This window comes from Deltaproteobacteria bacterium (assembly GCA_016709225.1).
GTDB classification, from domain to species: domain Bacteria; phylum Myxococcota_A; class Polyangia; order Nannocystales; family Nannocystaceae; genus Xiheibacterium; species Xiheibacterium phototrophicum.
This window is the reverse complement of sequence record JADJEE010000001.1, coordinates 1,787,817-2,018,502: the sequence shown is the minus strand read 5'-3', so window position 1 is coordinate 2,018,502 and position 230,686 is coordinate 1,787,817. Positions and strand designations below refer to the sequence as shown.

At 72.1% G+C, this 230,686-nt stretch carries 189 protein-coding genes, 1 tRNA gene and 4 pseudogenes (2 of these 194 only partly in view); 94 read left to right on the top strand and 100 right to left on the bottom strand.

Features of this window, described 5'->3' with window-relative positions; translation table 11 throughout:
* Together IPH07_08295 and IPH07_08290 are read right to left on the bottom strand one after the other, a co-directional pair.
* Nucleotides 1–47, bottom strand: partial view of a GAF domain-containing sensor histidine kinase gene (locus tag IPH07_08295; GenBank protein MBK6917383.1) — the 5' portion only. 1,174 nt of this gene lie to the left of the window's left edge; 47 of the gene's 1,221 nt are visible here — the first part of the coding sequence; it begins with the start codon at nt 45–47; its stop codon lies off the left edge, out of view.
* Nucleotides 48–93: 46 nt separating this feature from the next.
* Complete coding sequence (locus IPH07_08290; GenBank protein MBK6917382.1) at nt 94–555, bottom strand: hypothetical protein; 462 nt, start codon at nt 553–555, stop codon at nt 94–96.
* Between the two features lie 315 nt (nt 556–870).
* On the opposite strand from IPH07_08290, the gene IPH07_08285 reads away from it, so the two are divergent.
* Entirely contained in the window at nt 871–2,295 is a 1,425-nt protein-coding gene (locus IPH07_08285; GenBank protein MBK6917381.1) for a hypothetical protein, read from the top strand.
* Here IPH07_08285 and IPH07_08280 read toward each other — a convergent pair.
* The gene (locus tag IPH07_08280; protein MBK6917380.1) at nt 2,283–3,182 is read right to left on the bottom strand and encodes a TrmB family transcriptional regulator; all 900 of its coding nucleotides are present in this window, start codon (nt 3,180–3,182) and stop codon (nt 2,283–2,285) included. The two genes, IPH07_08285 and IPH07_08280, sit on opposite strands and share 13 nt — an antisense overlap.
* Nucleotides 3,183–3,288: 106 nt before the next feature.
* Here IPH07_08280 and mfd point away from each other — a divergent pair, with 106 nt between their 5' ends.
* Nucleotides 3,289–6,828: a transcription-repair coupling factor gene (mfd, locus tag IPH07_08275; GenBank protein ID MBK6917379.1), complete on the top strand. Its 3,540-nt coding sequence runs from the start codon at nt 3,289–3,291 to the stop codon at nt 6,826–6,828.
* Nucleotides 6,829–6,835: 7 nt separating this feature from the next.
* On the opposite strand, the gene IPH07_08270 is transcribed toward mfd, so the two are convergent.
* Nucleotides 6,836–8,398 carry a M20/M25/M40 family metallo-hydrolase gene (locus tag IPH07_08270; protein MBK6917378.1) on the bottom strand — a complete coding sequence of 521 codons (1,563 nt, stop codon included), beginning with the start codon at nt 8,396–8,398 and terminating at the stop codon, nt 6,836–6,838.
* 96 nt (nt 8,399–8,494) lie between these two features.
* Between IPH07_08270 and IPH07_08265 the strand changes: the two genes are divergently transcribed.
* Both IPH07_08265 and IPH07_08260 read left to right on the top strand, forming a co-directional pair.
* Nucleotides 8,495–9,301 carry a peptidyl-prolyl cis-trans isomerase gene (locus IPH07_08265; GenBank protein ID MBK6917377.1) on the top strand — a complete coding sequence of 269 codons (807 nt, stop codon included), beginning with the start codon at nt 8,495–8,497 and terminating at the stop codon, nt 9,299–9,301.
* A 77-nt stretch (nt 9,302–9,378) separates the two neighbouring features.
* Entirely contained in the window at nt 9,379–10,365 is a 987-nt protein-coding gene (locus IPH07_08260) for a peptidyl-prolyl cis-trans isomerase (protein MBK6917376.1), read from the top strand.
* A 24-nt stretch (nt 10,366–10,389) separates the two neighbouring features.
* On the opposite strand, the gene IPH07_08255 is transcribed toward IPH07_08260, so the two are convergent.
* From IPH07_08255 to IPH07_08240, 4 genes are all read right to left on the bottom strand, one after another.
* Nucleotides 10,390–11,166: a hypothetical protein gene (locus IPH07_08255; GenBank protein MBK6917375.1), complete on the bottom strand. Its 777-nt coding sequence runs from the start codon at nt 11,164–11,166 to the stop codon at nt 10,390–10,392.
* 304 nt (nt 11,167–11,470) lie between these two features.
* On the bottom strand, nt 11,471–13,126 hold the full coding sequence (gene dacB / locus IPH07_08250; protein ID MBK6917374.1) for a D-alanyl-D-alanine carboxypeptidase/D-alanyl-D-alanine-endopeptidase: 1,656 nt from the start codon (nt 13,124–13,126) through the stop codon (nt 11,471–11,473).
* Nucleotides 13,127–13,128: 2 nt separating this feature from the next.
* The gene (locus IPH07_08245; protein ID MBK6917373.1) at nt 13,129–13,629 is read right to left on the bottom strand and encodes a response regulator transcription factor; all 501 of its coding nucleotides are present in this window, start codon (nt 13,627–13,629) and stop codon (nt 13,129–13,131) included.
* A complete protein-coding gene (locus IPH07_08240; GenBank protein MBK6917372.1) occupies nt 13,626–15,014 on the bottom strand; it encodes a DUF4388 domain-containing protein in 1,389 nt (462 codons plus the stop codon). Before IPH07_08240 ends, IPH07_08245 begins: the two co-directional genes overlap by 4 nt.
* A 266-nt stretch (nt 15,015–15,280) precedes the next feature.
* Between IPH07_08240 and IPH07_08235 the strand changes: the two genes are divergently transcribed.
* The 4 genes and pseudogenes from IPH07_08235 (at nt 15,281) to IPH07_08220 (ending at nt 19,728) form a co-directional block, all read left to right on the top strand.
* On the top strand, nt 15,281–17,938 hold the full coding sequence (locus IPH07_08235) for a serine/threonine protein kinase (GenBank protein ID MBK6917371.1): 2,658 nt from the start codon (nt 15,281–15,283) through the stop codon (nt 17,936–17,938).
* Nucleotides 17,939–18,017: 79 nt separating this feature from the next.
* On the top strand, nt 18,018–18,800 hold the full coding sequence (locus tag IPH07_08230) for a hypothetical protein (protein MBK6917370.1): 783 nt from the start codon (nt 18,018–18,020) through the stop codon (nt 18,798–18,800).
* A gap of 68 nt (nt 18,801–18,868) precedes the next feature.
* Nucleotides 18,869–19,117 (top strand): annotated as a pseudogene (locus IPH07_08225) (transposase).
* 56 nt (nt 19,118–19,173) lie between these two features.
* Nucleotides 19,174–19,728, top strand: coding sequence for an IS5 family transposase (locus IPH07_08220; protein ID MBK6917369.1), 555 nt, complete (start codon nt 19,174–19,176; stop codon nt 19,726–19,728).
* 87 nt (nt 19,729–19,815) lie between these two features.
* On the opposite strand, the gene IPH07_08215 is transcribed toward IPH07_08220, so the two are convergent.
* The 4 genes from IPH07_08215 to fumC all read right to left on the bottom strand — a co-directional run bounded on the left by IPH07_08215 (nt 19,816) and on the right by fumC (nt 26,558).
* Nucleotides 19,816–21,048, bottom strand: a complete 1,233-nt coding sequence (locus IPH07_08215) for a phosphatidylinositol transfer protein (protein ID MBK6917368.1) — start codon at nt 21,046–21,048, stop codon at nt 19,816–19,818.
* 33 nt (nt 21,049–21,081) lie between these two features.
* Entirely contained in the window at nt 21,082–23,082 is a 2,001-nt protein-coding gene (locus IPH07_08210) for a gamma-glutamyl-gamma-aminobutyrate hydrolase family protein (protein MBK6917367.1), read from the bottom strand.
* A gap of 61 nt (nt 23,083–23,143) precedes the next feature.
* Nucleotides 23,144–25,174, bottom strand: a complete 2,031-nt coding sequence (locus tag IPH07_08205) for a M3 family metallopeptidase (protein MBK6917366.1) — start codon at nt 25,172–25,174, stop codon at nt 23,144–23,146.
* 4 nt (nt 25,175–25,178) lie between these two features.
* Nucleotides 25,179–26,558 carry a class II fumarate hydratase gene (gene fumC / locus IPH07_08200; GenBank protein MBK6917365.1) on the bottom strand — a complete coding sequence of 460 codons (1,380 nt, stop codon included), beginning with the start codon at nt 26,556–26,558 and terminating at the stop codon, nt 25,179–25,181.
* Nucleotides 26,559–26,788: 230 nt separating this feature from the next.
* On the opposite strand from fumC, the gene IPH07_08195 reads away from it, so the two are divergent.
* Both IPH07_08195 and IPH07_08190 read left to right on the top strand, forming a co-directional pair.
* Entirely contained in the window at nt 26,789–29,488 is a 2,700-nt protein-coding gene (locus tag IPH07_08195) for a hypothetical protein (GenBank protein ID MBK6917364.1), read from the top strand.
* A 46-nt stretch (nt 29,489–29,534) separates the two neighbouring features.
* Entirely contained in the window at nt 29,535–30,650 is a 1,116-nt protein-coding gene (locus tag IPH07_08190) for a hypothetical protein (GenBank protein MBK6917363.1), read from the top strand.
* A gap of 25 nt (nt 30,651–30,675) precedes the next feature.
* On the opposite strand, the gene IPH07_08185 is transcribed toward IPH07_08190, so the two are convergent.
* From IPH07_08185 to IPH07_08175, 3 genes are all read right to left on the bottom strand, one after another.
* On the bottom strand, nt 30,676–32,034 hold the full coding sequence (locus IPH07_08185; GenBank protein ID MBK6917362.1) for a tetratricopeptide repeat protein: 1,359 nt from the start codon (nt 32,032–32,034) through the stop codon (nt 30,676–30,678).
* A 110-nt stretch (nt 32,035–32,144) separates the two neighbouring features.
* Nucleotides 32,145–33,122 (bottom strand): DUF4331 family protein, encoded by a 978-nt coding sequence (locus IPH07_08180; protein MBK6917361.1) that lies wholly within the window; start codon nt 33,120–33,122, stop codon nt 32,145–32,147.
* A complete protein-coding gene (locus IPH07_08175; protein MBK6917360.1) occupies nt 33,119–33,859 on the bottom strand; it encodes a DUF4331 family protein in 741 nt (246 codons plus the stop codon). Before IPH07_08175 ends, IPH07_08180 begins: the two co-directional genes overlap by 4 nt.
* Before the next feature lie 418 nt (nt 33,860–34,277).
* Here IPH07_08175 and IPH07_08170 point away from each other — a divergent pair, with 418 nt between their 5' ends.
* Nucleotides 34,278–34,577, top strand: coding sequence for a hypothetical protein (locus IPH07_08170; GenBank protein ID MBK6917359.1), 300 nt, complete (start codon nt 34,278–34,280; stop codon nt 34,575–34,577).
* A 28-nt stretch (nt 34,578–34,605) separates the two neighbouring features.
* Here the strand turns inward: IPH07_08170 and cobA are convergent, their stop codons facing one another.
* Both cobA and IPH07_08160 read right to left on the bottom strand, forming a co-directional pair.
* The gene (gene cobA, locus IPH07_08165; protein ID MBK6917358.1) at nt 34,606–36,144 is read right to left on the bottom strand and encodes a uroporphyrinogen-III C-methyltransferase; all 1,539 of its coding nucleotides are present in this window, start codon (nt 36,142–36,144) and stop codon (nt 34,606–34,608) included.
* A gap of 20 nt (nt 36,145–36,164) precedes the next feature.
* Nucleotides 36,165–37,259 carry a hypothetical protein gene (locus tag IPH07_08160; protein MBK6917357.1) on the bottom strand — a complete coding sequence of 365 codons (1,095 nt, stop codon included), beginning with the start codon at nt 37,257–37,259 and terminating at the stop codon, nt 36,165–36,167.
* A gap of 204 nt (nt 37,260–37,463) precedes the next feature.
* Between IPH07_08160 and IPH07_08155 the strand changes: the two genes are divergently transcribed.
* On the top strand, nt 37,464–39,179 hold the full coding sequence (locus IPH07_08155) for a hypothetical protein (protein ID MBK6917356.1): 1,716 nt from the start codon (nt 37,464–37,466) through the stop codon (nt 39,177–39,179).
* Complete coding sequence (gene mnmG / locus IPH07_08150; protein MBK6917355.1) at nt 39,170–40,951, top strand: tRNA uridine-5-carboxymethylaminomethyl(34) synthesis enzyme MnmG; 1,782 nt, start codon at nt 39,170–39,172, stop codon at nt 40,949–40,951. Before IPH07_08155 ends, mnmG begins: the two co-directional genes overlap by 10 nt.
* 31 nt (nt 40,952–40,982) lie before the next feature.
* On the opposite strand, the gene IPH07_08145 is transcribed toward mnmG, so the two are convergent.
* A complete protein-coding gene (locus IPH07_08145; protein ID MBK6917354.1) occupies nt 40,983–41,339 on the bottom strand; it encodes a PilZ domain-containing protein in 357 nt (118 codons plus the stop codon).
* Between the two features lie 297 nt (nt 41,340–41,636).
* Between IPH07_08145 and IPH07_08140 the strand changes: the two genes are divergently transcribed.
* From IPH07_08140 to IPH07_08100, 9 genes are all read left to right on the top strand, one after another.
* Nucleotides 41,637–43,484 (top strand): GNAT family N-acetyltransferase, encoded by a 1,848-nt coding sequence (locus IPH07_08140; GenBank protein ID MBK6917353.1) that lies wholly within the window; start codon nt 41,637–41,639, stop codon nt 43,482–43,484.
* Nucleotides 43,485–43,687: 203 nt separating this feature from the next.
* A complete protein-coding gene (locus IPH07_08135) occupies nt 43,688–44,224 on the top strand; it encodes an NAD(P)H-dependent oxidoreductase subunit E (protein MBK6917352.1) in 537 nt (178 codons plus the stop codon).
* Nucleotides 44,225–44,302: 78 nt separating this feature from the next.
* Nucleotides 44,303–45,691 (top strand): NADH-quinone oxidoreductase subunit NuoF, encoded by a 1,389-nt coding sequence (nuoF, locus tag IPH07_08130; protein ID MBK6917351.1) that lies wholly within the window; start codon nt 44,303–44,305, stop codon nt 45,689–45,691.
* A complete protein-coding gene (locus IPH07_08125) occupies nt 45,688–46,371 on the top strand; it encodes an NADH-quinone oxidoreductase subunit J (GenBank protein MBK6917350.1) in 684 nt (227 codons plus the stop codon). The genes nuoF and IPH07_08125 overlap by 4 nt, the downstream gene beginning before the upstream one ends.
* Nucleotides 46,372–46,403: 32 nt before the next feature.
* Nucleotides 46,404–46,706 (top strand): NADH-quinone oxidoreductase subunit NuoK, encoded by a 303-nt coding sequence (gene nuoK, locus IPH07_08120; protein ID MBK6917349.1) that lies wholly within the window; start codon nt 46,404–46,406, stop codon nt 46,704–46,706.
* Nucleotides 46,707–46,772: 66 nt separating this feature from the next.
* Nucleotides 46,773–49,082 carry an NADH-quinone oxidoreductase subunit L gene (nuoL, locus tag IPH07_08115; GenBank protein MBK6917348.1) on the top strand — a complete coding sequence of 770 codons (2,310 nt, stop codon included), beginning with the start codon at nt 46,773–46,775 and terminating at the stop codon, nt 49,080–49,082.
* A complete protein-coding gene (locus IPH07_08110) occupies nt 49,079–51,019 on the top strand; it encodes an NADH-quinone oxidoreductase subunit M (protein ID MBK6917347.1) in 1,941 nt (646 codons plus the stop codon). The genes nuoL and IPH07_08110 overlap by 4 nt, the downstream gene beginning before the upstream one ends.
* Nucleotides 51,016–53,196: a hypothetical protein gene (locus IPH07_08105; protein ID MBK6917346.1), complete on the top strand. Its 2,181-nt coding sequence runs from the start codon at nt 51,016–51,018 to the stop codon at nt 53,194–53,196. Before IPH07_08110 ends, IPH07_08105 begins: the two co-directional genes overlap by 4 nt.
* The gene (locus tag IPH07_08100; protein ID MBK6917345.1) at nt 53,193–54,902 is read left to right on the top strand and encodes an OPT/YSL family transporter; all 1,710 of its coding nucleotides are present in this window, start codon (nt 53,193–53,195) and stop codon (nt 54,900–54,902) included. The genes IPH07_08105 and IPH07_08100 overlap by 4 nt, the downstream gene beginning before the upstream one ends.
* A 58-nt stretch (nt 54,903–54,960) precedes the next feature.
* On the opposite strand, the gene IPH07_08095 is transcribed toward IPH07_08100, so the two are convergent.
* The 3 genes from IPH07_08095 to IPH07_08085 form a co-directional block, all read right to left on the bottom strand.
* A complete protein-coding gene (locus tag IPH07_08095) occupies nt 54,961–56,532 on the bottom strand; it encodes a 3,4-dehydroadipyl-CoA semialdehyde dehydrogenase (GenBank protein MBK6917344.1) in 1,572 nt (523 codons plus the stop codon).
* A 71-nt stretch (nt 56,533–56,603) separates the two neighbouring features.
* The gene (locus IPH07_08090; GenBank protein MBK6917343.1) at nt 56,604–57,155 is read right to left on the bottom strand and encodes a hypothetical protein; all 552 of its coding nucleotides are present in this window, start codon (nt 57,153–57,155) and stop codon (nt 56,604–56,606) included.
* 56 nt (nt 57,156–57,211) lie between these two features.
* Entirely contained in the window at nt 57,212–59,143 is a 1,932-nt protein-coding gene (locus tag IPH07_08085; GenBank protein ID MBK6917342.1) for a hypothetical protein, read from the bottom strand.
* Nucleotides 59,144–59,209: 66 nt separating this feature from the next.
* Here IPH07_08085 and IPH07_08080 point away from each other — a divergent pair, with 66 nt between their 5' ends.
* The gene (locus tag IPH07_08080) at nt 59,210–60,193 is read left to right on the top strand and encodes a LysR family transcriptional regulator (protein ID MBK6917341.1); all 984 of its coding nucleotides are present in this window, start codon (nt 59,210–59,212) and stop codon (nt 60,191–60,193) included.
* A 101-nt stretch (nt 60,194–60,294) separates the two neighbouring features.
* Here the strand turns inward: IPH07_08080 and IPH07_08075 are convergent, their stop codons facing one another.
* From IPH07_08075 to IPH07_08055, 5 genes are all read right to left on the bottom strand, one after another.
* Complete coding sequence (locus IPH07_08075; protein ID MBK6917340.1) at nt 60,295–60,477, bottom strand: hypothetical protein; 183 nt, start codon at nt 60,475–60,477, stop codon at nt 60,295–60,297.
* Nucleotides 60,474–60,821, bottom strand: a complete 348-nt coding sequence (locus tag IPH07_08070) for an HPF/RaiA family ribosome-associated protein (GenBank protein ID MBK6917339.1) — start codon at nt 60,819–60,821, stop codon at nt 60,474–60,476. The genes IPH07_08075 and IPH07_08070 overlap by 4 nt, the downstream gene beginning before the upstream one ends.
* A gap of 79 nt (nt 60,822–60,900) precedes the next feature.
* Nucleotides 60,901–62,190: a Na+/H+ antiporter NhaA gene (gene nhaA, locus IPH07_08065; GenBank protein ID MBK6917338.1), complete on the bottom strand. Its 1,290-nt coding sequence runs from the start codon at nt 62,188–62,190 to the stop codon at nt 60,901–60,903.
* Between the two features lie 96 nt (nt 62,191–62,286).
* Nucleotides 62,287–63,183, bottom strand: a complete 897-nt coding sequence (locus tag IPH07_08060) for a LysR family transcriptional regulator (GenBank protein MBK6917337.1) — start codon at nt 63,181–63,183, stop codon at nt 62,287–62,289.
* 139 nt (nt 63,184–63,322) lie between these two features.
* Entirely contained in the window at nt 63,323–64,045 is a 723-nt protein-coding gene (locus tag IPH07_08055) for a Bax inhibitor-1/YccA family protein (GenBank protein MBK6917336.1), read from the bottom strand.
* Nucleotides 64,046–64,211: 166 nt separating this feature from the next.
* Here IPH07_08055 and IPH07_08050 point away from each other — a divergent pair, with 166 nt between their 5' ends.
* From IPH07_08050 to IPH07_08035, 4 genes are all read left to right on the top strand, one after another.
* Nucleotides 64,212–64,721 (top strand): hypothetical protein, encoded by a 510-nt coding sequence (locus IPH07_08050; GenBank protein ID MBK6917335.1) that lies wholly within the window; start codon nt 64,212–64,214, stop codon nt 64,719–64,721.
* A 111-nt stretch (nt 64,722–64,832) separates the two neighbouring features.
* Nucleotides 64,833–65,750, top strand: coding sequence for a glycosyltransferase family 2 protein (locus tag IPH07_08045; GenBank protein MBK6917334.1), 918 nt, complete (start codon nt 64,833–64,835; stop codon nt 65,748–65,750).
* Between the two features lie 90 nt (nt 65,751–65,840).
* A complete protein-coding gene (locus tag IPH07_08040; GenBank protein ID MBK6917333.1) occupies nt 65,841–67,094 on the top strand; it encodes an AI-2E family transporter in 1,254 nt (417 codons plus the stop codon).
* A 39-nt stretch (nt 67,095–67,133) separates the two neighbouring features.
* Complete coding sequence (locus IPH07_08035; GenBank protein ID MBK6917332.1) at nt 67,134–67,556, top strand: LytTR family transcriptional regulator; 423 nt, start codon at nt 67,134–67,136, stop codon at nt 67,554–67,556.
* Between the two features lie 7 nt (nt 67,557–67,563).
* On the opposite strand, the gene IPH07_08030 is transcribed toward IPH07_08035, so the two are convergent.
* Together IPH07_08030 and IPH07_08025 are read right to left on the bottom strand one after the other, a co-directional pair.
* Nucleotides 67,564–68,394, bottom strand: a complete 831-nt coding sequence (locus IPH07_08030) for a hypothetical protein (GenBank protein MBK6917331.1) — start codon at nt 68,392–68,394, stop codon at nt 67,564–67,566.
* Between the two features lie 8 nt (nt 68,395–68,402).
* Nucleotides 68,403–68,813 carry a hypothetical protein gene (locus IPH07_08025; GenBank protein ID MBK6917330.1) on the bottom strand — a complete coding sequence of 137 codons (411 nt, stop codon included), beginning with the start codon at nt 68,811–68,813 and terminating at the stop codon, nt 68,403–68,405.
* An 83-nt stretch (nt 68,814–68,896) separates the two neighbouring features.
* Between IPH07_08025 and IPH07_08020 the strand changes: the two genes are divergently transcribed.
* Complete coding sequence (locus IPH07_08020; protein ID MBK6917329.1) at nt 68,897–69,481, top strand: hypothetical protein; 585 nt, start codon at nt 68,897–68,899, stop codon at nt 69,479–69,481.
* A gap of 164 nt (nt 69,482–69,645) precedes the next feature.
* Complete coding sequence (locus tag IPH07_08015) at nt 69,646–70,314, top strand: hypothetical protein (GenBank protein MBK6917328.1); 669 nt, start codon at nt 69,646–69,648, stop codon at nt 70,312–70,314.
* Between the two features lie 17 nt (nt 70,315–70,331).
* On the opposite strand, the gene IPH07_08010 is transcribed toward IPH07_08015, so the two are convergent.
* Both IPH07_08010 and msrA read right to left on the bottom strand, forming a co-directional pair.
* Nucleotides 70,332–71,075, bottom strand: coding sequence for a class I SAM-dependent methyltransferase (locus tag IPH07_08010; protein MBK6917327.1), 744 nt, complete (start codon nt 71,073–71,075; stop codon nt 70,332–70,334).
* A 29-nt stretch (nt 71,076–71,104) separates the two neighbouring features.
* Nucleotides 71,105–71,731, bottom strand: a complete 627-nt coding sequence (gene msrA / locus IPH07_08005; GenBank protein MBK6917326.1) for a peptide-methionine (S)-S-oxide reductase MsrA — start codon at nt 71,729–71,731, stop codon at nt 71,105–71,107.
* Nucleotides 71,732–71,825: 94 nt separating this feature from the next.
* Here msrA and IPH07_08000 point away from each other — a divergent pair, with 94 nt between their 5' ends.
* Both IPH07_08000 and IPH07_07995 read left to right on the top strand, forming a co-directional pair.
* The gene (locus IPH07_08000; GenBank protein ID MBK6917325.1) at nt 71,826–72,068 is read left to right on the top strand and encodes a hypothetical protein; all 243 of its coding nucleotides are present in this window, start codon (nt 71,826–71,828) and stop codon (nt 72,066–72,068) included.
* A gap of 67 nt (nt 72,069–72,135) precedes the next feature.
* Nucleotides 72,136–74,295 carry a hypothetical protein gene (locus tag IPH07_07995; protein MBK6917324.1) on the top strand — a complete coding sequence of 720 codons (2,160 nt, stop codon included), beginning with the start codon at nt 72,136–72,138 and terminating at the stop codon, nt 74,293–74,295.
* 64 nt (nt 74,296–74,359) lie between these two features.
* Here IPH07_07995 and IPH07_07990 read toward each other — a convergent pair.
* Nucleotides 74,360–74,449 (bottom strand): annotated as a pseudogene (locus IPH07_07990) (hypothetical protein).
* The gene (locus IPH07_07985) at nt 74,446–75,003 is read right to left on the bottom strand and encodes a biliverdin-producing heme oxygenase (GenBank protein MBK6917323.1); all 558 of its coding nucleotides are present in this window, start codon (nt 75,001–75,003) and stop codon (nt 74,446–74,448) included. Before IPH07_07985 ends, IPH07_07990 begins: the two are co-directional and overlap by 4 nt.
* Nucleotides 75,004–75,225: 222 nt before the next feature.
* Here IPH07_07985 and IPH07_07980 point away from each other — a divergent pair, with 222 nt between their 5' ends.
* Complete coding sequence (locus IPH07_07980) at nt 75,226–75,681, top strand: nuclear transport factor 2 family protein (protein ID MBK6917322.1); 456 nt, start codon at nt 75,226–75,228, stop codon at nt 75,679–75,681.
* A gap of 12 nt (nt 75,682–75,693) precedes the next feature.
* Here the strand turns inward: IPH07_07980 and IPH07_07975 are convergent, their stop codons facing one another.
* Nucleotides 75,694–76,128, bottom strand: coding sequence for a hypothetical protein (locus IPH07_07975; GenBank protein MBK6917321.1), 435 nt, complete (start codon nt 76,126–76,128; stop codon nt 75,694–75,696).
* Nucleotides 76,129–76,240: 112 nt separating this feature from the next.
* Nucleotides 76,241–77,071, bottom strand: a complete 831-nt coding sequence (locus IPH07_07970) for a sigma-70 family RNA polymerase sigma factor (protein ID MBK6917320.1) — start codon at nt 77,069–77,071, stop codon at nt 76,241–76,243.
* Nucleotides 77,072–77,203: 132 nt separating this feature from the next.
* On the opposite strand from IPH07_07970, the gene IPH07_07965 reads away from it, so the two are divergent.
* From IPH07_07965 to IPH07_07955, 3 genes are all read left to right on the top strand, one after another.
* Nucleotides 77,204–77,575 (top strand): hypothetical protein, encoded by a 372-nt coding sequence (locus IPH07_07965; GenBank protein ID MBK6917319.1) that lies wholly within the window; start codon nt 77,204–77,206, stop codon nt 77,573–77,575.
* A gap of 19 nt (nt 77,576–77,594) precedes the next feature.
* Complete coding sequence (locus IPH07_07960) at nt 77,595–78,077, top strand: hypothetical protein (protein MBK6917318.1); 483 nt, start codon at nt 77,595–77,597, stop codon at nt 78,075–78,077.
* Between the two features lie 64 nt (nt 78,078–78,141).
* On the top strand, nt 78,142–81,288 hold the full coding sequence (locus tag IPH07_07955; GenBank protein ID MBK6917317.1) for a protein kinase: 3,147 nt from the start codon (nt 78,142–78,144) through the stop codon (nt 81,286–81,288).
* Nucleotides 81,289–81,432: 144 nt separating this feature from the next.
* Here the strand turns inward: IPH07_07955 and IPH07_07950 are convergent.
* Nucleotides 81,433–81,504, bottom strand: a tRNA-Val gene (locus IPH07_07950).
* A 121-nt stretch (nt 81,505–81,625) separates the two neighbouring features.
* On the opposite strand from IPH07_07950, the gene IPH07_07945 reads away from it, so the two are divergent.
* The 4 genes from IPH07_07945 to IPH07_07930 are packed head-to-tail and all read left to right on the top strand — an operon-like array spanning nt 81,626 to nt 87,890.
* Nucleotides 81,626–82,018, top strand: coding sequence for a RidA family protein (locus IPH07_07945; protein ID MBK6917316.1), 393 nt, complete (start codon nt 81,626–81,628; stop codon nt 82,016–82,018).
* Between the two features lie 25 nt (nt 82,019–82,043).
* Nucleotides 82,044–84,944 (top strand): carboxypeptidase regulatory-like domain-containing protein, encoded by a 2,901-nt coding sequence (locus IPH07_07940; protein MBK6917315.1) that lies wholly within the window; start codon nt 82,044–82,046, stop codon nt 84,942–84,944.
* 35 nt (nt 84,945–84,979) lie between these two features.
* Nucleotides 84,980–85,537, top strand: a complete 558-nt coding sequence (locus tag IPH07_07935; protein ID MBK6917314.1) for a hypothetical protein — start codon at nt 84,980–84,982, stop codon at nt 85,535–85,537.
* Between the two features lies 1 nt (nt 85,538).
* Nucleotides 85,539–87,890 (top strand): serine protein kinase PrkA, encoded by a 2,352-nt coding sequence (locus IPH07_07930; protein MBK6917313.1) that lies wholly within the window; start codon nt 85,539–85,541, stop codon nt 87,888–87,890.
* 13 nt (nt 87,891–87,903) lie between these two features.
* Here IPH07_07930 and IPH07_07925 read toward each other — a convergent pair whose 3' ends face one another.
* Nucleotides 87,904–89,289, bottom strand: a complete 1,386-nt coding sequence (locus IPH07_07925) for an MBL fold metallo-hydrolase (protein ID MBK6917312.1) — start codon at nt 89,287–89,289, stop codon at nt 87,904–87,906.
* Nucleotides 89,290–89,392: 103 nt separating this feature from the next.
* Between IPH07_07925 and IPH07_07920 the strand changes: the two genes are divergently transcribed.
* On the top strand, nt 89,393–90,478 hold the full coding sequence (locus IPH07_07920; GenBank protein MBK6917311.1) for a radical SAM protein: 1,086 nt from the start codon (nt 89,393–89,395) through the stop codon (nt 90,476–90,478).
* Nucleotides 90,475–92,700 carry a radical SAM protein gene (locus IPH07_07915; protein MBK6917310.1) on the top strand — a complete coding sequence of 742 codons (2,226 nt, stop codon included), beginning with the start codon at nt 90,475–90,477 and terminating at the stop codon, nt 92,698–92,700. The genes IPH07_07920 and IPH07_07915 overlap by 4 nt, the downstream gene beginning before the upstream one ends.
* On the opposite strand, the gene IPH07_07910 is transcribed toward IPH07_07915, so the two are convergent.
* The 3 genes from IPH07_07910 to dacB (IPH07_07900) form a co-directional block, all read right to left on the bottom strand.
* A complete protein-coding gene (locus IPH07_07910; GenBank protein MBK6917309.1) occupies nt 92,683–93,591 on the bottom strand; it encodes a hypothetical protein in 909 nt (302 codons plus the stop codon). The genes IPH07_07915 and IPH07_07910 overlap by 18 nt on opposite strands.
* Before the next feature lie 9 nt (nt 93,592–93,600).
* Nucleotides 93,601–94,098: a hypothetical protein gene (locus tag IPH07_07905; GenBank protein MBK6917308.1), complete on the bottom strand. Its 498-nt coding sequence runs from the start codon at nt 94,096–94,098 to the stop codon at nt 93,601–93,603.
* Between the two features lie 108 nt (nt 94,099–94,206).
* Nucleotides 94,207–95,793: a D-alanyl-D-alanine carboxypeptidase/D-alanyl-D-alanine-endopeptidase gene (gene dacB / locus IPH07_07900; protein MBK6917307.1), complete on the bottom strand. Its 1,587-nt coding sequence runs from the start codon at nt 95,791–95,793 to the stop codon at nt 94,207–94,209.
* 317 nt (nt 95,794–96,110) lie between these two features.
* Between dacB (IPH07_07900) and IPH07_07895 the strand changes: the two genes are divergently transcribed.
* The gene (locus IPH07_07895) at nt 96,111–98,045 is read left to right on the top strand and encodes a VWA domain-containing protein (protein ID MBK6917306.1); all 1,935 of its coding nucleotides are present in this window, start codon (nt 96,111–96,113) and stop codon (nt 98,043–98,045) included.
* 18 nt (nt 98,046–98,063) lie between these two features.
* Here the strand turns inward: IPH07_07895 and IPH07_07890 are convergent, their stop codons facing one another.
* Nucleotides 98,064–99,341 (bottom strand): PDZ domain-containing protein, encoded by a 1,278-nt coding sequence (locus tag IPH07_07890; protein ID MBK6917305.1) that lies wholly within the window; start codon nt 99,339–99,341, stop codon nt 98,064–98,066.
* Nucleotides 99,342–99,503: 162 nt separating this feature from the next.
* On the opposite strand from IPH07_07890, the gene IPH07_07885 reads away from it, so the two are divergent.
* The 5 genes from IPH07_07885 to IPH07_07865 are packed head-to-tail and all read left to right on the top strand — an operon-like array spanning nt 99,504 to nt 104,960.
* A complete protein-coding gene (locus IPH07_07885; protein ID MBK6917304.1) occupies nt 99,504–101,690 on the top strand; it encodes a M36 family metallopeptidase in 2,187 nt (728 codons plus the stop codon).
* Entirely contained in the window at nt 101,687–102,283 is a 597-nt protein-coding gene (locus IPH07_07880; GenBank protein MBK6917303.1) for a hypothetical protein, read from the top strand. The genes IPH07_07885 and IPH07_07880 overlap by 4 nt, the downstream gene beginning before the upstream one ends.
* Entirely contained in the window at nt 102,276–103,232 is a 957-nt protein-coding gene (locus IPH07_07875) for an HTTM domain-containing protein (protein ID MBK6917302.1), read from the top strand. Before IPH07_07880 ends, IPH07_07875 begins: the two co-directional genes overlap by 8 nt.
* A 52-nt stretch (nt 103,233–103,284) precedes the next feature.
* On the top strand, nt 103,285–103,524 hold the full coding sequence (locus IPH07_07870; protein ID MBK6917301.1) for a DUF3311 domain-containing protein: 240 nt from the start codon (nt 103,285–103,287) through the stop codon (nt 103,522–103,524).
* Nucleotides 103,521–104,960 carry a sodium:solute symporter family protein gene (locus IPH07_07865; protein MBK6917300.1) on the top strand — a complete coding sequence of 480 codons (1,440 nt, stop codon included), beginning with the start codon at nt 103,521–103,523 and terminating at the stop codon, nt 104,958–104,960. Before IPH07_07870 ends, IPH07_07865 begins: the two co-directional genes overlap by 4 nt.
* On the opposite strand, the gene IPH07_07860 is transcribed toward IPH07_07865, so the two are convergent.
* The gene (locus tag IPH07_07860) at nt 104,930–105,589 is read right to left on the bottom strand and encodes an SPOR domain-containing protein (protein MBK6917299.1); all 660 of its coding nucleotides are present in this window, start codon (nt 105,587–105,589) and stop codon (nt 104,930–104,932) included. The two genes, IPH07_07865 and IPH07_07860, sit on opposite strands and share 31 nt — an antisense overlap.
* A gap of 192 nt (nt 105,590–105,781) precedes the next feature.
* Nucleotides 105,782–107,941: a DUF4139 domain-containing protein gene (locus IPH07_07855; protein MBK6917298.1), complete on the bottom strand. Its 2,160-nt coding sequence runs from the start codon at nt 107,939–107,941 to the stop codon at nt 105,782–105,784.
* A 91-nt stretch (nt 107,942–108,032) separates the two neighbouring features.
* Here IPH07_07855 and IPH07_07850 point away from each other — a divergent pair, with 91 nt between their 5' ends.
* Both IPH07_07850 and IPH07_07845 read left to right on the top strand, forming a co-directional pair.
* Nucleotides 108,033–108,680: a DUF4202 domain-containing protein gene (locus IPH07_07850; GenBank protein MBK6917297.1), complete on the top strand. Its 648-nt coding sequence runs from the start codon at nt 108,033–108,035 to the stop codon at nt 108,678–108,680.
* Nucleotides 108,681–108,692: 12 nt separating this feature from the next.
* Nucleotides 108,693–109,661 carry a hypothetical protein gene (locus tag IPH07_07845; GenBank protein MBK6917296.1) on the top strand — a complete coding sequence of 323 codons (969 nt, stop codon included), beginning with the start codon at nt 108,693–108,695 and terminating at the stop codon, nt 109,659–109,661.
* Between the two features lie 18 nt (nt 109,662–109,679).
* On the opposite strand, the gene IPH07_07840 is transcribed toward IPH07_07845, so the two are convergent.
* The 5 genes from IPH07_07840 to IPH07_07820 all read right to left on the bottom strand — a co-directional run bounded on the left by IPH07_07840 (nt 109,680) and on the right by IPH07_07820 (nt 117,459).
* Nucleotides 109,680–111,659, bottom strand: coding sequence for a DUF885 domain-containing protein (locus tag IPH07_07840; protein MBK6917295.1), 1,980 nt, complete (start codon nt 111,657–111,659; stop codon nt 109,680–109,682).
* Nucleotides 111,660–111,677: 18 nt separating this feature from the next.
* Nucleotides 111,678–112,304 (bottom strand): histidine phosphatase family protein, encoded by a 627-nt coding sequence (locus tag IPH07_07835; GenBank protein MBK6917294.1) that lies wholly within the window; start codon nt 112,302–112,304, stop codon nt 111,678–111,680.
* Between the two features lie 45 nt (nt 112,305–112,349).
* Nucleotides 112,350–115,415, bottom strand: a complete 3,066-nt coding sequence (locus IPH07_07830; protein ID MBK6917293.1) for an error-prone DNA polymerase — start codon at nt 115,413–115,415, stop codon at nt 112,350–112,352.
* 144 nt (nt 115,416–115,559) lie between these two features.
* The gene (locus tag IPH07_07825; protein ID MBK6917292.1) at nt 115,560–116,879 is read right to left on the bottom strand and encodes a hypothetical protein; all 1,320 of its coding nucleotides are present in this window, start codon (nt 116,877–116,879) and stop codon (nt 115,560–115,562) included.
* Nucleotides 116,880–116,979: 100 nt separating this feature from the next.
* The gene (locus IPH07_07820) at nt 116,980–117,459 is read right to left on the bottom strand and encodes a GNAT family N-acetyltransferase (GenBank protein MBK6917291.1); all 480 of its coding nucleotides are present in this window, start codon (nt 117,457–117,459) and stop codon (nt 116,980–116,982) included.
* Between the two features lie 64 nt (nt 117,460–117,523).
* On the opposite strand from IPH07_07820, the gene IPH07_07815 reads away from it, so the two are divergent.
* Nucleotides 117,524–118,132: a PaaI family thioesterase gene (locus IPH07_07815; protein MBK6917290.1), complete on the top strand. Its 609-nt coding sequence runs from the start codon at nt 117,524–117,526 to the stop codon at nt 118,130–118,132.
* Nucleotides 118,129–118,572: a PaaI family thioesterase gene (locus IPH07_07810; protein ID MBK6917289.1), complete on the top strand. Its 444-nt coding sequence runs from the start codon at nt 118,129–118,131 to the stop codon at nt 118,570–118,572. Before IPH07_07815 ends, IPH07_07810 begins: the two co-directional genes overlap by 4 nt.
* Nucleotides 118,573–118,581: 9 nt before the next feature.
* Here IPH07_07810 and IPH07_07805 read toward each other — a convergent pair whose 3' ends face one another.
* A complete protein-coding gene (locus tag IPH07_07805) occupies nt 118,582–120,066 on the bottom strand; it encodes a DNA polymerase Y family protein (GenBank protein ID MBK6917288.1) in 1,485 nt (494 codons plus the stop codon).
* Between the two features lie 153 nt (nt 120,067–120,219).
* On the opposite strand from IPH07_07805, the gene IPH07_07800 reads away from it, so the two are divergent.
* Nucleotides 120,220–121,623 carry a CDP-alcohol phosphatidyltransferase family protein gene (locus IPH07_07800; protein MBK6917287.1) on the top strand — a complete coding sequence of 468 codons (1,404 nt, stop codon included), beginning with the start codon at nt 120,220–120,222 and terminating at the stop codon, nt 121,621–121,623.
* Between the two features lie 4 nt (nt 121,624–121,627).
* Here the strand turns inward: IPH07_07800 and IPH07_07795 are convergent, their stop codons facing one another.
* On the bottom strand, nt 121,628–122,545 hold the full coding sequence (locus tag IPH07_07795; protein ID MBK6917286.1) for a hypothetical protein: 918 nt from the start codon (nt 122,543–122,545) through the stop codon (nt 121,628–121,630).
* 134 nt (nt 122,546–122,679) lie between these two features.
* On the opposite strand from IPH07_07795, the gene IPH07_07790 reads away from it, so the two are divergent.
* The gene (locus tag IPH07_07790; protein ID MBK6917285.1) at nt 122,680–123,927 is read left to right on the top strand and encodes a hypothetical protein; all 1,248 of its coding nucleotides are present in this window, start codon (nt 122,680–122,682) and stop codon (nt 123,925–123,927) included.
* 22 nt (nt 123,928–123,949) lie between these two features.
* On the opposite strand, the gene IPH07_07785 is transcribed toward IPH07_07790, so the two are convergent.
* From IPH07_07785 to IPH07_07765, 5 genes are all read right to left on the bottom strand, one after another.
* Entirely contained in the window at nt 123,950–125,707 is a 1,758-nt protein-coding gene (locus IPH07_07785; GenBank protein ID MBK6917284.1) for an RNB domain-containing ribonuclease, read from the bottom strand.
* A complete protein-coding gene (locus tag IPH07_07780) occupies nt 125,707–126,894 on the bottom strand; it encodes a thioredoxin domain-containing protein (GenBank protein ID MBK6917283.1) in 1,188 nt (395 codons plus the stop codon). The genes IPH07_07785 and IPH07_07780 overlap by 1 nt, the downstream gene beginning before the upstream one ends.
* Before the next feature lie 45 nt (nt 126,895–126,939).
* A complete protein-coding gene (locus IPH07_07775; protein MBK6917282.1) occupies nt 126,940–127,857 on the bottom strand; it encodes a VWA domain-containing protein in 918 nt (305 codons plus the stop codon).
* A gap of 132 nt (nt 127,858–127,989) precedes the next feature.
* Nucleotides 127,990–128,652 carry a hypothetical protein gene (locus tag IPH07_07770; GenBank protein ID MBK6917281.1) on the bottom strand — a complete coding sequence of 221 codons (663 nt, stop codon included), beginning with the start codon at nt 128,650–128,652 and terminating at the stop codon, nt 127,990–127,992.
* 31 nt (nt 128,653–128,683) lie between these two features.
* Entirely contained in the window at nt 128,684–129,019 is a 336-nt protein-coding gene (locus IPH07_07765; protein ID MBK6917280.1) for a hypothetical protein, read from the bottom strand.
* Between the two features lie 84 nt (nt 129,020–129,103).
* Between IPH07_07765 and IPH07_07760 the strand changes: the two genes are divergently transcribed.
* Entirely contained in the window at nt 129,104–132,013 is a 2,910-nt protein-coding gene (locus IPH07_07760) for a serine/threonine protein kinase (protein ID MBK6917279.1), read from the top strand.
* 107 nt (nt 132,014–132,120) lie between these two features.
* Here IPH07_07760 and IPH07_07755 read toward each other — a convergent pair whose 3' ends face one another.
* The 4 genes from IPH07_07755 to IPH07_07740 all read right to left on the bottom strand — a co-directional run bounded on the left by IPH07_07755 (nt 132,121) and on the right by IPH07_07740 (nt 135,695).
* Entirely contained in the window at nt 132,121–132,759 is a 639-nt protein-coding gene (locus IPH07_07755) for an RlmE family RNA methyltransferase (GenBank protein ID MBK6917278.1), read from the bottom strand.
* 67 nt (nt 132,760–132,826) lie between these two features.
* Nucleotides 132,827–133,498 carry a 50S ribosomal protein L3 gene (gene rplC, locus IPH07_07750; GenBank protein MBK6917277.1) on the bottom strand — a complete coding sequence of 224 codons (672 nt, stop codon included), beginning with the start codon at nt 133,496–133,498 and terminating at the stop codon, nt 132,827–132,829.
* A 146-nt stretch (nt 133,499–133,644) separates the two neighbouring features.
* The gene (locus tag IPH07_07745; protein MBK6917276.1) at nt 133,645–134,634 is read right to left on the bottom strand and encodes a hypothetical protein; all 990 of its coding nucleotides are present in this window, start codon (nt 134,632–134,634) and stop codon (nt 133,645–133,647) included.
* An 11-nt stretch (nt 134,635–134,645) separates the two neighbouring features.
* A complete protein-coding gene (locus IPH07_07740) occupies nt 134,646–135,695 on the bottom strand; it encodes an AAA family ATPase (protein ID MBK6917275.1) in 1,050 nt (349 codons plus the stop codon).
* Between the two features lie 182 nt (nt 135,696–135,877).
* Here IPH07_07740 and IPH07_07735 point away from each other — a divergent pair, with 182 nt between their 5' ends.
* The 3 genes from IPH07_07735 (at nt 135,878) to bamD (ending at nt 140,685) form a co-directional block, all read left to right on the top strand.
* Nucleotides 135,878–136,582, top strand: a complete 705-nt coding sequence (locus IPH07_07735; GenBank protein MBK6917274.1) for a PspA/IM30 family protein — start codon at nt 135,878–135,880, stop codon at nt 136,580–136,582.
* 451 nt (nt 136,583–137,033) lie between these two features.
* Entirely contained in the window at nt 137,034–138,206 is a 1,173-nt protein-coding gene (locus IPH07_07730; GenBank protein MBK6917273.1) for a hypothetical protein, read from the top strand.
* A gap of 214 nt (nt 138,207–138,420) precedes the next feature.
* Entirely contained in the window at nt 138,421–140,685 is a 2,265-nt protein-coding gene (gene bamD, locus IPH07_07725; GenBank protein MBK6917272.1) for an outer membrane protein assembly factor BamD, read from the top strand.
* Between the two features lie 49 nt (nt 140,686–140,734).
* Here the strand turns inward: bamD and IPH07_07720 are convergent, their stop codons facing one another.
* Nucleotides 140,735–141,226, bottom strand: coding sequence for a hypothetical protein (locus IPH07_07720; protein MBK6917271.1), 492 nt, complete (start codon nt 141,224–141,226; stop codon nt 140,735–140,737).
* 98 nt (nt 141,227–141,324) lie between these two features.
* On the opposite strand from IPH07_07720, the gene IPH07_07715 reads away from it, so the two are divergent.
* Nucleotides 141,325–141,735, top strand: a complete 411-nt coding sequence (locus IPH07_07715; protein MBK6917270.1) for a hypothetical protein — start codon at nt 141,325–141,327, stop codon at nt 141,733–141,735.
* 18 nt (nt 141,736–141,753) lie between these two features.
* Here the strand turns inward: IPH07_07715 and IPH07_07710 are convergent, their stop codons facing one another.
* From IPH07_07710 to IPH07_07700, 3 genes are all read right to left on the bottom strand, one after another.
* Nucleotides 141,754–142,347, bottom strand: a complete 594-nt coding sequence (locus tag IPH07_07710) for a hypothetical protein (protein ID MBK6917269.1) — start codon at nt 142,345–142,347, stop codon at nt 141,754–141,756.
* 36 nt (nt 142,348–142,383) lie between these two features.
* The gene (locus IPH07_07705; GenBank protein MBK6917268.1) at nt 142,384–143,118 is read right to left on the bottom strand and encodes a sigma-70 family RNA polymerase sigma factor; all 735 of its coding nucleotides are present in this window, start codon (nt 143,116–143,118) and stop codon (nt 142,384–142,386) included.
* A gap of 62 nt (nt 143,119–143,180) precedes the next feature.
* Complete coding sequence (locus tag IPH07_07700) at nt 143,181–143,507, bottom strand: PilZ domain-containing protein (protein MBK6917267.1); 327 nt, start codon at nt 143,505–143,507, stop codon at nt 143,181–143,183.
* 257 nt (nt 143,508–143,764) lie between these two features.
* Between IPH07_07700 and IPH07_07695 the strand changes: the two genes are divergently transcribed.
* Together IPH07_07695 and IPH07_07690 are read left to right on the top strand one after the other, a co-directional pair.
* Complete coding sequence (locus IPH07_07695) at nt 143,765–144,274, top strand: hypothetical protein (GenBank protein ID MBK6917266.1); 510 nt, start codon at nt 143,765–143,767, stop codon at nt 144,272–144,274.
* 57 nt (nt 144,275–144,331) lie between these two features.
* Nucleotides 144,332–144,796, top strand: coding sequence for a hypothetical protein (locus IPH07_07690; GenBank protein ID MBK6917265.1), 465 nt, complete (start codon nt 144,332–144,334; stop codon nt 144,794–144,796).
* Nucleotides 144,797–144,841: 45 nt separating this feature from the next.
* On the opposite strand, the gene IPH07_07685 is transcribed toward IPH07_07690, so the two are convergent.
* Complete coding sequence (locus IPH07_07685; protein MBK6917264.1) at nt 144,842–145,447, bottom strand: glutathione S-transferase family protein; 606 nt, start codon at nt 145,445–145,447, stop codon at nt 144,842–144,844.
* Between the two features lie 73 nt (nt 145,448–145,520).
* Nucleotides 145,521–147,842: a tetratricopeptide repeat protein gene (locus IPH07_07680; protein MBK6917263.1), complete on the bottom strand. Its 2,322-nt coding sequence runs from the start codon at nt 147,840–147,842 to the stop codon at nt 145,521–145,523.
* 131 nt (nt 147,843–147,973) lie between these two features.
* Here IPH07_07680 and thrC point away from each other — a divergent pair, with 131 nt between their 5' ends.
* Nucleotides 147,974–149,326, top strand: coding sequence for a threonine synthase (thrC, locus tag IPH07_07675; GenBank protein MBK6917262.1), 1,353 nt, complete (start codon nt 147,974–147,976; stop codon nt 149,324–149,326).
* 6 nt (nt 149,327–149,332) lie between these two features.
* On the opposite strand, the gene IPH07_07670 is transcribed toward thrC, so the two are convergent.
* From IPH07_07670 to IPH07_07645, 6 genes and pseudogenes are all read right to left on the bottom strand, one after another.
* On the bottom strand, nt 149,333–150,619 hold the full coding sequence (locus IPH07_07670) for a citrate synthase (protein MBK6917261.1): 1,287 nt from the start codon (nt 150,617–150,619) through the stop codon (nt 149,333–149,335).
* Between the two features lie 1,536 nt (nt 150,620–152,155).
* A pseudogene (locus IPH07_07665) lies at nt 152,156–152,428 on the bottom strand (YggU family protein).
* Nucleotides 152,401–153,555 (bottom strand): alanine racemase, encoded by a 1,155-nt coding sequence (locus IPH07_07660; GenBank protein ID MBK6917260.1) that lies wholly within the window; start codon nt 153,553–153,555, stop codon nt 152,401–152,403. Before IPH07_07660 ends, IPH07_07665 begins: the two are co-directional and overlap by 28 nt.
* Nucleotides 153,556–153,624: 69 nt before the next feature.
* Complete coding sequence (locus IPH07_07655) at nt 153,625–154,530, bottom strand: HDOD domain-containing protein (GenBank protein MBK6917259.1); 906 nt, start codon at nt 154,528–154,530, stop codon at nt 153,625–153,627.
* A gap of 196 nt (nt 154,531–154,726) precedes the next feature.
* A complete protein-coding gene (locus IPH07_07650) occupies nt 154,727–157,720 on the bottom strand; it encodes a hypothetical protein (protein MBK6917258.1) in 2,994 nt (997 codons plus the stop codon).
* Between the two features lie 85 nt (nt 157,721–157,805).
* Complete coding sequence (locus IPH07_07645) at nt 157,806–159,314, bottom strand: OFA family MFS transporter (protein MBK6917257.1); 1,509 nt, start codon at nt 159,312–159,314, stop codon at nt 157,806–157,808.
* Between the two features lie 133 nt (nt 159,315–159,447).
* Here IPH07_07645 and IPH07_07640 point away from each other — a divergent pair, with 133 nt between their 5' ends.
* On the top strand, nt 159,448–160,524 hold the full coding sequence (locus IPH07_07640; protein MBK6917256.1) for a hypothetical protein: 1,077 nt from the start codon (nt 159,448–159,450) through the stop codon (nt 160,522–160,524).
* A gap of 14 nt (nt 160,525–160,538) precedes the next feature.
* Here IPH07_07640 and IPH07_07635 read toward each other — a convergent pair.
* From IPH07_07635 to maf, 4 genes and pseudogenes are all read right to left on the bottom strand, one after another.
* Nucleotides 160,539–162,040, bottom strand: a pseudogene (locus IPH07_07635) (FAD-dependent oxidoreductase).
* Nucleotides 162,037–163,305 carry a (2Fe-2S)-binding protein gene (locus IPH07_07630; protein MBK6917255.1) on the bottom strand — a complete coding sequence of 423 codons (1,269 nt, stop codon included), beginning with the start codon at nt 163,303–163,305 and terminating at the stop codon, nt 162,037–162,039. The pseudogene IPH07_07635 and the gene IPH07_07630 overlap by 4 nt, the downstream one beginning before the upstream one ends.
* 79 nt (nt 163,306–163,384) lie before the next feature.
* On the bottom strand, nt 163,385–164,053 hold the full coding sequence (locus tag IPH07_07625; protein MBK6917254.1) for a YggS family pyridoxal phosphate-dependent enzyme: 669 nt from the start codon (nt 164,051–164,053) through the stop codon (nt 163,385–163,387).
* A gap of 23 nt (nt 164,054–164,076) precedes the next feature.
* Nucleotides 164,077–164,676 carry a septum formation protein Maf gene (gene maf, locus IPH07_07620; protein ID MBK6917253.1) on the bottom strand — a complete coding sequence of 200 codons (600 nt, stop codon included), beginning with the start codon at nt 164,674–164,676 and terminating at the stop codon, nt 164,077–164,079.
* Between the two features lie 139 nt (nt 164,677–164,815).
* Here maf and IPH07_07615 point away from each other — a divergent pair, with 139 nt between their 5' ends.
* The 7 genes from IPH07_07615 (at nt 164,816) to ruvA (ending at nt 173,780) form a co-directional block, all read left to right on the top strand.
* Nucleotides 164,816–165,673, top strand: coding sequence for a hypothetical protein (locus tag IPH07_07615; protein MBK6917252.1), 858 nt, complete (start codon nt 164,816–164,818; stop codon nt 165,671–165,673).
* Between the two features lie 4 nt (nt 165,674–165,677).
* On the top strand, nt 165,678–166,592 hold the full coding sequence (locus tag IPH07_07610) for a hypothetical protein (GenBank protein ID MBK6917251.1): 915 nt from the start codon (nt 165,678–165,680) through the stop codon (nt 166,590–166,592).
* Between the two features lie 749 nt (nt 166,593–167,341).
* Nucleotides 167,342–169,006 (top strand): right-handed parallel beta-helix repeat-containing protein, encoded by a 1,665-nt coding sequence (locus IPH07_07605; GenBank protein MBK6917250.1) that lies wholly within the window; start codon nt 167,342–167,344, stop codon nt 169,004–169,006.
* Nucleotides 169,003–170,250 (top strand): DsbA family protein, encoded by a 1,248-nt coding sequence (locus IPH07_07600; protein MBK6917249.1) that lies wholly within the window; start codon nt 169,003–169,005, stop codon nt 170,248–170,250. The genes IPH07_07605 and IPH07_07600 overlap by 4 nt, the downstream gene beginning before the upstream one ends.
* 84 nt (nt 170,251–170,334) lie before the next feature.
* Nucleotides 170,335–172,566 carry an ATP-dependent RecD-like DNA helicase gene (locus IPH07_07595; protein ID MBK6917248.1) on the top strand — a complete coding sequence of 744 codons (2,232 nt, stop codon included), beginning with the start codon at nt 170,335–170,337 and terminating at the stop codon, nt 172,564–172,566.
* Nucleotides 172,563–173,081, top strand: a complete 519-nt coding sequence (gene ruvC / locus IPH07_07590; protein ID MBK6917247.1) for a crossover junction endodeoxyribonuclease RuvC — start codon at nt 172,563–172,565, stop codon at nt 173,079–173,081. Before IPH07_07595 ends, ruvC begins: the two co-directional genes overlap by 4 nt.
* A gap of 78 nt (nt 173,082–173,159) precedes the next feature.
* Nucleotides 173,160–173,780 (top strand): Holliday junction branch migration protein RuvA, encoded by a 621-nt coding sequence (gene ruvA / locus IPH07_07585; protein ID MBK6917246.1) that lies wholly within the window; start codon nt 173,160–173,162, stop codon nt 173,778–173,780.
* 21 nt (nt 173,781–173,801) lie between these two features.
* Here ruvA and IPH07_07580 read toward each other — a convergent pair whose 3' ends face one another.
* On the bottom strand, nt 173,802–174,569 hold the full coding sequence (locus tag IPH07_07580) for a hypothetical protein (GenBank protein MBK6917245.1): 768 nt from the start codon (nt 174,567–174,569) through the stop codon (nt 173,802–173,804).
* 195 nt (nt 174,570–174,764) lie between these two features.
* Between IPH07_07580 and IPH07_07575 the strand changes: the two genes are divergently transcribed.
* A complete protein-coding gene (locus tag IPH07_07575) occupies nt 174,765–175,811 on the top strand; it encodes a hypothetical protein (protein MBK6917244.1) in 1,047 nt (348 codons plus the stop codon).
* The gene (locus IPH07_07570; GenBank protein MBK6917243.1) at nt 175,786–176,130 is read left to right on the top strand and encodes a hypothetical protein; all 345 of its coding nucleotides are present in this window, start codon (nt 175,786–175,788) and stop codon (nt 176,128–176,130) included. The genes IPH07_07575 and IPH07_07570 overlap by 26 nt, the downstream gene beginning before the upstream one ends.
* A gap of 36 nt (nt 176,131–176,166) precedes the next feature.
* Here IPH07_07570 and IPH07_07565 read toward each other — a convergent pair whose 3' ends face one another.
* Genes IPH07_07565 through IPH07_07555 form a run of 3 tightly spaced genes read right to left on the bottom strand, consistent with a single transcriptional unit; the run spans nt 176,167 to nt 180,390 of the window.
* Entirely contained in the window at nt 176,167–177,576 is a 1,410-nt protein-coding gene (locus tag IPH07_07565) for an AMP-binding protein (GenBank protein MBK6917242.1), read from the bottom strand.
* A gap of 33 nt (nt 177,577–177,609) precedes the next feature.
* Nucleotides 177,610–178,755 carry a hypothetical protein gene (locus tag IPH07_07560; protein MBK6917241.1) on the bottom strand — a complete coding sequence of 382 codons (1,146 nt, stop codon included), beginning with the start codon at nt 178,753–178,755 and terminating at the stop codon, nt 177,610–177,612.
* A 36-nt stretch (nt 178,756–178,791) separates the two neighbouring features.
* On the bottom strand, nt 178,792–180,390 hold the full coding sequence (locus IPH07_07555; GenBank protein MBK6917240.1) for a penicillin-binding protein: 1,599 nt from the start codon (nt 180,388–180,390) through the stop codon (nt 178,792–178,794).
* A gap of 305 nt (nt 180,391–180,695) precedes the next feature.
* On the opposite strand from IPH07_07555, the gene IPH07_07550 reads away from it, so the two are divergent.
* The 5 genes from IPH07_07550 (at nt 180,696) to IPH07_07530 (ending at nt 187,603) form a co-directional block, all read left to right on the top strand.
* Complete coding sequence (locus tag IPH07_07550; protein MBK6917239.1) at nt 180,696–181,586, top strand: GGDEF domain-containing protein; 891 nt, start codon at nt 180,696–180,698, stop codon at nt 181,584–181,586.
* An 89-nt stretch (nt 181,587–181,675) separates the two neighbouring features.
* Nucleotides 181,676–183,505, top strand: a complete 1,830-nt coding sequence (locus IPH07_07545) for an ATP-binding protein (GenBank protein MBK6917238.1) — start codon at nt 181,676–181,678, stop codon at nt 183,503–183,505.
* Entirely contained in the window at nt 183,502–184,467 is a 966-nt protein-coding gene (gene miaA / locus IPH07_07540) for a tRNA (adenosine(37)-N6)-dimethylallyltransferase MiaA (GenBank protein MBK6917237.1), read from the top strand. Before IPH07_07545 ends, miaA begins: the two co-directional genes overlap by 4 nt.
* Nucleotides 184,445–185,425 (top strand): acetyl-CoA carboxylase carboxyltransferase subunit alpha, encoded by a 981-nt coding sequence (locus IPH07_07535; GenBank protein ID MBK6917236.1) that lies wholly within the window; start codon nt 184,445–184,447, stop codon nt 185,423–185,425. Before miaA ends, IPH07_07535 begins: the two co-directional genes overlap by 23 nt.
* A gap of 45 nt (nt 185,426–185,470) precedes the next feature.
* Entirely contained in the window at nt 185,471–187,603 is a 2,133-nt protein-coding gene (locus IPH07_07530) for a hypothetical protein (GenBank protein ID MBK6917235.1), read from the top strand.
* Between the two features lie 34 nt (nt 187,604–187,637).
* On the opposite strand, the gene IPH07_07525 is transcribed toward IPH07_07530, so the two are convergent.
* From IPH07_07525 to IPH07_07515, 3 genes are all read right to left on the bottom strand, one after another.
* Nucleotides 187,638–187,931 carry a 4a-hydroxytetrahydrobiopterin dehydratase gene (locus tag IPH07_07525; protein ID MBK6917234.1) on the bottom strand — a complete coding sequence of 98 codons (294 nt, stop codon included), beginning with the start codon at nt 187,929–187,931 and terminating at the stop codon, nt 187,638–187,640.
* A gap of 22 nt (nt 187,932–187,953) precedes the next feature.
* A complete protein-coding gene (locus IPH07_07520) occupies nt 187,954–188,961 on the bottom strand; it encodes a TonB family protein (GenBank protein MBK6917233.1) in 1,008 nt (335 codons plus the stop codon).
* An 81-nt stretch (nt 188,962–189,042) separates the two neighbouring features.
* Nucleotides 189,043–191,187 (bottom strand): tetratricopeptide repeat protein, encoded by a 2,145-nt coding sequence (locus tag IPH07_07515; protein MBK6917232.1) that lies wholly within the window; start codon nt 191,185–191,187, stop codon nt 189,043–189,045.
* Between the two features lie 216 nt (nt 191,188–191,403).
* Between IPH07_07515 and IPH07_07510 the strand changes: the two genes are divergently transcribed.
* Complete coding sequence (locus IPH07_07510) at nt 191,404–194,022, top strand: amino acid adenylation domain-containing protein (protein ID MBK6917231.1); 2,619 nt, start codon at nt 191,404–191,406, stop codon at nt 194,020–194,022.
* A gap of 16 nt (nt 194,023–194,038) precedes the next feature.
* Here IPH07_07510 and IPH07_07505 read toward each other — a convergent pair whose 3' ends face one another.
* Together IPH07_07505 and IPH07_07500 are read right to left on the bottom strand one after the other, a co-directional pair.
* A complete protein-coding gene (locus tag IPH07_07505) occupies nt 194,039–195,085 on the bottom strand; it encodes a glycosyltransferase family 61 protein (GenBank protein ID MBK6917230.1) in 1,047 nt (348 codons plus the stop codon).
* Nucleotides 195,082–195,906, bottom strand: a complete 825-nt coding sequence (locus IPH07_07500; GenBank protein ID MBK6917229.1) for a hypothetical protein — start codon at nt 195,904–195,906, stop codon at nt 195,082–195,084. Before IPH07_07500 ends, IPH07_07505 begins: the two co-directional genes overlap by 4 nt.
* An 85-nt stretch (nt 195,907–195,991) precedes the next feature.
* On the opposite strand from IPH07_07500, the gene IPH07_07495 reads away from it, so the two are divergent.
* Nucleotides 195,992–197,497, top strand: coding sequence for a hypothetical protein (locus tag IPH07_07495; GenBank protein MBK6917228.1), 1,506 nt, complete (start codon nt 195,992–195,994; stop codon nt 197,495–197,497).
* Nucleotides 197,498–197,508: 11 nt separating this feature from the next.
* Here IPH07_07495 and IPH07_07490 read toward each other — a convergent pair whose 3' ends face one another.
* The 3 genes from IPH07_07490 to IPH07_07480 all read right to left on the bottom strand — a co-directional run bounded on the left by IPH07_07490 (nt 197,509) and on the right by IPH07_07480 (nt 201,757).
* Nucleotides 197,509–197,931: a hypothetical protein gene (locus tag IPH07_07490; GenBank protein ID MBK6917227.1), complete on the bottom strand. Its 423-nt coding sequence runs from the start codon at nt 197,929–197,931 to the stop codon at nt 197,509–197,511.
* Nucleotides 197,928–201,035, bottom strand: coding sequence for a serine/threonine protein kinase (locus tag IPH07_07485; GenBank protein MBK6917226.1), 3,108 nt, complete (start codon nt 201,033–201,035; stop codon nt 197,928–197,930). Before IPH07_07485 ends, IPH07_07490 begins: the two co-directional genes overlap by 4 nt.
* Before the next feature lie 89 nt (nt 201,036–201,124).
* On the bottom strand, nt 201,125–201,757 hold the full coding sequence (locus IPH07_07480) for a sigma-70 family RNA polymerase sigma factor (GenBank protein MBK6917225.1): 633 nt from the start codon (nt 201,755–201,757) through the stop codon (nt 201,125–201,127).
* Nucleotides 201,758–201,928: 171 nt separating this feature from the next.
* On the opposite strand from IPH07_07480, the gene IPH07_07475 reads away from it, so the two are divergent.
* The 12 genes from IPH07_07475 (at nt 201,929) to IPH07_07420 (ending at nt 210,331) form a co-directional block, all read left to right on the top strand.
* Entirely contained in the window at nt 201,929–203,299 is a 1,371-nt protein-coding gene (locus IPH07_07475) for a sigma-54-dependent Fis family transcriptional regulator (GenBank protein MBK6917224.1), read from the top strand.
* Between the two features lie 146 nt (nt 203,300–203,445).
* The gene (locus tag IPH07_07470) at nt 203,446–204,120 is read left to right on the top strand and encodes a DUF1906 domain-containing protein (protein MBK6917223.1); all 675 of its coding nucleotides are present in this window, start codon (nt 203,446–203,448) and stop codon (nt 204,118–204,120) included.
* Nucleotides 204,117–204,371, top strand: a complete 255-nt coding sequence (locus IPH07_07465; protein ID MBK6917222.1) for a RebB family R body protein — start codon at nt 204,117–204,119, stop codon at nt 204,369–204,371. Before IPH07_07470 ends, IPH07_07465 begins: the two co-directional genes overlap by 4 nt.
* A 17-nt stretch (nt 204,372–204,388) precedes the next feature.
* On the top strand, nt 204,389–204,616 hold the full coding sequence (locus tag IPH07_07460; protein MBK6917221.1) for a RebB family R body protein: 228 nt from the start codon (nt 204,389–204,391) through the stop codon (nt 204,614–204,616).
* A 54-nt stretch (nt 204,617–204,670) separates the two neighbouring features.
* Entirely contained in the window at nt 204,671–204,919 is a 249-nt protein-coding gene (locus tag IPH07_07455) for a RebB family R body protein (GenBank protein MBK6917220.1), read from the top strand.
* A gap of 78 nt (nt 204,920–204,997) precedes the next feature.
* Complete coding sequence (locus tag IPH07_07450; protein MBK6917219.1) at nt 204,998–205,246, top strand: RebB family R body protein; 249 nt, start codon at nt 204,998–205,000, stop codon at nt 205,244–205,246.
* 104 nt (nt 205,247–205,350) lie between these two features.
* Nucleotides 205,351–205,584, top strand: a complete 234-nt coding sequence (locus IPH07_07445; protein MBK6917218.1) for a RebB family R body protein — start codon at nt 205,351–205,353, stop codon at nt 205,582–205,584.
* A 67-nt stretch (nt 205,585–205,651) separates the two neighbouring features.
* A complete protein-coding gene (locus tag IPH07_07440) occupies nt 205,652–206,056 on the top strand; it encodes a hypothetical protein (GenBank protein MBK6917217.1) in 405 nt (134 codons plus the stop codon).
* A 30-nt stretch (nt 206,057–206,086) separates the two neighbouring features.
* Nucleotides 206,087–206,479 (top strand): hypothetical protein, encoded by a 393-nt coding sequence (locus IPH07_07435; GenBank protein ID MBK6917216.1) that lies wholly within the window; start codon nt 206,087–206,089, stop codon nt 206,477–206,479.
* Nucleotides 206,476–206,805 (top strand): hypothetical protein, encoded by a 330-nt coding sequence (locus IPH07_07430; protein MBK6917215.1) that lies wholly within the window; start codon nt 206,476–206,478, stop codon nt 206,803–206,805. The genes IPH07_07435 and IPH07_07430 overlap by 4 nt, the downstream gene beginning before the upstream one ends.
* Nucleotides 206,806–206,808: 3 nt before the next feature.
* A complete protein-coding gene (locus IPH07_07425) occupies nt 206,809–208,668 on the top strand; it encodes a S8 family serine peptidase (GenBank protein ID MBK6917214.1) in 1,860 nt (619 codons plus the stop codon).
* 181 nt (nt 208,669–208,849) lie between these two features.
* Complete coding sequence (locus IPH07_07420) at nt 208,850–210,331, top strand: VWA domain-containing protein (GenBank protein ID MBK6917213.1); 1,482 nt, start codon at nt 208,850–208,852, stop codon at nt 210,329–210,331.
* A 220-nt stretch (nt 210,332–210,551) separates the two neighbouring features.
* Here the strand turns inward: IPH07_07420 and IPH07_07415 are convergent, their stop codons facing one another.
* A complete protein-coding gene (locus tag IPH07_07415) occupies nt 210,552–211,394 on the bottom strand; it encodes a hypothetical protein (protein ID MBK6917212.1) in 843 nt (280 codons plus the stop codon).
* Here IPH07_07415 and IPH07_07410 point away from each other — a divergent pair.
* The gene (locus IPH07_07410) at nt 211,393–211,542 is read left to right on the top strand and encodes a hypothetical protein (GenBank protein ID MBK6917211.1); all 150 of its coding nucleotides are present in this window, start codon (nt 211,393–211,395) and stop codon (nt 211,540–211,542) included. The two genes, IPH07_07415 and IPH07_07410, sit on opposite strands and share 2 nt — an antisense overlap.
* Nucleotides 211,543–211,726: 184 nt before the next feature.
* Here IPH07_07410 and IPH07_07405 read toward each other — a convergent pair whose 3' ends face one another.
* Nucleotides 211,727–212,902 carry an aminotransferase class V-fold PLP-dependent enzyme gene (locus IPH07_07405; protein MBK6917210.1) on the bottom strand — a complete coding sequence of 392 codons (1,176 nt, stop codon included), beginning with the start codon at nt 212,900–212,902 and terminating at the stop codon, nt 211,727–211,729.
* Nucleotides 212,899–213,828 (bottom strand): hypothetical protein, encoded by a 930-nt coding sequence (locus IPH07_07400; protein MBK6917209.1) that lies wholly within the window; start codon nt 213,826–213,828, stop codon nt 212,899–212,901. The genes IPH07_07405 and IPH07_07400 overlap by 4 nt, the downstream gene beginning before the upstream one ends.
* A 196-nt stretch (nt 213,829–214,024) precedes the next feature.
* Between IPH07_07400 and IPH07_07395 the strand changes: the two genes are divergently transcribed.
* The gene (locus IPH07_07395) at nt 214,025–214,651 is read left to right on the top strand and encodes a hypothetical protein (GenBank protein MBK6917208.1); all 627 of its coding nucleotides are present in this window, start codon (nt 214,025–214,027) and stop codon (nt 214,649–214,651) included.
* 7 nt (nt 214,652–214,658) lie between these two features.
* Here IPH07_07395 and IPH07_07390 read toward each other — a convergent pair whose 3' ends face one another.
* From IPH07_07390 to IPH07_07375, 4 genes are all read right to left on the bottom strand, one after another.
* Nucleotides 214,659–216,848, bottom strand: a complete 2,190-nt coding sequence (locus IPH07_07390) for a GAF domain-containing protein (GenBank protein MBK6917207.1) — start codon at nt 216,846–216,848, stop codon at nt 214,659–214,661.
* Nucleotides 216,841–218,145: a transcriptional regulator PpsR gene (gene ppsR / locus IPH07_07385; protein ID MBK6917206.1), complete on the bottom strand. Its 1,305-nt coding sequence runs from the start codon at nt 218,143–218,145 to the stop codon at nt 216,841–216,843. The genes IPH07_07390 and ppsR overlap by 8 nt, the downstream gene beginning before the upstream one ends.
* A gap of 384 nt (nt 218,146–218,529) precedes the next feature.
* Nucleotides 218,530–219,696, bottom strand: a complete 1,167-nt coding sequence (locus IPH07_07380; protein ID MBK6917205.1) for an enterobactin esterase — start codon at nt 219,694–219,696, stop codon at nt 218,530–218,532.
* Between the two features lie 221 nt (nt 219,697–219,917).
* A complete protein-coding gene (locus IPH07_07375) occupies nt 219,918–220,838 on the bottom strand; it encodes a hypothetical protein (protein MBK6917204.1) in 921 nt (306 codons plus the stop codon).
* Between the two features lie 119 nt (nt 220,839–220,957).
* Here IPH07_07375 and IPH07_07370 point away from each other — a divergent pair, with 119 nt between their 5' ends.
* A complete protein-coding gene (locus IPH07_07370) occupies nt 220,958–221,248 on the top strand; it encodes a hypothetical protein (protein MBK6917203.1) in 291 nt (96 codons plus the stop codon).
* A gap of 39 nt (nt 221,249–221,287) precedes the next feature.
* On the opposite strand, the gene IPH07_07365 is transcribed toward IPH07_07370, so the two are convergent.
* The 4 genes from IPH07_07365 to gcvT form a co-directional block, all read right to left on the bottom strand.
* Complete coding sequence (locus IPH07_07365) at nt 221,288–222,586, bottom strand: citrate synthase (protein MBK6917202.1); 1,299 nt, start codon at nt 222,584–222,586, stop codon at nt 221,288–221,290.
* A 187-nt stretch (nt 222,587–222,773) separates the two neighbouring features.
* Entirely contained in the window at nt 222,774–225,881 is a 3,108-nt protein-coding gene (locus IPH07_07360; protein MBK6917201.1) for a protein kinase, read from the bottom strand.
* A gap of 22 nt (nt 225,882–225,903) precedes the next feature.
* On the bottom strand, nt 225,904–226,284 hold the full coding sequence (gene gcvH / locus IPH07_07355) for a glycine cleavage system protein GcvH (protein ID MBK6917200.1): 381 nt from the start codon (nt 226,282–226,284) through the stop codon (nt 225,904–225,906).
* A gap of 53 nt (nt 226,285–226,337) precedes the next feature.
* Entirely contained in the window at nt 226,338–227,438 is a 1,101-nt protein-coding gene (gene gcvT, locus IPH07_07350; protein MBK6917199.1) for a glycine cleavage system aminomethyltransferase GcvT, read from the bottom strand.
* A 255-nt stretch (nt 227,439–227,693) separates the two neighbouring features.
* Between gcvT and IPH07_07345 the strand changes: the two genes are divergently transcribed.
* Nucleotides 227,694–228,848, top strand: coding sequence for a hypothetical protein (locus IPH07_07345; protein ID MBK6917198.1), 1,155 nt, complete (start codon nt 227,694–227,696; stop codon nt 228,846–228,848).
* Here IPH07_07345 and IPH07_07340 read toward each other — a convergent pair.
* The 3 genes from IPH07_07340 to IPH07_07330 form a co-directional block, all read right to left on the bottom strand.
* On the bottom strand, nt 228,845–229,933 hold the full coding sequence (locus IPH07_07340) for a TerC family protein (protein ID MBK6917197.1): 1,089 nt from the start codon (nt 229,931–229,933) through the stop codon (nt 228,845–228,847). The genes IPH07_07345 and IPH07_07340 overlap by 4 nt on opposite strands.
* A gap of 43 nt (nt 229,934–229,976) precedes the next feature.
* Entirely contained in the window at nt 229,977–230,501 is a 525-nt protein-coding gene (locus tag IPH07_07335; GenBank protein ID MBK6917196.1) for a hypothetical protein, read from the bottom strand.
* 77 nt (nt 230,502–230,578) lie between these two features.
* Nucleotides 230,579–230,686 carry the 3' portion of a competence/damage-inducible protein A gene (locus IPH07_07330; protein ID MBK6917195.1) on the bottom strand. Its footprint extends 681 nt past the window's final position, so only the last 108 of its 789 coding nucleotides appear in the window; the start codon falls outside the window, past its right edge; it ends in the stop codon at nt 230,579–230,581.

Here is a 230,686-nt window from a genome sequence, read left to right as displayed (position 1 = left end):
CGGGCGGTCTCGTACGCGACGCGGCGCGAGTGTCCCGGCATCGTCACTTGGCCCGTCGATGATACCGCCAACCTCTCCGCTGGCGTGCGCTGCTCATGCGCCCGGGCGGCCGCGGGCGCGTACGATCGGATGGCCGCGGCGAAAACCGAGCGCGCGGACGAGCCGACGGTTGCCGGGGCCGTCGGCCATCGCCGACGCGGCGATGAGCCGGCACAACGCGCTGACCAGCACGATGGGCGCGCACGGCAGCTGCAGGCCGTGCACGCCCGCGCCGGAGAGCCCGGCCGGGTCGAGCGGCCGCGTCGACAACCCCAGCAGCGGCAGTCGCCGGCCCACGTCGGTTGCCCAAGCGGTGCACAGGGTCACCGCGGCCGGCGCATCGACGTCGAGGTCGAGCACCGCCGCGTGGGGGGCACAGCGCAGCGCCGCGGGGCCGTCGGCGATCGACGCCTCGTGCACCTCGAAGCCCCGCGGCTCGAGCAGATCCCGCAGCGCGAGCGGACGATCCGCGGGCTGCAGCACCAGGATGCGAACGCACTCGGCTCCGTGACCCATCGATGACCCCCTCGCCGAACCACGCCAGTGTCGGGCCCACCCGGCCGCGCGTCCAGTGGAAAGTAACTCATTGCTGAGTTACGTCCGCGCGCTTCAAATGCCGTGCATTGTCCGAAAATCGAAGCAATCTGCGGTGCCGTCGATGGACGGCCGCGAAAAGTGGCCATCCGATCGCGGGGCTTGGCCGCAGACACGGGCGATCTCGCGCGGGTTTCTGGGATCGACGCCCGAACGTGGCAGATACTCGGCCGCGCGAGCTGCCCGCACCGGAACCGGCGGGCCGACGGAAGAGGGACGAACATGGGGGGCGAACGCATGAGGATCATCGCGGTGCTGTTGGGGCTCGCGGCGTGCCACCGCGACGATGCCGGGGGCTCCGGGTGCGCGGACGGAGACGACGCGTGCGGGTCGGGCAGCGAGGGCAGCAGCTCCACCGGCCAGAGCCAGGGCACGACGTCGGCGACCACGAGCCCCGCGACCACCGACGGCAGCGATGGCACGGTCGCCGACTCGTCGAGCGGCGGCGCGCCCGACTGCGTCGACGATCGCGAGTGCGCGACGCCGCCGGCCGACGGCTGTCTCGACGCCGGCACCGCGCGCGCGTACCCGGGGTCTGGTACGTGCAGCGAGGGCGTGTGCGTGTACACGCCGGTCGACGAGGTCTGCGTGGCCGGCTGCGACGCGACCCTCGCGGCGTGCTTGCACGACGTGTGGCTGCCGATCGCCGACATCGACGCGCCGGCGCCTCGCTATCGCCACAGCGACGTGTGGACCGGCGCCGAGATCATCGTGTGGGGCGGCGCCGGCGATAACACCTTCTTCGACGACGGCGCGAGCTACGACCCGGTCCTCGACACGTGGACGCCGCTGACGCCGACCGGAGCGCCGTCGGTGCGCGCCGATCACACGGCCGTGTGGACCGGCAGCGAGATGTTCATCTGGGGCGGAGGCGATGGCAGCTTCTCGGTGCTCGGCGACGGTGCCCGCTACCACGGCACGCGCCACACCTGGACCGCGCTCGCGCCCGGCTTCCCGGCCCCGGCGCCGAGTCGCCACCACAGCGCGACCTGGTACGACACGGGCATGATGGTGCTCGGCGGCGAGGATGAGTCCGGCACGCTGGTCCAGGCGCGCCACTTCGACGTCCTGCGCGACGGCTGGGGCTTCGTCGCGCTGCCCGGCACGCCGTCGCAGCGCGCCGAGCACTCCGCGGTGTTCACCGGCGACGCCGTGGTGATCTGGGGCGGCCGCAACGACGACTTCGTGCTCGACGACGGCTCGCGCTGGAACACGGCGGCCAACAGTTGGACGGCGATGAGCGCGATCACACCGCCAGCGGCGCGCGTCTACCACTCGACGGTGTGGACCGGCGAGGTGATGATCGTCTGGGGCGGTGAGAACCAGGCCGGCGCGGCGTTGTCGTCCGGCGGCCGCTACAATCCCAGCACGAACTCGTGGACGGCGACGGCGATCGACGGCGCGCCGTCACCACGCACCCACCACCGCGCGGCGTGGACCGGCAGCGAGATGATCGTGTGGGGCGGCATCGACAACGAGGGGCGCCTCGACACCGGCGGCCGCTACAACCCCGCCACCAACAGCTGGACAGCCACCAGCACGGTCGACGTGCCCGATGCCCGCGCCGGGCACACGCAGGTGTGGACCGGCAGCGAGATGATCGTGTGGGGCGGCATCGGTTCGGCGTCGTTCGTCAACGACGGCGCACGCTACGTGCCCTGACGCGTGCCGCGGGGCCGCGCGCCCTTGCCCGCGCGGGGACGCGGGGTGGGGGCCAGCGCGTCGCCCAGCTGCGGGCTCGCGTGGGCCGCGAGCAGCGAGTCCAGCCGACCCACGCGATCGCCGAGCATCTTGGCCATCACGTCGGTGACGTCGATGCCGTGGCGCTGCGCGAGCAGGGTGATGTCGAGCGAGACCTGACTGACGGCAATCTCGGCGATCGCGGCGGTCTCGCTCACGACCGCGCGGTCCGAGCGCGCGTTCTCGGTGGCACCGAGCAGGCTGGTCTTGTCGTCGGCGACCACCACCAGCCGGTGCGACCAGAAGGTCTCGAGGTCGCGCTCGGCCAGCCCGTAGCCGAAGCGCAGGCCCGCCAGCTCGTCGGGCAGCCGCGCGTGGGAGAACAGCACCGTGAACACGCGCCGTCGTTCGGCGGCTGCGAGCGCGGGCGCCAGCCGCGAGAGTTCGCGTGGCCAGCCGCTGGCGACCACCACCTTGCGCGCGCCCGCGATGATGCGTGAGGCCTCGTCGAGGATGCGGTCGTAGCCCGCGACCGTGAACGCGTCGGGCGCGTCGGGGCTCACGTCGAGCTGTGCGATGGCCTCGCGCAGCGCCGCGGTCGCGCCGTCGAAGCGGCGCCGGAGCAGGCCATCGAGCGCCTTGGGCGGGGTCGCGCTGAAGCGCTCGGGCGGCCCCGCGTCGCGTCGCGCGACGCCTTGGGCGACCAGCCCCCGCAGCACGCCGTACACCGCCGAGCGGGGCACGCCGGCGTCGCGACTCACCTCGTAGCCGGTGCTGGCGCCGGCGCGCAGCAGCGCGACATAGGCGCGGGCTTCATTGAGCTTGAAGCCGACGCTTCCGAGCACCTCGATCAAGTGGTCGTCGGCCATGGGTCGTCCGCGAAGCGGCGCCCGAAGGTAGCGTCGCGACGGCGTGCACCGCAAGCCGAGCCCACCCTCGCGATCGGGCTTGCGCTACCCTTGCCGCCGCCCTCCCGTGGACGCCGACGTGCTCTCGCCCTCGCAGGCCGCCGCGCCGCTGGTTGCCCACGCCGCCGCCGGCACGCCCGTGCGCGTGCTGGGGGCCGTCGATCCGCTGCTCGCCAAGCTGGTCGCGGACGCGTCGGCCGCCGGCGCGCCGCTGCTGGTGGTCACCGTCGACGACGCCGCGGCCCGCCGTGTCGCGGCCGACGTGTGCTTCTTCCTCGGTTGCGCGGCCCCGGCCGCCGACGACACCGAGGGTGACGTGGTCGTGCTGCCCGACGTCGACACCTCGCCGCTCGGCGATCTCGCGCCCGACGTCCGCACGGTCGCGGCCCGCTTCGCCGTGCTCGCGCGGGCCCACGGCGGGCGCGCGCCCAAGGTGCTCGTCGGCGGCGTGCGTTCGTTGCTGCGCAAGACCCTGCCGCTCGCCGGCTTCGCGGCCCGCAGCGCGCGCTGGACCAAGGGCCAGGAGCTGGGCTTCGCGGCCGCGCAGGCCAGCCTCGTCGCGGCCGGCTACGTGCGCGGCGACGTGGTCGAGGACCCGGGCAGCTTCGCGGTCCGCGGCGGCGTGCTCGACGTGTTCACGCCCACGGGCGGGCAGCCGGTGCGCATCGAGTTCTTCGGCGACGAGATCGAGCGCATGCGTTCGTTCGATCCGCAGACCCAACGCACCCTGCGCGAGGTCGCGGCGGTCGACATCGTGCCGGTGCGGCTGTCGATCGTCACGACCGCGGCGCCGCTGCGCCAGCGCATCCACGAGCGCGCCGATGCGATCGCGGCGCCCAGCAGCCGCACGCGGCAGGTCATCGAGTCGCTCGAGGCGGGGCAGGACTTCTTCGGCATCGACGCGGTCGCCCCCTTGCTGCACGACGGCATGGATCCGCCGTGGGCCTATCTGCCCGCCGGCACCCGCGTGGTGCTCGACGATCCGTCGGCGCTGCAGGCCGCGGCGCGCAACCACGAGGACGAGCTCGCGGCGGAGTACGAGCGCGCGCTCGCCGATCGCCGCCTGGTCGCGGCACCCGAGCAGCACGCGGTCGCGGCCGCGGCGTTCGCAGCCTGGGGCGAGCGGGCGTGGGCGTGGGTCGAGCGACTCGAGGCGCCTGGCGACGACGGCCGCGTGCCACTGCGCGTGCAGGTCGATCGCGACGAGACCCTCGCCGCCGAGCTGCAGGCCGCCCGCGGCCGTCGCAGCGGCGAGCTGCTGGCACCGGTGCTGGCGCGCATCGCCGAGCTGCAGCGCGAGGGTGAGCCGCCATGGTCGATCGTGTTTGCCGCGCCCAACCACAGCCACGCCGAGCGGCTGGTGGGCTTGCTGCGCGACCACGCAGTCGCGGTCGATCCGCCACGCGGTGTGCACGAGGTGCCGCTGCTGCTGAAGAGCCCGCCGTCGCCCTCGCGTCGCATCCACGTCGTCGCCGGCGAGCTGTCGACCGGCCTGCGCAGTCGCATCGATCGCCTGCTGCTGGTGTCGGAGGCCGACGTGTTCGGCGCGCTCGCCCACCGCAGCAAGCCCCGTCGCCGTCGCGGCGGCGTGTCGGGCATCGGCCAGCTCGCGGTCGGCGACTATGTCGTGCACGTCACCCACGGCGTCGGGCGCTACGTCGGCCTGGTCCAGCTCGCGCTCGGCGGCACGCCGGCGGACTACGTGCAGGTCGAGTACGCCGGCGCCGATCGGCTGTACCTGCCCGTCACGCGGCTCGGCGAGATCGAGCGCTACGTCTCCGCCGACGCCAAGCCGCCCAAGCTCGACAAGATGGGCGGCACCAGCTTCGCGACCAAGACCGCGAAGGTGAAGGCGGAGGTGCGGCAGATCGCCGAGGAACTGCTGCAGATCTATGCGCAGCGCGAGGCACTGGGTGGTCACGCGCACCCACCGGGCGGCGAGCCCTACCACGAGTTCGAGGCCACGTTCCCGTTCGAGGAGACCCCCGATCAGCTCGACGCCATCGAGGCAGTGCAGCGCGATCTCTCGCGGCCGCAGCCGATGGACCGGCTCATCTGCGGCGACGTCGGCTTCGGCAAGACCGAGGTGGCCCTGCGTGCGGCCTTCCGCGCCGCCCACGGGGGCAAGCAGGTCGCCGTGCTGGCGCCGACCACCGTGCTGGTGCAGCAGCACTACCACACCTTCCGCGAGCGCCTCGAGCCGTTCGGCATCGAGGTCGGCGTGCTGAGCCGCTTCACCGACGCCAAGGACAAGGCCCGCACCATCGCGGGCGCCAAGAACCGCAGCGTCGACGTCGTGGTCGGGACCCATCGCCTGCTGTCCTCGGACGTGCGCTTCGCCGACCTCGGGCTGGTCGTGATCGACGAGGAGCAGCGCTTCGGGGTCGCACAAAAGGAGCGCTTCAAGAAGCTCAAGACCGAGGTCGACGTGTTGTCGATGTCGGCCACGCCGATCCCACGAACGCTGCACATGTCGCTGCTGGGGATCCGCGAGATCAGCCTGGTGATGACACCGCCCGGCGACCGCCTGGCCGTGCGCACCTTCGTGACGCGACCATCGGACACCGTGCTGCGCGACGGCGTCAGCAAGGAGCTGGCGCGCGGCGGGCAGGTCTTCTACGTCGTGCCGCGGATCCTCGGCATCGAGGAGCACGCCACACGGCTGCGCAAGCTGGTGCCACACGCCCGGGTGCGCGTCGCCCACGGGCAGATGCCGGGCGAGATGCTCGAACAGACCATGCTCGCGCTGGTCGAGCACGAGATCGACGTGTTGGTGTCGACCACCATCATCGAGAGTGGGCTCGACATCCCCCGTGCGAACACCATGTTCGTGGCCGACGCCGACCACTTCGGACTCGCGCAGCTGTATCAGCTGCGCGGCCGCATCGGCCGCAGCCGCCATCGCGCGTTCTGCTACTTGCTGGTCGACTCGCTCGAGAAGCTGCAGCCCGACGCGCGCCGGCGGCTGGAGGCGCTGGCCCGCTACGCCGAGCTCGGCAGCGGCTTCTCGGTCGCCAGCCACGACCTCGAGATCCGCGGCGCCGGCGACATCCTCGGCGCGCGCCAGAGCGGACAGATCCAGGCGGTCGGCTTCGAGGCCTACTCGCGCATCCTCACCGAGGCGGTCGCCGAGCTGCGCGGAGCGCCGATCCTGCGTGAGACCGATCCCGAGCTGGTGTTCGACATGCCGGCCTACCTGCCCGAGGAGTACGTCGAGGACGTCGGCACGCGGCTCGACCTCTACCGGCGGCTGTCGGTCGCCCACGATCGCGACGTGGTCGCGGCGATCGCCGATGAGATCCGCGACCGCTTCGGCGAGCTGCCGCCCGAGGCGCGCTGCCTCGAGCACGTGATGGCGTGCAAGACCTACGGTCGCCGTCTGCACGCGACCGCACTGGAGCTGCGGGGCGAGCGACTGAGCGTGCGACTCGGCGCCGGCACCACGCTGCCGCCGGAGTACGCCGCTCGCCTGGGCGCGCAGACCCGTGGGCGCATGAAGCTGGTCGGGCCCGATCGCGTCGCGGTCCGACTCGATGGCGGCGGCGACGAGGCGCGCCTGCGGCAGGCCGTCGCCGCGCTCGCCGATCTGGCCAGCGCACTGCCGTGACGCGCGGCTACGGCGGGCCGACGCGCTTCTCGACCGTGCGCTCGTCGCTGCCCGGCATGCGCGTGACCAGGCCGTCGTCGCCGGTGGCAGCGGCGAACGGCAGCTCGGCACCGCCAGCGACGGCCTCGACCAGCGCCAACGCGAGGTCGCCGATGGTGTTCATGCCGTCGTAGTTGATGCGATCGGCCTCGTCGTCGGCGCGGTGGTAGTCGTCGTGCAGCCCGGTGAAGAAGAACAGCACCGGGATGCCGAGCTCGTAGAACGGCGCCTGGTCCGAGCGCGCCGACACCGAGCGCTCGTACACCACCGACATGCCGCGGCTACCCAGTCGATCGAGCAGCGGCATCCAGCCCGTGCTCGAGCCCACGCCGCCGATCGAGAGACCGCCTGACCCCAGCCGCCCGACCATGTCGAAGTTGATCATCGCGACCACGTGCCCGCCACGGAACGGCGGCGCGTCGGGGGCGGTGTTCGCGAGTGCCTTGCTGCCGTGCAGCCCCAGCTCTTCACCGGCGAAGTGGGCGAACACCAGCGTGCGCCTCGGCCGGCGACCGGCGGCCGCGAACGCCTTGGCGATCGACAGCACCATCGCGGTGCCGCTGCCGTTGTCGTCGGCGCCGTTGCAGGTGTCGTCGCTGCCGATGCACGCGAGCCCGGCGTCCTTGCGGCCGATGTGATCGTAGTGGGCGCCGATCACCACGATCTCGTCGGCGGCGTCGGTGCCCGGCAGCACCGCCAGCACGTTGTCGGCATCGTGCAGGCGATCGCGGCGGCGGGGCGCCAACGACAGCCGCACCCGCGGCAGCGCGGCCGGCTTGCCGGCCTGCTCGATCGCGTCGAGCTGGGTGCCGCCGTCCTTCACCATCGCAATCATCGGCGCCCGCGCCAGCACCACCTGTGGCAGCGCAGTGTCGCGCGCGGCGTCGCGGAGCGCCGCGAGGGCGTCGGCGTCGAGGGCGGTGGGATCACCGATCCATGCGATGGCGCGGGCGCCTGCCTCGCGCATCGCCGCCGCCGCGGTGGTCACCGCGGTCGGCGTGGGCGTCGACGAGAACAGCACCACGTGGTCACGCACGCGCTCGCGCAAAGGCGGGTCGGGCGCGCGCGTGGACGCCGGCAGCCACAGCGGCTCGGCCACCACCGCACGCGCGTCGGCGGTCGTCAGCGAGACGCTCTGCTCGGGCCCGAGCACGTGGGCATGGCCGTCGATCTCGATCCAGACGTGGTGGGCGAGCTCCGGCTCCGAGCCGTGGGCGAACTGGAAGCGGCTGCGGTGTCGCGGGCCCACGCCGGCGAGCCCGAGCGCGTCGTACTGCTGCGCGATCATGTCGGCGGCGCGCTCGATGTCCGCGGGCACCAGCGTGTAGCGGCCGCGCATGTCGTCGGCCGCGAAGTCCTCGAGGAACTCGCGCATGAACGCGTGATCGAGGGTCAACGGCGCCGGCTCGGCGCGCGGCGCATCGGGCCGTGCGGGCGTGCCCGCAGGGGCTCGCGACGCTCCCGCGGGGTGACACGCCAGACCCACGAGCGACGAGAGCAGCAAGGCGGCGGCGACGGGCGAGCGCGACACGGACGTCGCCGAAGGTAGCAGCTCGGCCGGCGCACGCGCGAGTGCGGCCCGCGTTGCCGAGGCGCGCCGCGGACTGCTAGCCTGGTCGCGCCGTCCATGCGTCGATCGAGCGAGCTCCGAGCCCCGCGGGTCCGTATCGCCGCCGCGCTGCTGCTGGCGGCCTGTGGTGCCGCGCAGGGCGTCCCCGAGGGCAAGCTCGCGGCGGTCGGCGCGGTCGCGTTCGGGCCCGAAGATCTCGCCGACGTGCAGGCCCAGCTCGGCGCGTACGCACAGCTGCGTTTCGGCGGCGAGGGCCGCAGCGCGCTGTTGCAGGCGTTGGTCGACGCCGAGGTGCTCGCGCAGGAGGCCGCGGCGCAGGGGCTCGCCGACGATCCCCGCGTGGCCTACGCGTGGGTCGAGGAGCTCGCGGCCGTGCACGAGAGCGCCGAGATGGAGCGTCGGGTGCCGCGCGCGACGATCGCCGCCGACCGCGTGCGACTGCGGGCCTGGTACGACGCCCACCTCGACGCGTTCGTGGTGCCCGAGCGACGCAGCGCCCAGGGCGTGCTGTTGCGCGACTGGGCCGCGGCCGAGGACGCACTCGCGACCGTGCGCGCGGGGCCGGTGGAGCTCGCGAGCCTCGGGGACGTCGTGACGACCCCGCTCCAGGCGCGCGACGACGCGGAGTTCCCAGGGTTCCATCCGGTGTTGTTCGCCGATGCGCTCGCGGTCGACGACGTGCTGCCGCAGCCGGTCGTGGTCGGCGAGCGCCTGCTGGTCGGTCGCGTAGCCAGCATCGAGCCGAGCGCACCGGCGCCGTTCGACGACGCCGCCGTGCAGGAGCGCCTGGTCGAGGCCGTGCGCGCGCCGTTGGTGGCCGCGGCGCGCAGCGCATGGCTGGCCGAGCTCGGCGCGCCGCCCTGACCACGCGTGGGCGACCGCACGGCGTCGGCCCCGGATGCGTTGCCGCCGGCGCGCGCGACTGCTACGACTTGGCGCACATGTCGATGTTGCTGCTCGGGCTCGCGCTGGCGACCACCGTCGATGCCGCGGCGCCCGCCGTGCCGCAGCCCCGCCGTGATGTCCGCGTGGTGCTCGACCAGGTGGTCGCCGTGGTGAACGACGACGTCGTGCTCGGCAGCGAGCTGCGCCGCGCCACCGATCGCCACCCGATGCTGCGCGAGGCGATGTCGCAGCTGCCGGCCGGCGCGCCGCAGTCGCAGGTCGACGCGACCCGCCGCGAGGTCGAGGCCGCCGTGCTCGACGAGCTGATCCACATCGTGCTCGTGCGCGACGAGGCGGAGAAGTTCGACATCAAGGTCTCGGATCAAGAGCTGCAGACCGCGCTCGGCAACATCGCGGCCAACAACAACCTCACGGTCGAGACGCTGCGCAAGCAGGTCGAGGCCAGCGACGAGTTCGACTCCTGGTCGGAGTACACCGGCGAGCTGCGCGACCAGATCCTCTCGCTGCGGGTCTCGCAGCAGCTCGCGACCTGGTCGGTCAGCGAGGCGCAGATCCGCGAGTACTACCGGAAGATGACCAAGGACGAGAGCGCCAAGGTCGAGCTCGAGCAGTTCTCGTTCGTGCCCGCCGGCGAAGGCACCCAGGCCGACCGCGACCGGGCCTTCGCGGCGGCGCAGGCCGCCGGCCGACGACTGCGCGAGGGCACGCCCGGCGAGGTGCTCGCGACCGAGCTGGGTCGCGAGGAGGCGCAGTGGCACCGCACGGTCGCGCGCGGCGACATCGCGCCGGCCCTCGAGGACGCGGTCTTCTCGGCCAAGGAGGGCGCGGTGGTGGGCCCGATCGCGTCAGGGCAGGGCTATGTGGTCTTCCGCGTGCTCGCGCAGGTCGCCGCGGCCGCGCTGGCGTTCGATCAGGTCAAGGACCGCATCCGCGAGCAACTCGAGAACGAGGCCTACTTCAAGGCCGAGCAGGAGCTGCGCGAGCAGCTGCGGGCCAAGGCCCACGTCGACGTGCGGCTCTGAGCTCGCGGACGCGTCGCGCGGATCTCATCCGAACGCGCCGGGTACGACGCACGCACCCAGCCACTCGAACGCAGGATCCCGGTCGTAGATGCCCGTGTGTTCGCAGATCGTCGCCGGGTCGTCGCACGTCGGGGCCCGGAGGTCACACCACTGCGCGCAGCAACGGTCACTGTCGCAGGCGGGTAGGAACTCGTCGCGCAGGCACAGCTGCGCAGGGCCACACTCGCCGGGGGCACACGGTGCGCCCAGCGGGGGCGCGGGCATGGGCGGTACGAACCAGCACATGTTCGCGCCATAGAGGAACGCAGGATAGAAGATGCATTGCATGCCCGCGGGACACGCTCCCTCGACCAGCGGCTGGCACTCGTAGATGAGGCACGCGGAGGGGAAGTCGGAGCCATTTTCCAGCGCAGGTCGAGCACCCGGATACCGGCGGCAGTCGTCGAGCGGGCCATCCATGAACGGCGCGCAGAAGCCGTGGTCGGACAGGCCGTAGACCTCGAGACAATACGAGTCGGCGCCGCAGTCGTCGGTGATCTCGGGGCCGATCCCGTTCGGTAGGCTGCACGGTTCGAAGGGTTGCCCGTCACCGGTGACGGGGATGCAGCGCCCCGCCTCGCGTCGACGCTCGCCACCCTCGGGCAGGTACCAGACGCACTTGAAACCCGGTGCGCAGCCCTGTTCGATCGGCTCACAATCGTCGCCGGGTTGGAGTGCGTCGGCGCTGCACGGCAGACCACAACCGCTGGCATCGTCCGCGCTCGAGCTGTCATCCGGGCCGCTGTGCGTGACGGTGTCCATGGGCACGACCGATGTCGCGCCCGCCGAGCTCGTGCCGCCGGCACTGGCCGTGCTCGTGGTCGTCGTGACTCCGGTGGAGGTGGGGTCGTTTGTCGATGCGCCGTGGTCGGCATCTGCCACCACGACCGGACCGCAGGCAAGCACGACGAGCATCCACACCGGGCCGACGAATGCTCGCGTGCGCGCGCGTGGCCCCAACACGGCGACAATCGTAGCACGCGGGTGCGTCGGCGGGTCGCGATGCCGACGCCGCGGCGTGCGACGCTCCTGCCACCCGAGGTTTCCTGCGCGGCTCCTCTGAGCCTCAGCCGCCGGATTGCGAGCTCGCGAGCCCGGCCACGCGTGCTTCGTAGTCGTCGAGGGCGAACAGCGTCGCGGTCACGATGCGATCCTCGACCTCGTTGCGCAGGCTCGCGCCGAAGTTGGCGCCGAGCCGTGCGTTGATGAGGATCGAGAAGGCGATGACGGGGGTGCCGTCTTCGGCGGTGATGACTCCGCTGAGGCCCGAGACGTCGTCGAGGGTGCCGGTCTTGGCGCGTACGCGCTTGCCCGACAGTCGCAGCCGCGTGCGCATGGTGCCGGGCTCGCCCGCGACCGGCAGCGCGTCGATCAGCGCGCGACCCGATTGCGCCCCGTGGCTCGCGACCGTGATGAGATCGACGAGGCCGGCGCTGGTCAGCCGACCGGCCCGCGAGAGCCCGGAGCCGTTCTCGACCACGATCTCCTCGGGGTCGCGACCCAGCGCCGACCAGTACCCCTGCAGGATCTCGTCGCCGGCCGCCCAGTCGCCCGGCTCGCCGGTCATGCGCCACGCCAACGTGCGCAGCACCTGCTCGGCGATGAAGTTGTTGGAGTACGCCAGCCCGAGGTCGAGGATCTCCATGAGCGGCGGCGACTCGTGCTCGAACAGCACCTCGGCGTCGGCCGGCGCGACCCCACGGGTGATCGGTAGTGGCATGCTGGCCTGCTGCTCGGCGAGGAAGCCCGCGAACAACGAGGCCGCGACGCGGCCGGGATCGTAGACCCGACGGCGCTCGACCTGCTTGGGTCCGCGCGACGGCAGCGTGCCGCGGACCTCGATCACCGTGTCGCCGTCGCGCTCGCGCGAGATCACCGACAGCGCCCGCTTGCGTGCGAGACGAGCGCGGTTGTCGATCACGATGGTGGGCGCGGCGGGCTGGGTCGTGACCCCGACCTTGCGCTCGCGGGCGAGCGGCGCGGCGGTGACCTCGACGTAGTTGTAGCCGACCGACAGCGCCGAGGTCTCGGGCTCGTAGGCGAGGCCGGGGCCACCGGCGTTGTAGCCGGGCGCCAGGCGATCGTGGGAGAACGCCGAGTCGTCGAACACCAGCCGCTGCACGCTGGCGTCGATCGCCGGCGCGACCGCGGTGGCGATCGACTCCAGGTCGGCGACCTGCAGGGTCGGGTCGCCGTGGCCGACCAGGTACACCGCGTCGGCATCACGGACGACGGAGGTGACGAAGGTGTAGTCGGGGCCGAGCAGCTCGAGCGCCGCCGCGGAGGTCAGCAGCTTCTGGTTGCTGGCAGGGATGAGCGGCGTGTCGCCATAGTCGTCGAACAGCACGTGCCCGGTGCGGAGGTCCCGGATGTGGATCGAGACCTGCGCGTCGTCGCCGACGTTGGTCAGCACCGCGTTGATGTCGGCCGACAGCTTCTCGACGTCGAACTCGACCAGCCCCGGCACCACGTCGGTGCCGCGGCGGCGCTCGATCGCGGCCGCGAGCGCGGCCAGGCGCTGCTCGAGCTGCTCGGCCCGGGTCGGCTCGGGCGCGCGGTCCGGGAGCACCGGCAGGCTCGCCAGCGGCACGCGATCGTCGAACTCGAGCTCGAATGGCGTCACCGGCGGCAGCGTGTTGTGGCGCTCGAACCACTGTCGCAGCGACCATGCGCCGGCGGCCACGACCACCAGCGACGTCACCAGCAGCGCACGGCGCCGCATCGCTAGGCCCCTTCGACGTGGGCGGGTGCGAGCGCCTTGCGGATCGCTGCCTCGAGCGCGTCGTCGGTGAATGGCTTGCCGAGGTAGGCGAACGCGCCCTGTCGCAGACCCCAGTAGCGGTCGGCGTCGCGTGACATCGAGCTCACGAACACGACCGCGCAGGTGCCGGCCGGTGGCGGCAGGCGGCGGCCGAGCGTGACGCTCGCGCGGGTGTTGCCCGAGTCGGCAGCGCCCCACTCGGCGTGCACCCGCCGCAGCAGCGCGAAGCCGCTGATGCCCTCGAGCAGTGCCTCGCACAGCAGCAGCCGCGGCCGTCGCTCGCCCATCAGCGCCAGCGCGGTGGTGCCGTCCTTGGCCTCGGCGATGGTCACGACCAGGCCCTGCGCGCCCGCGACCGCGCGCACGCACGCGGCCATGCGCGTGCGCGTGTCGGGATCGGGGTCGGCGATCACGACGTGGGGCGCGGCCGCGGCCGCCGGCCCACTGCGCGCACGCTCGCTCACGATTGCACCGGCGGCGTCGCGCGCCGGGCGAGTCCACCGCGACCGAGGCGGTAGATCACCTTGGCCACGGCGAAGGTGCCGGCGCGGGTCTTGCGGGCGATGTCCTTGACGCTGTTGCGGCCGTTGAGCAGCTCGAGGACCCCGAGCTCGTCGAGCGCGAAGGCGTGGCGACCGAGCTTGGCGACCTCGTCGTCGACGCGCACGAACACGTCGTCGAGCGCGGCCACGTGCGGGCCCATCTCGGCGCGCTCGTCGAGGCGTCGCAGGCCGACCAACACGGCCTCCGAGATGCGCAGCTCGGCGGCGCCGCGACCGAGCTCGGCGATCACCGGGTGAAGGTGCTCGCTGGGCACGAAGCTCATGCGTCCGCCGCTCCAGCCCATCGCCTGGCAGGTGATCTCGCGGGCCTGGTTGCACAGTGCCGTCGACAGCTCGTCGGCGCGCAGGTACCCGTCCTGCAGCAACCGCAGCGCCAGCGGACGGGCCTGTGGATCGTCGTCGTGGCCGAGGCTGACCAGCGCGCTGTCGGTCGTGGCGCGCAGCTCGAGCACGAAGCGTTGCAGTCGCAGGTCCTCGTCGCCTTCGGCCTCGGCCATGCGGATGCGTCCGCGGTCGACGTGCAGGCGCGCGGTCGTGCCGCGTCGCTCGACCGTCAGCACGCCGCGCGCACCGTCGGCGTCGAGCACCTCGAGCAGCGACTCGAGCTTGGTCGGGCCCAGCTCGGCCTGCAGCGTCACGCCCGAGGCCAAGGTCGGCAGCTCCGCGAGGTTGGCGAGCGTCGCGTGCAGCCGTCGCAGGGTGTCGTTGTCGGGCTCGAGCTCGGGGAAGTGTTGCTGCAGCGCGAGCTCGAGCCGCAGCACCGCCTCGTCGCGGGTGGCACGGGCGCGGACTGGCCGTGGCGGCGGCGCGACGTCGATCGACTCGCGCAGGAACTTGAGCAGCGCCGGCGTCGTGAACGGGCGCTTGAGGCACGGCAGCGACTCGGCGCCGGGGAACGGCACCGGGTTGGCGCGCGAGACCAGCAACATGCCTGGCAGCTCGGATCCCCCCGGCACCTCGAGCAGCGCGCGCAGCACTGCGGCACTGACCGCCGGCGCAGTGGCGGTGTCGAGCAGCAGTGCGGCGATCGAGCGATCACCGGCGGGCCCGCGGGTGCGGCACAGCTCGACCGCTTGATCGAGGTTGCTCGCGTGCAGCACGTTGTAGCCGGCCAGGCGCAGACCCGCGGTCGCGAGCTTGGCCGCAGTGGGATTCGGATCGAAGTACAGCACGCCGGCGTGGCCGTGCAGGCTGGCGCTGCTGTGGCTGGCGCTGGCGCTGCGGTCCGCCGGGCTCGCGGGTGCATCGCCGTCGCCGGGCTGCTGGGGATTCTCTGCGGTGGTCATGCGACGGGTGGCGGAGGCTCGTGGGGCGCCAGCTGGCGATCTGGCCGTGGTCGGGGTCGCCCACGCGCGGCTCGCGGGGGCAACGGGTGGGGGGTGCTGCGGGCCGCGGCGAGGGTCGTTCGTGGTCGGGGAGCTCCGTGGGCGTGCATGCCGGAGCGGGAGGGGCAGCGTGGGCGGCTGTCGGGGGCGTCACGCTCGCGACAAACGCGGGCGTACGCGCCAGAAGCATACTCAAACCGCCCGGGTGCGTGCTAGCTTGTGTGCCGATGGTGATGGAGTCGCTGCAGCGGCTCGATCCGCCGCAGGCGCTCGGGAAGCTCACGCTGCTCGCGCGACTCGGCGAGGGCGGGATGGCGCAGGTCTACGTCGCTGCGCAAGGCACCGGTGCGCTCGCGCGGCTGTGCGCAGTCAAGCTGCTGCGCCCCGACGTCGCCGACGTCGACTACCGGCGCCGCTTCCTCGACGAGGCCGCGTTGGTGGTGCGGCTGCACCACAACAACCTCGTCGACGTGCGCGAGGCCGGCGAGCAGGACGGCCAGCCCTACATCGTGATGGAGCTGTGCGAGGGGCGAGACCTCGCCGATCTCTGGGATCGCTGCGCCGAGATCGGCCGGGCGTTCCCGGTGCCGCTGTCGGTCTACATCGTGCGCGAGGCCCTGCGCGGGCTCCACTACGCGCACGGCTTCGGTGGGCTCTCGTTGGTGCACCGCGACGTGTCGCCGTCGAACCTGCTCGTCGACTGGGCCGGCGCCGTGCGGGTCGCCGACTTCGGGCTCGCCACCAGTGCGCTCAAGGTGACCAACACGATGCCGGGCCTGGTGTTCGGCAAGGTCGGCTACATGGCGCCCGAGCAGGCCACGCGGGGCGAGCTCGACGGGCGCGCCGACGTGTACAGCTGCGGCGTGGTGCTGTGGGAGCTCATCACCGGTCGTCCGCTGCGCGAGGCCGGCATGGACACCAACGCGGTCGCACGCTTCAGCGCCACCCCGCCGTCGGCGTTCAGCCGGCGCGTCGATCCGCAGCTCGACGCGATCGTCGTGCGCGCGCTCGCGATCCGCCCCGAGGATCGCTACGGCGACGCCGGCGAGTTCATGCGTGCGCTGTCGGACTGGCTGGTCGCCAACGCACCGCAGACCGATCAAGAGAAGCTCGCCGAGTTCATGCGCGGGCTGTTCCCCGACAGTCAGGGCCGCGATCATGCGCGGCTCGGCGAGCTGCTCACACGCATCTCGCAGCCCGACACCGGCGTGTTCCGGCGCGGCGACACCGGTGCGCCGACCCGCGAGCTCGCGGGGGTCCCGGCGTGGATCGGCGCCGAGGAGATTCCCGCCGGCGTCGTGATCGCCGAGCGCTACCGCGTCGAGGCGGCCCTCGGTCGTGGTGGCATGGGCACGGTCTACCTCGCCGAGCACGTCACGGTCGGGCGCAAGGTCGCGGTCAAGGTCCTCACCCACGAGTGGAGCGCGCACGAGACCGTCGCGCGGCGCTTCCGCGAGGAGGCCCGTGCCGCGAGCGCGGCCGGCCATCCCAACATCATCGAGGTGTTCGACGCCGGCACGCTGCCCGACGGTCGGCTCTACATCGTGATGGAGTATCTGCTCGGCCGCTCGCTCTACGAGGAGCTGGTGTCGTGTCGGCGGCTGTTGCCGACCCGCGCGGTGACGATCATGCGCGACGTGGCGCGCGCGGTCGCGGCGGCCCACGCGGTCGGCATCATCCACCGCGATCTCAAGCCCGACAACGTCATGCTCGTGCAGCGTGGCGACGCCGAGATCGTCAAGGTGCTCGACTTCGGCATCTCGGCCAGCGCCGAGCGCATCGCCGAGGACCGCCGCCTCACCCAGCCTGGGCACGCCCTGGGCACGCCGGAGTACATGGCGCCCGAACAGGCCAAGGGCCGCGCGCCGACCGAGCGCGTCGACGTGTATGCGATCGGAGCGATGCTCTACGAGCTGCTGGCCGGGCGGCCGCCGTTCTCGTCGGAGAACTTCATCGAGGTGCTCGCGCGCAAGGCCACCGAGCCGGCGCCCTCGCTGCTCGAGGCATGCCCGGATCTGTCGCCTGCGCTGGCGCAGCTCGTGCGCGACTGCCTCGAGATCGATCCGAACGCGCGGCCCCGCGATGCTGCCGAGGTGCTCGCGCGACTCGAGCGCCTGGCGGAGCCCGGCACGCTGGTGCCGATCGTGCCGCAGGTTCCGATCCCCGAGCCGCGGGTCGAGCAGGTCGTGCGCGTGCGCGCCACGGCGCCGCGTCGACCCGTGCCGCCGCCCTCGCGCGCGGTGCCGATCCTCGCGGGCGTGGCTGCGGTCGCGCTGGTCGCGATGATCGGTGCGCTCGGGTGGCGGCTGCTGCGTCCGAGCGCCGGCGACGGGGCGGAGCGCGTCGGCCCGGGCGACGACGAAGGCGTGCCGGCGCAGACGCTGTCGACCGCGCGTGCGGGCGCCGGCCCGGCCACCGGTGCGCCCGTGCCGGTGCCGGTGCCGGTGCCGACCGTGACCACCACCGCGCCCAGCGGTGCCGACGACGGGCCCGCCCACGGCACCGGCGACGCCGCGTCCGGCGGGAGCGACGATGCGAGCGCCGAGCCCACCGTGACGCCGCCCGAGACCCCGACCAGTGGCACGCGACCGACGTCCGCCACCGACGGCGCGCGCAAGCCCGCGACCGTCGACAGCCCCGCCTGCAAGGCCACACGCGAGGCCGCCGAGACGGCCAAGCGTGCGGGTGAGTGGTCGAGCGTGCTCGTGCACGTCGGCACGCGCGGGTGCTGGACCGGTGTCCACCGCAACCCCGCGCTCGCACTGCGGGTGCGTGCGCTGTTCGAGAAGGAGCGCTTCGCGGAGTGTGCGAAGGTCGGCGCCGCCGCCAGCGATCCAGCGGTGAAGAAGCTCGCGGCGGGCTGCGCTGCGCGGGCGGCGGGCTGACGCGCCCGGTCGGCGTCACGGTGGGCGGTCGGCGTTGCGCCGCGCGCCGCCGTGTTCGATGATGCCCGCGCCCACTCGCATGCTCGCACGCAGTCTCACCGCGTTCGCGTTGGCGTCGCTGCTCGCGCTGCCCCGTTCCACGCTCGCGGCCGCGCCGACGGCCGAGCCCATCCCGACGGTCGCCACGACGGTGGTCCGCGCGAAGCTCGACGTCGAGGTCGCCGGGGGTGACGCCGGCGCGGCGCTGGCCGAGCGCATCCGGGTGCGGGGCGAGGCGCTGCTGCGGGATCACGAGGTGTTGCCGGCGCGCAGCCCCGGCGACCCGCGGATCCTGATCGCGATCGAGTCGCTCGGTGAGTCGCCGGGCTATCGCTGTCGCTTCGGCGCGTGGCGGGGCGAGGCCGTGGTCGCGGGCACCGACGGCGTGTCGCTGTGCGAGCTGTGCACCGAGGCCGAGCTGGTCGAGCACGTCGGCGCGGCGATCGTGCGGGTCGTCGAGCAGCTGCCGCCGCAGACGCAGCCGCCGCCACCGCGGCCGCTCGACGAGCCGGTGGCCGGGCGCGAGCAGGGGCGCGCGCCCCTGGGCAAGCTCGGCAAGGCCGGCGTGGGCTTGCTGGCCGGTGGCGCCGTGATCGGGCTCGCGGTCGGCGTGCCGTTGCTGGCGCTGCGACCCAAGATCACCAGCGACGGACAGGAACGCGTCGAGCGCGTCGGCACCAAGCCGATCGGCATCGCCATGGTCGCCGTCGGCGGTGCGTTGCTCGTGACCGGCGCGGTGCTGCTCGCGCTCGATCGCAGCCGCGCGCGCAAGTCGACGCGCCGCGCGGTGCTCGGCCCCGGCGGCGTGGTGCTGCGCTTCTAGGCTGTGTCCGGTTTCCCCGAAACCGTCAAATTCTTGGGCGGATCGGGGATCCGTGATCCAAGGGGGGCATGACCACGACGGGCATGCCTCGCCACCGCCTTACCGACGCGCAGTGGGAGCTGATCGGGGACCTGTTCCCGACGAACAACTTCAAGACCGGTCGGCGGCCGCGGGATCGTCGTCTCATGCTCGACGCGATCTTCTGGGTGTTGCGAACTGGGGCTCCGTGGCGAGACCTACCGGAGTGCTTCGGCCCATGGTCGACCGCCTGGGACTTCTTCGACAAGTGGACGAAGGACGAGACGTTCGACCGCGTACTTCGGCGATTGCGGAGCATCGCCGTCCCGCACGACGCGGACCCCTCCGAGTTGTGGTGCATCGACGGGACATCGATTCGAGCTGCGCGCTGCAGCAGCGGCGGGGGAAAAGATCCGATCCGCAGGAGCCAGCGGATCACGCTCTGGGGCGCTCCCGCGGGGGCTGGGGCACGAAGATCCACATCCTGTGTGACGTTGAGGGCCACCCACTCCACTTCGAGCTCAGCGCCGGACAAGCCCACGACGGACCGATGCTCGCGCCGGTCCTTCAAGGTGCTGACGAAGCACTGCATGATGATCGAGGTGTCGTCATGGAGTGGCCGTTGGCACTCGCAGGCGACAAGGGCTACCGCGCGGAGTGGATCGATAGGTATCTCCTCGCCCTGGGGATCACACCGGTGATCCCCACGAAGCACAACGAGACTCGAGCGCTGCGCCCGGTCGCCTTCAACAAGCGCCTCTACAGGCGCCGCAGCATCGTCGAGTGCCTCATCGGCTGGCTCAAGGAGTCGCGACGCGTGGTGACCCGCTTCGAGAAGACCGCCATCAACTTCGGCGGGATGGTCCGGCTTGCCTTCATCCACCGCTATCTACGCATCTTCGGGGCTTGATGGGAAACCGGACACAGCCTAGTACCTCGACACAGGGATCGAGGTACTAGCTCCCACGCACGCCGCGGTTCGACCACCCGTCGCGCACTACGGCATGCAGACGTCGGGCAACGCCTCGAACTCGGCGACCAACTCCGCGTAGTCCTCGATCCGTCGACCGCCGTGGGTGTCGTCGTATTGGAAGAACACGCGATGGTCGACCGGCGCGATGCTGGCGGCTTCGTAGGCGTCGCCATCGCTGCTGGTGTTGCCGAAGCCCCAGCTCGGCACCAGGCCCCGCGCGGCGAGCTCGGTGAGCTCGGCGAGCTTGTAGCCGGTTGCGGCCGAGCCCAGCGCACCGGTGAAGTTGAGCGTGGTGTGCACGATGCCCGGCGGCAGTCCGCGTTCGACGACGAACTCCTGGGTGCGGGCGCCGAGGAACTCCGGCCGCGCGGTGAGGTACATCGGGCGGTAGCCGTGCGCGACCAGGGCCGCGAGTGCCTCGGGGGCGTGCGGGTTGACGTCCGGCGTGGCGCCCGAGAGCAACGCCACGAACTCCTCGGTCTCGTAGGTCGTCAGCGTGCCATCGATGTCGCTCACGACGATCGGTGTGCCGGGCTCGACGATCTCGATGAAGGCGTCCGCGCTGGTGCCGTCGCCGCGCACGATCATGTGCACGCGGTGGCGGCCCAGGCCCAGCGCCGAGGCAGCTGGGATCGAGAAGTAGACCCGCCCGCCGGTGTCTTCGACGCCCTCGACGGTGGCGTGGGGATTCGACTCGTAGGTGGTGTCGATCGATCCCAGCGCCTCCCAGTCGTCGCCGCAATCGCGCAGCAGGAACAGATCGACACGTTCGCCCTCGAGGTCCCAGTCGGTCGCGCCGTAGGCGAACTTCGCCAGCACCCACTGCTCGTCGCCGGGGTTGTAGAACATGTCGCGGCCGCGATGGGTCGGGCCACCGCTCGCGGCCACGAGGTACGACTGCGAGTCCTGCCACGGCATGTTGGGACCCGGGTTGGGTGGCGGCGCATCGCAGGACGGGATCGCGGGGCAACCAGGGCCGCCGCCGGTGGTGCCGGTGCTGCCGTCACCGCTGCTGTCGGCGCCGCCACTGCCGTCGACGCCACCACTCTCGGCACCGTCGCTCGCGGAGCCGGCGTCGTCGGCGTGCACGCCCGAGCTGCCGTCTTGCGTGCCGCTGTCCTCCACCGCGCCACTGCTGTCGCCGCGACCACCGTCACCGCTGCCCGCGTCGCCGCACGCCGGGCCGCCGGCCAGCGCGAGCGCGGCGACCACCAGTTTGCACAGCGCAGTGCAGGGCGACGGAGCCGACAGGTGCATCGCCCCAGGATAAAGAAAAATCGCCAGCAACGCTCAGCAGCGGCCTCGCGCCCGGGTCGCACAGGTCTCGACGAAGGCGCGGAAGATCGCCGCGCCGTCCGCCCAGCCCGCTGCGTCGGGATCCCCGCGTAGACGCGCGGCTTCGAGCCACTCGGGGTGCCACTGCACGCCGACTGCGAAGCGGTCGCCCGTCAGCTCGGCGGCCTCGACGATGCCGTCGGGTGCCCACGCGGTCGCGCGCAGCCGCGGCGACAGGAGGCGAATCCCCTGATGGTGGACGCTGTTGACCGCGAGCGCGTCGACGCCACCGTAGCAGCGCGCGACCCACGACGATGGATCGAGGCGGAGCGCGTGGCCGGTCTGATCGTAGCGCTGCCAGTCGCGGTGCACCAGCGCGCCCTCGACCTGTGTGCCGATGTCCTGCCACAGCGTCCCGCCGAGCGCGACGTTGAGCACCTGGATGCCGCGGCAGATGCCGAGCACCGGGACGTCGCCGACGATGGCGCGCTCGATGAGCGCGCACTCGTACGCGTCGCGCACCGCGTCGCCGCGCCACGCGTCCTTCTGCGGGGTCTCGCCGTAGCTGGTCGGGCTGACGTCGGCGCCGCCGGCGAGCACGAGCCCGTCGACCGTGGCGAGCACGGCGTCGTGGCCGGCGTCGTCGTGCAGGTGCGGCAGCATCAACGGCACCGCCCCGGCGCGCCACAGCGCGTGGGCCATGCGCTCCTCGACGAACTGCAGGGTCTTGTGGCGGAACACGGCCCGCTCGGGATCGGCGTGGAAGAAGTTGGCGGAGATGCCGATGCGGACGGTGGTCATGGCGGGGGCGTCTCGGACGGGCAGGGCACGACCACCAGGGGGGATGCGGATCTCGGCCTCCGACATGCCGCCGTGGCTGCCCGGCATGAACACCGGTGGCGTGCCCGGCGGCGTGTAGACCATCTGCCAGCCCTCCCGGCACAGCAGCACCACGTCGCCGACGCGCTGGTGCAGCGCGGGGTGGGGTGTGCCGGGCCCGAACGCGCCGGCCGCCAGCAGCGCCTCGCCGTCGACGCGGATGCACGCGTGGGCGAGGTGCTGCGCATAGACCTCGTCGAACGCGGCCAGTCGACGCGGCCGCAGGAACAGCGACATCTGTCGCTGATCACCGGCCGGCGCGGTCGCCAGGGTGTCGCGCAGGCCCGGCACCGTCGCGAGGTCGATGCAGTGCTCGCGGTCGGCGTCGACCAGGCCGTGGTCGGCGAGCACGCACAGCGTGGTGTCGGTGCCCGCGAGTCGCTCGACCAGCTGCGCGAGCGCGGCGTCGATGTCGTCGAAGTGCCGATCGACCTCGGGATCGCGACAGCCCTTCTCGTGGCACAGGCCGTCGTAGCGGGGCCAGTAGACGTACGCGAAGCGGCGTCCCGGCTCGGCTGCAAAGGCGCTGGCGCACGCGACCAGGCCCGCGAGGTCGTCGTAGCGGCGGCGATCCTGCCAGCGGGTGCCGGCCTTGCCGAACTGCGTGTCGATGATGTCGCCCCACGAGAGCAGCCCGGCGTGGTCGGCCGCACTCGCGACGTACGACGGCACCGCGTAGTAGCCCGCGAGGTCGAAGCCCTCGGGGAACAGCGGCGTGCCGACCCGCGTGGTCGTGCGCAGCACCGTGGCGATGACGCCGTGGTCGGGCAGGTGCAGGTACCACGAGAGGATGCCGTGCTCGCACGGGCTCGCGCCGGTGTCGAAGGTGGTGACCGCCGCGGCGGTGGTCGCCGGGAACACCGTCGAGATCGCGTGGTGGGGGTGGCGTGCGAAGAAGCGCTGGCCCTGGCCGCGCGCGAGGTGACGCTCGAGCTGTGCGAGGCCGAGCCCGTCGACCACGAGGTACAGCACGCACCGCGACCGCGCGAGCTCGGCGCTCGGCAGCTGCTGCAGGTCGGGGTGGGGCGAGTGGCCGCCGCGGCTGCGGACGATCGACGCCAGCAGCTCCACGGTGGAGCCGCCGCCGTAGTCCGGCAGGTACATGCCCGCGAGCGGGCCCTCGGTCACGCGCGGCATGGCAGCACCGCGATCATAGTCGAAAGCCGGGCGCTTGCCGCCGCCTGCCCGCCAGGTCGGCTCACAGCAGACCCGAGCGACGCAGCAACGGCTCGACATCGGGATCGCGGCCGCGGAACTCGCGGAACAGGATCGCGGGATCGCGGCTGTCGCCGGCCTCGAGGATCGTGCGACGGAAGGCATCGCCGACGCCGCGATCGAAGAGGCCGTCTTGCAGGAAGCGGTCGAACGCGTCGGCGTCGAGGACCTCGGCCCACTTGTACGAGTAGTAGCCGGCGGCGTAGCCGACCGGGTGCGCGAACAGGTGACCGAAGCTGGCGATCATCGCGTAGTCGTCGGGCAGCGGCGCGGGCGTGTAGCGGGCCATGATGCCGCGGGCATACTGCACGACGTCGCCGTGCACCGCCGGGTCGTACGCGGTGTGCAGCGACAGGTCGACGTCGCAGAAGCCCAGCTGCCGCATCATCGCGGACGCGGCGCGGAAGGTCCGGGCGCGCCGCATCGGCTGCAGCAGTCGCTCGGGGATGGTCTCGCCGGTGTCGATGTGGCGCGCGAACAGGTCCAGCGCCTCGCGCTCCCAGCACCAGTTCTCCATGATCTGCGACGGCAGCTCGACGAAGTCCCACGCGACGTTGGTGCCGCCCAAGCTGCGCACGCTGACGCGCGACAGCAGGTGGTGGAGCAGGTGGCCGAACTCGTGCGCGAGCGTCTCGACCTCGCGGTGGACCAGCAGCGACGGCCGCCCGTCGAGCGGCGGCGTCAGGTTGGCGCACATGAGCCCGAGGTGCGGCGCGAAGCCGTCGGGCGTGGGGTGGCCGGTGATGAGGCCGTTCATCCACGCGCCGTCGCGCTTGGTCTCGCGTGGGTACGCGTCGACATAGAAGGCGCCGATCTGCGTGCCGTGCTCGTCGTCGATGCGGTAGGCCTGCACGTCGGGGTGCCACACCGGCAGCGCGCGCTCGGGTGTGATGCGCACGCCGTACAGCCGCTCGGCGATGGCGAACAACCCCTGCATCACCGCCGGCAGCGCGAAGTAGGGGCGCAGTGCCTCGTCGTCGAAGTCGTAGCGATCGCGGCGCTGCAGCTCGGCCCAGTAGGGCACGTCCCACGGCTGCAGCGCCGGCGCCGAGGCGCCCTCGCGCTCGCGGCGGAACGCCAGCAAGTCCTCTTGCTCGCGCACGAACGCGGCCTCGGTGCGCCCGCGCAGCTCGTCGACGAAGGCCTTCGCACGCGCGCCGGTCTTGGCCATGCGGTCGACCAACGCGAAGTCGGCGAAGTCGCCGAAGCCGAGCAGCGCGGCCTTGCGGCGGCGCAGCGCGAGGATCTCCGCCATCACCGGGCGGTTGTCCCACTCGCCGGCGGTCGCCCGCGTGTTGGCGGCGTGCCACACGTCGCGACGGATGCCGGGATCGTCGAGGTAGGTCATCACCGGCAGCAGCGACGGCGCCTGCAACGTGAAGCGGAAGCCGGCCTTGCCCTTCGCGCTCGCGCTGGCGCGCGCGGCCGCGAGCGCCGACTCGGGCAGGCCGGCGAGCATGCGCTCCTGCGTGACCACGAGCTCCCACGCGTTGGTGCTGTCGAGCACGTGTTCGGAGAACTTGGTCGTCGCCATCGCCAGCGCGACGTCGAGCTCTTGCAGCTGCGCCTTGCCGGCGTCGTCCAGCTCGGCGCCGTGACGGCGGAACTGGTCCATGGTCTTGTCGAGGTGCCGCCGACGGGTCGGATCGAGCCCGGCCGCCGCCGGGCTGTCGGCCAGCGCTCGCAGGCGCCGCCACAGCCCCGGGTGCAGCGGGATCGACGACGAGAACGCCGCGACCTTCGGCTGCACTGCGTTGTAGGCCTCGCGCAGCGCGTCGTCGGTGACCACCGACTCGAGGTGCCCGACCACGCCCATCGCGTACTCGAGCCCGAGGCCCGAGTCCTCGAGCGCGCCGAGCGTGCGGTCGTAGTCGGGTGGCGCGGTGTCGTCGGCGATCGCCGCGATGCCGTCCTTCGCCTGCTGCAGCCACCCATCGACGGCGGGCTCGACGTGCTCGGCGCGGATCTCCGTGAACGGGACCGCGAACTCGATCTTCGACAGGGGATTGCTCATGGGGCTACACCATCTTCCTGGGATCGACGAAGCGATCGAAGTCCTCGGCCGAGACCAGCGCGAGGGCGATCGCGGCCTCGCGCAGGGTCGTGCCGTCCTTGTGGGCCTTCTTGGCGATCTTGGCGGCGGCGTCGTAGCCGATGTGGGGGTTCAGCGCGGTGACGACCATCAGGCTGCGCTCGAGGTTCGAGGCGATCCGCGGCAGGTTGGGCTCGATGCCGACCGCACAGAACTCGCGGAAGCCACGGCACGCGTCGCCGAGCAGGCGCGCCGAGTGCAGCACGTTGTGGACGATGAGCGGCTTGAACACGTTGAGCTCGAAGTTGCCGCTCATCGCACCGATGTTCACGGCGACGTCGTTGCCCATCACCTGGGCGCACACCATGGTCATGGCCTCGGACTGGGTCGGGTTCACCTTGCCGGGCATGATCGACGAGCCGGGCTCGTTCTCGGGGATGGTGATCTCGCCGATGCCCGAGCGCGGGCCCGAGGCCAGCCAGCGCACGTCGTTGGCGATCTTGTTCAGCGCGCAGGCCAACACCTTGTAGCTGCCGTGCAAGGCCGTGAGCGCCTCGTGGCCGGCGAGCGCGGCGAACTTGTTGGGTGCCGAGCAAAACGGCAGCCCGGTCAGGCCCGCGATCGCGGCGGCGGCCTTCACCGCGAACTCGGGGTGGGTGTTGAGGCCGGTGCCGACCGCGGTGCCGCCGAGCGCGAGCTCCCAGACCTGGGGCAGGGCCTGCTCGACGCCGGCGATGGCGTGGTCGAGCTGGTCGACCCAGCCGGAGATTTCCTGGCCGAGGGTCACCGGGGTCGCGTCCTGCAGGTGCGTGCGACCGACCTTGACGACGTCGGCGAACGCGGCGGCCTTGCCTGACAACGCGTCGCGCAGGGCGCGGACGTGGGGCAGCAGGTGGTGCACCGTCTGCTCGCCGGCGGCGATGTGCATGGCGGTCGGGAAGGTGTCGTTGCTCGACTGCCCGCGGTTGACGTCGTCGTTGGGGTGGATCGGCTTCTTGCTGCCCATCACGCCACCGGCGAGCTCGATCGCGCGGTTGCTGATGACCTCGTTGGCGTTCATGTTGCTCTGGGTGCCACTGCCGGTCTGCCACACGTGCAGCGGGAAGTGCCGATCGAGCTTGCCTTCGATGACCTCGTCGGCCGCACGCGCGATGAGCTCGACCTTGTCGGCCGTGAGCTGGCCGAGCGCGCCGTTGGTCTGCGCGGCGGCCTTCTTGAGCAGGCCCAGCGCGCGGATCATCGGGCGCCCGAAGGTGTCGTCGCCGATGTCGAAGTGGTGCAGCGAACGCTCGGTCTGTGCGCCCCAGTAGTGGTCGCTGCCGACCTCGATTTCGCCCATGCTGTCGGTTTCGATGCGGGTGGTCACGTCGCTTGGCTTCTCACGGTCTGGGTCGTGGCGTGCCGGAGGGGGCCGGGCTCGCTGGTCGCACGCGGGTGGGGCCGGGGAGTTCGTGCCGTCGGACGCCCGAAGGGTGTACGTTGGAACGGCGGCGAACGTAGCACGCGACGGTGGGGTGTCGGCGGCGCCCATGCCGGGCTGCGACGCGCCCACGCGTGCCCACGGCTTTGGTACCCTCGCGCACGAGTCGTTCCGACATGCAGTCCGCGTTCGCCGTGCGGGTCTACCGCTGGGGCTTGGTCTGCGACCGGGTGCTCGAACGCACGCTCGCGCGTGCGCTGCTCAGCGTCGCGATCATCGCGAGCCTGCTGCCGGTGCCGTGGTTCGAGCGGCTCGAGCCGGTGTTCCTGCTGGTGTTCGCGGCCGAGTTCGTCGCGCGGGTGTTGGCGGTGTCGGCGACCACGCGGCCGTCGGTGCCGTCCACGTTCGGCGTCGCGCCGGAGCTGGTCGATCAGCCACCGCTGCGCCCGCGCGGCGCTGCGATCGCGCTGCTGGCCGTCGACGCGCTCGCGCTGCTCTCGTTCGTGCCGCTGACGGTGGCCGGCGGCGGCGCGCGGTTCCTGCGGGTCGCACGGCTGCTGCGTCTGCTCGCGCTGATCGGCTACTGGAGCCGTCTGCTCGGCGACACCTGGCAGATCCTCGCACGCCGCGAGCGGCTGCGGCAGGTCGCGCTGATGGGCGTGGTGGTCGCGGGCATGTCGCTCGCCGGCGCGGTGGTGCTGCACTACACCGACGGCGCCGAGTTCGACGCCAACTACGACGGCGTGATCGATCGCCAAGATCAACGCTTCTGGGTGCTGCTTTGGTGGTCGTTCCGGCAGGTCCAGGATCCCGGCAACATGCTGGAGTCGCCCAACGTACTGGCGGCGGTGATGGTGAGCCTGGGCCTGACGGTGTTCGGGCTGTTGCTCATCTCGTTCCTCATCGGCCTCGGCAGCGACGTCGTGCGCGAGCTGGTCGAGCACTCGCGCAACCGCTCGCCAGGGCTGCGCGGCCACACGGTGATCGTCAACCTCACGCCGTCGACCCGGCGGCTGCTGCAGGAGCTGCTCGCGTACTACCGCAAGCTGTTCCCGTCGGACTCGCGGGTCCTGTCGCGGCGATGGTTCGCGGACCTGCGCCGCCGCGGCGTCACGCGCCCGCGCTTCGTGGTGGTCGGCGTGCCCGACGAGGCGCCCGACTTCATGCGCGACGGTGGCTTCTCGCGGGTGGCCTATCGCGCGCGGCCGGCCGACGAGGAGGAGCTGCTCACGCGCGCCGATCTGGTGGCCGCCAAGCGCGTGCTGTTGCTGGCCGAGCGTGACGACCGGCACCCCGATGCCGAGACCATCCGCACCCTGCTCACGCTGGTCGAGCGCGTGCGTGCGCGCGAGCGTCAACGCGGTGCGCCGGCGCTGGCCCGGACGCGCGTGGTCATCGTCGAAATCCTCGACGACAGCAACGTCGCGGCGGCTCGCGCCGCGCTCGCCACCGCCGGCGAGAGCTTCCGCGGCTGGGTGGTCCCGACCGAGAAGCTGCTGGGCCTGTTCTTCGCCGGGGTCGCGCGGCGGCCCGGCTTGGGCGAGCTGCTGGCCGAGCTCCTGACCAGCGCGGGGCACGAGATCTATACGTGCTTCTTCGACACGCCCGGCCTGGGCCTGCAGGTGTCGCGGCTCGACGACCTCGGGGGCGACGGTGCGAGCATCATGCGGCGGCTGGCCCACGCGGGGCAGCGCGTCGGTGGTGATCGTGGCCCGGTGATCCCGATCGGTCTGCTGTTCGACACCGGCGGTGCGGCGGCGCGTCCGTTCGACGTCGCGCTCAACCCCGGCGATGGTCAGGCGATCCGCGGCGAGCTCGTGCGCGGCCTGGTGGGGCTGGCGGCCGACTTCGGCGCGGTGCGGCGTTGGGTCGACGTGTGTCGCACGGAGCCCGGAGCATCGGACGCCCAGGTGTCGGGGGCCGCCGCGGCGCAGGGGGTGGTGCCGACGCTGACGCGGACGCGGCGACCGAAGACCACGCGCGTGCTGGTGTGCGGCTTCCGCAGCGGCACCATCTACATGCTCGAAGAGCTGTTCCGATCCGATCCCAGCGGCAACGTGTTGGTGCTGGTCGACGACGCCGACGCGAGGCGTGCGGCGGCGGCGGCCCTCGACGCCCACTCGCAGCTGGTCTCGCGGGGGCTGCTGGGCGGACGCCACGGCACCTTCGTGCTGGGCGGTGAGGTGCTGGTGTCGGGGCACTGGGACGTGCGGATGCCCGAGACCCCCGAGCGCGTCGGCCGGCTGCAGTTCGAGGTTGCCGACTGGATGGCCAGCCGCACGCTCGTCGATCTACCCGCGGGCTTCGGCCACGTGCGCAGCGTCGACGCGGTGTTGTTCGTGGGCGCCGACGGGGCCCAGGCCGATCCGCGCATCACCACCGCCCTGCTCAAGCTCGAGCAGCTGTGTCTCCACCAGGAGGGCGAGCCACCGCCCAACGTCGTTGCCGAGGTCTTCGATCATGCCCTCGCCGCGCGGCTCTCGGCGCGCGCGCGCGCGCTGGGCCAGCACCACGTGCAGGTCTACTCGAGCCAGGAGCTGCGCGCGTTCTTCCTGTTCCAGGCGGTGGTGGTGCCGGGCTTCGACAAGGTCTACGAGGAGCTGCTCGGCGCGTGGGGGCAGTCGTTGGTGCACATGCATGTCGAGCGCGGCGCGCGGGGCCCGTCGAGCTTCGCCGCGGTCGCGCGGTCGTTCGCCGCCGTCGGCCAGATCCTGATCGCGGTCGAGCTCGACGACGGTCCCGGCCCCAAGCTGTACGTCGCACCTGCACCCGACGACCCCGGCGGTCACTTCGACGCCGCACGGCTGGTCGGTGCGTGGGTGGTCGCGACGGATTCGGGTGATCCGCCGGCCGTTGCCGCGCGCGAGACCGCGTGACGCTCGTGCGGTTTTCGAGCCCTGCGGTTCGTGCCATCATGGGGGCGTGAACCGGAACGTCACACTCCTCGCCGTGGTGCTCGCGGCCTGCACCGCCGACAACCCCTTCCTGCCCGACGACACCAGCGGCGGCGAGGCCGGCAGCAGCAGTGGCACCGCGAGCACGACCGCGACGAGCACGACCGCGACGAGCACGACCGCGTCGAGCACGACCGCGTCGAGCACCACCACCGACGACAGCTCCACGTCGGCGACCACCGACGCGCCCACCACCTCCGCCGACAGCAGCTCTTCGGGCCCGCCGATCTGCTTCGACACCTGCCGGCCGCTGGCGCCTGCGGGCTGGACCGGGCCGGTGGCGATGATCGTCGACACGCCCAGCGATCCCGATCCGGCCTGTGTCGACGTGTTCGACACCATGAGCCGCGTCGCGTTCGATGACGTCACCGCCGATGCCGTCACCTGCGGCTGCACCTGCGGAAACCCGGTCGGCGCGAGCTGTGCGACCCCGACGATCCGCCGCTACGGCCAGGCGGGTTGCCCGGGCGGGCAGCTGGATGGCACCTACGCGGTGGCGGGCTGCAACATCAACGTCAACTCCCCCGCAAACCAGTACTGGACGGGCAACGCACCGGTCACCGGGGGCAACTGCACGCCGACGCCGAGCGTCGACAAGCCCACGCCGAGCTTCACCCGCCGCGAGACGGCGTGCGGCATCGCGGTGCCGGACAACCTCGGCTGCAACGACGACGAGGTCTGCCTCGCGCCGCCGCTGCCACCCTACGACGGACGCGTGTGCATCTGGGCCGAGGGCGACGTCGAGTGCCCGGCCGATCTTCCCTATCAAGATCGCTCGGTGCTCCACGACGACGTGGACGACCAGCGCGACTGCTCGACCTGCAGCTGCGCCACCCCAGAGGGCGACTGCACCGGCAACGTGTACTTGTTCGGGACCAACGATTGCTCGGAGAACCCGGTCTCGTCGGTGTCGCTCAGCGGCAGCTGCAACCAGGCCAGCAACCTCGGCGTCAGCTCGGCGCTCACCTCCGCCGGCACTCCGCCGCAGCTGCCGGTGGGCCTGTCGTGCGATCCGAGCGAGCCGAATCCGATCGGCGAGATCCTCGACGTCTCGCCGACGACCTACTGCTGTCTCGACGGCTGAGGCGACACGCGGCGGCCGGCGAGGCTCACGCGCCGGCGTGGGGATCGATCGCGCGGGCTTTCGCCAGCTCGGCGTCCGCTGCCTTGGTGTCGCCTGCGGCGCGCAGTACCTCGGCGGCCTCGGCGTGGAGGTCGGCCGTGGTCCAGCCGCTCGCGAGCGCCTGCATGATCACCCGCTTGGCGTCGTCGATGCGACCGGCCTTGCGGTAGGCCTGCGCGAGCCGCTGCTTGGCGTCCGGGTTGGGGCGCAGCGCGTGATTCTTCTCGGCCAGCTCGACCACGTGGGCGAGGTCATCGCCGAACTCGAGGTAGTGATCGAGCGCGTGGCCGTACGCGGCCTCGGGGTAGCGGGCCGAGAGCACCCGAAAGCGGGCGTCGGCACGCTCGATGTACACCTTGGCCTCGTCGGCCTTGTCCTGCGCCAGCAGGATGCCGGCGACCGCGTCCATGAACTCGGGGTTGTCGGTGCGCGCGATGATGTCGAGGTAGAGCGCCATCGCCTCGTCGGTCTTGCCCTGCAGGGTGAGGATCTCGGCGATGTGCTCGTCGATGAGCCAGTAGCCGCTGAGCTTGGCCTCGGCGTCGCGGTAGTGCGCGAGCGCGTCGTCCCAGCGACCGCGGCCGAGGTCGAGCAGCCCCAGCTGCAGGTGCAGCCACGCGGCGGGTTCACGGGTGGCACCGTGGTACATGTCGAGCGCCTGCCGGTAGAGCGCCTCGGCCTCGTCGGGCCGACCCATGCCGAGCACGTAGTAGGCCTTCGCCGACAGGTTGCCCACGCTTGGGTGCAGGGCGATCGACGCGTCGAACAACGGCCCGGCGGCCTTCAGGTCGCCGCGCTGCAGCGCGAGGTTGGCCGCGAACAGCTTGTGGCCCGACTCGGTGATGTTGTCGTGCTTGCCGCGCTGTGCGTCGGCGAAATCCCCATCGACACGATCGAGGCGGTGGAGCGTGAAATTGAGCGAGGCTCGCGTGCCGAACGGCCCGTTGCGTCCGCTCGGATCGCACTGGAAGCCCTTGTCGACCCACAGCTGTGCGCTCGCGTAGTCGTCGTAGCTGCCCGACAGCCGCGCGCGCGTCAGGTAGGAACCCGCCACCGCCTCGGCGGCGATCAGGCTGGTGGGCTGCGCCTCGGCGCGCTTGATCGACGCGGCGATCTTGCGGTCCCAGTCGGCGAGTTCGTCGGCGTAGGCGATCGTGGCGCCGGGCTTGCGCGTCGCCACCCGCGGTGAGGCCGGCTTCGCGGCCGGCGTGGCCTCGGCGACCGGGGGCGTCGAAACCGCCGCCGTCGCGGGCACGTTGGGGCCACCGGTTGCGGGCGCGGGCTGGGATTGTGAGCAACCGAGCGTGAGCGCGGCGAACAAGAGGCAGGGCAGGGGCTTGGACATGGCGAGCTTCGGTGCAGGGAACGACAGCGACGAACGCCCCGTGTCCGAGGGTACGAACACGGGGCGTCGTTGGGATCGGCGGGTCGAGCTCGACCGCGCCGAGCGGCGCACTACGGCGTGTGCGCGGGCGCGAGGTACGGGAACTCCGCCGGGAAGTCCGCGTCGTTGGCGATCGGGTTCAGCGAGAAGTCCGCGTCGCCACCGTTGAGCGCGGCCGGCAGGTTGAGGAACGCGGTCGCCAGCGCGTGCGGGCAGTCCTCGGTGTCGGGGTCGCACTCGGCGTCGCACTGGAAGCCGACGCCCGAGGCCTCGGGCAGCGGCGGTGCGGCGAGGTTGAGCGTCAGCACCGACAGGATGATGTCGATGGCCGGGTTGGCCGGCATGCGCCCGTTCGCGACCGGACCGCAGGTGTCCGGATCGATGTGGAAGCCCGGCGGCAGCTCGGTGGAGAGCTTGAGCACGTCGGGGTACGCCGCGAGGCCGCCGCCCTGATCGGCGCACGAGCCCGCGATGGCGATCGACGGCGGCGAGCAGGTCGCGAGGCCCGGACCCGGCGGGTCGGGGAACAGCGGCTGGAGCTCGTCGTCGAGGCCGTCGGTGCCGCTGGGCATGTTGTCGGGCCCGAAGTGCAGCAAGATCAGCGACGCAGCGGTCTCCGCGACGCTGACCTCGAAGTAGCCCATGGGATCGACGTCGTCGATCGGGCTCATCGCGTTGTACATGTCCTTGTCACCGTGGATGTGCAGGCCGGTGTTGACCGCGGGGAAGCCCATGCGGTCGACGCGGGTGTACATGTCGGGCGGCGTCTCGTTGAAGTGGAACGTCGCCGGATCCTCGGTGGTGGAGGTCGAGCTCCCCATCGAGTCGGTCGAGTCCGCCGTCGTGGTGTCGGACGCCGTCATCGACGCCGACATCCCGGTGCTGTCGGCGGTCGTGGTGTTGGTCGTGGTGTTGGTCGTCGAGGCGGTCGTCGACGCGGTGGTGTCAGCGCCAGTGCTGCTGTCGTTCGCGCTGGTGTCGTCACCGGGCACGCAGCCGACGACCAGGGCGGCCGCGATGATGAGGTGGGTGAAGTTGGTGGTCTTCACTTGGGTGCCCTCCCGGTGGTCGCCCAGATCTGCAGGAAGCCGTCTGGGTTGTCCGCGAGCGCCTCGGCGGCCGGCATCTCGACCACGATGGCCATGGTGTTCAGGCCCGCGAGGTCGTCGTTCTCGGTCACGCCCGTGAGGCTACGGAACGCGAGATCGATGGGGTCCTGCTCGGGATCGTCGAGGTTGGCGATCGTCGCGATGAAGCCGGTCAGGTCGAAGAAGAACGGGTCGTCGAAGATGCCCGCCTGCACGGTGACGTCACGGTCGTGCAGCGCCATCTCGACCGGTCCCACGATGGTGCCGCTCGAGCCGGGCACGTTCTCGAACTGCACGCCCCACTCGTTCAGCGAGTTGGTGCCGAAGCGGACGTTGATGGCGATGTCCGAGCCGAACGTGGTGCCATCCTGCGAGTCCCAGCCGGTGGGGTTGGCGACCGGCGCGGAGTCGTTGTCGATGTGGATGGTGTAGAGGACGTTGGGCAGCTCGTCGACGTTGTACGTCTGCTCCTCTCCGGCATCGGGCGCCAGGAGCGGGTTGAAGGTAATGATGACGACGATGGTGTCGGTATCGGCCTTGTACCAGGCGTAGACGTCGTTGATGTCCGCGACTGGCTCCGCCTGCGTGCCGGGCGCGTCGCGGTGATCCGCGGCGTCGACCCGGCCGCCCAGCGGCAGCGTGGAGGCGACCAGCAGGGCAGTGCCCAGCTTGGTCGCAAGCTTCGTTCTTCTTTGCATGTGTCGATGGTCCTGCTGTTGGTTCGGGGTGCACCGTGCTCATCACGCGGGCACCGTCGTTGAAGGCAGCGCGGCCGGCATCGTAACAGCCGCTAGCGAGCGCTGGACACGTGCACCGCCCCCGTCTGCACCGAGATCGCGCGGTCGCAAGTTCGCGACGCGCGAGCAGTGGCGAATTGGCCGCGATGGGTCGCGGACGGCGTTCTACAGGTGCAAAGGCCGGGTGGGAGCGTCGCGCACTCGAACGGGCGCCCGCGCCCGTAGCCCGCCACGGGCGTCCGCGGCGGGCATCTACGCAGATCCGCGGGCGAAACCAACGCGTGCTCACCGACGTACCGGGCGAGCGACTACCATCGCGAGCGGGCGTCGTCACGGATCGACGGCCACCCGTACCCACTCACCGGAGTCCTACGCACCCATGAAGCGCACACCCCTCGTCCTCGCCCTCGCCCTGTGCTCGTTTGCTGGCCTCGCGCTCTCGCTCGGTCAGGCCAGCGCCGACGGGCCGAAGCCGTGCAAGGCGACCAAGTTCGACTTCCCCCAAGTGAAGGCTGCGTGCGACGCCGGCGGTGTCGATGCCGCCAAGAAGCTGATGAAGTCGGTGGTCGACAAGGCCAAGGCGGCCGGCAAGGAAGTGAAGTGCAACGCCTGCCACAAGGACCTCAAGGAGTACGCGCTCACGCCCAACGCGGTCGCGGATCTGAAGCCCTTGCTGTAGTCGCAGCGGTGTCGGCGGGCGCCTGCGGTCACCACAGTGATCGCAGCGCCGCGACGACGCCATCGTCGCTGGGCTGCTCGGCCACCGCATCGACCCGCAGCCCCAGCTCGGTCAGCGCCGCCGCCGTCACCGGGCCGATCGCGACCAGCTTGCCCGCCGCGATCGCGTTGCGGGCCCGCGGCTCGCCCCACGCCTGCGTCAACGTCGTCAGCAGGTGCGCGCCGGTCTTGCCGCTGGCGACGACGATCGCGTCGAAGCCGTCGCCACCGTGCTCGGTGTCGGCGAGCGTTCGCACCAACGCGGCCGGCGGCGACGGTCGCACCACGCGGTACCCGACCGCGAGCACGTAGTGTCCGCCGGCCTCCGCGATCGCGTCGGCGAGCACGTCACGGCCGGCGTCCGCGCGCACGTGCAGCCACGCGCGGTCGAGCCACTCGCGCTCGCGCAGCGCCGCCACCAGGCCCTCCGAGCTCGCGCGCTCGGGCACGAGATCGCAGCGGATGCCTCGGGCCGCGCAGGCGCGCTCGGTCGCGGCTCCGATCGCCACCACCGCGCGCCCCGCCAACACCCGCAGGTCGAGCCCGACCCGCACGAGCGCGTCGAAGAACGCCGTGACGCCGCCCGGACTCGAGAGGATGACGCCGCTCTTGAACTCGATGCTGCGGACCGCCCGGTCGAGCGCGTCGAGATCATCGGGCGGCGTGACGGCGACGCACGGCAGCAGTGCGACGTCGGCCCCGAGCTCGGCGAGCGTCGACGCCAGCGGGCCGGCGGCATCGAGGGCGCGCGTCAGCACGATCCGCCGGCCGAACAGCGGCCGCGACTCGAACCACGACAGCTGCTCGCGCAGGCCGACCACGTCCCCGACCACCATCACCGCGGGCGCCCGCAGACCGGCGTCGTGCATGCGGTCGGCAATCGTGGCGAGCGTCGCGACGACGGTGCGCTGGAGTCCGCGCGTGCCCCAACGGATCGCCGCGGCCGGCGTGGCCGGATCACGCCCGGCGTCGATGAGCCGCTGCGCGTTCTCGCGGGCGTTCTTCACGCCCATCAGCAGCACGAGGGTGCCGGCGGAGCGCGCCAGGTGCTCCCACGCGACCGCGAGCCCGGCCTTCTCGTAGGCCTCCCAGCCCGACACGAAGGTCACCGCCGGGGTGTGATCGCGGTGCGTGATGGGGATGCCGGCGTACTGCGGAGCCGCCAGCGGCGAGGTGACGCCCGGCACGAACTCGAAGGGAATGCCGGCCTGCGCGAGTACCTGTGCCTCTTCGCCGCCGCGCCCGAACAGGCACGGGTCTCCGCCCTTGAGCCGCACCACGCGGGCGCCCGCGCGGGCCCGCGCCACCAGCAGTGCGTTGGTCTCGGCTTGATCGAGCGCACCACCGCCGCGCGGCCCGGCCTCGCGCTGGTGGATCTCGCAGTCGGGTCGGCAGTGTGCGAGCAGGATCGGGTTGACGAGGTAGTCGATCACGACCACGTCGGCGCGCGCGAGTCGATCGCGGCCGATCAACGTCAGCAGGCCGGGGTCACCGGGGCCGGCCCCGACCAGTGAAACGAACCCGGTCATGGTGCGGGCTTCCGGTGGCGTCAGCCCTGGCAGCAGAACGTGAACTGGCCCGTCGGCGCGACCTCACCGGTGGCCTCGGGGGCCGACGCGACCGTGCAGCCGAGGCCGGTGTCGAGTGCCATCGCCACCGAGCTGCCGGTCGCGGGCGTGCAGGCGTTGTTCGGCACCGCCGAGGCCACATCACCGGCGCAGTCGAGATCGGCGTACACCTCCATGACCGCCTCGCAGGTCGCCACCGCGGCGCCGCAGCTGCAGCTGGAGCAGTCGCGGCTGTCCTCGATGTTCGAGTAGTAGCTGCGCTTGACCGAGTACTCACCGGGCGGGCAGGCCTCGTCGCCCTGCTTGTACACGCAGAGGTTGGCCTCGAAGTCGCTCGGTGGCAGCGGCGTGCAGACACCCGCACCTTCCTCGCAGCTGGTGGCCGGGCCCTGCAGCTTGCACGAGCGCACGGTCGCATCCCACTCGACCGGCGGGATTTCCTCGACCTTGTTCTGCATGCAGCTCGGCGAGTTCTGCAGGTACGCGTAGAACGACGCGAAGCCGGCGACGTTGGTGTTCATGCAGGTCTCGCTCACCTGCGCGTAGTCGAGGTAGCTGTTGCACGCGGCCGTGGTGTGCGAGTACTTGTACCCGTAGCAGCTGGGCGCCACGCCGTAGTCGCACTCGCAGTCGCACAGCGCCGGGCCGGGATCGTGGTAGCCCTCGAGCACGGTCGGTCCGGGTTCGGCGTACTCGGCCGGGCACGCCGGGAGGTCGCCGGCCTCGGTGACGCGCGCGTAGATGGTGGGGCCGAACCAGCCCGAGGGGGCGGGCGCGCTGCAGGCCGCCTGCGCCCCGCACTCGCCCGGCAGTGGTCCGCTGTCGCTCGAGCTGCCGGGATCGGTCGTCGCCGTGGTGGTGATCGGTCCGCCGCTCGAGCCATCGCCCGAGCTGTCGCTCGCCGTGGTCGATGCGGTGGTGGTGGTGAGGCTGGTGCTCGCGCCGGTGGAGCTGGACCCACCACCGTCGGAGGAGCCGTCGTCGATGTTGGCGCTCGGGCCGGTGCAGGCCAGCGACAAGGCGACGATCAACAGCGACGGGCGAAGTGACGGGCTGGTTCGGTGACGCAGGCGCATGGGGATCGTCCTCCGCGGCAGGCGACACGCCGCGGCCTCTGGGGCGACGCTAGATTAGCGACAGGCCCCTGGGCCGCGCAATCGCTGGGCGGGGCGTCCGAGCGGACGATCGGCCCGTACGCCCGCCCCCGCGACAGCCGCGTCGTGACCTCGCGCGTGAGCGTGGGGGCGTCGGTGCTGGCGGGGTTCCGATACCATCGCGGCATGCGTCGTCTCGCCGCCCCCACGAGCAGCCGCGTGTTCCAGTCGACCCTCGCCGCCGCCACCGTGGCACTTGCGGCCTGCACCGGATCGACGGTGCCGATCACGGGGGATGGCAGCACCTCCGGCGCCGAGGGCGGCGGATCGAGCAGCGGCAGCGGCAGCGCGACCACGCTGACGAGCTCGACCACCTCGGTCGATTCCTCGGGCTCCGACTCCGGCAGCGGCGGTAGCTCGGACACCGGCGCGCCCGGTTGCAACGACGGCGTCTCCAACGAGGACGAGACCGACGTCGACTGCGGTGGCCCGACCTGCGACGCGCGATGCCAGGCGGGCCAGCACTGCGTCGGTCCCGACGACTGCGCGTCCGGGGTCTGCACCTTCGACACCTGTCGCGAGGCCGCGTGCGACGACGGCGTGAAGAACGGCGACGAGACCGACGTGAACTGCGGCGGTCCCAGCTGCCCGCCGTGTGGCGACAGCCTCGCGTGCAACGAGCCCGCCGACTGTCAGAGCGAGCTCTGCGACAACGGGGCCTGCACGCCGGCGAGCTGCGCCGATGGGCTGCTCAACGGCAGCGAGACCGATGTCGACTGCGGAGGCTCGTGCCCCGGCTGCCCCGAGGGCGGGCAGTGCGACGGCAACGACGATTGCTCGACGCTCTACTGCGAGGCCGGCAACTGCCTGGCGGTCGAGTGCCTCGACGACGGCGACTGTGCCGAGCTCGCGGGCCAGTGTGCGGTGGGTGCCTGCAATCAGGTCACCCACAGCTGCATTGCGCAGCCGGCCTTCAGCGGCCAAGCCTGCGACGACGGTTCGACGTGCACCACCTCGTACTGCGTGGCCGGCCTGTGCGGTGCGATCAACCCGCTCAACTGCAGCTACCTCGACAACGGCTGCAACGTCGGCCAGTGCAACGCTGGCATCGACGCGTGCGTCCAGATCGCGCTGAACGACGGCGATACCTGCGACGACTTCGACGTCTGTACGGAGAACACCACCTGCACCGCCGGCGCGTGCATCAACGGCGACAGCGTCGACTGCAGCTACCTCGACAACGGCTGTCAGGTCGGTGCGTGCAACCAGTTCAGCGGCGAGTGCTACTCGACGTTGTCGCCCGACTTCTCGCCGTGTGACGACGGCTTCGCGTGCAGCACCAACGAGCAGTGCCTCGCGGGCGCCTGCGTGCCCGACAACCTGGTGCCGTTCTGGGGCGAGGACTTCGCCGACAACGACGCCGGCTGGACACTGGGAACGGCGTGGGAGATCGGCTCGGCGACCGCGTCGGCGTGCCCGGTCGGCAACTCCGACCCGGCGATGGATCACACCGACACCGACGACAACGGCGTCGCCGGGGTCGAGCTGGGTGACTGCGCGCCGACCGATCTGCACGACTTCTACTGCCTCACCAGCCCGGTGATCGACACCACGGTCGCCGCCGGGCCGCTGATGCTGCAGTTCTACCGCTGGCTCAACAGCGACTACACGCCGTACATGCAGAACCTCATCGAGGTGTGGGACGGCTCGCAGTGGGTGACGATCTGGTCGTCGGACAGCACGTTCATCACCGACGCCGACTGGGTGCAGATCAACCACTCGCTGAACAGCTTCGTGCAGGACGACTTCCAGTTCCGCATCTGCAACAACGTCGGCTCGGGCGGCGTGTACACGATCGGCGGCTGGAACCTCGACGACGTGGCGCTGCTGTCGTGTCCGTAGACGCGACGCGGCGCAAGGTTCTCGTCATCGGCGGCGGCCATGCCGGCATCGAAGCCGCGCTGGCGGCCGCGCGCGTCGGCGCGCGCGTCGAGGTCGTCACCGGCAGCGTCGCGAGCATTGGCCAGACCCCGTGCAACCCCAGCATCGGCGGGGTCGCGAAGGGCCACCTCGTGCGGGAGATCGACGCGCTCGGCGGCTTCATGGGTCGCGCCGCCGACACCTGCGCGATCCATGGTCGCGTGCTCAACCGCAGCAAGGGTCCCGCGGTGCGATCGACCCGCCTGCAGGTCGACAAGCAGCGCTATGGTGCCCACGCCCGCGCAACGCTGACGTCGGCGCGCAGGGTGGTGGTGCGCGAGGGGCTGGTCGAGTCGTTGTGGATCGTCGACGACCGTCGCGTGCGCGGGGTGGTGCTGCACGACGGCAGCCGCATCGAGGCCGATGCCGTCGTGGTCACGACCGGCACGTTCCTCGGCGGCGTGCTGCACACTGGCACCGAGGCGATCCCGGGGGGACGCGCTGGCGAGGCGCCCGCGCTGGGCCTGTCGCGCCAGCTCGCGGCGCTGGGTCTGTCGCTGCGGCGGCTCAAGACCGGCACGCCGCCGCGGCTGTTCGGCCCCAGCCTCGTGACCGCGGGGCTCGAGCCCCAGCCCAGCGAGGATCCGCTGCCGCGCTTCTGTTGGGCCGACGATCCCGAGCCGCCGCCGCCGGTGCTGCCGCAGATCCTCTGTCACATCACCGCGACCACGCCGCGGACCCACGAGCTCATCCGCGCGCACCTGCACGACTCGCCGATGTACAGCGGCCGCATCACCGGCCGCGGACCGCGGTACTGCCCGTCGATCGAGGACAAGGTGGTGCGCTTCGCCCAACGCGAGCGCCATCAGATCTTCCTCGAGCCCGAGGGGCTCGACACCGACAGCGTCTATCCCAACGGCATCTCGACCAGCCTCCCGGCCGCGGTGCAGGCCCAGCTGCTGGCGACGATTCCGGGGCTCGAGCGCGCTCGCATGCTGCGACCCGGCTACGCCGTCGAGTACGACGCGATCGATGCCCGTCAGCTCGATCATCGCCTGGCCTCGCGCGCCTACGCGGGGCTCTACTTCGCGGGACAGGTCAACGGCACCTCGGGCTACGAGGAGGCCGCCGCACAGGGCTTGGTCGCGGGCGCCAACGCTGCCGCCGAGCTGCTCGATCGCCCCGCGCTGGTGGTGCCGCGCGAGCACGGTTACCTCGGCGTGCTCGTCGACGACCTCGTGACGCAGGGCTGCGACGAGCCCTATCGCATGTTCACCTCGCGGGCCGAGTTCCGCATCGTGCTGCGCGAGGACAACGCCGACGTGCGGCTGGCCCAGCTCGGTTTCGACAGCGGGCTCGTGGACGCGCGACGACGCGACGCCGCGCTCGCACGTGACGCCCATGCCCAGCAGCTCGCGGCGACGATGCGCCGTGATCCCAGCGCCGCCGATGCACTCGAGCCGACCCTGCGCGCGCGCGCCGAGGCCATCCTCTTGTACAGCGGCTACGAGCAGCGCATGCGCGACGAGGTTGCGCGCATGCGCGACGGTGCCTCCGATCTACCGCTCTCGGACACCGTCGACTTCCACGCCCTGGGTGGTCTCTCCCACGAGTGCGCGAGCAAGCTCGCCGCCGTGCGCCCGCGCTCGATCGCCCAGGCGGCGCGCATCCCCGGCATGACCCCGGCCGCGCTGCACTGCCTGTGGGCGCACGCGCGCAGCGAGCAGCGGCGACGTCACGACGACGCGTCGTGATCGCCAAGCGGCGCCACGACCGGCGCGCGCGTCAGCTGGGGTTGGCGCGCAGCAACGAGGCCAACGCCGCGTGATCGGCGACATCGGCGTCGAGCCAGCGCACCGCGATGCCGTGCCGGCGTAGCAGCGGCGAGGGCGTCTCGATGCGGACGACCTCGGCGCGCAGCACCAAGGGATTGCGCAGCCCGCCACGGCTGACCTCGACGCGGACGATCTCCCCCGGGTCGAGGCGCACGCTGCCGTGGAGCAGCGCGCCGCTCAAGCTGATGTCGAGCGTCCGTGCCGAGAGCAGCAGTCGCTCCTCGTGCCAGATCCGCGTCGCGAGTGATGCCGGACTGCGCGGGTGGGCGCGTCGCTCCTGGTCGCTCATCTCGGAGAGTCCTCGCATGTGCTTGTCCTTCGGCGGCCGACGTTCCCGTAGCACGAATCGTGGGGCCGTGGCCGCGGCACGCCCGCGCGTGTCGCACGCGCGTGCGCAGGCTTGTGCACGGTTGGCCTGCGCGGTCCCCTCGGGGCTTCGTCCCCTTCGACCGCACCCCCGTTGCCCGCACCAAGATTGCGTAACGAACTCGCGGCTGCCGCCGCCGGAGGAAGATCACGGATCACGGTGCTTGGGTCGCGGCGGCCCACGCCGGTCCTTCGGTGGTTGACGTCCAAGCCACGGCTGGGCAAGTCTCGCGCCGCCTTGAAGGTGCACTTCATTGCGATCGCCGGCACCGGCATGGGCGCGCTGGCCCGACTCCTCAAGGATGCCGGCCACGACGTGCGCGGCTCCGACACCGCGGTGTATCCACCGATGTCCGAGCAACTCGCGCGCGCCGAGATCCCGGTGATGCTGGGCTTCTCGCCGGCCAACCTCGCGTGGGCGCCCGACGCGGTCGTGGTCGGCAACGTCTGCAGCAAGGATCACCCCGAGGTGGTCGAGGCGGGCGCCCGCGGCCTGCCGCTCGAGAGCTTCCCGAGCCTGCTCGCCAAGGCGCTGCTGCCGGGTCGCGACAGCCTCGTCATCGCGGGCACCCACGGCAAGACCACCACCAGCAGCCTCGTGGCGTGGCTGCTCGAGTCCGCGGGGTTGCAGCCGTCGTTCCTCATCGGTGGGGTGCCGCTCAACTTCGGGCTCGGCGCACGGCTGGGGCAGGGCAGGGCCTTCGTGCTCGAGGGCGACGAGTACGACACCGCGTTCTTCGACAAGGGCAGCAAGTTCCTCCACTACCGGCCCAAGCGCGCGATCCTCACGGGCGTCGAGTACGACCACGCCGACATCTTCGCGGACCTCGAGCAGGTGCGGGCCGCGTTCCGGGCCTTCGTCGCGCTGGTGCCCGAGGACGGCGAGCTCATCGTCAACGCCGAGGATTCCGAGGCGCTCGGCATCGCCGCCGGTGCGCGCTGCCGCGTGACCACCTACCGCGTGCTGCCGGAGCACGCGCGGCCCGAGGGCGCCGACGTGCTCGCGCTGCAACGGCCGCGCTCCCCCGGCGGCCGCAATACCTTCGAGGTCGTCGTGCGCGGCGAGAGCCTGGGGCTGTTCAGCACCCAGCTCATCGGGCGCTACAACCTCGGCAACGTGCTGGCCGCGATCGCGATGGCCAAGGCCGAGGGCGCCGGGCTCGAGGCCTTGCGTCGCGGTGTCCGCAGCTTTCGCGGGGTCAAGCGACGCCAGGAGCTGGTCGGCATGGCCCAGGGCGTGCGCGTGCTGTCGGACTTCGCGCATCACCCCACGGCGGTGCAGCTGACCGTCACCGCGGTGCGCAAGCAGTACCCCGAGCAGGCGCTGCACGTGTGCTTCGAGCCGCGCAGCGCCTCATCGCGGCGCCGCGCGTTCGCCGACGCGTTCGCGAGCAGCTTCGATGCCGCGACCGCGGTCTACGTCGGCCCGCTGTTCGCGCCCGAGAAGATCCCCTTCGACGATCGGCTCGACACCGTCGCGCTGGCGCGCGGCATCGGCTCGCGCGGGGTCAAGGCCCGCAGCTTCGACGAGGTCGACGCACTCGCCGCCGCGGTGCTCGAGAACGCGGTGCCCGGCGACACGGTGTTGATGCTCAGCTCGGGCGCGTTCGGCGGCCTGCCCGACAAGCTGCTGTTCGGCTTCGGCGATCCGGTGACCTTCATGGCGCCCGAGGACGCCGACGCCGTCACCACGCTGCTGGCGGGCTACGACCTGCCGCCCATCGTGCCCTCGGGCGACGTCGAGACCTTCGTCATGCGGGCGCCCGGCGTGGTCGTCGGCGTGGTCAGCCTGCAGAACGCCGAGGACGCCGGGTTCCTGTTCGGCCTCGCGGTCGCACCCGATCGGCGCGGCACGGGCTTGGGCTGGGTGCTCGGCGACTGCGTGTTGCGTCGGGCCCGCGAGCTCGGCTTGCGGCGGATCTACCTGCTCACCACCTCCGCGGCGGACTTCTTCGGACAGAAGCTGGGCTTCTCGCCGATCGACACGCGCAGCGCCGATCCGGCGATCCGCGACGCGCCGAACTTCGTCGCCGCCGCGGCGCAGCCGGGGGCGGTGTGCATGGAGCTCGTGCTCCCCGGCGGCTGAGCGCCCGCGCGTGGAGCCCCATCGCGGCCCCGCGACGCCAGCGGGCCGGGAGATCGCGCGTCCATGGTGCCGGGGGCAGATCGACGATTCGAGCGCTTTCACGGCGAAGCGGCACCCGCGGCCGCTCCGGTGGCGCCCGAGGGGGCCCACGAGGCATTGACGAAAATCGGGCACCATCCTAGGTTCCGGGCGCGAATAGCCCCGTGCCAGGCAAGCAACTCTCCCCCGAGATCGAGGCGCGCATCCAGCAGCTGTGGCCGCGCTTTCCCGAAGGCCGTGCCGGTCGCGCGCTGTGTCTGCCGGTGCTGTACCTCGCGCAGGAACAGTTCGGACACGTCGACGCCGAGGTCATCGACCTCGTCGCCGCGCGACTGGGCCTCACCGCCGCCCACGTCACGGGCGTCGCGACGTTCTATTTCATGATCAACCGGTCGCGACCCGGTCGCTTCCACCTGCAGGTCTGCACCAACATCGGCTGTCAGCTGATGGGGGCGTACGACGTGTTCGATCACTGCAAGCGCCGGCTCGGGGTCGCCAACAAGGGCACCACCGCCGACGACAACATCACGCTCACCGAGGTCGAGTGCCTCGCGGCGTGTGGCTACGGCCCGGTGGCGCAGATCGCCGAGCGCGGCCAGCCCGAGATCCCGCTGTACTTCGAGCAGCTCGATCGCGCCAAGATCGACGCCATCCTCGACGCCCTGGCCAAGGGCCAGGTGCCGCGCGAACTCGGCGTCTAGTCGGCCGCAAGACCCAAACCCGCACCGGTTTTCCCCGCCCGCACGCCCGGCCCCGCCCGCGCCAAGAGAACAGCTCCCATGGGATGGTTCGACGTCAAGATCATCAGTGAGCACTTCGATGTGCCCGAGGCCAAGCAGCTCGACTACTACGAGCGCAAGGGCGGCTATCGCAGCGCCCGCAAGGCGGTGGCGATGGCCCCCGAGGCCATCTCGGCCGAGGTCGTGGCCAGCAACCTGCGCGGCCGCGGCGGTGCAGGTTTCCCGACCGGCATGAAGTGGAGCTTCGTGCCCAAGGACGCCGACACGGTCTACCTCGTCGTCAACGCCGACGAGAGCGAGCCCGGCACCTTCAAGGATCGGCACATCCTCTTCTGGAACCCGCACATGTTGATCGAGGGGATGATCATCGCCTCGGTCGCGCTCAAGGTGCGCAACGCGTACATCTACATCCGCGGCGAGATGGCCCGGGAGTACCGCGTGCTGCAGGCCGCGATCGATCAGGCCTACGCCAAGGGCTACCTCGGCGAGCGCGTGTTCGGCTCGGGCGCGTCGGTCGACATCACGGTCTACCGCGGCCTCGGGGCCTACATCTGTGGCGAAGAGACGGCGCTCTTGTCGAGCCTCGAGGGTGGCCGCGGCTGGCCGCGGCTCAAGCCGCCGTTCCCGGCCGTCAAGGGCCTGTGGGGCAAGCCGACCATCGTCAACAACGTCGAGACCATCGCGAACCTGCCGTGGATCGTCGAGCACGGTGGCAAGGCCTTCGCCGAGCTCGGCACCGGTCGCTCCGGCGGCCTGCGCATCGTGTCGGTGTGCGGCCACGTGAAGAAGCCCGGCGTCTACGAGCTGCCGCTCACCGTCACCGGCCGTCAGCTGGTCGAGGACGTCTGCGGCGGCGTGCCCAAGGGCCGCAAGATCAAGGGCGTCATCCCCGGTGGCGTGTCGATGCCGGTGCTCACCGACGCCGAGCTCGACGTGCCGTTCGAGTTCGACGCGCTGCAGAAGGACGAGCGCATCCGCGAGGTCGAGGTGCGTCCGGGGCAGAAGTTCGACCTGGGCGGCGGTCGCACGCTGCGGACCATGGCCGGCTCCGGTGGCGTGGTCGTGATGGACGACGCCACCGACATCACCCAGGCGGCGTGGCGCATCGTCCACTTCTTCGCCGAGGAGAGCTGTGGCCAGTGCACGCCGTGCCGCGAGGGCACCGGTTGGCTGGCCCAGGTCGCCCATCGCATCGCGTTCGGCCACGGCCGCGCCGGCGACGTCGACCTGCTGGCGTCGATCGCCGACGGCATCGCCGGCAACACCATCTGCGCCCTCGGTGACGCGGCCGCGTGGCCGACCCTGGCGTTCCTCACCAAGTTCCGCGACGAGTTCGAGGCCAAGGTCCGCGACGCCCACCCGGTGGTGGTCGCCGGCGGACACCACCACGCGCCGGCACACGGCGACGGCGTCACAGGTGCCGCATGAGCGGGCAAGAGCTGGTCTTCTATCTGTTCGCGGCCATCGCAGTGGTGTCGGCGCTGGCGACGGTGTCCCGTCGCAACCCGGTGGTCGCGGCGGTGTGGCTGGTCGCGACCTTCTTCGCGGTCGCGGTGTGCTACCTGCTGCTGTCGGCGACCTTCCTCGCCGCGATCCAGATCCTCGTCTACGCCGGCGCCATGATGGTGCTGTTCGTGTTCGTGATCATGGTGCTCGACGTCGACGAGCGCGGTCGCGAGGAGCACCGTCGGCCCTCGCGGGTGGCCCGGGTGGGCTACTACGGCTCGCTGGTGCTCTCGGGTGGGTTCCTGGCGTGGGTGCTGCTCGGCACGCTCGCGCGGCAGTTCCTGAGCCCGGGCGCCGCGATGGATCCGAGCGTCGAATTCGGCACCGCCAACGCCATCGGTCGCGAGATCTTCACCGACTACCTGTTCGCGTTCGAGGCCATCTCGCTGCTGCTGCTGGCGGCGGTGATCGGCGCGGTGGTCGTGGCCCGCAACCGCCGTGACCGCGAGAAGGACTCGCTGCAGGACGGCATGACCCACGCGGCGCGCCACGCCGCCGGCGTCGTCGATCACCTCGAGCCCGGCGACATCGCACCGCCCGGCCCCACGCCCGTCATGGACTTCGGCGCGCCCTCGGCGTCCGGCCACGACGGCGGCACCTGAGACCCCCCGCGCATCGCACGAGGCCACCGACCATGCTGCCGATCACGCACTTCCTCTACCTCGCGTTCGCGCTGTTCCTCATCGGGGCCGCGGGCGTGCTGCTGCGACGCAACGTGCTCATCGTGCTGATGAGCGTGGAGCTCATGCTCAACGCCGCCAACATCGCGCTGGTCGCGTTCTCCCGGCAGTGGGGCAACGCCGACGGCCAGGTGCTGGCGATGTTCACGATCGCCGTGGCCGCGGCCGAGGCCGCGGTCGGCCTCGCGATCGTGGTGTCGATCTTCCGCGCCCGCACCGGCACCGACATCGACGACCTGTCGCTGCTGCGCGACTAGCTGCCGCGTTTGCCCCCGGGCGGACCTCCTCCGACGACTCTTCCCCCTCGCTCCTTTCGCTCGCCCATGAACGAAGCCAATCTCACCCTCGGCTGGATCCCGCTGTTTCCGCTCGTGGCGGCGCTGTGGAACCTCGTCTTCGGGCGCTGGATCATGCGCACGCTCGGCGACCGCCTCGGTCGCGAAGTCGTGCACCTGGTCGCGATCGGAGCGGTCGCGTTCTCGTGCTTCTACACCTTCTCGATCGTGTTCGAAGCGATGGTCGGGCAGGGCTACGACCGCGTGGTCCATCGCATCTACCCGTGGATCGTCTCGGGCGAGACCATGGTCGGCTTCGATCTGATGATCGACCACCTGTCGGCCGTGATGTGCATGGTCGTGACCGGCGTGGGTCTGCTGATCCACATCTTCTCGGTCGGCTACATGGCGAAGGACGGCTCCTACTGGCGCTACTTCGCGTACCTCAACCTGTTCATGGCCGCGATGCTCATCCTGGTGATGGGCAAGTCGCTGGTGCTGACCTTCGTGGGCTGGGAGGGCGTCGGGCTCTGCTCCTACCTGCTCATCGGCTACTACTACGACGAGAGCGAGAAGGCCTCGGCCGGCCGCAAGGCCTTCATCGTCAACCGCATCGGTGACTTCGGCGTGATCCTGGGCATGCTGCTCATCTACGCGGTCACCCACAGCCTCGACTACGACGCCATCAAGGCCGCCTGCGCCGCGGGCCCCGACTCCGACCTGGTGACCAACACCATCTTCGGGGTCTCGATCGCGACCGCCGCGACCATGCTGTTGTTCGTCGGCTGCACCGGCAAGAGCGCCCAGCTGCCGCTCTACACCTGGCTGCCCGACGCGATGGCGGGCCCGACCCCGGTCAGCGCGCTCATCCACGCCGCGACCATGGTCACCGCCGGCGTGTACCTCATCGTGCGGCTGAACCCGTTGTTCGCGCTGTCGCCGATCACCATGTCGGTGGTCGCGCTCATCGGCGCGCTCACGGCCCTGTTCGCCGCGACGATCGGCATCACGCAGAACGACATCAAGAAGGTCCTGGCCTACTCGACGGTGTCGCAGCTGGGCTACATGTTCCTCGCCGCCGGCATGGGCGCGTGGGGGGCGGCGGTGTTCCACCTCGTGACCCACGCGTTCTTCAAGGCGTGCCTGTTCCTCGGCTCCGGCGCCGTCATCGAGGCCTGCCACCACAACCAGGACATCCGCACGATGGGTGGCCTGCGCAAGAAGATGCCGTGGACCGCCGGCACCTTCCTCATCTCGTGCCTGGCGATCGCCGGCATCCCGATCTTCGCCGGCTTCTTCTCGAAGGACGAGATCCTCCTTCACGCGTACACCAACGCCAGTGCGTGGTCGCCGGGGCTGAACTACGTCGCGTACGCGCTCGGCCTGGTGGCCGCCGCGTGCACGGCGTTCTACATGTTCCGGCTGTACTTCCTCACCTTCGAGGGCAAGTTCCGCGGCGACCACCACACCTGGGAGCATCACGTCCACGAGCAGTGGATCATGTCGTTCCCGCTGGTGGTGCTGGCGATCCTCGCGACCTTCGGCGGGTTCCTCGGCGTGCCGCACGTGACCCCGGGGCACCTGCCGCACGTGCTCGACGAGTGGCTGCATCCGATCACGCAGCTGTCGGCGACGTTCTCGGGCGAGTACTTCGTGGGCGTGCGCGAGGGCTTCGCCGACGAGCACGGCCATGTGCTGGCGGGGGTCGAGCTGGGCATGATGGCGCTCTCGGTCGGCATCGCGGTCGCGGGCATCCTGTTCGCGCGCAGCCTCTACAAGGACGGGCCATCGGCGGCCGCGGCCGACTGGGCCAAGCGCCTCGGCGGGCTGTACCGCGCCAGCCTCGGCAAGTACTTCGTCGACGAGATCTACGACGCCTCGATCGTGCGCCCGGTGCGAATGGTCGGCGGCGTGGCCTACCAGGTCGGCGATCAGCTGCTGGTCGACGGCGTCGGCGTGGGCGGCGTGTCGTGGAGCGTCGGTGCCATCGGCAACCGCGTTCGCATCTGGCACAACGGCAACGTGCGCCGCTACCTCGCGGTGCTGCTCATCGGTGTCGCGATCGTGCTGGCGTCGGTGTTCGCCAACCCGACGGTCACCGTGGCCGGACCCAACCCCGTGCATCCCGTGGATGCGGGCGGGCTACGACCGACCCTCGGTGCGCAGCCGATCCACGTCGAGGGGCCGGGCTTCGAATTCGATCTCGGGCCGGACAACGTGCGTCGTCCGGGGCCGCCGCCGCAGGCCGCTCCGGTGCAGCCGCCGTCGCCGGGTGATCGGCCGGTCGTGGATCCGTTGGGGGGCCGGCCACCGGCGCCCCAACCTGGGGCCCGCGGCGGGGCAGGAGGTGCGCCATGACCGACGTGCTCACGATGTTGTTGATCGTGCCGATGCTCGGCGCACTGGTGGTGGCGACGCTGCCGTCCGGCGAGACCCGTCTCGCGCAGGGCGTGGGCCTGGCCATCGCGGTGCTCGAGTTCCTGATCTCGATCCCGCTGGCGACCGGCTTCGTGGTCGGCGAGGCCGGCATGCAGTTCGAGACCAAGCTGCCGTGGATCCGCGACCTCGGCATCCACTACCACGTGGGTGTCGACGGCTTCAGCCTGTGGGTCGTCGTCCTCACGACGCTGCTGACCCCGCTGTGCATCTGGGGCGCGTGGCGCTCGATCGAGAAGCGCGGCGGCGAGTTCGTGGTCGCGATGCTGGTGCTCGAGACCGGCATGATCGGGACCCTCGTCGCGCTCGACATGATCCTGTTCTTCGTGTTCTGGGAGCTGATGCTGGTGCCGATGGCGCTCATCATCGGCATCTGGGGCAGCGAGCAGCGCGTCGCGGCGGCGGTGAAGTTCTTCCTCTACACGATGGTCGGCTCGGCGCTGATGCTGGCGGCGATCATCTACCTCGCGGTGCAGCACCACACGGCGACCCGCGGGGTCTGGAGCTTCGACTACAACGACCTCTCGCAGGTCGTGCTCACGCCCGAGGCGCAGTTCTGGTGCTTCTGGGCCTTCGTGCTCAGCTTCGCCATCAAGGTGCCGCTGTTCCCGGTGCACACCTGGCTGCCCGACGCGCACACCCAGGCACCGACCCCCGGCTCGGTGATCCTCGCCGGCGTGCTGCTCAAGCTCGGCACCTACGGCCTGCTGCGCTTCGCGTACCCGCTGTTCCCGCTCGCTGCCGGCGAGGGCTCGCAGCTGCTCGCGATCCTCGCGGTGGTCGGCATCGTGTACGGCGCCCTGGTCGCGTGGGTGCAGAGCGATGCCAAGCGCTTGGTCGCGTACTCGTCGGTCAGCCACATGGGCTTCATCGTGCTGGGCATCACCAGCTTCAGCACCCAGGGCCTCACCGGCGCCACCTACCAGAGCCTCGCGCACGGCCTCACCACCGGCGCGCTCTTCATGGCGATCGGCGTGCTGTACGAGCGCCGCCACACCCGGCTCATCTCGGAGTTCGGCGGGCTCGCCAAGCCGATGCCGATCTTCGCGGCGATGTTCATGATCGCGATGCTGGGCTCGGCCGGTGTGCCGGGCCTGGTCGGGTTCGTGGGCGAGTTCCTGATCATGGTCGGGACCTTCACCCACGGCGGCCTCACGCTCTACGCGGTGCCGATCCTCGTGGTCGTCGCGGCGACCGGCGTGATCCTCGGCGTGGTCTACCTGCTGCACCTGTTCCAGAAGCTGATGTTCGGGCCGCTGTCGAACCCCAAGAACGTCGACCTGCCCGACCTCAACCTGCGCGAGATCCTGGTGTTCGTGCCGTTCGTGGCGCTCATCGTGCTGATGGGGCTGTACCCGCGGCCGTTCACGGCGCGCATCGACCCGACCTCGCAGGCCGCGGTGGCCCAGTTCAACCTCAAGCGCTGCGCGTCGATCTTCAACGCCAACGGCGATGGCCCGATGCTGCTCGCCGAGCTCGTCGATCGCTGCCCCGATCCCGAGGCGCGCATCGCTGCGACCTACGGCGACGAGCGCCCGGCCGAGGCGGCGAAGGCCTCCGAGGCCAAGCAGCGGGCCGAGGCCGCCGCGCAGGAGAAGGCCGCGCGCGAGGCCGCGACCAAGGCGGCGGCGCAGCCCACCCCGGGTGCGGGTGCGCAGCCCGTGCCCACGCCCGGCGCCGCCGGTGCGCCCGCACGTCCGGCGGGTGCGCCCGGGGCCGTGCGCCCACCCGCGGGCCAACCCCCCGGCCCGCCACCAGGGACGGCCGCGCTGCGCCCAGCGCCCGGTGAACCGGCGCCCAAGGCCGTCGCGCCGGCGCCCGACCGCAAGGCCGACGCGAAGGCCGGAGGCAACCCATGAACGCTCTGCTCGCCACCTTCGCCCCCGCCGCACCGGCCGCGGCCGCCGACGCCGTTGCCACCACCACCGCGGCAGCGACCACCGCCGGCGCCACGGCCCTGGCCGACATGGCCCAGCTCGCGCCGATGATGATCGTCGCGATCTGGTCGCTGCTGCTGCTCGCCGCCGATGCCTTTGCACGCCCGGGCGCACGCGGGTTCCAGCGCCGCGTCGCGCTCGCGGGCGTGGGCCTGGCGATTGCCGTCGCGCTCACGCAGTTCGGCGCCGTCGAGCTCGATCGCGGCGTGTCCGTGTTTGCCGGCCTGCTCGCCGTCGACCACTTCTCGGTGCTGCTCGACCTCGGAGTCTTGGTGGTCGCCGGCGGCGTGCTGGCATTCGCCGGCGACTATGCCCGCTCACACCGCTTCGAGTACGGCGAGCAGGAGTCGCTGGTGCTCATCGCCGCCTTCGGCATGATGATCCTCGATCACGCGACCGACCTGGTCACGGTGTTCCTGGGCATCGAGACCATGAGCATCGCGATCTACGTGCTGGTCGGCGCGCGGTGGAACGCGCGGGCCTCGGCCGAAGCCGCGTTCAAGTACTTCATCATGGGCGCGTTCTCGTCGGCGCTGCTGCTGATGGGCATCGCGCTGGTGTACGGCGCCTGCGGCACCACCAACCTCGACGCACTGGCCGGCCAGATCGCCCAGGTCTTCACGCAGTGGGGCGCCGCGCAGCCCTACGTCGAGCTGGCGATGCACCCCGAGAACGCGCCGATCGACGCGGTGCACCACGCCGCCGACAAGGCCGTCATGGGCATGGCCCCGGCCGCGCTGTTCATCCCCGGCATGCTGCTGATGCTGACCGGCCTGCTGTTCAAGGTGAGCGCGGTGCCGTTCCACATGTGGACGCCCGACGCGTACGACGGCGCGCCGTCGCCGACCACCGCCTTCATGGCGGCCGGCGTGAAGATCGGTGGCTTCGCCGCGCTGCTCAAGGTGTTCGTGGGCTCGTTCGCGACCCAGCGGCTGGCGACCGCGCCCTACGGCTGGACCTCGGTGGTGGCCGTGCTGGCGCTGGCGACCATGACGGTCGGCAACTTCGCTGCCGTGCAGCAGACCAACGTCAAGCGGCTGCTGGCGTACAGCTCGGTCGCGCATGTCGGCTACATCCTGGTCGGCGTGGTCGCGGCGGCGAACTTCTACGGCCACGCGTTCTCGATCGGCACCATGCGTGCGCAGGACCAGATCGAGTGGTCGCGCATGACCGGTGACTTCTCGGTCGCGGCGGTGATCTTCTACGTGCTGACCTACGCGGTCTCGACGCTCGGCGCGTTCGCCTGCGTCAGCTGGTACGGCGCCAACAAGACCGAGGGCACCACCGCCCACGAGTGGTCGGGTCTGGCCCAGCGCCACCCGGCCATGGCGCTGGGGCTCACCATTTGCCTGCTGTCGCTGATGGGCATGCCGCCGACGGTCGGCTTCTTCGGAAAGCTGGCCATCTTCCGGGCCGCGCTGGAGAACGACAACCTCGTGATGCGGGTGCTGGTGATCGCGGCGCTGCTCAACTCGGTGGTCGGCGCGTACTACTACCTGCGCCTCATCGTGAGCATGTACTTCCGCCCGCCGGGCAACACCGAGATCCCGACCCTACCGGGCCGCGGCGCGCGGGTCGTGGTGGGCGCGTGCGCGGCGGTTGCGTTGACGCTCGGACTGCTGGGGGACACCGCGTTCCGTCGTGCCGAGCTGGCGGCCGCCGGCTTCCCCTACGCCGCGGGCTCCGATCGACGTGAGGCCTGGGTCGACCGGCTGCGCACGCGCTGGGAGGACGAGGCGCTCGCGGAGGACGGAGTCGAGGGCGACGACGCCGCGAAGGGCGACGACGCGAAGGCGGACGCGAAGGGCGACGACGCAAAGGGCGACGCGAAGCCGGACGCGAAGCCGGACGCGAAGCCGGACGCGAAGCCGGACGCGAAGGCGGGCGACGCCGTCGACGCGAGGGCGCCGGCGGAGCGACGCGAGCCGGGCCTCGCCCCCGGCGGCGAGGCGAAGGCGCAGCCGCGGGGCGGCGGACCCATCGTCGCGCCGCGCCCGACTGGGCCGGCCGACGCGAAGACGCCGGCCACCGACGAGGCCAAGGCGCCCGCGCCCAAGGGCGCCGACGCCAAGGCCGACGACGCCAAGCGCGGCCCGTGACTGCCGAGCGCGAGCTGACCGCGCGCGCGGTGGTGGTCGCGCTCGCGGTCGCGGTCCTGATCGGCGTCTCGTATCCCTACGTGGTGCTCAAGCTCGGCTTCGGGCCCAACATCGCGGTGGTCTCGGCGTTCTTCGGCTGGATGATGCTGAGCGTCGTCGCCAAGGGCGTGAGCATCAAGCGCGAGAGCAACCTGGCCCAGGCCGCGGGTCTGATCGCCGGGCAGACCGCGTTCCTGTGCACGATCCTGGCCGCGTTCGACATGCTCACGGCCGATCCGGACGTCGCGATCGACCTGCAGCTGGGCAAGCTCGAGATCTTCGCGTGGCTCACCACCGCGGGCGTGCTCGGCGTGTTGATGGCGGTGCCGCTGCGGCAGCACTTCGTGGTCGACGAAAAGCTGCCGTTCCCCGACGGCCTCGCCGCCGGCGAGACATTGTTGGTGCTGGACGCCCGGGGCGAGGGCGCCCGGCAGGCCGCGCGCGCGATGATCGGCGGCCTGGTCAGCTCGGCGGCGCTGTCGTTCGCGACGCTGCGCCACTTCATCGCCGAGGTCGTGCCGATGAAGCTGGGCGCGTTCGCGGCGGTGACCGGCTTCGGCGTGTCGCTGAGCCTGCTCAACCTCGGCTCGGGGATCATCATCGGGCTGCGGATCTGCGCCAACATGGTGGTCGGGTCGCTGCTGTCGTGGGTCATCGCGCCGCCGCTGCTCGCCGCCGCTGGCATCATCGCCGCCGACGCGCACAAGACCGACATCCTGCTGTGGGTGATGTGGCCTGCGACCGGCATGATGGTCGCGGGCGGGCTGACCTCGCTGTTCCTCAAGTGGCGCATCCTCGCGCGGACCTTCCGGCAGCTGTCGGGCGCCAGCGTCGACGCCGGCGACTTCCCGATGCGGTGGGTCGTGATCGGCAGCAGCGTGGCCGCGGTGGCGCTGCTGCTGGTGCAGCGCTACGGCCTGGGCCTGCCGCTGTGGCAGACGCTGCTGGCGCTGCTGTTCACGATCCCGCTCATGCTCGTGGGCCTGCGGGTGTTCGGCGAGACCAACTGGGGGCCCATCAGCGCGCTGTCGAACCTCATGCAGGGTGTGTTCGGCTTCATCGCGCCGGGCAACGTGCAGGCCAACATGGTCGCCAGCGGCGTCACCGGCTCGATCGTCGCGGAGTCCGAGGGGCTCATGCAGAGCTACAAGACCGCCGAGATGGTCGGCTCGACGCCGCGCTACGTGACGATCATCCAGCTGATGGCGGTGCCGGTCGGTGCCATCTCGCTGGCGTTCGCGTACCCGGTGCTGCGCGACATCTACGGCATCGGCGGTGAGCACGGGCTGCAGAGCCCGATCTCGCAGAAGTGGGTCGGCTTCGCGAAGCTGCTCTCGCAGGGGCTGCACGTGCTGCACCCCAGCGCACTGCTGGCCCTGGGCATCGCGGTCGTGCTCGGCGTGGTGTTCACCGTGCTCGAGCAGAACCGCCGCTGGCATCGCTTCGTGCCGTCGCCGACCGGCATCGGCATCGGCATGCTGGTGCCCGCCAGCGCGGTGGTGACGATGTTCGTGGGGGCCGTGATCGCCGCCGCGGTGAGCCGCCGCCGCGGCGGTCAGCAGCCGCCGTGGATGCTGCCGCTGGCGTCCGGCTTCATCGCCGGCGAGGCGCTGGTGGCCGTCATCATCCCGATGCTCATCGTGCTCGGCGTGATGTCGGCGATGTGAGGCGCGCCGCGGCCGGAGCCGACGCTCGCGGTGGCGGGCGTCGTCACCCCCGTCGTCGTCACTCGTGGCCGAGCAGCCGCGCGAGCTCGGCAGCGCCCCCTTGCAGCGTGGTGCGCTGCAGGTACGGCGCCAGGCCAGCCTTGCCGCCCAGCTCGCCACCGGCGCCCGCACGACCGGGACCGCCATGGTTGGCCACCGGGAACACGCAGCCGGGCGCCAGCGAGGCGCCGGCGATCTTCTCGGTCGCGAGCACCATGCGACCCAGCCACGGCGCGATCGCAGCGATCGCCGCCGCGGTGAGCTGACGATCGTCGCTGTAGAGCGTGCCGACCAGGGAGCCCTGCCCAGCGGCGACGATCTCGGCCGCCTGCGCCACGCTGCCGTCGTAGGGCAGTAGCGTCGCGACCGGGCCGAACACCTCGTGGGCGTGGAACGGCGCCGACGCATCGCGGGCCGCGGCGGCGGTGGCCTCGAGCAAGATGGGCTCGAGGAAGCTACCGACCCCATCGGCGACGCCGACGAAGCCCGTGCGCTCGGGGTTGCCGTGCACGATGCGGGCAGCACTCGCCAGCTTCGCGATCCCGCTGCGGGCGTCGGCCAGCTGTGCACGGCTCGACAGCGGACCCATGCGGACCGCGTCGTCGGCCGGGTCGCCGGTCTTGGCCGCGATCGCCGACAGTCGATCGAGCAGCGCGTCGCGCAGCGCCTCGAGCTGGGCCTGCGGCACCAGGATGCGCCGCGTTGCGGTGCACTTCTGGCCGGCCTTCTGGGTCAGCTCGGTGACGCAGTCGCGCACCACCAGATCGAAAAGCTCGCTGCCAGGCTCGACGTCGGGGCCGATGATCGCGGCGTTCAAGCTGTCGGCTTCGAGGTTGACGTGGGCATTGGTCGCGATCACGCGGGCGTGGCCGCGGATCTTCGCGCCGGTGTCGGCCGAGCCAGTGAACGCGATGACGTCCTGCGGGCCCACGTGATCGAGCAGATCGCCGGCGGGGCCGAGCAGCAGCTGGAACGCGCCGGCCGGCAGCAGCTTGGACTCGAGCATGAGCTCGGCAATGCGTGCCGCGAGCATCGCGGTGCTGGTCGCGGGCTTGCTCAGCACCGGCATGCCCGCGAGGTGGGCGACCGCGAACTTGCCAACCATGCCCCACGCGGGGAAGTTGAATGCGTTGATGTGGATCGCCGCGCCCAGCCGCGGCGTGAGCACGTGCTGCGCCCGCAGCTTGCTGCCCTTGTGCAGCGGCTCGGGCTCGCCCTCGGCCAGCTGCGGCGCGACCGGCAGCTCGGCGCCGATGGTGGCGTAGGTGGCCAGCACCGCGATCGCACCGTCGATGTCGAACTTGGCGTCGCCGCGGGTGTTGCCGCCGTTGGCCACCGCGATGCCGATCAGCTCCTCGCGTGCGCCGTGCAGCAGCTTGGCCAGCGCGCCCAGGGTCTGCGCGCGATCGCGGAAGCTCTGCGCGCGCAGGTGGGCACCGCCTTCGCTGCGGGCCCACGCCAGCGCCTCGCCGAGGCCGCCGACGGCGTGCACGCTCGCGAGCACCGCGTCGGTGGCCGGATTCACCAGTTGCGTCGGCTTGCCGTCGCCGGTTCGCCACGCACCCGCGAGATAGCTGGAAAGCTGCTTCATGCGGCCTCGGACGCTAGCAGCCCGCGCACGGGCCCCGCAACGCACCAACGACCACGGCGAGGCCGCAGGCCTCACGCGCGGAGGGTCGCGACGCCCGCGTGTGTCGCTGCACTCGGCGGCTTCGGGGCCGGTGGTGGCGGCGGGGGCGAGCGACGCGGCGCAGGTGCGACGTCGCACGTCGGCGGCCGCGGGGGTAGGGCGCGCGCCCGCTGCAGCGGCACGCCGTCGAGCGTCGGTCGGCAGGCATCGATGCGCGGGGGCGCGGGTGGAGCTGTCGTCGCCCTCGGTGGGCGCGTCACGTCCACGAAGGGGTCGCGCAGGTCGGGCGAGGGCAGCGGCTCGACCTCGGCGTGGACGGGCACGAAGGGGTCGCGCAGATCGGGCGAGCCGGCGTGGGTGTCGGCCAGCGGCGGGCCTGCAAACGGATCGCGCAGCGCGTGTTGATGCAGCAGCGCCAGCTCGCGGGCGGTGCGATCGTCGGGCGCGCTGCGCGGGGCTTCGCGCCGCGTCGCGGGCGTCGGCGCCCCATGGCCCGCGGCGTCGCTGCGCTCGCGTGCGCCGTCTCCGGCCGTCGGGGCCGCGACGGCGAGCGCGAGTGCGAGTGCGGTGGCGAGGGTCCCCACGACGGCAATCAGGCTACCGCAATCGAGGCTCGTGTCCGCACCGAGACGGAGTGCGATCACGCCGCTGGCAGCGCGCGTGGGTCCGTGAGTCGACCCGTGATCGCGCTCGCTGCGGCCACCGCGGGGGACACCAGGAACACCGGCCCCGGCGCGCCCATGCGGCGATCGAAGTTGCGGTTGGTCGTGCTCGCGGTGGTCTCGCCGGCGAGCGGGATCCCCGGGCCGTTGCCGATGCATGAGCCACAGCCGGGCGGCGTGACGACGGCCCCGAGCGCGCGCATGCGCGCGAGGATGCCCTCGGCCTCCGCGGCGCGGTGGACCTCGGCCGATGACGGCGTGACGGTCACGCGGACGCCGGGCTTGATCGTGCGGCCGCGCAGCACCACGTCGGCGGCGCGCAGATCCGCGAGCGAGCCGCCGGTGCAGCTGGCGATCACGACGTTGTGCACGTCGACGTCGGTGACCTCCGCGAGCGGCTTGCGGTTGCGCGAGTCGCCCGGCGTCGCGACCGTGAGCGGCACGTCGTCGAGGTTCACCCGGACGGTGCGGACGTACTGCGCGTCAGCGTCGGGGGTGACGAAGCGGCGCTCGACATCGTCGCCGCGGCCGTGCTCGACCAGGAACTCGCGCAGCGCCTTGCAGGGCTCGACGATGCCGGTCATCAGCCCACCCTCGACGGTCATGTTGGTGAGCACGCTGAGCTCGTCGACGTTCCACTGATCGAGGCCCGGCCCGCCGAGCTGGATCACGCACGTGTCGGTCGGCGACTCGCGCCACTGTTCCTCGCGGAAGAACGCATCACCGATGAGGTGCAGGATCAGATCCTTGGGCGACAGCAGTCCGCGGGCGTCGCCCTCGACCCACACGCGCACGGTCTTCGGCACCGTCACCGGAATCATGCCGGTGCGCAGCGCGAACGCCATCGCGGTCGAGCCGACGCCGAACGCAAAGGCATTCAGCACGCCGGCGGTGGGGGTGTGGCTGTCGGTGAGCACGATGATCTCGCCGGGGCGCGCGTAGTCCTCGACGACGATGCGGTGACAAACCCCGGCCTGCAGCGCGCGGCCGGGGCCGTGCACGCGGATGCCGTTGCGCTCGCACGACTCGACCATCTCGTCGCGCAGCTGGCGGGCCGGCGCGAGCCGGGCGCGCTTGACGTTGTCGGGCACGGTCGGCTGGTCGATGAGCACGAAGTGATCCTCGAACGCCGCGACCTGCTCGGGGCGCGTGACCGGAGCACGGTCCCACTCGCTGGCGTAGAGCGACATCACCATGCCACCGGTGTACTCGTGCACGCCGCGAAAGCCGGCCTCGCACAGCACCTGATCGCCGGGCTGCACCGCCGCGATCCCCAGCGGGCGGCCGCGGCCGGCCCACGCGCGCGCCGCCACGATCTTCTCGATGCAGGTCATCGGTCGCGCGGCGACGTCGACCTCGTAGCTGGGCTCGAGGGTCCCGGCCAGCCACTGCGAGCCGTAGCGCAGCAGACCGCCGGCCTCGGCGACCGCGCGGAAGAACGGCGGCAGCGCCTGCGCCAGCGCGGCGGTGTCGACCTCCTCGCCCGCCGACAGGCGCGCGAGCACGCCGAAGTCGGTGGTGAACGGCAGGCCGCTGTAGACCATGTTCTCCTGGAAGATGCGCTGGAAGCTCTTGGCCACCACCAGCTCCACGCCCGCGCCCTGGTGCGCGACCACGGCGACCTCGCGGCTCGAGCCGCTGCCGTAGGCATCGCCGCCGACGACGACCTGGAAGCCACCGCTGCGGATCTCGTCCTTGCGCACGACCTCCTCGAAGTTCTCGAGGAAGTACGGCCCGAGGATCTCGGGCGTATAGCCGAGCGTGCAGGCGGCCCCGCTGATCATCGCGTCGGTGTTGACGCCGAACGCCAGTGGACGGGCCGCGACGTCGGTGACCTCCGCGCGGTCGAGCTGGCGCCGCAGCGCCTCGGGGTCCTCGCACAGCCACAGGATCCGGCCGGAGAGCTTCATCCCATCTGGGCTAGCACCCTGGGGTAATGTCCTCAAGATGGCGATTTTGGGTGCATGATATGACTCGTGAACGAGACATTGCCCAGGCCCGGCCGGACGCGCCGCGCGCACGTCGTCCGCGGCCACGCGCCGACGGCGATGGATGTCGACCTCGAGGACCTGCGGGCCTTCATCGACATCGCGCAGCGTGGATCGATCCAGTCGGCGGCGCGCGGCCGCGGGCGATCGCGGGCGACCTACGTGCGGTTGTTGCAGCGGCTCGAGCGCGCCTTCGCCGTCGAGGCCCTGCTCGAGCGCGCGCCCGGGCAGCGCCAGGGGCTGCTCACGCCGCAGGGCGCCGAGCTGCTGCGACGCGCACAGCAGCAGGTGCGTCAGTGGGACGAGTGGCGTGTGCACACCCGCGATGCGCTCGCCGGTCGCAGTGCCGCGCTGCGCATCGGCACGCTACCAGGCTCCTTCGATCTGATCGCGGAGTCGCTGTCGGATCTGCGCGAGCGTCATCCGGCGCTCGAGCTCCGCATCGGCGAGTACGACGACGATGCGCTGCCGGGGGCGATCCGGGCCGGTGAGGTCGACCTCGGCTTCGCGACGCTCGAGCAGGGCCGCGCGCCCGCGGGCCTGTCGGCGACGGTGCTCGGCGAGCTGTCGTGGGCCGTGATCGCGCCGCGGGCGATGGCGGCGCGATTGCCCGCGCAGGTGAGTCTGCGCGATCTCGACGGCGTGCCGCTGGTGGTGCTGCGCCAAGGCCCCGCGCGCGAGCGCATCGAGCGGAGCTTCGTCGAGCACGGCGGCGCGCGGCTGCGCTTCGATCCCGCGTTCGAGGTCGGTGCCACACCGCGCGTGGTCGAGCTGGTCGCACGGGGCTTCGGGCCCGCGATCGTGTCGCGCTTCCGCTTGGCGTTCCTGCCGCGCGGCGTCGTGAGTCGACCGCTCGTCGACGGCCCGCCGCCCCTGCGCGCCGGCGTGCTGCACCGCCGCGGCGCAGCGCTCGGTGCCGAGGCCGAGCAGCTGCTGGTGCTCGCGCGCACCCGCTTCGCGCAGCTGTCGTAGCGGCGGCGCGCGTGGCCGCGGTGTCGCCCCCGCCCACGCACGTGGGAGGGCGGCCCGCGCTCCCACGTCGGGCTTGGAGCGCGCCGGAGCCCCCCGAACCCTCATCGCCTCGCTCGTCGCCCGCGAAGCTCGAGCAGGACACCGCGGGTCGTCGAGGCCGCGGGGTCGAGTGCCGGCAGCTCGTGATCCCCAGCGGCCTCGAGCGCGACCCCTGTGGCCGCGAACGCCGAGGCCATGAGCGCCACGATGAACAACAGCCCGATGAGCGCGACGGCGGCGATCATGAGTCGACCGTCCCCACGCTCGACCAGCCCGCGCTGCGGCGCTCGAGTCGACGTTCGAACGCGCGCTGGATGCTCCGCGACAGGCGCTCGAAGGCGCGGTCCACCGCGTCGCGCACGCTCTCGTCGCGCGACGCGACGGTGATCGACGGCAGGCCGTCGAGCGCGGCGGTCGCACGACACACCTTGTCGACCCCGCCCCGGGGGCCGTTCGCGTCGGTCAGCGTCACGTGCAGAGCGGTGACGCGGGATGCAAACCGAGAAAGCGCGAATCGAGCGCGTCGATCGACGTGTTGGGTGATTTCGTCACTCACGGCGAGGTCGCGGATGCGGAGATTGATGTGCATGCAGACCAGTCTTGGGGTCCGAGCGCGCACCGTCCAATCGAACGCACGTGCATGCGTCATAGAAAATCCGGCAGGGCGACTACGCCGGCGCGTGCAGGAGGATGCGGCCGGCGATCCACGCGGCGACGGCTGCAACGCCGCTCGCGACCAGCACGCCGAGGCGAGCGGCGTCGAGCGAGGCCGCATCCCCGAACGCCAGCGTCGCGATGAAGAGCGACATCGTGAAGCCGATGCCGGCCACCAAGCCGAGCACCAGCACCGCCCGTGCGGGCACCTGCGGCGGCAGCGTGGCGACGCCTGCGCGTACCACCAGCGCGACGCCCAGGCACACGCCGAGCGGCTTGCCGATCACGAGACCACCCGCGATCGCGCCCACCGTCAGCATCGTGGTGTCGTCGAAGGTGACCGCGCGGAGGTCGACACCGGCGTTGGCCAGTGCGAACAGCGGCATGATCACGAACGCGACCCAGGGATGGAGCGCGTCGATCAGGTCGGCCGCGGGCGAGGTCGCCTCGCGCTGTGCCTGCCGCAGCTCTCGCAGCGACGCTGGCGTCACCGGCTCGTCGGGTTCGGGCGCCGCAACGTTGCGGCCGACGGCTTCGACGAGCTCGCGGCGTCCGAACCACGCCGTCACCGGCGTGAGCAGACCGACCACCACGCCGGCGATCGTCGGGTGCAAGCCACCGACGTACGCGCCGACCCAGACCGCGAGCGCGGGCACCACATAGACGCCGCGCAGGCGAACGCCCGCGAGCTGCAGTACGAGGATGGCAACGATGCCGAGCCCCGCGATGCCGAGCCCGGTGAGCTCGACGCCGTCGCTGTAGAACGCGGCGATCACGACGATCGCGCCGAGGTCGTCGATGACCGCCACCGCCAACAGCGTCACGCGCAGGCTCGCGGGCACCCGCGGCCCCAGCAGCGCCAGCACGCCGAGCGCGAACGCGATGTCCGTCGCCATCGGCACGCCCCAGCCGCGGCCCAGCGTGGGCGCGTCGTGGGTCATCGCCACGAAGATCAGCGCAGGCACCACCATTCCGCCGATGGCGGCGGCCAGCGGCAAGGTCGCCTTGCGGAGGCTGTCGAGCGCGCCGCTGGCCATCTCGGAGCGAATCTCCATGCCGACGACGAAGAAGAACACCGCCATCAAGATGTCGTTCACGACCCACGCCAGCGAGCGCGCCACGGTGTGGGCGCCGATGCCCACGCTCACCTCGGTGGCCCACAGCCGCTCGAGTGCGTCGGACCACGGGGAGTTCGCCCACAACAGCGCCACCGCGGTCGCGACCACCAGCAGGATCCCGCTCGCGCTCTCGATCTGGGCGAAGCGCTCGACGGGCGCGAGCACGCGGCCGACCGCGCGGTGCATGGGTGACCACGCACCCGGAGGGGTGGGTTTGGTCGGGGCTGGCTTGGCTTCGCTGTGGGGCACGCTTCGGCTCCGTTCGGCAAGGGCGGCGTCGCGTCACCCGACCAGCAGCGCTCGGGCGGCCCCCGAGATTGCCGACACCGCGGGGTGGCGGATCCGCTGCTCGAGGGTGATCGCGTAGTAGCGCTCGCGGATGGCGCTGCAGGTGCCGATCGGCACCACGCCGTAGGCATGCGCGAGCTCGTCGGCGACGATCGTCGGGGCTGCGAAGACGCCGAAGCCAGCCCGCGCGAAGGTCTTGAGGAGCCCGGTATCGTCGAACTCGCCGACGATCCGCGGGCGCACGCCGTTGGCCTCCAGCCACGCGTCGACCGAGCGGCGCAGCGACGTGTCGGCCGCGGGGCAGAGCATCGCTTCGCCGTCGATGCGCCGTGGAAAGTCCTCCCGCAGCGCCGCGGCGCGGTCCGGCGTCGCGAACAACGCGACCGTGCTCTCGCCCAGCAGGTGGTTGAAGGCGCGCAGGTGCAGGCCCGGCGGAATCGGGGCGTCGGCCAGCACGAGGTCGAGCTCGTGCACCGCGAGCTGGCCGAGCAGGTGCGCGAGACTCCCTTGCCGGGCGACGAGGCGCATGTCCTGCTGGGCCGCCAGCGCCGGCTGCAGCAGCCGGCAGGCGACGAGCTTCGGCAGTGCGTCGGCGCAGCCGACCAGCAGGCGCAGCACCTCCGGCACCGGATCCCCGACGAGCCGCAGGATGTCATCGCCGAGGGAGAAGATCTCGTCGGCCCGCTCGAACACCCGCTGCCCCACTGCGGTCAGCCGCAGCCGACGTCCCGCCCGGTCGAACAAGGTGACGCCGAGCGCGCGCTCGAGCTCCCGGATCTGCGCACTGACGGTGGGTTGCGACAGCCGCAGCCGCTTGGCGGCGCCGCCCACGGTGCCGTCCTTCGCCGTCGCCCAGAAGTAGTGCAGGTGGTGGTAGTTCAGCCAGGTCACGGGCGCCGGTGACAAAGCTAGCCGCACCGCCCGGCACGACCAATCGATGTTTTGCGCGCCTTCTATCGAGATTCTCGATAGGAGGCGCGACGCCCAACTGCGACGCCAACAGGGTTCGTCGCGTGGGCGAAGGCGCGGGCTAGTCGCGGCTCGAGCCGAACAGGCGCAGCAGCGACAGGAACATGTTGATGAAGTTGACGTAGAGCGCGAGCGCGCCGTTGATCGCGAGGTTCCCAGCGCCGCCGTGCATCTTGTAGACCTGGCGCAGCATCTGGTTGTAGTAGGCGGTGAGGCCCGCCGACACGACCACCACGACGATCGAGATCGCGTAGGAGAGCCCGCTCGAGTGCAGGAACAGGTTGATGAGCGAGGCGATGACCGCCCCCATCAGCACCATCGCGAAGAACTGGCCCATGCCCGAGAGGTCGCGCTTGGTGACGAAGCCGAGCGCCGCCATGCCGGCGAAGATGCCGACGGTGCCACCCAACGCGCCCAGGATGCTGGCGCCGGTGTAGACCAGCGGCACATAGCTGATCATCACGCCGATCGCCGCGGCGTAGAGCATGAACAGCGCCACCGCCATGCCGCGCGACATGCTGGGGATCTTCGCCGGCAGCACGAATGCCATGATGAGCGGCACCGCGAGCGCGACGTAGTAGAGGCCGGTCGGCCCGGTGGGGCCGTAGAGCAGACGGATCGCCGAGATGTTGGTGGCGATGAGCATCACCATCGCGGCGGTGACGGCCAGGCCCGCGGCCATCCAGCCGTAGACGCCGGTCATGAACCGCTGCAGGCCCTCGTGCAGGTCACCGCGGGGCGAGGTACGCTGGGCGAATTGGGGCTGCTGGTGGTAACCCTGCATGCCGCAAGTGTTACCACGGCGAGGCGGTTGATCAACCATGGGTGAGCCGAGCGAGCGGTCGGTGCCAGGACGTGCGATCGCGGTGGATGGAGTTCACTGCGGCGTGGGGCGGGCGCGCGCGCACGGGCGCGGTCGCGGTCGCGGTCGGTGGGCTGCGTGGGCGGTCGTGGTCGTGATCGCGGGTGGCTGCGGCCCGCGGACGCGCCGACCTGCCCACATCACCTGGGCACGCACCCCCGCGGTCGGCACGCCGGAGCACTGCCCCGACGACGCGATCGATCTCACGGGCGACGGGATCCCGACCACCGACCGCACGCGGTGCTCCTACGCGGATGCCAGCAGCGGCCAGGTCCGCGTCCACGGCAAGGTGCTCGACGCACCGCGGGCGGGCGCGGCCCTCGGCGCGCCACGGCGCGACGTCGAGGTCGAGCTGCGGCAGGTCGACGCCCACGGCGTCTGGATCCAGACGCTCGGGCGCGCCACGACCGATTCCCAGGGCGGCTTCACCATCCGCGGCAACCTGCGGCTGCCCCGCAAGACGCCCGGTTACCTCGAGGTGCGGGCCGGCGACGGTCGCAGCGAGCGCTGGCAGTGGGAAGGGCGCGGGCCATGGCACCGCGACGACGTGCGGGTGTTGGTGCCGGCGCCTGCCGCCGACGGCGCGCCGCGCGAGTGATGCCCGACACCCACGCGCGTGCACCCGCGAGCTCGGGCCGCCGTGGCGACTGCGCCACCATCGCGCTGCGCTGCGCACCGCCGCCCCGAACTGCTGCTAACGTCGGCGACCGTGCGGAACCTGCCGTCTTGGGTGCTGGTCACGCCGGTGCACGACGAGGGCGAGCTGCTCGAGGAGCTCGCCAGCACGATTCGTGCGCAGGAGCTGCGACCGCGTCGTTGGGTCATCGTCGACGACGACAGTCGCGACGACACCGCCGCGCTGCTCGAGCGGCTCGCGGCGCGCGATCGTTGGATCGACGTGATCCGATTGCAGCGCCGCGGCACCACCGGCGCCGCGCGCTACGCCGAGGTGTTGGCGCAGGGCTTCCGCGCCGCGATCGAGCTCGCCGAGGCCGAGGGCGAGCGCATCGACTTCGTCGCCAACATCGACGCCGACGTGCGGCCACCGCCACAGCTGTTCGCGGAGCTCGTGCATCGCTGTGCCGGTGATCGCACGGTCGGCATCGCGTCGTGTCGGCTCGGGATCGTGCACGACGACGGCAGCTTCGCACCCCAGCTCGATCATCCCTGCGGTGCGCCGCGCTCGGGCCTGCGGCTGTGGCGACGCGAGTGCCTCGATCAGGCCGCGTTCTACCCGACGCCACACTGGGGCAGCGTCACCGGACTGCGCGCACGCAACCGGGGCTGGCGCGCGGTGGTCTACGACGATCTGCGCGCCGAGCTGGTGCGCGGAGACGGCAGTCGACGCGGGTGGTGGGACGGCTGGCGTCGCATCGGCGAGGGCGCATGGTTCGTGGGCGCGCACCCGCTGTCGATCGCGATGCAGGCGGTGGTGGTCTCGGCCAAGGAGCGCGACTTGAAGGGCGTGGCGCTGCTGGCCGGCTACCTCGAGAGCGCGCTGCGCCGGCGGCGTCGCTCCAACGACCCCGAGCTGCTCGAGTTCTACGGCGATGCGCTGCCGCGGCGACAGCTGTCGGCCGCGGTCGCCAAGCTCGCGCGACCACTGCACCGCCGCGGCGGGCCGTAGCGGCGGAATGCCGGCGATCGCAGGCACGGCCCCGCGGCGGTGAACCTGGCGCGGGGCCGCCGCCTCGCCGTGATACAACCCTGGCCGGCCATGAACGACGAGACCCGTCGGCTGTTCCCGCGTTGGGTCGTCGCGTTGGCGGCGATGCTGCTGGTCGGTCTGTTGCTGTGGGCACTGCGCGGCGTGCTGACGCCGGTGTTCTTCGCGTTCCTCATCGCGTACATGCTCGATCCGGTCGTCGATCGCTTCGAGCGGCGAGGGCTGCCGCGCGCGGTCGGCATCGTGATCGTGCTGTCGGTCGTGCTCGGCGCGCTGGCGCTGTTTGGATTGCTGGCGGTCCCGGCGGTGGCCCGCGACGTCACCGGCTTCGCGGCGGAGCTGCCGGGTGCGATGCAGCGGCTCATCGCGCGCCTGCAGCCGCAGCTCGATGCGATGGGCATCCCGGTGCCGCACAGCGTCGGCGAGGCCTTCGCGCAGCTCGGGCTCGATGGCAAGGCGGTGGCCGACAAGGCCGTCGGGCCCGCGACCACGGCGCTGCAGTGGCTGCTGGGCGGCACGATGTCGATGCTCGGCGCGCTCGCGAGTCTGGTGATCGTGCCGGTGTTCGCGTTCTACCTGCTGTACGACTTCGATCGCATGATCGCGGCGATCCGCGACCTGGTGCCGCCGGGCTGGCGGCCGTTCGTGGTCGACGTGGCGGGCGAGGTCGACGCCGTGCTGGGCGAGTTCGTCCGCGGGCAGCTGACGGTGATGCTGATCCTCGCCGTGCTCTACGGCGTGGCCTACTCGCTCGTCGGCGTGCGGCTGGCGATCGTCATCGGCGTGGTCGCGGGCATGCTGTCGTTCATCCCCTACGTCGGCGGTGCGACCGCGCTGGGGCTGGCGATCCTGATGAGCCTCATCGACTGGCACGGGCCCATGCAGCTGGTGTGGGTCGGCGTCGCGTACGGCGTGATCCAGCTGCTCGAGGGCTTCGTGATCACGCCGCGGGTGCTGGGCGAGAAGGTCGGGCTGTCGCCGATCTGGGTGCTGCTGGCGCTGATGATCGGCAGCGAGCTGTTCGACTTCCTCGGGGTGTTGCTGGCGCTGCCAGCTGCGGCGGTGGTGAAGATCTTCGCGATGCGCGGGCTCAGCTGGTATCGCAGCTCGGCGTTCTTCCAGCAGGCTGCACCGCCAGCGGGCGTGCCGCTGCGGGGGTTGGCGGCGCTGCTGCAGCAGGAGGGCCTGCCCGACGATGCGCAGCTGGCGGCGCGCAAGGCGGCGGCCCGCGACGACGATCCGACCACCGATCCGAATCCCGACCTCGCCAAGCGGGCCGATCCACCCCCGTCGGACCCCGCGTAGCGGTGTAAGCGGCCCCTGCCGCCCCCGTTCGTGCCTGACGTGCAGACCGCCATCGACCTCGTCCATGTGCCGGGCACGGCCGGCCAGTCGACCCCAGAGCTCGCCCGCGAGCCGCGTCTCGACGCCGGCTTCCCCTCGCGGTTGTTGTTCCGCGACACCGGTCGGACCCTCGGCATCGACGTCGACGAGATCGACTGGGTCGAGGCCGCCGGCAACTACGTGCAGATCTACACCGCACGCAAGGTCCACCTCGTGCGCCACACCGTGAAGGCGATGCAGACCAAGCTCGACCCCTGCCGCTTCGTGCGAGTGCGGCCGAGCGCCATCGTCAACGTGCTCGCGGTCGCCCGCGTCGTGCACCGTCCCGGCGGTGAGTACGTGGTGACGCTGCGCGACGGCGTGCAGATCCCGACCAGTCGCGGCTTCCGAGCCGACGTCGAGCGCGTGCTGGTGCGACGGTAGCCGGCGGTCAGCCCGGGCGCTTCGCAGGCGCGCGGGGCGGCGCGGGTGATGGTGGAGGATCGCTCGCCGGTGCGGCGGGTGCGGTGGGCAAGGCGAACTGCGCGTCGTCGATGTCGACGTTGGGCTCGAACTTGATGACCTCGTTGTCGGCGGTGACGACCGAGGTGATGGTCTTGGTGCGCACGGCGTGCTGCAGCGCGCCCAGCGGGCGGTACTCGAGCACGACGATCTCGACCGGGAGCTCGCCCATCGGGCTGACCTGGGAGAAGCGCTGGCTGGCCAGCAGGTGGGTGGTGGCGTCGAAGCGCAGGAGCAGCTCGCTGCCGTCGTCGGCGGCGAGCACGACGTCGAGGAAGCTGCGGCCGTCCTGCTCGTGACGCGCGATGGTGCGAGCGGTCGCGAAGTACTCGGCCCAGTCGTGCGCGAGCGAGATGCTGGTGGCCCAGCGGGCCTGGCGAGCCTCCTTGCCCGCGAGCGTGCGACGACCGCTGAAGGGATCCTCGGCGACGACCGCGGTGCCGTCGTACCAGATCGAGCTGGGCCCGACGCCCTGCATCACGACCTCGAGGTGGAACTTGCCGTCCTTCCACCACAGCTTGGTGTCGCCGCGCAGGCCCTGCTGCGGCAGGTCCATGCGCGACTCGAGGTAGTAGCTGTGCAGCGCCTCGTGGGCCGCCGCGCCGCCCGCCGCCTCGACCGCCTGCGCGAGCACGAGCTGCGCATCGGGGAGCTCGACGTCGCGGCTCACCGTCGCCGGTGCCACGGCGGGCGCCGGCGTGGTGGTGGGCCTCGGTTGGCAGCCCGCCGCGAGCAGCAGCACGGCCACGCGTCGTCGCACGGGTGGCGTCATCCGCCGCTGCCCGAGCCTGTGCCTGAGCTCGAGGAGCCTGAGCCCGAGCTGGTGCCCGAGCCGGAGCCCGAGCTGCTGCCGGAGCCGGAGCCGGAGCCGGAATCCGAGCCCGAGCTGTCGACTGCGACGTCCAGGCACGGCATCGGCGATCCGGTCGACTCGCTGGTGTTCACCGCACCGAGGCACGGCACCGGCATGCCGGTCGAGCCATCGCTCGTGGTGGGGGCCGGCGCGTCGAGGCACGGCGTCGGCCCGCCCTCGGACCCGCCGCATGCGGTGACCGAGAGCCCCGACAGCGCGATCGCGATGAACCGCTGTCGTCGCGCCAAGATGGCCTCTCGATCGCGCCGGGCCGCCGCGCCCGCGCCGTCGTCGTCGTCACCGTCACCGTCATCCACCGGAACCATCGCGGACAAGCGTCGCAAGCCCGGCGCGGCGTCGTCAAGCCAGCATCGCAGGGCCGCGGTGATTGCCGGCTATACTGGCGAGGATGTCGACGAAGATCGCCCTGCGGCTGCGCAAGCTCCACGATGGCTCGTTGCTGGTGGGCGAGTTCGACTCGCCCGAGGACGCGCGGCAGTGGTTGCGCGAGCGTCCCCGCTTCGTGCAGGTGGTCGGCGTCGCCTCGAGCATCGACGAGGCCCTCGCGGCGGAGCTGCGCACGTGCATGCGGGACCTCGACGACGACGAGCGGGCGCTCGCCCACGCGCTCGACGAGGCGCGCTTGGCTGCGCTGCGCGATCAGATCGCTGCCGAGGAGGCTCGCGTGCAGGCGGCCCATGCCGCCGCCAAGGCCGCCAACGTCGACGCCGATCCCAACCGACCGATGGTGGTCGCGTGGGACATCGACCACGGCTTCGCCAATGGTGACCCCGACGACCCGCGCGAGCTGACCGAGCGGGCGTGCAAGGCCGTGACCGCGTGGGTCGCCGAGCGCAACGAGTGGGTCCATGGCCGTACGCAGCACGTCGTGCGGGCGCTCGTGACCGTGTGGCCGGGGCCGATCCCCGGCGGCGACGAGGACGAGCGCTGCCACCCGGGCGGTCAATTCGAGGTCGCGCCGGGCCTCCGCTGAGCCCGCTGCTCCCGCTGCTCCCGCCGGGGCGCCCATCACCCCGCGGCACCCCGCGCCACCCCGTGGCCGACGCCGCCGTTTCTGACACACGCCTGCCGCGTCGTATCGTCGACGGGGATGCTTCTGGCTTGCGCGCAGGGTGGTTCGGGGGTCACCATCGGATCGTGGTGCAGCTCGGCGTACTCGCGCTCGCGCTCATCGCTACGGCCCCGCCGTGGCGTGACGAGGACGCGCCGCCGCCCGCCGAGGGCGACACCGCCTCGCGCCTGCGCGTGCACTTCGATCTCGAGGGTGCGTACTGGCAGGCCCGCGTCAGCGGCACGCCCCAGGGCGCGCGCCTGCAGCACGATGGCGCGGGCGTGCTCGGCTACAAGCGCATCGGCTTCGGCTTCGGGCTCGGGTGGGGCCTGGGCGACTGGCTCGTGGTGGGTGCGCGCGGAGACCTCTTCATGGTCCCCGGTCGCGCACCCGACGGTCGTGCGCAGCTGACCCGCGGCGGATCCTTCTCGCCCTACGCCGAGCTGCTGTTCGCGCGGGTCCGTGGGGTACGTCCATTCCTGCTCGCGCGCGCGGGCCTGGGCGGCACCACCAGCTTCGCCCATGACGCCGGCGAGTGGAGTGCCACCGCGGTGCGATCGTTCGTGCCGTCGGTCGGCCTGGGCCTGGGCACGCACGCGTTCATCACGGAAGACCTCGCGTTCGACCTGATGGTGGTCGGCGACTATCGCTGGAACCTGCGGCCGCGCGACGGCAAGAGCTTCGAGACCGGCTACGCCCTGGTCGACGCCCAGCTCCTCGTGGGCGCGTTCGTGGGCTTCTCGCGGTGGTTCTGACGCCCGGGCGGGTCGGCTCAGCGTCGACCCACGGCCACCAGCCGTCTCGCGCCGGGGCCGTACGGTCGCCCGTCGACGTCGCCATACAGCGCGACGTCGGAGAGCCCCGCCCAGTGCATGAGCTCGCGCAGCTCCTTGCCCGAGAACAGCGTGTGCTCGAAGTGCACGCGATCCACCCGGTCGCCCTGCGCGATGATCCACTCGGTCTTCACGCGGCACCAGTCGTCGACCACCTTCACGCGCTGGATGAGCAGCGCGCCGTCGCGCTCTTCGACCGGCGGGCTGTCGGCGTGCAGGCGCTCGGCCAGTGCCTCCTTGCCGAGGGTGTCGATCACGATGGTGCCGCCGTCGGCGAGCGACTCGACCATGTTCTTGAGCGCGCGCATGTCCTCGGCCTCGGTCGAGAAGTAGCCGAACGACGTGAAGAGGTTGAGCACCAGGTCGTAGTGACCCGGTCGCGCGAAGCTCCGCATGTCCTGCTCGACCCACTCGACGCGCACCCCCTCGGCGCTCGCGCGGCGTGTGGCCTCGCCCAGCAGGTACTTGCTCAGATCGACGCCGGTCACGTCGAAACCGCGGCGGGCCAGCGGCACCGCGTGGCGGCCCGGTCCGCAGCAGAGATCGAGCGCGTGCCCCTGTCGCACCCCGGTCAGCGCGATCACGTGGTCGATCTCGGTGGCCGCCTTCGCGAACAGCTCGGGCGAGAACAGCACCGGGTAGATGCGAGCCCAGAAGTCGTCGTCGGCGTACCACTCGGTCATGCCGACAAGCCTGCCAAAAAAAGCCCCTGTCAGTCGCCGAATCGTCGCACGCGGCTGTGGCACACCGGGCTCTTGCCGGTGCGCGCGTACCAGTCCTGGTGGTAGCCCTCGGCGACCCAGAAGCGCTCGGCGGGGCGCACCTGCGTGACCACGTCGTAGCCGCGGGCCTTCAGGCGCTCGATCAGCGCCAGCGTGGTGCGCTGCTCGTCCGCGTTGCCGTAGAACACCGCCGAGAGGTACTCGGGTCCGATGTCGACGCCCTGGCCGTCTTGCTGGGTGGGATCGTGGATCTCGAAGAAGCGCTTGGCGATCGCTTCGTAGTCGATCCGTGCGGGGTCGTAGCGCACGCGCACCGTCTCGAGGTGCCCCGAGGTCTGGCTCGACACGTCGTCGTAGCTCGGCGACTCGACATGCCCGCCCATGTAGCCCGAGTCGACCGCGAGCACGCCGTCCAGCTGTTCCATGTAGTGCTCCACGCCCCAGAAGCAGCCGCCGGCGAAGTAGGCCTCGCGTTGCTCGACCGGCACCTCGTCGGCGCCGGCGCTGGGGGCCGCGCTCGCACCCGCGGGCACCTCCGCGTTCGCGCTGCAGGCGAGCGCGGGTCCGAACAACGGGCCCGCGAGGAGGAGGGCGAGGGCGTGTCGCGCGGTCGTCATGGTCGGGATCACGGGTGATGGTATGCCCGCGGCCTGGGGGCTGGTTACGGCCAACGCGACGGTCCGCGCGCCGTCTGCGATACTGCCGAGGACCATGACGGGCCGGTTCTTGGCGGTGATCCTCGCAGGTGCGTGTGCGGTGTCGATGGCCTGCGGCGGCGACGGGGGCGGGCGCGCGGCGGTGCCGAACCCGATTCCGGACCCCAAGCGGGAGATCGAGCGCGCCAAGGATGGCGTCCACAAGGCCAACGAAGCCGCCGCCAAGCGCACCGACGACGCGCTCGATCGCGCGATGCAGGGCGAGGTGGTCGAGCGCGGGCAACCCCGCGCGCGCTGACTTCACCGCGATTGCGTCGCGTGCTGGCGGGCTGCCCTCGCGGCCGTCGCGGCGATAGACTGCCGCGATGGCATTCCTGACTCGGCGGCCGCAGGTCGTCCGCACCCGCGGTGTCGCGGCGCTCTGGCTCGCTGCGCTGCTCGGCGCCTGCTTCGACCCCGAGCCGGTGACCGTGCAGGGCGACGAGAGCACCGGCGGCGACACCGACGGCACCACCGCCGCAGACGCGAGTGTCGGCACCACCGTCTCGACCAGCGCCAGCGCGAGCGAGGCCACCACCACCTCGCCGACGACCACCGCCGACACCACCGCGGGCGGCGGTTGCTCGGCCGACATGGGGCCCGATCCCGCGTGCGAAGGCGCCACGCCGTACTGTCTCGCGGGCGAGTGCGTCGGCTGTGCGCAGCTCGACAATGGTCAGTGCGCCGCCATCGATGCCACGACGCCGGCGTGCGATGCCGACTCGGGCGCGTGCGTCGCTTGCACCGAAGACGATCGTCAGGGCTGCACGCCGCAGCAGGCGTGCATCGACAACGCCTGCGCCGCCTGCACCTCGAACTCGCAGTGCGAGAGCAACGTCTGCCAGGACGAAATCGGCGAGTGCTTGCTCGCCACCGTCACGGTGCAGGGCACGGTGGTGCTCGCCGATCAGCTCGACGCGACCCCGGCCCAGGACGCCACCGTCGACATCACCAACGTCACGCCGGCGCAGTCGGCGGGGCCGACGGCGGCCGACGGGCAGTACATGCTCGAGCCCATCGCGCCCGGGACCCTGCTCGACGTCGAGATCGGCATGCCGCAGAACGACCCGGTGTTCGTGCCCGCGTCGCTGCGGACGCGCACGCAGCTGCGCCTGCCCAACGACACGCCGGTGACGTTCGACCCGCCGCTGGTCACCTACGCGCACCTGGCCCAGGTCGCCTTCGAATGCGGGCTGTTCCCGACCCTCGAGGCGGCGATCGGCAACGGCGCGGTCAACGTCTACTTCGCGCAGCGCTCGACCGTGTTCGGACGCCTGGTCGACGACATGGGCGAGGGCGTGGCGACGCTCTCGCGCGAGGCGCTGCAGGTCGAGCTCGACGGCTACATCAACATCCACAACAGCCTGCTCGACACGAACGCCAACCCGGCCTTCGTGTGCTTCCTCGAGCGCGACGAGGTCGAGGGCCGCTGGCGGGGTACCACCGCCAACGCCTCGAACGACAGCGGCGGCTTCGTGGTGTTCCGCGTGCGTGACAGCAACGGGCAGGGCCAAGGCGCCGCGACCGTGCGGGTGGCCGGCTTCGACGACGGCCACGTCAACCTGCGCTCGACTGGCAACATCGGCGTGGTCGAGCTGGTCCGCAACGACGATCCGATCCCCCGCGACTTCGCCAGCGACGTCTATCCCATCTTCACGACCTACGCGTGCGTTGGCTGTCACACCGCCGGCGGCCCGCCTGCGGCCGTGAACGCGGGCTTCAACGCCGACTGGAGCCTCTCACCGCTGGCGGTGTGGCAGAACCTCGTCGGGCCCGGCACCACCTGCATGGGGCAGCCGACGCCGCTGCGCGTGTGCACCGACGACCCCGACGCGTCGCTCATGATCTTCTACCCGCTGTTCGACTCGGTCGGCGGCGACGACCCCCATCCGGTCGACATCTTCCCCTCGCTCGACGACCCCGGTGTGCAGGTCATCCGCGAGTGGATCAGCCAGGGCGCGCAGCCGCCCACCGAGTACGACTTCACCGAGGACGTCTACCCGCTGCTCACCGCCTATGCCTGCGTCGGCTGCCACACCGGCGGCGGCCCGCCGGAGGCGGTCAACGCCGGCTTCGACGCCGACTTCGATCTCACGCCGATGCAGGTGTGGCAGAACCTCGTCGGCCCCGGCACCACGTGTCCGGATCCGATGAACCCGGTGCGGGTGTGCACCGACACGCCCGCGATCTCGACCATGGTGACGTATCCGCTGGCCGACGCGCTCGGGCAAGAGGACGCGCACCCGGTCACGGCGTTCGCCAACCTGAGCGACCCGGATCTGCAGATCATCCTGCAGTGGATCGCCCAGGGCGCGCCGTTCCAGGTGACCTGTGCCCACGACGCCTGCGCGCCGGGCGAAGCCATGAACCAGGGCTGCTCGCAGTGCGCGGCGGCGATCTGCGGCATCGATCCCTACTGCTGCAACACCATGTGGGACGACATCTGCGTCAACGAGGCCGTCGCCGAGCCGCTGTGCGGCTGCTAGGCGGACGGCGGCGTCAATCCCCGGGCCCGCTGACCTGTCGGATCTGCAGGTGCGGGCCTCGGCACGCGAACAACAGCCCGTGGGGCTGGATCGAGCCGGGGATGTGGATCGGCTCGCGGGCGCAGTTGTCCAGCGTGACGGGTTCGAGGCTCATGCGGCGATCACCTGGTGGTGGAGGAACGCGCGGTGATACGCGCCGAAGCTGAGGACGGCGGCCTGCACCGCCCGCTCGAGTGCGTCGTCGACCAGCGGTGCCTGCTCGAGCGCCTGCACGAACGCGCGCCAGTGGGCGGCGGTGCCGGCTCCACGCAGGCGCAGGTACGAGGTCGCGCCGCGCTCGGCGGGTGCGAGCGCGCGCTCGAACTGCTGCGCCAACACCACGCCACCGAGGGTCGAGCCCTCGACCACGTAGGCCGCACCCCAGGCGGTCGCGGGGTCGTCGGCGAGCTGCACGGCGATCGGCTCGACGTCGTCGCGCTCGCCGAGCTCGGCGAGGTCGCGTCGTAGGCTGGCGACTCGGCTCGGTCGTGCAGCGGCGGGGAGCCAGCGGGTCACCACGGGCTCGATCGCATGCACCGCGGCCAGCGAGCCGCGCAGCAGCGCCACGTAACCCGCCCGAGTGGCCTCGCCGTTGTGCAGATGCGCGAGCTCGAGCTGGCGATGGGCCGCGGCGGTGCGTTCGCGGAGGATGTGGAGCGGCGACGGCATCGGTTCGATCACGGGATACGACCCGTCGTCGGTTCTAGCCCTGCACTCGTGCACGTCGCAAGCCAGGATCGATCGCGATCGATCCTCATCGATCGCGTCGGGGCGCGCACATGCGGTCCCACGTACCCCATGGCGGCGTGGGGCGGCGTGGCTACGGGCTGGATTGCCACGCACGGGCGTGAGCGCACGGGCGGGCGCAGCGCGGCGTGCGATGCTTCCCCGATGCGAGCGTTGATCCTCGTCGTGTCCCTGTTGGCGGTCTCGGCCTGCGCGCCGCGTCGCTTCGCGCCCGACGATCGCGACGCGATCGCGGCGTTGCTCGCGGCGCAGGCCGGGGCGTGGAACCACGGCGACCTCGAGGGCTTCATGGCCGCGTACGCGCACGACGACGCGTTGGTCTTCACCTCCGGCGGCGAGATCCATCGCGGCTGGCAGACCACCCACGATCGCTACCTCGAGCGCTACCGTGCCGCCGACGCCCGCTCCGAGATGGGCACACTCGCGTTCGAGGTGATCGAGATCCGCGAGCTGGGCGTCGACGGTGCGATCGCCCTGGGCACATGGACCCTGACGCAGACCCCGAAGGCCGGCACGGGTGTCTTCACCCTCGCGCTCTCGCGGACCGCCGACGGCTGGCGCATCGTCCACGATCACACCTCGGTGCGCGCGGCGAAGTGATCGGGCGAGAAATCAAACGATCCCTTCTCGGTGCGCACGCATCGAGAACAAGTACCGGACGAACAACGCCGAGAACACGCTGTCGCCCACCACGACGACGAACACCAGGTCCGTCGCGAGTCCATGTGCGTAGAGGCTCAGCAGGTTGATCGCGAAGAAGACCTTGCCGATCGTCCCGAGCAGGACGATGCCGGTGTGCCGCTCCGGATCGCGCGCCACGATCAGGTAGCCGACGAAGTACAGGAAGGTCGTGCCCCATGCGCCCCGATAGATCGAGGTCAGTAGCGGGTCACTCAACGCGCGATCGAACAACGCGTGGAAGACCCAGCTCGGGGCGAGGTACCCGGGGAGTCCACCAGCCAGGTTCCACAGGGCGGCGGTGACGAAGACCAGGCTCCAGAGGCGTCGTTGGGTGCCATCCATCGCCGCCCAGCGTGGCAGCGACACCGGTCGACGGCAGTGTCCGACGCGGACAACCGATTGCCCGAACGCGACAAGCTGCACGTTCACCGGCTCTCGTTCGTGGGCGCGGGAGGGTTCGAACCTACGACTTCCACGGTCACGGGGGTCGTAGCAACCCACCGATGCTGAGCTCGAGGCGACTGTGCATCAGGGTCACGATGCTCGTCAGCTCGCGGCCGCTCAGCCCGGTGCCTTCACGGACGATCTCGGAGGTGCGCGTGCGCAGGCGGTCCAGGGCCGCGTCGATCCAACGCGCCACGGTGGTGCGGTGGACACCGAACACCACGCCGATCGCCTCGGTGGCGAGCCCCTCGACCAGGCGATGGCGCAACAATGCGCGATCGCGATCTTCGAGCTCGGCCATGGCGCGCCGCACCGCGTCGTGGATCTGCTCGCGGTGGCGTTCGTCCAGGAGCTGGAGCTCGGGGTCCGTCGGCGCGATCGCGGCGATCGAGGTGGCGATCTCGGCGTGATCGGGCCGCGCACCACGATGGCGTTGCTCGTCGACGAGCAAGCGCGCGGCGATCACCTTCACCCATGCGCGCAACGGTGAGCCGCCGTGGTAGCCGTGGATCCGCGGGCGTTCGCCGGGTGCGGCCACGAACAGCCGCGCCCACAACCGCTGCCCGAGCTCGTCGGCCACCATCGAGGCGCTGCGGGCCCGGGCAGCCGCGCGCTCGAGATCGGGGCGGACCATCTGCATGATCGCGAGCAGTGCGTCGCGGTCACCACTCCCCGCGGCCCATGCCAGGTACAGGTCGCTGCCGTGGCGGCGCACGAGCTGCTCTTCCACCGGCGACGCGGGCTCGAGCAATCCAGCGACGAACGCGACGAATGCAGCTGCGTCGACGTCGAGCGTGGGATGTGCAGCACGGCCGAGGGCCACGAAGTCGGACCACGGCGGCTGCGTCGGGTCGACGGCACGCACACGAGCAGCCTAGCAGCTGGTCGCGCGTGACCCAACGCATGAACAAACGTCGTCGAATCGATGCTCGGTCTTCCGACCGGTCCGTAGGGGAGCTGCGCCGACAGAGCGGCGCAGAAAAGGTCTCTTCGTTCCATGCGCATCGCAGGCTTCATCATCGCCATCCTCGGCGCCCTCGCGGCCGGACTACTCGGGGCGGCCTGGCTGACCGACGCCGCCGAGCAGTCGGCCCGGATCACCCAGGCCAAGGCCCTGGGCGTCGACACCGGCGCCCTGGATTCCATCGTCACCGCCGCGTACGTCCTCGTGCTCAGCCTCGGGCTCGGGATCGCCGGTGGCGTGTTCACGCTGCGCGGCAAGGGCCGCATCGCAGCGCTGGTGTTGATCGCGGCAGGCGTCGCGCCGGCGCTGTTCGCCGCCAAGGCGTTGGTCTTCACCTGGCTGCTGGTGCTCGCGGGGTTGCTCAGCCTCGGCGTGAAGCCGCGGGAGGTGCGTCATGCGGTGTGAACTCGCGATCTGTTCGGTGTTGGCGCTGCTCGCCTGCGACGGTGGTGCGAAGTCTGCGGATGCACCGGCGGCCGCGGGCGTGGTGACGAACGACGGGGGAGCCGTCCCACCCGAGGCAAAGTTCGCGTTCGAGCGGGCAACCGGGGAACTGGCGAAGATCGAGGCTGCGCTCGCGAAGGGCGAGGTCCCTCGTGGTACGGCGTGTGCGGCGACGAACGGATACGTGAAGTCGTTGCGCGCACTCCCCTCGCCATCGACGGAGATCACGGGGCTGGTCGACAACGTCGATCGCGTGTGTGAGCACGAGGTGCCCAAGGCGACGGCCCGCGCTGCGATCGCAAAGGCCAAGGCCGCGCGGGCTGCAAACCCCGACAAGAACCCGCTCAGTGAGTGCTACAGCGCCGACTTCACCCGGTCGCTCGAGACACTGACGAAGGTTGCCGACGGCGATGCCGAGGCTCTCCAGAAGGAGTTCGACGGGGTCTGCCCCCCACGAAAGTGACGCCGTCCACCCCGATTGCTAGCCTGACTCGCCGCCAGCGGCCGCGGCGAGCCCCGCGACGATCATGGCCTCGACCGATTGCCCCGACGACGAGATCCTCGCCGCGTTCGCCGAACGCGAGCTGGACGACGACGCACGGGCAGCGGTCGAAGCCCACGTGCTCGGCTGTCGTGGTTGCCACGAGACCCTCGTGGAGTTCGCATCGGCGTTCGTCGACATGGACGACGATCCACCGGAGCCCCGGCGCGAACGCGGCACCAACATCGGCCGCTACCTCGTGCTCGGCACCCTCGGGCGCGGGGCGATGGGCGTGGTGTACACCGCCTACGATCCCGATCTCGATCGGCGCGTGGCGATCAAGGTGCTGCGCGCGCTCGACGACATCGACGCCCAACAGCGAGCCGATCGCGAGCAGCGGCTGATCCGCGAGGCCCGGGCACTCGCCTCGATATCCCACCCCAACGTCATCACGATCCACGACGTCGGGGTCGACGCCGGCCAGGTGTTCATCGCGATGGAGCTGGTGGCCGGACGCACCCTCGCGGCCTGGCTGGCCACTGGCGATCCGACCCCGGCACGACGGCTCGACGTGGTGATCGCGGCCGGACGCGGTCTGGCGGCGGCCCACGACGCGGGCGTGGTCCACCGCGACTTCAAGCCCGACAACGTGTTGGTTGCGAACGATGGTCGCGGCGTGTGGGTCACCGATTTCGGGCTCGCCCGGGTCGAGCTGCGCGACCAGCATGTGCTCGAGCACGCCCCCTCGGTCGAGCTCCCGATGCCGCTGCATCACACTGCTGCAGGGGCGCTGGTCGGCACCCCCGCGTACATGGCTCTGGAACAGCTGCGTGGCGAACGGGCCGACGCGCGCGCCGATCAGTTCAGCTTCTGCGTGGTGCTGTACGAGGCCGCGTTCGGCCAGCGCCCGTTCGGCGGCGAGAGCATCCCCGACCTCGAGCGAGCGATCGAGCGCGGGATCTCGAGCATGCCCAGCGGCCGAGTTCCGCGCCGCATCGAGTCGGCACTGCGCCGCGGACTCGCCCCCGCCAGCGGCGATCGCCATGCCGACATGCACGCCTTGCTCGATGCCCTCGAACGCGGACGTCGATCATCGATCCCCTGGATGCTCGCACTCCTCGGCGTGATCGTGCTGATCGCGGCGGCCGGCATCATCACGACGCAGCTACTCGGACGCGCGCCGGTTCTTTGCCAAGATGGTGCCGAGCGTGTCGCCGAGGTCTGGGGCCCTCCGCAACAGGAGGCCCTGCGACGAGGCTTCCTCGCCACCGCCTCGCCGACCGCCGACGACGACGCGACCTGGACCGCAAGCCGCCTCGACGACCACGCGGCGCGATGGGCCGAGGCCCACGACGACGCCTGCCGAGCGACGCTGATCGATCACGTGCAGGCCCCCGAGGCCATGGAGCTGCGGCTCGAGTGCCTGCGACGGGCGAGCCGACGCACCGCGGTGGTGATCGAGTCGCTGGCGGCCGCCGATCGCACGACGCTCGAGACCCTCGAGAAGACGCTTGCTGAGCTCCCGGGCATCGAGAGCTGTCGCGACGTCGAACGGCTGCGCGAGCGAGCCCCGCAGGCACCCCCGCCCGCGCTGCACGACGCGGTCGAGAGCGCCTCCGCCGAGCTGACGCGCATCGAGCTCCAGCTCGGCCAACGTCGCATCGCCGAGGCCGGTCGAGCCATCGACGCGATCACCCCGACAATCGGATCCCTGGGATTCCCGCCATTGGCGATCCGGCTCGAGACCGTGCGCGCTCGGCTGTGGCGCGAGAGCAAACGACGCGTCGAGATCGAGCCGCTCGTGCGTCGGGAGCTACCCGAGGCGATCGCCCTGGGCATGACCGCCGAGGTCGTCAGCTTGATCGACAGCTGGGTCGCGGCCATCGAGGGCGAGCACGCGCGTCAGGCCGAGGCACAGTGGCTGACGGCGCTCTCGGTATCGATCGCGGCGCGTGACGATCCGGGTGGATGGCTGGAGGCCACGGCGACCCACAACCAAGCGATGTTCCTTGCGGCCATCGGCCGTCGGACCGAAGCCATCGTCCAGGTGCGTCGTGCGCTCGAGATCGCATCGGCGTCGAACGATCCGAACCCCCTCGCCGAGACGTCGATGCGCGGGTTGCTCGGTCGCCTGCTGTTGGCGAGCCAGGACCTGGTCCGCGCAGAAGACGAGCTCCGCCGCGCGGTGACCGTGTTCGAGGCGATCGGAGCACCCGAGCACGTCCAGCTGGCGAGCAAGAGCGCGCTCGCGTCGGCGCTGACCGACACGCACCGCGGCGACGAGGCGCTCGAGCTCAAGCGTTGGGGTCTCGCGGTCGCCACACGGGACTTCGGACCGCGCCACAGCGAAGTCGCGGGCGCCGCTACGCGCCTGGCCAATTCACATCTCTCGCTCGGCCGGCTCGACGAGGCCACGGCGTGGTTCCTGGCCGCGATCACCATCGCGGACATCTCGGACGGCGCGCCGAGCTGCTACGCACGCGGCGGGATCGCGCGGACCCTCGCGTACCGCGAACAGTTCGATGCGGCGGTGTCATGGGCCCACGAATCGAGGGCGCGGGCTGAACTCGAACTCGCCGCCGATCACCCCGACATCATCCACGAGATCATGCTCGAGGCGAGCATCGAGTCGTTCCGCGGGAACACGGACCGCGCCGCAATGCTGGCGCGTGAAGCCATCGACGCGTCCGAACGGATCCATGGACCCGACGCCATCGCAACCGTGACGCATCGCGTCGGTTTGGCCGACATCCTGTACGTCGGCGGGAACATGGGAACCGGCGTGGCCGAGGAGTACCTTCGCGCGCTGCCGGTGCTGCGCGCTCATCTGCCGCCCGAACACTTCTTGATCCTCGTCCCCGAGCAGAATCTCGCCGAGATCTACGCTCACCAGCGGCGGTTCGTGGACGCTCGGGCGCTTCTCGAGAACGTATGGTCCTGGCGCACGACCGAGCAGTTTCTTCCGGCACAGCGGGGCGTGACCGCGATGGCGTTGGCCCAGGTGCTGTGGGAGTTCCCCGATCAGCGTGCACGCGCACGGGCACTCGCCGCGCAGGCAGAGGCAAGCTTCCTCGCAGCTGGAACCGACGAGACGCGCGGCTACCTGCGAACGTTGCGCGGGTGGCTGGCCACCATCGAGGATCCACCGCGACGACAACCGCGATCTCGCGCGCCAGCGCCGGCGAGCCAATGACCGGTCACGGAGGCTGAGCAGGTTGATCGCGAAGCAGACCTTGCCGATCGTCCCGAGCAGGACGATGTCGGTGTGCCGCGCCGGATTGCGCGCCCCCGCTCGAACCCGCGGTCGCGAAAGCCCCGAATCCAGGGCTCTCGTTCGTGGGCGCGGTAGGGTTCGAACCTACGACTTCCACCGTGTGAAGGTGGCACTCTACCGCTGAGTTACGCGCCCGCTGTTGTTTCCGCCGGTCGCGTGCGCCCGGCGGACGCGTTTTCTAGCCGCAGTCGGGCGCGGTTGCAAGGGGGGCGCGAGGGTTGGCGCGCGGACCGGGCCACACGCTAGGATCGCGGGCATGAGCTCCCGCAAGGTCATTGCGACGTCCGAGGCCCCGGCGGCCATCGGACCCTACAGCCAGGGTGTGGTGGTCGAGGGCGGCCGCACGCTCTACACCTCGGGCCAGATCGCGCTCGACCCCGCGACCGGGCAGGTGGTCGGGGGCGGTGACGTGAAGCTGCAGACCGAGCGCGTGCTCGACAACCTGCAGGCGATCCTCGTGGCGGCCGGCATGGACTTCGGCAACGTCGTGCGCTGCGGCATCTTCCTCGCCGACCTGCAGGACTTCGGGGTCGTCAACGAGCTGTACGGCGCCCGCTTCAGCGCGGCGCCGCCGGCCCGCGCGACGGTGCAGGTCGCTGGGCTGCCCAAGGGCGTGCTGGTCGAGATCGACGCGATCGCGGTCGGTTGAAGGGCGGCCGCGGGCGGGCGCTGGGATGGGCGAGGCGGGACAGTCGGGCGGCCACGACCCGCCGCAACGACCGGCGCCGCCGGGGCGGTGGATCGCGCTGGCGATCCTGCTCTGCGTGCTGGCCTCGCCGCTGCTGTGGCTGTGGCGCGGCGCCGCGTCCGAGGACGTCGACGATGCCGGGCGCGCGGCGTTGGACGTCGACGGTGGCGTGACGTCCGGTTCCGCGTCGCCCGACCAGGCGGTCGCGCGCGTGCGTGGTGTCGTGCGACTCGAGCAGCGCTCGCAGGCCGAGCCGCTCGCGGGGCTGCCGACGGTGGCGACCGATGGGGCGCTCGACACCGACGGGTCCGTCACGACCGCGGCCGATGCCGACGACGCCGACGCGCGTGACACCGACGCGCGTGACACCGACGCGCGTGACACCGACGCGCGCGACACCGATGCGCGTGACAGCGATGCGCGTGACACCGATGCGCGTGACACCGACGGCGTCGACACCACCGACGGCGATCCCGGTCCGCCGCGCGAGCCGGTGGTGACCGTGCCGGCGACCGCGGGCAGCTGCCGCATCGCCGCGTGGCGCGACGGCGAGCCGGTCGCGACGCCGGTGACCTGCGACGCCGGCGGTGCCTTCGAGCTGGTGCTCGCACCCGGGGTGTACGGCCGCATCGCCGTCGAGATCGAGGTGCCCGATCGGCTGCGCGCGGTGGTCGAGGTCGAGCTCCCGGCCGGCGCGATCGGGCGGCTGCCGACGGTCGCGCTCGGCTTCGGCGAGCGGCTCGGCGGCACCGTGGTCGACACCCGCGGCGCGCCGCTGCCCGGCGTCGAGATCACGGCGCGGCCGAGCCCCGACCTCGACGAGCCCGAGCCGTGGCGGGCGCGCAGCGACGCCGTGGGTCGCTTCGACTTCGACACGCTGCCGCCGGGTCCGGTCGTGCTGCGCTGCGAGGCCCCCGGCTATGCGCCCACGGTGCTCGAGGCCATCGCGCCCGAGTCCGACGTGCAGCTCGTGCTCGACGCGCTCTACGATCTGCGCGGTACCGTCATCGGTCCCGCCGACGCGCTCGCACGCGTGCGCGTGCGCATCGAGGGCTCGGGCGTGTGGCCGGTGCGCGAGGTCGCGGCCGCGCCCGACGGCAGCTTCGTGCTGCCGCAGATCCCCGACGGCGTGTATGCGCTCGCCGCGATCGCGCCGGCCGCCACGCCCGGCGAGCCCGAGTACGCGTCGATCATGTTGGAGAGCGTCGACCCCGGTGCTGCACTCACGCTCGCGCTCGCGACCGCGTGGCGCGTGCCCGTGCGCGTGCTCGATGAGCGCGGCGAGCCGGTGCCCGGCGCCCGCGTCACGCTGGGCAGCGCCCACCTGGGGCTGCTGCAGCTGCACGAGCGCACCGCCGAGGACGGCCGCGTCGCGATGGGTCCGGTGCCGAGCGGCCAGTGGGTCGTGCGCGCCGACGCCGACGGCATGCTGCCGTCGGAGCCGGTCGCGGTCGCGATCGACGAGGGCCACGCCGAGGAGATCGTGCTGCGGGTCGCGCGGCCGGGCGTGATCGCGGGCGTGGTCGTCGACGAAGACGATCGCGTGGTCGCCGATGCGTTCGTCGAGGTCGAGAGCGACGCCCCGTTCTCGTTCGGCGAGGACGACACCCGCCGCGAGGTGTTCGAGCGCCAGCGGCAGTCCGGCGGATCGCTCGGCGTCACGACCGGCGCGGTGCCCGAGATTCCCACCGACGCGTGGGGCGCCGACGTCGGTGCTGGCGAGCTCGGGGCCCGCAGCGACGACACCGGGCGCTTCCGGCTCGAGTCGCTCGCGCCCGGCAGCTACACCCTGCAGGCCCACCACGGCCGCTTCGCCGCCAGCGATCGCGTGACGGTCGAGCTCGGCAAGGGCGGCGTGCACGAGGGCGTGCGCCTGCGGCTGCGCAGCGGCCATCGCCTCACGGGTCGCGTGACCGACGGCAACCACCGCGCGCTCGCGGGGGCGACCATCGAGCTCGACGACGGCAGCACCTACAGCAGTGACTGGCGCGGGGAGTTCGACGCCGGGCTGCGCCGCGGCAGCGTGACCTTGGTCGTACGCGCGCCGGGCTTGATCGCGGTCTCTCGCACGCTCGAGGTGCGCGCCGACGTCGACCTCGAGATTGCGCTCGAGCCGGCGCAGGCGCGCGTGCGCGGTCACGTCGTCGACGACAACCATCGCCCGCTCGCGCACGTGCAGGTCACGCTGCGCTCGAGCTCCGCGCTGGCGGCCACGCAGCTGGCGTGGAGCGACGAGCGGGGGCAGTTCGGCTTCGACGACCTCGCGCCCGGTGAGGTCGAGCTCGAGCTGGAACACCCCGCGCACGCGTCCGTGACCGCCGCGGCGACCGCCCGGGAGCCCGGGGCCGATCGCGAGCTCGAGTTCGTGATGACCCCTGGCTACACCCTGGTGGTCGACGTGCGCGACGCCGAGACCGGCTTTGCGATCGTCGACGCCGAGGTCGTCGCGGGCGATCGTCGCGGTCGCACCGATCGCCGCGGTGTCGTGCGCTTCGACGCGCTCGCCGACGAACGACTCGCGCTGGTCGTGCGCGCCGACGCCTACGGCAGCGACACCCAGAGCATCGATCGCGACGGCCGCGATCGCGTCGACGTGCAGGTCGAGCTGCGCGAGGGCGGCTCGGTCAGCGGGGTCGTGACCGACTGGGCTGGCGAGCCGGTCGGCGGCGCGAAGGTGGTGGTGGTCGCCGACGGGGTCGAGGTCGCCGAGCTGCGCAGCGACGGTCGCGGCCGCTTTCGGGCCGACGGCATACCGACGGGTGCGATCGTCCTCTCGGCGTGGCCGCCGGTCGATCGCGAGGACGACTTGGCGGCGGTCTCGCAGACCAGCGACGTCCTGCGCGGACGCACGACGGCGGGCCTCGACCTGCGGTTCGAGCGACGGTGACCGCCCGCGCGGAAACCAGCTACCATGCGTGCGCCATGTCGAGCCCCCGAATGCCCGCATCGTCCACCTCCGTCGCCACCGTGTTGGCCGCCGTGCTCGCGGCCGCGGTCGGCTGCGACAGCAAGCCCGCCTCGAGCGCGCCGCAGGGCGGCACCGCCTCGCCGGCGAAGACCGACGGCGGCCACGCGACCGCCGAGACCAAGACCGCGGCCGGGCCCGGCGGCGAGAAGGTCAAGGTCGTCGAGGGCGGTGGCGACGATCGCTACGCCCTCAGCTACGACACCCCCGAGGCCACCGCCGGGCAAGAGGCCAGCGTGACCGTGCGCGTGGTCCCGAAGCAGCCCTGGCACATGAACCTCGACTTTCCGACCTCGCTCAAGCTCGAGCCGCCCGCAGGCGTGACGCTGGCGTCGGCGAGCCTCAAGAAGAGCGACGCCAAGCTCGACGAGACCGCGTGCTCGTTCGACGTCAAGTTCACCGCCGCCAAGCCCGGCGACCAGACCATCAGCGGCGAGTTCAAGTTCGCCGTGTGCCAGGACGAGGCCTGCTCGCCCGTGACCGAGACCGTCGAGTTCAAGGTGGCGGTCAAGTAACGTGGCGAACACCGAGGCGGTCCCCGACATGGACGGCGAGGCGCGGGCGCGCATCGGCAGCATGGCCGACGCGGTCGCCCAGGAGTTCGCGGCCACGCGCCGCATCCTGAGCTTCGACGAGTGGTTCGAGCTGCTCTGCAAGGACCCCACGGTCCATGCGCGCTCGGCCGCGCAGTTCGTGCTCGACGCGTTCGCGCACTTCGGTCGACGCGACGTGCGGACGCCCTCGGGGCAGATCTCGCGGCATCGTCTGTTCGACTGCGAGTTCGATGGCTGGCACCGTCTGGTCGGCCAGGAGGAGGCGCAGAACGAGCTCTACGACGTCATCTCCGGCTTCGTGCGAGTGGGTCGCGTCAACAAGACGGTCATCCTCCACGGCCCCAACGGCAGCGCCAAGAGCACCATGCTCGAGTCGCTGCAGCGCGCGCTCGAGGTCTTCTGTCGCACCGAGCGCGGCGCGTTGTACCGCTTCGCGTGGGTGTTCCCCAACCGTCGCCAGCAGAGCGGCGGCATCGGCTTCGGCCAGCTGCCGGGCCTGCGCGACGCGCTGGGCGAGGAGACCTTCGCGCGGCTGTCGGGCGACGAGCTCGAGGCGCGACTGGTCGACGAGACCAAGGACCACCCGATCTATTTGATACCGCTGGCTGCGCGTCGTCGCCTGCTCGAGGACATCTGCGCCGCGCACCCCGACTTCGTGATCAGCGACGCGATTCTGTACGGCGAGCTGTCGCACCGAAATCGCAAGATCTACGACGCGCTGCTCACCGCCCACCAGGGTGACCTGCGCAAGGTCCTGCAGCACGTCCAGATCGAGCGCTTCTTCGTCAGCCGGCAGTATCGGCTCGGGTTGGTGACGGTCGAGCCCAAGCAGACCGTCGACGCACGCAGCTATCCCGTCACGGGCGACGCCGCATTCGCCCATCTGCCGCCGACGGTGGCCGGACAGGCGCTGTACGCCGTGCAGGGTGACCTGGTCGACGCCAACCGCGGCGTGATCAATTTCAGCGACCTGCTCAAGCGCCCGTACGAGCACTACAAGTATCTGCTGACCGCGACCGAGACCGGCCGCGTCGCGCTCGACCACGTCGTGCTCGCGCTCGACATGGTGCTGTGCGGCAGCGCCAACGACCTCGACCTGCTCGAGTTCCGGGCGCTGCGCTCGGGGGAGTACCAGAGCTTTCGCGCGCGGCTCGAGCAGATCCGCGTGCCCTTCCTGCTCGACTTCCGGGTCGAGCGAAAGATCTATCAGGAGCAGGTCGGCGACATCCTGCGCGGCGTCCACGTCGCGCCCCACGTCACCAAGATCCTCGCGCTGTGGGGCGTGATGACGCGCCTGCGGCGGCCCAAGCCCGACAACTACTCGCCCAAGATCCGGCGCGTGCTCGAGCGGCTCACGCCGATCGAGAAGGCCGACCTCTACGCCTACGGCCGCGTACCGCGGGGCCTCAGCTCCGAGGAGGCGCGCGAGCTGCTGGCCGCGGTGCCACCCATGCACCAAGAGCGCTTCCCGCCGGCGGTGGTGCGCGCGGAGGGCAGCGACCACTACTTGGGCGACTACGAGGGCAGCTTCGGCGCCAGCGTCCGCGACCTCAAGGCCGTGCTGCTGGCGGCGGCCAGCGATCCGGGCAGCACCTGCGTGACGTTGCCGCGGGTGGTCCAGGAGCTGCGCGCGTTCCTCAAGGACTCGAACAACCATCGCTGGATGTCGCTCAACCCCGACGGCGCCGGCTTCCATCTGCTCGACGGCGACGAGCACAGCATCACCGGTGCCTGCTGGGAGCGCTGGCTCGACCTGTCCGACCGCGAGATGCGAGAGGCGCTCGGTCTGGTCGACGAGGCTCGCTACCTCGAGCTGTTCCGCAAGTACGTGGTGCACGTCTCGCACGCGCTCAAGAAGGAGCGGCTGTTCGATCCCGTCACCGGCGAGCTCACCGAGCCCGACGAAAAATTCATGCGTCAGCTCGAGAAGACCATGGCCCCCGACGCCGGCGCCAACTTCCGCGCCGACGTGCTGTCGCGCATCGGCGCGTGGGCGCTCAGCCACCCCAACGAAGACCCCGCGTACCACGAGATCTTTCCCGACTACTTCTCGTTGCTGCGCGAGGACTACTACAAGAAGCAGAAGGACACCGTGCGCAAGAGCGTGCAGCGGATCCTCGAGCTGCTCGCCGACAAGGGCGAGCAGCTGGTGCCGGAGAACGAACGCGTACCGCTGTCGCCCGGCGAGGAGCAGAACGCCCGCCACGCCCTCGAGGTGCTGCTCGGCGCCCACGATCAGGGTGCGCGTCGCGAGCGGCACACGCGGGAGACGCTGCGCGAGACCCTCGTGCACCTGATCAAGGCCCGCTACTGAGGCGGTCGCGCGGTCACGGGCGATTCGCGGCGGCGGCGAGCACCTGCTCGACCTCGTGGCGGGTCGCCCGCTCGTGCGAGCGATCGTAGGGCAGGGCGTAGTAGAGGAACGTCTCGCCCAGCGGCAGCCGACGCAGGCCCGCGGTCTCGATGCGATAGGCGCGGCTGCGGGCCCGCAGCGCGCCGGCCAACAGCACGTCGCCCCAGCCGCGGCGGCCTTCGATCACTTCCCACAGCAGCGAGCCCGCGACCTGATCGAGCGCGTCCCAGTCGGGGTCGAGGCCGGGCTGCACGCGAGCGCCGTGATCGGCGACCACGATGGTTCGCTCGGTGCGGCCGTGCGGCCACACGACCTCGACCGCCAGGCGCAGCGGTGCGCCGGCGTGCAGGCGCGGCCATGCAGCCGCCAACGCGGGTGCCAGCTCGGTGTGCAACCACTGCTCGACCCGCGGCTGCATCGCGGCGACATCGTGGCCCCCGGGGTTCGCGTCGACCAGCGCAGGGATCGACAGCGGTGCGAAGCCGCGGGGGTCGTCGCTCTCGCGCTGCTGCACCTCCGCTGCGGCGTCGGGCGTGAGCGTGACGCCCTCGCCGTCGACGCGCAGGCGATCACCGGCGCGCACATGCAGCCCGTGGGAGCTCGGCACGCGCCGCGCGAGGTCGGCGAGAAAGCGCGCCTCTCCCAGCGGGAACACCACGCGATCGAGCCACGCCCACGCGCCGACGTGGGAGCCACCGGCCGCGGCCGGCACCACCCATGCGGCGTCGATCGCCGCGATTTCGTGCAGCAGTCGATCGTAGGCGGCGTAGGGGAACGCCAACGACTCGCCGAGCTGCGCGGCGATCTCGAGCATGGGTTGCCAGCGCACGGCCGCCATCGTCAGGCGCCGGGCCCCGAGCGCCCGGGTCGCGATCTGGGTGACCTCGCGGATGTCGTCGGGCCCCGTGAACACGCTGTCGACTTGGTTCCACGCCGCCACGCCGCCCACGCCGAACATCACGCCCCACTCGTCGGGCGCACGCGAGGGCGTGGTCACCAGCGACACGCCCTCGAAGGCGAGCAGGGTGCCGGCCGGGGTCTCGCGCACGTCGTGGAAGCCGAGCGCGCGCGCGGCCCAGGCCACCAGCGCGTCGGGCGTCAGCACCACGGTGTCGGGATCGAGCTGGGCGAGCCGGTGCAGGCTCGGCACGTCGAAGTGGTCGCCGTGTCGGTGCGACACCAGCAGCACGTCGGGGCGCAGCGCGCCGGCGTCGATCGTCCGCCGCGGCACCACCTCGAACACGCCCGCGTGGTGGGTCGCGCCCAGCAGCGGGTCGCACACGAACCGCAGGCCATCGGCCTCGACCAGCCACATCGCGTGGCCGCAGTAGCTCCAGCGCATCGGCCCGCCGCTCGCCATCGCGGGCGCCAGTGTAGATCAGGGGCCGCCCGGGGTGCGGCGCGGGCGTCGGCGCGCGCGCGGGCCGTTGTGGGCGCTGTGTCCGGTGGGTGATACTGGCCCCGTGGAACGACCGCGTCGCTACTCGTTGGCGGTGGAGCTCACCAGCCACTGCAACCAGCGCTGCAGCTACTGCTACAACGCGTGGCGCGAGGACAACGGTCGCGAGGTCGGCGCGCTCGGCAGTGACGACCTGCACGCGCTGCTTTCGCGGGCGCTCGACGAGGTCGAGTTCGATCATGTGACGCTCACGGGCGGCGAGCCGTTCGTGCGGCCCGACATCTGGCGCGTGCTCGAGCTGTGCAACGACAAGGGCGTCGGCATCCAGATGATCAGCAACGGCGGGCTCGTGACCGAGGCCATCGCCGAGCGCCTCGCGAGCTACCGCATCCGCTGCGTCCAAGTGACGCTCGACGGCCCCGACGCTGCGCTGCACCACGAGCACGTCGGCGGCGACGGCCACTTCGAGGCCACGCTCGCGGGCATCCGCGCGATGGTGGCCCACGGCGTGTGCGTGGTCGGCTGCATCGTCGTCACGCGTCGCAACGCCGACAAGGTTGGAGAGATCCTCGATCTCTTCCGCGAGCTCGGGGTCCGCATCGTCGCGCTGTCGCGGTTCTCGCCGGCCGGCTATGCCGGGCAGTTCGCGGCCACGCTGCTGCCGTCGCGCAGCGATCTCGTCGAGGCGCTGGCGCAGGCCGAGGCCCGCGGTCGCGATCACGGCATGGACCTGCAGGTGACGATGCCGGTGCCGCCGTGCGTCGTCGAGCACGCCGACTACCCGCACATCCGCTTCGGCGGCTGCCCGATCGGCACCAGCATGCAGGAGTTCGCGCTCGGCCCCCGCGGGGAGCTGCGCTCGTGCACGCTGCACACCGAGGTCATCGGCGATGCGCGCAGCGAGTCGATGGCGGCACTGGTGCAGTCGCCCAAGCTGACCGCCTACCGCGACGTGACGCCGGCGTTCTGCGAGCCGTGTCCGCACCGGCGTTCATGCCTGGGTGGCTGTGGGGCCGCGGCCGCGACGATGCTGGGCGACGCGCGCGGGCTCGATCCGTTCGTGGCCCAGCACGTCGACGACGGCTTCGCCGCGCAGCTGCGGACCGCCCGTCGCGACGGCGCCCGTGTACGGCTGCCGGTGGCGCCATGACGAAGGCCGTGCGCGTGCTGCTGCTGTGGCCCGGCAGCGAGGGCGCGGCCGCGGGCAACTTCGGGGTCCCTCAGCTGGTGCTGCTCGGCACCTGGCTGCGCGCGCAGACCGGCGCCCACGTCGAGATCCGCGATCTCGCGGTCGAGCGCGCGTTCGGACCCATCGACTTCGAGGCGATGTTGCGGGGCGACGGCGCCGGCTACGACATCATCGCGTTCTCGATCTACTCGTCGTTCGACTGGCTCAAGTGCGTCGCGCTGGCCGAGCTGGCCCGCGCGCAGTGGCCCGATGCGGTGCTCGTCGCCGGGGGCTACCACGCCAGCGCGCGGCCGCTCGAGGTCGTGGCCGAGGACGCGCCCTTCGACGTGGTCGTGGTCGGCGAGGGTGAGCGCCCGTTGGTCACGGTGGTCGAGTCGGTCCGCGGCGGCGAGCCGCTGCGCAAGGTGGTGCTGGGGCCCGAGCCCATCGACCACATCGACGAGCTGCCGCCATCGGACTGGTCGCTGCTGTCGCGCTACCGCGGCGTCGCACGGCGCGTGGCCTCGCAGGCGCAGGTCTACCTCTCGCGCGGCTGTCCGTTCGACTGCGCCTTCTGCATGGAGCGGGCGAAGCGGGAGACCTCGTGGCGTCCGCTGTCGGTCGAGCGCGCGATCGAAGAGATCGAGTCGTTGCACCGTTTCCTCGATCTGCGCACATGGACGGTGTACTTCGGCGACGCGCTGTTCGGCATGCGCCGCGCGTGGCGGCGCGAGTTCCTCGAGGCGCTGGCGCGACGGGGCGTGCCGGTGGAGAAGTTCTGGCTGCTCATCCGCGTGGACCTCGTCGACGACGAGGACCTGCGGCTGTTCGGCGCCGCCAACTGTGGGCTCGGCTTCGGGCTCGAGTCGGGCGACCCGGGGCAGCTGGCGATCATCCGCAAGAGCGGTCGGCTCGACGACTACCTCGAGCGCATGGAACACATCGCCGCCCGTGCCCGCGAGCACGACGTGCCGTGGGGCGCCAACGTCATCTGCGGCCACCCCGGCGAGACCCCCGCGAGCATGCACCGCAGCGCGGCATGGTTGTCGAAGCTCTTCTTGCAGCCCCGTGGCACCACCGGGTTCCTCTCGGTCGACCCGTTCCGGCTCTACCCCGGCTCGCCGATCGATGCCGAGCGCCACGAGTACGAGCGCCGCTATGGCACGCGCTTCCACGCGCCCGACTGGTGGCACTCGGGCGACCCCGAGTTCCTCTCGGAGTGGGTCGACCCCTCGGCCGAGCTCGACTGGCGCACGCGCGAGCATCTGCAGCACGAGCTGCTGATGCCGGTGCTGACGCAGATCGAGCAGCACTTCGTGTACCGCGGCGGCGCGCGCAACTACTTCCTGCGGGCGGTTCGCGAGCAGGTCGAGTTCGGCGCCGCACGCCGGCGCATGCACGACTTCGGACGCTACTACGCGTGGCTGCGCTACAGCGGTCGCGGTGCGCAGGCGCTGGCGCAGCGTCGCTCGCACCCGGCGCTGGCCGCCTGCGCGGCGCAGGTGCGTGGCGAGGCGGTGGCACGGATGGCCGCGCAGCTCGAGCTGCACGGCGACGCGCCGGTGGTGCAGGCCTGCCGCGAGGTGCCGCGGGAGCAGTTCGTGGCGATCGATCAGGTCTGCGAGAGCACGCAGGACGTTGCGCTCGCGCTCGAGCCCACCGGCGCCGCGACCATCTCGGCGATGCACGCCTACGCCCGCGCGTTCACGCTGCTGGCGGTCGGGCCGGGGGACGCGGTGCTCGACCTCGGGGCCGGATCTGGCTACGGCGCAGCCATCCTGGCGCGGCTGGTCGGGACCGACGGGCGCGTGGTCGCGATCGAGATCGACGACGCGTTGGTGGCCGACGCCGCGGTCGCGCTGGCCGACCAGCCGCAGGTCAGCCTCCACGCCGGCGATGCCTTGGCCGCGCAGGAGTGGCCGGAGACCGCACGCGCGTGCACCAAGGTGACGGTGGGTTTCCATCTCGAGGCGCTGCCGCGTGCGTGGTGGGAGGCGTTCGCGCCGGGCACGGTGGTGGTCGCCCCGCTGGTCATCGACGGCCAGCAGCGGCTGTGCCGAGCGCGACGAGGGCGCGATGACTTCGAGATCGAGGCGTTCGACGCGGTGCGCTTCGTGCCGGCGCGCACGCGGCCGACGGCGGCGCCGGCTTCGAAGACGCCAGCACCGCGCGAGCGCACGGCCCATCTACCCGTCGTGGACTGAGGCCGATCGCATGCGCGCAGCCAGCTGCGCGAGCGCGGCGCGACGGGGCTCGCCGCCGCTGCGCAGCGCCGTCCGCTGTGCGGGCGTGAGCGCATCGGCGTGGGCCGCGACGATGGCGCGCAGGTCGAGCGTCGCGAGCCATCGATCGTGGGCTGTGGCCAAGGGCGCGAGGTCGTCGTGGGCGGCGAGCGACTGCAGCGTCGCGTGCACGGTCGCGAGCGCGGCGAGCTCACGCGCGGCGTGGTCACCGGCGGTGCGCATCACCGCGGCTTCGTGCAGCGCCATGATCGCGGTGTGGGTGAGGTCGTGGTCGTGCCACGGCGCCGGGGCACCGACCACGACCGCATCGTCGAAGCCGCGGCCGCGCGGTCCCAGCACCGACGACAGCTGCACCCGCGCGGGGGCGTGCATGCGCAGCGGCGGCAGCGTCAACCAGCGCGCGAGCGCGGTGCAGCCTCGTGTGAGCGACGGCGCCATGTGCCGCCGCCACGCGGCCTCGAAGGCGGGCAGGGCGAGCGCCGCGGCGGCATGCAGCAGCTCGAGGGCGGTGCGCTCGGGCGGCGTGCCGGCGGCCGCCAGCACCGGCGCGTCGAGCTCGTGCGGGGCGAGCTCGGCGAGCGCCCGCGTGGTGGTGCGGCGGAACCGATCGAGGTCGGCGAACGCCAACGGCCAGGCGTGCAGCGACGACGATGCGGCGGGGGCGAGCGTGCGGGCGACGAGCTCGCCGTCGTCGACGAGCGCTGCGTCGTCGAGCCCGATCGTCGTCAGCCAGCGGTGGTAGGCCGGATCGAACAGACAACCCGCGCCGCGCAGCGGAACGTGCGCGAGTACGTGGAAGGCGAGCTCACGCCACGGGTCGCACGGCGTCACCGAGACCGCGGGGTCGTCCACGCGCGCTCGTCACTTCGGCTTGGCGATCTTGAGGCACGGCTGCGGCGGCGCCGGCTCGGGCTCGGGCGGCTTCGGCCTCACGCTCAGACACGGCCGCGGCGCGGGATCGTCGGGCGGCGCGACCTTGAGGCACGGCCGCGGGGGCGTCGGATCGGGTGGCACGGCCACCTCGAGGCACGGCTGCGGGCTCGCGGGATCGTCCGCCGGCGGCTGGGCGATCTTGAGGCACGCCTGCGGCGGCGCATCGGAGGGCTCGTTCGGCGCGATGTCGAGGCACGGCTGCGGCGGCACCTCGGGTGGCGGTGTGCCCTCGCCGTTGGCGTTGGTGTCCTGCGGCACCGGCATGCTCAGGCACACCTGCGGGTCCGCGTTGCGCTTGCACGCCGCCTGACTCGCGAGGCCCGACAGCGCGATCGCGACGAAGCGCTGACGGCGGGCCAGGATCGCGGCGCGATCGGGGTCGACTGCGGGCGCGTCGTCGTCGTCGTCGGGGCGGCGTGGGCTCATCGCCCTGCCATCCTAGCAAATTCCCGCGACGGTCATCCGTCGTCCCCACCGCTTGCCCACCGCTGCGAGCACGGCGTGCCCGCGCGATGGCGCGTCACCATGGCCGTCCTAGGGGCCTTCGGTCGTCGGCTCGCCGGCGGTGTCGACCGCGGGCGGGGTCGTCGGCACGCTCGGGGCCTCGACGACCAGGGGCACCCCAGCGGCGTGGCGGGCCAGCAACTCGGCGATGCGGTTGTGCGTCGCGCGGGCGTTGCCGGCGTCGGCCTTGCGCAGCCCGTTGAACAGGATGGAGAACGCGATCGGTGCGCGGCCCGGCGCACCCGCGTAGCCCGAAAGGCAGTACACGCCGTCGAGCGTGCCGGTCTTGGCCCGCACGAAGCCGCGGCGATCGCTGGTCTCCAGGCGCGAGCGCGTGGTGCCGTCGACGCCCATGATCGCGAGCGAGGCGAGGTAGTCGCTCGAGACGCGGAAGTCGCGGTAGACCGCCGACAGCAGCGCGACCAGCTGGCCCGCGCTGATGCGGTTGGTGTCGTACAGGCCCGAGCCGTTGCCCAGGTGCAGACCCTTGGTGTCGATGCCGAGCTCGCCGAGGTGCTCGCGTACGCGGGTCAGCGCGTCGGCGAAGGTGGCCGGGGCCCCCGCGGACGCCAGGCCCTTCAGGATCTGCTCGGCCATGAAGTTGTTGGAGTGCTTGTTCACCGCGCGGATGAGCACCGACAGCGGCTCGCTGTGGTGGACCGCGAGCAGCGCGGCGTCACCGGGTACCGCCGCGCGACGGATGCGGCCCTGGCCCAGCTTCACGCCGTTGTTTCGCAGGGCGTAGGCCAGCACCTCGCCGGCGTAGATCGAGGGTGCGTCGACCGGGTAGCGGTACGACTTCGAGCCCGCGTCGACGCCGATGGTGCCGCGCAGGGTGATGCGGGTCTTCTTCTTCTCGACCTCCAGCGCCACGCTCAGACGATCGAGGTGGCCCGGCCCAGTCTTGGCGTCGTTGACGAGCTCGAGGTGGGGTACCGGCGGATCGAGGGCCGCAAACGGTGAGGCATCGGCGGACTGGCCCGGGCGCACGCGCAGCTCGAAGGTGTTGAAGTTCACCGATGCCGCACCGCTGGGCGCGCGGTAGGCCGCGAGCTCCTCCTTCTGATCGAAGCCGGGCGGCAGCTCGTCGCGGTCGAAGCGGGTCGCATCGATCACGATGCCGCCGGTGATGCGTCGGATCCCACGCGCGCGCAGATCGGCCGCCATCCGCAGCAGGTCCTCGGTGACCAGCGCCGGATCGCCGCTGCCGCGCAGGTAGACGTCGCCCTCGATGGTGCTGCCCTGCAGCGCGTCCTTGTCGTGGTAGAGCCGCGTCGAGAAGCGATGGGCTGGCCCCAGCACGCCGAGCGCCGTGGCGGTCGTGACCAGCTTCATGTTGCTGGCGGGATTGAGCGCGAGCTCGGCACCGCGCTGGTAGAGCACGTGGCCCGACTCCAGATCGAACGCCACCACACCGAGCTGCGCCGTGGCGAGGAACGGCTGCGCGAGCGCGGCGTCGATCTGGCCGGCGAGCGTGGCCGGGAACTCCACCGGCACCGCCGGCGCGGCGGTGTCCACCACGGCGGCCGCCTGGCCGTCGGCGTCGATGCCCGCGTGGCTCGGCGCGGCCCCCGTCAGCAGCGACGCGGCCGCGAGCGTGCCCAGCCACCAGCCCATGCGCATCCGGGGATCGGTGCGGACGCGCGAACCCGCCCCGCCTCGTGCTCGAGTCGCCATCGATCTCAACTCGCCTAACGTACCCAATGCGCGAGCATTCGCCAGCTTTCCCGCGAAGCGACGCGCGCCAGGGGCCCGCGCGTCGCCCACCCGGCCCACGCCGCGGCGCCGAGCGACCGCCACGCGAGCGATGCGGCGCCCTTGGTCGCGGCGGAAGCTTCGTGGATGCACCGGGCTTCGGTATGATGGAGCCGCTGAGCAACGCGCGACGGCGGGGGATGCCGCGGCGTGGGGCCAAGATGCCCGTGGGAGGGACCATGCGCCTGGATTGCACCGAAGTTGCGCGTACCGTCGCGCGGGGCGGCCTGGCCGCTGCGCTGTTCATCTGTTCCACGGCCTGCGGTGGCGGCGATGGCTCGCCGCCGCCCATCGGGCAGACCACCAACCCGCTGAGCGGCGGGCTCACGGACAGCGCGACGTCGACCGGGACCGGGACCGGCACCGGCACCGGCACCAGCAGCGGCACGGCCGACAGCTCGACCACCGACGGCGCGATGAACTGCAACGAGGTGACCTGCGTCGGTCACGGCGCCTGCGTGATCGACGAGCAGACCGGCGGGTCGGCTTGCGTGTGCGACTTCGGCTACAAGCCCGAGGACGGCGGCTGCGTCGTCGACGAGAGCTGCGTGCAGGTGCGGTTCCTCGAGGACCACTGTCGCCAGCTGGTGAACAAGGCCCCCGCGGTGTCGCTGTTCTTCGCGCTCGACTTCTGCTCCGGCACCGCCATCTCGCCGCAGAAGCGCAACGAGCTGGGGCTGTCGTTCAAGGTGCTCGAGAACGGCGCCGACATCGGCGAGAACGTCGAGAGCTACGCGACCGTCATCCCCAAGCCGGTCGAGTCCTACGTGACGCTCGTGATCGACGTCTCGGACTCGATCACCGGCAGCCAGGACTTCCCGGCCCTCGTCGATCAGCTGCGACTGCTGCTGACGCAGCTGACCCCCGAGGACGGCGGACCCGAGGTGTACGTCTCGGTCTACGTGTTCGGCCGCGACGTCGCCGAGTACGTGCCGTTCACGCGGGACTTCGGCACGGTCGACAGCGCGCTCGATGCCGCCGCGGTCGACCCCACGCCCGTCGTGATGCTGGCCGGCAACGGCAACGGCACCGACCTCTTCGATGCGGTCGAGACCGGCATCAAGCGCACCCAGCGGATCCGCGATCTGCGGGAGATCGCCACCGATGGCGGCGTTCTGAGCACTGGCACCGTGGTGGTGGTGACCGACGGCAAGGACACCTCCAACGGCATGCTCGATACCAACCTGGTCGAGAAGACCACCAACAACGTCATCTCGATCGGCATCAGCAACGCCATCGACGACGCGGACCTGCAGCGCATCGGTCGTGACGGATCGTTCCTGGCCCCGACCGCCGCCGAGTGGCCGGCCGCGTTCGCCGAGATCGCCGAGCGCGTGGCGGCCTACCCGAGCCGCTCGTACCTGCTGGCGTACTGTTCGTCGGCGACCGAGGGCGACCCCGAGGTCGAGGTCGAGGCGGTCGGCCCGGGCATCCACACCCGCCAGAGCGCGGTCTGCAAGTTCGACGCGGATCGCTTCGGCACCGACGCGGCGATGGTTTGCGACGCGCTGCTGTTCGCGACCGAGTGCAGCGCAGCCGACTGCAGCGGGCTCACGGCCTGTGGCGCGTGCGCCGACGACCAGTGTTGCGTCGACGGGGTCTGCCTCTCGCCGCTGGTCGGTTCGCCGTGCTTCGGCCAAGACGACCTCTGCGCCGCGACCGATCAGGTGTGCGGCCCGCTGGGCGCCTGCACCGACTGGGCGCCGATCGGCGGCCCCGACTGCGGCGACGGCTGCCAGCCCGAGGTCGGCTTCTGCAACCTCGACAGCGACCCGGCCACCTGCGTGCCGGTGCGACCGCTGGGCGACGAGTGCGACGCGCCCCAAGAGTGCAGCACCCTCAACTGCACCCGCGTGAACGAGGACAACCCGCTCGAAGCCCACGTGTGTCGCGAGCGCGCGCTGCTGTACGATTTCTGCGGCACCGACGAGGCCATCTGCGAGCCGGGCGGTTACTGCGAGACCACCTGCAAGCCCAAGAAGGTCGAGTACGAGAGCTGCAGCGGCTCCGATGCCTGCCGCTCGTCCTACTGCGTGACGGTGCCCGACGCCGGCAACCTCTGCGATGCCGGGCCGGCCTGCTTCTGGTCGTGGGACGAGAAGGTCCCGAACTAGCGCGGGGGGCGTGCTCCGCTAGAAGAACCCGCGCAGGCCCTCGATCTCGGCGTGCACCGGCGGCGGCTCGGCGTGCACGCCGTCGTCGTCGGGCATCAGCGCGCGCTCGGGCGGGGGTGGCAGACATGCGCCGGTGGTCGCGACGTGCAGCGCGGCCGCGAGTCCGGCCTCGCGCGGATCACCGAGCTGCATCATCAGGTCGTCGCCGGCGATGCAGTCGGCCGCCAGGCCATCGAAGTAGTCGCCGTAGCCATCGGCGTTGGACAGCTTGAACGTGATGGGCTGCAGGATCTTGTCGCAGAACTCCCACTGGTGCGAGCCCACCGGCTTGCCGCCGGTGGAGCCCCCGACCACGCGCACGTCGACATGGGGCCGCACGGCATTGATCACCAGCTCGCTCGCCGACAGCGTGCTGCCCGAGGTGATGAACACGATGCGTCCCGGGTCGACCACCGAGCCACGCCGGCGCGACACCGGGTGGCGCTCGTCCTGATCGGCCAAGCCGGGGCCATACTCGACGCTGTAGCTGATCTCGCCGTCGGCGACGTTGCCCACCAGCAGGTCGACGAGCTGTCGCGCGATCTTCACGCGGCCGCCGCCGTTGTAGCGCAGGTCGACGATCACGTCGTGCACGCCCGCGTCGCGGAAGGCCTCGAAGGTGTCGTCGAGGCGCGCCGCGGCGGTGTCGACGAAGGTGGCGAACAGCAGGTAGCCGACGGTGTGGCCGTCCTGCTCGAAGACGTCGTCGACCGGCACGGTCTCGATCTCGAGCCAGTCCTTCACGATCACCGCGTCCTGCACGCTGCCGTCGGACTCGCGGACGTAGCGGACCGGCACCTCGACGCCGGGCTCGTTGGCACCGTAGATCTCACCCCACCGATCGTCACCGTCGATCTGCGCGATGGTGAGGCCGCCGATCTCGTCCATGACGTCGCCGCGGCGCATGCCGGCGCGATCGGCGTTCGAGTCGGGCGTGACCCACGAGACCACCAGGCGCCCCGCGGCGTCGCGGCGGGTGTGGAAGCCCAGGCCGATGATCATGCCGTCCTTGAAGAGTGCGTTGGTGCGGGCCTTGTCGGAGACCCGGCTCCACCGATCCGGCGGCACCCGCATCGCGGCCACCAGGTCCGCCGGGGTCTCGTAGTCGGCGGGCTCGACCGCGGGCACATCGGCGGCGAACAGATAGGCGTCCTGCATGATCGCGTGCACCCACGCGACCTGATCGGCGCTCTCGCAGCTGCGCGGCGCGCCATAGTCGAACGGGTCCTCCATGCAACCCGCCAGCGTGAGTGCCACGCCCGCGACCAAGGGCCCCCGCGTCCGTTTCGATCGATCGTCCGAGCCCACCATGCGACGATCGAACGCTATCATGGAAGCGTGGCTGGTCGCGGGGGCCGTGGGACCGATTCGCAGGCGCGGGGGCTCCGCCGTGGGCTGCGGCGCCGGCCACCCACGGGGGTGCCCGGCGTCGTCGTGGGCCTCGCCCTCGCGGTGATCCCCGCCGCCGGCGGTGCGAGCGAGCGCGCCGACGCGGTCGCATTGCAGGTGTCGGGCACGCGCGCCGTGCCGCTGCGCGACGACGTCGTGCAGGGACGCACCGAGGTCACGACGTGGGCCCATCAGGGGCTGCCGATCCGCGGTGCCTTCGAGGTCGTACGGTGGTCGGCGGACGGTCGGCGACGCGTGCTGCTGTCCCGCCCTGCGCCGCTTCGGGCGCCGCGCCCAGCGGTGCCGACGTTCGATCGCGCGGCCGTGCGATCGCAGCTCGCGGACGCCGGCGACGCGCCCGAGCGCGAGCCCGAGCTGGTCTACCGCATGGTGCGGGGGGAGCCGGTCTTGGCGTGGGAGGTCCAGCTGCCGTTTCGTGCGTGGCCGGAGGGCTCGCGTCGCACGCTGTGGCTGTCGGCCGCCGACGGCGAGCTGGTCGACGAACGCGAGAACGCGTTCGCCTCGCGCGCCCGCGTGTTCCTCGAGAACCCGTCGGTGACGCCCGATCCCGTCGAGGTCACGCTCACCGGCATCGACACCGACGTGCCGGGCGAGCCGCTGTGGGGCCCGCACGTGCGCTCGCTGAACTGCGTGACGGTTGCGCCGGCCCAGGTCGAGCCCTGGCACGCCGAGGGCGACTGCTGGGCGGTGCCGCGCATGTTCTCGGACGGCCACGGCGATTTCTTCGCGCCGCTACCGGACCCTGTCGATCCAGCATCGGGCATCGACGGCGACGATCTCTACGCCGAGCTGTCCATGTACGTGCATGCCGAACACTTCCTCGATGTGCTGCACGAGCGCGGCCTGACCCAGTTCCGCTGTGAGCGCGCGACGATGCTGGCCAACTTCCGCGGCCTGCCCACCAGCGCCGATGTGCCCTGGGTGCCGCTCGACAACGCGTACTTCACCGATCAGTGCGATCCCGCCAAGGGTGCGACGATGATCTTCGGGCAGGGCACCGAGGTCGACTTCGCGTTCGACGCGGACGTCATCCACCACGAGCTCGGCCACGGCGTGGTCGCGATGCTGACCCCCGACGGGTTGACGCAGCCGGCGACCCGCAGCGACGGCGTCAACAACGACGCCGCGGCGATCAACGAATCGATCGCCGACTATTTCGCGATCATGCTGCGGCCCAACCCCGACCTCGCCGAGTACGTCGGGCGCTTCTGGGCCGCGCAGACGACCCCATACATCCGCACCGCCGAGAACGACAAGCGCTGCCCGGACGACACCATCGGCGAGTCGCACGCCGACGGTGAGCCGCTCACCGCGGCGCTGTGGAGCACGCGGGTGCGGGTGGGTGAGCCGCTCGATGCGATCGTCTTCGATGCACTCTCGCGGGTTGCCAGCGACGCCACGCTGGAGCTGTTCGCGGCCGCGCTGCTCGACGCCGCCGCTGCCGCGCGCGAGGACGGCCGCGTCGACGACGACGACGTCGCGTTGCTGCGCCGCGAGCTCGAGGTGCGCAACCTGTTGGACTGCGTGCGGGTGGTATCGGACCCGGTCGCGCTGGCGCAGGGGCGCGTCATGTACCTGCGCAAGCGCAGCGCCGCGGTCGAGCCGTTCTGGCCCGGCCCGGTGCAGCTGCGCGTGGTCGCGGAGGCCACCGAGGTCGAGCTCTCGATGAACCTGCGCACGCGCAACAGCGACGCGCCCCCTACGGCGGCGCTGCTGGTCAAGCGCGGTGCCACGCCGATCGCGTTCACCTACGACCTGGTTGCCCGCGACGACCCCGGCACCCCCACCAGCGGCTCGAGCAAGACCCGCGAGGTCACGCTGGTCGGCGGCGACTGGGATCGGCAGCTGCCGATCGAGGCGCTCGCCGACGATCGACATCGCGTCGTGATCGAGGGGGTGCGGCCCGGTGAGGTGCTGCACCTGGCGTTCGTCGCCACCGAGGCGGTCGACGTGGTTGCGATCGATCTCGCGGTCGTCGCCGGCGCGGTCGGGGCGCCCGACGGCGACGACGGCACCACGGGCGAGGGCGAGGGCGACGGCGACGGCGATGGCGATGGCGAGGGCGGCCTCGAGGTCGTGCACGCCGACGCGGGCACGGCCTCGTGCGCGTGCCGCAGTCGCGGTGCCGCGCCCACGGGCCTGCCGTGGCTCCTCGTGTTGGCGGCGCCGCTGCGGCCGCGCCGAGGCCGACGATGAGCCCCGGGGCCGGCCGTGTGCTGGCGCTCCTGCATGCCTTGGTGCCCACCGCGCTGTGCGTGTTGATCGTCGCGCCTGCGCTGCCGCGTGAGCGCTTCGGCGAGGTGCCGGGCGTGCTCGCCAAGCTCGCGCTGCACGTCAGCATCAAGCAGACCTGGGGCATGTACGCGCCCGATCCCCAGCGCGCGCACACGTACATGGATCTGGTCGCGGTCTACGACGACGGTCGCGAGGTCGCGCTGGAGGAGAGCGAGGATCTCGTCGACGGCTGGGGCACGATCTGGGCGTGGCAGAAATCGCGGGTCGACATCTGGCGCTTCTACGCCAACTTCAACCCCGACAAGCGCAACGACAACCGCACCTGGTACCTGCGCTCGGTTTGCGTCCGCGAGGCCCGGCGAGGTCCGGCGCCCAAGACGATCAAGATGTTCCAGGTGAAGCGACGCTTCACACCGCCGCACAAGGTTGCCCGCGGCGCGCCGACCCTGGGCGAGCCCGATCGACGCCTCGTCACGGTGGCACACTGCGGTACCGAGCCGACGCGTTCGATGATCGCCGACGACGCCGCGGTGAACCCGGGGGCCCATGGCTGAGCGATCGCAGCCGCGCGGGCGCTTCTGGCGGGGGCTCGACTGGATGTGGCTCGGGCCCGAGGACGGCACCACGCTGGGGCTGCTGCGCATCGGCGTGGTCGCGGTGCTGCTGGCGAGCCTGCTGTGCCACGCCGGCGCCTTCGCGGAGTACTTCTCGTCGCGCTCGCCGTTGCATGGCACCTGGGCGCGCGATGCCTTCCCGTCGCGGATGTCGATCTTCTTCGCGATCGAGCAGCCGTGGGCGGTACAGCTGGTGTTCGCGGTGGGCATCGCCGCCCACGTGGCGTGGATGGTCGGTTGGTACACGCCGATCGCTGCAGTGCTGTCGTGGGCGCTGTGGCTGAGCATGAGCGGGCGCAATCCGCTGCTGTACTCGCTGCCCGACCAGCTGCAGATGGTGCTGTGCACGCTCCTGATGCTGATGCCGAGCGGTCGCGCGTTCAGCCTCGACGCCCGCCGCATGGGGCGGCGTCAGGTGCCCGTGTGGTGTCGCCGCGTGTGGATCGTGCAGGTCGGCACGCTGTACACCGCGACCGGCTTGCTCAAGTCGGGCGACACCTGGCACCGCGACGGCACCGCGCTCTACTACGCGCTGGTCAACCCGTACAACCGCCACTTCGACATCGGTCCCTTCTACGCGTCGCTGCAGCCGTGGTTGCTGCGCCCGATGACCCACGTGGTGCTGTGGTGGGAGATCCTGTTCGCGGTGTTCGTGGCGGTGCACGTGCTGCGCTCGCTGCTGCCGCGGCGCTGGTGGTTCCCCGATCTACGCTGGCCGATGCTCGGCTTCGGCGTCGCGATGCACGTCGGCATCCAGCTGGCGCTCTACGTGGTGTGGTTCTCGCCGCTCATGATCGTCTCGTACCTGGCGTTCGTGAGTCCCGCGGAGCTGGCTGCGGTGCAGGCGTGGTGGCGACGTCGACGACCGGCCGCGACGGCGGCGGCGTAGCGGAGGCACAGCTGCGATGACGGGGCGCGGGCGAGGTCGCAGGAACGTGGTCGTGGCCGCCGTGGCGGCGCTGGTCGTGCTGCACCTCGTGCCCGCCCGCGGGGGCCCGAGCCCGCTGCTGTTCGGCACGCTGCCGTGGACCCTGGCGTGGTCGTTGGCGTGGATGCTGGCCGCGGCGGTGGTGGTGTGGGCGATGACCTCGCGGACGGTCTGGCCCGACGACGAGGATCGCGACGACGACGACCGCGACGACGCCGACCGCGAGCGGGGCGAGCGGGGCCCCCGAGCATGAGCGCGTTGTTGCTGCCGGTGTTGCTCTACTTCGGGGTCGTGCTCGTGGTCGGGGCAGTCGCGGCGCGGGCGACCTCGGCCAACGCGGAGGACTTCTTCCTCGGCAGCCGCAGCGCTCGCACGCTGGTGCTGTTCATGGCGCTGTTCGGCACCAACGTGACGCCGTTCGTGCTGCTCGGCATCCCCGGCCTCGCGTACCACGAGGGCGTGGGCGTGTTCGGCTACAACGCCGCGATCGTGGCGCTCGGCATCCCGCTGTCGTTCTGGCTGATCGCGCGCCCGGCGTGGCACGAGGCCCGCCGCCAGGGCGCGATCTCGCCGGCGGAGCTGTACGCTCGCAAGCTCGGCAGCCCGGCGCTCGGAGTGGTGCTGTTCGGCGCGTTCACGATCTACACGCTGCCGTACATGGTCACGTCCGTGATCGGCGTCGCGCTGGCGACCGAGGTCTTCAGCGGTGGTGCGATCGACGGTCGCCTGGCCGCGCTCGCCCTGCTGGTGGTGACGGCGATCTACACCGCGGTCGGGGGCATGCGCGCGACGATGTGGACCAACGTCGTGCAGGGCGTGGTGTTCATGGGCTTCGTGCTGGCGGCGTTCGTGGCGATCGCCGCGGGCCTGGGCGGACCGGCGGCGGCGACCGCCGCGGTGCTCGAGCGCGCGCCCTCGCTGCTGGTGCTGGGGGACCGCCCGCGCTTCGCCGCCGGTGCTTGGGGTTCGTGGGCGCTGGCCATCTCGCTGACGGTGATCGCCTTCCCCCACATGCTGGTGCGGGTGTTCGCCGCGCGTGACCCCGCTGCCCTGCGCAACACCGTGCGTCTCTACCCGGCGGCGCTGGTGCTGCTGTGGCTGCCGGTGGTGCTGATCGGTGTGTGGGGCGCGGTCGCGGTGCCGGGGCTCGAGGGGCGCGCGTCGGATCGCGTGCTGCCGATGATGGTCGTGCAGCACCTGCCGCCTTGGATGCACGGCGTCGGGCTGGCGGCGATCCTCGCGGCGGTGATGTCGACCCTCGATGCGCAGTTCCTGACGCTGTCGTCGATGTTCGGTCGCGACGTGCTGCGCCGGATCCGTCGTGACCTCCACGAGCGCACCGAGGTCCGTGCGGGGCAGGTGTTCTCGCTGCTGCTCGCGGCCATCACGTGGGCGCTGGTGGTGTGGTCACCGGCGTCGATCTTCGGGCTCGCGACGTTCTCGTTCTCGGGCTACGTGATGTTGGTGCCGACGCTGTGGGCGGCGCTCGTGTGGCGTCGGTTCACCGCCACCGCGGCGATGGCCTCGATCGTCGCCGGCAACGCGGTGCTGCTGCTGACGATGCGCGCCGGGACGCCGCTGGGATTGCTACCGGTCGCGTGGGGGCTGGCGGCGGCGAGCGTGGTCGCACTCGTGCTGCCGTGGGCGTGGCCTCGCCGTCAGCAGCCCTCGTCGGCGCTCGTGCGCTGATCGAGCGGCCGCACGAAGCCGTCGAGCGTGAGCGCTTCGTCGAGCACCGCGAGTGCCTCGCGCGCCTGCGCGCGATCGAGGAAGGCCCCGACCACGACCTCGTAGCGCACGCCGTCGTCGGTCACGCGCTCGACCACGTGGGCGACATCGTTGGTGGAAGGGAATCCGCCGACGTCGTAGAAGCCGGCCAGCTCGAGATCGGTGTCGTTGATGCGCACGGCCAGGGCCTGCGCGGCGGCGAGGTCGAAGGTGGCGGCGACCTGCACCGTGAGCGCGACATGGCCGGCGCGGCGGGCCTGCGCGACCTGCTGAGGATCGGGCTCGAACAGCGCCACGGCGATCTGGAACAGCGTGAACGCCGAGCCGTCGTCCCAGCCCATCGCGGCCTCGCGACAGTTCTCGTGGCCGTCGTCGCAGATCTCGATCGCGCCCTGCATTACGACCAGCTGCTTGCCGGCCGGCACCAGCGCGTCGAGGCGACCGAGCCACTTGGCCCAGTGACGCGCGCCCTCGGGCGTCCAGCTCGCGGGGGTGTCGATGCCGAGTGCGACGCGATCGCTGCTCACGGCGATGCCGTCCCAGCAGGCGTTCGCGTCGGTCGGCGCGAGCGTGGCGAAGGTGCTGGACACGAGGGGGAGCGCGAGGGCGAAGCAGCGGGCGAGGTTCACGGAGGACGGGCATGAGCAACCGGCGTGCCCGCGCTCCCGAAGTGCCGCCGTGGTGCGCACTTGCGGGTGCCGAGGGCAGGCGCCGCCGGTGCAGGGGGCGGCCGCGCGATGACACCCGCGCGCGTCGGCCCGCTGCGATTCGTTGCAAACCCTTCAGCCGGCCGCGGCCGGGGTCGCGAGCGCTTCGAGGCTGCTCCGGGTCGCGGTCTCGCGGCGGCCGAGCTCTTCGCGGGCGGTCTCGAGCTCGCGGCGCAGCTTCGCGAGCTCGTCCTCGGTCGCGATCACGCGCTTGACCAGGGGGTTGCGCTCGCTGTCGCCACCGCCCTCGCCGAGCGCCTGCAGGTGGCCACGCAGCCGCTCGAGGTCCGCCTTGGCGGTCTCGATGTCGGCCTCGAGCTTGGTGACCCGGGTCTGCGCCTCGGCCTGGGCGCGACGACGGGTCAGCGCTTCGCCGACGAACTTGCGGGTCGCGACCGACAGCGCGGCGGTGTCGGCGTAGCGCTCGAGTACCGCCACGGTGACCGCCTCGAAGCCGTGGATGCGCGTGAGCCCCTCGCGGATCGTCACGCGGCGCGGCTTGGTGCGGGTCTGCGCAGGCACCTGGAACACCGCCAGCGGGCGGCCGCGATCGAGGTCGAAGTCGATGCGATCGGCGCCGTCGATCTCGGTGTTGCTGCCCGCCGGCACCTCGACGTGGAGCGCGCGCGCGCGGCCGCTGCGGTTGTGCACCACCAGCGACAGGCTGGTGGTGCGCAGGTAGTGCTCGGTCAGGTTGCCGTTGTCGTAGACCAGCAGCTTGGTGTCTTCCTGCGCGTCGCGATCGTCGATCTCCAGCTCGGTGTCGGGGTCGTCGCCGATCTCGAGGAAGCGGCGCTCGCTGGGCTTGAGCCGCGGCAGGATCGCCTCACCGGCGAAGCCGCCACCCTCGAAGACCGCCAGCGTGCCCTCGGGCAGGGTCTGCGCGGTGGTGTTGGCGACGCGCACCGCATGGCGTGCGGTGCCGTCGGTGAAATCGACCACCCACGTGACCAGCTCGGCCTCGAGCTTCGAGCTCAGCAGCGGCACCATCGCGGAACGACCGGCCTGCAGCTCGAGGTGCTTGGCGGCGTCGTAGGCGAACACCGTGCGGGCCTCCTGGCCGGTGCCCGTGGCCAGCGCCGCGAGGTTGCCGACCGCGACCAGATCGCTGGTGCCGCTGCCCATGGTCACGCGCGGGCTCTTGGCGCTGCGGCCACCGAAGCTGGCGCCGTAGCCCGAGCCGGTGCCGGATCCAGAGCCATAGCCGATCGTGCCGGCCTCGCCCTCGTCGAGGAAGTCGCCCCACATCGCGTCGGCGGTGGTCGTGAGCAGCTGCGGCACGCTCGACAGCTCGCGCTCCGGCACCACCAGCTCGCGACGGTCGTAGCGCGGCGCGGCCATGGGGAAGAGGAACGCGTCGGGCCGGCCGTTGACGAGCTCGAGCGCGACGTCGTGCCAGTCCTCCTCGGTGTCGTTGTGGACGAGCGCCCAGCCCTGCAGTGCGGCGAGGTTGCGCTCGCCGACGACCATGCGATAGCTCGCGCGCCACACCGGCGCCTCCGCGAGGTAGCCGATGCGGACCTCGCCGCGGCCGGCGACGTCGAGCATGCCGCGGGCGTTGCTACGCAGCGCGACCGCGGCGTCGAGCGCCGCACCGAAGCGCTGGCGCAACGCGGGATCCAGCGGCCGCACCGCGGTGATGGTCGCGACATCGATGCGGCGGAAGCCGCCGCGGGGCGTCATCATCAGCACGAAGGTGTGGTTGGGCGTGGCGCCGGCCTGCAGCGACACCGGCGACGGTGCGTCGGGACTGGTGGCGCCGGCCTCGGGCACACCGATGATGTCGACGATGCGGCCCCGCACCCGCTTGCCGGCGCCGCGCACGATTGCATCGTGGCCGCGAAGGCCAACCAGCACGTCGTGCAGTCGCACCTCGGCGTCGGGCTCGGCCGGCAGACCCGCGCGCGCGCGGGCGACCGCGGGGCTCTGGCGGCTGTCGAACGCGACCTGTTGCACGCTGCCGTCGGCACCGAGCACGACCAGGCTCTCCAGCGCATCGTCGAGGTGACCGGAGGGCACCGGCACGCCCGCACCGTGGGTGCCGCCGAGCGTGCCGGCGCGCTCGAAGTAGCCGACGCCGGTCTCGTACAGCCGCAGCTTCGTCAGCGGCAGCGCGCGCGACTCGGCACGTCCGTGGGCGCACGCGAGCACGAGCGCGGCGAGGGGTAGGGCGACGATCGAGGCGATGCGGGGTTGCAGGGCGGCGGCGGGAGTCGGAGTCGAAGCGGAGGCCATGGGCGACGATGGACAATGCTGCCAGGGCTTGGTTCCTGGGGGGTGCTTGGGTTCGACAGCGCGCCGCTGGGCGGCGTAGGCTCCATGGACCGTGGATCTCGATCGCGCCGCCGCGACCCTCGATGCTTGGCCCGAGACCGTCGACGCCCGCTGGCCGGCGGTGCTGCGGGCCTTCGCGACCCATCACCTGGATGATCCTCGCGAGTTCGTGCGCGACGGCGTCGCCATGACGATCGCGCTCGACTACCACGCGAGGGTATCCGCGTGGGTACGACGCCTCGACGGCGACGCGGAGATCGCCGTGCGGCTGGCCGCACTCGCGCAGCACGTGCGCCGCTTCGAGCTGCCCCGGCGCGACTACCCCGAGGGCGTGGTCGGCTACAAGCGCTGGCGCGCGGCGGCGATGCTGCGGCACGTCGAGCTGGCCAAGGCCACGCTGGCGTCGGTCGGCTACGAGCCTGCGCTCGGGGATCGCGTGGGTGCGGTCATGCTCAAGAAGCAGCTGCACCACGACCCCGGGGCCGCGCTACTCGAGGACGCGGTGTGCCTGCGCTTCGTGCAGGACGAGCTGGCCGCGTTCGCGGCCGACCGCGAGCCCGAGGCGGTGGCGGCCATCGTCGCGAAGACGTGGGCGAAGATGTCCCCGGCCGGACACGCGGCGACGCTGGCGGTGCTGCCCTCGCTGTCGCTGTCCTCGCGGCTGGTCGAGCTGGTGGTGGCTGCGACCGCCGCCGGGTAGACTGGTGGTGCGATGTCCAAGCTGCTCGAGTACAACGCCACGCTCGTCGCCCGCGAGGACCTCGAGCCCACGCTGTCGATCTTCCGCTTGCGACCCGACAGCGTCGAGCACCACGGCGAGGGGCCGTGGTTCGTGCCCGGTCAGTACGTCACCATCGGCATGAACCGCGAGGTCGTCGAGGGCGCCGCGGATCCGCGGCCGTTGTCGGTGCGTCGCCCGATGTCGATCGCGTCGTCACCCGACGAGATGCCCGAGCTCGAGTTCTACATCCGCAAGGTCGGTGAGCCCGAGTCGGACCTGCCGCTGACCCACGTGATGTGGCCGATCGCGGTCGGCGATCGCATGTACTGTCGCACGGTGCCGACCGGGCACTTCACCCTCGAGGGCACCGTCGGGCTCGAGGATCGCCGGCTCAAGCTGTGCGTCGCGGCCGGCACCGGGCTGGCGCCATTCGTGAGCATCGCGCGTGCGCGCGTGCGTCGCGACCCCAAGGCGCGACTCGACGATCTCGCGATCGTCCACGGCGCGAGCCATGCGACCGGGCTCGGCTACCGCGCGGAGCTCGAGCGCTACGCCGCGGAGAACGGTCTGGTCTACGTGCCGTGTGTGAGCCGTCCACAGGGCGACTGGGGCGGCTGGCGTGGGCGCGCCGAGTCGATCTGCGAGCCGGCCCGGCGCGCAGAGGCCGAGGCCGCGTTGCGGCTGGCGCCCGGCGAGCTGCGCCCCGACAAGGTCGCGGTGCTCATCTGCGGTCTGAACGGCACCATCGCCAACACCATCACCGGCCTGCTCGATCGCGGGTTCGTGCCCGACAACCGCAAGCTGCGGCGCGCGCTCGAGGTCCACGACGATCACCCGCCCACGGTCTACTGGGAGCAGTACGACAACACGCCGGTGATCGACGTCAAGGACGCCACGCTGGTCGGCGAGCTGCGCCGGACCCTGCACGAGGCGTTCGCGAAGCAGACCCCCGCGCCCTGAAGCTCGACCACGTCGCGATCAGTCGGCGGCGGCTTCGCTCGAAGCATCGTCGCTGGCGGCCGCGCCGTCGGCCGGTGCCGCCGCAGCCGTGGGCTTGCTGCCGGGCGCGGGCCAGCCGAGCAGCTCGGGCATGCGCTGCAGCGGCGGCGCGCCGTGGGCCAGCGCGGCGTCGTGGAACTTCGCCATGTCGAACGGCGTGCCGGTGTCGCGCGCGATGACCTCGGCGTGCTTGCGCAGCCGCAGCCACGCCTGCGCGCCCACGAAGTAGGTCGACAGCTGTGTCGAGGTGACCTGCGCGCGGACCCACTTGCCGCGGGCCTCGCCCTCTTGCTGGAAGGAGCGGTTGACCATCAGGTCCATGGCCTGCTCCTCGGTCATGTCGCCGGCGTGGACGCCGTGATCGAGGATCGCGTTGGTCACCGAGCGCAGGTAGAACTTGAGGCCGTGCAGCGCGATCGCCTTGGCCCGCAGCGCGGGCTCGGTCGCCACGCGCCACGCGGCCTTGCCGACCCCGCGCGGTCGCTTCTGCGCGCCCGCGGCCCCGGCGTACCCGGCATCGACCATGAGCTTCTCGGCGTAGACCGCCCAGCCCTCGACGAAGGCGCCGTTGGCGAGCACGCGCCGCACCTTCGAGGGCTCTCGCTTGGCGTAGTACTGCTGCACGAAGTGACCGGGGATGGCCTCGTGGATCGACAGCACCTCGAGCATGAAGTCGTTGTACTCGCGCAGGAACGACTCGCGGGAGGCGGCCGGCCAGCTGTCGGGGATGGGCTGCACGAGATAGAAGCTCGGTAGCCCCGCGGCGGCCTGCTCGAGCGGCCCGGGCGCGGCCAGGCCCGCGATGAAGACCCCGCGCTGGTGCGGCGGGGTCCAGATGACGTCGAGGCGCTCGGCGTCGTCGGTGGTGACGATCTGCTTCTCCTTCACGAACGCGCCCAGTCGCGCGAGCTTGCCCTCGATGGCGTCGCGCAGCTCGTCGGGCTCGACGTGGATCACCGAGAGCTCCTCGAGCACCGCGCGGATGACCTCGGCATCGGGATCGCCAGGCGCGTGGGCGCGCAGCTTGGCGACCTTGCTGCGGCTGAACAACACCTCCCCGAGCTCGTGGGCGAGTGCGGCCATCTGCTTGCGCACCCGGCCGTGCTCGATCACCGCGACGCGTCGCAGCTCGTCGGCGGTGATGTTGGTCTGTAGCGTGAGCGCGAGCTTGCGCGCGAAGCCGGTGGCACCGAGCCGCCACTGCCCGCCGGCCTGCGGCAGGATCGCGGTCGACAGGTGCTGCTGCAGCGCGCGCACGGCCGCCAGTGCGGGGCCACTGGCGCCCTCGATGCGCCCCTTCACCTCGGGTGAGGCCTCGCCGACGCGCTCGGGGATCACGGCCTCGATGAGCTGCGCGATGCCGTCGACCTGGCCGATCGCGACCTGGGTCTGTGGCGCCCACGCCTCGGCTGCCACGAGGTTCGCCGTCGCCTGCTCGCATAGCTTGGGCAGCGCCTCGAGTCGCGATGCGACCGCGGCGGCGCGCTGCTCGATGGGCGCGAAGTCCCGCGACACCAGGTCCTCGAGCCCGCTGCCGATGGTGCTGGTGTACCACGACGGATCGCGGCGCCACGGCTGCTCGACCTCGTGGCCGAACTTCTGCAGCTCGAGCTCCGCCACCAGCATGTCATGGTCGATGCGCTCGTCGAGCGTCAGCTTGGCGGTGTCGATCGCGGCCAGCGCGGCGAGGCCGTCTTCGATGCGGCGCAGATCGGCCGCGATGCCGTCGCTGCCGAGGTCTGGCCACGCGCCGTCGTGGCTGTGCTCGCCCAGCGCCGTGGCGGCGCCGGGGCGCGCTGCGAACCACGCCGCAAAGATGGTGTCGACGGTCTCGGCGAAGCCTGCCTTGGCCTTGCTCTGCTCGACCGGCGGCTTGGGCGGTGGCTCGTTCTTGCAGCCGTGCGCGGAGAGCAGCAGCGACAGCGCGAGCGTGAGGGCGGCGCGGGGGGTGCGTGGCATGGGACGCCTCGGTTCGTTCTAGGCAGTGGTGATGAGCGGCGGCGGCAGGTGGCCGGTCTCGTTGAAGCTGACCAGCGCCTCGAAGCCGCTGCCGTAGACGCGCAGCTCGGTGATGCCGCTGTGGGCGATGTCCATCATTGCCCACGCCTCGTAGGGCAGCCGCAGGGTGCGAGCGACCAGGAAGCGAATGAGATTGCCGTGGGTGAAGAGCAGCACCAGCGAGGCGCGACGCGGGGCCTTGAAGAAGCGCTCGCGGACCTTCTCGATCTGCTGGTGGGCGATCGCGCGCTCCTCCGGCGGCGTGGTCTCGAGCCCCAGCGGCAGCGGTCCGAAGTCGACCCGCGCGGGGTCGACCACCGGCACCACCTCGTGCAGCCACGGCTTGATCTTCACGCTGTGCAGGTCGAGTTCGTGCGCCGCAATCTCGGCGGTCTGCGACGCGCGCGGCCACGGGCTCGCGAACAGGCCGTCGAAGCGCGCGGTCGAGGACGCGACGATCTGCGCCAGCCGCCGGCCCGCCCGCACGGCCTGCCGCCGCCCCAGCGGCGAGAGTCCCCAGGCGGTGTCGCCGAGCCCACCGGTACGCTCGTAGTGACCGTGGCGGACCAGGATGATGCGTCGGCAGGGGATGTCGTCGTCGGCCATCGTCGGGGCGAGCCCGGCGACGCTAACACGCCCATGGCCACGGCGTCAGTGGAAGCTGCGCACGGTGGTGCCCTCGGTACGCAGCCGCAGATCGGGATCCCACAGCCGCTCGGCGACCAGGTGCACGATGCCGTCCTGCACCTGTAGCTTGCCGCTCACGCCGAGCACGATCGCGCTGCGGGCCAGCAGTGCGTCGGCCTCGAACACCCGCGTCCACACCACGACGTTGACGAAGCCACTCTCGTCTTCGAGCGTGTAGAACGTGACGCCGCTGGCGGTGCCGGGGCGCTGACGGCAGATCACCAGGCCCACGTAGTCGACCGACTTGCCGTCGCGACCCCGCACCAGCTCATCGGCCTGCGGCAGACCGCGGCGGCGCAGCTCGTCGCGCAGGCACGACAGCGGATGGCCGCGCGTGCTGTGCATGCTGGTGCGGTAGTCCCACAGGATCGCCTCGCCCGCGCCGACCCCGGCGAACTGCGGCTGTTGCTCGGCGACCTCGGCCGGCAACCGCAGGCGATCGCCCAGCGTCGACAACACGCCGCGCAGCGCCCAGATGGCATCGCGTCGATCGATGCCGAGCACCTCGAAGCCACCGGCCTCGGCCAGTGTGTGCAGCGAGCGTCGCGACAGCTGTGTGCGCAGCACGAAGTCCGCCAGGTCGGCGTAGGGCCCCGGCGCCGCCGCCAGGCTGACGCGCTCGCGCTCGCCGAAGCCCTTCAGGTAGCGCATGCCCATGCGCACGGCGAACGACTCGCGCTCGGGCTCGAGCGTGCAGTCCCACGCGCTGGCCTGCACGCAGATCGGGCGCACCTGCACGCCGTGGTGCTTGGCGTCCTCGACGATGGTGGCCGGCGAGTAGAAGCCCATCGGCTGCGCGTTGAGCAGCGCGGCGATGAATGCCGGCAGGTGATGGCAGCGCAGCCACGAGGTCACGTAGGCGATGAGCGCGAACGAGGCCGCGTGGCTCTCGGGAAAGCCGTACTCGCCGAAGCCGCGGATCTGCGAGAACACCCGCTCGGCGAACTCCGGCGGGATGCCGTTGGCGATCATGCGCGAGATGAGCCGCTCGCGATGCTGCTCGATGCGGCCCGAGCTGCGCCACGCGGCCATGTCGCGACGCAGCTGATCGGCCTCGCCGGGGGTGTAGTCGGCCACCAGCACCGCCAGCTTCATGACCTGCTCCTGGAAGATCGGCACGCCGAGGGTCTTGGCGAGCGCGCGCTTCAAGGCCTTGTGGGGGAACTCGACCGGCTCCTTGCCGGCGCGGCGGCGCAGGTAGGGGTGGACCATGTCGCCCTGGATCGGACCGGGGCGCACGATCGCGACCTCGATCACGAGATCGTAGAAGGTGCGCGGCTGCAGCCGTGGCAGCATCGACATCTGCGCGCGACTCTCGATCTGGAACACACCGACGGTGTCGGCCCGCGAGATCATCGCGTAGGTCGGTGCGTCCTCGGCCGGCACCGTCGCCATCTCGAGCGCGATGCCCTCGTGCTGCTCGATGAGCGCGAAGGCCTTGCGGGTCATCGTGAGCGTGCCGAGTCCCAATAGATCGACCTTGAAGAGCCCGAGGTCGTCGACGTCGTACTTGTCCCACTGGATGACGGTGCGGTCTTCCATCGTCGCGGGCTCGATCGGCACCAACGTGTCGACCGGCTCGTGGCCGAGCAGGAAGCCGCCGGGGTGGATCGACAGGTGCCGCGGGAAGTCGGAGACTTCTTGGACCAGCCGCAGCAGGTGCGCGAACGCGGGCGACTCGGGATCGAGCCCGGCGTGGCGCACCGCATCGGCCGACAGCGTGAAGTCGTAGTGGCCGAGCAGCTTGGCCAGGCGATCGAGCGCGGTCTGGGGGATCGCCAGCGCCTTGCCGACGTCGCGCACCGCCGAGCGGGCGCGGTAGCGGATCACGTTGGCGACCATCGCCGCGTGGCGCCGACCGTAGCGGTGATAGACCCACTGGATGACCTCCTCGCGGCGCTCGTGCTCGATGTCGAGATCGATGTCGGGCGGCTCGGCACGCTCGCGGCTCAAGAAGCGCTCGAACAGCAGATCCATGCGCACCGGATCGATCGCGGTGATGCCGAGGCAGTAGCAGACCGCGCTGTTGGCCGCGCTGCCGCGGCCCTGGCACAGGATGCGCTCGCGCCGGCAGAACTGCACGATCTCCCACATGGTCAGGAAGTAGCCGCCGTAATCGAGCTCGGCGATGAGCGCCAGCTCGCGCTCGAGCTGCGCGTGCACGTCGGAGGGGATCGCGTCGTGGTAGCGGAGCGCGGCGCCCTCGAAGGTCTTCTCGCGCAGCCAGTCGCGCTCGCTCTTGCCGTCGGGGATGCGCTCGCCGGGGTAGCGATAGCGCAGCTTCGCCAGCGAGAAGTCGCAGCGCGCCGCGACCTCGTGGGTCCGCGTCAGCGAGGCCGGATCGTCGGCGAACAGCTCGGTCATCGCCTGCACCGTCAGCAGCTCGTGCTCGGCGTTGCTGCGGATGACGTGGCCGGCCGCGGCCAGCGAGGTGCCGGCGCGGATGCACGCGAGCACGTCCTGCAGCGGACGACGGGCGACGCCGTGGTAGAGCACCTCGACCGCCGCGACCGTCGGTGCGCCGCAACGCGCCGCGGCCTCGCGTAGCCGCAGCTCGTGCGTGCGGCCGGCGGCGTCGCGGTGGCGGGCCACCAGCGCGTAGAGGCGATCGTCGAAGCGCTCGCGCAGCGTCGACAGCAGCTCCGGCTCCGGGCACAGCAACAACACGCCGCTGCCGAGCGCACACAGATCGTCGAGCGACACCAGCGACTCGCCCTTGGGTCGCGTCGCGCGGCCCAGCGACAGCAGTCGCGTCAGCTCGCCCCAGCCCACGCGGTCGCGCGCGAGTACGACCACGCGCGCCGGCTCACCGGCGTCCTCGCCGACGCTGACCTGCGCACCGAGCAACAACCGGATACCGAGCTGCTCGGCGCGCACGTGGGCCCGCACCACGCCATAGACCCCATCGCGATCGGTCACCGCCATCGCCGGCAACCCCAGCTGGTGCGCCCGCTCGACCAGCTCGTGCGGATGGCTCGCGCCCTCGAGGAACGAGTAGTTGCTCTTCACCCACAGGGGCACGTAGGCCATGTCTGGGGCAGTATGGCGGCGTAGCTGATCTTTTGTTCAGGATCCTCGCAAGAGAGGATTCACGCCGCTTGATGAGCCGTTGGCGTCGAGGCTGCCCGGGGCCCGGACGACCCCGCGCAGCGGCGGCATCTCCACCCGCGCGGGTCAGTGCTTCATGTCGAGGATCACCAGGTCGGTCGGATCCACGATCATCTCGGTGAAGAAGTCCTGCACCGCGTCGAAGTTCTGCACCGCGACCACGCGATCGTACGCGCGCTGGGTGGTGAGCACGACGCCACCGATGTCGATCGCGACGCCGTGCACGTAGGGGTTGTTGTCGGTGCCGGCGGTCGCGTAGGGCGCGGCGTTGCCCATGAGGTCGGAGCGGACCATGTACGACGGCGCGCCGGCGGGGTTGTCGGCGACCCACAGCTCGTGATGGGCGGCATCGAAGGCGATGCCGATGGGGTTCTCGAAGCCCGAAAGGAACGTCGTGCTGCTCATCGCCACCGGATCGATCTGCACCATCGAGCCGCCGGTGGTGCCCGTCGAGACGTACAGCATGCCGGCATCGTCGGCGGTCATGTCGACCACGCCGAGGTCGCTGCCGAGCTCGAACGGCGTGCCGGCGGTGAGCGCCGTGATGTCGACGGGTACGATCTGCGTGTTGCCGCCAGCGACCCCGGCGACGTACAGCACGCCGTCGCTGCCGAGCGCGAGGCCCTGCAGCTCGGGGTCGGCGCCGAGCACCGCGGCATCGAGCGCGACCTCGCCGGTCATGGCACCGTCGATGGGGTCGAGCACGACCACACGATCGACTGCGCCGTCGGACTGCAGCGCGAACAACGGCGTGCCCATGGGCCCCAGCTCGATCTGCACGATGCCGTTCAAGGAGCTGTCGCCGCCCACGACCTGCACCGGCGCGCCGTCACGGGTCGAGCGCAGGATCGACACATCACCGCCGCCGCTCTGATCGGGCGAGTTCAGCACGAAGTACCAGAGGTTGCTGCACTCGTGGCAGGTGTCTCCCCACATCTCGTTGCCGTCGTCGCAGGGCTCACCGACGTCCTTCACGCCGTCGCCGCAGGTCGGTAGCACACAGGTGACGCGGCACGCGTCGGGCATGTTGGAGTTGAGGTTGCCGTCGTCGCACTCCTCGCCGAGGCTGGGATCGATCACGCCGTCGGCACAGTGGGCGGTGCGGCAATCGGTGCGGCACGCGTCGGGCACGGTGTCGGAGTTGTCGGCCCCATTGTCGCACTGCTCGTCGCCGTCGAGCATGCCGTTGCCGCACTCGCCGGGGCCCGGCCCGCTGTCGACGCTCTCGGCGGTGTCGGTGGCGGAGCTGCTGGGCCCGCTCGCGCTGGTGTCGGCGGTGCCGTCGGTGGTGTCGGCACCACCATCGGCCTTGCCATCGTCACCGCCACACGCGGTCATCCCCATCGCCGCGCCCATCACCAGGGACCAAGTACGTCGCAGTGCCATGGCTGGCACGATAGCAGGGAAGCCCCACCGCATGGGATCGCATGGGATCGCCCGCGTCGGTGACGGTGCTCGACGAGCTCGAGAGGCGTCCTCGGCGAGCTCAGTCGACGACGGTGGTCGCGCCGCGTGGGCGCAGCTCGCGGGGCTCGCGGACCAACACGCTCTGCTGCTTGGTCTCGACGTACCCGAGCACGCGATAGAAGGCTCTGGCTGCCTCGCGGTGCAGCTGACTGCGCACGAGCACGCGATAGACCCCGCGCTGGGCGCTCCAACCCTCGACCGCGTGGACCAGGGATCGTCCGATGCCGCCGCGGCGGGTGTCGTGCGCGACGATCAGCATTGCGATCTCGGTGAAGGCCCCGCTGGTGAGGTCGAACTGCAGGTGGGCATGCACCGCGCCGAGCACCCGATCGTCGCTGTCGACGGCGACCTGCAGGAAGTGATCGGAGTGCACGCCGACCAGCTCGACGCGACGCGTGAGCTGATCGGTCTCGACGTCGTAGCCCAGCTCGAGTAGCAGGCGCTTGAGGGTCGCGACGTCGTGGCGGGCGACCGGTCGGAGTGCGGGTTCGCGGAGCACGTGGGGCCTTCGACGAGGACAGCCTAAGACGTCCGGTGCCGGGCCAGCAACGGCCTTGGCGGGTATGGACACGCGTCGCGGCCGCAGGCGGCTCGTGGCGGCCGGCGCTGCTCGGGCGAGCTGGCCTTCCCGGCCCGCGGTGGATCGACTAACGTCGTCGGACGAGGTGGAACACCGAGGCGATCCGCAGGAGGCCAAACGCCGCGAGCAGCTGGCGCTGATGACGGCCGCGTTCACCACCCACGTGCCGCACAACGCCGCGCTGGGGCTGTCGTTCGAGCGCGCCGATCCGGGGGACATCGAGGTGCGGATGCCGTGGCAGCCCCACCTGGTCGGCAATCCCGAGAGCGGCGTGGTGCACGGCGGCGCGGTCGCCAGCCTCATCGATGCCAGCTGCGGCGCGGCCGTGTTCCTCACGGTTCAGCCGCCACGGCCGATCGCGACCCTCGATCTCCGCATCGAGCACCTGCGACAGCCACGGGCCGGTGCCGCGCTGGTGTGTCGAGCGGTCTGTGAGCGCGTCACGACCCACATCGCGTTCGTGCGGGCGATCGCTCACGACGGTGAGCCCGACGATCCCATCGCGACCGCATCGGCGACCTTCATGATCTTCCACGGTGGGCGGGAGAAGCCGAGCGCGGCGCCCCGCGACGCCGGCGGCGAGGGGCCATGAGCGAGGCGTTGCGCGAGCGCATCTTGGCCGCCAAACAGGACGGCAGCTTCACCGCGCTGGCGGCCGAGATCCCCTACGCGCAGTTCCTGGGGCTGGCGCTGCGTCTCGAGCAGGATCGACTGCGGGGCGAGCTGGCGTTCGCGCCGCGCAACATCGGCAACGCGGCCCTGCCGGCGCTGCACGGCGGCACCATCGCGGGGCTGCTGGAGTTCACGGCGATGTTCGAGCTGCTGCTGCGCAGCGAGGTCGCGGCGCTGCCCAAGACCATCTCGATCACGATCGAGTACCTGCGCAGCGGCAAGCCCCAGACCACGTTCGCGCAGGCCAAGGTGGTGCGTGCGGGGCGTCGCGTGGCGCCGGTGCGGGTCGAGGCGTGGCAGGACGATCCCAGCCGTCCGATCGCCGCCGCGACCGTGCAGTTCCTGCTCGGCGGCGCCTGACGCCGACGATCAGTCGACGATGCCGTGCAGGTACCACCGCGCGCGCGGGCGGTCGTAGTAGATCCACAGCAGCTCGCCGTGCTGGGTCTCGGCGTAGTAGTAGTCGCGCTCGACCGTGCGCACCCACCAGCCGCCGCTGATGCGATAGGGCCCCCACATCTTCACCACTGCGCCGCGGCGTCCGAGCCATGCCTCGGGCTCGTGGCGCGGCCGCGGGGGCAGGGCGATCGGCTTGGCGAACACCCGCCGGCACAGCGGTGGTGGCTCGCTGGCATCGACCTCGCCGACCGCGGTCGGCAGCCGCAGCTGGGTGATGGGCTCGAACGCTGCGCGGGCCTCCGGCAGGTGGGCCGCACGCACGACGGGGCGCGTCACCGCGGCGTCGCCGAAGGCCGCACGCAGCCGCGCGAGCGCACGGTTGCCGGCCTCGAGGTCGCGCCGGCGTTGGGCCTGGAACAGCGCCAGCTGGGCCGCGGTGGTGCGCACACCCTCGAGCTCGACCTGCACGCCGACGATCGCCGCCGGCAGCTGCAGCGACTCGAGCCGCAGCCGCACCAGCTCGATGATGAGCGCTTGATCGAGCGAAGGACTCGCGGGTGCCACGTGGATCGAGCACGGCGGCTGGTGATCGAGCTGCAGCTGCAGCCGCAGCGCCGACATCGCCTGGCCGCGCAGCACCAGCTTGGCGAGCATGCGATGCAGCAGCCCGCGCAGACCAAACAGGATCCGCGTGTGATTGTCGTCGGGGCCGTCGAGCTCGAGCGCGTCGATCACTGGATCGACCAGCGGGCGGGCATCGATCGCGACCCAGCCGTCGCTCGCAGCCTCGTGCAGTGCGGCCGCCTCGGGGCCGAAGCGCACCTTCAGCTCGGCGGCCGGAAGCTGCAGCAGCTGGCCCAGCGTGCGGATGCCCAGCACCCACAGCTCGTCGCGCAGCGTGGGTGAGATCGCCAGCTGCTGCAGCCCCACCGCATCGGCCGCGCGCCGCTCCTGTCGCGGCTCGGGCAGCAGCAGCACGCCCGGGCGCGTGCGCGCCAGCGTCAGCGTGCGGAAGCGATGAAAACCGATCACGCACGTGGCGGTGAAGCCCCGCGCGCGCAGATCGTCGAGCACCGCCTGACCCCACGACAGCAGCGTGCCGTACAGCGGCACCAACCCGCTGGGGTCGAGCCAGTACGAGCCCGCGTCGCCGCGCACCGGCTCGACCCGCGGCGAGTAGCCACACAGCGCGACGAAGAGCTGCCCGGCCATGTCCTCGATCGCATCGCGGGCGACCGTGCCCGCGCGCAGATCGGTGGCGAGGTTGCGCGCGGCCGCGTAGCTCATGCCCGGCAACACGCGCGCGCGGCGGGCGTGGGCGTTGGCGAACAACACCTTGCCCTGCGGACGATCGTCCTGCACGACGACCGCGGGGGCGTCGCGAAAGCTCGGCTGCTCCCGCAGCAACAGCTGCAGCGGAAGCGCCGGGACGACCACGCTGGCGATGCGTTCCATGGGATGGGAGCCGGACTCCGATCGCTACCTGAACATCCGTATAGGTTCAACGGAAAGCGCGACGGAGCCCCGCTACGATGTGAATTCTCTGTGTTGTCGGGGGGCTGCCGCGTGCGCGGGCGGGCCGCAACGGTCACACTGCCGGTGGCACCCATGGACAAGCCCGACGACGCCGCGATGGTTCCGCGCCGCCGCCTGCTGAGCAAGCCCGACTGGGTCGATGCGAAGGAACAGGCGATCGCGGCGCGGGTGCACGTGCACCCCAACGTGCTGTCGTCGGTGAAGCTGGTCGTGGTGCTGCCGCCGCTGGTGCTCGCGCTGCGGCAGGTCGACGTGCTGCCGTTCTCGACCGCGCTCACGGTCGCGTTGGTGGTGGCCTTCTTCGCGCTCGACTACCTCGATGGCATCGTCGCGCGTCACCGCGGGCTGGCCACGCCGTTCGGGCGCATCTTCGATCGACTCACCGACTACCCGCTGTTGGTGGTGGTCTGCTACCTCAACGCCGACGTGGTGCGGCCGTGGCTGCTGATCGCCAAGGTCGGGCTCGATCTGCTGTTGTTGGCGCTGTATGCCCTCGGTCGCGGCGTCACCGACAACCGGCTGCGCACGGCGCTGTCGTACACGACCTTGCTGGCGCTGCTGCTGCTCAGCCAGGGCTGGGCACCGCGGGTGCTGACCGCCACCTCGGTCGAGGCGCTGCTGGGCATCAACGTGGTGTTCTCGGCCGCGGTCGCGTTGCTCGGCCTGGGCCTGCTGCGCAAGCGCTTCCTCGCCGATGTGCTGTCGGCGTGCAACCTGCTGTGCGGCGTCGCCAGCATCGCGTTCGCGACCCGTGGTCGCTTCGAGATGAGCCTGCTGTTCGTGGTGCTGGGGGCCGCCTTCGACGGCTTCGACGGTGCGGCCGCGCGGCGCTTCGGTGGCACTCGCTTCGGGGTCTACTCCGATGACATCGCCGACGGCATCAACTACGGCATCGCGCCCGGCGTCGCGCTCTACTTCGCGCTGGGCGGCGGCCTCTCGGGCGCGGTGATCGGCGTGTTCTACTCGCTGTTCACCATCACGCGGCTGGTGTTCTTCACGCTCGACAAGGGCAACAGCGACCCGAACTACTTCAGCGGCGTGCCGAGCCCGGCGGGGGGGCTCACGACGATGTCGTCGATCCTCGTGTTCGAGGGGCAGCCCGCGCTCATCGGGTTGATGGTGGGCATGGCGTGCGCGCAGATGGTGTCGTTCTCCACCCACTACCGTCACCTCGGCCGCGCGTTGGCGCAGCACCGGCGCGCGGTGGTCGGCGCGCCGGTCTACGCGGCCGCGCTGCTCATCGGCCTGCGCTTGTACGGTGCGCGTGGGGCCGCCGCGACCATCTTGGTGCCGATCCTGTTCTACGGCTTCTTGCCGACGATGCTGGCGTTTCGCCGCGTGCTGCAGGTGCGCCGGGCGACCCGCGCGAGCCGCAAGGCGGCCCGTGACGGTGCGCCTTCGGCCGAAGTCGGTGCGGACCGCCACGATGACGGCGATGCGGCGGTCGAGCCCGACGTCGCGCTCGCCGACCGCTGACGCGTCAGTCGGTCGGTGGCGAGGCCGGCATGGTCGCGGCGGGAGGTGTGGCGGTCGTCGCGGGTGCGGTGGTGGTGGTCGTCGCCGCTGGTGCTGCGTAGGGGTCGAAGCGCGCCCGCGAGCGCTTGCGCTGGTTCATGTCGCGCAGCTCGGCGGCGGTGAAGGCATCGGCGCCGCGCTGCGGTACGTGCTCGCGGATCCACGCCTCGATGCGCTGACGCGCGATGGCACCGGCGTGGCCGCGCGCGCGATCCTCCGCGCTGGCCTGCTCGCCGACGGCTTCTTCGTCACACTCGTCCCAGCGCTGGAACAGCTGCTCGCGTCGCAGCGTGACGGGGGTCTGCGCAGCATCCCAGATGCGCTGCAGGTCGCCGTGCAACGACGCCAGCGCGGCGCGCTCGTTGGCGCGACGATGGTCGCGGGCCAGCTGTCCCCGCAGCTCCGCGGTGGCGTCGAGGAAGCGCTGCTTGGCGCCCGCGAAGCGGGTCGCGTGGGCCAGATCGGACACGCCGGCCATGCGACCGCCAACGCCGATGAGAATCGGCGGCGCGCCGTAGGGGCCGCTCTTGACCAGCGGGTCGTCGCCCAGGCTCGCGAGATCGGACGGGCGCACGAGCGTGTTCGACGGCAGGGTGGGATCGGGCACGTTCGGGGTGCCGCCGCTCAGATCGATGCCGAACGGGTGCCACACGCGTGGGCTCGAGACCACGTGGTCCTTGAATGTCACGGTGCCGTCGGGGTGGATGGTGCCGGTGAACCCCGCGCGCCGGTTGCGATACACGTAGCTGCCGTCGGCGCTGCGAACGACGTCGCGCAGGATGCCCGAGCGCGACTCCGGCGATCCGGTGGCGCCGATGCGCGGCGGCGGCGGAGCTTGGAGCAGCAGGGCCAGGGCGACCAGGGCGGCAGACGCTGTCGACACGGCCACACAAAGGTAGAGCGCATCGGCGGCCGGCGCCAACCCGGGGCGACGCGAAGCTCCCGCGGCGGCCGGTGGCGACCGGCGCTGCTTTTGCCACCTCGCTGGTCCCATGGGCGATACAACCGCCCCCGCCGATGACCGAGCCCCGCCGCCCTCCCTCCGATCGCACGCCCGCGCGGCGACGGACCGCGTTCGCCCAGACCGGCGGCGACGTGCGCCGCTGGGGTGAGGCTCGCATCGCCGACGTCCTCGCCGATGCGCTGCGCGCCGCCGACGAGGCGCCCAGCGACGCGCTCACCCATGGCGTGCACGTCTATCCCGCACGCATGCACCCCGGCATCGCCGCGGCGCTGTGCGATCGCTTCGTGCGACCGGGCGCGCGCATGCTCGATCCGTTCTGCGGCAGCGGCACGGTGCTGCTCGAGGCCATGCTCCGCGGCGGCGTCACGCTGGGGGTCGATCTCAATCCGTTGGCGCTGCGCATCGCGGCCATCAAGTGCGCGCGGGTCGACGCGCCGCAGCGCGAGGCGGTCGCGATCGTCGCCAACGAGGTCGCCGAGGCCACGCTCGCGGGCGTGCGCGCGCGGGCCCACGTGATGGCGCCGCTGTCCCCCGAGGAGCGCGCGTACTACCAGCCGCACGTGCTGCGCGAGCTCGCGGTGCTGCACGGCTTCATCGGCGAGGTGCCCGATCCGTTCGTGCGCGAGGCGTTGACGATGGTGTTCTCGGCGATGATCGCCAAGTTCTCGCGGCAGCGCGCCGACACCTCCGACGAGACCGTCGAGAAGCACATCGGCAAGGGTGTGCCGACGCGGTTCTTCGCGGGCAAGGCCGAGGAGCTGTGCGAGCGATGGGCCGCGAGCTTCGAGGCGTTGCCGCCGGACGTGCCTGCGCCCAAGCTCATCGAACGCGACGTCCGCCACGTCGGTGGTCGCGTGCGCGCCGGCACCGTGGCCTGCATCATCACGTCGCCGCCGTACGTCGGCACCTACGACTACGTCGATCATCACGCGCGGCGGTGGGAGTGGCTGGGGCTGCGGCCCCGCGCGATGCGGGCCCACGAGGTCGGTGCGCGGCGCAACTATGGTCGCGGTGCCGATCCGGCCCAGTGGGAACGCGAGCTCGGCGAGGTGCTGCGCGCGACCATGACGACGCTGGCGGCCGACGGCGTCGCGCTGTGGCTGGTCGGCGACGGGGAGATCGCCGGCCGCCGCATCGACGCCGCCGCGCAGCTACGGCAGCTGGCGCCCAGCTGCGGCGCGGCGGTGGTGGCGATCGCCTCGCAGCCGCGAACCGACTGGCGCGGCGGTGAGCCGCGGGCCGAGCACCTGGTACTGCTGCGCGCCGACGGCCGCGGCGCGTCGACACCCGACGAGGGCTGACGGGCCGACCTGCGGCGTCGGGTCAGCCGACGATCTCGAGCAGCCAGCGATGGCCGCGGGGGTCGTGGGCCCGCACGCGCACGTCGATCGCACAGCCGAGCGCGCACGCGACCTCGCGACCCTCGGTGGTCGTCACCACCGGCGCCGGATCGTCGCTGCCGAACGCGTCACCGTAGATCTTCACGTCGACCGCGGGCTCGTCCAGCCGCACGTACAGCTTGCGCGGCGCGGCGCCCATGACGGTGCCGCGTCGCGGCGGTCGCTGCTCGGGCGGTAGTGCAGCGTCGCGTGCGAACATGCGGTCGAGCACCAGCAGGTTGGCGCCGTGGGTCAGCGAGCGCTGGCGATCCTTGGCGGCGTTGGCGGCCTCGATCACACGCGCGCGCAGGGCCTCGTCGTCGCGGCTGGGCGGCGCCTTGCGCAGGGCCTCCCACGCCTCCTTGTGCACGAACACGCCGACGACCTCGCGCATCGGCGCCGAGAAGCGGGCGTAGACGTCGGCGCCGATGCCGAAGTGCGGCGCCGGCTCGGCACTGAAGCTCGAGCGCACGTTCACCAGCACCGCCTGTCGCAGCAGCGCGCGTGCGAGCCGATCGCGGCCGTCGCCGATCGACTTGGCCGCGCCCGCGCCGGGGGCCTCGTTCGCGAGCCGCTCGAGGTAGGCCGACAGCGGCTCGTGCTCGGGCTGCCAGCGCCACTGCGGCACGCCGTGAAAGGCACACGCGGCGTCGATGGTGGCGACCAGCTCGGCCATGCGCTCGGGCTCGGGCGGCGCGTGCACGCGGTACACCGGCTGCACGAGGTCGCGATCGCGGGCGCCCTCGCGCAGCAGGTGCGCGCCCTCGATGTTGCACAGCAGCGACAGCTGCTCGCCGTAACGCTCGACCTCGTCGCGCAGCTCGCTGATGACCACGAACTCGTAGTCGGGGCCGTCGTCGAGCTTGACGCGGATCTCCTCGTGGCGGTGACGAACGAGGTCGCGCTCGGCGGCGGCCCGCAGCCGCGCCTCGCCGGCGTCGCGCAGCGCGAACAGGCTCGCCTGCACGCCCTGGTCGTCGATGCCGTGGCCGTCGGCGCCGTCGAGCAGCGCCTGCACCTGGCCGAACTCGAGCTTGGCGCGGCTGCGCAGGCGGACGCGCTCGAACGTGGTGCCGCGGCACTCGCCGTCGGGGCCGATGCGCATGACGAACGACAATGCGCGCCGATCGACGCCGGCGTTGATCGAGATGACGCCTTCGCTCAGGTTGCGCGGCAGCATCGGGATGCTGAGGCCGGGCAGGTAGTAGCTGGCCCCGCGCGCGAGCGCCTCGTCGAACAGCGCGCTGCCGGGGCGCACGTACCACGCGGCGTCGGCGATGGCGTAGTGGGCGATCCAGCCGTCGCCGTCGGGCGCGACGTAGAGCGCCTGATCGAGATCGCGGGTGCCGGGCCCGTCGACCGTCACGAACGGCAGCTCGGTGCGATCGACGAGGGTCGCATCGTCGATGCCGGGGTCAGCGAGGATCGCCAGGGCCTCGCGCTCGACCGCGTCGGGGTGGGCGGGGTCGAGGCCCTGTTCGCGCACGAGTGCGTACAGGGCCGCGCGCGCGCTACCAGCCGCGGCGACGCAGACCTGCCGCACGCCGCCCGGCTCGCGCCACACCTCGACGAAGCTGCCGAGCGCGAACTCGGTCGCGGCCACCACGGCGTCGGCGCGATCGCTCGGCGTGAACGCGTCACGCACGATGCGTTCGCCGCCGACCTCGAGCACCTGCCCGACGAAGTGCAGCCGCGACGCCATCACGACCCGCGCGCGAGCTCGGCCTCGATCGCGGCGGTCAGCTGACCGGCGCCCGCGGCGAGCTGGCGACCGTTGACGAAGAAGTTGGGCGTGCCGTCGACGCCGACCTCCTCGGCCTTGGCCATGTCGCGCTTGACCTCCTCGGCCGCGCGGCCGGAGGCCATGCAGCTGTCGAAGCCGTTCATCTCGAGGCCAGCCTTCTGCGCGGCGGCGCGCAGGGTCTCGTCGGAGAGCTCGCTCGAGACCGCGAACACGGCGTCGTGGAACTCCCAGAACTTGTCCTGCGCCTTGGCGCACTGCGCCATCTCGGCGGCCGGGCGCGCGAAGGGGTGGAAGCTGAGCGGGAAGTGGCGATAGCTGAAGCGCACGCGATCGCCGAAGCGCTTCTTGACGTCCTCGACCATGCCGGCTGCGCGCGCGCAGTAGGGGCACTGGAAGTCGGAGAACTCGACCACGTGGACCTTGGCGTCGGCGGGACCGAACGACGCGGTGGTGGGCTCGTCGGGCAGCTCGACCGGCGGCGGACGCACGTCGGGCAGCAGCGGCTCGACATCCTTGCCGCGGCGCAGCTCACCGAGGATCGCGTTGGCGGCCGACTCGTTGCGCTCCTGCAGGATCGCCGCGACGACCTGTTCGCGGACCTGATCGAGCGGCGGGGTCTGGGCGGACTTGTTCTGCTCGTAGAACGCGTTGACCTCGTCGTCGGTGGGCTGCTCGACGCGCTTGCCGAGCTGCTCGCGCATCCACGCCTGCGCGTCACCGCCACCGGCGGCCTTCTCGATCAGCTTCTCGTCGAAGGTGGCGTCGAGCGCCTGCTGCCGCATGCCCGCGACCTTGTCGCAGTATTCGCGCAGCGCGGCCGACTCCGCCTTGGCCAGCTCGGGCCCCAGGTCGCTGGCGAGCACGTCCTGGCCGTCGACGCGACCGATCACGGTGCCGGGTGGCAGCACGAAGCGTGCGGCCTCGCAGGAGCTTGCGCCGGCGCTCGGCGCCACCGCGACCGCGACCGGCGTGGGTGCGACGGCGGCCGCGACGGGGGCTGGCGCGGCTGCCACCGGCATCGGCGGCGGCGCGTCGAACTTCGCGGCGTTGCTGCGGAAGCGTCCGGGCGGGGGCGTGCCCTGTGTCGAAGTACAGGCGGCGGCCGCGACCAACGCGACCAGGACGAGCGAGCGACTCGAGGTCATGGGTGGCGCAAGCATGCGCTGGCCCCCCGGCGCCAGCAAGCGCGATCAGCCGACCGGCGTGTACGGCTGGCACATCGTCTGACCGACCGCGTCGTTGATCGCGGCCGACAACGAGAGCTGCCCGGCGAGCACGAGATCGATGTCGAAGACGTCGCCGTCGGTGGCCTCGGGGATCGGCGTCTTGCCCTGGTAGGGCGTCGACCAGCCCGGCGTGACGTCCTCGCACTCGCACGAGCCGCCGATCTGACCTGCGAACGAGAACGTGCGGATGCTCCGTTGCTGCAGCGCACCGACCACCTCGTCGTAGCCGTGCGCGATGCTCTCGCCGTTGGCGGTGGTGGGCCCGTCCCAGAAGGTGTCGTCGGTGGTGTGGATGATCATCCGCAGCGTGGCGTCGCCCGCCGGTCGCCACTGGAAGCCCGCGGCCGCCAGGTACAGCGCATCGAGCGAGTTCTCGGGCCAGGTCGAGTTGGGCTCGCCACCGCCGATCTGCGCGTCGGTGGAGGTGAACGCGCTCCAGCTCTGGAAGTCCTGCTGCAACGTGGCGACGTCGGGGTAGGGCGCGCCCACGCCGAGGATCGCCGCGTCGTCGACGAACACCACCAAACCATAGTGCGGTGGGTTGGGCAGACCCAACGCCGCGAGTGCCTCGTCGACCACGAGGATCTCGTCGGCGAGCGCGTCGAGCAGCGGACCCATCGAGGTCGACACATCCATCACGAACACGATGTCGACGTCCTGCGTGCAGTCGTCGGTACCGTCGACGTCGCCCTCGGTGGCGGCAGTGTCGGCGCCGAGGTCGAGTCGCTGACCGCCGGTGGTGTCGACCGCGGCGGCGGTCGACTCGTCGTCGGGGGTCGTGGTCTGCACCGTGCTGGCGCCGATGTTGGTGCCGTCGTCACGCGCGTCGTTGCACGCTGCTCCACTGATGCCCACGAGCACCGTCACCGCGAGCCATTGCACCGCGTCGCGCCACCGTTCGCCGTCTCGCCCACGCATGATCCCCGCCCCCTTCCGAAACCCCGCGCGCGAGTCTAGCAGCCAGGCCGCGCGCGAGTGCGTGCCGCGGGGCGGTGGCGGCGTTCCTCGTCGCCTTCAGGCGCCGAGGCCGTCGGGGGCGCGATGGCGATCCGGCACCACGTCGAAGGGCGCGCCGGACTTGTTCTTGATCACGTGGTGCTCGACGGTGAAGGCGCCCTCGGGGCCCCACGACTGCGCATGCACGCGGTGTCGCTGGGACTCGATGCGCACACTCACGAGCGTGCCGAGCGAGTCGGCGTGGGTCGGCTTCTCGGTCAACAACACGATGCGGCTGTCGTGCTGCCGTGCGAGCCCCAGCATGCGACCCAGCCACGCCGTCATCGCCGGGCCGCCACGCGCTTCGACGGCGGCGTCGGTGAGATCGACGACCACCAAGCCCAGCGCCCCCGAGCGCAGCAACAGCTCTGCGGCCTTGCACAGCCCGTGCAGCAGCGGAGCGGTGCCCACGTGCACGACCACCAGCGCGTCGAGATCGATGCCGGCGTCCTGCAGATCGGGGGTGAACAGTGGACCGCCGCGCGGCTGGATCCACGCGCTGGTGTCACCGCTGGCTTGCACGTAGCGCACGAGCGAGACCGCAGTGGTGGTGCGTGCGGTGCTGCCTCCGCCCTCGGGCAGGCCCGAGAGCTCCACGATGCGGCCGGGGAGCAGCCGCGCCGCCAGGCGATCGCGGGTGGGATCGAGGACCGGAGCAAGCAAACGCAGCGCCGCGGGCATGGCGGCAAGCTAGCTGAACACTCGAACAGTGTCAACCGCGGGATGCGTCCCGTTGCCCCTGTGCGAGCCGTTCTGCGAGCACCGCGACCACCACCGCGCGCACGCCCGCGGTGTCGAGTCCGCGCAGGTGCGCGAGCAGATCGCCGCTGGCGTCCTGCAGCCCATGGCCGGCCAGGCCTGCGGGCGTCAACGGACACGTCAGCGTGCCGCGATGGAGCCCCTGCAGCAGCTTGCGCAGGTTCCCGGTGCCGACCGAGACCACGCCGAGATCGGCGAACGCACCGGTGCCCTCGCCGCTGCGACGCACGAGGTTGGGATCGGGGCGTGCGCGCGCGTCGTCACCATCGTCGGCCGGGTCCTGGGTCATGCGACGTGCCATCGCACATCTGCGCCGCCGACGAAAGCCTCAAAGGCGGTGGTGATGCGCGCGGGCTGTTAGGATGGGATCGACGTGGCCGACGACGATGCCGTCGACGTGACGCTGGTGTCGAGTGACACCGCGCGCGGTGCTATCGAACGCGGTCGCAGCTTCGAGCGGGGCCAGGCGATCGGTCGCTACGTCGTGCTCGATCGCGTGGGCGAGGGCGGCATGGGCGTGGTCTATGCGGCCTACGATCCCGAGCTCGATCGCCGACTCGCGCTCAAGCTCCTGCACCACGGCATCGGCGAGCGCGCCGAGGCGCGCCGCGTGCGGCTGGTCCGCGAGGCCCAGGCGATGGCGCGGCTGTCCCATCGCAACGTCATCGTCGTGCACGACGTCGGCACCTTCGACGACCAGGTGTTCGTCGCGATGGAGTTCATCGAGGGCCGCAGCCTGGGCGCGTGGATGGCCGAGCGGCCCGACTGGCGCGCGGCGCTGCACGTGCTCGTGCAGGCCGGCCACGGCCTCGCGGCGGCCCACGCCGCGGGGCTCGTACACCGCGACTTCAAGCCCCACAACGTGATGATCGCCCACGACGGTCGCCTGCTGGTGACCGACTTCGGCCTCGCACGCGCGGCCAACGTCGACGACTCCGGCTCGGAGCGGCTCGCGGTGGCCTCGCCCGCCGGTACCGGCCGCGCAGCCCTGGCCGCGACGGTGACGGCAGCCGGGGCCATCATGGGCACGCCGGCGTACATGGCCCCGGAGCAGCACCTCGGCCAGGGCGCCGACGCGCGCGCGGATCAGTTCGCGTTCGCGGTGGTGCTGTGGGAGGCCATCTATCGCCAGCGACCGTTCCCCGGCGACGACGTCGCCTCGCTGGCGTACCACGTCACCGCCGGCAACCTCCGCGAGCCGCCCGCGCAGCCCTCGGTGCCAGGGTGGCTGCCACGGGCGTTGACCCGCGCGCTGTCGGTCGAGCCGGCACAGCGCTTCGCCGACATGGGTGCACTGCTGCACGAGCTCACCCGCGATCGCGCGTGGCGACCGCGGTGGTGGGGCATCGCAGCCGGCGTCGGTGCAGCGGCGATCACCGGGGTCTATGCCGGCTTCGTGCTCGACCGCGAGCCGGCGCCCTGTGCCAGCGCGCGCGAGCACGTGACCGCGGTGTGGAACGGCGAGCGCGAACAGACCGTCGAGCAGCGCTTCGCCGCCTCCGGCCTCAGCTACGCCCGCGAGCAGTGGCCGGTGCTGCTGGCGGAGCTGCGTCGCTACGCCGATCAGTGGAGCGCGGCCTATGTCGACGCGTGCGAGGCCACCCACGTGCGGGGCGAGCAGTCCGAGGCGCTGCTCGATGCGCGCATGTTGTGTCTCGCGCGTCGGCTCGACGAGTTCGATGCGTTGCTCACCGTGTTCGAGCAGGCCGACGTCGCGGTCGTCGAGCGCTCGCTGGCGGCGGTGCAGAACCTGCCGCGGCTGCGGGCGTGTGCGCAGCTCGAGGCGCTGCTCGATCCGGTGCCGCCGCCCGACGATCCCACCGTCGCGGTCGAGCTGGAGGACCTCCGACCCGAGCTCGCGCGGGTTTCGGCGCTGCAGCGCGCGGGCCTCTACGAGGTCGCGATCGGACCGGCGCGGGACCTGGTCGCGCGCGCCGACGAGCTCGGCTACGACCCCCTGCACGCCGAGGCGCTCGAGCAGCTCGCGCAGTGCGAGGCCGCGCGCAGTGAGACCGCGGCGGCCGAGCAACACCTGCGCGAGGCGGTCACCACCGCGGTGCGCGGGCGCTCCGATCGCGTGGCCGGGCGCGCCGCAGTCGCCCTGGTGAGCCTGCTGGCGGGCGACCCCCTGCGCCGCAGCGAGGCCGAGGGTTGGGCCGAGCTCGCGCAGTCGCTGCTGTCGCGCACGGGCGGCGACGACGAGCTGGAGATCGAGCTCGCGCAGCGTCGCGCACAGATGCTGCGGGCGGCCGGTGACGTGCTCGGGGCCCGCGCACAGCTCGAGCGCGTGCTCGCGGTGCTCGAGCGCACCCACGGTACCGAGGACGCGCGGGTGGCCGATGCGGCGGTCGAGCTCGCCGAGGTGCTGGCCGGCGCCGGGGAGCTGGCGGCCGCGCAGGCGCTGCTGCACCGCGCGCTCGAGATCGACGAGTACGCCTTCGGCTTCGATCATCCCCGCACGGCGATGGTGCTCGCGCGACTCGGTGCGGTCGCGATGGAGCAGGGCGACATCGCGGCCGCGCTCGACGATCTCGAGCGCGCCGTGAGCTCGGCCGAGCTGGCCCACGGTCGCGACGCGCCCGAGCTGGTCGCGCCACTGCTCGACGCCGGCCTCGCGCTGGCACAGCTCGGCCGGCACGACGACGCGGCCCGCATGCTCGCGCGTGCCGACACCATCGCGCGGGTCCACGGCGAGGTCTCCCCGGCGCTGCTCGACGTCGGCATCGCGCAGTCCGAGGCTGCGTTGCTCCGCAACGACGCCGCCGGGGCGCTCGAGCACGCCCGCGCGGCCCAGGATGCGCTCGGGGCTCGGACCCCGGATGCCCGCCACGCCGCGGCGCTCGACGTCGTCACCGCCGAGGCGTTGCTGCACTTCGATCGCAACGACGAGGCGCTCGCGCGGGCGCAGTCGCTGCTGCAGCGCGAGGCCGGTCCCGACACCGTCGGCTTGGTCGCACGTGCCCGTGCGCTGTGGGTCACCGCGCAGGTGCACGAGCGCCGCGGTGCGATCGCGCCGGCGGTCGACGCCCTCGAGCAGTCGCTGGCGTGCTGCGACGACGCGACCGTGCCCGGCCTGCTGCGCGCGCGCGCCACCTTCGAGCTCGCGCGGTTGCTCGGCGACGCCGCCGAGTCGCGCGCGCGTGCCGACCAGCTGAGCCGTGATGCGCTCGATCGCCTGCCGCAGGGTGAGGAGCGGGCCGAGGCGTTGCGTACACGCATCGTCGCGTGGCGAGCCGCCCAGGTCGAGCCGCCCACGCGCGCGCCCCGGCCGTCGCCGCGCTGAGCGACCCACTGCCGACGCCGAGCCGCCCCCGGTTGGCGAGGCCGTGCAGCCGCTGGCGACGTGGAGAGCTGGCCGCACCGGGGTCGGCCGGTCCGGCCGACCCACCGTCAGGGGCTCGCCGCGCTGCCGATCGCGATGCGACGCAGGCCGCGTCCCACGATGTACTGCTCGCGGCTACCGGCGCGCGTGGCCTGGGCATGCACCGACTTCGACTCGGCGAACGCCTCGCGTGTCTCCTTGAGCAGCGCCGGGAAGCCGCCGCCCTGGAACACCTTGGCCGCGAAGTGCCCGCCGGCGCGCAGCACCTGGGTCGCGATCTGCAGCGCGACCCGGCACAGCTCTTCGCTGTGGAACTGATCGCTGGTGCGGTCGCCGGTGGTGTGGGGCGCCATGTCGCTGATGACGACGTCGAAGCGCCCGAACTCCTCGACCAGCGCGGCGGTGTCGAGCGTGGTCACATCGCCCTGGCGGGGATGGACCCACGACGGCAGCGCGATGGTGCAGGGCCGCAGATCGTAGCCGACCACCAGACCGTCACCGCCGACCCGCTCGCCGGCGTACTGCATCCACGAGCCCGGCCAGCAGCCGAGGTCGAGCACGCGACGCCCCTGCGCCAGCAGGCGAAAGCGCTTGTCGATCTCCTCGAGCTTGAACACCGCACGCGCGGCGAAGCCCGAGGCCTTCGCGCGCCGGTAGGCGCCGTCGTGGCGAGCGTCGCGGTCGTCGAGCTTGCCGCGTCGGGCCATGGTTCATCGCTCCAAGGCCGCGCACCCGACCGACGTCGGTGCGCGGACGAAGTCGCCGCGCGGCCCCTCAGGCCTTGCCGGCAGCCGTGCGGGCCGCGACCTTGCGGGCCACGTGCACGGTCACGTACTCGTTCGCCGCACCGGGCACCGCACCCCGCACCAGCAGCACACCCTCATCCGCGAGGACCTTGGCGATGCGCAGGTTCTGGATGGTCTGGTTGTCGGCGCCGAGGTGACCGGGCATCCGCTTGCCGGGGTGCACGCGGCCGGGCGTGAGGCGGCAGCCGATGGAGCCGCCGTGACGGAAGTACTCGTGGGTACCGTGGGTGTTGGGCTTGCCACCGATCTTGTGGCGGCGCATGCCGCCCTGGAAGCCCTTGCCCTTGGTGGTACCGGAGACGTCGACGAACTGCCCCTCGGCGAAGACCGCCGCTGGGATGTCGCTGCCGACGGGGTACTTCGCGAGCACGTCCGCGGCGACGCGGAACTCTCGCACGAACTTCTTGGGCGAGACGTTCGCCTGCTTGAAGCGGCCGAGGTCGGCCTTGGTGAGACGGTGCGGCTTCTGCTCATCGAAGGCGACCTGCAGCGCGGTGTAGCCGTCGCGTTCGATCGTTCGATGGGCGAGCACGGTGTTGCCGCGCACCGAGAGCACGGTGACCGGAACGCGGGTGCCGTCTTCGAGGAAGATCTGCGTCATCCCGAGTTTCTTCGCGAGCATGCCAGGCTGGAGATTCATGACGTTCCGATCCCCTGTTTGGGGCGGCCGACTATCGGGGAAGGACCCCGGCGCGTCAAGGCCCGGCATCGCCCCGCTGGGACTCGGGCGGCAGGGCGATGCACCGGCCCGGCCTGCGCTCGGCGCACTGCGCCCGTTCCGGCATTCTAGGGGCGTTTCAGGGCTGCCAGCGCGGCATGGGCATCGGCCACCGCGGCGCGCACGAGGCCCCGCGGGTGCCACGCGAGCCACGCGAGGCCGCGCTGCCCGCGGACCCGCAGAGAGGATCCGTCGGGGGCGATCCGGCACAGCGCGTACGCGGCGCGCACCCGCGTGACCGGCGGCACCCACGGCCGCAGCAGCCGCGCGGTCGCCTGCGCCGCGGCGAGATCGGGCACGCCCGCGGCGGCGAGCGCCTCGAGGGCACGATCGCGATCGAAGCGGCGCGTCAGCGCGGCGACCAGGGTCGGCGTGGCCTCGGGGCGGGCATGGGCGGCCAGCACCAACGCCAGCTCGAGCGCCGCGGCGTCGGTGGCCGAGCCCTGCGCGAGCGCATCGGCGAGCGCGTCGAGGGTCGCCGGGCCGAGCGCGGGCGCGAGCGACAGCGCGTAGGCGATCGGTTCGCGCTCGTCGCCGTGGGCGCGCGCGAGTGCGTCGCGCAGTGCGGTCTCGATCTCGGGGTCGTCGAGCTCGACCCGCGCGACCGCGGCTTGATCGCGCAGCTCGGGCCGCGAGCTGGTCGAGGCGGTGCGCAGCAGCAGCAGCACGCGCTCGCGCGCGGCCGCGTCGCGCTCGCCGATCGCGACGCCGACGTACGACAGCGCGATCACGCCGGCCTCGCGCAGCCACACCGCGTCGGCGTGGTCGCGCTCGCGATCGTCTTGCAGCCACGGCGTCACGGCCTCGATGATCTCGGTCGCGCCGAGGGTCGCGAGGCCGATCGCTGCGTAGCCGCGGGCATCGGGCAGCGCGTCGTCGAGGCCGCGCCGCAGCAGTGCGCGCGTGGCCGCGGCATCGGGGTGCTCGCGGTCGTCGACGCACGCGGGGCCGGGGCGGTCGAGCGCGAGCAGCAGCGCCGGCGCGAGGTTGCGCAGCCCCGCGATCCGCACCGCGCCGTCTTGGTGGGCGGCGTCGCGCAGCGCGGCTGCCAGCGTCATCTCGGGGCCGATCATGGCGGCCCCGCGGCGGCCCCGAGCTCGAGCAGGGTCTGCTCGAACGACAGCTTGGCGTTGGCGTTGCGATCGAGTCGCGTCTGCAGCTGCAACAGGGCATCCGCAGCGCGGGCCAGCCCGTGGCGATCGCGGCCGGCGGCCGCGACCCCCGGCACGCCCGCGTGGCCGCGGATGCGCTCGCGCAGGTCGAGCAGCCACAGCTCCGCGACGCGGCCGACCGCCTGGCGCTCGCGCGCGGGCTTGCCGGTGGTGGGGCCAGCGGTGGCCTCGGACCACGCGCGACCCAGCGGCGTCGCGTCGCCACCGAAGATCGCCGCCGGGCCCTCGTGGGCCGCACGCGATGCCTCGCGCAGCAGCGCGTGGGTGGTGTCGAGCGAGGCATCGAGCGCGAGCTCGATGGCCACGCCGGCGCTGCCATCGGCCAGTCGCACCGCCAGCACGCGGCGTGCCTCGGGCACCTCGGCGCCGCTGGCATCGCGGGCGAGCGCGTCGGCGAGGATCGCCGCGACCTCGTCGTCACCGAGGCGACCGAAGCGGACGATCGCCGCGCGCGAGAGGATCGTCGGCAAGATGCCATCGAGCGCCTGCGCCACCAGCACGAAGTGCACGCCCGCACGGGGCTCCTCGAGGGTCTTGAGCAGCGCGTTGGTGGCCTGATCCGTGAGCGCCTCGGCGGGATCGATGACGACCACGTGGTGGGTCCCCTCGAACGGCGCCTGCTGCAGGCGATTGGCCAGCTCGCGTGCGGCCTCGACCTTGATCTTGCCGCCGGGGCTCTCGGGTTCGATCCACTCGACACCAGCGTGGAGGCCGGCGGCGACGCGGCGACACGGGCTGCAGGTGCCGCAGCCGCGGCCGGGTTGCTCGCTGCAGTGCAGCGCCTGCGCGAGCGCCCGCGCGGCCGTGGCCTTGCCGACGCCGCGCGGACCGACGAACAGCATCGCGTGGTGCAGCGTGCCGCGGGCCAGCGCACGCTCGAGCTGCACGCGTGCGTTCGCGTGTCCGCGCAGGCCGGCCAACCCGGCGGTCGATCCCGTGATTCCCATGCGCGTCGCTTCGCCGGCGGAGCCTACCACCGGCGCGGCCCGAGCTGCCGCCTCGCACGGCGGATCGTGGGGGCCGCCGCGGGTGCTGGCGCCGCGCGCCCGAGTTGGTACGCTTGGCACACGCCGAGGACGCGCACGAGCGCTCTCGCGTCGCCCGCCTGCCGCGAGAAGGACGTCCGCCGATGAGCGACAACAAGCCGGGGCTGCTCAGCCGCCTCAAGAACTCGATCTCCAGCACGCTCACGAGCGCCGTCGATGCGGTATCGGATCCCGGCCAGGAGGTCGCGCTGATGCTCGACGACCTGGCGACGCAGATCCAGACCGCCGAGAAGGATCTCCACCAAGCGGTGGTCGACCGCAAGATGATGGAGCGCAAGGTCGAGCAGCTCGCGAAGGACGAGGGCGAGTGGGAGAAGCGGGCCGAGACCGCGCTGCGTCTGGGCGACGAGTCCCTCGCACGTCAGGCGCTGCACCGCAAGACCGACATCTCGGCGCAGCTCGCCGACACCCGCGCCGCGCTGGCCGAGCAGACGACGCTGGTGGAGACCATGCAGCGGCACATCGCGACCTCGAAGCAGAAGCTGAAGACCTTGAACCTGCGCCGCGGCTCCTTGATGGCGCAGGCACGTGCGGCCAAGCGTGGCGTGATGCCGGGCACGATCGGCGACGGCGGCACGCTGTCGCGGCTCGACGAGATCGAGCAGCGCATCGCGTCGCTCGAGACCTTGAACGAGGCCCAGGCCGAGCTCTCGAGCGAGGTGAAGGAGGCCGAGATCGACGCCAAGCTGAGCGAGCTCGCGGGCGAGAGCAAGGTCGACGACGAGCTCGCGGCCCTCAAGGCGCGCATGAAGGCCCAGCAGAGCCTGCCCTCCGGCAGCGAGTCGTGAGTCGTCCCGCACGGTCGTGGCTGCAGTGGCCCGCGACCGGCGGTGTGTGGGTCGTGCTGCTGCTCGCGTTGGCGCTGGAGTTCCCGTACTTCGAGCGCACTCGCAACGCCAACGAGCGCCCGCGGCTCATGCAGGCGATGGCGTGGGTCGACGCCGACGAGTGGGCCATCGACGGCGTCGCAGCGCGGGGGCTCGACGCTGGCCCCGACACCGCGCGCAGCGGCGTCGACGGGCGGCTGTACCCCAACAAGCCGCCGGGCACCACGATCGTGGCGGCGGCGGGATATCGCGTCGCACGGGCCCTGCACGGAGACGCGCTCGACCTGCGCACGCTGACGTTCTGGGCACGGGTGTTCGCCGGCGTGCTGCCGACGCTGGCGCTGGCGTGGCTTCTGTGGCGTCGGCACGCGCCGGTGTTCGGCTTCGGCCCGGCGATGGCCGCGGTGCTGACATGGGCGCTCGCGACCCCGCGATCGCCTACGGGCACCTGCTGTACGGGCACGCGCTCGCGGCCTGTGCCCTGCACGCCGGCATCCTCGCGATCGCGTGGGCGCGCGAGCGCGAGGACCCGCGGCGCTGGCCATGGCTGCTGCTCGGCGGTGCGCTCGCGGGCGCGTCGATCGGCGTCGAGTACATGGCTGCGTTCGCCGGCATCCCGATCGGCGCGGTGCTGCTGCTGGCGATCGTGCGCGCCGAGCCGTGGCAACGGCGGACGCGGCTGCTCGAGGCCGCCGCCGCGCTCGGCGGTGCAGTCGTGCCGGTGGCGATGCTGGCGACGTACCACCAGCGGGTGTTCGGCTCGCCGTGGTCGACCGGCTACCTGCACGCGACGGTGGCCGACTTCGCCGCCGCGCACGGGCAGGGGCTCATGGGGCTCACCGCGCCGAGCTGGACCTCCACGCACGCGCAGTTCTTTGCGGTCGATGCCGGCCTGCTGTGGTGGGCGCCGGCGGTCGTGCTGGGCGGCTGGGGGTTGCTCATGGCCGGCCGCGATCCCGCGCGGCGCTTCGAGGCGCAGCTGCACATCGGCATCATCGTCGTGTTCGTGTGGATGAACGCCAGCCTCGCGTTCGATGGCGGCTGGCGGGTGGGGCCGCGGTACTTCGCGCTCGCGTTGCCATCGTTCGTGCTCGGATGGGCCGAGTGCTACGCGCAGCTACGTCGCAGTCCGCCGTGGATCACCATCGCGGTCGCGTTGGTGACGTACGGCATCGTCGTCGATGGTCTGGCCGCGAACCTGTGGCCCCACATCGACGTCGACAACGTCGACGCGCCGGTGCCCGAGCTGCTGCTGCCGCTGCTCGAGGGCGGCCTACGCCCGTGGCTCGCGTTCGGTCGCGCCAGCACGCACGATCCCCTGATCGGCCTGTTGGCGCTGTCCGTGGTCACCTTCGCGCTCGTGTTCGCGCGGGTGATAGAGCCGGGGATTCGCACGTGGTCGTCGATGCTCGCCGGGATCGTGCTCGGGCTCGCGATGGTCGGCGCGCACGGGTGGCTCCCCCGGCATCCCCGAGGGGCCCGCAACCTCGCGTACGTCGAGTCGGTGTGGGAACCCAAGGGCGCGACCGCGCGCAGCGTTGCGTTGCCCGAGCTGCAGCGGCCGGCCCGGCCGCGGACGCACTGACGCGGCCGTTCACCCGCGCTTGTGATCGCGGTCGCATCGCGGCCCCGCGCGCGTCGGTGGTGGCCGTACGCGATGACGCGAGCATAGGTCCATCGCGCCACGCGACGGACCCGCGAATGAAATGACCTTCCGCCGCTGTCGTCGACGTTGTACGGTCGGATGCGATTCCGATCGCAACGTCGGGCACGCGTGCCGTGCTCGAAGACGCCGCCCCTTGGAGACCCCCGCGATGTTGATCCACTCGCTGTTGTTGCTCGGCTTGCAGCTCTCGACCCTCGATGAAGAGGGTCATGTCGACGCGGATGTCGACGGCATCGATGGCGCGAGCGAGCTCGCCGTCGATCGCGAGCTCGACGCGACCACCGTCGCCGCGCCCGCGCCGCGCGCCGGCGTCACCACCCACGGTGTGCCGGCCAAGGCCGCCGGGTCGGGCAAGCCGGGCCCGAAGGCCAAGCCGGGGTTCGTGCCGATCGCGGCGCGCATCGGCAAGCTCGGGCCACCGCCGCGTCCGGGGGCCCACCCCGCGCCGCGTGCCGCGGCCAAGGTCGTGCGCGGGCGTCCGCCGGTGAAGCGAGCGCCGATCAAGCTGCCGAAGTCGGCGTTCACCACCATCAAGAACCGCGCGGAGCTCGAGAAGCGCGAGAAGACCGCGCCCACCGCGGTCCGCAACAAGCTCGCGGCGCTGCGCAAGCTCATCAAGGGCAAGCACCGCTCGTTCAAGGTCGGCTACACCAAGGTGCTCGACATGCCGCTGTCGCAGCTCACCGGCCTCAAGGAGCCGGGTGCGTCGGAGCAGCTGGCGTTGATGCGCCGTCAGAACGCGCTCGCACGGGCGCTGATGGCCAAGCGGGGCGTGCGAGCGATGCCCAACATCATGCAGATGTCGCTGCGCAAGCCCAAGGCGATCACGCCGCTCCACCGCGAGGGCGCCGGCGGTGGTCCCATCGTCCAGCCGGCGCAGGGTGGCGACAGCTCCGATCGCGTGGAGCGACCGGTCGATCCCACCGTCGGCGACGCGGTGTGCTCACCGACCTCGACCGCGTGGAGCTGGAAGGAGTACCTCGCGCCGCCGCGCTCGCAGGGCTCGTGCGGCAGCTGCTGGGCGTTCTCCACGATGGCGGTCTTCGAAGGCGCCAGCTCGATCGCCAATGGCTTCGACGGCAAGCTCGACTTCTCCGAGCAGTACATCGTCGACTGCGCGAGCAACAAGGACATCGGCGACATCGGCAGCTGCGCCGGCGGCTACACTCCGCTGGTCTACGACTGGCTGAAGGACAAGGGTGCGGCGCTCGAGTCCGAGGTGCCGTACCTCAACCGCGACGGCCAGTGCAACGCGAAGCTGGCGCCCACCCACAAGATCGCGAACTGGGGCTTCGTCAACGAGAACGTGCTGCAGCCCGAGGTCGACGAGATCAAGGCGGCGCTGTGCAAGTACGGCCCGGTGTCGTCGTCGGTCTACGTCACCGAGGCGTTCATGGCGTACACCGGCGGTGTGTTCGACGAGGGCGCGGCCGGCCAACCGAACCACGCGGTGGTGATCGCTGGCTGGGACGACAAGCGCGGCGCGTGGCTGGTGCGCAACTCGTGGGACACGTGGTGGGGCGAGGATGGCTACATCTGGGTGAAGTACGGCTCCAACTCGATCGGGCGCTCGGCGGCGTGGGCGGTGGTCGAGCCCGACAAGCCCGAGCCGAAGGTGCAGAACTTCAACGTCCGCGGCATCAGTGTCCGCAACAAGACCGGCGAGAAGATCTCGGTCCACCTGCAGTACAAGTCGAAGAAGACCTGGACCCCCGCGAAGCCAGGCACCGGCGCCGACGCGCTGGCGTTCTCGGTGGCCGACGGCGCCGAGGCGCTGCTCGGTGACGGCGCGGGCTCGGTACTCGCCAGCGAGGTGCGCCTGTGGGCCGAGAGCGCCGACGGCAAGCGCAGCTGGACCACCTACCTCGGCAAGAGTCTCGACCTCACGCCCAAGGGCCCGTACAAGGCCACCGAGCCGGAGACCTTCGTCTTCACCTTCGATCCGACCAACATCGATCACGGAACCGCGGTGGATCCCGGCAAGGGCAAGTCCGCCGATGCGCTGTTCGATGAGGCCTACGCGGCGTTCGATGCCGGCAGCTACGTCGACAGTCGTGCGCTGTTCTCGTCGTTCCTCACCAAGTTCCCCGGGCACGACCGCACGCCGGAGGTGCGCTTCTGGCTCGGCTACGGCTACTACATGGAGAGCCAGAACTTCGAGGCGCTGACCGAGTGGTACGACGTCGTCGTCAACTACCCCGAGGACGACTTCGTGGCCTACGCGCTGTTCTACTCGGGCCTGGCGTACACCGGGCGCGGCCAGTGCGACCTCGCGATCCAGTGCTACGACCTCGTCGCGCACGCGGGCTATCCGTCGGCGACGCAGGACTGGGTCGACGCTGCGACCGCGCAGATCGACGACCTCACGAAGGGCAAGGGCAAGGCGAGCTGCGGCTAGTCTCGCGCGGCCGCTCGCGGCCGTGCTTCGCTCGGGTGGCGCCCGCGGGTCAAGCGATTCGCGGGCGCTTTCGCGTCGTGACTGCGGCGACCACGAGCATGCAAAGTGCCGTCGCCCACGGTCCGTCGGCGCCCGCGGGATCGATGGCGCAGCCGCGCTTGTTCGGGCCCTGCGCCGGCGGTGTGCCGTCCGCATCGGAGGTGCGCGGCGGCTCGGCGGCTCCGCCGTCGCCGCTCGGATCGGCCTTGGTCGGGGGCGGCCCGCCCGCCTTGCAGGCCAAGCACGGCCCGCAGGTGGTCTGCGGTGGCGAGCCCTTCGAGTAGTCGAGCGCACAGCACTCGTCGGGCTGGCACGTGCCCGGGACGGTGTCGAGCTGGGCGTGGCCGTCGCCGCCTTGGTGCACCTGTTGGACGCTGCACGGCGCGCCCTCGGCCTTGTTGGCGCAGGCTTCGACCGCGGGGTTCTTCTCGTCGGCGTGGGCGGTGGCGCCGACGAGGGTGAGCACGAGGCCGAGCGACAGACGGAGCGTTGCGGGTGCCACGGTGACCGCGAGCTTCGCACATCCCCGGCGCAGATGGGTTCGTCCCCGGCGCGGACGGGCTGCTCAAGCTCCGGACCGCGCGGGGCGATGGGAAGCGCATGCACGACGGCGCACTCGAGCTCGCCCAGCGGACCGCCAGCTCCGCGGGGGCTTTCGCAGCCAGCCTCAGCGCCGACTGCTCGCAGATCGCCCTCGCGATGCGGGCCGGTGCTGTGGGTGACGCACTCGCGGCGTTCGACTCGACCGCCGCGCGGCTGGGTCGCTTCCTCACCTTCGTGGTGGTGTCGTCGGAGCTGCTGGGTGGCACTGCACCGTCGCTCGGCGCCGTGCTCGGGGACTACGGACGCCGCGTGTTGGGATGTCTCGATCGCGTGCAGCTGGCGCTCGACCGGGCCGACCTCGCCGCGCTCACGCTCGCGCTCGAGCACGGCCTCGGGCCGGCGCTGGGCGAGTACCACGGCTACGCCGAGCAGGTCGTGCGCGGGCTGCAGCCGCGGGTCGCAGCGTAGCGCGGCGGTGCCGACCGGCTACGTGCGCGCGCGTCCGCGTCGCGTGGTGCGACGGCGTCGCCACCACAGTCGATCGAGGAACACCGCGAGGCTCGCGCCCAGGCCCATCGCCGCGATCGCGAGCGCGGCGGTGCGCGCCCGCGGAGGCGCCGTGTCCTCGGCGTCCGACGCCGGTGCGGACGACGGCTCGGCGATCGCGAACGTCAGATGCACCGGTGCGTGGGCAGCCAGCACGGCCTCGGCGATCGCGGCGATCGCCGGCTCGGTCGCGTCGCCGGGCTGGGCACGCCGACCGGCGACGACGACGTGGGCGCCGTCGGCCTCGAGCTCGACGTCGACGTGGATCCCACGCAGGCGATCGGTCGCGACGATCGCCGCCGCGATCTCACCGGCGGCGGCGAGCTCGAGTCGGGCGCGCTCGCCCTCGCGGGTGGGCACCAGCGTAGGATCGCCGAACAGTCGCGCCTTGTCGGGCGCCGCAGCGCCGGGCGAATCCACCACCGCCTTGGCGCGCGGCTCCTCGGGCACACGCGAACCGCAGGCCGCGAGCACCAGCAGCGGCAGCGCAAACGACAGGCACCCTCGAGGCGCCCACGGGGACCCTGGCAGCACGGCCGGGCTAGCTTGCCGTGCGAGACCACGCGTCGGTCAAGTATCCGACCGATTGCCCGGGGGGCCACGGCCGCGGGGCACCGTCGCCTCGGCCTGCAGCGGCGCGCGCTGGGCAGTCGCCGTCGCGGGCACGATCTCGGGCGCGAGCAGGGGGTCGTCGCGCAGCGACTCGAACAGCTGCGCAACCAGGCGCGTGTGGTGCCGTGACACCGTGCTCGTGCTGGTGCCGAGCTCGGCCGCGTACTCCTGCATCGTCAAGCCGCGATCGTAGAGCGCCTCGATGAGCGCACGATCGGCGTCGTTGCGGCCAGCGACGACCTGGCGCAGGCGCTCGAAGCGGAGCTGGCGATCGACCGCGGCGTCGACCGCCTCCGCGCCGTCGCCGACCAGCTCCGGATCGACCGGAGGCAGCCGCGACATCAGCACCGCGGTGGTGGCCTGCGCGACCAGGGCCGAGGCCGCCTCGACGCGCTCGCGCAGCGTCCGGGGATCGCCGGTGTTGGGCGAGGGTTGTCGCGACTCGGCCTCTTCGAGCAACGCCTGCGTGGCCTGCAGCGCCTTCATCGCGCGCGAGCGTCGACGGGCGGCTGGGGCTGCGGCCCGGGCCGCGTCGAGCATCGCACCGCGCACGCGATGGAACGCGAATGCGGCGAACGGCACCCCGGTGCCCGGATCGTAGCGCTGCGCCGCGCGCACCAGGCCCTCGTAGCCGGCACTCGCGAGCTCGTCGACCGAGGCATGCGAGGCGCTCGCGGCCACGCGTCGCGCCATGTTGGGCACGCGGGGTGCGAACTGTTCGACGCGTCGGGATTGATCGGGCGACAGTGGAGTGGTCATTCGCCGGTGGCCTGCGTCTGCAGATCGCGGATGTGCTTGCGCAGCGCCCACTTCTGCTCGTCCGTGAGATTGTGGAAGCGGACACCCATGTCCCGCTCCGTCGCGCGGACGACCATGCCCGACAGCGGCAGGTTGACCTTCAGCGACGGGAACGTGAGCACCAGCTGGACGTCGGCCCCCGGATCTTCCCAGCCGGGCCCGGCGAAGCGACAGCCCCCGAGGCTGATGTCGACCAGCGGTCGACACAGCACGACCTCCTCGCCGATCACGTCGGCGTGGGCGTCGAGGCTGTAGCGGGGATGCAGCCGTGCGTCCGCCGTCATGTCGCGACATGATAGCGAGGCTCGCCGGTCGACGCGACGCCCCGCGCGGACGCCATGGCAGTCGCCACGGCGCGTGACTGCCAAAATGGCACGCGCACCCCGCCGTCTGCGCGCGTGCCGGTCACGGAATTGCCGGGATTTAGGGGCCGCCTTCGCGGTGTCCGACGCTTGCAGACGGTGCCGTGGAGACGGTATGGCTTGGCCGCGTGGCGGACTGGCCCCGAGCTCCCCGACCCGCCCGCCGAATTGCCAGGACCATGCGACTGCGACCCGTCACGTTCGCCCTCTGCCTGTCCGCGCTCGCTACGTCCGTCGTCGCCTGCAAGAAGGAGCCGACGATCCCCGGCACCGAGATCCCGGACACCTCCGAGAACCGCGACATCCTCGCGGTGCTCGAGCGCTACCGGACCGCGTTCGTGCGGCGCGACGCCGCCGGCGTGCTGGCGACGGCCCACCCGACCTACTACGACACCGCGGGCACCGACGATCCCGGCGACGACGTCGAGTACACCGAGCTGGGGCCGCTGCTGCGCGAGCGCATGGCCCAGCTCGAGTCGGTGCGCTTCACCATCGACTACCTCGAGATCGACGTGCTCAAGGATCGCGCGAGCGTGCGCGTGTGGATCGATGCGAGCTTTCGCCTGCAGCCCGTGGTCGACGAGGCCGGCGCCGTGAAGGTCGACGGCTACCACACGCGCAAGCAGGACCACGCGCTGTTCGAGCTGGTGCGCGACGGTCGTGCCTGGCGGATCACCCGCGGGCTGTAGCCGGCGCGGGGCACGGGTCGCGCTGGCCCGCGCGAAGGCATAGTATCGCCGACGTCGATGGACCTCCCGGCCCCCACGCCGCGTCGCAGCGCGCGACGGTTGCTGCTCGGCCTCGCAGTCGTGGTGGTGGCGTTGAGCGCGGTGTTCGGCGTCACCACGGTCCGCCAGCAGCGCCGCTTCCGTGACTACCGCGAGCAGACCCTCGCCGATGCGGTGGTGCCATGGACGAGCGCCGAGCTCGGCCCCGAGGCCTGCGTGGCGTTCGGAGTCGAGTGGGCGATGGGCTGCCCCGGTCTCGGCACGTGGTGCGAGAACGAGGCCCCCGTGGTGGTCGGGCGCTGCATGGCCTCGCGCGATCGCAGCGGCTGGTGCCGCGCCAAGGGCGACGCGTTGTTCAGCACCGACTTCGGCGTGAAGGACTGCGAGCAGCTGCGCGCGTCGGTCGACGGCAAGTACGCCCAGCGTGCCCACAAGAAGTTCTGCGCGGCAGCCCAGCGGGCGCTCGCCGAACACTGCCGCTGACGGCGGCCGGCGGCCGAGCTGCAGCGGCGCCGCCCGTGGGAGCGACTAGCGGTAGCGCGCCGCCACCAGCGGATGATCGCGCACCGCGTCGTGGACGGCGACCAGCTCCGGTGCATCGTCGAGCACGGTCGCCGGGATGTGATCGAGCACGCCGCTCTTGAACCACTTGAGCAGCATGAAGATCTTGAGGTCGACCACGTGCAGCTTGCTGCCACCGACGAACGGCCCCGGCGTGAAGAGCCGCCGCATGTTGGCGCCCCAGGTGGGGATCGTCGTGCGTGCCAGCTCTTCGCGCTTGGCCTGACGCTCGCCGGGCTCCGTCACGCGCAACGTGAGTCCGACCGCGCCGCGCAGCTCCTCGCACGCGCACATCAGCTCCTCGTGCTTGGCGGCCAGCCACGGGTCGCTGGGGTGGAGGTCGAAGCGGCGGCCGAGATAGACCAGGATCGCGTTGGTCTGCGACAGCCGACCCTTGCCGGCCTCGGTCAGCACCGGCATGGCGCCGAACGGCATCTCGAGCTTGCGTTCGGCCCACGTGGCACCCGGCACGCGATCGTCATCGAACGCGACACCGGCGAGCGCGAGCGCCAGGCGACACTCTTCGCCGCGCGAGCCAGGAAAGTCGAAGTAGGTGAGGGTGAAGTCGGCCATCGTCTGCGGTGCTCCTCGTGACCGCGCGTGCGCGGGCGGCCGAGGGTAGCACCGCGTGCGGCCGCGTCCGACGTCAGGGGGCTGCGGCGGCGTAGGCCTCGAAGAACGCGATGCGCTCGCGCCACTGCTGCCAGTCGGAGGCGTAGCCGCGAGGCAGGTCGGCCTCGGCCTCGAGCGCCGCGAGCACCCTGCGCGCGGTGGCGAACTCGCCGATCTGCAGCGACGACTCGAGCCGCGCGGCGCGGGCCGCTCGCACGAACTCGGGCGTGGGCAGGCCGGCACCGCCGTCGGCGAGCGCACGTGCGAGCTCGACGTCGGCGGCAGCCGGACGCTCGGCGTTGAGCAGCTGGCGGCCGAGCAGGTAGTGTCCGAGCGCCGCCGCGTCGGGGATCCGCGTGAGCTCGGTGGCCGCCCACGTCGAGGTCACGACCTTCACGATGCCGTCGTCGTCGCGATCGAACGGTGCGAAGTAGTCGAGCACGAGCTGCGCGAGCTCCGGCCGTGCGGCCCCCAGCGCGCGCAGCTGCAGCACGCGCACGCGCTGGTCGGATTGCGGCAGCGCGAGCGCCTCGGCGTAGGCGGTGGCAGCCCGGGCGTACGCGCCGTTGGCGAGCGCGACATCGCCGCGTCGCTCGGCGATCGTCGCGCGGATCGTCGTCGTCATGTCGTCGCGGGCGGCCAGCTCTGCGAGCGTCCGCTCGGCCTCGTCGAAGTGGGCCTCGGTCGCGAGCGTCTGCGCCAGCCCGATGGTGTGCTCGGGTTGGTCGGGCTCGAGCGCGCAGAGCTGATGCCACCGTTCGATGGCGAGCTCGCCCTCGCCGCGGGCGAGCGCGCGATCGATCTCGCTGCGGACCTCGGCGACCCGGTGTGCGCACGGGCGCTCGAACACCGAGCGTCGTTCGAAGCGCTGCCGCGCGGCCGCGACGTCGGCGTCGCGGATACCCTCGCGCGCGGCGAGGAACGCCAGCCACGCCTGCTCGAGCGGCGCCAGCTCGCTGCCATACGCGGCCTCGAAATCGCCGGCGCTGTGGTAGAGCGTCGCCATCGGCTCGAAGCCGTGGTTCTCGACCAGCCACAGGCAGAACGAGCCCGCGGCGGTGTACGCCACCTGCGAAGCCTTGGTGAGGAAGCCCGGGCCCATGATCGCGGCCATCGGTGGCAGCTTGTCGAGCTTCTGCAGCACGGCGGCCTGGTCGTGCAGATCGAGCCGCTCGGCCTCGCGGGGCGCCATCGCCGTCGCGAACCCCTCGATGAGACCGACGTTGAGGCGCGTGCCGTCGCGGCTGACCCCGAACACGGCATCGCCGACGGTGGCCCCGAACACGTGGGCGAGCTCGTGATGCAGTACCGGGTGGGGAAACGGCCGGTGGTCGAGGTAGATCTGACGGCGCCACGGCGCGGCGACCTGTACGGTGCCGGCGCCCATCAGCTTGCGCTTCTGGTCGGTGCTCGCAAACACGAAGCTGCGCACGCGGCCCTCGGGCTCGCGGCCGTTCATGGCCGCGCGCAGGGTCGCCCACGCGAACTCGTGCTCGGCTGCGACCGCGTCGATGGTGCGGGCATCGGCCGAGCGCGGCGCGTAGTGGATGATGAAGTGCTCGGTCTCGCGGGTCGCCGACAGCACCTCGGTGATCGAGTCGAGATCGGCGGTGAACCCCAGCCTCGATCCGCGCAGACCCACGGCACCGCAGGCCGCTGCCGCGATGCCGAGCGCCACGAGCACGCCGGCCCGCGGACGCCGCAGCGCGAGCGTCGGCGTCACCGCGGCCACAAACGCCAGCAGCGCCAGCCCGGCGACCGCGAGGTTGTACGCGCGGAACACCAGGTAGGTGCCACCCACCGCGACGGCTTCGTCGTAGACCGAGCCCGAGAAGTAGCCGAAGAACGGATCGTAGGCGAAGACCACCGGCTCGGCGAACAGTCGCCACAGCCCGATCACCGTCGAGGCGAGCATCGGCGTCGCCGCCAGCAGCAGCGCGCGTCGACGGGTGCGGCCCAGCACGCCGCCCCACAGGCCGGCGACCAGGCCGAGCGCCGCCGACAACACCGGGCCCATCGCGAAGAACGCGGTGCCGCCGAGGGGCTCGCACGCACGCTGCCACAGCTGGCCGACCAGCGGCATCGCGAACGCGATGGCGCACAACACCGCCAGCTCGCGGGCGCCGCTCGCCAGCAGCTCGCGCAGCCGCGTGGGCGCGCCCGACCCACGCGCCCGCCGCACTGCATCCACACCGGTCGCCATGCCGCCGAGGCTCGCCAGCGGCGCGATCACGAAGGCGTGCTCGTAGCCCAGGGTGCCGACCAGCGGCAGCGCCGTGAGCAGCAGGCCGATGGCCGCGGTGAGCAGCCGTCGGCGCCAGATTGGCGAGGACAGCACGCGTCGCAGGGCGGTCACCCGGGCGAGCCTAGCAGGCCGCGGCTTCGCGCGAGCGTCGAACCCCGCGCGCCGTGGCGAGGTGCCGACGCCGTCGGGTGCGGCCGCGCGACGCTTGCACGGAGCACGGCCGGGCGGTCACCCTTGCAGTCATGTACTCCGCCGCGTTCGCGTGCATCGCCGGCTGTCCGGTGCGCATCGGCCTGACCGAGATCGCATACCGTTGTCCCCGCTGCGGCGGCCTGCTCGAGGTCGTGCACGACACCGTGGCGCTGCGCGATCGTTCGCCGGCGGCGTGGATGAAGCTGTTCGACGAGCGCTGGCTGCGAACCGGCTGGCCCTACGGCTCCGGCGTGTGGGGCAAGAAGGAGTGGGTCGCGCCGCACGTCGCCGACCAGAACGTGGTCTCGCTGCTGGAGGGCGGCACCAACCTCTTCTGGGCCGAGCGGCACGGCCGCGGCATCGGCGTCGAAGACCTGTGGATCAAGCAGTGCGGCACCAGCCACACCGGCTCCTTCAAGGATCTCGGGATGACGGTGCTGGTGTCGTCGGTGAAGCAGATGATCGCCGAGGGCAAGCCGATCCGCGCGGTCGCGTGCGCATCGACCGGCGACACCTCGGCGGCGCTGGCGGCCTACGGCGCGGCGGCGGGCATCCCGGTGGTGGTGCTGCTGCCCGAGGCCAAGGTCTCGGCGGCGCAGCTGGTCCAGCCGCTGGCCAACGGCGCGATCGTCTGCTCGCTGGCGACGGACTTCGATGGCTGCATGCGCGTGGTCCAACGCCTGACCGAAGACCCCGGCATCTACCTGGCGAACTCGATGAACAGCCTGCGCGTCGAGGGCCAGAAGACCATCGCGATCGAGATCGTCCAGCAGTTCGACTGGGCGGTGCCCGACTGGGTGCTGGTGCCCGGCGGTAACCTCGGCAACGTCAGCGCCATCGCCAAGGGCTTCCTGCAGCTGCGCGAGCTGGGCCTGACCTCGAAGCTCCCGCGGCTGGCGTGCTGCCAGGCGGAGCACGCCAACCCGCTGTTCCGCGCCTACCAGCGTGCGCGCGCGGCCGGTCGCGCGATGCAGGCCGACGACTTCGAGCCGATCGTGGCCGCGCCGACGCTGGCGTCGGCGATCCAGATCGGCGATCCGGTCAGTCGCGCCAAGGCCATCGCCGCGCTGCAGGCGTGCAACGGCGTGGTCGAGCAGGCCAGCGAGGCCGAGCTTGCCGACGCGGTCGCACGGGCCGACCGCACCGGCATGTTCAACTGTCCCCACACCGGGGTCGCGTTGGCGTGCCTCGAGAAGCTGGTCGCGTCCGGCACCATCGCCCGGCACGAGCGCGTGATCGTGATCTCGACCGCGCACGGACTCAAGTTCACCGAGTTCAAGACCCGCTACCACGAGGGCGCGCTCGGGTTCGACAGCGTCCATGCGAACCGGCCGATTCGCATGGCCGCCGAGCCCGAGGCGGTGGTCGAGCGGCTGCACGCGCTGCTCGACGCACGCGCGTGAGCGCGGCTAGCCGCGCTTGTCGAGCGGCACGTACGCCCGCTCGTCGGGGCCGGTGTAGATCTGGCGAGGTCGCGAGATCTTCTGCTCACCGTCGTCGAGCATCTCCGACCACTGCGACAGCCATCCCGAAGCGCGGGGGATCGCGAACAGCACCGGGAACATCTCCACCGGGAAGCCCATCGCCTGGTAGATGAGGCCCGAGTAGAAGTCGACGTTGGGGTAGAGCTTGCGCTTGATGAAGTAGTCGTCCGAGAGCGCGATCTTCTCGAGCTCGAGCGCGATGTCCAACAGCGGGTTCTTGCCGGTGACGGAGAAGACCTCGTCGGCGAGCTTCTTGATGACCTTCGCGCGCGGGTCGTAGTTCTTGTACACGCGGTGGCCGAAGCCCATCAACTTGCCCTCGCCGTTCTTCACCGAGGTGATGAACTCGGGCACGTTCTTGACGCTGCCGATCTTCTTGAGCATGCGCAGCACCGCCTCGTTGGCGCCGCCATGCAGCGGGCCATAGAGCGCGGCGCTCGCGGCCGCGAGCGAGACGTACGGGTCCGACTCGGCCGAGCCCACGCCGCGTGCGGCGCTGGTCGAGCAGTTCTGCTCGTGGTCGGCGTGCAGGATGAACAGCACGTCGAGCGCGCGCTCCAGCACCGGATGCGGCTTGTACTTGGGCTCGGCGATCTGGAACAGCATCGCGAGGAAGTTGCCGCAGTAGGACAGCTCGTTGTTGGGGTAGATGTACGGTCGGCCCAGCGCGTGACGGTACGCCCACGCCGCGATGGTCGGCATCTTGGCGATGATGCGGACCGCGTGCTGCATGCGGATGTCGGGGCTCCGCACGTCCTTGGCGTCGGTGTAGAAGGTCGACAGCGTGGCGAGGAACGCGACCAGCCGACCCATCGGGTGGGCGTCGTAGCGGTAGCCCTCGAGCGCGCGCTTGAGGAACTCGTGCACGAAGGTGTGCGAGGTGACGGAGTGCTGCCAGGTGGCCAGCTGCGGTTCCGTCGGCAGCTCGCCGTGCAGCAGGAGGTACGCGACCTCGAGGTAGGTCGACTGCTCGGCGAGCTGCTCGATGGGATAGCCGCGGTAGCGCAGGATGCCGGCGTCGCCGTCGAGGTAGGTGATCGCAGAACGACACGACGCCGTGTTCATGAACGCGGGGTCGTAGCTCATCAGCCCGAAGTCATCGGACGCAACCTTGATCTGGCGCAGATCGGCGGCGCGAATGGTGCCGTCCTGGATCGCGACCTCGTAGGTCTTGCCCGTGCGGTTGTCGGTGATGGAGAGCGTATCGGCCATGGGGCTCCTTCTGTTCGGTCGCGCGAACTATACGAGCAGCGCAGTACGCCGAACAACGGCGATTTCGCAACGTCGCGCGGCACGACAGCGGCGCGGCGACGTGCGCTCGGCATGTGCCTCGTCGGGGTCCGAGGCTCAAGGCGGCAGGGCGGGGACGAACACCTGCAGCCGCGAGACTGCGGTGCCGGCGATGTCCTGGCCGCCCACCACGATGATGGCGCCGGTATCGTCGCGCACCGCCTGCCCGCCGCTGGCTCGCAGCGCAGGTGTGGACGGCGCGGCGACGAGCGTGTCGAGCGCGAACGAGACCAGCACGCCTTCACCCTGCGCGTAGACCGCGACTTCGTCGGCCCACCACAGCGGCGAGGCCATCGTCGGCTGCAGCAGATCGGCGTGGTGGGTCCACGTGACGCTGCCATCGGCGGCGCGATCGAACTGTTCGACGTCGGCGGTCGGGGTCGCACCGAGCAGGCCCCCGCCGCACAGCACCCGCACGCTCTGGCCGTCGCTGCCGTCGTCGAGCTGCGTGCAGCTGCCGCCCTGGCGGAGCTCGGTGTCGAGTGGCCCGCTCGCGAGCTCGCCGCGCAGCCACCACGCCGCGGCCACGCCGTCACCGCTGACCTCGCCGTGACCGAACACGAGGATGTCGTCGCCGTCGTCGCCGTCGGCACGCACGATCCACTGCGCGCGCGCACCATCGCGCGGGACATCGAGCGCGAGGCCGGCGATCGGCTCGGCGTGCACCGTGCCGTCGTCGCGCGGCACGAGATCGACGGCGATGACGTCGGTGTGGCCGCCGCCGCCGAGCAGGCTCAACACCGTGCCGCCGCCGTCGACGACCCACGATGCGTGCGGGCGCGCGCCGACCTCGTCGGCGCCCTGCAAGGCGAGCGCGCGCCAGCTGTCTTCGCCGGGATCGAAGCGCTGCAGGCCGAGGCCCTGCTGCCAACGCACGCGCATGACCCCGCCCAGCGCATCGCCGACGAGTGTGCCGTCTCGTGGGTCGGGGGCATCGTCGAGCGACGCGGCCGCGGCGGCCTCGCGCGTGAAGGCGTCGATGAACGAGGTCGCGCCGTCGCTCGACAGTAGCACCACGCCGCGGCCTACCGCGTTGGCGGCGAGCAGGTGATCGTCGGGCAGGTCGAGCGCGAGCGGGAAGGTCGACAACGCGCCGGGACGGCCGAGGAACAGCCCGAGCCCACCACCGGCGCCGCCGTACGTGAACGGCGGCGTGCGCCCCCAGGCCAACAGCGACTCGCCCTCGGCGAGGTAGAGCGAGAGCTCGTGCACCACGTCGTCGGGCTCGAGCTCGACCCGGAAGGAGAAGTCGACGCCGTCGGCGGCGATGGTCTCGACGGTGCCGTCGGGGCCGAGCAGCAGCGACGCGTTGTCGGCCGCCTCGAGGTCGTCGTGGTCCTCGGGCAGCACCACGTCGACCTCGAGATCGGAGGTGAACGGCGCGCATGCGGGCAGCGTCGCTGCGATCACAGCCAGCGCGGCGGCCGGCAGCAGCCCCATGCTCCGCCGCACCACCTGGGCCACGACCCCGCGCACGCGCACGCGCTTGCGCTTACCGGTCTCGCCCGCGACGATCTCGACCGCGCCCCGCGGGCACGCCAACACCTCGGCCAGCAGGTCGATCAGCGCAGCATTCGCGGCACCGTCGACCGGCGGCGCCGCGAGCTGAATCTTCACGCGGTCGCCGTGACGACCGAGCACGCGGCTCTTGGATGCGCGCGGTACCACCTGCAGCGCGATCATCACGCCGTCGTCGAGCTCGCTCACCGGGTCGTCGCTGCCGTCGTGCATGGGGGGCTCCAGTGCGGCAGCGGGCGCTCACGGCCGGCGGCCTCGATCTCGCCGAACCCGCACACGCTGCCGTCGCGGACGTGGATCGCTTCGCGGTGCAGGTTCACGGTCGTGCACACGTGGTCCGGCACCAGCAGCACGATCGCTCCGCGCTCGGGCACCTCGCCGGCGGTCACCCGCAGCGGCAGGTGCTCCTCGCTGGCCTTGCCGGGCACCAGCCCAGGATAGCCGACCACCGCGCACGAAGGCGGCGGGCGATCGGGCGAGATGGCCTTGCTGCCGGCGTCGAGCGTGATGCGATCCGGGGTCGGGCGGGCGATCACCCGCGCGGCGACGAACGCCGCCGGGATCACACCGATCGCCGCGGCGGGCCGCGTGCTCGCGAGGTCCGAGAGCACCAGGGTGCCGGCGCCGACCTGGTGCTGCCACGGTCCCGACGTCAGGCCCGCGTGCGCGAGCGCGTGCTCGATGGCGTGGCTGCCCGAGGTCGTGACGTAGGCGAGTCCGCCGTGTCGTTGGGCCAGCTCGACCAGCGCGTCGTAGCCGGCGAAGGCGGTGTCGCGATCGTCGAACCCGAGGTGGCCCTCGTAGCCGTGCAGGCCGGCGATCTCGCTGCGCCCGTGGCGGTCGAGCCAGTCGAGCCAGCGCGACGCGGCGGTGCCGGTGCGGTGCATGCCGACGTCGACGTCGAGCCAGCGGGCGATCGCGTCGGCACCGTCGGGCCAGCGCGCGAGCACCTCGGGCGCGTCGACCAACACGCCGACCTGCGCGCGCCGATGGGCCTGCGCGAGCGCGAGCAGCTCGGGGAATCGCGACTGCGGCAGCGGGTGGGCCAGCAGCACGTCGACCGCGACCGCGGCCTCGTCGGCGGTCGCCAACACCAGCGAGAGCTCGGGCAGCGTCGCGCACTTGAAGTGGCGCACGCCGGCGTCCAGCAGCAGGCGCACGATCGCGGCCTGCTTGACGGTCTTCACGTGGGGTCGCCAACGCCGGGGGTCGCCGACGCGCGCCAGCACGGCGGCGATGTTGGCCGCGACGGTGTCGAGATCGATGACCAGCGCCGGCGTCACGCAGCCGAGTCGCTCGAGCTGGTGGCACAGCGTCGCGGGGTCGCGCTCGACCGTCACCGGCGGCAGCGTACGCGATCGGCGGGGCCAGGCAAACGTCGCCTGGGACGCGCGGTGGCCGACGCCGCGCTAGCCCGCTTCTTGGCAGATCAGCAGCGCGGTGCTGCGCAGCGAGGCGAGCTCGTGCGGTGGCAGGCCCAGTCGCGCGAGCAGCCGTTCGGCCTGCTCGGGCGTGGGGGCGGGCTCGCTGGCGAAGCCGTCGGCGCACACCAAGGCCTCGCAGATCGCCACGGTCGAGACCCCGGCCTGGCTGATCCCGCTGTCGTCGTCGACCTCGTAGCGATGGTGCTCGAGGCACACGCGCGACACCACCTCGGGCAGGTTCCACATGCCGCACAGGCGTGCGCCGAACCACCCATGACCGGCGTCCACCAGGGTCTGCTGTTGCTCCGGCGACAGCGTCGGCGCGGCCGGATCGAGCAGCATCCCGAGGATGGTGGGCCGGCCGATGTCGTGCAGGAGCCCGCACGCGAACGCGTGCTCCGTGTCGAAGCCGATCACCTGCGCGACGTGGCGATGCACATGGGCGATCGCAATCGAGTGTTGGCGCGTGGCATTGAGCTGGCGACGCGCGCCGCCGCGGAAGAGGTGGGCCTCGGCGATCGCCTGCAGCAGGATCTCGCGCAGGATGCCCCATCCGAGCCGCATCAGCGCCATCCGCAGCGAGGTGATCGGTGCGGGTGGGCGGTACAGCGGCGAGTTGGCCACCGACAACACGCGTGCCGCGACCACCGGGCACGCGCGCACGACCCGATCGACCTCGCGGAAGTTGGCCTCGCGGCTGTTGGCGACGGCCATCAGGTCGGCGACGGCGGCCGGGAGCGCCGAGAGCTTGCGCCGCGGCGACCGCAGCCAGTCGAGCGCGCGCCGCGTGGCGTCGTCGAAGGCGGAGTCATCGATGGAGTCGGCGTCGGCGGACACGGCGGTGAGCGGCGCCGGCGCGGGCGGCATGCGGACGGCGGCCGAACCGGACATGCCTCGCACATCGGCTCGACGGCGATGCCGCTTGAATCGCGACGAGGCAAATGGATCGGCGGCTCGACCCCGCAGCGCGATGCCGCGAACGGCCCGCGCCGGGCCGCAGCACCTGCGCCAGTGGGGAAGGGCGGCCCGCACTCCCCCTTGGTCGGGCGGCGCCCGCCAGACGGCTCGCCTGGCGTTCATCCACCGTTCAGAACACCTGCACGTTGCCGGCCGTGCTGGGCAGCTCGTTGTCGCCGATGTTTGCGATCGCACCGTAGCCGAGGCCGCCGAAGCCGCCCAGGCCCCAGCAGCGCACCGCGCCGGTCGGCAGGCGGCTGCAGCTGTGCGCGCCGCCGGCATCGACGGTGGCCGACGTCGATCCGACCGCGACGTCCCCCGCGGTCGCGGGGACCTCGTTGTCGCCGATGAGGTTGGTGTTGCCGTAGCCGAGGCGGCCGTTGGCGCCGTTGCCCCAACAACGCGCCGCGCCGTCGTCGAGCCGCGCGCACGTGTGTGTGCCGCCGGCGGTGATGCGGGTGACCGCACCGCCGACATCGACGTCGCCGGCGCTGGCCGGGGTCTCGTTGTCGCCGATGTTGTTGGTGTTGCCGTAGCCGAGCCGGCCGTTGGTGCCGAGCCCCCAACAGCGCACGCTGCCGTCGCTGCGACGCGCGCAGGTGTGCGCGTCGCCGGCGTCGACCTGGGTGACGGTGCCGCCGACGTCGACGTCGCCGGCGCCCGTCGGGGTCTCGTCGTCGCCGATGTTGTTGGTGTTGCCGTAGCCGAGTCGCCCATCGCCGTTGGCACCCCAGCAGCGCACCGCGCCGGTGTCGAGCAGCGCGCAGGTGTGTTGGTCGCCGGCGGTCAGCGCCGTGGCCACGCCGCCCAGCGGCACATCACCGGCGCTGGCCGGGGTCTCGTTGTCGCCGATGCTGTTGGTGTTGCCGTAGCCGAGCCGGCCCAGCACGCCGTTGCCCCAACATCGCACCGAACCGCCGACCAGCAGCGCACAGGTGTGGCTGCCACCGGCGACGATCTGCGTGACGACACCTCCGACGTCGACGTCGCCGGCGGCCGCGGGCACCTCGTCGTCGCCGATGCTGTTGGTGTTGGCGTAGCCCAGGCGACCGGTGGTGCCGCCGCCCCAGCACCGCACGGTGCCGCCCTGCAGCAGCGCGCAGGTGTGCAGGCCACCCGCTGCGAGCTGCACCACGGTGCCGCCGACGTCGACGTCGCCGGCCGCCGACGGCAGCTCGTCGTCGCCCACCGATGCGGTGCTGCCGTAGCCCAACCGACCGTTGGTGCCCAGGCCCCAGCAGCGTACCGCGCCGGTGTCGAGCAGCGCGCAGGTGTGGGCGGCACCGAGCGCGAGCTGGGTGACCTGCTGCTGCACGCAGCTCGCCGAGCAGCCGTCGTTGGGGGTGAAGTTGCCGTCCTCGCAGCTCTCGCCCGCGGGCGGGTTGACCACGCCGTCGCCGCACGAGGGCGACGTGCAGTCGACGTCGCAGGTGGCGGAGGCACCCGCGTCATCGCAGACCTCGCCGGCGGCCGCGTTGGTGGTGCCATCACCACAGCTGACCGCGGTGCAGTCCGCGTCGCAATCGATGGTCGCGGTGCCATCGTCGCAGAACTCTCCGGCGGCGGCGTTCATGAGCGCGTCGCCGCAGGCCGCGGCCGAGCAGTCGCTGTCACAGGTCGCGCTCTCACCCGCGTCGTCGCAGGTCTCGCCGGCGTCGACGTTGGTGACGCCGTCGCCGCACGACGGCAGCGTGCAGTCGGCGTCGCAGGTCGCCGACGGGCCGCCTTCGTCGCACTGCTCGCCCGCCGCGGCGTTGACGGTGCCGTCGCCACAGCTCGCGGGGCTGCAGTCGCCATCGCAGCTCGCCGATGGGCCACCGTCGTCACAGGCCTCGCCGGCGGCCGCGTTCACATGCGCGTCGCCACACAGCGCGGGCGTGCAGTCGTCGTCGCAGCCGGCCGAGTCGCCAGCGTCGTCGCAGGTCTCGCCGGCCAGCGCGTTGAGGGTGCCGTCGCCACAGGTGGCGGTGGTGCAGTCGTCGTCGCAGCTGGCCGACACGCCGGCGTCGTCACAGTCCTCGCCGGCCGCGAGGTTGACGTGGGCGTCGCCGCAGGTGGCGGTGGTGCAGTCGTCGTCGCAGGTGGGCGAGTCGCCGGCGTCGTCACAGTCCTCGCCCGCGAGCGGGTTAGCGGTGCCGTCGCCGCAGGTGGCGATGGTGCAGTCGTCGTCGCAGCTGGCCGAGGCCCCGGCGGCGTCGCAGGCTTCGCCCGCGAGCGCGTTGGCGGTGCCGTCGCCACAGGTCGCGGTGGTGCAGTCGACGTCGCAGGTCGCCGATGCGCCGGCGTCGTCGCAGCTCTCGCCGGCCTCGGCGTTGGTGATGCCGTCGCCGCACGCGGCCAGGGTGCAGTCGTCGTTGCACGTCGCGCTCACGCCGGCGTCGTCGCACTGCTCGCCCGCGACCGTGTTGACGACCGCGTCGCCGCAGGTGGCGGGTGTGCAGTCGTCGTCGCAGGTGACGCTGGGACCCGCGTCGTCGCAGCTCTCGCCCGCGGTCGCGTTCGTGAGCCCATCGCCGCAGGCGCTCGCAGTGCAGTCGGCGTCGCAGGCGGCAGACTCACCGGCGTCGTCGCAATCCTCGCCGGCGGCCGCGTTGGTGATGCCGTCGCCACACGCGACCGCGGTGCAGTCGGCGTCGCAGCGTGCGGTGTCGCCTCCCGCGTCGCAGCTCTCGCCGGCGGCCTGGTTGAGCACGGCGTCGCCGCACTGGGCGGCGGTGCAGTCGGCGTTGCAGGTGGCACTCTCGCCGGCGTCGTCGCAGGTCTCGCCTGCGGCCTGGTTGAGCACGGCGTCGCCGCACTGGGCGGCGGTGCAGTCGGCGTTGCAGGTGGCACTCTCGCCGGCGTCGTCGCAGCCCTCGCCGCCCTCGACCACGCCGTCACCGCACACCGAATCGCCGCCGCCCGTGCTCTCGCTGCTGCCGCCCGAGCTGCCGCTGCTGTCGGCACCGCTGCTGTCGCTACCGCTGCTGTCGGCGCTGGTCGATGCAGTGGTGCCCGTGGTGGCGGTGGCGTCGCTCGTCGAGCCCGAGCTGTCGGCGGCCTCGGTGACGTCGTCGCCGCAGCCCACGAGCGTGAGCGCGACCGCGACGGGACCGACCAGCGTGAAGGGATAGGCCAGGCGCATCCCATCAAGATACCAGAAGCCGCAGCGTCCCCTCGCGGGCGCGCGTGGGCACGATGGGCCCGGCTGCGATCGCGGGCGCGGTGGCTCAGCGGAACATCGCCGCGACCCCGCGGGCGGTCTGGACGATGCCCCATGTCAGCGGGGCCCCGGCGGCGAGCCACGCCGCGATCACCCGCCACGACGCCGCCTCGGGGCGCTCGCGGGTCGACGCCGGTCGTGGGAGATCGGCACCGCGGGTGCGTCGTTCGTGCTCGAGCTCGCCGGCGCTCATGTGGTGTCGCGACGCAACGTCGCGCACCAGCGCGTTGAGCACGAACCCCAGCACCAACAGCGCCGCCATCAGCTGCAGCACCACGGTGTACGCGCGGGTCGGGGCCACGCCCGCATCGATCTGCGATTGCCGAAGGTGGTTCACCAGCCATGGTCCCGCCACGCCCGCGGCCGACCACGCGGTCAGCAGCCGGCCATGGATCGCGCCCACGAATTGGGTGCCGAACAGATCGGCGAGGTAGGCCGGGATCGTCGCGAAGCCGCCGCCGTACATGGTGAGGATCGCCGCCGCGGCGACGACGAATCCGATCACGCTGCCGTGCTCACCCGTCCACGGCAGCGCGAGGTACAGCGCCGGCCCCAGCGTGAAGAAGCACGCGTAGGTGCGCTTGCGGCCGATGCGGTCCGACAGCGACGACCACACGAAGCGGCCGCCGATGTTGAAGAGGCTGAGCAGCCCCACGAAGCCCGCCGCCGCCGGCGGATCGATGCGACCGCCGAAGAGCTCCTGGATCATCGGCGACGCCTGTTCGATGACGCCGATGCCGGCGGTGACGTTCAGACACAGCACGCCCCACAGCAGGTAGAACTGCGGCGTGCGGATCGCCCGCGACGGCGACACATGGTGGCCGCCGCCGGCCGGCGTCGCGCCGGTGGTCGCGCCCGTCGCGTGGCCGCCCGGTGGCAGACGAAAACCCAGCGCACCCACCATCATCACGACGAAGTAGACGCCGCCCAAGACCAGCAGCGTGGGCGCGACCCCGACGTCGTCGGGGCCGGCGAACCGCTCCATCAAGCGCTGCGAGAGCGGTCCGGCCACGAAGGCGCCGCCACCGAAGCCCATGATCGCCATGCCGGTGGCGAGCCCGCGGCGGTCGGGGAACCACTTGATGAGCGTCGAGACCGGCGTGATGTAGCCGATGCCGAGGCCGCAGCCCCCGATGACGCCGTAGCCCAGGTAGAGCAGGGCGATCGCGTGCAGGTGCACGCCGAGCGCCGAGATCAGGAAGCCGGCGCTCCACAGGGCCGCCGCCGTCACGCCGCTGCGACGCGGGCCGGCGCGCTCGACCCACTTGCCGAACACCGCCGCCGAGAGACCCAGGGCGACGATCGCGATCGTGAACACCCAGGCGAGCTGCGGCTGGGTCCAGTCGGCGGCGCCCGGGGCGGTCACGCCGACCACGCGGGTCAGCGGCAGCTTGAAGACGGAGAAGGCGTAGGCCTGGCCGATGCACAAGTGGATCGCCAACGCGCACGGCGGGATCAGCCAGCGGTTGAAGCCGGGCGCGGCAACGATACGCTCGCGGGAGAGCACGGCAAGCACGCCGCATCATCGCACCCGAGCCTGGGCGTGCGCGTCGAAGGCGTGGGCCCGCGCTCCCAGTGCGGTCGCGGGCCGAGGGCGTGGCGCCGGGGCGAAGGCGGCGCGCGGGCGGGGCGTGCTACGCTCCCCCATCGTGTACTTGCGTCGTCTGGCGATCACCATGTTCGTGGGCATCGGGGGCTGCTTCGACGAGGCGCAGGGGGTGACGACGGTGTCGTCCTCGGACGGCAGCGGTGGCGCGAGCACGGGTGGCGAGGGCAGCGGTAGCGAGGGCTCGACCTCGTCGACCACCGAAGCTGCGACAGGGTCTGGCAGCAGCGGCGAGGTGGCCGACAGCAGCACGACCGCCGCGGTGTGCGAGGACGCGAGCCTGGACGTCGCCGCCGATCCGGTGCCGACGCAGCTGATCGTGCTCGCGCTCGCCGACGTCGATCCAACCGCCTTCAACCAGGCCATTGCGCCGCTCGAGCTGCAAGCGCTCGTCGACGCCGAGGGCACGCGGGTCGTGTTCCTCGATCTCGGCGTCGGCCTGGCGACGTTCGCCGACGCCTGCGATGGTTGCGAGAGCGGCACGTGCACGCACGTGGTCCACCGCATGCTCGATGTCGGCGCCCCGGCGTTGACCGCCATACAGGACGCGCCGCAGTACTCGTGCGTGCTGTGGCCCGAGGCCGACTCGCCGCGCAAGCGGGTGCTGTTGCTGAGCCCCGGTGAAGATCCCCCGGTGGGCCTGACGAACTTCCTGCTCGGGCTCGTGGACGGGGGCTGGGACGTCGATCTCGCCTGCCCGGGCTGTGGTGAGACGACCGGCGGTCCGTTCGCACCGCTCGTGCGCGAGGCCGGCGGCATCATCAGCGACCTCTCGAGTCCGGACGCCATGGGCGTTGCGCTGACGTTCGCGATCGCGGCACCCCTCGAGTGTGAGTGGTTGGCTGCGGACGAGCTGCCGGCGCCGCACACCCTCGCCGACCTCCGCCTGAGCATCGATCCCTGCTCGCTGGACGAGAGCTCGTGCGCGTTGGGCCTCGCCCAGGTCGAGGGCCTCGCCGACTGCGACGCCAACGATCCCGACGCCAACGAGTTCTATGTGCTGGAAGACGCGCTCAGCGCGGGTGTGTCGCTGGTGGGTCTGTGCGGCCCCGCGTGCCGGCTGCTGCGTCGCGCGGCCGCCTTCAACACCGCGATCACCCACGAGTACGTCTGTCCGTAGCCGCGTGCGAACGGTCAGCCGATGATCATGTCTTCGCGCCGGGAGGCGTCGCCGCGCTCGAAGCGGCTCGGATCCCATCGCGCGAGCATTGGATGTCGCTCGCCCCGCACCACGAAGCGCGCGAGCATGCGCCCGACCGCCGGCGCCATCATGAAGCCGTGGCCGGTGAAGCCGCACACCTGCAGCAGCGCGGGCACCCCCGGCGAGGGGCCGACGATGGCGTCGCCGTCGGGCGAGACGTCGTAGGCGCCGGCCCACTGACGCAGCACCTTGAGTGCACCCAGCCGGGGCATCAACCCCGCCAACGTGCGGCCGAGCTCGGCCAGGAACGCCAGCGACGACGATTGATCGACCGCGACCTCGTCGCCGCCGTGGTCGCGCTCGGGCATGGTGATGCCCGCGACGATTTCGCCGCGCGTGCTCTGCGAGAAGTACAACCCGCTGCCGAGATCGACCACCAGCGGATCGAGGAAGGGCTTGAGCGGCTCGGTCGAGAGGATCTCGTGACGGTGGGGACGGTTGGGCAGTCGCACGCCGAGCGAGTGGTTGAGGCCGTGGCACCACGCGCCGGTGGCGTTGATGACCAGGCCCGCCCGCAGGCGCTCGCCGCTCGACAGTCGCAGCACCAGGCCGGCGCCGTCGGCCTCGGCCGCGAGCGCGGCGGTGTGCGTGCGCACGACCACGCCACGGCGGATCGCCTGTCGCGCGTAGCCCCACACGAACGGCCACGGAAACACCACGCCATCGTCGGGGTTGAACGCGGCCAGCCGCACCTCGCGGACGTCGAGCTCGGGCACCACGTCGCGCGCCTCCTCGGGGCCGAGCAGCCGCGTGGGTGCACCGAGGCTGTGGTGGAGCGCCGCGTTGCGACGCAGCCGCTGTTCGCCGGCTTCGCTGCGCGCCAGGAACAGATAGCCGCCCTGGCGAAACCACAGGTTGATGCCGAGCTCCTGTGCGAGCCCGCGGCAGATCTCGATGCTCTCCATCATGATCCGCACGTTGCCTTCGTCGCCCCACTGCATGCGCACGCCGCCGCCGTTGCGACCCGACGCACCGCTGACGAGGTAGCTGCGCTCGAGCACCACCACGCGCAGCTTGGAGGTGCTCGCGATGTGGTACGCGGTCGCGAGACCCATCACGCCGCCGCCAACGATCGCGACGTCGCAGACCCCGGGCAGCTTCGCGTCGGCGCTGCCGAGCGTGAGCGCGGCGCTCATCGTGGCTCGCCCTCGGCGTCGCTCGCTCGGGGGGCCGCGGCGCTGGCGAGCTCTGCGAGCGTGACCGGCTCGGCCGGCGGCCGCGCGGTGAACGGCTGCACCTGCGCCGGTGTCACGACCCCGCGCGCCAACAGCAGCTGCACCAACGTGACCATGCACTCCTTGCCCTGACAGGGACCGGTGCCGAGGCCGGTGTAGCGCTTGAGCTCTTCGACGCTGGCGAGACCGAGCGCGATCGCATGCTCGATCTCGGCGACCGTGACATCCTCGCAGCGGCACACGAACACCCGCTGGGTCATGGCGAACCTCGATGGCCGCGACCATGCGCGGCGATCATGGCCTCGGCGATCCGCTCGCCGTCGGCGCGTGCGTCCGCGGCCGCGACCCCGCAGGCCTCGCCACAGGCCCACGTCGACCACGGGCCATCGCCGCAGCGGCCGTCGTCCCCACGCACGATGGCGAAGCCGCGGCCGTTCCAGGCCACCTTCGCGCCGGCCTGCCGCGCGAGCTCCGACACCGGTGCCACCGGGGCCGCGAGCGCGACCACGCCGACGTCGCGGCGACCGTCGCTGCACGCCAGGCCCTCGACCCGCGCGCCGCCGAGGATCGCGTCCACCTGGCTCGGGGCCATGCGATCGCACTGCAGCGCAGCAGCCAGTGCATCGGCCTCGGCATCGTCGCCGACGACCACTGCGGGCACCGCGAGGCGGTCGCCGGTGCGCCGCAGCAGCGCCAACAAGCCGCGCGCCGCCAGCACGCCGGGCAGGTCGTTGTTGCGCAGCGGGATCATGACGTCGCGCGCGCCGGTGGCGAGCACGACGTGGCGCGGCACGAACGTGTGCACGGTGCTGCCGTCGGCGCGCCGCTGTACCGCCGCGACGCACCCGCGCTCGCCGTGCTCGCGGGGGTAGATGCCGAACACCGCGGTGTCGAGCCCAGTGGCGGCGAGCGGATCGCCCCCGCGTGCCCGCACGCCGGCGGCATCCAGACGATCGACGCAGGCCACCGACCAGCCGGCCAGCCGCAGTCGCCCCGCCGCGGCCGCGCCGGCGGGCCCGGCCCCGACGACGAGCGCATCGACGTGGTGCTCGCGCTGGGCCGTGACTGCCGTGCCGCCGGGGTCGGGCAGGGTGCCGAGCCCGGCGAGGTTGCGCGCGACCTCCTGCATGATGGTGTTCATGAAGCGCGGCTTCACCATCAGGTGGTGGTGATCCATGCCGCGCGCGAACACGGTGTCGACCAGCGCGGTCGGGTCGGGGCCGCGCTCGAGCACGCGGTTCTGCGAGGCCAGTCGCATGCCCATGTGCACCACCGCGGTGCAGGTGCGCACGTTGGGCTGACCATCGACGCGCATCAAGCAGGTGCCGCAGTCGCCCTGCAGGCAGAACGCCCCGCGGGGCCGGCGATACTTGAGGCTACGGCCGGTCGCGAGCACGCCGGCGCGCAGCAGGGCCGCGCTCGCGGTGTCGTCGACCGCGGCCGGCACCGTGGCGTCGTCGACCACGATCGACAGCGACGTCGAGACGCCGGGCGCAGGCCGCAGGACGGGGTCGGAGCCCAGCATCGAGGATGCATCGGAGGTATCACCGAACCCGCCTCGGCGACAACCCAAGAACGCCGGCCGGCCCGAGCGCCCGTGGTGCTCAGCGCGGACCGAAGATCGCGGTGCCGACCCGCACCAGGGTCGCGCCCTCTTCGATCGCGACCTCGAGGTCATCGCTCATGCCCATCGACAGCTCGGTGAGCTCGACCTGCGGCCGCGCGGTCGCGGCCAGCGCATCGCGCAGCTGGCGGAGCGCGCGGAAGTGCGGGCGCGCCTGCGCCGGCTCGCCGGCCGGCGGGATCGTCATCAACCCGCGCACGCGCAGCGAGGTGCAGCTCGCGGCGTGATCGAGCAGCCGCGCGACGCCGTCGGGGGCGACGCCAGACTTGCTGGCCTCGCCGGCGACGTTGACCTGCACGAGTACGTCGAGGGTGTGCTCGGCCGCGAGCGCGTGGTGCTCGAGCGCGTCGAGCAGCTCGGGACGATCGACGGTGTGGACCATCGCGCAGGTCGCCACCAGCTTGGCCTTGTTGCGCTGGACCGGACCGATCATGTGCCAACGGATGCCGTCGTCCGCGAGCATCGCTCGCTTGCCGTCGAGCTCCTGGGCGTAGTTCTCGCCGAGGTCCACGACGCCCAGCGTGCGCGCGGCGGCAACGGCTGCGGCGAGATGGCGCTTGCTGACCGCGACGAGGGTCACCCGCGGTGTGCCCACGCGGGCGCGGGCGCGCTCGATGCGATCGCGGACACGCTGCAGCCGTGCGGCCATCGCCGCGACGTCGATCGCATCGCTCACCCGACCACCCCCAGCGCGACGAGGCGCGCCAGCACCTGCGACAGCGGCAGACCGACCACCGCGGTGTACGAGCCCTCGATCGCGTCGACGAAGGCAGCGGCGTCGGACTGGATGCCATAGCCGCCGGCCTTGCCGCGCCAGTCGCCGCGATCGAGGTAGGCCGCGAGCTCGGCCGGTGCGAGGGATCGCATCGCGACCCGGGTGGTCTGCTCGTGCACCTCGCACGGCACCGCGCCCGCGAGCGCCCACGCGGTCGTCACGTGGTGCCAGCCACCCAGCAGCTCACCGAGCATCTGCGCGGCCTCGTCGCGGCTGCCGGGCTTGCCCAGCGGGCGCGTCGGTGCGCGCCACACCACGGTGTCGGCGGCGAGCACGATGGCGTCGTCGCGGTCGCACGCGCGGGCCTTGGCGGCCGCCAGCCGGCACGCGAGCGCGACCGCCGACTCGTCGGGGTGCGGGGTCTCGTCGCAGGCCGTCGGCACGCACGCGAACGACAGGCCCGCGCCGCGCAGGAGTGCGGCGCGCCGCGGCGATGCCGAGGCCAACACCAAGCTCGGCGCACGCGGGTGCGCGCCGTCACCGAGCGTCGCCGTCATGGCTCGACCTCGTTCGGGCCCAAGGCCCGCGGCGGGACGCTTCGCGGCTGCACGGCGCGCGCATCATCGACCATCGCCGCGCCGCTCGACAAGTCGGGCGCGAGGCCGCCTCGCCCGATGGGCCTGCTACGATGGCGGCATGACCCGACGCCGCGGTCCCCGCCCGCTCGCACTCGTCGCCTTCGCCGCCGCGGTCGCGGCGGTGCCGTGGGTGGTCGCCCACCACCCCGCGTCGCCGTCGATCGACGCGACGCCAATCGAGGCGCGCCTCGACGACGCGCCCGCGCGAGCCGCCGAGGACCCCCTGGTGGGCCTGTGGAGCGCCCACGATCCCGGCGTCGCCGGCACGCCGGTGCGGTTCTACTACTTCCACGGCGACGGCCACGGGCTCTACCGCTACGGCCGCGTGGGTGCGACCAACACCAACAGCTTCGACTACGAGCTGCACGGCGACGAGCTCGAGCTGCGCTTTCGCAAGACCGGCGCGCGCCACCGCGTTCGCATCGCGGTCGAGCAGGGCGAGCACGTGCGCACGCTCGTGCTCGAGCACGACCCGCGGGCCGGCGGTCGCCAGCGCTACGCCCAGGCCCGCGCGACCCCGGTCGAGCACGGCGTCGCGGCGGCGGGCGTGCCCGGTCGCATGTGGATCGATCACGGTCGGTTCGACACCGGCGGCGAGGGCTTCACGCTGTACCAGCTGCGCGGCGCGGGCATCGACGGTCGTGGCACCGGGTGGTTCCACCGCGGCGACTTCGACGACTGGACCACCGAGTCGCTGACCTACCGCATCGCCGGCGACGCGATCGAGCTCGAGTTCGCGGCGGGCGACCGCCACACCACGACGTTCACCTACCAACCCGGTGAGCCGGCGGTGCTCGAGCTGCGCGAGGATCCGCGCGACTTCTGGCATCCCCATCGCTTCCGCGACGGCGGGCCGTCGTTCGGCATGCTCACGCCGGCCCGCACCGCGGCGCTCGACGCCGCTTCCCCATGGTGAGCCGATGCCGACCGAAGCGCTGAGGTGTCCGACCTGCGGCGCCGCCGATCACTCCCGCACGGATGCCGCGGGCGTGAACACCTGCGCCTACTGCGGCGTGCGCTACCGGATCACCGGCGGGGTCGCGGCGCGGGTCGATGGCCGCGTGGTGCCGCAGCGCGCGACGCCGGTCATTGCGATCGCGATCGCGGCGGTGGTGCTCGTGGGGCTGGCCGCGGGCGTGGCCTTCGCGTTGCTGCGCCGTGGTGGCGACGCGGTCGGGGCGCCAGGCGCCGGCGATGCTGCGCTCGCACCGACGTCGCCGGTGGTGGTGCCGGCGGCGGATGGGGCCGGGCCGGCCGAGGTGCCGCTGTCGGCGACGTTCGTGATGGAGCATCGTCGGCCGAGCAACGCGCCGACGTTCTACGCCATCGGCTGGGTCACCAACACCTCCGAGGTCGCGATCTCCCAGCCCAAGGTCACCGCCGTGCTGCACGATGCCAGCGGCGCCGAGGTCGGCACCGCGTTCGGTTTCGCCGAGCGCGACACCATCGCGCCCGGGGAGCGCGCGCCGGCGTCGATCCTGGTGATGAACCCGCCGCCGTTCGAGACCATCACCTTCGAGATCCGCCCCAGCCGCGCGACATACTTTCCGCCCCGCGTCGGGGGCCTGCGGATCGAGCATGGGCCCGCACAGCACGACGGCTATAGCGATCGCATCACCGGCAAGGTCTTCAACGATGGCAACGAGCCGGCCCGCTTCGTGCGCGTCGAGGCGCTGTCCTACGCCGCCGACGACAGCCTCGTCAGCGTGGACTTCACGTTCGCCGACGGTGAGTCGCTGGCGCCGGGCGATGCGGCGCGCTTCCAGATCAACCTCGCGCGCACCGACGTGCCAGCCGCGCGGCACGAGCTGACGGTCTCGGGCTCCCCGCTCTAGTACCTCGACACAGCGATGGTGATGGGCCATGACACCGCCCTGACCGCGCCTCTAGCCGCCGGCGGTGCGATGCCGCGTCGCGATCGCGGCCTCGGGATGGGGCGCGACGCCGCGGTGGGCCGCGAGCGTCGCGGGTGCGGCCTCGACCTGCACCTGCGTTGGGGGCCCGCCGCCACGCGAGCGCCGCGAGCAGCACCAGGCACAGCACCGCCGCGGTCGCCATCGCGCCCATCAGCCACGCCCGTGCATCGCCGCGCGCGGGGCCTGCCGCGGAGGGACGCGGTCGCGCGACGTGAACCACCAGCGACGTCGGCAGCACCGCGAGGATCTCGTCGCGGCGCTGGGTCGGCGTGCACGAGCGCAGCGCCTGCGCGGCCAGCTGCGACAGCGTGTCGTCGTCGTCGTCGACCAACATCGAGGACAGCATCGGCAGGGGCGCACGACGCCGTGGCGGGAGTTCGTAGGCGCGTGGTGCGAGCCGATCGCGAGCCGAGCTCGCGCGGCTTGCCGACGCGACGGTTGCTGCGGTGGCCATGTACCAGCCGACGGGGCGTCGCCGCGTTTGATTCGCGGGCACGCGCGTGGCGATCACGGCGCTTACGTGCGCGGCAGGCCCGGCATGGGTCCGATCGCGACAGCCGTCCGACGCTCGCCCGCCCGCGCCCCCGAAGTCGGCGAAAGTGTGCGACCTGGCACCGTCGACCCACGCGCGTGGCGGCTGCGGCCGGCGCCGGTGGTATGCTGTGGCCATGGACTTCGCTTGGGGCGCGCGCCCTCGTCTCGGTTCGTCGCGGATGCAGCGGCGGCTGCTCTTCGCCACCGCGCTCGGCCTGCTCGGCGCGTGCAACGTCGACACCGTCGGCAAGCAGCCGCAGCTGGTGCCGCACTGCGTCGACCTGCAAGGCGATGCGACCTGCCGCGCGGCCACCCCCACGCGGCCGTTCTGCAACGTGTGCGTGCCCGCCAGCCAGTTCCAGGGCTGCGTGGGGCAGCTGCCGCCGCCGTCGTGCTCGCCCGAGGGCATGAGCGCCGCCGACACCAACGTCGATCCCTCCGACACCAGCAGCAGTAGCGGCGGCAGCAGCAGCAGCAGCAGCGGCGGCGAGAGTTCGAGCGGTGTGGTCGCCGACTCGAGCGGATCGTCGGGCGGCACATCGGTGGTGTCGTGCAACGAAGAGGGCCAGCTCGACGAGGACTGCGAGGCCGTCGACCCCGCCCAGGCGTACTGCGTCAACGGCATCTGCGGTGGTTGCACGGTCGGTGGCGGCGATGACTTCTGCGGCCTGGTCGACGCGCGCACGCCGTTTTGCAACCCCGTCACGGATCGCTGCGAGGGCTGCGGTGCCGGTGGCGACGACTTCTGTCAGGGTGCGACGCCGGTGTGCGATCCGATCGGCCGCTGCGTGCCGTGCACCGAGCACGATGAGTGCGACACCGCGTGCCACGTCGCGCCGACCGACCCGCTGCAGGGCGAGTGCTTCCCGGCCGACACGGTGGTCTACGTCAGCGCCGGGGCGGCCTGCCCCGGTGACGGCAGCATGGCGACCCCGGCGTGTTCGCTGGCCGCGACGCTGGCCGCGGTGCCGGAAGACGCGTCGGTCACGGTGCGACTGGCCGGCGGCGTCGCGTATGCCGAGAACGCGGTCTTCACCGGGGGCACGGTGGCGATCCGCGGCACGGGTCTGGTGCAGATCACGGGCGCCAACGGCGTCGACGCACCCAACCTCGAGGTCGCCGGCGGCGTCGTCTACCTCGACGGCGTGCGCGTGCGCAACAACCTGCAGACCCACGGCGCGACCTGCAGCGACGCGACGCTGTGGCTCGACGACAGCGAGCTGCGCAACAACGTCGACCACGGCCTGTTCGGGGTCGGACCCTGCGACGTGACGCTGCGGCGATCGTCGGTGCACAACAACCCCGGCGGCGGCATCCGCCAGCTCGGCGGAAGCCTGGTGCTGCAGAACGCCGCGGTCGACGAGAACGGCGATGGCGTGCACGGCCCCGGCATCAACCTGCAGTACGCCGAGCTGCACGCGTTGTACAGCACGGTCGCCGGCAACGACGCGATCGGCGACGACAACCTGCAGTGCCTGTCGGCCACCGGCGACGTGCGCAACAGCATCTTCAGCGGCCTGTCGACCGGCTCGATCGACATCGACTGCTTCACCCTCGACTTCGAGACCAACGCGCTCGACACCGCGAACTTCGTCGGCGTCGGCTCGGTGCTGATCGGGGCCTACGACGAGAACTGGTTCGTCAATCCCAACGAGGGCGACATGCGGCTCGATGACGGTCCGACCTCGCCGTTCGGTGCGGTCGCGCTGTGGCTCGATGGTGATCCGCCGCTCGACATCGACGGCACCTCGCGACCCATGGGCGGCGAGCTCGGCTACGCCGGGGTCGACGAGCCGTGAGCGCGCCGCTGCGCTTCTTCTACGACATCGTCTGTCCCTACGCCGCGATGGCGTCGCTGCGCGTCGACGGGCTCGCGGCGGCCTGCGGGCTGTCGGTGCATTGGTCACCGGTGCTGCTCGGCGGCTTGCTGCGCGCCCACGGTGGGCCCGACGATCCCAATCGCACCTACGCGCCGGCGCGCGCGGCCATGACCCGCGCCGACATCGTGCGCCAGGCCGCCCTGCACGGGCGCACCTTCGCGGTGCCGGCCGAACATCCGCGGCGCACGGTCGCCGCGATGCGTCTGGTCGTGGCAGCGCGCAGCGAGCAGCGCCAGGCGCTGTCGGCCGCGCTGTTCGAGGCCTACTGGCAGCACGGGCAGGACGTCGCCGATCCGGCGGTGCTCGAGGCCATCGCGCGTCGATTCGGCATGTCGGCCGCGTGCGTCGACGACCCGGCGGTGAAGGCCGAGCTGCGCGCGCGCACCGACGAGGCCGCGGCCGCCGGCGTCTTCGGCGTGCCGACCTTCGTCCGCGGTGACGTGCGGATCTGGGGCTGCGATCGCATGGGCCTGCTGGCGCGCGCACTCGGCGGGGCCCCGCGCGACGAGGCCGCGGCGATCGCCGAGGGTGGCGAGGCCGCGCCGGCGCGCGTCCGCTTCTTCTTCGACGTCGCGAGCCCGTACAGCTACCTGGCCTTCACGCAGCTGGAGCGCGTGTGTGCAGCGGCCGCGGCCACGCTCGTGCCGGTGCCGGTGCTGCTCGGCGCGCTCTTCCGCGAGATCGGCACCGCCGACGTGCCGCTGTTCGAGATGCACGCGGCGAAGCAGGCGTGGGTCCGCGAGGACCTCGCGCAGTGGGCCGCCGCGTGGGGGGTGCCGTTTCGCTTCCCCAGCGTGTTCCCGCTGCGCTCGCTGCTGGCCCAGCGCGTGATCGTGGTCGCGCCCGCGACCGCGCCCGCGATCCACCGCGCCGCCTGGGTCGACGACCGTCGCATCGACGAGGCCGAGGGCCTGGCGGCGGTGCTCGCCGCGGCCGGCTTCGACGCCCGCGAGCTGCTCGCGCAGGCCGGCGGCGCGGCGGCCAAGCAGGCGCTGCGGGCCAACACCGACGCGGCCCGCGACGCGGGCGCCTGCGGCGTGCCGAGCTACGAGATCACCCGCGACGGCGCTTCGCCGGTGCTGCTGTGGGGGCAGGATCGCCTCGCCACGCTCGCGACGATCCTCGGTGGCTGGAGCCCACCGCCGACGCCGCACCGCGTCTGAGCGCGCGGCGGCGCAGTACCCCTCGCCGGCCCACCGCGACGGCCGCCCGCGGTCCCGACTGGCGCGTCGCCGGTCGCCTGGGTCATGCTGCGCGCGGAAGCGATGGTGGGTCCTTCGCCGAGTACCGTGCCCGCGGCGGCGCCGAGCCTCGACGGCACCGTCGAGCGCGTCGTCTATCACGACGAGCGCACGCGCTACACCGTGCTGCGGCTGTCGGTGCGCGGTCACACCGAGCTGGTGACCGCGGTCGGGCGCATGCTGTTGCCCGAGGTCGGGGCGCAGGTGGTCGCCCACGGCGACTGGGAGCAGCACCCCAGCCACGGCAAGCAGTTCCGGGTCGACCGCCTGCAGGTCGAGGTGCCGACCACGCTCGCCGGCATCGAGCGTCGCTTGACCCGCTACCCCGGCATCAAGGACGTGATGGCCGCCCGCATCGTCGCGCGCTTCGGGCTCGACACGCTGTCGATCCTCGACAGCCAACCGCGGCGGCTGCTCGAGATCGAGGGCATCGGCGCCCGCACGCTCGAGAAGGTCATCGAACACCACGCCCAGCAGGTCGGTCCGCTGGCACAGCTCGAGTCGCAGCTGCTCGAGCTCGATCTGCCAGCGTGGTTGGCCGCGCCGATCCTCGAGCGCTTCGGCAGTGAGGCCATCACGGTGGTGCAGTCGCGGCCGTATCGATTGGCCCGCGAGGTGCGGGGCATCGGCTTCACCACCGCCGATCGCATGGCGCGGACGTTGGGCCTCGCGCCCGACAGCCCCGAGCGCATCGAGGCCGGCATCTTGCACGCGATGGAGACCGCCGAGCAGGACGGCAACTGTGCGCTGCCGATCGAGGTGCTCGTGCGCAAGGCCGCGATGGCGCTCGGGGTCGGTGAGGATCCGGTGCGCGACGCCGGCGAGCGCATGGTCGAGGCCGGTGACCTGCTGCTCGAGTACGGCAACGACGACACGCCGCTGTGCTTCTCACCGCAGCTGGTGGCCGCCGAGCAGGCGGTCGTCGAGGCGCTCGCGACCATCGCCCTGGCGCCGCGGTCCCACTGGAGTCTGGTCGAGCTGCCGCCGCACCTCAGCGCGGGGCAGGTCGAGGCCGTGCGCGCGGTCGCGGACCACGGTGTCGTGATCCTCACCGGTGGCCCCGGCACCGGCAAGAGCACGGTCGTGCGCGAGATCCTGGCGTTGGCGCGGGCCCACCACGAGCCGCTGATCCTGTGCGCGCCGACCGGTCGCGCCGCCAAGCGACTCGAGCAGGCCGCCGGCCACGCGGCCAAGACCGTACATCGCATGCTCGAGTTCCAGCCCGAGACCGGCCGCTTCGCCTACGGGCCGGGCAACCCGCTGCCGCCGGGCCTGTTGGTGGTCGACGAGAGCTCGATGCTCGACGTGCAGCTCGCCGCCGCGTTGTTCGGCGCACTCACCCCCGCGCACCGGCTGGTGGTGGTGGGCGATGGCGATCAGCTGCCGTCGGTGGGACCGGGCAACGTGCTGTGCGACATCGTGACGGCGGCGCAGAGTCCGGGCTCGCCGCTGTCGCACGTGCGACTGTCGGAGGTGTTCCGCCAGGCCGCGGGCAGCACCATCGTCGAGAACGCGCACCGCATCCTGCACGGCGATCGCCTGCGCACCGACGAGCCCGGCCGCGATGGCAAGGGCGAGTTCTTCGTCGTCCACGCGCGCTCCGCCGAGCACGCCCACGAGCTGTGCGTGCGGCTCGCGACCGAGCGCATCCCCGAGGCCTATGGGCTCGACGGCGCCCGCGACGTGCAGCTGCTGTGTCCGATGCACAAGGGCCGCGCCGGCACCGAGGCGCTCAACGAGGCGCTGTCGGCCCGCCACACCGCCGGGATGCCCGAGCTCACGGTCGAGGGCGCGCGCGGGCAGGTGCTGCGTCGCTTCCGGGTCGGCGATCGCGTGATGCAGACCCGCAACGACTACGGCAAGGGCGTGTTCAACGGCGACGTCGGTCGGGTCGCGTCGGTCGACCCGGGCACGAAGTCGTTGGTCGTCGACATGGACGGCATCAAGGTCGGCTACGTCGGCCACGAGGCGACCGCGCTGGGGCTGGCCTATGCGGTGTCGATCCACAAGAGCCAGGGCAGCGAGTTTCCGGCGGTGATCGTCACGCTGCTGCCGGAGCACCACGTGATGCTGCGACGCAACCTGCTCTACACCGCGATCACGCGCGCGCGGGCGCTGTGCGTGGTGGTCGGCGATCCGCGGGCCATCGATCAGGCCATCGCGCGCACCGACGGCGCGCGACGTCACACCGGCCTGGCCCGTCGCCTGCGCGAGGCGTTGGGCAGCGTGGTGGTATGACGGCACCGCGCAGCGTCGGCGCGGCGGCCCCGGCGGGCGCGCGCATCCTCGGCATCGACCCCGGCACGCTGCGCCTGGGCTACGCCGTCATCGAGGCGGTGTGGGCCGCCGGCCGACCGCGCCTGCACTACCTCGAGTGCGGCGTGATCAAGGCGCCGACCGGCGACATCGCGACCCGACTGTTCGCGATCGCGACCGATCTCGCCGAGGTGATCACGGAGTTCGCACCCCGCGAGTGCGCGATCGAGAAGGCCTTCGGGGGCAAGAACCCCGCCAGCGCGCTGGCGCTCGGGCAGGCCCGCGGTGCGGTGATGCTGCTGGCCGCGCAGCACGGCATGGCCAGCCACGAGTACGCGCCGGCCTACGTCAAGCGCATGATCGCGGGGCACGGCGCCGCGACCAAGGCGGCGATCGCCCAGCGCGTGCAGCTGCTGTTCGAGCTGGTGCGGCCGCCCGCGGCGGATGCCGCCGATGCCCTGGCGATCGCGTGCTGCCACGCGCTGGTCCGCAGCTGACGCCAACGGACACCGACGCGAGCCCTCGCACCCCGGACGCTGGCGTCGCGCCGTCACACGTGGCAACGTCCGCCCCAGATGATCGGCTGGCTGTCCGGCACTGTGTTTGCGCGCGAGCCGATTGCCGGCGAGGTCATCCTCGACGTCGGCGGCGTCGGCTATCAGATCGCGGTCTCGCTGCAGACCCTCGCGGCGGTGCCCGAGTGCGGCCGGCCCTGCGCGCTGTGGATCCACACCCACGTGCGCGAGGACGCGTTGGCGCTGTTCGGCTTCGCCGATCCCATCGAGCGCCGCGCGTTCCGGTTGCTGCTGGGTGTGCCGCAGGTCGGGCCCAAGCTCGCCATCGGTGTGCTCGGCGGGTTCCCGCTGGCGGAGCTGCTGGCGGCCATCGAGGGCGAGCAGCGCACGCTGCTCGAGCGCATCCCGGGGGTCGGCAAGCGCACCGCGGAGCGCATCCTCCTCGACCTGAAGGACAAGGTCGGCGTGCTGCGCGACCAGCTCGGCAGCGGCCGCGCGCCGAGTCAGCCGGTCACGCCCGACGGGTCGAGCTTCGCCGACGACGCTCGCGCCGTGCTGGTCAACCTCGGCTGGAAGGTGAAGGACGTCGACGCGGCGCTCACCAAGGTCGACGACGGCGAGCAGCCCTCGCTCGACGCGCTGGTGCGAAGGGCGCTCGCGCAGCTGATGTCGCGGCCGTGAGCGTCACGCGGCCGCGCGGCGTCACAGCCCGCGGATCGCGTCGATCAGATCGCCGATGGTCAACGCCTGCGGGATGTCGTGGCGGGCGAGCTCGTTCCACAGCGGCAACAGCGAGCCGTCGCGTTCGGCGGTCGCCAGCACCTCGCGCAGCGCCGCCACGGCGGCCTTGCGACGGCCGCGATCGAGCGCGTCACGCAGGGCCTCGCCGACCGGACCTTCGATCTTCGGTCGCTCGGGCAGCGGCACCACCTTCGCGCTGATGGTCAGGTCGGCCAGTCGCGGCGCGTCGGGGCGCGGCATCGACGGGCCTGCGGCGCCCTCGGCATCGGCGGTGGCAGGGGCCCGCGACGGACGCTCGACCACCATCGGTGCGCCGGGCGTCTCGCGGCGCCAGCGTCGGCGGGCGTCCCAGTCTTCGCGCTCGCGCTCGGGTGCGCGCGAGCCAGGTTGGCCGGCGGCCACGCGCTGCTCCATCGCCAGCCCGCGCTGCAGGATCTCCTCGCCGTGGCCCTGCGGCAGCACGGTCACGACCGTCTCTTCCTTGATGATGGCGTACAGCGTGTCGCCGAAGTCGGTGACGGGGATCAGCGTCTGCGGCTCGCCCAACATGGCGTCGAGCGTGCGCACGGCCTTGCCGTCGTTCTCGGCGGTGGTGAGCGCCGCGTCGAGGCGGTCGCGCAGGGTTTCGTCGTCCTCGTCGTCGCGCCGGGGCACGAGCTCGCGCAAGCGCTGCACCGCGCGATGCGTGATGCTGTAGCGGCGATGGCCGGGAAACGGAGGACGCAGCATCCGCGCCCGATGTAGCCCAGGCCGGCGGCTTTTGCCACCCCAGCCGGCCCGACGCGACGCCGGGGTGCTCCCGCGGCCTTGGGTCGCGTCGCCGGTGTTCCGGGGCCAGGGGCGCACCCCAGTGCGGTCGGGCTGCGGCGCCCGCTCCCGGTGGCGTTCGCGAAAACTTGCCAAGCCCCGAGCGTCGCGACCACCATGGGCGTCGTGCCGTCGATGTTCGCGCCCCGCACGGGCACCGCCCCCGGCGTGCGCAGCTGGATCGTCCGCGCGGCGCTCGGCTGCACGCTGGCGTGGGCAGGGCCGGCCGCGTCCGCCCACGCCGAGCTCATGGCGCCGTTCGCCGGCAGCGGCGCGTCGACGCCCGAGCCCAAGGACAAGGGCGACGCGGCGGTCCGCCAGCGCGCGCTCGCCAAGGCCCGCAAGGCCGCACTCACCGCGGCGCTCGATCAGCTGGGCGCCGAGCTGCCCAAGGGCAGCATCGACAAGTCCGCCCGCAAGGCCGTGCTCAAGGCCGCGGACTCGTGGACCGGGGCCTACCGCGTGCTGAGCGAGCGCGAGGACGCCGGCGCGGTGAGCATCGAGATCGAGGCGGACATCGATCTCGCGCGCCTGCGCAAGCGATTGGTCGCGACCGCCCCGAGTGATCGCACCGCGCTGTACAGCGCCGCCGGCGTGCAGACCAGCGGCCCCTGCGGCACCGCCGACGCTGCGAGCACGCGGGTCGAAGACGAGCTGGCGGCCGCCGGCGCGACCGGCAAGGACGGCGTGCCGCTGTCGCTGTCGCTCACCTGCACGGCGCTCGGCGCGGTCCCCCACACGTTCTCGTTCGCGGCCCGCGTGGAGCTGATCGCCAGCGTCGATGGTCGCGCGCTGCGGCGCGTGACCAAGGCCGGTTTCGGTGCCGATGCCGAGGCCGCCGTGCAGGCGGCGGTGGTCGATGCCGCTGCGACGGTCGCGACCGCGCTCGCGCAGCACCGTCGCGGCATCGTCACCCTGCAGGTCCGCGGCGCGCAGCCAGCCAAGCTGCGTCGGCTCGAGCGCGCGTTGCTGCAGTCGGTCGCGGGCGTCAGCGCGGTCGAGCTCGCCGCGGTCGCCCGCGGTGGCGTGGTGTCGCTGCGGGTGGAGGGCGTTCGCGATGCGCAGGCGCTCGCGCAGGCGCTACAGTCGCTGCAGTCGCCGGGGCTGCACAGCTCGCCCCCGACGATCGAAGGACCCGATGCGCTCTCGATCGAACTGCAGTGACCTCGCCCCTAGGGGCGCCCGTGTGCTCGCGGTCGCGGCCACGTTGCTGGCATGCCGGCCCGATCCGCAGCGCGGCGCGAGCCTGCATGTCACCGTCGCACCGGGGGACCAGGACGCCGATCTGTGGGTCGACGGCAACTACGTCGGTCGCGTGGGTGAGATCACCAGCGCCGGTGCCAAGCCGCTGCAGCTGGCGCCCGGGCGCCATCGCGTCGAGGTGCGCAAGCCCGGCCGCTTCCCCGTGCAGCGCACGGTCGTGGTCGATGGCCGCGACGCCACCATCGAGCTGGCCGCCGAGCTGCTCGAAGATCCGCAGTAGCAGCACGCCGCAGTCGCAGCACGCGGCGACCCGCCGTCAATCGCTGGGCAGCACGCGCTCGAAGCGACGCGGCACCATGAATGGCGGTAGGTAGCCGACCGCGTGCTCTTCGATGTCGTCGAGCTCGGTCTCGCCGGTGGCGGCGTACTCGAGCAGCACCTGTGGATCGCCGTCGCCGGTGTGCTCGAGCGTGGCGCGGGCCCAGGTCAGGCGGCGGTGCTGCAGCATCGCCTCTTCGATGCTGTCGAGGCACGCGCGGCGCCCCTCGAGGTTCACCAGGCCGTCGTCGCGACCGACGATCTCGAGCAGCTGTTGCTGCTTGAAGCGCGCCGCGTAGCCGGTGTGCACGAAGTCGTCCTGCGCCGGCGCGCCGGGGTGGCCGGCGGGCAGCTCGGGGAGCGTGGTCGAGCGCTGGGCGGTGCGCACCAGCACCTCGTCGCCGCCGCACGCCATCGCGGCGCCGGCACACAGCTCGACGCCGGCGGCCGGCACGAAGTGCTCACCGCGCTCCATCACCCGCGCCGCGAGCACCCCGACCTCCTCCAGCAGCAGCAGCTGTCGCAGCGAGGTGCCGAAGGCCTGCTTGAACATGCGGCCGTTCTCGATCGGGACCGTCGCCTGCGGGATGACCGGCACGATCGGCAGCGTGGCCCCGCCGGCCCGCACGGCGCGAGCGAGGTCGATGAGCTGGCGCACCGACTCGACCACCACGAGGTTCTCGGTGGTACGGGCGATCGGCACCACGCTGCCGGGCGCGGGCCCCTCGGCCATCACCAGCTGGGCCTCCGACTCCAGCCAGCCCAGCACCACGGGATCGAAGAAGCGCGGCACCGTGAACGGCTGCGCGCAGAGGATCTTCGCGCCCGCGTCGAGCGCGAGCGTCGACCGGGCCGCGCGGCCGATCTCCCGCAGCTGCGCGCCGGTCCGCAGGGTGTCGCGCAGCACGCCGCCGATGCCCCGCGCCTCCATCACCAGCTCCACGTCGCGACCGATCGGCAGCGCAGCGAGCGACTCGGGTGGCTCGAGGATGTCGACCGTCAGCAGCGACGAGGTGAGTCGCTTGCGCGAGCGGACGATGTAGCCCGCGGGGTAATCGAGCGCGGCGGTCTCGAGCCCACGCGGCCGTCGGATGACCGCGCGCACCGGCAGGCGCTCGGTCGCCCGCAGCAGCGTGCCGTCGCCGTTGGCCGGATCGACCGGCATCGCCACCGCGTCGAGCTTCGACAGCGCGACCAGCAGGATCAGGAACTCGGCGACGTTGCCCATCGACAACGCCACCAGATCGCGCGGGCCCACGCCCATGCCGGCCAGCTCGCGCGCGCGTCGCTCGGCGCGGGTCAGCAGGCCGCGGCGGCTGAGGGTGGTGTCTTGGCTGTAGACCGAGCGGGGTGTCCCCGAGCGATCGACCGCCTCGACGATTCGAGCGTGGAAGTGTCCGTCCGCCATGGTCCGGCTGCAGCGCCCCGCAGGGTGGGGGCGCTAGAATCGGGGAGCGTAGCCAAGATCGATCGTCGTCACCAGCGCGGCGCCGCCGGGCAGGCCGGCCTCGACGAACACCGGGTCGGTGCACGCGCTCGAGTCGACCGCGCCGCTGCGCGGGCCGTTGCCGTAGACCGCCAGCGTGGGCGTGACGCGCAGCCCGAGCTCGTGGTTGCGGCGCTTGCCGAGCAAGAGCAGTAAGCCTCCGCGCGCGCCGAGCAGCAGGCCCCCGCGCGTGGCCACGCGGCCGTTGTCGGCCGCGCGACAGCCGAGGGTGGAGGTGCCGCGCGCGTGCAGGCTCTCGAAGCCGAGCCCAGCGATGCCACCCACCGCGAGCTCGATCCGCCGCCGCTTGCCCACGGGCGCGCCCCAGTCGGTTGCGACCACCATCGCCACCTGCCGCAGCGTATGGGCGCTGCGACTGGCGCTCGGCATCAGCGCGTAGGAGAACTCCCCGCCGAGGTTGGTGCGCGCGCGCGGGCCGAGGAAGGCACCACCGCGCAGCCCCAAGCCCAGCAGCGGCAGGCTCTCGATCGCCGCCGTGCGTCGCAGGCGGCCGAAGTGCGCCAGCGACAGCGGCACGAACGGGCCGATGCGCGCGGGGGAGCGCGTGCGCACCGGCTTGGGTGGCGGGCTCGGGGCCGGGGTGATGCTCGGCAGCGGCTGCGTCGGTGGATCCGGATCGATGCGCTCGACGATGTCGCGCAGCGGCGGCAGCGGCTCGACCGGTGTCGCGGTCGGGGCCACTTCGGGGTCGCCACCGAGCTCGACGATGATGCGCTCGACGTCGGCACGGTCGTCGGCGTTCGGTGCGGCGGCGAGGTAGTCGCGATAGCTGTCGATCGCGCCGTTGCGATGGCTCTGCCACGCTGGCGTGTCGGCGGCGTGCTCGAGCATCAAGGCGTGGTGACAGACCGCGACGTTGAAGTGCAGCTGCGGCGTCGGCCCGAGTGCGCGCGCCGACTCGAACTCGCGCAGCGCGAGCGTGTAGTCACCCGCGGCCGCGGCCTGCTTCGCGCGGGCAATCGCCGCGGCGGCCTCGTCGCTCGGCGCGGCCGCGGGCGCTCGCGCCGTCCACGGCGCCGTCGACACCAACCCCGGGCCCGCGGCGATCGTCCACGCGATCGCGATGATCGTGGCCTGCACGCTGGGCTGCAGTCTCGCCGCCGCGGCGGCGAGGGATCAACCACCCATCGGCGTCGGCGGGCTCGGGCTCGCCGTCGGTGGCTTGGGCAGCGGGCCCGGCACCGGCGGCAGCGCGGTCGCCGGAGGCGGCGGCAGGGCCGGGCTCGGTCCGGGGCTGGGCGGCGGCGGCAGGGCCGGCGCGGCGGGCTCGCCCGGGCTGGGCGGCGTGGCCGTGGTGGCCACCAGCACACCGGAGGCGTCGCGCTCGGGGAGGATCACGCCGTCGGCGGTGAGCCGAGCGTCGCGCGCACGGGCGATCGCGTCGCGGCGCTCGAGGTAGAGCTGGACCATGCGGCGGGCCGCGTAGTGGGCCTTGATGCGCCACGCCGGCCCGTTGGCCAGCAGCACCGCGAAGGCGATCTCGGGCCGATCCGCCGGCGCGAAGCCGATGAACCAGTTGTAGTTGAGGGCCGGCGCACGTCGTCCGGTGAGGCTGCCGGTCTTGCCGGCCACGCGCACGCCCTGGATGTAGTCGTTGCCCTGCGCGTCGCGAAAGCTCGCGCGTGCGGTGCCCTCGGTGGTGGTCGCCTCCATCATCGTGGCGATCGCATCCGAGACCTCGCGACCGATCACGCGCTCGCTCGGCAACGCGGCCGGCGTCAGGTCGGCGCCGTCGGGGCCGAGCACCTGTGCGATCACGTGGGGCGGCTGGTAGAGCCCGCCGCGCGCGAAGATGCTGGCCAGCACCGCGCCGTGCATCGGACTCATGTCGATGTTCCAGAAGCCGGCGGCGACCTTCGCCCGCTCGAGCGGCTCGCTGGGGATGTGCGCAGGTGATCGTTCGATGTTGAACTCGAACGGGATGTCCTGCTCGAACAGGAACGTGCGAGCGATGTCCGCGAGCTGATCCTGGCCGAGGTGCGCCAGCGCGAGCTTGCCGATCACGAGGTTGTAGCTGTGGGCCACCGCCGACGACAGGCTCGCGCACTGTGTGTCGCGGCCGGGCACGTCGCGCAGCTCGTCGTCGGTGATGCCGTGCAGGCCGCCGGAGAAGCACGCCTGCGTGCCCGCGGTCGCGGCACCGCTGGCGAGCAGCCCCGCGGTGGTCACGAGCTTGAACACCGATGCTGCCGGCGCCCATGCGGTCGCGACGATCTCGAGCGGATCGACCTGCGGATCCATGCTCGAGTGACCGGCCATCACCAGCACCGAGTTGTCGCGCACGTCGAGCATCACCGCCGCCGCGTAGGGCACCTCGCGGTTGCGGAAGATCTGCAGCGCGGCGTCCTGCAGCGAGGGGTCGATCGTCAGCATGATGCGATGACCGTCGCCGAGCTCCTGCACCAGCCGACCCTCGGCGACCGTGGGCTTCTTGGGTTTCGCCTTGGCGTCACCGGGCGCCGCCGGGGGCACTTCGGGCGCCTGGAACGGCAGCAGTCGCGCGGCCGCGAGGTCGAGACGGTCGGCCCACGGCAGCGCGGGCGTCACCGCGGCGGGCGCGGGTTCGTCGATCGCGGTGGCCGCGGTGCGGGGCAGATCGACCTCCTGCGGGCCCGACTGCCGCTGCACGTAGATCGCGATCGCGCCCAGGGTGCCGAGGAAGAACAGCGCGCCCAGGCCGCCAAGCCCGCCACGTGTGGATCTGCCATTCGACACGACGCCGCCCTATAGCAACTGCAGGCGGGCCGGTCAAAAACCCGGTCGGGAACCGGGGGCCGCGGCCGATCCCGGGCGGTGGAACGCCCGTCTGCCGGCGTCGCGCGGGGAAAATTCGCCCACGTGCGCAGCGTCTCGCGCAGCGCGGGCGGGGCGAGCCGGTCGCCGGCATCGCGATCGCGCCGCGGCGTCGGCGGGGCGGCGACAATGTATGTCGGTCGATCACCGCAACGTTCGTCACCGCTGCGAAGCGGCGCGAGGGTCTGCTACCCTGTGCATCGAGACTCGAGCCCGAACCCGGGATCATGCGCGACGAAACAATCGTCACCGTCATCCACAAGGTGGAAGACACCGGCATGCAACGCCGGAAGAAGGACGCGTGCATCGTCGTGATCTACGGTGCCGAGCTCGGCCGCAAGTATGCGATCGAGGGTCGCGAGATGACCATCGGTCGCGCGACGGTCAACGACATCTGCGTCAGCCAGGACTCGGTCTCGCGGACCCACGCGACCATCATGGTCGACGAGCACGGCGTGAAGATCCGCGACAACGTGTCGACCAACGGCACCTACGTCAACGACCACAAGATCCACGAGGTCTATCTGAAGGACGGCGACCTCATCAAGGTCGGTCGCTCGATCTTCAAGTTCCTCACCGGCGACAACATCGAGAGCTCGTACCACGAGGAGATCTATCGCCTGTCGACCGTCGACGGGCTGACCCAGATCTTCAACAAGCGCTACTTCATCGAGACGCTGGAGCGCGAGCTCAGCCGCGCCCGCCGCTACGACCGGCCGCTGGCGTTGATGATGTTCGACATCGATCACTTCAAGAAGTGCAACGACACCTACGGGCACCGCGCGGGTGACCACGTGCTGCGGCACATGGCCGACCTCGTCCGGCAGCGCGCCCGCAAGGTCGACGTGATCGCGCGCTACGGCGGCGAGGAGTTCGCGGTGGTGCTGCCGGAGATCGATCTGGCTGGCGCCGCGCAGTTCGGCGAGAGCCTGCGCAAGATGGTCGAGGACGAGGAGTTCGTGTTCGAGGGCCGCCGCATCCCGCTGGCGGTCTCGGTGGGCGTGGCCGACCTCGACCCCGCGATCGCCTCCGCCGACGACCTCATCAAGAAGGCCGATGCGCGGCTGTATCGCGCCAAGCAGAGCGGCCGTAACCGCATCATCGCCGACGACGGTTGACGCCGCCGCCGGAGCGGTCGCACAGCGGGCACGAGCGCCCGCGTCCCCGCCGAGGGGCACCCGCGCGACGGTGGGGTACAGTGCCGCACGTGAGCGGCCCCGCGCCGATCCGGCTGTTGCCGAGCGAGCTCGCCGACCAGATCGCCGCCGGCGAGGTGGTCGAGCGACCGGCCTCGATCGTCAAGGAGCTGCTCGACAACGCCATCGATGCCGGGGCCACGCGCGTGGAGCTCGAGCTGGTCGCCGGCGGCACCGCGCGCATCCTCGTGATCGACGACGGTCGCGGCATCGAGGCCGAGCAGCTGCCGCTGGCGCTGGTGCGCCACGCGACCAGCAAGCTCGCGACCGCGGCCGATCTGGTCGAGCCGTCGTGGTTGGGCTTCCGCGGTGAGGCGCTCGCGAGCATCGCAGCGGTGGCCCACGTGACGATCGAGAGCCGCACCGCGATGGCGGCCCACGGCACGCGCCTGCGGAGCCTCGCCGGACTGCCGCCCACCGCCGAGCCCTGCGGCGGCGTGCCCGGCACGCGGGTCGAGATCGAGAACCTGTTCGTCAACGTGCCCGCGCGGCGCAAGTTCCTGCGCTCGCCGGCGACCGAGTTCACCCACTGCCTCGACACCGCGCTGCGCATCGCGTTGGTCCACCACGACGTCGCGCTGCGCGTGCGCCACGAGGGCCGCCTGGTGTTCGAGGCCCCGCGCGAGGACGGCGACGCCCGCATCGAGCGGATGTTGGTGCGTCGCGGCGCGCAGGGCCTGCGACGCGTGGCCGGCGAGTTCGACGGCGTGCAGGTGCGCGCGTTCGTGGGGCAGGGCAGCAGCGAGCGCGGCGAGCTCACGGTGGTCGTGCGGCGTCGGGTGGTGCGCGAGCGGGCGATCGCCCGCATCGTGCACGAGTGCTTCGACGATCCGCGGCTGGTCGCGTGCGTGTGGATGGAGCCCGCCCACGGCGAGGTCGACGTCAACGTGCACCCGCAGAAGTCCGAGGTCCGCTTTGCCGACGCGCAGCGCATCTACGGTGCCCTGCGCCGTGCGTTGGCCTCGCTCGCCCAGGCCCCGCTGCACGACCGACGCGGCGACGCGAAGGCGGAGCTGCCCCCGCCGGCGCGCGCCGAGCTCGGGGGCGCGCGGTCGGGCCTGCCGACGCCGGTGCGCGCCGAGCCACCCGCGCCGGCGCTGTTCGAGGTCGAGCCCGAGCCCGCGCCGCCCCGCTACGCCCTGCGCACGATGGCCGCGTCGCCCGACTACGGCCGTGCGCGCGACGAGCTGCGCGCGCAGGCGACCGCGCTCGCCGGGCTGACCGCGGTCGGCGACGCAGCGCCGCGCGGGGCTGCCGAGGCGACGCCCGCCGCGATGCCACCGGCGCGCGACGAACCCGTGTTGGTCGACTGCCTGCCCGGTCCGATCGCGCTGGTGCGCCACGGCGACGCGCTGTTGGCGATGGATCTGCGGCGGGTGCGGGCGTTCCTGCTGCAGCGGCGGCTGCAGGCCGAGCTCGGGGGCGGCGAGCTCAGTGCGCAGGCGTTGTTGGTGCCGGCCGTGGTGCGGCTGCCCGCCGACGCGCTGGCGTCGTGCGAGCACGAGGCGGCGCGGCTGGCAGCGCTGGGTCTCGTGGTCGAACGCTTCGGCGACGACGCGGTGATCGTGCGCGCGGTGCCGGCGACGCTGCGGGCGGTGGTCGACGAGCTCGACGTCGCGGCGTTGTTGACCAAGGTGCTGCCGTACCTGCGCGCGCCCTCGGGTGCCGTCGGGTCGCCGACGCAGGCGCTGGCCGAGTTCGCCGCGGCCGACGTCGCACCTCGCTTCGTCCGCGGCTTCGTGCGCGAGCTGTTCGATGCCGGCGTCGTGCTCGACGAGGTGCCCGGCGTGCGTCGCTGGAGCGCCGCCGAGCTGGTCGAGCACCCCCGAGGTTCGCGGTGAGCGGGGCGCTGCCGCGGGCGTTGGCGGTGGTCGGTCCGACCGCCGCGGGCAAGGGCGCGCTCGGTCGGGCGATCGCACGTCGACTCGGTCGTGCGGTGTTCGTGTGCGACTCGGTGAAGGTCTACCGCGGGCTCGACGTCGGCAGCGGCAAGCCCGACCACGCGACCCGCGGCGACGTGCCGCACGAGCTGCTCGATCTGGTCGATCCCGATGCGAGCTTCTCGGCCGGCGACTGGGCCGAGCGCGCGTGGGCCCTGCACGCGCGGCGGCCGGGCGTCATCGTCGGTGGCACCGGCTTCTACCTGCGGCAGTTCGCGTGGCGGGGCAGCGAGCCCGACGATCCCGCAGCGCCCGATCGTGCGCGCGACGACCCCGAGCGGGTCGCATTCGACGAGGCCTGGCGCGCGCGCGAGCACGCCGAGCCGGGCGCGATCTGGCGGGCGCTCGAGGCCATCGATCCGGCCAGCGCCGATGCCATCCACCCCGCCAACGTCGTGCGTGCGCTGCGGGCGTTGTGGCTGTGCAGCCGCGCGGGCGCGCCGCTGTCGGCCACGCGCGCGGCCGACCCGCCCCGGCCGCGGGTCGAGCTGATGCTCATCGTGCTCGACCCCGGCCCGGAGGCGCTGGCGGGCCGCATCGAACGACGCGTCGACGCCATGCTCGCGGCGGGCTTCGTGGACGAGGTGGAGCGGCTGGTCGCGAGCGGTTATCATGGCGGCCACAAGGCGATGCAGAGTCTCGGCTATCGACAGCTGCTCGAGCTCGTGCACGGGCGCACCGACCTCCAGGCCGCGCGTGCGAACGTGATCGTCGCGACGCGTCAGCTCGCCAAGCGGCAGCGCACGTACTTCCGCCACCAGTTCCCCGGCGTGCGCGTGCACGCAATCGCGAGCGAGGCCGAGTGCCCGTGGCCCGCGATCGAGCGCTTCGTCGCCGGCGATGGAGTCGACCATGACCAGTAAGGTGCTCGAGTTCGAACGACCGATCGTCGAGCTCGAGGGCAAGATCCGCGAGCTCAAGCTGTTGTCGACCGGCAGCGGCGAGATGGCCGAGGAGATTGCCCGTCTCGAAGAGAAGGCCCGGCAGCTGCAGCGCGAGCGCTTCGCCGCGCTCACGCCGTGGGAGCAGGTACAGCTGGCCAAGCACCCCGACCGGCCGTACACGCTCGACTACCTCGGCGAAATCGCCACCGAGTTCGTGGAGCTGCGCGGCGACCGGGCCTATTCCGACGACCCCGCGATCGTCGGCGGCCTGTGCCGCATCGGTGGCCGACCGGTGGTGTTGCTGGGGCACCAGAAGGGGCGCAACACCAAGGAGAACCTCTACCGCAACTTCGGCATGGCGCGGCCCGAGGGCTACCGCAAGGCGCAGCGGCTGTTTCGCATGGCCGAGCAGTTCGGACTGCCGTTGGTGGCGCTCATCGACACCGCGGGCGCGTACCCGGGCATCGGTGCCGAGGAACGCGGGCAGTCCGAGGCGATCGCGACCTGCCTCGAGGTGTTGTCGCGGCTCGCGGTGCCGACCATCTCGGTCGTCATCGGCGAGGGGGGCAGCGGCGGAGCGCTCGCGATCGGACTCACCGATCGCATCCTCATGCTCGAGCATGCGGTGTACTCGGTGATCTCGCCGCGCGGGTGTGCCTCGATCCTCTGGAAGGATCCGGAGGCCGAGCAGGCCGCCGCGACCCAGCTGAAGCTCACCTCCCACGACGTGCACAAGCTCGGCATCTGCGACGAGGTCGTGCCCGAGGCGGTCGGCGGGGCCCATCGCGGGCTCGCGCAGACCTCGGCGGCCCTGCGGGAGGCGCTCGAGCGCCACCTGGGCGAGCTCGAGGCCCTGCAGGCGCAGAGCACCGAGACACTGCTGGCGGCGCGCTACGACAAGTACCGCCGCATGGGGCACCTCGAGCTCGCGACCTAGTCGTCCGAGGGGGCCGAGCCCGCGGCTGGAGCGGGAAGGGGCATCGTGTTCGACCACGCGCTCACCATCTGTGCGGTCTGCCTCGGCTTCGCCCTCGTGCGAGCGCTGCGACGCATGGAGGCGCAGGGGCCGGGCTACGCGGCGTTGGTCGGCGCGATCCTGGCGCTCGACGTGGTCGCGATGCTGCAGGCCTCGCGTTTCGTCGGCGTGCTCGCGCTTGGGCTCGCGACCGTCGCGGTGGCGGTGCCGCACGTGCTCGAGTGGCTGGCGCGCTGGGCCTTCGGTCGCGGACGCCTGCGCGTCGCGGTGGGGCTGTGCGGCGTTCGTGCGGTGTTGATGCCGGGGGCCGGCCTCGCGCGGCAGCAGGAGATCCTTCGCGGCCTCGCGCTGCTCGAGAGCGACGGCGTCGATCGGGCGCTCGGTCACTTCCGTGGGCTGGCCGGCGACGCCGAGGGCGGCGAGTCGATGATCATCCACGAGCAGATCGTGTCGATGCTGTTCTACGGCCAGCGTTGGGACGAGGGCATCGCCCACTACGAGGCCCGCTTCCATCCTCGCTATGCCGCGCTGCGGCCGGCGCTTGCGCTGGGCCTGCTGCGGGCCTACGGCGAGAGCGGGCGCCTCGACACCGCCGCGGGGCTCTTGCGCGCGCTCGAGGAGGGTCCGGTCGGCAGCGATCCTGCGGCGCTCGGCTTCGTCTCGCAGGCGCGGCTGACCTTCCTCGCGTATGCCGGTGCCGCCAGCTCGGTGGAGTCGGCGCTCACCGAGGCCCGGCGTCGCGCGCTCGGCCTCTCACCGGCGAGCTCGGCGTTGCTCAAGGGCATCGCGCTCGGCCGCGCCGGCCACGGCGAAGCCGCGGTCGCCCAGCTCGCGCGCGTGCCCGATCTGGCGGGCGCGGCCGACGATCGCATCGTCGAAGCCAGCCGCACCACGGTTGCGCGCCGCGGTGCACCGGCCGTGCTCGCGCCCGAGCTGTCGCGCTACGCCGACGCGGTCTCGCGGCGGCTCGAGGCCTTTCTCGAGGCGGCGCCGCGGCTGCGTCGCCTGGGCAAGCGCCGCGTCGCGCCACTGCTGGCGCTCGGTCTGCTGGTCGTCGAGCTGGTGCGGCTCGGCATCGATCGCGGCGGGCTGGGGCTGCTCGATCTGGGTGCGCTCACCCGCGAGCTGTGGTTCTCGGGCTCGCACGGGCGGGTGTTCGTCGCCAGCTTCGTGGCCGGTGAGCCGCTGGCGGCTTCGATCGCGGCCGCCGCGGTGTGGATCGGCGGCGGCATGATCGAGCGCGTGCTCGGGTCCGGTCGGCTGCTGTTGGTGGCGTTGGGGGGCGCGAGCGCGGGGATGTGGGCCGCGATGCTGGTGCCGGGTGCGTCGGTGCCGATCTCGGGCGCAGCGTTGGTGGCGATCGCGGTCGCGACCGGTGGCCTGATGTTGTTGCCACGCACGCGCACGCCGGCGCTCACGGTCGCGGCGCGGCGCAGCCTGCTGCTGCCGCTGGCGATCGTGCTGTTGGTCGAGACCGGCGGCGCATACCTCGAGGTCTTCGCGCTCGCGGTGCCGTTGGTCGGCGTGTGGGTCGCGGCGATCACCGGCGTGGCGCTGGTGGGGTTGGCACCCGGCAACGGTCCCGTCGCGCGCGCGCTCGCGGTCGCCGGCTTCGCGATGGTGGCGGCCTGCGCGTGGGGGGCCGCCCAGGTCGCGCGCGAGGACGCGGAGTCGTTCCTGGTCGCGCGGCGCCGATCGATCACCGATGACGACGGCAGTCTGCGGCTGTCGTCGAACCTGGTCGAGACCGAGGGGCTGCGGCGCGCCGGGCTGCCGCTGCCGCTGGCGGCCGGCCACATCGACCGGCTGGCCGCACGCGCCGGCGACCTGGTGGTGCTGCAGCGCGGCGCGGCGGCCGATGAGACCCCGCTACCGATCACGCTCGACCCGTCGCTGCGCCGCGAGCTCGACGCCATCGCGACCACCGTGCCGCCGGCGTTCGTGCGGCGCTTCGTGACCGACGGCGGTCGCGAAGACCAGCTGCGCGGGTGGCTGCTGCGTCGTGACGGCGACGACGTCGCGCTGGTGGTGGAGCGCCGCCTCGAGGGCGCGCGCGCGGTCGCGTGGGTCGCCGCGCCACCGGCCGCGCTCACGCGAGCGACGCGGCTGTACGCGTCGGTGCTGGCCGACGCCCGCTGAGCCGAGACGGCGTGCGTCCTCGGCCGCGCGAGGTTTAGGGGCCGGCAGCGCGATCCATCGCGCCCGCGAGCTCGAGGTCGAGCGTCGTGATCGCGCCGACGTCGTGGGTCGACAGCCGCACGTGCACGCGGTCGTAGACGTTGGTCCAGTCGGGGTGGTGGCCCAGCCGCTCGGCCTCGAACGCGCAGCGGGTCATGAACGCGAACGCGGCGGGGAAGTCGGGGAAGCGGAAGATGCGGACCAGCGCGCCATCGTCGAGCTGCCACTGTGGCAGGCCCTCGAGCGCGTGCTGGAGCGCCTCGTCGGTGAGTGCGGTCGGGCGGGCCATGGCGAAGACCTCGTGCGGGTGACTACTGGCGGTAGCGGAAGATGCGGCTCTCACCGCTGAACTCGAAGATGAAGCCGAAGGTGAACTCGATGAACCCGGTGCTGGGATCGACCAGGCCCGGTGGCGGGTTGGTGAACGGCGCCGCCGTGCGCACGGCGTGGATGGCCTCTTCGTCGAGGTAGCCCACCTCGCACGAGGCGTCGAGCTTCACGCGGTGCAGCGAGCCGTCGGGGTTCAGCGAGATGTGCAGGCGCGTGCGACGGGTCTTGGTGCCGAAACGGCGGCCGTCGGGATCGTTGGCGGCATGCACGACCTCGGGGTGCCAGTGCTGCGACACCGCGCTGCGCACCCGGTTGAAGAACGAGGCGTACTTCCAGCGCTTCGAGTCGACCGACGTCTCGTCGTCGTCGGCCGCGTCGTCGACGTCGTCGAAGCCGCCGGCCTGGCCGGGCGACTTGGTCAGGGCCTTGCGCGCACCGGGCGAACCCGCGGGGGCCGGCAGCGGCACGCGGCCACCGGGCAGCGGCACCTCGCCGCGTGCGTCGGCGTCGAGCGGATCGTTCGGATCGCCGTCGGCGTCCGAGGGCTGCGTGCCCGGCAGCAGCGCGAGTGGCTGCGCCGAGGTCTGCGGCGACGGCGAGGGCTTGCCGTCGCGGCCGTCGTCGCCCGAGGGTTGCGCGCCGGGAATCGGGTGCTGCTTGGGCGCACGGGTCGGGCGATCGGTGCGGTTGTCGAACTCGGACACGTACGGCGTGTCGCGCTCGGGCGGACGCTCGTCGACGATGCGGTCCTGCTGCACCAGCTGGCCGGGTGGCGTCTCGGGCTTCTCCTCCGGCGGGTCCTCGCGCTCGGGCTCCTCGTCCTCGTCGAGCAGCGCCACCTCCATCATGCCGTCGCCCGGCGGCAGCGGTGCGCCGTTCCAGGTCCAGTCGAGCACCTCGTCGCCCACCGGCCACAGCAGCAGATGGAGCAGGGCCGAGCCCACCAGCACGCCGATGAGGACGCCTGGACCTTGCGAGCGCTCACGCACGGCGATGTCGACCAGTATAGCGCGGCCGCTTCGGCGTGCCCGGTGGGGCACGCCGCTAGGAGGGACGGCTCGTGGCGGCTGCTAGGCCTCGCCGTCCTCGTCCCCGTCGTCCTCGTCCTCTTCACCGGCGGCGGGCGGCGGCAGGCTCTCGAGGATGCGCGTGAACTCGGGGTGCTTGGGCAGCATCTGCAGCGCCGCGCGGCACACCTGGCGGGCCTCGCCGTACATGTTCGCGTCGCGCAGGGTCGCGGCCAGCATCACCACCGGCTCGATCTCGCGGGGGTTCAGCGCCACGATCGCGCGCAGGTGCTCGACCGCGTCGCGCGGGCGGCCCTGCTTGCGGAGGATCGCCACCAGCAGGTTGCGGATCTCCGGGTCGTTGGGGCGCAGGCGCACCGCATTGCCCAGGTGGGCGAGCGCGGCGTCGTCGCCCTCGGACTCGCGCACCGCGAGCGCGAGCATCAGGTGCGGCTGCCAGAAGCGACCGTCGCGGGCGATGACCTCGCGCAGGAACTTGGCGGCCTCGACCTGACGCTTGCCGTCGCCGGAGCGGACGTGCTCGATCGCGGCGTCGTAGCGCTCCTCGAAGTCCTCGACGTCGAGCGTGAGGCGTCCGCGGCGGGCGAACGCGTCGTCGTCGAGGGTGCGCCGCGGCAGCGCCAGCAGCTTCTCGAGATAGTCGCGCGCCTTCGGGGGATCGTCGCCCTCGAGGTACATGGTCGCGACGTAGCGCAGCACGGTGGCGTCACTGGGGTGCTTCTCGGCGGCCTCGAGCAGCAGCATGGTCGCGGTCTCGTTCTTCTCCTCCTCGTGCAGGTCGAGCAGGATGTCGAGCGCGCTCTTGGCCAAGGTCGGCAGCGCGACCGCGGCGCGTAGCAGCGACAGCGCCTCCTCGCGATCCTCGTTGGCAGAGTCGCCGTCGGCGCGATCCCACAGCACGTTGGCGAGGTCACCGTAGGCCGACGGCACCTTGCCCTCCTCGATGGCGCGGCGCAGGAACGGCTCGGCCTCGTCGAACTGATCGTGCTCGAGCATCAGCGAGCCCAGGCGCGCCAGCACCCGCGGCGACTCGTTGCCGTGCTCGGCGGCGAACTGCGCGACCTTGAAGGCATTGGCCTTGTCGCCGGCGCTGCGCAGGGTGTCGATGAACTGCACGGCCACGCCCTCGTGGGCGGGGTCGAGGTTGAAGGCCTGGTTGAAGGCCTGCACCGCCGAGCCGATGTCGCCCAGCCGTCGCAGCAGCGCCGCGAGGTGGTGGAACACGGTCTGGTCCTTGGGCCGGCGCGCGGCCGCGACGTTGAGCGCCTGCAGTGACAGCGGGATCGCGGACTGATCGACCGGATTGGCGACCAGGATGTCGGTCATGATGTGCAGCGCCTGCATGGCCGCGTCCATGTTGGGATCGCGGTTGATGGCGTCGATCAGCGCCGACAGCAGCTGGTCGGGGGTGGTCGGCACGCAGCGGCCCTGCAGCGCGCTCAGGTTGCCGAGGCCGACCAAGAACGAGGTCAGCGCTTGGTTGTTGGCGGTGCCGAACGCGGCCTTCCAGTCGGGCTCGGTGATCTCGACGCCGCAGTGGCCCCCGAGCTTCTTCAAGCCCTCGAGCAGGCGCTCGGGCAGCTCGACGCTCGACGCGGCCCACGACCACGACTCGATCTCGACCAGGCGGTGGGTCGGCGCGGCCGCGGGGGCCTCGCCCTCGACCGTGGGCGGCGTGGCCTGGGCGATCTCGTCGGCCGAGAGCGGCTCGACCCGCACCAGCTTGAGCTCGCACCCGACCGAGTCGTCGTCGACCCGCATGTTGGTGATGAGCCCGCGCTTGGCGTTGGGGAAGCGGCCGATGCCATCGAGTGCCCGCGCGTCGGTCCACGGCTCGCGGAACACCATCAGCGCCGGCACCTGGCGGTTGCCCTGCTGGGCCATCGCGGTGAACACCGGTGCGGCCGCCTTGGCGCCGCGGGTGGCCAGCTCCTGCGCCCACCAGCGCTGGATGCCCATCGACAACGGCGCGCCCTTGCCCTCGTTGGTGCAGGCGATCGGCAGCACCACCAGCTCGATTGCCGCAGCCGCGGCCGCGAGCGCCTCGGGATCGGCCTCCTCGTCGTCCTCGTCGTCCTCGTCGCCGCCGCCGAGCACCAGCTCTTCGTCGTCGCCGTCGTCGTCGTCACCCGCGTCGGGGGTACCGGCAAGCTGGTCGTCGCGGGTTTCGTCGTCTTCGGGCGGCATTTCGGGGCGAAGCGTGCCTCAAGCGGCGTGTGCGGTGCAATACCGAGCCCCGCAGGTGCTTTCATGGGCCGACCGGCGCACGTCCAGGCTTGATTCCCGGTGGCGTCGCGCCGCACGATTGCGTCGGATCGCGTGCGCGGCGGTTCGGCGGTCCCCGAGGTGATCGGGCGCGGGCGGTTGCCCGCCGCGAGGGGGACCGCGAGGAGGCGAGCAAGGATGCAAGCACCGCACGACCAGGCCGAAGGCACGCGCGAGCGCGGCGCACCCGCGGACGGCGCGGGTGTGGATCTCGATCTGCTGCAGTGTCTGCGTCGTCACGCGGTCGCGACGCCGCACGCCCGCGCGATCGAGGCCGACGACCGCACGCTCGACTACCGCACGCTCGCCCACGAGATCGTCGCGCTGGCGCAGCAGCTGCGAGCGGTCGGGGTCGGGCCCGAGACCCGCGTCGCGATCTCGCTGCCGCGCGGTGCCGGCGAGCTGGTCGCGATGCTCGCGGTGCTCGCGGCTGGCGGCGCCTACGTGCCGGTGGTGCCGACGCATCCCGTCGAGCGACTGCGCATGATCCTCGACGACGCGGCGCCGGCGGTGCTCGTCGCCGAGGCCGACGCACCGCTGGCGGTCGGCTTCGGTGGACGCGTGCTCACACCCGTGTCCGCGGCGGCGCCGACCCACGACGACGACCTCGCGCGCCTCGACGTCGCGGTGCCGCCGGAGCAGCTCGCCTACGTCATGTTCACCTCGGGCTCCACCGGTCGCCCCAAGGGTGTCGAGATCCCTCGCGGCGCGCTGACCAACTTCCTGCACTCGATGGTGCGCGCGCCCGGTCTTCGCCGCGACGACCGCGTGCTGGCGGTGACCACGATCGCGTTCGACATCGCCGCGCTCGAGCTGTTCGGCCCGCTGATGGTCGGTGCGACCACGGTGATCGTCAGCCACGAGGACACCCGCGATCCCCGGGTGCTGCGGCGGCGGTTGGCCGACGATCGCATCACCGTGCTGCAGGCGACGCCGGCGAGCTGGCGGTTGTTGGTCGAGGCCGGCTTCGAGGGGCACCCGGGCCTGCGCATGCTGTGCGGTGGCGAGGCGATGTCGTCGTCGCTGGCCGCGGCGCTGCTGCGAGGTGGCGGGCCGCTGTGGAACATGTACGGCCCGACCGAGACCTGCGTGTGGTCGAGCATCGAGCGGGTCGAGCCGGGCGCGGCGATCACCATCGGCCGTGCCATCGCGCGCACCGAGATCGAGATCCTCGACGCCGCGCGCGAGCCGGTCGCCGACGGCGAGAAGGGCGAGATCGCGATCGGCGGCGCCGGGCTGGCGCGCGGCTACCACGGCCGCGAAGACCTCACGGCGGAGCGCTTCATCCTGCGCCCCCGCGACGGCGCGCGGATGTACCTCACCGGCGACGTCGGTCGCCGCGGCGCCGATGGTCGCCTCGAGTGGTTGGGGCGCATCGATCACCAGCTCAAGATCCGCGGCTTCCGGGTCGAGCCCAGCGAGATCGAGGCGGTGCTGCTGGGCCACGACGGCGTGCGCGAGGTGCTGGTGACCGCGCTCGCCGATCCCAGCGACGGCGTCGCGCGGGAGCTCGGTGACGGCGGCGTGCGGCTGTGCGCGTGGTGGGTCGGCGAGGCCGACGAGTCCACCGTGCGCGCCCACGCGGCCGCGCGGTTGCCCGACTACATGACGCCGTCGGTGTGGATGCACGTCGCCGGCTTCCCGCTCACGCCCAACGGCAAGATCGATCGCGCCCGTCTGCCGCTGCCGCAGACCGTGGCTGCGGTCGCGGTCGCGAGCACCGACACGGCGCAGGCGCGCATCGCCGGCATCTTCGCGGCGGTGCTGGGACTGCCCGCGGTCGCGCCCGATCGCAGCTTCTTCGAGCTGGGCGGCACCTCGCTGCTGGCCGCGCAGGCGCTGTTGCGAATCGATCGCGAGCTCGGCTGCGCGGTGCCGATGACGTGGATCTTCGAGTCGCCGACGGCGGTCGCGCTCGCGGCCCGCATCGCGGCGCCGGCCGAGCCGGTGTCCGCCGAGCGACCGGTGGTCGCGTGGCTGCGCGACGGCGATCGTCGCACGCCGATCTTCTGTCTCTTCGGCCTGCAGCTGTACCAGGCGCTGGCCGACGCGCTGCCGCCGGGGCACGCGGTCGCGGCGGTGCACGTGCCGCGTCGCTACGTGCCGGGGCGAGAACCACGGCCGACGCTGTACGAGATGGCGGCCCACTACGCCGAGGTCGTGCGCGCCCACCAGCCGCGTGGGCCCTATCGCCTGCTGGGCCTGTGCTACGGCGGCGTGGTCGCGTTCGAGGCCGCGCGATTGCTCGAGCAGGCCGGCGAGTCGGTGCAGTGGGTCTGCATCGTCGACGCGGTGCTACCGAGCGCGATGCGGGTCGATCCGCTCGCGCGCGCGCGCAGCTATGTCGAGGCGGCAGCCCGGTTCGCCCGCGATGGCGACGCGCTGCGGCGCTGGGCGCTGCGACGGCTCGATCGCCTGCGCGTGCGCGTGCCGCTGCTCGACGGTGCGCTGCGACGCGCGCGCGGGGTCGCCGGCCCGAGTGCGCCGGCCGTCGCGATCGACCTGCCGATCGACGGCGCCGAGGTCGATGCCGAGGTCGAGCGCTTCTCGGCGGTGCCGGCCCGGGTCGCGGCGCCGATCCACGTGGTGCGGGCGACGCGGGAGCCGTGGCCGCGATGGCTGCGGATCCGACCCGATCAGGGCTGGGCGCCGCGGACCCCCGAGGTGCGCCTGCTCGAGGTGCCGGCCGATCACCGCGCGGTGCTGCAGCCACCGTTCGTGGCCGACATCGCGGCCGCGCTGGTGCCCGCCGGGTAGCGCGTGGGCGCGCCGATCAGGCGGGCAGCAGATCGAGGGTCCGCTCGACCTCGTCGGCATCGACCGCGAAGTCCTCGCCCTCGGCGCGTCCGACCACGAACGCGAAGTGGAGGCCGTCGCGATCGGCGAGGTGCTTGAACACTGCGCAGAAGCGATCGGGTGGCTGCAGCACCAGCAGCGACGCGCCCGGGCGCAGCAGCTGGGCGCCGTGGATGAGCCCGCTGCCCTCCACGCCGACCACGAGCGCGGCCCCGGCACAGCGCGCGATGATGGTCGCGACGTCGGTGCGCATCGGATCGAGGATCGTCAGGCCGCGCGTGCGCGCCAGCTGCTCGGCCAGCGCCCGCTCGCCCCGCAGCACGCGGCGCATGCCGGCCTCGCCGCGCAACAGGAACACACCGGGGTGGCGCGCCGCATCGGCGCCCGCCAGACGCTCGCGCACGAGGGCCGCGCGCGCGGCCTTGTCGTGGTTCTGCCCGCGATCGTCGAACACCACCAGCTGACGGATCCGTGCCGCCGCGATCGGCGTCGCGCGCAGCTCGAGCCGCGCCGCGTAGTCGCGCTGGTGCTCGCTGCGGGCCGCGGCGGTCACGATGGCCTCGCCGTGGCCCTCGGCGAGGAAGTAGCGCGGCACGTCGTCCATCAGCCACGAGCCGAAGTACTGGTTGCCGTGCTGCGAGCACGCCAGGGCGCCATGGCCGAGCTCGCGATCGACCCGCAGGCGCGGCAGCCGGTGCGCGCGTGGCTGCAGGTGCTCGCACGCGCGGCCGTGGTAGAGCACGCCGTCGACCAGCCACACCTGCTCGAGCAGCATCGCGCGGGTGGGGCCGTGGCGGACCTCGTGGCCGCCATGCATCTCGCGGCCGGGGTGCTCGTCGGCGAACACCCACCGGCGCACGCGCTCGAGCTGACCGTCGAGAAAGAACGCCTTGGGCACCACCTGTCGGCGGCCGGGCGCGAGCTGCCACTGTCGCGTGGCGCCGGCCTCCAGCGGTGGCATCGGCACGCGCAGCCGCGATTGCAGCATGTTCACGAGCGGCCACGGTGTCCACCGCGTGATCATGGCGCCGGCTCCGGTACGGGGTTCGAGATCAGGCGCTCGCTCGCGCGGCGCCACGCCGCCGCGGCGATGCGATCGTGGGTGGCCGCGTCGATGTCGTTGCCGATCGCGTCGAACCGCAGGCCCCGCGGATCGCGGCCGGTGAGGATCGCGAAGGTGACGTCGGCGCTGGCGGCCATGCCGGCGGCGTTGGGGTGGAGGTCACCTTCGGGGTGCTCCGCGCTGGCGGTGAGCCACCAGCGGTTGCCGCCGGCCGGCGGCGTCGCGCCGAGATCGTCGAACACCTGGCCGCACGGGATCACCGGGATCGCAAGCTCGCGGCCGATGCTGTCGTAGGCCTCGACCAGCGCGGGCAGGAACTCGCGCCAGCGCAGGTCCCAGGTCTGGAACAGCACCGTGCGCGCGCCGGCAGCCCGCACCTTCGCGTCGAAGCGACGCACTGCGTCGTGGAAGCCCGCCCGGTCGTCGACCGCCTCGAGCTCGTGGCCCTGCAGCACGAACACCGCGTGACGCCGCGACGCGAGCGCGGCCACCACGGCGTCGTGTTCGAGGAACGCGGCCAGCGGCAGGTCACCCGGCACGATGTCGCCGTCGACCTGCAGGTGCACCGGTGGCGAGCTGACCTCGCCGAGCGCCGCGACCCAGCGCGGCAGCACGCGATCCTCCCACGCGAAGAAGCTGTTGCCGACGAAGTACACCGCGTCGCCATCGTGCAGCGGCGCAGCGTAGGCCGGCGGCGGCGTCGCGGGCTCGCGGGTGCAGGCCAGGGTCGCGCCGGTGAGCACGAGCGAGATCCAGGCGGCGGTGGGCGCGGGGGTCGACAACGGGTGGGGCGTCCGGTGCGGGTCCGTGCGATGTTGCCAAAGCCTGCGCGGGCGCGATCGGTCCTGCTAGCATCGCGGTCGAACGATGGTGCGTGGGCGACAGTGGGGCATCGCGGCCGCGGTGGTCGGCGCGGTGTCGGTGTTCGGGCCGGCGTGCGGGCAGGCGCAGGTCGACGCCGTCGTGGTGTGGCTGGACGCGGAGATCTCCGACGGACAGCCGCGGGCGATCCAGATCTACGACCGCGGCGTGCGTCGTCGGGTCGAGCTCGATCCGACCATCGACGGCACCCTCACCGGCAACACTCGCATCCTCGTCGATCCGCGCGCGCGCGGCCTGGCGGTGGCGGGGGTCGGCAAGAGCGCGGTGTGGGTCGATCTCGACACCGCCGAGCGTGGTCGCGTGGGGCCGGGGCCATGGGGCGAGCTCGGCGAGGACCTGGTGTTCGCGCGCTCGGGCCTCGCGCTCGCGTACCTGCTGAGCGGCGTCAACGCGGGCGGTGCGGTGCTGCTGCCCATCGGCGGCGCGCGCTCCGAGCCGCTGTGGCTGTCGCCCCCGACGTCGCAAGCGGAGAACCCGTCGTGGGTGCTGCGCAGCGCGAGCGATGCACCCATCGTGTTCGTCGCCGAGGTCACCGGCGGTGACGATCTCGGACCCACGCGCGTCGACGGCACCATCGCTGCGTACGCATTCCCGGCGATCGATCACCGCGGCAGCGGTGGCGGCCTCGAGCAGCTGGGGCGCGCGACGATGCGCGTGCGTGGCATCGACCCGGCGGCCTATCCCCAGCGCATCTCGAGCGGGTGGTGCGGCGCGGGGCTGTGCGTGTCGCCCGAGGGCGACGCGGCGATCGGACCGTCGAACCAGCCGTGCACGTTGATGCGGTGGCGGTGGGCCAAGCAGGGCAGCGATGGACAGGCGCGGCCGCCGGTCGAGCTGGCGTTGCCGTCGGCCTGTGAGCTCGGGACCGAGCCGTTCGCCCTGGCGGCACTGACCGCCGATCGCGTGCTGCTCGGCGACGAGCAGCGGCTCTACCTCGCCGACCTCGGTCGCGGCACCTGGTCGGCGCTGCCGCGGCTGGGTCTGGGCACCGGCATGATCATGCTGCCGGCGGCCGGCGGTCGGCGCTTCAACCTCGTGACCACCGAGGGCCAGCTGATGCGCGCCGACGAGGATGGTCTCTCGGTCGTGAACGCCGAGCAGACCAGCTGCGCGCAGCTGGTGCCGCCCATCACCAGCCCCGATGGCGGCTGGGTGCTGATGTCGTGCGTGGGTGACCCGAGCGGCATCATCATCGAGATGCAGCCGCGCGAGATCGCCAGCATCGTGCGGATCTCGGCGCTCGGGCTCGAGCGCTTCGACGGCATCGCGATGGCACCGCTGGCGATCGACGACGGCGGCAACGCGCTGCTCTACAGCTTCGATCCCGACGACGACGATCGCAGCCCACGCGGCCTGTTCGTGCTCGACGCCCACGGCGACCTCGCCCGCGTCGACGACCTCGAGCCCGAGCCGCAGCTCTTCATCGGGGCCGGCGGCGCGGGCACGTACTTCGCCCGCGCGGCCGACTGGCCCGGTGGCGGCGGGCGCTAGCAGGGTGCGCGTCAGTTGCAGCTGGTGCTGACCAGCTGGATCTTCGGATCGCCCTCGACCGCGATGCTGGTGCCCTGCACGCCGACCACCGCGAACGCGAGCTCGCTGCTGACGGTCTGGGTCGAGTTGATGGTTGCGGCCTTGTTGGTGCCGGCTGCCTGCACGTAGACGAACTGGCTGCGGTTGGTGTTGAAGGTCGCGCCGAGCGTGGTGCCCGACTCCACGGGGATGCGGCAGACGTCGCCGGCCTCGAGACCGGTGCAGATGGTCGCCGCGCCGGCGGTGACGTTCACCGAGATGTTGTTGGCGCTGTCGATCGTCGAGTTGACGCTGACCGCGGTGTAGCAGGTCTGCGTGCCGGACTCGTCGCCGAGCATCGCGTAGCCGAGGGCGCCCGCGAGGGCCATGGGGATCCACAGGGTCTTGGTCTTCATGGTCGGTCCTTTCTGATCGCCGCGTCGCGTTCCGCAGCAGGCGGAGCATTCGAGGCTCGCACATCCACTTCGTCTTCGGTCGTCATCCACGCATCGATCGCGGCCACGTCGCGGGCGAACGCCGGACCGAGCCCCGCGAAACCCTCGCGTGCCCGTTCGGCCACCGTCCGCGCGCGCGCGCGCTGGTCGAGCTCGGCGAGCGCGCGCGCGAGCAGCCATCGCGTGCGCGCCAGCTCCGGCGGATCGTCGCCTTGGGCCTGGCGGATCGCCATCGCGCGCTCGGCGTGGGCGACGGCCGCTGCCGGCTCACCGCGGCGGTACTCGAGCTGCGCGAGCCCGAGCAGCGGATACGCCAGATCCGGGTGGTCCTCCGGCAGCCGTGCGGCCATCGCTGCGAGCGCGGCCTGCAGGTGCACCGCGGCCTCCTGGTCGCGCCCGGCCTGGGCGAGCGCCTCGCCGAGGTTGCTGCGGGCCTCGGCGACCTGCAGGCTGTCGTCGGCGAAGGATCGCTGCCACAGGCGCAACGCCTCGGTGAACGCGGCGATCGCCTCGTCGTCGCGATGCAGGTGGAACGCCGCGGTGCCGAGCGCGGACAGCGGTGACGCCCGCATCGCGTGGTCGCGGCCGAGCCAGCGCGTGAAGCTGGCATCGGCCGCGCTCGCACGCTCGAGCGCCGCGTCGAGATCGCCCATGCGCATCGCCAGCGAGGCACGCGCGACCTCGACGATCCCCACCGGCACGCTGTCGCGCCCGAAGGCCTCTGCGCTGGCCTGGCGAGCGGCATCGAGCGCGATCGCGGCCTCGTCGAGGCGGCCGGCGTCCATCAACGCCTCGCCGCGCAGTCGCTGTGCCGAACCCGGCAGCGTGCTTCGGGACAACGTCGCTGGCACACCGCCCCAGCGCGCTTCGATCTGCGCGGCGCGATCGAAGGCCGCCAGCGCCTCGTCGGTGCGCCCGCGGCCACCGAGCACCCGCCCGAGGTTGCGCCAGCAGCTCGCGTGCGCACCGGCGTGGTGATCGCCGGCCTGTTCCCAGAACGACAGCGCCCCGCGCAGGGTCCGCTCGGCCTCGGTGGCGTCGCCCTCCAGCATCGACAGCAACGCGCGCACCTCGGCGGCCGCGGCCCGTCGGCGCGGCGAGGCGTCGATGCGCTCGAGCAGCGCCGCATCGCGATCGACCAGGGCTCGCGCCCGCGAGGCGTCGGCGTCGACGTCGATGGCCACGCGCGCCGCGGCCCGCACCGCCTCCTCGCGCAGGTCGTCGTCCCCCAGCGTCTCGGCGAGGTTGGCCGCGCGCTCGAGGTACGGCGTCGCGCGGGGATCCCGGGCCGCGAGGTGTGCGTGGCCGATCGCCAGCGTCGTCGCGGCGACCAGCGGCGCGACCTCGAGCTGCTCGGCGTGGGCGAGCGCAGCCTCGAGCGGCTCGAGCGGCGTGGCGGGGCCCCCGAGAATCACCGCGGTGCGCAGCCTCGCCAGCTCCGCGAAGCCGGCGGCGACGTCCTCGATGCGATCGGCGGGCACCGGCTGCCCGCGCTCGGCGGCCGACGCCACGCCCACGCACTCGCTGGGATCGCCCAGCTGGTCGAGTGCGGTCGGCAGTCGCGGCACTTGCTCGGCGTCGATCGCCGCGACGGCCGACAGCAGCGCGTCGAGCCGTCCGCGCGCGTCGTCGAGGCACGCCATGCGCTGATCCAACAGCGTCGCCGATTGCTCGCCGCGTCGCCACGTCGCCTCGCACACCTGCGCGCGCGCGTCGGTCCACGCCGAGGCATACGTGTCGACGCGCGCCGCGAGGACCTCGGCGAGCGTGGTCGCGTCGGGAAGCGCGGTCGCTGCGAGCGCGCCCGCGAGCGCGCCGCGACGGTGTGGATTCCAGGTCGCGTCGAGGGCGGTGCGCACCTCGGTGCAGGGATCGGGGGCGCTCGCAGCTGGTCGCCACGCGTCGCCGCCCGCGGCTCCGATGCCGGCGGCCGCGACGAGCGCGAGGCCCAGCACCGCTGCGCCGAGCCGTCGTCGTCGTCGGCCCTCGATGCGATCGAGCGCGTCGGCGAGCTGGGCCACGTCGGCGAAGCGATGCTCGGGCTGCTCGGCGAGGCCCCGCGACAGGATCCGTCGCAGCGCACCGGGCACCGTGCTCTTCGCCGGCACCTTCAACAGATCCGTGCCGTGCACCGGCCCGATCGGCCGTGCGCCGTAGAGCGCCTCCGCCAGCGCGACGCACAGGCTGTACTGATCGGCGGCCGCGCCCGCGGTCTCGCCCAGCCGGGCCTCCGGCGCCATATAGGCCGGCGTGCCCGCGAAGGTGTGCGTGTGCGTGATGACGACGCCGAGCCGTGATCGCGGCGGGGCGCCGCTCGCCGAGTCGTCGGGCTTGGGCGTACTCACGCCGTCCTCCCGCGGCGCGCGGGCAAGGCCGAAGTCGAGCAGGCGCGCGCGGCCGTCGTCCCCGATGATGATGTTGTCGGGTTTGATGTCGCGATGGATGATGCCGAGGCGATGCACGGCCGCGACCGCCCGCGCGACGTCGATGCCGTGGCGTAGCACCTCGCGCCACGACCGCGGCGCGGCCTCGAGCCAGCGTCGCATCGTGGCGCCAGGCACCAGCTCCATCGCGAGGTAGACCTGGTCCTCGAAGCGGCCGACGTCGAACACCGGCACGAGGTTGGGATGCGAGAGCTTGGCCAGGGCCTGCGCCTCGCGCAGCAAGCGATGGGTCGCGCGCTCGTCGAGCGCCCGCGTCGGGTGGAGGAACTTGAGCGCGACGCGGCGATCGAGCTCGCCGTCGTAGGCCGCGTACACCGTGCCCATGCCACCTTCGCCGAGCTTCTCGAGGATGGTGAAGCGACCCACGCACAGTGCCGGCGGCGCCTCGCCGAGGATCTGCGCATGCAGTCGTGCCTGGCGCTGGCGTTCGACCAGATCGAGCGGCTCGTCCATCGCGTCGCTCGGCCACGGCACCTCCGACGGGAACACCCGTGCGTCGAGCGGCTCGACCTCGCTGCGGGTCTGCGCCGCGGCGACGTCGGCGGCCGGGCGCCGGGGCCGACGATCGGCCAGCGCCGCCGCATCGGCCGGCTCAGGGTCCCGTGACTGGTCGTCTGGCATCGAGGTGGCTTCCCTGGGACCTGCAGGTAGTGACGGCCGCTGGCCGGCTGATCACCGAAAGTCGCGGCCGGTGGGGTGTCGGCGCGCCATCACTCGGGCCGGCCGCGTCCGGCCACGGCCCGGAGCTCGTTGGCCCAGCGCCCGAAGTCGTCGAGCGTGGTCCGCGGCTGGCCCGTGCTGCGTGCGAGCTCGTCGACATGCCCGCGCAGTCGCTCCCGCGCCAGTCGCAGACGACTGCGCACCGTGGCGTCGGGGACCCCGACGACCGCGCCGATCTCCACCGACGTCATCTGCTCGTCGTAGAAGAGCTCGAGCACGACCTGGTCGCCCAAGGGCAGGCGTCGCAGCGCGCGAACCAAGATCGCGCGCTCGCGCTGCGCCGCCAGCATCGTCGCGAGGCCGGCGACCTCCGGCTCGGCCTGCGCTTGGGCCAGCGCGAGCGTCCATGGATCCGACTCGCGGTAGAGCTCGCGCAGGTGCTCGCGCACGACGTTGTACGCGGTCGCGAACAGGTAGCTCCGAAACGAACCGCGGCCCTCGAAGCGGGCCTGACCCTCGACGCAGCGCGCGAAGGTGCTCTGCACCAACTCCTCGTAGTCGTCGCCGACCTTGCTGCGGAAGAACCGACGCAGGGCAGGGAAGTGCCGCGCAAACAGCTCGCCGCCCGCGCGTCGATCCCCACCGCGCCACGCGTCGAGCAACTCGAGGTCGTCTCGCTCCACGGCCGCATCGACGGTAGCACCCTTCGCGTGCGCGACCCAAGCGAGCACCCACCCGCGCCGCTTCGACTTTCGGTGATCGGCGGCGAGGGGCGCATCACTTTGAGATCCCGCCAGCCCTCCCACACCCGAGTAGCCGACGCGATGCGTGAGCAGCCACCAGGCGAAACCACCATGCTGCGCGTGTCTCAGGTCCTCGTCGTCGATCCGTTTGCCACGCTGTCGGCCGACGCAATCGCGCGACTGCGGACACCGCAGACCGCCCTCCACCACGTGACCGACGCCGCTGTCGCTGGCCGCATGGCCACCGAGGCGGGCATCGATCTGGTGGTGCTGATCGTGCCGGAGCAGGGCGAGCCCGACGCGGTATCCGAGGCCTCGATCGCCGGCTGGCTGCGCCGGCGACCGCAACGGCCGCTGCTCGTCACCGCCGGACCCGCACTCGCGCAGGATCTGGCGCGCAGCCTCGTGCTCGGTCGCGCGCGCGAACGAACCGAGGCCGGCGCGTCGCGGACACGAGCTCCGTCCGAGTGGACGCCAGGCCTCGCGGCCATCGTCGGCGCTGCGCCGGCGACCCAGCGGCTGCATCGCATGATCGAGCGCGTCGCACCGTCGGAGCGCGCGGTGCTGGTCCACGGGCCCACCGGCTGCGGCAAGGAGCTCGTGGTGCAGGCGCTGCACCAGCTCGGCCTGCACCCCGACGCGCCGCTGGTCGACGTCAACTGCGGCGCGATTCCGGAGTCGCTGATGGAGTCGCTGCTGTTCGGTCACGTCCGCGGTGCGTTCACGGGGGCCGACGCCGCGCAGGAGGGATACCTCACCGCCGTCGGTCACGGCACGCTGTTCCTCGACGAGGTGGCCGAGCTGCCGATGCTGCTGCAGGCCAAGCTGCTGCGCGTGCTCGAGAGCCGGCGCTTCCGCCGGGTCGGATCGACGCAGGAGCACACCTTCCACGGCCGTGTGATCGCGGCGACCCATGCGGATCTGCGTCGCGCCTGCGCCGAGCGACGCTTCCGCGAGGACCTCTATTACCGCCTCGCGGTGCTCGGCATCGAGGTGCCCTCGCTGGCCGAGCGGCGCGACGACATCGCGCTGCTGGTTGCCCATTTCGCCGCCGCGCAGCGTCGCCCGCTGCGGTTCACCGCCGCGGCCATGGCCGAGCTCGCGGGGCGCCCGTGGCCCGGCAACATCCGCCAGCTCCGCAACGCGATCGATCGGCTCGCGGTGACCTGCGACGCGGATCCAATCGACGCGGCCGACCTCGTCGAGCACCTCGACGGCGGCAGCCACGACGAGGGCACGGGCGCTGCCGTGCGTACGCCCGAGCTCGGCTCGGCGCTGCTGCGCATCGACGGCCACGACAAGCTGGCGGCCGCCGAGACGCTCCTCATCGACGCGGCGATGCGCGAGTACGGCGGCAACAAGAGCGCGGCGGCGCGGGCCCTGGGCGTGCACCGCAAGGTGCTGGAGCGCAGGCTCGTTCGCGACACGCCGCACGCGGTCGCGCTCGACGACGACGACGAGGTCGTGCTCGAGTCCGACTGACGCCGATGCATCGCGGCGCGCCGACGATGGTCGCGCGCGACCACGATGGACGACGCGTTGGTCGAGCCCGACCACCCCACGACACGCGACGCTGGATTCGGCATGAGGGTGCCGATGGCACGCACGCTGCACCAAGGGCGGGACAGATGGTCGAACTCCTCGGCACTGCCAGCACCGCCTCGGCGATCCTCGGCTTCGACACCGCGTCGACGCTCTCGCGTGCACAGGCCCAGGCCCTGCGCGCGTGCGGCTTCGGCTTCTGTGCGCGCTACCTCAAGCGCACCGCCTCCGGCCGCCCGCCGACGACCGGCCCCGCGCTGACGGTCGCCGAGGCCCGCGACCTGCTCGCGTGCGGACTCGCGATCATCCCGGTGCAGTACGGCTCGAGCACGCTGCTGCCCAGCGCCGCACTCGGCCGCGAGGTCGGCGAGGCCGCCGCGACCAACGCATTCGCGCTCGGGATCCCCGGCGGCGTGACGATCTGGTGCGACCTCGAGTGGTCGCCCGAGGTCGCGCCCGATCCCCATGCAACGATCGCCTACGCCAACGCGTGGCACCACGCGGTGGTCGACGCGGGGCTGCGCGCGGGCCTGTACATCGGCCCCAACGTGCCGCTGCGCGGCGCCCAGCTGGGTGACCTCGCGTTCACGTCGTACTGGAAGTCGGCCAACCGCGTCGCGTGGCCGACCCCGCGCGGCTTCCAGCTGGTCCAGGGCCTCGAGGTCGAGGTCCACGGGGTCTGCATCGATCCCGACGTCGCGTCGTGCGATGCCGCTGGCGATTCGCTGGTGTGGCTGGCGGCGAGCGGAGGTGCGGCATGAGCACGCCCGCTGGCTCCTCCGGCCTGGCCGCGGCGACCCGCAGCGTCAACGACGTCAACAAGGGCGTGTTCGGCACTGCGCCGTCGGAGGCGCAGGCCATCACCTACGAGTCGCTCGCGCACTCACTGACCCTGCTCATGCACAACGCCGCGCAGACGCAGTTCGGTGCCAAGCAGATCGAGGTTGCCGCCGTCGCCGCGGTGTGCAGTCAGATCGTCCGCGCCGGCACCAGCTCCAGCAGCCGCCTCTGACCCCCGAAGGAGAACCCATGTCGTCCACCCACCCGACGCTCGATCCCCAGGTCGCCGACGCACTCACGACCATCAACGCCATGGTCGTCGGCGCCTCACCCTCGATGGCCAGCGGGTCGCAATTCGTGACCCTCGGCTACGCACAATCGCTGGCGGCCTACAACGCCGTGTTCGCGCAACAGCAGGCCTACATCACTGCGCAGACCGCCGCGGTCGCCGATGTGCTCGCGATCCTCCGCCCGTGACGCGAATTCGATTTCTTCCTTTGATTCGACCCCAACGAGAAAGGCAACGACAACATGGCAGACAGCACCTCGACCAGCAACTTCGCGAACTCCGTCCTCAACCCGCAGGTCACCGATCAGGTCACGACGACCAATGCCACCGTGCTCGGCGAAGCCCCGGCGATGGCGATGGGCAGCCTGTACCAGACCATCGGCAACTCCGTGGCCATGGCCGCGGCCAACGCGGTCTACGCCCAGCAGCAGGCCAACGTGACCTACCAGACCGCGACCACGGTCGCGGTGAAGAAGCTCATCGGAAGCTAGCGCACCCATCCTCGTCCATCCCATCCAACCACCCAAAACCGCGGGCCCGCGAGGGCCCGCACGAAGCAGTGATCTCCCATGGCCAACGGCACGACCTCGTCTTTCGCGAACACCACCCTCAACCCACAGGTGACGGACTCGCTCAGCACCACCAACGCGACCGTCCTCGGTCAATCACCCTCGACGGCGATGGGCAGCCTGTACCAGACCGTCGGCAACTCGGTCGCAATGGCCGCTGCCAACGCGGTCTACGCCCAGCAGCAGGCCAACGTCACCTACCAGACCGCCAGCACCATCGCGGTCGCCCACCTGGTGGGCGGCTCGTGATCCGCTGACCCGGCGGGGCCGGTGGCCGTGATCGTCCGAGCGCAGCGCCCGGGTCGATTGCGGCCGCCGCCCGCGGAACCACGTCTCGCCCTGGGAAGCCGACCATGACGACACCGCGAACGGTCTCGAGTGCGGTGATCGACGCGGTCACCACGGTCGACGTCACCGTCGTCGGCACCGCGCCGGCGATGGCGATGGCGGCGCTGGCCCAGAACCTCGCGAACTCCGCCGCGATGGCCGCGATGAATGCGGTCTTCGCCCAGCAGCAGGCATTCATTGCCCACCAGGCCGCGACCACCTCGGCGGTCGCGATGCTGCTGGCCCTCATCGACGAATGATCTCGATGAATGATCTCGACGAATGAGCGCTGCCCGAAGCGCCCGCCACCCCATCAGGAGTCCGCGCATGGACGATCCGACCGAACAAACCGTCTCGTTCATCAGCACCGCGGTGACCGGTCGCGCGGTGCTGGCGTCGACCGAGACCGGTACCGCCGATGCGGCCACCGTCGATGCGACGTATCCCGCGCAGCAGGCCGGCGGCATGGCCGTGCAATCGGTCGCCCAGTCGATGGCGATCGCGATTCAGGACGCCACCGACATGCTTCGCAATGTCTCGACCATCGCGACCACCGCAATGGGCGTGGCCGCCGCAAAGTGGATCGAGACGCCGGAGATGGTGCTCTACAAGCAAATCATCGACACCGCGCAGGGGCTGATCCAGACCGCCGCGGGTGACTTCCTCACCATCGGCCAGAACGCCGCGACCGTGCTCTCGGCGTTCCCCGCCGGTACCAGCAAGCAGAGCTGACGCACCGCGAGGACTCGCAAGATGTCGAACATGCCGCACTCACGAGATTCGCCGGATTCGCCGGCCTCGCGCATCATCGACGTCGAGGCCTACGAGCATGTGCCGCCCGACGCGCTCGCCCGCGCCGCCGCGGTGCCCGAGCCGCCGCCACTCGAGATCCCGCCGCCGCCGCGGTTCGACCCGATGCACGTGCTGCACACCCAGCGTCGGCTGCTGCGCGAGCAGCAACGAGCGCTGCGCGACATGTTGATGCAGATGGAATCGCCGGGGCCCGCCGACGCGCCACGGTCGACACCCTACACCGACCTCCTCACCCGCAGCATGACCGCGCTCGATCGATCGCTCGGCACGATCATGCATTCACTCGAGCACACCTTCGGCGCACAGCACCGTGGCCGGACGACGCAGGGAAACGACCCATGACCGAAAAGGACGCCACCACCACGTTTCTCGTGTGCTTCAGCGGCCACGACGAGGCCGAGCACCGCACCGGGCTACGCATCTGCCTGGGGGTTTCGCCGGTCGGCACCGGCACGCGCGCGGGCAAGACCGGACCGTTCTTCTTCACGGTCACGCTCGCGAACGTCCGCGTCCAGCTGCCCAACCCGCTGCCCGGCACACAGCCGGTCGTGGGCACCACCAACCTGCACGAGACGCTGCCGCTGTCGGCCAGCGACATCGACAACCTTCGCGCGTGGCTCAACGACTACGCGCCGCCGCCGGACCACAAAGACCACAGGAAAGAGTAGCCCATGAGCACCCACAGCAAGCTCGATCACGCCCTGCGCAACATCGTCCACCGCGCCGCGACGACGCCCCACCACGACAAGGACGGCAAGCAGCGCAGCACCGCCGATCGCTCGGAGCTGGTCGCGGGCTTCTTCAGCAGCCCCGAGCTCGCGCGTCACGTGTCGCGTGACGGCAAGCTCGACGTCGTCATCCGCACCAGCGATGCCGCGCGCGCGGCCAAGCACATCGAAGGCCTGGGCGGGCACGTGCACGCGGCCCCGGGGGCCCGGGTCATCACCGCGCGGATTCCCATCGACAAGCTGCTCGAGGCCGCCGGCGACGCCAGCGTCGTGCGCATGCAGCTCGCGGTCGAGCTGCAGCCGCACCTGAACCTCGCCAACGAGGCCAGCGCGCTGACCAACGACAGCGGCGAGCGCTTCTTCCCGGCGCTGCTGGGCGAGGGCGTGCTCGTCGGCGTGGTCGATACCGGCATCGACGTGCTGCACCCGGCGTTCGCCGAGGTCGACAAGTCGACCCGCATCGTCGCGTACTGGGACCAGCTCACCGACGAGAAGTACGGCGACGGCTTCAAGCCCATCGTCGACGCGGCCCGCGATGCGCCCGACACCAACGGTCACGGCACCGCGGTCGCGAGCGCTGCGGCCGGCAACGGCCGCCTCTCGCCGGACGGCGCGCTGGTCGGGGTCGCGCCGCAGGCCAAGATCGCGATGGTGAAGACCTCGTTCACCGACGCTGATCTGATCCGGGCAATGGACTGGCTGTGCGAGCGCGCCGACAAGCTCGGCCTGCCGCTGGTCATCAACCTGAGCCTCGGCGGTCACACCGACGGCCACGACGGCTACGACGCGCTGTCGCAGCACGTCGACGAAATCTCCGGCAAGGGCCGCATCGTGGTGGTGTCGGCCGGCAACGAGGGCGACGACGACATCCATGCGATGCACGACTTCAGCGACACCGCGCCGCTTTGGGCCTTCGAGGTGCAGCCGGTGCTGTCACCCAGCAGCGCCGACCCGAGCGTGCGTGAGGGCGTGCTGCGGCTGTCGGTGTGGGGCAAGCGGCACGATCACCTGCAGCTGACGCTGGTCGATCCCCGCGGCTTCGCCTACGCGGCGCCGGTCAACGTCGCCGAGCAGGAGGACGTCACGGCCCCGGGCTATCAGGGCCACTGGGACAAGGATCGCGAGGCCGTGACCGGCGACATCTTCTACGTGCTGCGGGTCGCGATCGCATCCGACGACGACAACCTCCGCGGGCCGTGGACGATGCAGGTGAAGCTCCGCGCGGGCGCGTCGCTGCCCGACCCGGTGCGCGTGCACGCGTGGACCAGCGGCGCCGAGCGGGCCTACGTCAGCAGCGGCGCCTCGCCGGGCTACAAGGTGGGCTCGCCGGGCGCGGCCCGCAGTGCGATCACGGTCGGCTCGTACGCGACGCGCAACGAGTGGGTGACCTCGACCTCGAAGATCTACAAGGCCGACGGCGTCGTGCTCGGCGAGGCCAGCGGCTTCTCGAGTCAGGGCCCGACCCGCGACCAGCGGATGAAGCCCGACCTCACCGCGCCCGGCGAGTACGTCGGCATGGCCAAGTCGAGCCGCTCGGGGCCCAAGCCGCTGTATCAGATCGGGCAGTCGCCGTACCTCGTCAACCGCGGCACCAGCTTCTCTTCGCCCTACGTCGCGGGTGCCGTGGCGGCGCTGCTGCAGCTCGATCCGGCGCTCACCCCCACCGACGTGCGCCTGTTCCTGCAGGGCACCGTCGATCCACGCAGCCCCGCGACCCAGTGGGGGGCGGGCAAGCTGGACTGCAAGCGGCTGCTGCAGGAAGCGACGCGGCTGCTGCGGGCGCCGCGAGCACAGGCCGGCTAGTACTTCGACACAGGGATTCTCTCGGGCGGCTACCTCATCGATCAGTTCCTCAGCTCCGAACGACCGTGCACTACCCCGCGCAAGCCACCCCAAGAAGACCGTCGGTAAGCCGTGTACGCACGGTTTGACAGGGGGCCCTACCGGAATTCAATCCAAGAGAGAAGCAAGGTAGGGTCGACCAATGGACGGCATGCGTTGGTCGAGTCTGGTGGCCGTGGGCTTGGTGGCGTGCGGGCCCACGGTGGTGGTGGGCGCCGACGGATCCTCGACGTCGACCACCGGCGGTCCGGGATCGGCGAGCTCGCCCTCGACGACCGCGCAGCCGAGCGACGTGTCCTCGATCTCGGACGCCGAGGTCGACGTCGACGACGGCTCGCCGCACTTCGATGACTTCGGCGTCGCCGATCTCGGCGGCGGCGGCTGCGACGGAGGGTGCGCCGCCGTGGACGTGTTGTTCGTGATCGACAACAGCGGCTCGATGGCCGAAGAGCAGCTCGCGCTCGCGCGCGCGGGCGTGCGCTGGATCGGGCAGATGCTCGCCGACGGCGGCTCATACGACGTCCAGGTGATGATCACGACGACCGATATGGGCAACCCGCTGTGCACGCCGTTCCAGCCCCCCGGCTACGACCCGGCGCAGGGCGCCCCGACGATGACGGGCTGCAACAGCCGGATCGACGACTTCACCGGCCTCGGCAGCAACCCGATCTCCGCGCCCGAGGCGTGCACCGCCGTCTGCCCGAGCGACATCACGCCAGGGGATCCGTTCCTCGCGATCGACGGCTCCGGCAGCAACGTGCCCGACGTGCCCGATGCCGACGTCGACGGTGACGGCGTCCCTGATTCGCCCGAGGCGCAGGCGCTCGCGTGCATGCTGCCGCAAGGGATCAACGGCTGCGGCTACGAGTCACCGCTCGAGGCGATGCTGCAGGCGCTCGAGCCGGGCGCGGCGTGGAACAGCGGCGACCGCCCGTTCGTGCGCGACAACGCGAAGCTCGCGATCGTCATCGTCACCGACGAGTCCGACTGCTCGGTCCAGGACTACTCAGTTGTGGACGACGACTACTACTTCAACGTGAACCCGGACACCGGGCTACGCGGCCCGAGCTCGGCGCTGTGCTGGAACGCAGGCGTCACGTGCACCGGCCCCGACGCGAACGGTGTGTACACCGACTGCGTCGCGGTGCCCGATGGCCCCCTGCAAGAGGTCACGCGCTACACCACGCATCTGTCGGACTACCTCGTCGGCGATCTCGGCAAGACGGTCGACTTCTTCGCGCTCACCGGTGTGCCCGAGGTGACGGAGTACTCGCGGCAGGTGCCGTTCGAGCCGACGGCGGGCGGCATCTTCGATCTCGTCGTGCACGACTGGCAAGACGGCGTCTATCCGGCGGGCGACATCCTCCCGGAGGACGCGGCCGCCGGCGTCGATGCAGCCCAGAAGCATTTCCTCTTCGGCATCGGGCCCGCGTGCACCGGCCAGGACGCCGGCGGAGACTTCACCGGACAGGCGGTGCCGAACATCCGCGTGTTCGAGGTCTGCCAGGCGCTCGACGCCGGCGATGCGCAACACTGCTTCATCGACTCGATCTGCGCGCCCGGCTACGACGGCGCGCTCGGCACGCTCTGGGGCACGATGGTCGCGCAGCTCGGCGGCGACTGAGCCACGCGCGCATGAGGTGTTCGAAGCAGGAAGCGGCGTCGGGCGCGTCGGGTGGTGCGACTGGCGGGGTGGCGGCCGAGCACCGTGGAGCATGCGTGCGATCTCGTCGGCGTCGGTGATCGCCGCGACGACACGAAGGGAGCCACCGCAGCGGCAACCGACGGTGACGTCGAAGGAGGAGACCCTGGCCAAGAGCTTGGCCCGACACAGTCCCCTGCGCTCACAGCTCGACGATCAGCGCCAACGAAATCTCGTTCTCCCCCGCGGCCACGCTCGCGCTGCCGTTCGGGATCGCGACCGCGTCGCCGGCGTCGGGCAGGAAGGTGCCCGCGAGGTTGCCGTTGCGATCGAGCATCGCGTTGGTCTTGTAGTCGCCGGGGTGGATCTGGTCCATCACGACGTCGATCGAGGTCGCGCCGGCCTCGGCGTGGCCGCGGATGAAGCGGCTGGGGTTGCAGCCACCCACGCCGCAGTTTTCGGTGCTGAGGATGAGCCACGCATCGGCGGCCTCGGCCAGCGGCGTGCTCCACGACAGGTGGGCGGTCAGCGTGGGCATCTCGGGGAACGGCTGATCGCCCGAGAGCGCGGTGTCGTCCTGCGGGAACGGTGTGGCCACCTCGCGCAGCTCCTTGCGCGTCGCCGGCCAGTCGAAGTGGGTGGTGCCCTTGACGTCGACGTGCATGTCGAGCGCGTCGGGGCCCTCGAAGTCGAACACTGCGTCGATGTAGTCGCAGCCGGCATCGAGCGCGCAGAAGCGGAAGCGCTCGGCCTCGAGGTCGGCCTCGACCAGGGTCGTGCGGCTGTCTCGCATGATGCCGAGGAAGTAGCCGCCGTTGCGGAACGTGAGCACGTCCTCGCCGCCGTGCTGCTCGACCGCCATCGCCATGCGCACCGAGTTGCCGCCGTCGAGATCGCAGCGCGAGAACAGCGTGTAGCCATCGGCCGCGCGCACGTCCATGTTCATGGTCGGGAAGTCGCCGGCCGAGGTCATCGAGTCGACCGGCCCCGCCCACAGGCCCGGCCAGCGCGCGAAGAAGTCGGCCATCGCCGAGGGGTCCGACATGCCGCCGGTCGAGTCGGCGGCACCGGTCGAGTCGGCGCTGCCGCTTTCACTCGCGGAGCTCGTGCCCGCGGTGCTCGACGCGGTCGTGGTCACGCTCGCCGAGCCGCCGCTCGAGTCGGCACCGCCGTCGTCGTCGGCAGGGGCCTGACACGCGAGTGTCGCGATGCAGGCGAGGGCAAGGCACGCAGGGGCGTGAAGGGTCGTGGGGCGCATCGGTTCGATCCAATCCAAGTGAAGCGGAAAAGCGGCGCAAGCGGCCGGGCAGGACCTCGCTGTTGGTCGCGCCCGCCTCGGTTGTGGACGCATGCCGGCGATGGCACCAGTGACCGAGGTCACCGCTTGGCGAGCGCGACCCCGCGGTCCATCGTGCGCTGCACGTCATCCTCGGTGTTGTAGAAGTGGGGCCCGAGTCGCAGCCCGCAGCCCGGGCGCCAGTCGTGCTTCACGCCCTCGGCGACCAGCTGCTTGCTGGCGGCCTCGCTGCCGGGGAAGTCGACCGCCACGAAGCCCGTGCGGCGTGCGTGCTCGAGCGGCGAGTGCACCGTGAGGCCGGCCGCGTGCGCGCGATCGATGATCATCTGCGACAGCGCGAGGTTGTGCGCGCGGATCCGCGGCACGCCGATCTCGTGCAGCGGCTGGTAGGCGCGCTCGGCCACGCAGTACGCGGGGATCGACGGTGTGCCCGACATCAGCCGCCAGGGCCCGTCGGCCAGGCGGATCGGCGCCGGCTCGAACGCGAACGGATCGGCGTGGGCGAACCACCCGGTCGTGCGCGGCCGCAGGGTCTTGCGCAGCTCGGGCCGCACCCACAGGAACGCGGTGCCGGGCCCGCCGCACAGCCACTTGTGGCTGCCGCCGACGATCATGTCGGCGCCCCACGCCTGCGCGTCGATCGGGACCGTGCCCAGGGTCTGGTAGACGTCGATCATCGTGAGCGCCCCGACCTCACGGGCGCGCGCACAGATCGCGCCGATGTCCTGCAGCGCGCCCGAGACGTAGATCGCGTGGGAGCAGGGCACGATCGCGGTGCGCTCGTCGATGGCCGCGAGCATGCGCTCGGTCGGCACCGTCATGCCGTCGTCGCTCGGCACCAGCACCAGCTCGGCGCCGAGCTCCCGGAAGCGCTCCCACACGTAGATCACGTTGGGGAACAAGAGCTCCTCCATCACGACCTTGTTGCGGCCCTTCGAGAAGTCGAGGCAGCTGGCGATCGCGGCCTGGAAGTACGCGACGTTCTGGTTGAGCGCGGTGTCGCCGGGGGTGCCGCCGAACAGGCGCGCCGCGCTGTCGGCCGTGCGCTCGACCTGCTTCACCCAGTGATCCCACGACTCCACGCCGTGCTCGGCCCAGCCCGCGGCGTACTCCGCGAGCGCGACCGGGGCGCTCGCATGCATCGCGCCCATGCTGTTGCTGTTCATGTAGAGGGTCTTGGCGAGGATCGGGTACTGCTCGCGCCAGCGGGCGAGGTCGGGATCCAGGCGCGGGACATCGGGGGCGGGCGTGGTCATGGCGAGGGCTCCGGCACGGTGACGGTGGCGGTGGTGGACGCGACGGCGGGCGCGTAGGGCTCGAAGGGGCGTCGGCTCTTGCGCTTGCGGTTGAGCCGACGCAGCTCGTCGGCGGTGAAGGCGGTGGCGCTGCCGGCCGGGGCCTGCTCGCGCACGAAGCGTTCGATCCGATCACGGGCCGCGGTCGCGGCATCGATGCGCAGGCGATCGATCGCGTCGGCCTGTGCAGCGTCGGTGGTGGTCTCGGCGTCGGCCTCGTCGCACTCGTCCCAACGCGCGAACAGCTGCTTGCGGCGCTGCGCCGGCGACCACTGCGGCGCGGACCAGATCGCCGCGAGCTCGCCGGGCAGCGCGTGCAGGCGCTGCTGCAAGCTCGCGCGGATCGCCGCGGTCGCGAGCCTGCGTCGCAGCGGCTCGGTGCGCGTGAGGAACTGCGCCTTGGCCGAGGCCGCGGGGTCACGCCGCGTCGCTCGGATCGCCCACTCGCTGGGGCCCGGCACGCGCAGGCCGATGAACGGGTTGTAGCCGCGCGCGCCCTCGGGCGGGCGACCCAGGCCGCGGCCGCGCTGGCGATTGCGACGGTGCGGCCGGCGGTAGCGATCGCCGAAGAACACCGTGCCGTCGTGATCGATGATCGCGGTGAAGCGACCGGCGCCGTCGGTGTAGACCAGGCGACCGTCACGACCGCTGCGCAGGCCCAGCTCGGCCAGCGCCTCCGACGAGCCCGGCGGTGCGGCGCTGCGATCGGATCCCTTGGCGCTGCGGCGCACGTCGAGCCGCTCGGGCAGCAGCACGCGGCCGCCCGGCGGCAGCTCGGAGCCGAGGTCCTCCTCGGGCCCGCGGTGCTCGGGCTCGGCGCGCGCCGTCGCGGTCGCACCCAGCCCCACGACCGCGAGCGCCAACGCGGCGAGCAGTGTCGGTGCCATCGACCGGCCTCGGCGGGCCGCGGCCGCGCCTTGCGGTCGCACGAGGGGCCCGCGGCAGAGCATCGGCGCCGAGGCTAGCATGGGGTCGCGTGCGGGCGGCCTGACGGGGCCGCGTGTCGAGCATCACGCGAGCGGTCCGCGTTGCGGGCGCCCGGCTTGTCCGGCGCCGCGTGCTCCGCTACGGTCGCGCGCATCCATGGGCTGGCTCGAAGAGATCGGCAATCGCCTGTTCGGACGCGAGTCGGCCGATGCGGCGCCGCGCGTCTACATGCACGACGACGAGCTCGCGCAGCTCACCGCAGTCGTGACCAAGCTCGCGCCCAAGCGCGTGCTCGAGTGGGGCTCGGGCGGCTCGACCCACATGTTCCTGACGCGCTTCCCCAGCATCGAGCGCATGGTCTCGGTCGAGAACGATCGCGGCTGGTACGAGCGCGTGCGGGCGAAGATCGACGACCCGCGGCTGTCGCTCTTCCTGGTCGAGTCCGACGTCGCGCCGCCGGACGTCTCGCGCGAGGGCCCCAAGCGCGGCCGCGAGCTGTTGTCGGCGTTCCACCTGCGCTGTGAGCGGGAGCCCGCGCTCATGCGCAGCTACGTCGAGAAGCCCGGCAGCCTCGGCGAGCGCTTCGACTTCGTGCTGGTCGACGGTCGCGCGCGGAGCTTCTGCATCGCGGCCGGCTGGGAGCTGCTGGTGCCCGGCGGTGTGCTGGTGCTGCACGACGCGCAGCGGCCGGAGTATCGCGACGCGATGCTGGCGACGCACGAGCCGCAGTGGCTCGAGCCATGGCAGCAGGGCCAGATCTGCGTCGCCCACAAGCCCGCGTGAGCGGCCGTCAGTCGCGATCCAGGCTCGCCGAGTGCTGCAGCAGCAGCTCGAGCAGCTGTGCCGATCGTTCGACGGAGCTGCGCACGCTGTCGACGAGCTCGGCCATGCGCGAGACCTCGACGCCGTCGGTGATCTCGAGTGCGGCGAGCTGGGCGTTCTCGACCACCGACGAGAGCAGGCGCTGGTAGATCAGGTCGGCGCGCGACGACAGTCGTCCAGCCGAGAATCGGTGGGTCTCGACGATGCGCTCCTGCAGGCGCCGCCGGGCCGCATCCGCCGCCTTGCGCTCGCTCATGTCCGACAACACCACCACGAACCCGAGCACCTTGCGCGGCGCGGAGAACACGGGATCGGCACGGACCAGCACCGGACGCGCACCGCCGTCTTGGGTGATGAGCTCGGCCTCGCCGCGCCAGGTCTGCGCCCGCGACACCAGCTCGTGCAGCCGTCGGAGCACCTTCATGGGGCTGTGGAAGAGCCGCGGAAGATCCTCGAGTCGCTCGAGCTGGACCGCTCCCGCGGGCAGCAGCGCTTCGAAGGCCTGGCTGGTCATCAGCAGCCGGGTGTCGGCGTCGGCGACGATCACCGCCTGATCGGAGCTCTGCACCTGACCGCGCACCAAGTCGAGCTGGTGCTGTGCGATCAGCATGCTGACCGATCGGAACTGCACCAGCACGTCCGTGACGGTGTCGCCGATGAGCCGCGCCGTCGTCAGCGACGCCGGCGACCACGGCTCGGAGGTACCCTCGACCAGCTGATGCCACTTGGCGAACGAGCGGCGAGGCGACAGATCCGAGGGGCTGTTGCCGATCATCACCGGCTTGAACGGGTTGCCGCCCCAGGTCACCGTGCGCACCTGCTCGGGCCGGAACCACACCAAGTACTCGCCGGCTTGGTTCGACACCGTGGCCGCGACCAGTCCGCTCGCGACCCCCGTCAGCGGCGCGAAGGCGGGCTCGTCGAGTGCGAGCGCCGCGGTGGCGAAGAGGCCAGGCCCGCCGCTCTCGCCCAGGCCCTTGCGATCGAGCCAGCGACCGATCTCGCGCAGTTGATCGGTGCTGGGCACCTCGCCGGTGGTCATGACCTGGTCCTCGAGCAGCAGCGCGGCACCGCTGGCGCCGACCGGCTCGAGGATCGACTGTGCGCTGTCGAACAACGCGCTGCGCCAGTCGCCGTCGCGCGAGATGGTCTCGACCATGCGGTGCTCGAGCCGGCGCACGGTGAGCTCGGCCTGGGACTGGGCGAAGCTCTCGAGCGCGGCGATGCGGGTGCCGACGACCTCGGCGAGCAGCTCGCAGACCCCGCGCAGCTCGTACTGGAAGATGCGCGGCTGGTAGTGATGACAGGCGACCAAGCCCCACAGCCGCTCGCCCACCAGCAGTGACACCACCAGCGTCGCGCACACGCCCATGTTCTTGAGGTACTGGATGTGGATGGGCGACATGCTGCGCGTGAAGCACAGCGACATGTCGAGCTCGCCACCCGTCAACGGTGACAGCCGCGGCAGGATCGGCACCGGCTCGTACTCGACGTCGACCAGCACGCGCACGCGGTTGCGCTCATACAGCCGGCGGGCGATCTGCGGGATGTCCGAGGCCGGATAGCGGTTGCCGAGCAGCGGGTCGAGCTTGGGCTCCTTCTGCTCGGACAGCACCTCGCCGTGACCCTCGTCGTCGAAGCGATAGACCATGACGCGGTCGTAGCCGGTGATGCCACGGAAGATCCGCGCGGTCTCGTCGCACAGCACGCGGACCGAGGCCGACGCCACGATGCGCTGCAAGGCCTGCTCGAACGCGCCAGCGAGCTCGACCGCCGCGCCGGCCCGCTCGAGCTCGATGATCAGTCCGCCGGCCGGCGGGCGGTGCAGCAGGCCGTCGAACTCGGTGGGCGGATCGCCGACGCGACAACGCACCGCGACCGGCAGCACGTCGAGGGCATCGCCCAGGTGCGCGCGGATGCGGGCCGCGAGGTCGGGGCACAGTTGTTCGAGCCTTGCACCGAGCGGGGGGGCGACGAGGCCCAGGAATGCCTGCGCGTTGGCGCTGGCCTGCACCACCAGCAGCTCGGGCTCGCGCACCACCAGCAGCGCACCATGGGGCTGGATCGAGCCCGCGAGGTGGATCTGCTCGCGTTCACAATTGGAGAGGTCCGCCTCACCGAAGGCCGGCTCGTGTCCGTCGTGGAGCGCGTCAGTCATCGCCCGGCGTCGGATCGGGCTCGTCGTTGGCGGCCCCCGTCTCCGACGCCTGACGGGTGAGCTTGTCGTGGAGGTCGCGGCGTCGCATGGCCAGGAGCTGCGCAGCCCTTTCGCGCTCGCTCTGTCCGATTTCCTCGACCGCGTCGATGCAGCTCTGCTCGACCGAGGCGACCGCCTCCTGCACCATCTCGCGGAGCAACGCCTTGGCCTCGGGCCCCGAGCGGGCGCCTGCGGGCAGCGAACGACTGCGCCGACGCACGAGGATGCCGACGAACTCGCCGGTGGTCACGGCCGACAGCTCGACCTCGATCTCACCGCTCGCGCGGCGCAACGCGCTCGCGAACCCACTGAGCACGCCGCTGCGGTGGACGTGATCGCGGATCGCCACGAGGTCGGCCCCAGGCCGCGCGAGCCAGCGATCGACGGGTTGGCCCACCAGCGCGGGATCGGCGGGCTGCGCCACGAGCTCGCGGAAGGCACGATTCGCCATGCGGATCACACCCTCACCGTCGACGACCACGAAGCCCTCGGGCAGCCGCGCGATGAGCTCCTCGACGGGCAGGCCCTCGCTGCGCTCGAGCGTCGCCGCGGTCGGCGACAGCTGCAGCACGAAGGTCGCGGACGAGCCGGCATCGACGAGCGAGGCCCGCACCAACCACGGCTGCCGATGGGGTCCGAGGTGCACCACGACGCCAGGCGCCTTGCCCTGCTCGCGCACCCGCTCGAGCGTCGCCGCGAAGCCATCGCGATCGTCGTCGGCGAGCTCGGGCAGCAGTCGCAGGTCGCTGACCCGGCCGAGCGCCCGCACCGCGGCCGGGTTGGCCTCGACCACGCGCGTGTCGTTGGCGTCGATCAGCAGCACCGGCTGGGCCGACGCGTCGAACAGCAGCCGGTAGCGAGTCTCGACCTCGCGGAGGCGCCAGGCATCGCGCTCCATCGAGGTCTGGGTGGCGAGGAAGCGCGCGCGCAGCTCGGACACCACCTCGAGGCTGCGACCGATCGCGATCAGTCCGCCCTCGCCGAGCCGCACGGTGGCGTACTCCAGCGCGATCTCGAGGCCACTCGGGAAGCGCTGTCGCACCTGATGGAACGACGACAGGCCGCTGGTTCGGGCGTCGTCGAGCATGCGCAGCACCTGGGCGTTGCCGCCTTCGGTCACGGTCTCCGCCCACGGCCGACCCACCCACGCCTCGAGACCTTCGCCCCCCATCGCCTCGGACAGGTCGGCGCGTCGGATGATGCCGTCGAGGTCGAGCCTCAACGTGACATCGGGTTGCGCGAAGTTGGCGAGGGTCATGACGGCGGGTCCCGATCGCGCTGCCGGACGGTCCGAGCTCAACGTCGTTCGAACTCCAGATTTAGTGGGTTTGAGGCGGAAAAGCCATGGCTTCCTTTGCGCCGCCGGACGAATCCCCTGGCGGCGCGCGCCCGGGCACGCGCGACGCTGGAGGCTGGAGGGTGCTCGCGAGCCGGCGCCGCCCACATGCGTGGGGCGCAACGCCGCGGTGTGCCGAGCGATCGTCGACGGCACGTGCGGGCGCACCGCGACCACGCACTCGCGCGCCGAGCCTGATTCCGCGCCCTCGCGCTCGCGCGCGACCTCACGGAGATCGGCACCGCGCGGCCGCCCGTGCCGCCGCAGGCCCGGGCGCACAGGCGCAGCTGCACCGGCGCGCGGGCGTCAATCCACCGGGTAGCCGCGCCACAGCCAGCGCAGCGTCTCGGGCAGGGTCTGTCGCAGCACGCGACCGTCGACGTGGCCGGCGGCCTGCGCGAACACGAAGCGGTAGTGATAGGTCTTGGCCGCCAGCGCTGCCGCCATGGCGTAGTTGGCCGCGACCCAGTCGTGCATGCCGTCGCCGAAGTTGCCGTCGAGGTTCAGGTCGTTCTCGCCGACCTCGAGGAACACCCGCAGCGGCAGCTCGTCGCCCTCGGCGATGAGGTGCTCGTGGTACTCCCACGCGCCGTTGGGGTAGTCGTCGCTCGAGTGCTGGCGCACGAACGTGCCGGAGTAGGTGAGGATGCGGCGGTAGAGATCCGGCCGCAGCCAGCCCATCGTGAACGCGCACGCGCCCCCCGAGCTGCCACCCATGGTCGCGCGGCCCCACGGGTCGTCGGTGAACGCGAGCCCCGGGTGGGCCGCGGCGATCTCGGGCTGCAGCGCAATGATCGGTAGCACCTCGGTCTCGATGAAGTTGGTGTAGTCCTCGGACACGCGGTCGTACTCGAGACCTCGCTCGCTGCCCATGCCGTCGCCGGGCCCCGGGTTGATGAAGATGCCGATCATCGCCGGCAGCTCCTGAGCGTCGATCAAGGTGTCGAGCGTGGCGCTGGTGAGGTCGCGGTAGCCACCGCCGTCCTGCACGAGCATGAACGGCGCCGCGGTGCCGTCCTCGTACTGCTGCGGCACGTAGACCCAGACGTCGCGGGTGTACGGTCCGGTCACGCCGGGAAAGATCGCGCTGTCGGCCGAGTCCATCGTGAAGTGGTAGATGTCGCCGCGCGGCACCCCCTCGCCGGGCACGATCTCGGGCGCGTCCACGTAGTCGGGCCCGATCTCGTAGTCGCCGTCGCCTTCGATCCCGGGGTCGTAGCCGGTCGAGCTCGAGCCGCCGCCGCTGCCGTCGTCGCCGCTGCTGTCGCCGGGACCGACGCCGGTGGTGGTGCCGGCGTCGGTGGTCGTGGACGCGGTGGTGCTGCTGCCCGGCGCCGTGGTGCTCGACGCGGTCGTGGCGGTCGTCGTGGCCTCGCCGGTGGACGTGCCACCGTCGCCGGTGTCCGTCGCGGCGCCTTGGTAGCAGCCGCTCGCGAGTGGGACCGTGAGCAGGGCGAGGGCGTGGCGTCGCATCCTCGCAGGATAGCGGCGAAGCGACGCGCGGGGGCGTCGAGGCGATGCCCCGGCAGCACCACCGCGAAACGCGTCGCCGGCCCAGCGCGCGGCGAGGGGCGATTGCTCGAACCCCAGGTGCCACACCCCGCGCACCTCGATCCGCCGCAGGTGCCAGCGATGCGGCTGTGCCCGCAGCTCGGCCTCGGTGACGACGATCGCGAGGGCGCCGGACATCGTCCTCACGACGGCTCGATGCGGGACTGCAGCAGGCGTCGCACGCTGACGTCGACGCGGCTGGCGAGCAGATCGATCACCGCGTCGAGCTCGTGCTCGGCGATCTGCAGCCGCTGGCCCAGCGCGGTGCGGAGGTTCGCGAACAGCTGCGTGCGCGCCTCTTCGAGCCAGCGGAACGCGGTCGCGCGGTGGACCCCGTACATGGTCGCGAGTCGATCGCAGCCGAGCCCGTGCAGGTACCGCTGCCGCAGCAGGTTGCGCTGGCGCGGGCTCAGGGCCGCGAGGCCCTCGCGCATGGCCTCGCCGAGCGCGGGGCCGTAGCTGCGGCGCATGTAGTCGAGCTCGGCGTCGTCCGGGCCGGCGGCGCGATCGAACAGGCGCTCGTCGCGGGCGGGCGCGTCGACGGGCGCGGCGCGGCGGGCCTGATCGATGAGCACCCGCGTGGCGGCGACGCGCACCCAGCTTCGCAGCGAGCCGCGACCGCCGTAGCCGGCGATGCGCGCGGGCTCGCCCGGCGGCGCCACGAACAGTCGCTCATGCACGCGCTGGCGGAAGTCGTCGGCCGCGAGCCCGTGGCCGCCGGTGCGCGCGTAGGCGATGTCGAGCTCGCGGCCGAAGTCGTGCTCGAATGCGACGAGTGCGTCGCGATCCCCGGCCGCGCACGCGCACGCCAGCGCGAGGTCGGCCACGTGGATCGCCGCGAAGGCCTGCGCGGGCTCGGCGTCGTCGTCGAGGCCCTGGGCCAGCTGCGCACCCAGGCGCGCCGCGGCCCCGTCGAGGGTCGCCAGCGACGGCACCGCAGCGGTCGCGTCGGCCCACAGCTGCGTGAGCGCGGCCGCCAACGGGGGCCACGCGGCGACCCGCTGCGCCAACCCCGGCGCGAGGGTCGTCAGCAGGGCATCGCGCAGGTCGGGCGCAGCTGGCATCGCGCCCCAAGGTAGCGCGCACCGCCGCTCGAGGCCGATCGAAAAAAATCGACACCACCCCGCGCGACACCTGGCGACGACCCCCGTCTGGTGGCCCCGACCCCGAAAGGAACCCACCCATGAAGGCCCTCAAGATCCTCGGTTACATCTTCGGCGCGCTCGGTCTCGCCATCTTCGTGTTCTGGTTCGGCTGGCTCAAGGCCCCCGATGCCAAGGACGTCTGTGACAACGTCGCCAAGGTCATGAAGAAGGAGACCGGCGCCGAAATCCCGGCCGAGCTCATGACGCAGTGCGTCGCCGAGTACTCGAAGGCACCGGAGTTCGGCCGGCTGCCGTGGGTGAACCGCCTCAAGTGCATCCGCGATGCCGAGAGCACCGACGCCATCGAGGCCTGCGAGAAGAAGCGCTAGCGGGCGCGCGAGCACGTCGCGCCCGCGCCCGCGCCCGCTCTACCTGCGCTGATCGATCGGCACGTACTGCCGCTCGTTCTCACCGGTGTAGATCTGGCGCGGCCGGGCGATCTTCGTGCCCGGGTCCTGCACCATCTCCTTCCAGTGGGCGATCCAGCCCGGCAGGCGTCCGATCGCGAACATGACGGTGAACATGTCGGTCGGGAAGCCCATCGCGCGGTAGAGGATGCCGCTGTAGAAGTCGACGTTGGGATAGAGCTTCTTCGACACGAAGTAGTCCTCGCGCAGCGCGACCGCCTCGATCTCCTTGGCGAGGTCGAGCAACGGATCGTCGACGCCGAGGAAGTCGAGCACCTCGTCGGCCATCGCCTTGAGGATCTTCGCGCGCGGATCGTAGTTCTTGTAGACGCGGTGGCCGAAGCCCATCAGGCGCCGGTTGCCGCGCTTGTTCTTCACGTCGTCGAGGAACTTCTTGTAGTCGCCACCGTCGTCGCGGATGCCCTCGAGCATCTCGATGACCTCTTGGTTGGCGCCGCCATGCAGCGGGCCCCACAGCGCGAGGATGCCCGCGGCCACCGCCGCGTAGGGGTTGGCGCCGGAGCTGCCGACCATGCGCACCGTCGAGGTCGAGCAGTTCTGCTCGTGGTCGGCGTGGAGGATGAGCAGCTGGTTGAGCGCCTTCTCCAGCACCGGCGAGACCTCGAACTCCTCCGAGGGCACCGCGAACATCATGTGCAAGAAGTTGCCGCAGTAGCGCAGCGCGTTCTTGGGGTAGACGATCGGCTGGCCGATCGACTTCTTGTAGGAGAACGCCGCGATGGTCCGCACCTTCGACAGCAGCCGCGTGATGTGCAGGTCGAGCAGCTTGGGGTCCATCGAGTCGGGGTAGTAGGCCGACAGCGAGGTGACCATCGCCGACAACACCGCCATGGGGTGGGCGGTCGGCGGGAAGCCGGCGAAGAAGTGCAGCATGTCCTCGTGGATGAGGCTGTGCCGCGTCAGCTGCCGGCGGAACTCGACCAGCTCGGTCTCGGTCGGCAGCCGCCCGTGGATCAGCAGGTAGCTGACCTCGACGAAGTTGGAGTGCTCGGCGAGCTGCTCGATGGGGTAGCCGCGGTAGCGCAGGATGCCCTGCTCGCCGTCGAGGTACGTGATCGCGCTCGTGGTCGAGCCCGTGTTCATGTACCCGGTGTCGATCGTGATGTAGCCGGTGTCGGCACGCAGCGTGCGGATGTCGAGCGCCTGCTCGTTCTCGCTGCCCGTGCGGATCGGCAGCGTCACTGCGCGACCGTCGGGTAGGTTCAGCGTCGCGGCCTTGTCATCGGTGGTGGTGGACATTCGGGGCGCATCGTAATCCGATTGGCCGCCGTGATGGTCGTCGGGACCTTCCGACGGCCGGTTCGGGCGCGATCGACGGCCGCGCGGGGCGATCGGCGCGGGTCTGCGTGGGCCGGGCAGGGCGCGAGCGGGGCGCGCCCCCGAGCAGCCGTGCGGCCGCGCCCCCGGCCGGTGGCCGCGGCGGCGGTCATGGCTCCGGGCGACGCCGCGAGCGGGCCCGCTGGGCCCGTGGATCCGCGGGTCCGTAGGCGGCCTCGAGCTCGGCCACGATCGCGTCGTAGAGGCGGCCGCCGTACTCGTGCTGGCCCAGCGCCCAGGCGAGATCGGCCCGCGCGAGCGTGCTCTCGCGGACGCGCCAGTGGTGCTGACCAAACGCGCCGACCAACGGCACGTAGACGTCGTCGAACAGCTCGAGCGCGCGCGCGTCGTGGCCGTCGGCGCGCTCGAGCTCCGCGAGGTCCCACTGCGCGAGCGCGGTCGCGGGCGCAAAGCCGAAGTGGGCCTCGGCGAGCCCGACGGCGCGCTCGAAGCTGCGGCGGGCGGCCGCGGTGGCGCCGGCGCGACGCTGCGCGCGGCCGATGTCCGACAGCAACGGCACCAGGCGTGGATCGTCCTCGCCGAGGCCTGCGATCGCGGCCGCGAGCGCGGCGTCGAGTCGCGCGAGGCCGTCGGTCGTGGCGCCGCGCTCGATCGCCAGCGCCCCCTGCCATGACAGCGGCAGCGCCTTCTCGGGCTCGACATACAGGTAGATCATCGCGTCCTCGAACGACTTGGCGGCCGCGTCGAGGTCGCCGCGGCTGCGCTGGATCTCGCCCTGCACACCGAGCCAACGCCCGCGATCGAAGTCGTGGCGCAGCGACTCCGACGGGAACGCGATCGAGATGGCGGCTTCGATCGCGCGCTGGGCCTCGGTCGCGTCGCCGGTGACGAGTCGCACGCGGGCCTGCACCGCCAGCGCAGCGCCGTAGCGCAGATCCTCAGGACCGACGCTGCGGGCGAGCGAGGCCACCGCGTCGTCGCTCTCGCGGCGCGCGGTCGCGGGGTCGTCGAGCACCAGCGCGGCGGCGGCCCGCGCCAGCCGGGCGCGCGCGAACGTGGGGTGGTCCTCGCCGACGGCCGTGCGCAACGCGTCGGTGGCCGCATCGAGCGAGGCCACCGCAGCCAGCGGGTCCGACAACGCCGCACGCTCGAGCCCGCGGGCCAGCGCGAGCTCGCCACGCAGGGTCGCGTCGTCGATGCGGGCGACGATCGCCGCGGCGGCGTCGGCCCACCGCCCGGCGTCGACGGGGCGCAGCGCCGCTGGCCCGAGCACCTCGACCAATGCCACCGCCGCGGCCACGCGCACGGTGTCGTCGTGGCCCGCGGTCGCGGTGGTGGCCGCGGCCTCCAGCTGTGCGATCGCGAGGTCGGTCGCACCGCGCTCGGCGTGGGCCAACCCCAGCGCGAGCTCGGCGCGGCCGGCCAGCGACGTGAAGCCGCGCTCGCGTGCGCGCGTCAGCACGTCCTCGATCGCGGCCGGGGCTGCGCCGTAGCGATCGAGCCGCACCAACGCCTCGGCGGCCGCGAGCTCGCCGTCGAGCACGGTGATCGCGGCCGCGTCGCCCGGCGGCGGTGCGGACGGCTCGGCCCGCAGCCAGCGTTCGTGTCCGCAACGGCGCGGATCGGGCAGCGTCAGCGCGCCGTGGGCGACCGCGTCGACGACCTGGAAGCGGGGGAGATCGAGCGCTCGTTGCACGAAGGCGTCGAGCTGCCCACGCATCCGCGCCAGGCATCGCAGTCGCACCGGCGCGTCCGCGAGGCCCGGGTCGCATGCCGCGGTCGCGAGCTGGCGGTGGGTCTCGGCGAAGCGATCGAGCACCGGCATCACACGGGCGACGACAGCCGCGCCGTCATCCATCGCCGACAACGCCGAGCGCAGTGCTTCGCGGCGCGGCGCGTCCCACCGTCCGTCGAGGTCGGCCGCGCGGGCACGGCACTCGTCCACCGACGGCGTCGGGGCGATCGCGGGCGCCGTCGCGGCCGCGCCCTCCACCGTCGTCGGCGCGACCTCGGTGGGCGATGGCAGCGCGAGCGTCGAGGCCGGCGCGGGCGCGGTGACGCCACCCAGCCACGCGAGCACCGCGACCGTGCCACCGACGCCCAGGGCCATCGCGCCGACCATGCCCGCGGCGCGCATGCGTCGGGATCGATCGCGCTCGAGCGCGGCGAGCAGGTCGGCCATGCTGGCGTGCCGCGCCGCAGGGTCGCTCGCGAGCCCCTGCAGGAGCGCCTGTCGCAGCCACGCCGGGGCGCTGCGCGGTGGCGGGCGCAGGCGCCCCTGCAGCACCGACTCGGCCAGCGCGAACACACCATCGCCGGCGAACGGGCGCGCGCCGAAGCACGCGTGGTAGAGCGCGACGCAGAAAGCGAACTGATCGGAGCGGGCATCGGCCGGCAGGCCGCGCCACTGCTCGGGGGCCATGTACGCCGGCGTGCCGACGATCGAGCCCTGTGCCGTGGCCAGCACCGCGCTCGCCACGGTCGCGCCGAGCGGCGCGCTGCGGCTGGGCCCGGTGGCACCGTCGTGGTCGAGCACGCCGTCGGCACCCGGCGCCTCGAGCCACTGCGACAGCGGCCGTGCGAGCCCGAAGTCGGTGACGCGCGCGCGGCCGTCGTTGCCGATCAGCACGTTGTCGGGCTTGAAGTCGCGATGCACCAGCCCGACCGCGTGCGCGGCCATGAGCCCGCGGCCGGCCTGCACGAACATCGCGAGGATCTCTGGCAGCGTGCGCTGCCGCTGCTCGAGCCAGCGCGCGAGCGTGGTGCCGTCGACCAGCTCCATCGCGACGAACACCTGCTCGCCGACGCGACCGACGTCGTGCACCGCGACCACGTTGGCGTGGGCCAGCTGCGCCATCGCCCGCGCCTCGCGGAGCATCCGTGCGCGCGTGAGCTCGACGTCGACGGTGATGCCGGGATGCAGCAGCTTGATCGCGACCCGCCGGTGCAGCTCGGGGTCGACCGCCTCGTGGACCATGCCCATCGCGCCGGCGCCGATGCGCGCACCCAGGCGGTAGCGGCCGACCTGCAGCGGCACCGCCGACCCGTCGGCGTGGGCGAGCGTGGGCTCCGAGAGGGTCGTCTGCAGCTGCGCGTCGTCCGACGCGAACAGTCGCAGCAGCGTGGCCAGTGTGCCGGCGCAGCCGCTGCAGCCGTCGAGGTGCAGCTCGATGCGGGCACGGGTCGCCGCGTCGAGCCCACCGCGTCCGAAGGCCTCCAGCGCCGAGGGGTCCGGGCACGCGCTCGCGGTCGACACCGACAGGCGGCCCTTCTCGCGCCTACAGCAGCTTGCCGTAGGCGTCGGCGTCGAGCAGGCCGTCGAACGCGGCGGCGTCGGCGGGTTTGATCTTGATCATCCAGCCGGCGCCGTAGGGGTCCTCGTTGACGCGCTCCGGGGTCGCGTCGAGGTCGGCGTTCTTGGCCACGATCTCACCCGCGAGGGGCGCGTAGAGCTCCGACACCGCCTTCACCGAGTCGACGTCGCCGAAGCGATCGCCGGCGCCGACCTTGGTGCCGATGGACGGCAAGGTCACCAGCGTGATGTCGCCGAGTTGCTCGACCGCGTGGGCGGTGATGCCGACGACGATCACGTCGCCGTCGCGGCGGGCCCACTCGTGTTCCTTGGTGTAGCGAAGGTTGGCGGGGACGTCTTGGCTCATGGATCGGATCCTGTTGCGAAGCGAGGGGGGCGACGGACGAGAGGCAGTGTCGATCAAGCCGGCTTGCGGCGGTAGAAGGGGCCCTTGACCTGCTGCGCGAGCGCGATGCGGCCGCGCTGGCGCAGGCGCAGGGGCGCGTCCGCGCCGGCCACGGCGGCGGGGACCCAGGCCATGCCGACCGCGCCGCCGACCGTGGGCGCGACGCCGCCGGAGCTGACGCGGCCGATCACGGCGTCGGTGTCGTCGACGACCTCGGCGCCCTCGCGGACGATTGCGCGGTCGGTGACGCGAAAGCCGACCAGCTTCTGCGCGCTGCCATTGCGCTTGAACTCGACCAGCGCATCGTGGCCGACGCAGGCGATGCCCTTGTCGAGCTTGACGACCCAGCCGAGGCCGGCGCCGAACGGCTCGGTGGTCTCGTCGATGTCGTTGCCGTACAGCGAGAGCCGAGCCTCGAGTCGCAGGGTGTCCCGGGCGCCGAGCCCGATCGGCTGCACGCCCGCACCGACGATCGCGTCCCACACCGCGCGTGCCCCGTCGGGCGCGACGAACAGCTCGAAGCCGTCCTCCCCGGTGTAGCCGGTGCGCGCCGCGAGCACCGCGACGCCGGCGATCCGGCCCTGGCCGAGCCCGAAGCTCGGCACCTCGGCCAGCTCGGCGCCCGCGAGGCCGGCGACGATGCCCACCGCCGCGGGACCTTGCACGGCCAGCAGTGCCCACGAGGACGACACGTCGTCGATGCTGCAGTCGGCGCCCTCGCCGAAGCGACGGAAGTGGGCGAAGTCCTTGGCGACATTGGCCGCGTTCACGACGATGCGCAGGTGATCGGCGGCCAGGCGATACACGATGCAGTCGTCCACGATGCCCCCCTCGGGGTTGCACGTGACGGTGTACATGGCGCGGCCATCGACGAGCTTGCCGATGTCGTTGGTCACGAGCCTCTGCACGCATGCGATCGCACCGGCGCCGCGGAAGTCGACCTCGCCCATGTGCGAGACGTCGAAGATGCCGGCGTGCTCCCGCACCGCGCGGTGCTCCGCGAGGATCCCCGCGGGGTACTGGATCGGCATCGACCACCCGGCGAAGTCGACCATCTTGGCGCCAAGCGCCACGTGGGCGTCGAAAAGGGGCGTGCGCGCGGTGCTCTCGGCCATGCTGGGGCGTTCCTTGGAGGAGGTGGCCCGCACTATGGGGCAAGCCCGGGCGGCGGTGGAAGCGGAGCCGCGACGCTCGCCGCCGGCGAGCTCCGTCCAGCGGCTTTGGCGGGGGCACGCGCGAGCTGCTACAACCGGGCGATGCGCCCGCGCGCGATGCCTCGAGCGACGCCTGCGCCGCGCGAAGGCGTGGTGCCACCGACGTCGTCGGCCACGTCGTCGCCCACGTCGTCGCCCACTTCGACGCTGGGCCGAGTGCAACCACGCCGCGGGTCGACGCTCGGGCTCGGGCTCGCGCTCGGCCTCGCGCTCGGCCTCGCCGGGGCCTGCACCAAACGCGAGATCACGCCCGGCATCAACGGCGGCCCGATGACGAAGATGGGCAGCGACCGCTACGTCCGCAAGGCGATTCGCTCGTCGAACGAGGGCGTCATCCTGCTGCCGAGCGAGAAGGCCGAGCGGGTCTACGAGCTGCCACGTCTGACCGAGATCGCCCACGCGCTGCGCGACCCGGCGGCGCTGTGCTTCCTGAGCCGTGCGATCGAGACCCTGGAGCCCGCGCCCGACGACGAGCGGGGCTTCGCGGGCGTGCCCGAGGGCCAGGTGAAGATCCGCGTCCGCATCGCACCCTCGGGCGAGGTCGTGCGCACCGAGGTGCTCGAGTCCGGCTTCAAGGACGAGAGCATGCCGCCGTGCGTGCAGAAGGCGATCGAGCGGCAGGTGTTCCCGACCAACAAGGGTGGCGTGAACCACTTCGTCGACGTGGTCTACTGGGTCAGCCTCGGCATGCAGGCCGACGTGCACACCGAAGCCTATCGTCAGCAGCTCGAGCGTGAGCGCATCGCTGCGGGCGTGCGGGCCAAGCCGTGCCTGCAGGGGCGCACGCCGGCCGGCAAGTACCACATCGCGGCGCTCAACCTCGTGAACCGCGACGGCCTCACGATGATCAATCGCATCGACGCGCAGAGCCTGCCCGAGGAGGTCCGCAGCTGCGTGGCGCGGGCGTTCCGCGACCTGCAGATGCCGCGGCAGCCCGACGCCTTCGTGCGCCCGGTGCTGGCCGCCGTCGACGTCGAGGTCGGTGGAGGCGAGGGCGGCATCACGGTCGACGGCGAGGAGTGGCTGCGGCTGATCGAGCTCGAGGAGCGCGTGCGGGCCGACGAGCGCGCCCGCGCGCTGCGGGGTGGCGACGCCGTCGACGGCAGCGCCGACGCGGACGCCAGCGACGGCGCCGCGGACCTCGGCCCCACCGCGCCGGACGAGGACGTGGGCGCCACCGACGACACTGCGCCGGTCGACGACACCGCGCCCGCCGACGATGCGGCGCCCGCCGACCGCCCCCGTGGCGACCCCGGCAAGGGCGGCCTGAAGCTCGAGCTCGGGCCCCGCCAGCGCGGCGCGGGCGGTTAGCGCGGCGCCGGCGGTTCGCGATCGACCGGCGGCACCGCGGCGACCTGCGAGATGTCGGCCGGGCTCGCGCCCATCGAACCGTCGACCGACGCGGTGATCGACGCGTGGGGATCGATGTCGGCGATCAGCGAGGCGGCCTCGGTGTGCTCGAGCACCTCCTCGCGGTCGGGCTTGGGCGGCATCACCAGGCTCACCAGCATGGACGCGCCGATCAGCCCTGCGACGATCCCGAGCGACAGCCCGGTCGGCACCTCGAGCGGCGCGATGAGGCCGAACAGGCCCTCGGCGACGATCATCTTTGCGCCGATGAACGCCAGCACCAGGCCCAGGCCGTACTTGAGGTAGGCGAAGCGGTCGAGGAAGTTCTGCAGCAGGAAGAACATCGCGCGCAGGCCCAGCACCGCGCACACGTTGCTGGTGAACACGATGAAGGGATCGCGGCTGACACCGAACACCGCCGGGATCGAGTCGAGCGCGAAGACCACGTCGGAGGTCTCGATCATGAGCAGCACGATGAACAGCGGCGTCGCGCGCAAGCGACCGTCCTGGCGCACGAAGAAGCGTGCGCCGACGTAGCGTCGCGTCAGTGGCAGCACCTTGCGGGCCATGCGGTAGGCGAGGTTGCCGCTGGGGTCGACCTCCTCCTCGCCGGAGAACAGCAGCTTCACGCCCGTCAGCAGCAGGAAGCCGCCGAACGCGTAGAGCAGCCACTCGAAGCGACCGATGAGCTCGAGGCCCGCGAGGATGAAGGTGCCGCGCAGCACCAGTGCACCGACGATGCCCGCGAACAGCACGCGGTGCATCACCTGCGGCCGCACGTCCATGTAGCGGAAGATGACGATGAAGACGAAGAGGTTGTCGACCGACAGCGACTTCTCGAGCAGGTAGGCCGAGAGGAACTCGAGCCCGGCCTCACGGCCGAAGCGCCAGCCCACGAAGGCGTTGAAGGTCAGGCTGACGCAGACCCACACCACCGACCACGTCAGCGCCTCGCGCGTGCTGATGACGTGCGACTTGCGGTTGAAGACACCGAGGTCGATGAGCAGGAACAGCAGCACTCCACCGAGGAATGCCGCCCACAACATCGGGCTACCGAGGGACGCTACGGCGATCAAGTGCGTCTCGACCTCAGAGCTTGGTGACCGCGTCGGCCTTGACCTTGATCTCCATCCGACGCGGCTTGGCGTCGTCGAGGTAGGTCATTTCCAGCAGGGTGCCGGTGAACTCGATGTACGTGTCGGCGGCCGCGGGACCCATGAGGTCGCTGTCGGAGAACAGGTGGTACTCGACCGTGACCTCGAGCCACACCGGATCGGGGACCTTGGCCCAGATGACGTACTGCCCGTACTTGCGGTCGTCGATCTTGTCGGTCAGCTCCTCGGTGCGCTGGTAGGTCGCCTGGCCCTTGAAGCTGCCGGGGGAGCCGATCAACTTGGCGAGGTGCGCCTCGCGGGCGTCGTCCTCCATCGAGTTGAAGGCCTCGAGGTTCTTCTCGTTGAACGTGAAGTCGCCGCCCTTGGGGTCGAAGGACTTCGGCGCCGCCATGAACTTGGGCTGGTCGTGCTTGGTGCTCTTGCAGGCGGGCACTGCCACGGCTGCGCCCACGGCGAACACCGCGGCGAGACCGGTCGTTGGGCACCAGGGGGCGCGCATGGGCGGTAAACCTATCACTTGCCGCGCGCTTGTCCACGACCTCGCCGGCTGCGGCGCCGACCGGGCCCAAGCCGCGACTAGACCGGCGGCTCGTGGTCGAGCAGGTGTTGCGGCGCGAGGGCGGCACGCAGACGCTCGCGCGCCGCGTCGACCTGCGCGCGCAGGGGCGTGGGCGCCTCCAGCGT

Coding starts and splice junctions, on each gene's coding strand:
- IPH07_08290 (MBK6917382.1), bottom strand. CDS start 555: ATGGGTCACGGAGCCGAGTGCGTTCGCATCCTGGTGCTGCAGCCCGCG.
- IPH07_08285 (MBK6917381.1), top strand. CDS start 871: ATGAGGATCATCGCGGTGCTGTTGGGGCTCGCGGCGTGCCACCGCGAC.
- IPH07_08280 (MBK6917380.1), bottom strand. CDS start 3,182: ATGGCCGACGACCACTTGATCGAGGTGCTCGGAAGCGTCGGCTTCAAG.
- IPH07_08265 (MBK6917377.1), top strand. CDS start 8,495: ATGCGTCGATCGAGCGAGCTCCGAGCCCCGCGGGTCCGTATCGCCGCC.
- IPH07_08260 (MBK6917376.1), top strand. CDS start 9,379: ATGTCGATGTTGCTGCTCGGGCTCGCGCTGGCGACCACCGTCGATGCC.
- IPH07_08255 (MBK6917375.1), bottom strand. CDS start 11,166: ATGGACACCGTCACGCACAGCGGCCCGGATGACAGCTCGAGCGCGGAC.
- dacB (MBK6917374.1), bottom strand. CDS start 13,126: ATGCGGCGCCGTGCGCTGCTGGTGACGTCGCTGGTGGTCGTGGCCGCC.
- IPH07_08240 (MBK6917372.1), bottom strand. CDS start 15,014: ATGACCACCGCAGAGAATCCCCAGCAGCCCGGCGACGGCGATGCACCC.
- IPH07_08235 (MBK6917371.1), top strand. CDS start 15,281: ATGGTGATGGAGTCGCTGCAGCGGCTCGATCCGCCGCAGGCGCTCGGG.
- IPH07_08230 (MBK6917370.1), top strand. CDS start 18,018: ATGCTCGCACGCAGTCTCACCGCGTTCGCGTTGGCGTCGCTGCTCGCG.
- IPH07_08215 (MBK6917368.1), bottom strand. CDS start 21,048: ATGCACCTGTCGGCTCCGTCGCCCTGCACTGCGCTGTGCAAACTGGTG.
- IPH07_08210 (MBK6917367.1), bottom strand. CDS start 23,082: ATGCCGCGCGTGACCGAGGGCCCGCTCGCGGGCATGTACCTGCCGGAC.
- IPH07_08205 (MBK6917366.1), bottom strand. CDS start 25,174: ATGAGCAATCCCCTGTCGAAGATCGAGTTCGCGGTCCCGTTCACGGAG.
- IPH07_08195 (MBK6917364.1), top strand. CDS start 26,789: ATGCAGTCCGCGTTCGCCGTGCGGGTCTACCGCTGGGGCTTGGTCTGC.
- IPH07_08185 (MBK6917362.1), bottom strand. CDS start 32,034: ATGTCCAAGCCCCTGCCCTGCCTCTTGTTCGCCGCGCTCACGCTCGGT.
- IPH07_08175 (MBK6917360.1), bottom strand. CDS start 33,859: ATGCAAAGAAGAACGAAGCTTGCGACCAAGCTGGGCACTGCCCTGCTG.
- IPH07_08170 (MBK6917359.1), top strand. CDS start 34,278: ATGAAGCGCACACCCCTCGTCCTCGCCCTCGCCCTGTGCTCGTTTGCT.
- cobA (MBK6917358.1), bottom strand. CDS start 36,144: ATGACCGGGTTCGTTTCACTGGTCGGGGCCGGCCCCGGTGACCCCGGC.
- IPH07_08160 (MBK6917357.1), bottom strand. CDS start 37,259: ATGCGCCTGCGTCACCGAACCAGCCCGTCACTTCGCCCGTCGCTGTTG.
- IPH07_08155 (MBK6917356.1), top strand. CDS start 37,464: ATGCGTCGTCTCGCCGCCCCCACGAGCAGCCGCGTGTTCCAGTCGACC.
- IPH07_08145 (MBK6917354.1), bottom strand. CDS start 41,339: ATGCGAGGACTCTCCGAGATGAGCGACCAGGAGCGACGCGCCCACCCG.
- nuoF (MBK6917351.1), top strand. CDS start 44,303: ATGGGATGGTTCGACGTCAAGATCATCAGTGAGCACTTCGATGTGCCC.
- IPH07_08125 (MBK6917350.1), top strand. CDS start 45,688: ATGAGCGGGCAAGAGCTGGTCTTCTATCTGTTCGCGGCCATCGCAGTG.
- nuoK (MBK6917349.1), top strand. CDS start 46,404: ATGCTGCCGATCACGCACTTCCTCTACCTCGCGTTCGCGCTGTTCCTC.
- nuoL (MBK6917348.1), top strand. CDS start 46,773: ATGAACGAAGCCAATCTCACCCTCGGCTGGATCCCGCTGTTTCCGCTC.
- IPH07_08110 (MBK6917347.1), top strand. CDS start 49,079: ATGACCGACGTGCTCACGATGTTGTTGATCGTGCCGATGCTCGGCGCA.
- IPH07_08105 (MBK6917346.1), top strand. CDS start 51,016: ATGAACGCTCTGCTCGCCACCTTCGCCCCCGCCGCACCGGCCGCGGCC.
- IPH07_08095 (MBK6917344.1), bottom strand. CDS start 56,532: ATGAAGCAGCTTTCCAGCTATCTCGCGGGTGCGTGGCGAACCGGCGAC.
- IPH07_08085 (MBK6917342.1), bottom strand. CDS start 59,143: ATGAAGCTCTCCGGCCGGATCCTGTGGCTGTGCGAGGACCCCGAGGCG.
- IPH07_08075 (MBK6917340.1), bottom strand. CDS start 60,477: ATGATCGCCGCCGTCGCGCTCATCGGGCTGTTGTTCATCGTGGCGCTC.
- IPH07_08070 (MBK6917339.1), bottom strand. CDS start 60,821: ATGCACATCAATCTCCGCATCCGCGACCTCGCCGTGAGTGACGAAATC.
- nhaA (MBK6917338.1), bottom strand. CDS start 62,190: ATGCACCGCGCGGTCGGCCGCGTGCTCGCGCCCGTCGAGCGCTTCGCC.
- IPH07_08055 (MBK6917336.1), bottom strand. CDS start 64,045: ATGCAGGGTTACCACCAGCAGCCCCAATTCGCCCAGCGTACCTCGCCC.
- IPH07_08040 (MBK6917333.1), top strand. CDS start 65,841: ATGAACGACGAGACCCGTCGGCTGTTCCCGCGTTGGGTCGTCGCGTTG.
- IPH07_08025 (MBK6917330.1), bottom strand. CDS start 68,813: ATGGTTCCGGTGGATGACGGTGACGGTGACGACGACGACGGCGCGGGC.
- IPH07_08020 (MBK6917329.1), top strand. CDS start 68,897: ATGTCGACGAAGATCGCCCTGCGGCTGCGCAAGCTCCACGATGGCTCG.
- IPH07_08010 (MBK6917327.1), bottom strand. CDS start 71,075: ATGACCGAGTGGTACGCCGACGACGACTTCTGGGCTCGCATCTACCCG.
- msrA (MBK6917326.1), bottom strand. CDS start 71,731: ATGACGACCGCGCGACACGCCCTCGCCCTCCTCCTCGCGGGCCCGTTG.
- IPH07_08000 (MBK6917325.1), top strand. CDS start 71,826: ATGACGGGCCGGTTCTTGGCGGTGATCCTCGCAGGTGCGTGTGCGGTG.
- IPH07_07995 (MBK6917324.1), top strand. CDS start 72,136: ATGGCATTCCTGACTCGGCGGCCGCAGGTCGTCCGCACCCGCGGTGTC.
- IPH07_07985 (MBK6917323.1), bottom strand. CDS start 75,003: ATGCCGTCGCCGCTCCACATCCTCCGCGAACGCACCGCCGCGGCCCAT.
- IPH07_07980 (MBK6917322.1), top strand. CDS start 75,226: ATGCGAGCGTTGATCCTCGTCGTGTCCCTGTTGGCGGTCTCGGCCTGC.
- IPH07_07965 (MBK6917319.1), top strand. CDS start 77,204: ATGCGCATCGCAGGCTTCATCATCGCCATCCTCGGCGCCCTCGCGGCC.
- IPH07_07955 (MBK6917317.1), top strand. CDS start 78,142: ATGGCCTCGACCGATTGCCCCGACGACGAGATCCTCGCCGCGTTCGCC.
- IPH07_07945 (MBK6917316.1), top strand. CDS start 81,626: ATGAGCTCCCGCAAGGTCATTGCGACGTCCGAGGCCCCGGCGGCCATC.
- IPH07_07940 (MBK6917315.1), top strand. CDS start 82,044: ATGGGCGAGGCGGGACAGTCGGGCGGCCACGACCCGCCGCAACGACCG.
- IPH07_07935 (MBK6917314.1), top strand. CDS start 84,980: ATGTCGAGCCCCCGAATGCCCGCATCGTCCACCTCCGTCGCCACCGTG.
- IPH07_07925 (MBK6917312.1), bottom strand. CDS start 89,289: ATGGCGAGCGGCGGGCCGATGCGCTGGAGCTACTGCGGCCACGCGATG.
- IPH07_07915 (MBK6917310.1), top strand. CDS start 90,475: ATGACGAAGGCCGTGCGCGTGCTGCTGCTGTGGCCCGGCAGCGAGGGC.
- IPH07_07905 (MBK6917308.1), bottom strand. CDS start 94,098: ATGAGCCCACGCCGCCCCGACGACGACGACGACGCGCCCGCAGTCGAC.
- dacB (MBK6917307.1), bottom strand. CDS start 95,793: ATGGGCTGGTGGCTGGGCACGCTCGCGGCCGCGTCGCTGCTGACGGGG.
- IPH07_07895 (MBK6917306.1), top strand. CDS start 96,111: ATGCGCCTGGATTGCACCGAAGTTGCGCGTACCGTCGCGCGGGGCGGC.
- IPH07_07880 (MBK6917303.1), top strand. CDS start 101,687: ATGAGCCCCGGGGCCGGCCGTGTGCTGGCGCTCCTGCATGCCTTGGTG.
- IPH07_07875 (MBK6917302.1), top strand. CDS start 102,276: ATGGCTGAGCGATCGCAGCCGCGCGGGCGCTTCTGGCGGGGGCTCGAC.
- IPH07_07865 (MBK6917300.1), top strand. CDS start 103,521: ATGAGCGCGTTGTTGCTGCCGGTGTTGCTCTACTTCGGGGTCGTGCTC.
- IPH07_07855 (MBK6917298.1), bottom strand. CDS start 107,941: ATGGCCTCCGCTTCGACTCCGACTCCCGCCGCCGCCCTGCAACCCCGC.
- IPH07_07845 (MBK6917296.1), top strand. CDS start 108,693: ATGTCCAAGCTGCTCGAGTACAACGCCACGCTCGTCGCCCGCGAGGAC.
- IPH07_07840 (MBK6917295.1), bottom strand. CDS start 111,659: ATGCCACGCACCCCCCGCGCCGCCCTCACGCTCGCGCTGTCGCTGCTG.
- IPH07_07835 (MBK6917294.1), bottom strand. CDS start 112,304: ATGGCCGACGACGACATCCCCTGCCGACGCATCATCCTGGTCCGCCAC.
- IPH07_07830 (MBK6917293.1), bottom strand. CDS start 115,415: ATGGCCTACGTGCCCCTGTGGGTGAAGAGCAACTACTCGTTCCTCGAG.
- IPH07_07825 (MBK6917292.1), bottom strand. CDS start 116,879: ATGGCACTGCGACGTACTTGGTCCCTGGTGATGGGCGCGGCGATGGGG.
- IPH07_07815 (MBK6917290.1), top strand. CDS start 117,524: ATGGACACGCGTCGCGGCCGCAGGCGGCTCGTGGCGGCCGGCGCTGCT.
- IPH07_07810 (MBK6917289.1), top strand. CDS start 118,129: ATGAGCGAGGCGTTGCGCGAGCGCATCTTGGCCGCCAAACAGGACGGC.
- IPH07_07805 (MBK6917288.1), bottom strand. CDS start 120,066: ATGGAACGCATCGCCAGCGTGGTCGTCCCGGCGCTTCCGCTGCAGCTG.
- IPH07_07800 (MBK6917287.1), top strand. CDS start 120,220: ATGGACAAGCCCGACGACGCCGCGATGGTTCCGCGCCGCCGCCTGCTG.
- IPH07_07790 (MBK6917285.1), top strand. CDS start 122,680: ATGACCGAGCCCCGCCGCCCTCCCTCCGATCGCACGCCCGCGCGGCGA.
- IPH07_07785 (MBK6917284.1), bottom strand. CDS start 125,707: ATGGCGTCGCGGCTGCACTTCGTCGGGCAGGTGCTCGAGGTCGGCGGC.
- IPH07_07780 (MBK6917283.1), bottom strand. CDS start 126,894: ATGACCTCGAGTCGCTCGCTCGTCCTGGTCGCGTTGGTCGCGGCCGCC.
- IPH07_07770 (MBK6917281.1), bottom strand. CDS start 128,652: ATGCCCGCGGCGCTGCGTTTGCTTGCTCCGGTCCTCGATCCCACCCGC.
- IPH07_07765 (MBK6917280.1), bottom strand. CDS start 129,019: ATGACCCAGGACCCGGCCGACGATGGTGACGACGCGCGCGCACGCCCC.
- IPH07_07755 (MBK6917278.1), bottom strand. CDS start 132,759: ATGGCCCGACGCGGCAAGCTCGACGACCGCGACGCTCGCCACGACGGC.
- rplC (MBK6917277.1), bottom strand. CDS start 133,498: ATGAATCTCCAGCCTGGCATGCTCGCGAAGAAACTCGGGATGACGCAG.
- IPH07_07745 (MBK6917276.1), bottom strand. CDS start 134,634: ATGACGCTGGCAGCCGCGCTGCGCGACGCCGCCCACCAAGACGGCGCG.
- IPH07_07740 (MBK6917275.1), bottom strand. CDS start 135,695: ATGGGAATCACGGGATCGACCGCCGGGTTGGCCGGCCTGCGCGGACAC.
- IPH07_07735 (MBK6917274.1), top strand. CDS start 135,878: ATGAGCGACAACAAGCCGGGGCTGCTCAGCCGCCTCAAGAACTCGATC.
- IPH07_07730 (MBK6917273.1), top strand. CDS start 137,034: ATGGGCGCTCGCGACCCCGCGATCGCCTACGGGCACCTGCTGTACGGG.
- IPH07_07715 (MBK6917270.1), top strand. CDS start 141,325: ATGCACGACGGCGCACTCGAGCTCGCCCAGCGGACCGCCAGCTCCGCG.
- IPH07_07705 (MBK6917268.1), bottom strand. CDS start 143,118: ATGGCGCGACGCGTGGCCGCGAGCGCCTCGCATGCCTCGGTCGACGAG.
- IPH07_07700 (MBK6917267.1), bottom strand. CDS start 143,507: ATGACGGCGGACGCACGGCTGCATCCCCGCTACAGCCTCGACGCCCAC.
- IPH07_07695 (MBK6917266.1), top strand. CDS start 143,765: ATGCGACTGCGACCCGTCACGTTCGCCCTCTGCCTGTCCGCGCTCGCT.
- IPH07_07690 (MBK6917265.1), top strand. CDS start 144,332: ATGGACCTCCCGGCCCCCACGCCGCGTCGCAGCGCGCGACGGTTGCTG.
- IPH07_07685 (MBK6917264.1), bottom strand. CDS start 145,447: ATGGCCGACTTCACCCTCACCTACTTCGACTTTCCTGGCTCGCGCGGC.
- thrC (MBK6917262.1), top strand. CDS start 147,974: ATGTACTCCGCCGCGTTCGCGTGCATCGCCGGCTGTCCGGTGCGCATC.
- IPH07_07670 (MBK6917261.1), bottom strand. CDS start 150,619: ATGGCCGATACGCTCTCCATCACCGACAACCGCACGGGCAAGACCTAC.
- IPH07_07655 (MBK6917259.1), bottom strand. CDS start 154,530: ATGTCCGGTTCGGCCGCCGTCCGCATGCCGCCCGCGCCGGCGCCGCTC.
- IPH07_07650 (MBK6917258.1), bottom strand. CDS start 157,720: ATGCGCCTGGCCTATCCCTTCACGCTGGTCGGTCCCGTCGCGGTCGCG.
- IPH07_07630 (MBK6917255.1), bottom strand. CDS start 163,305: ATGCTGGGCTCCGACCCCGTCCTGCGGCCTGCGCCCGGCGTCTCGACG.
- IPH07_07625 (MBK6917254.1), bottom strand. CDS start 164,053: ATGGCCGCACGGCTGCAGCGTGTCCGCGATCGCATCGAGCGCGCCCGC.
- maf (MBK6917253.1), bottom strand. CDS start 164,676: ATGACGGCGACGCTCGGTGACGGCGCGCACCCGCGTGCGCCGAGCTTG.
- IPH07_07615 (MBK6917252.1), top strand. CDS start 164,816: ATGACCCGACGCCGCGGTCCCCGCCCGCTCGCACTCGTCGCCTTCGCC.
- IPH07_07610 (MBK6917251.1), top strand. CDS start 165,678: ATGCCGACCGAAGCGCTGAGGTGTCCGACCTGCGGCGCCGCCGATCAC.
- IPH07_07605 (MBK6917250.1), top strand. CDS start 167,342: ATGGACTTCGCTTGGGGCGCGCGCCCTCGTCTCGGTTCGTCGCGGATG.
- IPH07_07595 (MBK6917248.1), top strand. CDS start 170,335: ATGCTGCGCGCGGAAGCGATGGTGGGTCCTTCGCCGAGTACCGTGCCC.
- ruvC (MBK6917247.1), top strand. CDS start 172,563: ATGACGGCACCGCGCAGCGTCGGCGCGGCGGCCCCGGCGGGCGCGCGC.
- ruvA (MBK6917246.1), top strand. CDS start 173,160: ATGATCGGCTGGCTGTCCGGCACTGTGTTTGCGCGCGAGCCGATTGCC.
- IPH07_07580 (MBK6917245.1), bottom strand. CDS start 174,569: ATGCTGCGTCCTCCGTTTCCCGGCCATCGCCGCTACAGCATCACGCAT.
- IPH07_07575 (MBK6917244.1), top strand. CDS start 174,765: ATGGGCGTCGTGCCGTCGATGTTCGCGCCCCGCACGGGCACCGCCCCC.
- IPH07_07570 (MBK6917243.1), top strand. CDS start 175,786: ATGCGCTCTCGATCGAACTGCAGTGACCTCGCCCCTAGGGGCGCCCGT.
- IPH07_07565 (MBK6917242.1), bottom strand. CDS start 177,576: ATGGCGGACGGACACTTCCACGCTCGAATCGTCGAGGCGGTCGATCGC.
- IPH07_07550 (MBK6917239.1), top strand. CDS start 180,696: ATGCGCGACGAAACAATCGTCACCGTCATCCACAAGGTGGAAGACACC.
- IPH07_07535 (MBK6917236.1), top strand. CDS start 184,445: ATGGAGTCGACCATGACCAGTAAGGTGCTCGAGTTCGAACGACCGATC.
- IPH07_07525 (MBK6917234.1), bottom strand. CDS start 187,931: ATGGCCCGCCCGACCGCACTCACCGACGAGGCGCTCCAGCACGCGCTC.
- IPH07_07515 (MBK6917232.1), bottom strand. CDS start 191,187: ATGCCGCCCGAAGACGACGAAACCCGCGACGACCAGCTTGCCGGTACC.
- IPH07_07510 (MBK6917231.1), top strand. CDS start 191,404: ATGCAAGCACCGCACGACCAGGCCGAAGGCACGCGCGAGCGCGGCGCA.
- IPH07_07505 (MBK6917230.1), bottom strand. CDS start 195,085: ATGATCACGCGGTGGACACCGTGGCCGCTCGTGAACATGCTGCAATCG.
- IPH07_07495 (MBK6917228.1), top strand. CDS start 195,992: ATGGTGCGTGGGCGACAGTGGGGCATCGCGGCCGCGGTGGTCGGCGCG.
- IPH07_07490 (MBK6917227.1), bottom strand. CDS start 197,931: ATGAAGACCAAGACCCTGTGGATCCCCATGGCCCTCGCGGGCGCCCTC.
- IPH07_07485 (MBK6917226.1), bottom strand. CDS start 201,035: ATGCCAGACGACCAGTCACGGGACCCTGAGCCGGCCGATGCGGCGGCG.
- IPH07_07475 (MBK6917224.1), top strand. CDS start 201,929: ATGCTGCGCGTGTCTCAGGTCCTCGTCGTCGATCCGTTTGCCACGCTG.
- IPH07_07470 (MBK6917223.1), top strand. CDS start 203,446: ATGGTCGAACTCCTCGGCACTGCCAGCACCGCCTCGGCGATCCTCGGC.
- IPH07_07465 (MBK6917222.1), top strand. CDS start 204,117: ATGAGCACGCCCGCTGGCTCCTCCGGCCTGGCCGCGGCGACCCGCAGC.
- IPH07_07460 (MBK6917221.1), top strand. CDS start 204,389: ATGTCGTCCACCCACCCGACGCTCGATCCCCAGGTCGCCGACGCACTC.
- IPH07_07455 (MBK6917220.1), top strand. CDS start 204,671: ATGGCAGACAGCACCTCGACCAGCAACTTCGCGAACTCCGTCCTCAAC.
- IPH07_07450 (MBK6917219.1), top strand. CDS start 204,998: ATGGCCAACGGCACGACCTCGTCTTTCGCGAACACCACCCTCAACCCA.
- IPH07_07445 (MBK6917218.1), top strand. CDS start 205,351: ATGACGACACCGCGAACGGTCTCGAGTGCGGTGATCGACGCGGTCACC.
- IPH07_07440 (MBK6917217.1), top strand. CDS start 205,652: ATGGACGATCCGACCGAACAAACCGTCTCGTTCATCAGCACCGCGGTG.
- IPH07_07435 (MBK6917216.1), top strand. CDS start 206,087: ATGCCGCACTCACGAGATTCGCCGGATTCGCCGGCCTCGCGCATCATC.
- IPH07_07430 (MBK6917215.1), top strand. CDS start 206,476: ATGACCGAAAAGGACGCCACCACCACGTTTCTCGTGTGCTTCAGCGGC.
- IPH07_07425 (MBK6917214.1), top strand. CDS start 206,809: ATGAGCACCCACAGCAAGCTCGATCACGCCCTGCGCAACATCGTCCAC.
- IPH07_07420 (MBK6917213.1), top strand. CDS start 208,850: ATGGACGGCATGCGTTGGTCGAGTCTGGTGGCCGTGGGCTTGGTGGCG.
- IPH07_07410 (MBK6917211.1), top strand. CDS start 211,393: ATGCCGCCGGTCGAGTCGGCGGCACCGGTCGAGTCGGCGCTGCCGCTT.
- IPH07_07415 (MBK6917212.1), bottom strand. CDS start 211,394: ATGTCGGACCCCTCGGCGATGGCCGACTTCTTCGCGCGCTGGCCGGGC.
- IPH07_07405 (MBK6917210.1), bottom strand. CDS start 212,902: ATGACCACGCCCGCCCCCGATGTCCCGCGCCTGGATCCCGACCTCGCC.
- IPH07_07400 (MBK6917209.1), bottom strand. CDS start 213,828: ATGGCACCGACACTGCTCGCCGCGTTGGCGCTCGCGGTCGTGGGGCTG.
- IPH07_07395 (MBK6917208.1), top strand. CDS start 214,025: ATGGGCTGGCTCGAAGAGATCGGCAATCGCCTGTTCGGACGCGAGTCG.
- IPH07_07390 (MBK6917207.1), bottom strand. CDS start 216,848: ATGACTGACGCGCTCCACGACGGACACGAGCCGGCCTTCGGTGAGGCG.
- ppsR (MBK6917206.1), bottom strand. CDS start 218,145: ATGACCCTCGCCAACTTCGCGCAACCCGATGTCACGTTGAGGCTCGAC.
- IPH07_07380 (MBK6917205.1), bottom strand. CDS start 219,696: ATGCGACGCCACGCCCTCGCCCTGCTCACGGTCCCACTCGCGAGCGGC.
- IPH07_07375 (MBK6917204.1), bottom strand. CDS start 220,838: ATGCCAGCTGCGCCCGACCTGCGCGATGCCCTGCTGACGACCCTCGCG.
- IPH07_07370 (MBK6917203.1), top strand. CDS start 220,958: ATGAAGGCCCTCAAGATCCTCGGTTACATCTTCGGCGCGCTCGGTCTC.
- IPH07_07365 (MBK6917202.1), bottom strand. CDS start 222,586: ATGTCCACCACCACCGATGACAAGGCCGCGACGCTGAACCTACCCGAC.
- gcvH (MBK6917200.1), bottom strand. CDS start 226,284: ATGAGCCAAGACGTCCCCGCCAACCTTCGCTACACCAAGGAACACGAG.
- gcvT (MBK6917199.1), bottom strand. CDS start 227,438: ATGGCCGAGAGCACCGCGCGCACGCCCCTTTTCGACGCCCACGTGGCG.
- IPH07_07340 (MBK6917197.1), bottom strand. CDS start 229,933: ATGTTGTGGGCGGCATTCCTCGGTGGAGTGCTGCTGTTCCTGCTCATC.
- IPH07_07335 (MBK6917196.1), bottom strand. CDS start 230,501: ATGCGCGCCCCCTGGTGCCCAACGACCGGTCTCGCCGCGGTGTTCGCC.